Raw genomic sequence first — 184131 nt, forward strand, 5'->3', positions numbered from 1 at the left:
TGCCTTCGCGCATGGTGTAGATCAGCGGCAAGGTTGGCTTGCCCTCGGCCAGATCGTCACCGACGTTCTTGCCCAGGGTTTCGGCGTCGCCACGGTAGTCGAGCAGGTCGTCTACCAGTTGGAACGCCACGCCCAGGTGATCACCAAAAGTGCGCAGGGCTTCGCTTTGCTCAGGTGTCGCTTCGCACAGGGCCGCAGCGCTGTGGGTCGACGCTTCGAAGAGCATCGCGGTTTTGCCGCGAATCACTTCCATGTAGGTTTCTTCGGTGGTGCTGGCGTCGCGGACTTTCGACAACTGCAACACTTCGCCTTCGGCGATGATGCGCGTGGCCTGTGAAAGAATCTTCATCACCGGCATCGAGCCCAGCTCGACCATCATTTCGAACGAGCGCGAGTACAGGAAGTCGCCTACCAACACGCTGGGGGCGTTGCCCCACATGGCATTGGCGGTCTCACGGCCACGGCGCATGCCGGACATGTCGACCACGTCGTCATGCAGCAGGGTGGCGGTGTGCAGGAATTCGATGGTGGCGGCGAGCAGGCGCAGGTCATCGCCTTCGCGGCCCAGGGCCTTGCCGCACAGCAACACTAATAAAGGACGCAGGCGTTTGCCGCCGGCCGACGTAATGTAGTCGCCAATTTTGGAGACCAGCGGCACTTTAGAAGTCAGCTGCTTCTTGATGATGACGTCGACGGCGCTAAAATCGTCCGCGACCGCGCGGTAGAAGGCTTGGGGTTGCATCAGCGACAGTCGCTCCAGAAGGGTTGCGCGGCATGCTAGGACCCACGCCCGGCACTGTCAAGGCGCGATAGACGGCCCCTTGCAAGGCTTCTTTACCTTGCGTACAATCGCGCACCCTGAACTTCCTGGGCAGCACCTGCCTTACGCAATTGCATTCGGGACGTCCATCCCATGCAGCCATGCCAGCCAATACCTTTTCTTATAAAGCGCTGGGTGAGCAGGATTATCGGAGAAATACCATGTCGTACGCAGTAATTGTTACTGGTGGCAAGCAATACAAGGTCGCCCCAGGTGAATACCTGAAGATCGAAAAACTGGAAATCGCTACCGGCGAATCCGTTACCTTTGATCGCGTTCTGTTGGTCGCCAATGGCGATGACGTGAACATCGGCGCTCCAGTTGTTGCTGGCGCTACCGTTGTGGCTGAAGTGATCTCCCAAGGTCGTCACGATAAAGTCCGCATCATCAAGTTCCGTCGTCGTAAGCACCACATGAAGCGTATGGGCCACCGCCAGTGGTACACCGAGATCAAAATCACCGGTATTCAGGCTTAATTTCAGCCTAATTCCTCACTAGGAGAATTGACTCATGGCACACAAAAAAGCTGGTGGTAGTACCCGTAACGGTCGCGACTCAGAAGCCAAACGCCTTGGCGTTAAGATGTATGGCGGCCAGAAAATCATTCCGGGCAACATCATCGTGCGTCAGCGCGGCACCCAATTCCACGCCGGTTACGGTGTTGGCATGGGTAAAGATCACACCCTCTTCGCTAAAATCGAAGGCGTGATCAAGTTTGAAGTAAAGGGCGCGTTCAACCGCCGTTACGTGAGCGTTGTCGCCGCTTAATTGCGCGATCGCTGGAAAAGCCCTGTCTCGCGACGGGGCTTTTTCGTTTGTGGAGTGAGTCTCTTGCAAAGCTGTTTGTGATGGGCTCAGGCGCTGGATTTGCGGTCGTTTTCTGAGGTCGCTGCGCTCATTTTTGCAAGAGTCTTATGTCTTGGTTTCTTAAGCTCGTCCAAGAGGCGAGAGGCGTTTTGTTATGAAGTTCGTTGATGAAGTTTCCATCCGAGTAAAAGCAGGCGACGGCGGTAACGGTTGCATGAGTTTCCGTCGCGAAAAATTCATCGAAAACGGTGGCCCTAACGGCGGTGACGGTGGTGATGGCGGTTCCATCTACATGATGGCCGACGAAAACCTCAACACCTTGGTCGACTACCGTTACACCCGGCACTTCGATGCCGAGCGTGGCTCCAACGGCGGCAGCACCGACTGCACCGGTAAAAAAGGCGAAGACCTGGTACTGCGTGTGCCGGTCGGCACCACGATTATCGACTCCGCCACCCAGGAAGTGATTGGCGACCTGACCAAGGCCGGCCAGAAACTGATGGTTGTGCAGGGCGGCTGGCACGGTCTGGGTAACACCCGATTCAAGTCCAGTACCAACCGCGCACCGCGCCAGACCACACCGGGCAAGCCGGGTGAGCAGCGTGACCTGAAGCTGGAAATGAAAGTACTGGCAGACGTAGGCCTGCTGGGCCTGCCGAACGCCGGTAAAAGTACGTTCATTCGTTCGGTCTCGGCCGCCAAGCCGAAAGTTGCCGACTACCCGTTCACCACCCTGGTGCCAAACTTGGGCGTGGTCAGCGTCGACCGTTGGAAAAGCTTCGTAATCGCCGACATTCCTGGCCTGATCGAAGGGGCTTCCGATGGCGCAGGCTTGGGTATTCGTTTCCTCAAGCACTTGTCACGTACCCGTTTGCTGCTGCACCTCGTCGACATGGCGCCACTGGATGACACCAGTGCACCGGATGCCGCCGAAGTGATTGTCAGCGAGCTGACCAAGTTCAGCCCGGCTCTGGCTGAGCGTGATCGCTGGCTGGTGCTGAACAAGTGCGACCAGATCCTTGAAGAAGAACACGAGGAGCGCGTCAAGGAAATCGTTGATCGCCTGGAATGGACGGGTCCGGTCTACGTGATCTCGGCCATCGCCAAAGAAGGCACCGAGCGCCTGACCCGCGACATCATGCGCTACCTCGAAGACCGCGCCGACCGCTTGGCGGCTGACCCGGTATTCAAGGCTGAACTGGCCGAACTCGATCAGCAGATCGAGGACGAAGCCCGTGCCCAGTTGCAGGCCCTGGACGACCAGCGTGCTCTGCGCCGCAGCGGCGTTAAGTCGGTCCATGACATCGGCGACGATGATTGGGACGAAGAAGACGTGGATGATGAAGACGGTCCGGAAATCATTTACGTGCGCGACTGATTCGTTGCAGTAAACTTAAGCGCCGCTCACTTGAGCGGCGTTTTGGTATCTGGGAATCGGTAGCCACGAATAACGTTTTGGGCGGCGCTGGGTCGCGCAGCCCTCACTCTAAGGTTGAAGATGATGCGGAGCAAAGTGACAGGTGCGCAGCGCTGGGTCGTAAAGATCGGAAGTGCGCTGCTGACGGCGGATGGCAAAGGTCTGGATCGCGCAGCCATGAGCGTCTGGGTTGAACAGATGGTGGCCTTGCATGAGGCGGGTGTTGAGTTGGTGCTGGTGTCGTCCGGGGCGGTTGCCGCCGGGATGAGCCGCCTCGGCTGGACCGCGCGACCCAGCGCGATGCATGAGCTGCAAGCCGCCGCCGCCATCGGCCAGATGGGCCTGGTGCAAGCCTGGGAATCCAGTTTTGCCGAGCACGGCCGCCATACGGCGCAGATCTTGCTGACCCACGACGACCTGTCCGACCGCAAGCGTTACCTCAATGCCCGCAGCACCTTGCGCGCGCTGGTGGAGCTCAAGGTGATCCCGGTGATCAACGAGAACGACACGGTGGTCACCGACGAAATTCGTTTCGGCGACAACGACACCCTGGCCGCGCTGGTGGCCAACCTGGTGGAGGCCGACCTGCTGGTGATCCTCACCGACCGCGACGGCATGTTCGACGCCGACCCGCGCAACAACCCTGACGCCCAATTGATCTACGAAGCCCGCGCCGATGACCCGGCGTTGGACGCCGTGGCCGGCAGTGTCGGCGGTGCCCTGGGGCGTGGCGGCATGCAGACCAAACTGCGCGCGGCACGCCTGGCCGCGCGTTCCGGCGCTCATACCATCATCGTCGGTGGGCGCCTGGAGCGTGTGCTGGACCGCCTCAAGGCCGGTGAGCGCATCGGTACGCTGTTGTCGCCGGAGCGCGGCATGCTGGCGGCGCGTAAGCAGTGGCTGGCCGGGCACCTGCAAACCCGAGGCACTCTGGTGCTGGACGATGGTGCCGTGTCGGCGCTGTCCCAAGGCAACAAGAGCCTGCTGCCGGTGGGGGTCAAATTGGTGCAGGGCAGCTTCCGCCGTGGCGAGATGGTGGTGTGCGTTGCGCCAGACGGGCGTGAGATTGCGCGCGGCCTGGCCAACTACAGTGCCCTGGAAGCGCAGAAAATCATTGGGCAGTCGTCTGACGCGATTGTCGGTCTATTGGGTTATATGGCGGAGCCTGAATTGGTGCACCGCGATAACCTGATCCTGGTTTAAACGAAGGGAATACACGATGCGTGTCATGAAGGGATTACTCGGCCTGCTGTTGGCCATGCCACTGCTGGCGTCAGCCGAAGAGATTGGCCGGGTGTCGACAGTGTTTAAATTCGTCGGCCCCAACGACCGGATTGTGGTCGAGGCGTTTGATGACCCCAAGGTCGATGGCGTGACTTGCTACCTGTCGCGCGCCAAGACCGGCGGCGTGAAAGGTGGGCTGGGCCTGGCTGAAGACCGCGCCGAAGCCTCGATTGCTTGCCGTCAGGTTGGACCGATTCGCTTCACCGGCGAACTCAAGGATGGCGACGAAGTGTTCAAGGAGCGCACCTCGCTGGTGTTCAAGACCATGCAAGTGGTGCGCTTCCTCGATAAGAAGCGCAATACCTTGGTGTACCTGGTCTACAGCGACCGCCTGATTGAGGGCAGCCCGCAAAATGCGGTGACAGCTATTCCCATTTTGCCCTGGCCGACGGCGCAATAACCGTCAGGCGAGTTTTTCAATCGGCGTCTATGATTGCAGGCTTGCGGGCTGTAATCTCGAAATGCCGCAATGCGAAGAACATGGGATATCTGGAGTTCGTCATGAGTGCTTTCCACGACCTGAAACTCAAAGCTTTAGACGGTCATGAGCTGCCGCTGGCGCCCTTCAAGGGGCAAGTTGTGCTGGTGGTCAACGTGGCCTCCAAATGTGGCTTGACCCCGCAATACGCGGCGTTGGAAAACCTCTATCAGCAGTACAAAGACCAAGGGTTTACCGTGCTCGGCTTGCCGTGCAATCAGTTTGCAGGCCAGGAGCCGGGCACCGAGGAAGAGATCCAGGCGTTTTGCAGCCTCAACTACGGTGTGACCTTTCCGTTGGGCAGCAAACTCGACGTCAATGGCCATGATCGTCATCAGCTCTATCGCTTGCTGGCGGGCGAGGGCGCCGAGTTTCCAGGGGATATCACCTGGAATTTCGAAAAATTCCTGCTGGGCAAGGATGGGCGGGTGCTTGCGCGCTTCTCACCGCGTACCGCGCCGGATGATCCGACGGTCGTGCAGGCCATCGAAAAAGCCCTCAGTTGAACCCCTCCCTGTCGGAGCCGGCTTGCCGGAACCGACAGGGGCCCCTCGCTTTTATCCCTTAATCACCCAAATCAATAGTGCTATTCAGCACTTGGCACTCCCCATATTATCTACATCATAAATACCTTTCACGTGGAGTGCTCCCATGCCTGTCCAAGCCTTGTTCAAACCCTTCCAGCTCGGTGCACTGCAACTGTCGACCCGTGTGGTCATGGCGCCAATGACCCGTTCGTTTTCCCCGGGTGGCGTACCCAACTCCAAAGTCATCGAGTACTACCGTCGCCGCGCTGCTGCCGGCGTGGGCCTGATCATCACTGAAGGCACCGTGGTGGGTCATCAAGCGTCCAACGGCTACCCTAACGTCCCGCATTTCTACGGTGAGGCCGCACTGGCTGGCTGGAAGAAAGTGGTCGACGCCGTGCACGCCGAAGGCGGCAAGATCGTACCGCAGTTGTGGCACGTAGGCAGCGTGCGCCGTATCGGCACAGAGCCTGACGCCAGCGTGCCGGCCTACGGCCCGATGGAAAAACTCAAGGACGGCAAAGTGGTTGTCCACGGCATGACCACTCAAGATATCAAGGACGTGATCAACGCCTTTGCCCAAGCCGCCAAGGATGCCCAGAGCATCGGCATGGATGGCGTGGAAATCCACGGCGCCCACGGCTATCTGGTCGACCAGTTCTTCTGGGAGGGCAGCAACCAGCGCACTGACGAGTACGGTGGTAACCTGGCCAACCGTTCGCGCTTTGCCATTGAGCTGATCCAGGCCACTCGCGCCGCGGTGGGGCCGAACTTCCCGATCATCTTGCGTTTCTCCCAGTGGAAGCAGCAGGACTACACCGCCCGCCTGGTGCAAACACCTGAGGCCTTGGGTGAGTTCCTCAAGCCGTTGTCCGACGCAGGCGTGGATATTTTCCACTGCTCCACTCGTCGTTTCTGGGAGCCGGAATTCGAAGGTTCCGACCTCAATCTGGCCGGCTGGACCCGTCAGCTCACCGGTAAGCCGACTATCACTGTCGGCAGCGTCGGCCTGGATGGTGAGTTCTTGCAGTTCATGGTCAATACCGACAAGGTCGCGCAACCGGCCAGCCTGGAAAAACTGCTGGAGCGCCTGAACAACGACGAGTTCGACCTGGTCGCCGTGGGCCGTGCCCTGCTGGTAGATCCGGATTGGGCCGTGAAGGTGCGCGAAGGTCGCGAAGGTGACATCCTGCCGTTCAGTCGTGAGGCGTTGACGACCCTGGTGTAAGCGGCGACAGGACGGGCACCGGGTGCCCGTCCTTGCACACCCCACGTAGCTGTCGTTCGAACTGTTCGATAATTGCCGGCCAACCCTGGCGACTGGCATGTTGGCGGGCATTCAGGCGCATGCGGCGCAGACTTTCTGCGTCTTCCAGCAACCAGTTGGCCGCATCGCAAAACGCGTCCTCGTCCCCAGGCATCGCCAGCACGCCGTTGTAGCCATGGCGAATATGTTGGGTCGCCGCCGCCTGATCGTAAGCCACTACACCCAACCCTGAGGCCATGGCTTCCAACACCACGTTGCCGAAGGTTTCGGTCAGGCTGGGGAACAGGAACACATCGCCCGAAGCGTAGTGCCGCGCCAGTTCTTCACCGCGTAAAGTGCCGCAGAAAATTGCCTCCGGCAGTTCCTTTTCCAGCATTGCCCGTTGCGGGCCATCGCCGACGATAATCAGCTTCATCTGGCGCAGTGGATAGGTGTCTTGCAAGGCCTCAAAGCAGCGTTTGAGCAGCCCCAGGTTTTTCTCCTGCGCGAGCCGGCCTACATGCAGCACGGCGATTTGCTCACTGTTCAATGCCCAGCTTTCACGCAACGCATTATCACGCTTGGCAGGATGGAACAGTTGGCTATCGACCCCGCGCGACAACATCCCCAAGCGCTCGAAACTCCGGCGCTCCAGCTCCAGGCGTTGGCTGGCGCTCGGTACCAGGGTCAATGTCGAGCGGTTATGGAACCAGCGTAAATAGTGGGTAACCATGCGGCTCAGCAGGCTCAAACCATATTGGTTCGAATACTGCTGAAAATTGGTGTGGAAGCCACTGACCACGCTGATCCCCAGGCGACGCGCTGCGCGCAAGGCGGATAAACCCAGTGGTCCTTCGGTGGCGATATACAGCACGTCCGGGCGCTGACGCGTCCAGCGTCGCAGCAATTTATGCATCGACGATTGGCCCCATTGCAGGCCCGGATAACCCGGCAGCGGCCAGCCGCGACACAGCAGCAATGCGTCGTCGCTGGGGCGGGTCTGATCGCTGCCCTGGCGAGGGCGCACCAGCTCAACTTGATGGCCACGCGCGCGCAAACCGTCACACAGGCGGCCAAGGGTATTGGCCACCCCGTTGATCTCCGGCGGGAAGGTTTCGGTAATCAGAGTGATGTGAAGCGAGGCTGTCGTCATGGCCCACAGTGTCACTGTGGGCCATGTCGTCATTGTGTCATTGAGATGATGGATTTATGACGCAGCCACATTCTGTCGCGCCATTGCCTCGGCGCCTTGCTCACGGACCCAGAACAGCGTGGCCCCAGCTACCGCCGCCGGCATCATCAGCAGATTAACCACCGGCACCAGCAGCACCAGGTAGACGATGCCGCCAAAACTCATGCTCTGCCAGCGCTTCTGGCGCAGCCAGGCGAGCATTTCGTTCCAGCCCAGCTTGTGGTTGTCGGCCGGGTAGTCGATGTATTGGATCGCCATCATCCACACACCAAACAGCAGCCACAGCGGTGCGGCGATCAGGTTGACCACCGGAATGAACGACAAGATGAACAGGCCGATGGCTCGGGGCAGGAAGTAGCCCAACTTACGCATTTCCCGCGCCAGGGTGCGCGGCACCATGGCCACCAGTTCGCCCCAACTGAACGATGGAAAATCATCAGTGCCCCTCACCACCACCTCGACCTTTTCGGCAAGAAAGCCGTTGAATGGTGCGGCGATGACATTGGCGAGCATGGTGAAGGTGAAAAACACCATCAGCACCACCAGCACCACAAACAACGGCCATAGCAGGTAATTCAGAAAACTCAGCCAACTCGGCAGCGTCGGCATCAAGTGGTCGACCCACAAGCTGAACTGATGGCCGGCGAAATAGATCAAGCCGACGAACAGCACCAGGTTGATTGCCAGCGGCAGCAGCACAAACAGGCGCAAGCCAGGGCTCAACACCAGTTTGAGGCCTTCACGCAGGTATTGCGGGCCGGAAAGAGCAGGGGCGGGCATGGAGAACTCCGAGCAGGATGACGAACGCGCCGACCTTACCGGCTTTGCATTCAAGGCGAAAGCGCGGTCGGTGTGACGACATCAACGGTAACAAAGGCGTCGATTAACCGAGCCGACTGCATAGAGACCGCCTATGAGCTGGATTGTTATTCCGTATTTCCTTAATCTTGCCCCCCTCGATACGCTGCACCCATTATTTTTCAGGGCCTGCGAGTTGAAGCCTTCCCCAAGTGCTTCGCGGTCCTTTTTTATTCCAGCCGCTCTGTGGTCCGGGCGGTCGATAGGAGTGAGTCATGTCTGATACCCGTCATTCGCGAGTGATTATTCTCGGTTCCGGCCCTGCCGGTTACAGCGCTGCCGTCTACGCTGCCCGGGCCAACCTCAAGCCGCTGCTGATCACCGGCATGCAGGCGGGCGGTCAGTTGACCACCACCACTGAAGTCGACAACTGGCCGGGCGACGTCCACGGCCTGACCGGCCCGGTGCTGATGGAGCGTATGAAAGAACACGCCGAGCGCTTTGAAACCGAGATCGTCTTCGACCATATCAACAAAGTCGATTTCTCGAAAAAGCCTTACAGCCTGACCGGCGACAGCGGCGTTTACACCTGTGACGCGTTGATCATCGCCACCGGCGCCAGCGCGCGTTACCTGGGCTTGCCATCGGAAGAAGCGTTCATGGGCAAGGGCGTTTCCGCCTGCGCGACCTGCGACGGTTTCTTCTACCGCAACAAGCCGGTCGCTGTAGTCGGCGGCGGCAACACGGCCGTTGAAGAGGCGCTGTACCTGGCCAACATCGCCAGCACCGTGACCCTGGTTCACCGCCGCGAGACCTTCCGCGCCGAGAAAATCCTGATCGACAAGCTGCACGCCCGTGTGGCTGAAGGCAAGATCATCCTCAAGCTCAACGCCACCCTGGACGAAGTCCTGGGCGACAACATGGGCGTGACCGGTGCTCGCCTGAAAAACAACGACGGCAGCTTCGACGAACTGAAAGTCGACGGCGTGTTCATCGCCATTGGCCACACTCCGAACACTTCGCTGTTCGAAGGCGTGCTGGACGCTAAAGACGGTTACCTGATTGTTCAGGGCGGCCGTGAAGGCAATGCCACTGCGACCAATATTGAAGGCATCTTTGCCGCCGGTGACGTGGCTGACCACGTGTATCGTCAGGCCATCACCTCGGCCGGCGCTGGTTGCATGGCAGCTTTGGATGCCGAGCGTTACCTCGACGGTTTGAAGGACGCTGGGTTCTGAACCCGCTGAAATAAAAAAACCGGCCGCGAGGCCGGTTTTTTTATGCAGATCATTCCCACGCTCTGCGTGGTAACGCCGCCCCGGACGCTCCGCGTCCCGCTGACGGCGCAAGTTTCAAATCTGGCGCTAGGGTGACGCAGAGCGTCACAGGATGCATTCCCACGCAGAGCGTGGGAACGAGCATCAGCGGCGGGTCAGGGGTTGTGCAGTGAACTTAACGCCTGCCAAACCATGCGCGATCAACGCACGAATATTCCCATGGTCACTGCCTTGCGGCGTCGCCACTACCGAACGGTAATGCTCACCGAACGCCAGCAACGCTTCCAGGTCGCTCAAACCTTCCAGCAGTGCCAAACCCAGGGTCTTGCACGAACCTTCGTTCTGCCCGGCCGCATTTTCCACGCTGCCATTAGCGAAGGCTTGTGGCTGGTAGTCATAACCTGCGGCGACAAAGGCCAGGGTATCGGCAAAGACGTGTTCGCCGCTGTTGAGGCTGGCGCGCAGGGTGTTCAAGTCAGTCATGGGTTTTTCCTTTGGCGAACGCTGCTTGTTGGTCAGCGTTGGCTTCTTTCTGGTATTGGGCTTTCCACTCGGCGTACGGCATGCCGTATACCACTTCACGGGCGTCATCGAGGCTCAGCTCGATGTGGCGCTCGTCGGCCTCGGCCTTGTACCACTTGGACAAGCAGTTACGGCAGAAGCCGGAGAGGTTCATCAGGTCGATGTTCTGCACATCCTTGCGGCTGTCCAGGTGCGCCACCAGCCGGCGGAAGGCGGCGGCTTCGAGTTCGAGGCGTTGTTGATCGTTCATAGGGCTCACTGCAGATTCAGGGGTTAGCGACTGGCTGCCAGGGTAATCGAAACCGACTCGGCAAAACGCAGCGCGTGGGGCTTGTCCACTTCGACCTCGGCGTACAGCACTGACTCATTGCTCATTACCAAGTCTAATAGCTCCTGAGTCAGGCGCTCCAACAGGGCGAAGCGGTTGCCTTCCACATGGGCAATGATTGCCTTGGTGATGGTGCGGTAGTTCAGTGCGTGGTCGATATCGTTGTCGCGCACTGCTTCCTGGGCGGCATACAGGATGGTCAGGTTAATCAACACATCCTGCTTGTTGAGGATCTCGTCCTCGTTGATACCGATGTAGGTGCGCAGGCACAGGTCCTTGACCCGGATGCGCGCCATGCCTGGTTGAAGTTGTGGCATTACTACTTGCTCCGTCCAATCAGTTGCAGGAACTCCATGCGCGTGGTGTTCGACTCGCGGAAAGCGCCGAGCATCACCGAGGTGTTCATGGTTGAATTCTGTTTTTCCACGCCGCGCATCATCATGCACATGTGCTTGGCTTCGATCACCACCGCCACGCCGGCGGCCTGGGTGACCTGCTGGATCGCATCGGCGATTTGCCGTGTGAGGTTTTCCTGGATCTGCAGGCGCCGCGCGAACATGTCGACAATGCGCGCCAGCTTCGACAGGCCCAGCACCTTGCCGGTCGGAATATAGGCGACATGGGCCTTGCCGATAAAGGGCAGCAGGTGATGCTCGCACAGCGAGTACAACTCGATGTCCTTGAGGATCACCATCTCGTCATTATCGGAGGAGAACAGTGCGCCGTTGACGATTTCTTCCAGGTTTTGCTCGTAGCCATGACACAGATACTGCATGGCCTTGGCGGCACGCTTGGGGGTGTCGAGCAGTCCTTCGCGCTCCGGGTCTTCGCCCAGGCCTTTGAGAATCTCGCGGTAGTGTTGGGGCAGGGATAAGGTCATACAACATCCTCACAAACGGCTTACTTGATATGCCGCCCGCCGTTGACGGTCAGGGTGGTACCGGTGACATAAGGGTTATCCAGCAGGTAACGCACGCTCTGGTAGATCACCTCGGGCCCGGGTTCGATGCCCAGTGCGGACTTGGCCAGAACCTTGGCGCGGTAGGCCGCGTCGTCGCCCTCATTGAACATCACCATCGCCGGGGCGATGCCGTTGACCTTGATCAGCGGCGCGAACTGCGCGGCAAACGACAACGTGAGGCTGTCGAGCCCGGCCTTGGTGGCGCAATAGGCGATATGTTGGCGGCTGCCCTTGCGCACCACGTCATCGCTGATGTGCACGATATCGGCAGGTGAAGAACGTTGAAGCAAGGGTGAACAATGCAGGTTGATCAGGTACGGCGCAAGCATGTGCACGCTGAACATGTCGGTAAAGGCACGGCTTTCGTCGCCCGGCGTTTCTGCGATCCACGCCGAGGCGTTGTGGATGATCGCGCGCAGGCTTTGGGTCTGGCTGTTCAGTTCAGCGATAAACGCAAGAATCCCCGACTCGCTGGAGAAATCGGCAAACACGCCGACCGCGCCGCGCTCGCGCAATGCCTGCACGCCGGGGCGTTCACTGCGGTAGCTGAAAATCACCGAGTGGCCCTCGTCCAACAGGCGCTGGGCGCAATACAGGCCGACACGCTGGCCGGCACCGGTGATCAGGATCGGGGCGTTCGTTGCAGTCATGGGAGGCTCAAGTCGCTGGCAGATTGAAACTATACCAGCGACCGGTCGCCCCTGTACTCAAGCGGCGGCTTCGGTGACCTTGCGAGTCGGCGCGGGGTGTAGCCAGTTAGCCAGCAGGTGTGTCGACAGCGGAATAAAGAGGTAAACCATCAGCGGTGTGAGCGCCAGGGTGCTGACCAGCACGCGGCTGAACAGGTCCAGCTCACTGAGCAGCGGCCCCAGGACGAAGTTGAACAGCAGCGACACCGGGAAAAACGCCAGCCAGATCGCCACGGCCTGTTTCCAGCGCGGCGGTCGCGCGCCTATGGCGCCAAACCAGCCATCGATACCACTGACGCGATGCTCGGACGGATCGGCAAACAGTTCACTGCCACGGCTCAACCAGGCGCTGCGCGAGGCGGAGAACTCCCAGGCATGCAGGGTCTTTTCGTCGGCGAAGCGGAAGATGATCTGGAATTCATCATCATTGGGTGGCGGTGCAAGTACGCCTGAGCCCAGGTAGCCGGGGAAGTCAGTGGCCAATTGCTCGCCTTCGCGCAACCAGGCCATCAATTCTTCATAGCGACCTTTTGCCACACGGCGCGCAACCATCAAGGTGACGGGAGAGGTAGACATTGTGTATCTCCAAATATACGGGTGCGCTGAACCGGGTAGGTGGCGCACGAACATAGCGGCGGGGTAGGGCCGCTATGTAAAAACAGGCAAGGATTATTCCTGTTTTGATGAAATACGCCAGTGACATTGGTCTGAAGAGTGGAGACCTTGAAAAGGACAAGCGTAAAAGCGTTAAATGGGATCCACATTTACACGGATGTTTCCGACCTCTGATGCCCGAAATTACTGCTCCAGATCAAGAAATCGCCCACGGTAGCCTTGCTGATTCCGGCGAGCTGTTTCCGATTCGTGAAGTCTCGAGATTGACAGGTATCAACCCGGTTACCCTGCGCGCCTGGGAGCGGCGTTATGGCCTGATCCAGCCCACGCGCACCGAAAGTGGGCATCGCCTCTACTCCAAAGCCGATATCGAGACCGTCAATCGCATTCTTGATTGGATTGAACGGGGCGTTGCTGTGAGCAAAGTGGGCAAGATTCTCGCCCGTGATGAGCAGCAGGCCGAAGCCGTTCGCGCTGAGGGGCATTCGCTTGAGGGCAGTGAATGGCCGCAGTGGCGAGGTCGGCTTAAGAGTGCCATCAGTGCGTTCGATGAGCGCCAGCTGGAGAGCCTGTACGGTCAGATTTTTGCTACGTACCCCATCAGCGTCGCGTTTCAGGGCATCCTGATGCCACTCTGGCACGATTTGTTACGCCATCAAGGTCGCTTCGGCCAAGCCAGTGAGTGGCTGTTCTTCGACGCTTTTCTGCGTGTACGCGCCTTGCAGCGTCTGCAACTGGCGCGCGTCTCGCCGGTGCCATGGGTATTGTTGGCGGCGATGCCCGGCGAGTGCCGTAAACTGGAATTGCTGGTGGCTGCACTGTTGATGAGTCGGGATGACTTGGCCGTCAAGGTGCTGGGGATGGGGCAGCCCTTCGATGAATTGACGCTGGTCTGTGAAAAGATGCATCCCCAGGCACTCATTGTCTTCTCCAACCATTCACACAACCATGACCTGCATGGGCGTCTGAACCGTTTGGCGCTGACTTTGGATTGCCCGCTGTTCCTCGCCGGTGCAGCTTCGGACTTGGCGCAGGACGACTTGGCGGGATCCGCCATCGGTTGTTTGGGCAATGAAGGGCCTCTGATGCAGCGCCGCTTGCAGCAGTTTCTCAGCGGGCGGCTGGATACCTGATATCAGGCGTGCACATGTGGGTGGACCAGGCGGTGCTGATGCAGGATGAACTGGCGTAGGCGCTCGATTTCATCGGCATCACTCTGGCTCAAGCGATAGGCGAACAATCCCCGGGCAGTCTCCCGCTCCAGTGTGCCGCGCAGCGCAATGCGCTCGTAACCGGAAGGGCTGAACCACAGGGAAAAGGTTTTCGGCGGTTTGACCCGGCCACGAATCTCCACCAGCACACCCTTGAATGACACCTCATGCACCCACAGTGCGCCAGGGTTGCCCTTGACGTTTTCCAACGCCACCGGTGTTTCAAGGGCCAGGCGCCATGGACGGATCATCGGCCCGTCCTCAAAAATGCTCGGCACCCCCAAACGCAAATGCACCGCATGAAACTCATCTTCCACCAAGTGCAGAGGGAAGGTGAGTTGCTGGTTGTCGAACTGCGCCTGGATGGTGACGTGGTCGTGAGCGGCCAGTCGAGTGAGCAAATCGCGTATCTGCGCACCGCCATTGACGGTCAGGCTCGACCACGCATCCCGCAGGTTGAGCTGCGGGTTGTGCTGCATGTCCTGGATAAAATCCAGTTCGTCCTGCGTCAGTAGTGTGTTGCGGTGCATTGATGTAGCTCAACAGATGAGACATTAAAAAGCCATTATCACTCTAAAGACCGCATTTTTTACAGTTTGTTAACTCCGCTCGTCGCCTTGAGTGCCGCCAGCTCGTTTTTAAGCTCGGCCACTTGCGCTTCCAATTGTGCGACGCGCTGCTGCGCTTTCACTTGGGTGGTGACGTCTTTTTGCACACCGACGAAATACGTCTGCTTGTCGGCCTCGTTGTAAACCGTTGAAAGCGACAGCTCGTTCCAGAAGTGGGTACCGTCCTTGCGGTAGTTACGCAGGATTTCCCGGCAGGGTCCGCCGCTGCCTAGCGCTTCACGAATCGCTATCAGGGCCGGCTGGTCACGGTCACCCGACTGAAGGAAGCGACAGTCTTGATAAAGGATGTCGTCCAGGGTGTAGCCGGTCAGGCGCTCGAAGGCCGGGTTAACGTAGATCAACGGTTTGTTCTTGCCCTCGCGTTCGGCGACGACGATACCGTCGTTGGAGGCATTGACGACCATTTGCATCAGCTTGGCGTTAATCATTGAGCGATCCATGGCTTGTTTTGGCGCTTGGAGTTTATGGCATGTCTTGAATGTTGCACGGCGTGCGCCGAAATATTTGCGCCAACTGCTAATATCCCACGCTTTCGCTCAACTACAGGATCAGATTGATGAAAGTCGCCATTCTTTCCGGCTCGGTCTACGGCACGGCTGAAGAAGTCGCCCGCCACGCCGCCGGCATCCTCAACGCGGCCGGTCTTGAAGCCTGGCACAACCCTCGCGCCACCCTGGCCGACGTGCAGGCCTTTGCCCCCGAGGCGTTTCTGGCGGTGACTTCTACCACCGGCATGGGTGAGCTGCCCGACAACCTTCAACCTTTGTATTCGGCGATTCGTGACCAACTGCCTTCCGCCTGGCGCGGCCTGCCCGGCGCGGTGATCGGCCTCGGTGACGCCAGTTACGGCGATACCTTCTGCGGCGGCGGCGAGCAGATGCGCGAGCTGTTCGGCGAGTTGGGCGTGCGCGAAGTGCTGCCGATGCTGCGCCTGGACGCCAGCGAAAGCGTCACCCCTGAATCCGACGCCGAACCGTGGCTGGCTGAGTTGGTCGCTGCACTGCGCGGTTGACCGGGATATTGGCGGCGCTTCTCTGACGCGACTTGGACTATTCTCATGGCTGACTCGCTCGGTCATCAAGCTGGCTGCGAAGGCAACTACATGCGCCGCGGCGTCTGACTAGACTGGCCCCTCACCCATAAAACAATAAGAAAGCACGTCAGGGAGGTCGTTGCCGTGAGCCTAGCCCCGGTTCTATCGCCACAAAATGTCCAAGAGCAGGTCAGTGCCGCCGAATGGCAAACCCGCGTCGACCTGGCCGCCTGTTATCGCCTGGTGGCGTTGCATGGTTGGGATGACCTGATCTTCACCCATATTTCGGCCAAAGTGCCGGGCACCGATGACTTTCTGATCAACCCGTATGGGTTGATGTTCCACGAGATCACCGCGTCGAGTCTGGTCAAGGTCGACCAGGCCGGCAACAAACTGATGGACAGCCCTTACGAGATCAATCCTGCGGGCTACACCATCCACAGCGCCATCCACGAAGTACGCCACGACGTGGCCTGCGTGGTGCACACCCACACAGCGTCCGGCGTTGCCGTTTCTGCGCAGAAGCAGGGCGTGCTACCGATCAGCCAGCAATCGATATTCGTACTGTCGAGCCTGGCTTATCACGCCTACGAAGGCGTGGCGCTGAACCATGAAGAAAAGGCCCGCTTGCAGGCGGACCTGGGCGAAAACAACTTCCTGATGTTGCACAACCACGGTCTGCTGACCTGTGGCGGCACCATCGCCGACACGTTCCTGATGATGTTCACGTTCCAGCGCGCCTGCGATATCCAGGTGCTGGCACACAGCGGTGGGGTTGAGTTGATCGCCATTGGGCCGCAGATACTTGCCGGCGCCAAGGCGATGGTGGCGGCTGTCACAAAGAGCGCCCAAGGTATGGGGGGCGCGCTGGCCTGGCCGGCGCTGCTGCGTAAATTGGACAGCCAAGACCCCGGGTATAAAAACTGATGCCACTCGCCGAAATCCCGCTCAGCGCCTGGCGCAAACGCGGTCAGACATTCGTCTTTCGTGGCCACACGATCCGTTATTGGGTGGCCGGGCAGGGCGAGCCCCTGCTCTTGATCCATGGCTTCCCCACTGCCAGTTGGGACTGGCATTACCTGTGGCGGCCCCTGGCCCAGCACAATCTGGTGATCGCCTGCGACATGTTGGGGTTTGGCGATTCGACCAAGCCGCTGGATCACGACTATTGCCTGTTGGAACAGGCGGACCTGCAACAAGCGCTGCTCGAACACTTGCGGGTAGTGCAGCCGGTGCATGTGTTGGCCCACGACTATGGCGACAGCGTCGCCCAGGAATTACTGGCCCGCCATTACGAAGGGCGCTTCCACATCGCAAGCTGTGTGTTTCTCAATGGTGGGCTATTCCCGGAAACCCATCGCCCGGCGTTGGTGCAAAAACTGTTGCTCAGCCCGCTGGGTTGGATGATCGGCCGCGCTTTTGGGCGCAATGCCTTGTCGGACAGTTTCAACCAGATTTTCGGCCCGGACACACGACCCAGCGAAAGCGCCCTCGATGATTTCTGGAGCCTGATCAGTTGCAATGAAGGCACGCGCATCTTGCACAAGTTGATTGCCTACATTCCCCAGCGCCGCCGCCTGCGCGACCGTTGGGTGGCGGCGATGCAGCGTGACCAAGTGCCGCTGCGGGTGATCGACGGTGAGGTCGACCCGATCTCGGGTGCGCATATGGTGGAGCGTTATCACCAGTTGGTGCCTCATGCCGATACGGTGCTACTGGCCAATATTGGCCATTACCCGCAGATCGAAGCGCCGGTGCAGGTGCTCAAGCACTACCTGGCGTTTCGCGAGTGTATTGGCCAGCCGGCTCCGCGCGTCGCGTATTCCTGAGCCGCATGCTCCTGACGGGGTAATCATCCTGCTGCCTTATCGTGCACCATTCAGCCTTGGCCGTATTTATTGTGACCAAAGGCTGTGTGCCTGACACTCAACCCATTCCCATTGTCGCCAGCGGAGTTCGGTATGAGTGAGTCAGTGCAGTTCCAGGATAAGGTCGTGATCGTCACCGGTGCCGGCGGCGGGTTGGGCCGGGCCCATGCACTGCTGTTCGCCAAACACGGGGCCAAAGTGCTGGTCAACGACCTCGGCGGCTCAACCCAGGGCGAGGGCGCCAATGCTTCGGCGGCCGATCGGGTGGTCGCGCAGATTCGTGAGCTGGGCGGGACCGCCGAGGCCAACCATGACTCCGTCACCGATGGCGACAAGATCGTGCAGAACGCACTCGATGTTTTCGGGCGCGTCGATGTGGTGGTGAACAACGCCGGCATCCTGCGGGACAAGACCTTCCACAAAATGGACGACAGCGACTGGGACCTGGTTTACCGGGTGCATGTCGAAGGTGCCTACAAAGTGACCCGCGCCGCCTGGCCGCATCTGCGCGAGCAGGGTTATGGCCGGGTGATTTTCACCGCGTCCACCTCGGGCATCTACGGCAACTTCGGCCAGTCCAACTATGGCATGGCCAAGCTCGGCCTCTATGGCTTGACCCGCACCCTGGCGCTGGAGGGTCGCAAGAACAATATTCTGGTCAACGCCATTGCCCCCACCGGTGGCACGCGCATGACCGAGGGCTTGATTCCGCCTCAAGTGTTCGAGCGCCTCAAGCCGGAGCTGGTCAGTCCGCTGGTGGTGTACTTGGGCAGTGAAGCCTGCCAGGAAACCTCTGGGTTGTTTGAAGTCGGTGGCGGCTGGATCGGCAAGACCCGCTGGGAGCGAAGCCTGGGGGTGGGGTTTGATCCTGAGGCCGGCTTCTCGCCGGACGATGTGGCGGCGCATTGGGCGCAGATTTGCGACTTCGAAGGCGCTGCTCACCCCAAGGACAATATCGAGGCTTTGAAGGAGATGATGGCCAACTTGCAGAGGTTCAGCCTCTGATCGTTGCTTGAACGCTAGTGAATCCCACGGGGCGCTGATGGCGCCCCGTTTTATTGCAGGCATAAAAAAGGCCGCTGCAAAGGCAGCGGCCGAAGTAAGACGTTGGATCAAGGAGCGACAAATCAACGTCAGTGAACAGCGGTAATAGATTGATACAACAGGCCAATCTATTGGAATCGGACTTTTCCGGCATTTGCGCCGGCGGGCCATTTGCCCTGAAAGCCCGGTAAGAATAGTCGCTTGTAACAAGATGAGTAATAGCGGTTCAAGACAAGGACTGTTACTAAATCAGCAACAGTTTCAGGTTGATCGTTCCCACGCTCCGCGTGGGAATGCCTCTTCGGACGCACCGCGTCCAGGGCCGCACAACGTTCAAGGTCTGTGTAAGGGGGACGCAGAGCGTCACGGGCGGCATTCCCACGCAGAGCGTGGGCACGAGCGTTCAGGGTGGTGCGATCCATTCCCCTGATAACGGCCCATCTACCCGATCCATGGCCCCGCCCAAACCCCGGCCAAAGGGCCTGTTAATCCTTTCGAGCGACAACGCGAATACCTCCTTGGTGCGCTTATCCCTCCCGACAAGCGGCAGTAGGGTGGGGCCTTCTGTCACTCACCGGGGAAGACGCATGACAAAAACAACAATGCGCGCCATCTTCACGCCACAGGCGCTCGCCGTGGCGGTTGCGTTGGGGAGCTGTGCCCAGGCACAGGCTGTTTCGTTCAACATTGGCGAGATCGAAGGGCAATTCGATTCTTCGCTGTCGGTCGGCGCCAGTTGGGGCATGCGTGATGCCGATAAAAAGTTGGTGGGCATTCCCAACGGCGGCACAGGGCAGGCATCCACCGGGGATGACGGACGGTTGAATTTCAAGAAGGGCGAGACCTTCTCCAAGATCTTCAAGGGTATTCACGACCTGGAGCTCAAGTACGGCGACAGCGGTGTGTTTGTACGCGGCAAGTACTGGTATGACTTCGAACTGCAGGACGAAAACCGCGAGTTCAAGCCGATCAGCAATGACCATCGCGACGAAGGCGCACGCTCCTCCGGCTACCAATTGCTGGATGCATTCATCTACCACAACTATTCGATCGGCGACCTGCCAGGCAACGTGCGTGTCGGCAAGCAAGTGGTGAGTTGGGGCGAGAGTACGTTTATCGGTAACTCGATCAACAGCATCAACCCCATCGACGTCTCGGCCTTTCGCCGTCCTGGTGCAGAGATCAAGGAAGGGCTGATTCCGGTCAACATGCTGTTTGCCTCCCAGAGCCTGACCAACCAATTGTCGGTGGAAGGTTTCTACCAACTGAACTGGGAAAACACCGTAGTGGATAACTGCGGCACCTTCTTCGGTAACGACGTGGTGGCCCATGGCTGTAACAGCAACTACACCGTCGGCAGCCCGGCGATTGCGCCGTTGCAACCGGTGGCCGCAGCATTCGGCCAGGGCTTCCAGGTCACGCGTGAAGGTGTCGTGGTGCAACGCGCCAAAGACCGTGATGCCCGCGACGGCGGCCAGTTCGGCGCGGCGTTGCGCTGGCTCGGCGATGACACCGAGTACGGCCTGTACTTCATGAACTACCACAGCCGCACGCCCACCGTGGGCACGATTACCGCCAACACCAACCTCGCTACCATCGGGCGCATCGTCAGCACCGCCAACGCTATTGCACCCGGCACCGGGTCGGGCCTGGCCCAAAGCACCATGCTCGGTCGTGGCCAGTACTACCTCGATTACCCCGAAGACATTCGCCTGTACGGTGCCAGTTTCTCCACCACCTTGCCCACCGGAACGGCCTGGACCGGGGAAATCAGCTACCGGCCGAATGCGCCGGTGCAACTCAACACCACCGACTTGACGTTGGCCCTGGTCAACCCGATTGCAGGCAACACCGCCTCACCGATCAGCAGTTCGTTTGGTGCCGACAACGCGGGCTACCGCCGCAAGGAAATCACCCAGATCCAGAGCACCATGACCCAGTTCTTCGACCAGGTATTGGGCGCTGAGCGTCTGACCCTGGTAGGCGAAGCGGCCTTTGTGCACGTCGGCGGGCTCGAAGCCAAAACCAAACTGCGTTACGGCCGCGATTCGGTGTTCGGCGCCTACGGGTTCCAAGGCGATACCGACGGTTTCGTCACCGCCAACTCCTGGGGTTATCGCGCGCGGGCGATCCTTGATTACAACAACGTGTTTGCCGGGGTGAACCTCAAGCCCAACCTGTCCTGGTCCCATGACGTCAGCGGCTACGGGCCTAACGGTATCTTCAATGAAGGCGCCAAGGCGATCAGCGTCGGCGTGGATGCGGACTACCGCAACACCTACACCGCGAGCCTGAGCTACACCGACTTTTTTGGCGGTGACTACAACACCCTGACCGACCGCGACTTTATCGCCCTCAGCTTCGGCGTGAACTTCTGATCTGGCTTAAAGAAGGACAAGAACCTATGCGTAAGATAATTGCAGTGATGGCCCTGAGTTTACTGGCTGCTAACGTCATGGCCGCCGTGTCGCCTGAAGAAGCTGCCAAGCTGGGCACCACCCTGACCCCCGTCGGCGCCGAAAAAGCCGGCAACGCCGATGGCTCGATCCCGGCCTGGACCGGCGGCATCCCGAAAAACGCCGGTGCGGTGGACAGCAAGGGCTTCCTCGCCGACCCCTTCGCCAATGAAAAGCCGCTGTTCGTGATCACCGCCGCCACCGTGGACAAGTACAAGGACAAGCTCTCCGAAGGCCAGGTGGCGATGTTCAAACGCTACCCTGAGACCTACAAGATTCCGGTGTACCCCACCCATCGCACGGTCAACCTGCCACCGGAGATCTACGAGTCGATCAAGCGCAGTGCGCTGAACGTGCACGCGATCAACGACGGTAACGGTCTGGAAAACTTCACTGGCAATCGCTATTACGCGTTCCCGATTCCGAAGAATGGCGTGGAGGTGCTGTGGAACCACATCACCCGTTACCACGGTGGCAACCTGCGGCGCATCATCACCCAGGCCACCCCGCAGACCAACGGCAGCTACACGCCGATCCGCTTTGAAGAAGAAGTGGCGGTACCGCAAGCCATCCCTGATATCGACCAGGCCAAGGCGGCCAACGTGCTGAGCTTTTTCAAGCAATCGGTAACGGCCCCGGCGCGGTTGGCGGGCAACGTGCTGCTGGTACATGAGACCCTCGACCAGGTGAAGGAGCCGCGCCTGGCCTGGATCTACAACGCCGGCCAGCGCCGTGTGCGCCGTGCGCCGCAAGTGTCCTATGACGGCCCGGGCACCGCCTCCGACGGCCTGCGCACCACCGATAACTTCGACATGTTCTCCGGCGCCCCGGACCGCTACGACTGGAAACTGATCGGCAAGAAAGAGATGTACATCCCCTACAACAGCTACAAGCTGGATTCGCCGACCCTCAAGTACGACGACATCATCAAGGCTGGGCATATCAATCAGGACCTGACCCGCTACGAGCTGCATCGGGTGTGGGAAGTGGTCGGCACCGTCAAGCCGAGTGAGCGGCATATTTACGCCAAGCGTCACATGTACATCGACGAAGACAGCTGGCAAGTCGCGTTGGTAGACCACTATGACGGCCGTGGCCAACTGTGGCGTGTCGCCGAAGGGCACGCGCAGTTCTACTACGACCACCAGGTGCCGGCCTATACCGTGGAGACCCTGTACGACATCATCGCCGGGCGCTACATCGCCTTGGGCATGAAAAACGAGGAGAAGCGCAGTTTCGTGTTCGGCTTTGCGGCCAAGGCGGCGGATTACACCCCGGCAGCGCTGAGGTCCGAGGGCGTTCGCTGATCCTCACTTGAAATGCAATCCAACTGTAGGAGCTGGCTTGCCTGCGATGGCGGTGGGTCAGTTCTTGCATTTGTCTCTGACCCACCGCCATCGCAGGCAAGCCAGCTCCCACATTTATCCGTGTTCTGTCTTTGGAATTAATGCCCTTCAATCATTGTGCTGAATACTTCTTCAACAATCGCTGACCACAGGACTAGGGTAGGCGTCAGGTTGCATAACAATAAGAAGCAGGATGCAGCAATGACCGCCATGACACGCCTCCTGGACCGTCCTGGATTCATGCCACGGCTGTCCGCCCACCATTTGTTGCGCCCGCGCTTGACCGAACCTTTGCTTGCGGCGCCCACCAGGGTGAAGTTGCTCTGCGCGCCGGGCGGCAGTGGCAAGAGCGCGTTGCTTGCCGAGTGTGCATTGCTGGCGCCGATGGGGTGCCAAGTCTATTGGTTGCCACTCAATGGCATTGTTCTGAGCCCCTCCGACTTCTGCCGGCGGTTGGCGCAAAACCTTGGCCTGCCCTTTGTGGATGAAGCCACCTTGTTGCTGGACCTCAGCCGCTGGCAAAACACGGGATGGATTTTTCTCGATGATTTCTGCCGTCAGCCTGCCCCCGGACTGGACGCCTTGCTCGACCGTTTACTGACCACCAGCAGCCCGGCGCTGACCTGGTGGTTGGGGGCGCGGCGGCGGCCGGTGTGCAATTGGCCGCGCTTGTTGCTCGACGATGAGTTGTTGGAGTGCAGCGAGTTGTCTTTCAACCCCGCTGAAATCCAACAGCTGTTAAGCCCCGGGCAAACCGTCGACAACGTCATGCAGTTCAGCGCCGGTTGGTGCGCCGGTGTACGCATTGCCTTGCTCGGCGACGGTCATCCCGACAAGACTTTGCTCGATTACCTGCAGCATGAGTTGTTCAGTACGTTGCCGGCAGAATTGGCTGAAGCTTGGCGCGTGCTCGCCCATCTGCCGCGTTTCAATCCGAGCGTGTGTGAGCACCTGTTCGGCGCTGGCGACGGTAATCAGTACCTGCGCGAATTGCAGGCGCTCGGTGCGTTTATCCAACCATGGGAAGACACCGCCGATTGGCTGCAGGTCTTCCCGCCCCTGGCGCAATTGATGCGCGATGAACCTTGGCCAGCCAAGCGCTCCTGGCATCGACGCGCGTGCCAGTGGTTTACCGCCGAACGTGACTGGCAGGCTGCGTTTGAGCAGGCACTGCTGGCCGAAGAATACGAAGTGGCGGTGAGCCTGTTGCAGCACTTCAGTTTCGAGGACTTGTTTCGCCAGCAGAACGCCGTGTTGCTGTTGCGTCTGCATGAGCAGCATGGCGATGAGTTGATGCTCGGCTCGGCGCAACTGGTCGGTCTGGTCACAGCGGCGTTGTTGTTTGCCGGGCGTTTTGACCAGGCGGGTGTCTGTATCGACCAGTTGGCTCGGTTCGCCCCCCAACCCACGGCTGCGCAGCAGCGCCATCTGTTGGCGCGCTGGCAGGCGCAATGGGGTTGGTTGCTGCATTTGGGCGGTGATGCCGAGCGCTCCCGCGAGCATTTTTTGGAAGCACTGCAAGCCTTGCCCGAGAGTGCCTGGACGTCGCGTCTGATGTGCTTGTCGGGCCTGACCCAACAAGCCTTGCTGCGCGGTGAGCTGGACGTGGGCCAAGCCTTGAACCGCGAAGCCCTATGCCTGGCTCGCGCCCATGGCTCGGTGGTGTTGGAAGCTTTGCTGGAGTTGGACCACGCCCAACTCCTGGAACAACGCGGCGCACCGTATCGCGCGCAAAGCCTGCTGGAAAATGTGCAGGCGATGCTGGTTCAGCAGCGCCTCAAGGCCGGGCCGCTGGTGGGGCGTATCGCCTTGCGGCGTGGGCATTTGGCATTGCGCCAAGGGCAAGACTCCCTGGCCGCCGAGTGTTTCGAGGCCGGTTTGAAGATGTGCCTGCACAGCCAGGACAAGCGCGTGTTGTACGGGTTTCTTGGCCTGGCGCTGCTGGCCGCCAACCACGGCGATTATGCCCAGGCCTTTGTTCAATTGCGTGAGGCCGAGCGGCTGATGCAGCAACGCCATGTGCCGGACACGGTGTATCGCGCCGTGCTGCTGTTGGTCAGTGGGCATTTCTGGTTGCAGCAGGGCCGTGCCGAACTGACGGTGGAAGCGGTGCGCCGCGTTCTGCGCCACTTCCGGGGGCCGCAGGCTCGCCAGGCGCCGCCGGCCACACTGGAGCTGATCCCGCGCCTGGAGTACTTACTGGTGCTGGCCGAGGTGAAGCTCGGCTGCGCCGATCAGCCTCTCGCGCGGCTGAATGCCTTGCTGGAGACCAGCCAACAACGCGGCATGCTGTGCCTGGAAACCGAATTGCAACTGGTGCTGGGGGAGGTGGCTTGGCAGTTGGGCGACCCGGCCCAGGCCCGTCGTGCGTTGCAAACCGGGTTGGAACTGGCGGGGCGCTGCCAGGTTCAACAGGCGATTCGCGAGCTGCGTTTGCGCTCGCCTGGGCTATTGAGTGAGCTGGGCCTGGAGACACAGGCGTCGCCCACCGGCGTGACGGAAAACCCCCTGAGCCAACGCGAGCTGGAGGTGCTGCAGTTGATCGCCTTGGGTAACTCCAACCTGGAAATCGCCGATCGGCTATTTATCTCCCTGCATACCGTCAAGACTCACGCGCGGCGCATCCACAGCAAGCTCGGCGTGGAGCGGCGCACTCAAGCGGTGGCGAAGGCGAAGACCTTGGGTTTGATGGGGGGGTGAAGGTTTAGGGGGTGCAGAACGCTTGACGGTATTCCCCAGGCGTTGAACCCATGGCCTGGCGAAAGCGATGGGTGAAGTGGCTGGCGCTGGAGAAGCCACACATCCAGGCGATTTCACCAAGGGGCAGGGCGCCGCTGCGCAGCAAGGTTTGCGCGCGTGCCAGCCGTCGTGCCAACAGATATTGATGGGGCGGCAGGCCAAAGCTTTGGCGGAACATCCGCGCAAAATGGTATTCCGACAGCGCGCACAGCCCCGCCAGTTGCCCGAGGCTGATCGGGTCTTCCAAGTGGTGGTCGATGTACTCCACCAACAGCCGCCTCTGGTGCGCGGCCAGCCCGCCTTTCAAACGTAACCCTTCGCGTGCGCCTACCTGGCTGAGCAGGGTGTGGCTGAGCATTTCATGGGCCAGGCTGCTGGTCAGCAGACGTTCGGCAGGCTCGTGCCAGTTGAGGGCGATCAACTGGTGAAAGCGCCGGGCTTGGCTGGCGTCTTCGAGAAAAGTGCTTTCGCGCAGTTGCAGTTCGCGCGGCTCGCGGTCGAGCAAGGTGACGCAGCCGAGGGCAAATTGCTCCGGGCTGAAATACACGTGAGCCAGGCGAATTTCACCGTTGATCACCCAGGCCGACTGGTGCTCGGCGGGCAGGATGCACAGTTTGTCAGGCCCGCCCTTGGTGCCCGGCTGGTCGCGCCGAAAGGTGCCGGTGCCGCCGCCGATGTAGCAAGACAGCGTGTGGTGGCTGGGCGCCTGGTAATCCTGGGCATCGTGGTGGTTGCTCCACAACGCCGCAGACAAGCCGTCACCGAGCTCGGCGCAGGCTTCAAGGCGTGCATTGGGCGAGCGGTTAAGGGCTTGAAAGACTTGCAGGGATTCCAGATCTGGCATGGTGTGTACTCTCCGACGCCTTGCATCCTACTCCGCCCGGCGGGCGCTGTGATCCTGCCACCCGACAAAAGCGCAAGAATCTGCAAGAGCATTCCCGGGCGTGCGCGTGACACTGTGGCTCAATCGACGGAGCCCGCTATGAACCTTTTCCTGTATTTACTCACCGTGCTGATCTGGGGCACCACCTGGATCGCCCTGAAATGGCAATTGGGCGTCGTGGCGATTCCCGTGTCGATCGTCTATCGCTTCGGCCTGGCAGCGTTGGTGTTGTTTGTGTTGCTGCTGCTCAGCCGCAAATTGCAGGTGATGAACCGGCGCGGGCACCTGATCTGCCTGGCTCAAGGGCTGTGCCTGTTCTGCGTCAACTTCATGTGCTTTCTCACCGCGAGCCAGTGGATTCCCAGTGGTTTGGTGGCGGTGGTGTTTTCCACGGCCACCCTGTGGAACGCGTTGAATGCCCGGGTGTTCTTCGGCCAGCGGGTCGCGCGTAACGTGTTGATGGGGGGCGCACTTGGGTTGTTGGGGCTGGGCTTCTTGTTCTGGCCGGAACTGGTGGGGCACACCGCCAGCCCGCAGACCTTGTTGGGCTTGGGGTTGGCATTGTTGGGGACGATGTGTTTCTCGGCCGGCAATATGTTGTCGAGCCTGCAACAGAAGGCCGGGCTCAAGCCGTTGACCACCAATGCCTGGGGCATGGCGTATGGTTCGGCGATGCTGGCGACGTATTGCGCGGTGCGCGGGATTCCGTTTGAGATGGACTGGAGTGCGCGGTATATCGGCGCCCTGTGGTACCTGGTGATTCCGGGCTCGGTGATTGGCTTTACCGCTTACCTCACGCTGGTCGGCCGTATGGGGCCGGAGCGCGCGGCGTATTGCACGGTGTTGTTTCCGGTGGTGGCGTTGAATGTGTCGGCGTTTGCCGAGGGCTATCAGTGGACGGCGCCGGCGCTGGCGGGGTTGGTGCTGGTGATGTTGGGCAATGTGTTGGTGTTTCGTAAGCCCAAGCCTACCCAACCTTCGCCTGTCGTCGCCGTCGTAGCCGCTGTCGAGCGCTAGCGAGGCTGCATAGGACACGGTTTGATTTGCGGTGCGGCCGACGCAGCCTCGCTGGCGCTCGACAGCGGCTACGCGAGGGTTAGGCGTTAGGTGTCCGGGTTATTTGAGACCCAGGCGTTTGGCCATGCGGCCGAGGTTGGCGCGGTCCAGGCCCAGCTCACGGGCGGCGCTGGCCCAGTTATGCTGGTGGCGTTCCAGGCAGGCGCTGATGATCTGGCGTTGGTAATGCTCGGTGGCCTGGCGCAGGTCGCCAGTGACGACGGGGGCCGATTCGGCCAACGCTTCGATCACTGGCGGCGCGCTGACGTCGGGCAAGTCCAAGTCCTGCGCACTCAAGCTCAGAATCTTCGGACGCTCGCGACAGTTACCCAGTGCTTTCAGCGCGCTGCGTCCGATCAAATGTTCCAGCTCCCGCACATTGCCCGGCCAGTTATAGGCCAGCAGCGCCGCTTGAGCATCACTGGTCAGGCGCAAGCTACCCAGGCCCATACGCGAGCGATTCTGTTCCAGGAAAAACCCCGCCAGCAGCAATACATCGCGGCCCCGCTCACGCAGCGCCGGCACTTGCAGTGGGTACACGCTCAGGCGGTGGTAGAAGTCGGCACGGTAGCGGCCATTGCGTACCTCTTCGGCGAGGTCGCGGTTGGTGGCGGCAATCAGGCGCACATCCACCTGATGCTCCTTGTCCGAACCCAGGCGTTGCAGCTGACCGCTTTGCAGGACGCGTAGCAGCTTGGCCTGCACGGCCAGCGACAACTCGCCCACCTCATCCAAAAACAAGGTGCCGCCATTGGCCAGTTCGAACTTGCCCCGGCGTTCATTCAACGCGCCGGTGAAGGCGCCGCGCACATGGCCGAATAACTCGCTTTCCACCAGGGTTTCCGGCAGCGCGGCGCAGTTGAGGCTGATCAGCGGCTTATCGGCGCGGGACGACGCGGCGTGGATGGCTTGGGCGACCAACTCTTTGCCCACCCCGGTTTCGCCGGTGATCAGCACGGTCAGGTCACTGCCGCCCACCAGCTTGATTTCCTCTACCAGGCGTTTGTGAGCCTTGCTCTGGCCGATCATTTCCTTGTGCTGCTGGCCGCTGGCCTGACGGTAGATCTCCGCGCGCTGGTGTTCGTCTTCGGCACGTAAGGCCAGGCGTTCGATACGCTCGGCGACGTTGACCGTGGCCGCCGCCAAGCTGGCGAAGGCTTGCAGGGCATCCAATTCGACGCGCTCGAAACGCTCGGTGTCGAGGGCATCGAGGGTCAACAGGCCCCAGGGCCGGTCGTCGACAAACAGCGGGCAGCCCATGCAATCGTGCACTTCCAGGTGTCCGTGCAGGCCATCGACCAAGCCGTCGTAGGGGTCGGGCAATTCGCTGTCGCTGTCAAAGCGGGTCGGGCCGGGGCTGCTCAGCAGCACGTCAAAGCGCGGATGTTCGCTGACCTTGAAGCGTCGACCCAGGGTGTCGAGGCTCAAACCATCCACCGCCAGGGGAACCAGCCATTCTCCCTCCAGGCGCAAAAGCGCGGCGGCATCGCACGGCAGCAGGGCGCGCATGGCTTGCAGCAAGCGCCGATAACGCTCGCCTTCGGGCAGTTCGCGGGACAGGTCGGCGACCAGAGGCAGCAGGGTGGTGAGCAGCGATTGCGCAGTCATAATGACTCCTTGTAGTCCTTATGACTATAAAGTGTAGGAGGTTATATTGACTACATAATAGTTAAGCTATTGAAAAATAACGGTTTATAAGTTGGCACGAATACTGAGTAGGTAAGGGCAATCAGTAAAAAGACCCAGGAGTCTGCCATGCTTAGTGCCCAAGACCGTGCCATCGTCAAATCCACTGTGCCCCTGCTGGAAAGCGGCGGCGAAGCGTTGATCACCCATTTCTACCGCATGATGCTCTCCGAATACCCAGAAGTTCGCCCGCTGTTCAACCAGGCCCACCAAGCCAGCGGCGATCAACCGCGTGCCTTGGCCAATGGTGTGCTGATGTACGCGCGGCACATCGACCAGTTGGACCAACTGGGCGATCTGGTGGCCAAGATCATCAACAAGCACGTGGCGTTGCAGATCCTGCCCGAGCATTACCCGATCGTGGGCGCCTGCCTGCTACGCGCCATTTCCGAAGTGCTGGGCAGTGAGATTGCCACCCCTGAGGTGATGAGTGCCTGGGGCGCGGCCTACGGCCAATTGGCGGATATCCTGATCGGCGCCGAAGCCGCCATTTACGACGAGAAAGCCCAGGCTCCAGGTGGCTGGCGTGGTGCGCGGCCGTTCATCCTGGTCAAGCGAGTGGAGGAGAGTGACGAGATCATCTCCTTCTATTTCGCCCCGGTGGATAACGGCCCGATCCTGGCTGCCGCGCCTGGCCAATACATCGGCATGAAGCTGGTGCTTGATGGCGAAGAAGTACGCCGCAACTACTCTCTGTCGGCCCTGAGCGATGCGGGCCTGTACCGCATCAGCGTCAAGCGCGAAGCCGGTGGGCGAGTGTCCAGTTACCTGCATGACCAGATGCACGTCGGCGCGACCATCGACCTGTTCCCACCATCGGGTGAGTTCACGTTGGTCTCCAGCGATAAACCGCTGGTGCTGATCAGTGGCGGGGTGGGCATCACGCCGACTTTGCCGATGCTTGAAGCGGCCTTGGCCACTGAGCGCCCGGTGCACTTTATCCACTGCGCCCGTAACGGCGGGGTGCATGCGTTCCGTGATTGGGTGGATGCCCTGGCGGCCAAGCACCCGCAGCTCAAGCGCTTTTATTGCTATGCCGAGGATGACGGTGTGAGCCCGGCGGCGGACAAGGTTGGCTTGTTGAGCCAGGAGCAATTGGCGGCGTGGTTGCCGCAAGAGCGTGACCTGGATGCGTACTTCCTGGGCCCCAAAGGCTTCATGGCGGCGATCAAGCGCCACCTCAAAGCGTTGGGGGTGCCAGAGCAGCAAAGCCGCTACGAATTCTTCGGCCCGGCGGCGGCCCTGGAATAAACCTCAAGGGTCACACCCTCCAAAATGTGGGAGCGGGCTTGCTCCCACATTTAGTCCTCTATTGCTCCTGATTAATCCGCAGTTAACCCCTCTCTGTTTAAACCACACTCTGTGTGTAAACTTGCGGCCACTGGCCAACCATAATCAGGCAAAGGGAAACGGGGATGAGTGACGAATTGCGTTTAGGCAGGGAGCGGCGCTTTCTGGTGTTGCTGGGCATCATCTGCCTGGCGCTGATCGGCGGTGCGCTTTATATGCAAGTGGTGTTGGGCGAGGCACCGTGCCCGCTGTGCATCCTGCAACGCTATGCCTTGCTGTTGATCGCGGTCTTCGCGTTCATCGGTGCCGCCATGCGCACCAAAGGCGCGGTCACCTTCTTTGAAGGGCTGGTAGTGCTCAGCGCCCTGGGTGGCGTGGCTGCGGCCGGCCATCATGTGTATACCCAATTCTTCCCCGAGGTCAGCTGCGGCATCGACGTTTTGCAGCCTATTGTTGATGAATTGCCCCTGGCCAAGGTGTTCCCCCTGGGTTTCCAGGTCGACGGCTTTTGCAGCACCCCGTACCCGCCGATCCTTGGCCTGTCCCTGGCACAGTGGGCGCTGGTGGCGTTCGTGCTGACGGTGATCCTGGTGCCATTGGGCATTTACCGTAACCGCCAACGCAAAGCCTGAGCCCGTTGACTGAAACGCCCCGGTCCTCCTTGAGGGAAGGCCGGGGCGTTTTTGTTTGTAGGGATTTTGTGAAAGGGACGTGACGGGGGGCAATTTCAGGTGCGCGCAGCGTGCGACATGTTGTCACACGGAAGCTGTCGCAGGACGTTTCTGACCCCGCTATCGGGCCATTAAATTTGCGCCAAACGCGCAAATTGTGCTGTCAGTTCATCGTTCGAGCGACACCGCGGAGCTTGCGTTGTTCCAGCGCTTGGGTGATGTCCGAATGCCTTGTTTTATGGGGACTTGGATCCGTTTGCCATGCCCTTACAGGCTGTAAGGGATGTGGCGCTTTGCCTAATAACACGGCAATTTTTGTGGTTTTTGTTGAGAATCCAACGCGATAACATCGCGAACCGTTGCAGGAATGGTGAAGGATTATTGCTGGAATCGATAAAAATTATTTCTTTATAAGACATGGTTTATACATCGCTAGCTAACTACAATCGCCCGCACTGAATGTCCGGTGCTGTTCAATATTTGAGCATTGGAGCGGTCGAGGGGCAGATGGATGGCTCTGTGCGACCCCAGGTTCCGGCAGCCTTTCAACTTTCCGCACCAAATGGAATTGGTCTGTAACAAGGCCTTTAACCACGAAATCGAATAAGAACTCACCGCAGGTCCGTGATACGTCCAGACATGGCGTGGCGGGCAGGCTCTTATTCAATCGAAGAGAAATGCCAACCCTTGGCAGGGTGAAGTGTTGGCGATCAAAACCCAACTGCATTGCGCAAGCTGCTTTAGAGGTCGTGAGATGAGTAAAAACAGGTACCCCCGATTACTAGGCTTTTTGCCGCTGCTTGGCATGATGTTAATGCTGGGAGGCTGCAAGTGGACCTTGATGGACCCAAAAGGACAGATCGGTCTGGATCAACGAAACCTGATCATCACCGCCACCCTGCTGATGCTGTTGGTCGTGGTGCCTGTGATCATCATGACCTTCGCCTTCGCCTGGAAATACCGCGCGTCGAACACCAGCGCTACCTACGCGCCTAAGTGGTCGCACTCCACCAAGATCGAAATCGCGGTGTGGCTGGTTCCGATCCTCATCATCATCGCCTTGGGTTACATCACCTATAAGTCGACCCACGAGCTGGACCCGTACCGTCCGCTGGAGTCCGACGTCAAGCCGATCAACATCGAAGTGGTCGCGTTGGACTGGAAGTGGCTGTTCATCTACCCGGACCTGGGTATCGCCACGGTCAACGAGATCAAGTTCCCTGAGAACACCCCGCTTAACTTCCGGATCACCTCCGACGCCGTGATGAACTCGTTCTTCATCCCAGCCCTGGGCGGCCAGATCTACGCGATGGCAGGCATGCAGACTCGCCTGCACCTGATCGCCAACGAAAAAGCTGAAATGGAAGGCATCTCCGCTAACTACAGCGGCGCTGGCTTCACCGGCATGAAATTCAAAGCGATCTCGACGAGCCAGGACGATTTCAACGCCTGGGTAGCCGAAGTCAAGGCCGCACCTAAACAGCTTGATCAAGCTGAATACGATGCCCTGACCAAACCAAGCCAGAACAACCCAGTCGCTCTGTACTCCACGTACGAGCCGGACCTGTTTCAGAAAATCGTCGACAAGTACGAAGGTATGAAGCCAGGCAAGCCGGTCAAGCACGAGAAGAAAGAAGTGGCCGCGGTTGAAGGTTCTGACACGGGCTCGCATTCAACTGCTGGGGCAGAGGAGTAAACGATGTTTGGTAAATTAAGTTGGGATGCGGTCCCGTTCCACGAGCCGATCGTAATGGTGACCATCGCCATGATCGCGCTGGGTGGTCTGGCACTGTTTGCAGCAATTACGTATTACAAGAAATGGACCTACCTGTGGACCGAGTGGTTGACGTCTGTCGACCACAAGAAAATCGGTGTCATGTACGTCATCGTTGCCATGGTCATGCTGCTGCGTGGTTTTGCCGACGCCATCATGATGCGTACCCAGTTGGCCATGGCCACCGAGGGTTCGCCTGGCTACCTGCCGCCTGAACACTATGACCAGATCTTCACCGCTCACGGTGTGATCATGATCATCTTCATGGCGATGCCATTCTTCACCGGCCTGATGAACCTTGCCTTGCCGCTGCAGATCGGTGCGCGTGACGTTGCCTACCCGTTCCTGAACTCCCTGAGCTTCTGGCTGCTGGTGTCCGGCGTTGTGCTGATCAACCTGTCCCTGGGCGTCGGCGAATTCGCCAAGACCGGTTGGGTTGCGTATCCGCCACTGTCGGGCATTCAGTACAGTCCGGGCGTGGGTGTGGACTACTACATCTGGGCGCTACAGTTATCAGGACTCGGGACGACGCTAACGGGGGTCAACTTCCTGGCCACCGTTCTGAAAATGCGCGCCCCTGGCATGAAACTGATGGACATGCCGATCTTCACCTGGACCTGCACCTGGGCAAACGTCCTGATCGTGGCTTCGTTCCCGATCCTGGCCGCTACCATGGCGCTGCTGTCGCTTGACCGTTACCTGGATTTCCACATTTTCACCAACGAACTTGGTGGCAATCCAATGATGTACGTGAACCTGTTCTGGGCATGGGGTCACCCTGAGGTGTACATCCTGATCCTGCCAGCGTTCGGTATCTTCTCTGAAGTGATCTCGACCTTTACCGGCAAGCGCCTGTTCGGTCACCACTCGATGGTCTACGCCTCCGGCGCGATCTCGGTGCTGGGCTTCATGGTTTGGCTGCACCACTTCTTCACCATGGGCTCGGGGGCAAGCGTCAACGCCTTCTTCGGCCTGGCGACGATGCTGATTTCCATCCCGACGGGGGTGAAGCTATTCAACTGGCTATTCACCATCTACCACGGCCGTCTGCGTATCACCAGCCAGGTTCTGTGGACCCTGGGCTTCATGGTGACCTTCGCCATCGGCGGCATGACCGGCGTACTGCTGGCCATCCCGGGTGCTGACTTCGTACTGCACAACAGCCTGTTCGTGATCGCTCACTTCCACAACGTGATCATTGGTGGTGCTGTATTCGGTTACATCGCTGGTTTCAGCTTCTACTTCCCTAAAGCGTTCGGCTTCAAGCTGCACGAAGGTTGGGGCAAGGCTGCATTCTGGTTCTGGATCTCCGGCTTCTTCGTCGCGTTCATGCCGCTCTATGCACTGGGCTTCATGGGCATGACCCGTCGTCTGAACGCCACTACCAACCCTGAGTGGGTGCCGTACCTGTACGTCGCCATGTTCGGTGCGGTGATGATTGCTGTCGGTATCGCCTGCCAGCTGATCCAGCTGTACGTGAGTATCCGTGACCGTAAGCAGAACGCTTGCGACTCCGGCGACCCATGGAATGGCCACACCCTGGAATGGTCGACTTCCTCGCCTCCGCCGTTCTACAACTTCGCCGTGATCCCTACTGCGAACACGATCGATGCGTTCACCGAAGCCAAGGAAGACGGTACTGCGTACCAGAAGCCTAAGCACTACGAGCCGATCCACATGCCAAACAACACCGCCACTGGCGTGGTGATGGGTGCGCTGTTGACCGTGTTCGGTTTCGCGATGATCTGGCACATCTGGTGGCTGGCAATCGTGGGCCTGGTAGGCACCATCGGTTACTTCATCATTCACGCCGCGCGTGATGATCAAGGCTACATGGTGCCGGTCGAGACGATCGAACGCATCGAAGCCGAGCAACACGCTCGCCTGGTAGCCGAGAAGAAGATCCCGGCCAACCGTGTAGAAACCTCGTTGGAACAGGCTTAAACCATGTCGAACTTAGTGACCAATGCTGGACACGCCCATGTCGATGACCATGGGCACGATGACCATCACCACGACTCGGGGCCGATGACCGTTTTCGGTTTCTGGCTCTACCTGATGACCGACTGCATCTTGTTTGCGTCGATCTTCGCGGTGTACGCGGTACTGGTAAACAACGTAGCGGGTGGCCCATCGGGCCACGACATCTTCGAACTGCCTTACGTGCTCGGCGAAACCGCCTTGCTGTTGTTCAGCTCGATCACCTACGGCTTCGCCATGCTGGCCTTCTACAAGGGCAGCAAGAAAGGCGTACTGAGCTGGTTGGCACTGACCTTCCTGTTCGGCCTGGGCTTCATCGGCATGGAGATCAACGAGTTCCACCTGCTGATCTCCGAAGGCTACGGCCCGCACCGTTCCGGCTTCCTGTCCGCGTTCTTCACGCTGGTAGGCACCCACGGTCTGCACGTTTCTGCCGGCCTGCTGTGGATGGCGGTGATGATGTATCAGGTCAATAAACACGGCCTGACCAACACCAACAAGACTCGCCTGAGCTGCCTGAGCCTGTTCTGGCACTTCCTGGACGTGGTCTGGATCTGCGTATTCACCGTTGTTTACCTGATGGGGACCCTGTAATGGCTAATGCACACTCCCATGACCATGACAGCCATGATGCGAGCCACGGCAGCGTTAAGTCTTACGCTATCGGCTTCATCCTGTCGGTAATCCTGACGCTCATCCCGTTTGGTCTGGTGATGTACCCGACCCTGCCGAAGTCGATCACCTTGATGATCGTCCTGGCATTCGCGGTGATTCAGGTTCTGGTTCACCTGGTGTACTTCCTGCACCTGGATCGCTCCAAAGAGCAGCGCGATAACGTGATTGCGTTTGTGTTCGCAGGTCTTGTGATCCTGCTGCTGGTTGGCCTGTCGATATGGATCATGTTCAGCATCCATACGTTCATGATGGCGAAGTGAGGTAAGACCCGATGTCGCTTAAGCACTTTATCCAAATCACCAAACCGGGGATCATTTTCGGTAACGTGCTTTCTGTGGCAGGCGGTTTCTTCCTGGCCTCCAAGGGACATGTCGATCTGGCCATCTTCCTGGCTGCAATGATCGGTACGTCCCTGGTGGTAGCTTCCGGTTGTGTCTTCAACAACTGCATCGACCGCGACATCGACTTGAAGATGGAGCGCACCAAGAATCGCGTGCTGGTCCAGGGCCTTATCTCCCTGAAACTGGCACTGATCTACGCGACCGTCCTGGGTGTTGCCGGTGTGGCATTGTTGTACAAGGTGGCCAACCCGCTGGCGGCGCTGTTTGCCGTGATCGGCTTTGTCATCTACGTCGGTCTCTACAGCCTGTACCTCAAGCGCAAGTCGGTTCACGGCACGCTGGTGGGCAGTCTGTCGGGGGCGATGCCGCCGGTGATTGGTTATGTGGCTGTGACCAATAGCTTCGACATGGCTGCGCTGGTGCTACTTGTGATGTTCAGCCTGTGGCAGATGCCGCATTCCTACGCCATTGCGATCTTCCGCTTCAATGACTACCTGGCTGCCTCGATTCCGGTTCTGCCGGTCAAGCGTGGCATCCAGGTGGCCAAGAAACACATCCTGCTCTACATCCTGGCCTTCCTCGTGGCGACCTTGATGTTGACCTTCAGTGGCTACGCCGGCATGAGCTACCTCGCCGTCGCCGCGGCCATGGGCATGTACTGGTTGTACATGGCCTGGACCGGCTATAAGGCGGTGGATGACACCGTCTGGGCGCGCAAGCTGTTCGTGTTCTCGATCTTCACCATCACCGCGCTCAGCGTGATGATGTCCCTGGATTTCCAAGTACCGAAAGAGCTGTTGCTGACCTACGCACACTGAGTGCTTGAGCAGTAAAGGCCCCGCCTTCGAAAGAAGCGCGGGGTTTTTTATGGCTGGGCCTTTAAACTATTCCCACATTCTTCAACTGCAGGAAGCAACGCAATGAGTAAGAAAGCCGTGATGGTGTTCAGTGGCGGGCAGGACTCGACCACCTGCTTGATCCAGGCACTGCCGCTGTATGACGAAGTGCACTGCATTACCTTCGATTATGGCCAGCGCCATGTGGCGGAAATTGAAGTCGCCCAGCAGCTTGCCAAACAGTTGGGAGCCACCGTTCACAAAGTCATGGATGTGTCTTTGCTCAACGAGTTGGCCATCAGCAGCCTGACACGCGACAACATTCCCGTGCCGACCGTGGACAGTTCAGGCGACAGCCTGCCAAGTACCTTCGTACCGGGCCGTAATATCCTGTTCCTGACCTTGGCGTCGATCTACGCCTACCAGGTGAAGGCTGAAACCGTCATCACCGGCGTGTGCGAAACCGACTTCTCGGGCTACCCCGATTGCCGGGATGAGTTCGTCAAGGCGCTGAACAAGGCGCTTGAGCTGGGGATGGAATACACGCTGCGCCTGGAGACGCCGCTCATGTGGCTGAACAAGGCCGAGACCTGGGCCTTGGCCGACTACCACAACCAACTGGAGTTGGTGCGTCACCACACCCTGACCTGCTACAACGGGATCATCGGCAGTGGCTGCGGTAACTGTGACGCGTGCAACCTGCGCGCACGCGGTTTGAATGACTATCTGCAGAACAAGGCGGATGTCATGAAGAGTCTGAAGCATAAGTTGCAGTTGAGCTAAAGTGCCGGCGCCGATGGGGCAGACCCATCGGCGCTTTTTGAATCAGGCAGCGGAACCGGTGATCCAGCGCTTGAACAACGCGCGCGCCCCGTAGGCGGGCAAGATGTTGAAGAACGCAAAGCCTACTTTGATCGCGATCTGCACGTAGATCATGCTCAGGATGTCACTGGTCTGCATCGCGCCGTAGAACGCAATAAAGCAAAACAGGAAACTGTCGATAATCACCGCAAAGAACGTACTCAGGAAGATACGCAGGTACAAATATTTGGAGTTGGTCAGTTCTTTGATTTTGCACAGCAGGTACGAGTTTATATTCTCGGACACCAGGAACGAGACCGAGGAAGCGATCAGCACCGAGGACACTTGAATGATCACGTCATTGTAAGGCCCATCAAGTTTCCAGCCCGGCAGCCCCGGCAGGAAGGTCGAGCCATAGAGCAGGATGATGATCATCGCGTTACTGGCAAACGCAAACAGAATGGCCCTTCTGGCCAACCGCAGGCCGAATTGTTCGTTCAGCAGATCCACGATCAAAAAGGTCAGGGGGTAAAGAAACGTGCCCGGCGTGACGATGATGCCCATCGACTCCAGGTAAATTGGCTTGGTCGCGGCGATGCTGGTGAAGATATAAAAGGTGAACAGAAGCAAGTTCAGGATGATGTAAATCATCCAGGAGTTTTCATTGCGGTCGTTTATGTCATAGGCCGTGAGTGTTCCCCCCTGTGAATAAAACTTCTTGTACATGTTTTTAACTTCCATTTTATTAAGGTTGTCCATTATTTCGCTGTTGATGACTTCGCTCAGTTTTACCTTGATGACCTTGCCGGTGGCGATCACCATAATGACCGCCAGGCTCTTGTCGTTTTCAAACCCCAGCAGTTTGTATTTGCTGTTCTCAACGCTCCCTTCATACGTTGTCATTGAAGCGCTCCTCAATGATGTCGCCGATCACACACAGGCGGTCTGAGCTGGAACAGGCTTCAAGGGTGATGAACATTTTTTTGGTGGCTGTGTCGTACACCAACTTTTCTTTATCGTCGCTCGACGAGCCTTTTTGCACGATCAGCAAATCGCCCGGCTCATTGATACCGGGGATCGCCTGTTCCAGGCGTATACCGATCAGGTTGTGGGAAGTGCCGAAGTAGTAGGTCAGCGGATAAAGCGTGGCCAGTTCGCCAATGCGCTTATCCAGGTTCTGGATGACCAGGCTTTCCTTGAGAATCGGCACGGCCGCTGGGTTCATGTTGCCTTGCGGGGAAACACTGCTCTCGATGATCTCCTTGGCTTCAAAATTGATCGTCTCAATTTCATCGTACGAGACGCCGAAGAAGTCAGAGATCTTGCGGATGGTCGACTGCTGTACGTTGACGACCTTGCCTTCAAGGATGTTGTAGATGGTGGTTCTGGTCAGGCCGGCGGCACTGCATAACGAAAGCTGTGTTTCGCCACGACTTTTGATCAAGTACTTGATGTTGCTCTTCAAGTGCTCGGTTTTTTCCCGTCTGTGTATCAAGTGCTCACCACTTCCGTTTAGTCATGACAGTCCGTTTTTTCACGCAGTCACGCGAGGGAAACACCCGTTGTGTGGGGCGTTTGCGGCTTCGCGGCGGCGGGAGTGTTGCATGCGCAGGGCCTAACAATAAAGTCCCGAATGCTCTGCGTCGGCGTCTCAGCCATGCCCATGGCGAGCAAAAAAGAACAATTAATTTGGAAAATGTTTAATTTCCTGTTTAATTGAATACCTCGGTTCAGGATGAATTCGCACGCAACACCCAGGAAGGGAACCGCACTGATGGCAGTCAATACCGTACAACTGAAAGACCAGGCCGACCTGCTGCGTCGTGGCCTGGCGGATCTGCGAGCAGAGGACTTCGAGCTCGCGAGCATCCTGGATGCTGAAGTTACCCGACAGCACCGCACCCTCTCTCTGGTTTCCTCCTCCAGTGCAGTCAAGCCTCGTACCTTGGTGGCTTGCGCCTCCGCGTTGGTCAACGTGACCGCCGAAGGCATGCCAGGCAAACGCCATCGTACCGGCTGCGAGAACGTCGATCTGGTCGAAGCCCTGGCCATCCGCAGGGCGCGAGAACTGTTCGACGCCCACTACGCAGGCGTGCAGTCTCACTCGGCATCCAACGCGATTTCCCAAGTGCTTTCAGCGCTGCTTGAACCTGGGGATACCTTGCTGGGCATGGCCCACGACCATGGCGGTGATCTCACCCTCGGCAGCCCGGCTGTTCTCACGGGTGCCTATTACAAAGCCATCCGCTACGGCACCACCGCCGAAGGCCTCATCGATTACGAGCAGGTGCGCAGCCTGGCTCTTGCGCACCGCCCGCGCGTCATCATCTGTGGCACGTCGGCTTACTCGCGGGTTGTGGATTTCGAGCGGTTTCGGGCGATTGCCGATGAGGCGGGCGCCATCCTGCTCGCTGACATCTCCCACATCGCTGGTCTGGTGGTGACGGGGCGCCATCCGAACCCGATCAACGCGGCCCATGTCACCATCACCTGCACGCACAAGCAGTTGGGCGGTCCTCGTGGCGGGCTGATTCTGTCCGGTCGCGATGCCAACACCAAGGTGCCCGGTCTGAAGTCGACCTTCAGCCGTGTCCTCGATCAAGCCGTATTCCCACGCATGCAGGGGGCGCCGGCCGTCAACATGATCGCGGCCAAAGCTGCCGCCCTGGGTTACGCGAAGTCGCCGGAATTCGACGCCTGCATGGGGCGGGTTCGTACGCTTGCCGATGAAGCGGCCAGTGCTTTTCAGGCGCATGACTATGAAGTGGTGGGTGGGCGCAGTGAAAACCACACGGTGCTGATCAGGTTGCGTGGAGCCATGACCGGCGCCATCGCGGAGTCGGCGCTGGAGGGGTGCGGCATCGTGGTGAACAAACATCGCGTACCGGGCGAGACGCGATCGTCATTGGTCACCAGCGGCTTGTGTATCGGCACCGGTTCCATGGCGCAACGCACGATTGACCCCCAAGGCTGCCGCCAGGTCGTCGAACTGGTTTGCCGGGTTCTGGACAGCGTGACGCCGCTGGGCGAGGAGGATTACCGGCAGGAACCTGCGATGCGTGAGCAACTGCGTTCAGAGGTAGAAGCTTTGTGCGCGAGCTACCCTATCGCCGACTACCTGGAGAACTGATTCCCAGGTGCTCGGTTAAATCAGCCGACATTTTCCTCGTCATACTCCTCTGTACGAACTGTGCGAATCCATCACCCTTCTACGAGGAGTCGTTACCATGGTTAGCGTTAGTCGTCGTTCCCTTCTCGCCATGGGTGCGGCCCTGCCGGTACTCGGGCACTTGGACTGGGCGGCTGCCAGCCCGCTGCCGACAACGTCTGACAAAGTGTTACTCAACTACAACGAAAGCCCCTACGGCCCCTCTGGTGCTGCCCGTGAGGCGATGCAGCGTGGGATCGCGACGTCCGGGCGTTATCCCTACCCGGACATGTACGCGTTGGCCGCGTTGTTTGCTCAGCAGCAAGGCATCGAGCAAGAGCATGTGGCCGTGTTTGCCGGCTCCATGGCTGCTCTGCGCTACGCCGTGTTGGCGTTCACCAGCGAAGCCCGCAGCCTGGTCATGGCCACGCCGTCCTACGAACTGCCGCGCCAGGCTGCCGAGTCGCGTAAGGCATCGGTGCACGAAGTGAACCTCGATGCCCAACATGCCCATGATGTGCCAGCCATGCTCGCCGCGGATCCCCAGGCGGGCATGCTGTATCTGTGCAACCCCAACAACCCTACCGGCACCCTGACACCCACCGAGGCGATCCGCCAAGCGCTGGCGAACAAACCCAAAGGCAGTGTGCTGGTGGTGGATGAGGCTTACATCGATTTCTCCGATGCGCCCAGTTGCGTGAGCTGGGTCAAGGACCATGACGACGTGCTGGTGCTGCGCACTTTTTCGAAAATCTACGGCATGGCCGGCGCGCGCCTGGGCTTGGCGATCGGCCACTCAGCGTTGCTGGAGCGGTTGGCGGTGTTCGGCGGTGACAACGTGCCGGCAGCCTCCTCCTTGCTCGGCGCCCGGGCAAGCCTGGAAGACGTCAAGCTGCTGCCACAACGCAAGGCGCTCAATGCCCAGTTGCGCGAGGAAACCGTGGCTTGGCTCAAGTCCCGTGGCTTTACCTGCACGGCGTCGCGCAGCAACTGCTTCATGATCGACGTGAAGCAGTCCGCAGAGCAGGTCATCAAGCGGCTCGCTGCACAGAACGTGATGGTCGGGCGGGTCTGGAAAAACTGGCCACAGTGGGTGCGGGTGACGGTGGGCACCCAGCAGGAGATGCAACGCTTTCGTGAAGTGTTCGCGGCGCAGGTGATGAACGCTTAGGCGGTCTGGACAGGCCCGTAGGGCATGCTTCATTCTCGCGCTAGTTTAAGGATCAAGGACGATACCCATGCGACGCGATGGCCTGCCCGATATAAACACACCCTTGGCGCCCGACGATGTGCGTCAATTACTCGATGCTGAACTGAGCCGCCGTGGCCTGGGGCATTTCGAGGTTTACCAGTGCGGGCCGACGCTGGATGAAGCCGAGATTATTTCCAATTACCCCAATGCGCTGGAACCGTCCGACACCGCCGATGATTTCTATCGGCGTGGCGAGTTGGTGTCCCTGACTCGCAAGCGCATCAAACCGTTTTTCTGGAGTGATGAAAACCTGCTTGTCCTAGCTCACGAAGCAGTGCCGGTGCCGGGCCCGTGCAAGCCGGTGGGTGAGGGGGCGAGTTTCATCGTGCATGGCAACCAGGGGTTTTATTCGGTACTCAACTTGTGCAGTTTTGGCGAAGAAAAACAATTTCGCGAGACGGTGCTGGCTAACCAGAGTGAACTGCAGATGCTGCTGGTCTCAGTCTACGACGAGGCCCTGGAAAGCCGTGTACCGGCAGAGCAGAACACGGTACTGACGCCCCGCGAAACCGAAGTGTTGTCCTGGTCCAGCCTGGGTAAGACGTATAGTGAAGTGGCGTTGTTGACCTCGATGACCTCGCACACGGTCAAGTTTCATATGAAAAATATCTTCGCCAAGCTGGAGGTCAGTAACGGCAAGTCGGCAATCCGCAAAGCCCTGCAACTGGGCTACATCCGCCACCCCTAATTCTGAGCACCTATCCAAATGGGCAGCTTGTTGGCCGGTGAGTGGTGCTTTACGTTCCCCTGCTATTGAGTTTGGCACCGGATACACCGGCGTCGCCATTGCGAAGGGACACCCTCATGAACCGTCACTGTTACAGCGTGCCCAACTGATGGGCACCTATCACGCATTACGCAGCCTGAACGGTCGGCTGCAGTCGCTGTTCATTATCACGCTGGTGTTCCGCATGGGCACTCTGGCGTTTCCCTTCTACGCGGCGTACCTGATTCACCAGCACGCCGTGTCGCCGGGCACCGCTGGCGCGCTGGTGGGGGTGTATGGCGCGGGCGCTTTGTGCACGGACCTGCTCATCGGTGTGGTGATCAAGCGTTTCTCGGCCAACCGGGTCATTCTCGGCTCATTGCTGCTCAATGCCTTGCTGTTGCTGATCATCCCCTCGGTGAATAACACGCTTGCGCTCTTCGTGCTGTCGTTTCTCTGGGGTGCCTGTTACGAAGCGTTCACGCCGGCGACGTTTTCCGAGACGGTGGCGAATAGCACGCTGGAAAGGCGCAAAGTAGCGTTTTCCTGCAACCGGTTGGCGATCAATATCGGCATGGCCATCGGGCCGTTGTTGGGCAGCCTGGTGTTCCTGAAACACGCCGATGCGGTGTTCTACATCAATGCGGCGTTGTCGCTGGTGGCCTTCGCAACGTGCCTGCGCTTTGGGCGCGCACGGACCGTCGCGCAAGAGGCTCCAGCCGCCGGCAAAGGTGACGGCTTGCCTGAGGCTGCACTCCACGAGCGCTCGCGGCTGCTGGTGATCCTGTTGGCGGCATTGCCGGTGCACGTGGCTTACGCACTGCCGCCGACCTTTCTGTCGGCGTACATCATCAACTACACCCAGCTGCCGGCGTATTACGTGGGCATCATCTTTTTCATCAACGCTTTGCTGGTGATTGTGTTCGAAGTGCCGATCAACCTGCGTATGGCACATCTCTCGAGTAGCCGCTCACTGGTGGCGGGCTTTTTATTGGCCGGTGTCGGGTTCTTCCTGATGGGGTTCGGCCAGGTGGGTGCGATATTGATGCTGGCCACGGTGCTGTGGAGTCTGGGCGAGATGATCATATTCCCGGGCATTACCCACTACGTCAGCAGTATTTCCAGCCGCGATACGGTGGACCGTAACCTGGGTTATTACTCGGCGGGCGTCAATATCGGCGTGATGCTCGCGCCGTCGCTGGCGTTCATGCTGATGTCCCGGCCATCGTTGCCGTCGCCGTGGTGGCTGGCAGGGTTTGTCTTGCTGCTGTTCGCGATCGCCGTTGGCGTGATGAAAAGCTCGGCGGTTTTATGGAACAAAGAGGCATGAACGGTACAAGGCGCGACGCATTGCGCGCGCCTCATTGCATCAGGCGCTTATTGAGCGGTGATGGCGTAACCGTCAAAGGCACTCTGCTGTTGCAGGGCCGTCACAATGCTTTTGCGCGTGACCGGTTGCTCTACGCCGCTGTTGTCGAAGAAGGTTTCGCTTTCCAGTTCGGCTTCGCTGCCTTCACCCACAAACGCAAAACCCAGGAACTCAAATGCCTCACGGTCAACGTTCAGCTTGGAGCGCGGCGTGCGCAGTGGCAGGGTGACGCTGATGCCATCTTTGCTGATCACAAACACTTCGGCATCTTTCTTGGCGCGTGCGGCCTTGCTCTTGCCGGCGCTTGGGTTGCTGATGGCCTGGTGGCTCTGGTTCAGCACCTTGAGGGCCAGGCCGTAGACCAGCTCCTGAAACTCCGGGTCGTCCTTGAAGCTGGACAGGATGCGGCTGATCGAAAACTTGCTGCTGAGGTCTTCCAGGGCGATGTTGTCGGCAGCCTCGGCGTCTTTCAATTGCTTGAGCTGGCCCATCAGGTCGTAGGCCTTGTCGTCGTCAAAGGCGTCGTGGGCCTGACGGATGGCGAGGCGCAGTTCGCGGATCTGGTCGCTTTCCTTGGAGGTGTGGAACGCGTCCAGCACCATCTCGCTGATGATCTTGGCCGCTGGCACATGCTGTGAAAGATTGATGGCGTTTTCGTATTCAGCTTTGGATTGCAAGGCGACTACGGATTCTTCAGTGGTGTAGGAATCGGACATTGAAATTTCACTACTTCAGTAAACGGGAACAAAAAAGCGTCGCGCATTTTCAGCGGGGAGGGGAGTCAGGTCAAGGCAGCACAATGCCCTTATCGCGGCGCAAAGCGTTCAGCGCCCGCTGCAGCCGTACGGCCCGTCCGCAGAACAGACCAACGGTAAACCCCGAGACACCGCCGACCGCCATCAGCATCTCTGGCGTGCTCAACAGCAGCGGGTGCACGGCCTGCTGGTAGCCGAAGTAATACTTCACCGCGAAAAACAGCTGCGAGATCAGCAGGGTTTTCCACGTGCCCGGCACTACCAGGGTTTCGCCATTGGCATCGAGCAGGGCGCCGTCGGCGCTGAACAGCAACATCCCCAGCAGGCTGCCCGCCACAGCACCGCCCACCCAAGCGCTGCTCGACAGTATTGAAGGCGCCAGCGACATCAGCGACCACACCACCAAGACCACCGGCAGAATCATCAACGACCGTCGATTTTCGCGGCCGCCCCAACAGGCCTTGATGCCGTAGTAACAAATCCACAGGTAAATGGCGTAAACCCAGAGAGGCGTGCCCTGGAGGATATCGAGCATGGGATGCGTCCGTGCGGTGTGGGTAGGCGGTGGATAATCAGCGAGCTTTCACACGTTTGTCCATCGATTTGACGCTGACCCACATCAACATGGTCAGCCGAAATATCCGCTACAACACAGAGGCCTGATGGACCCATAAAAACGAAGACCCACCTGCGCCAAGGGGACCACCCCACGCCAGGTTATTAAAGGACTAACGCAATGGCGCTTTCCCTCTCCCGCCTGGCCTTGCTGGGGGCGACGCTCTGTCTGGCGCTACCCCTGCACGCCGCCCCAGCCGATATTGAACACGGCAAATACGTCGCACAACTGGGCGACTGCATCGCCTGCCACACCGACAAGCCAGGCAAGGTGATGGCCGGCGGGCTGGAGCTAAGCACGCCGATGGGAACGATCTATTCGAGCAATATCACACCTGACCGCGAGACCGGTATCGGCGCCTACACCTTTGAACAGTTTGACCGAGTGATGCGCGAAGGCGTGACGCCAGCGGGCATGAATCTGTACCCGGCGATGCCGTATCCGTCCTACGCCAAGATGAGCGAGGAGGACATGCGCGCCTTGTACGCCTACCTGATGCAAGGCGTAGAGCCGGTGCAACAGGCCAACCTTGAAGCCGACATGGGCTTCCCGTTCAACCAGCGCTGGGGCCTGGCGTTGTGGAACTTCGCCTTTCTCGACAAGCAACCCTTTACCCCTGACCCGGCCCGTGACGAAGTGCTTAACCGTGGCGCTTATCTGGTCCAGGGCCTGGGCCACTGTGGCTCCTGCCATACCCCACGCGGTATCGCCTTCCAGGAAAAAGCCATGAGCGATGAAGGCCGTAGCGGCCGGCATTATCTCGCGGGCGAAACCGTCGAACACTGGCGCGCCCTGAGCCTGCGCAACCTGTGGACCGTGGAGGACACTGTGCAATTGCTCAAGACCGGGCAGAACCGCTTCGCCACGGTCGCCGGCAACATGGCGGATGTGATTCACCACAGCACCCAGCATTTCAGCGACTACGATCTCACGGCCATCGCCAGCTACCTGAAGTCCCTGCCGCCGGGCAAAGACGACTTGCCGATGCCTTCTGTGGCTCGTACACCCGCTGGGCCGCCCGCCGACCTGTTCACCAGCCGTGGTGGCCTGGGCTACATGCAGTTTTGCAGCGATTGCCACCGCAGTGACGGCGCCGGTGTGACAGGTCTGTTTCCACCCCTGGCAGGTAACCCGAGCATCGTCTCCACCAACCCCACCTCACTGCTGCACATCACGCTCACCGGCTGGGAGACGGCGCAAACTGCGACCCATCCACGGGTCTACACCATGCCCGGTTTTGCCCGGTTGGCGGATCAAGAAATTGCCGAGATCTTAAGCTTCGTGCGCACCCGCTGGGGCAACGAGGGCACGCCGATCAGCGCCGCCCAGGTGAAGAAACTGCGTGACCAACTCAACCCGGCCAGCACCGATTCATCCGCGTTCGAAACCCCACGCCTGGCCGAACTGCTCGCTGCACCGAATGCCGACCAAGTGATCCGCGGCATGCGCCTGCACCTGCAAACCAAAGAACTGCTGCCGGATAACGTCGGCAACTCACTCAATTGCACCAGTTGCCACCTCAACGCGGGCACCGTGGCGGACGGTTCACCGTTTGTGGGGGTGTCGGCCTTTTTCCCCAGCTACGCGCCGCGTGCGGGCAAGGTGGTGACGTTGCAGGAGCGCATCAACGGTTGTTTCCGCCGCTCGATGAATGGCAAACCGTTGCCGCCGCAATCGGCGGATATGCAGGCGATGGTCGCGTACTTCGACTGGATGAAAAACAACACCCGCCCCGAAGACAAAGTGGCCGGGCGCGGTGTGGGTAAGATCGACCCGGCGATCAAGCCGGACCTGGACAATGGCAAAGCGGTTTATGCCAAGCAATGCGCGGTGTGCCATGGCGATAAGGGTCAAGGCTTGGCGCGTGCTGACGGTGAGCTGATCTATCCGCCGTTATGGGGCGAGCAGTCGTTCAATATCGGCGCCGGTATGGCCCGTACCTACACGGCGGCGGCGTTCGTCAAACGCAACATGCCGATCGGCTTCCACGAGAAATTCCCGCTGGGGCAGGGCGGTTTGTCGGACCAGGAAGCGGTCGACGTGGCGGCGTATTTCTCGGGGCAACCGCGTCCGGATTTCCCGGACAAGGTCAAAGACTGGCCGAACGGCGGCAAGCCTGCGGATGCTCGCTACTAAGCCAACTGCTTGAGGCAGGTTTCGAGGATATCCAGGCCTTCCTCCAGCACTGCGGGCTCAATGGTCAGCGGTGCCAGCAAGCGGATGATGTGCCGCGACTTGCCGCTGGGCATCAGCAGCAAGCCGGCATCGCGCGCCAGGCTCAGCAGTTGGGTCAGTTGTTTGGAGGCAGGCGTGCCGTCGGCGTTGGCCAACTCGATGCCGCGCATGGCGCCGACGCCGGTCAGGCGACCGAGGTAGGGCGACAGGCCTTGCGCGCGCCAGGCTTCATAACGGCTGACGATGGCTTCTTCCTGCTGCGAGCCCCAGGTTTTCAAGTGTTGATCGGTCATCGCATCCAACGTGGCCAACGCCGCCGCGCAGGCGATGGGGTTGCCGGAATAAGTGCCGCCCAGGCCGCCTTTGGGCAGGTTGTCGAGCAGCACCTTGCGCCCGACCACCGCACCCAGCGGCACGCCGCCAGCGATGCTTTTGCCGAGCAGGATCAGGTCCGGTTCGATGCCCAGGCGCGAGAACGCAAAGCGCTGGCCCGTGCGGCCGAAACCTGACTGGATTTCATCGGCGATCAGCAGGATGTTTTTCTCATCGCAGAAGCGTCGCAGGGCCTGGGCGAACTCGATATCCAGGGCCAGGAAACCGCCTTCGCCCTGCACCGGTTCGATGATGAAACAGGCCACGTCATCGACGTCGATCTCCACGCTGAACAGACGATCCATGGCCTTCAACGCTTCGGCGCAGGTTACGCGGTTGTCAGCGCTGGGGTAGGGCAGGTGATACACCGGGCCCGGCAGTACGCCGACCTTTTGCTTGTAGGGTGCAACCTTGCCATTGAGGTTGAGGGTGGCCAGGGTGCGGCCGTGGAAGGCGCCGTCAAAGGCAATCACCGCCGTGCGACCGGTGGCGCCACGCACGATCTTCAAGGCGTTTTCCGCCGCTTCCGCGCCGCTGTTGGTGAGCATGCCGCTCACCGGGTAATCCACCGGGATAAAGGCGGTCAGGCGATCCATCAATTCGATGTAAGGCGCGTGGGGGGCGGCGTTGAACGCGTAATGGGTCAGCTTTGTCGCCTGCTCGCGAATCGCTTCCACCACGCCTGGGTGGCAATGGCCGAGGTTGAGCACACCAATGCCGCCAACAAAGTCGATATAGCGTTTGCCCGTGGTATCCCAGACTTCGGCGTTCTTGCCATGGCTGAGGCTGATGGGGTGAACGATAGAAATCGACTGGCTGATGGTTTCGCGGCTCATGAATCTCGGACTCGGCAGTGGCGGGCTTCTTTTTATCTAAGCCGCGCGCCCCGCCTTGCCGCAAACGAAATAAAGTCGCCGGGTCATTATTAAAAGTCGGGATGTGCCTTCACATAACCCACCATCCAGTTCAGGAAGGCCTTCACCTTGGGGATATCACCGGCATGTTCGGCATGCGCGATAAAGTGCGCGCCGGCGCTGGGCATTGCGTAATGCCAGGGAATCATCAGGCTGCCGTTGGCCAGCTCTTCGGCCACCAGATACTGCGGCACCAACGCCACGCCATAGCCCGATTGCGCCGCGCGAATGCACATGTAGAACGTGTCAAAACGCGGCCCGTGGTAGCTGTTTTGCGAATGCAGGCCTTGCTCCAGGAACCACTCGTGCCAGGCTTCCGGGCGCGAGGTGCATTGCAGCAAGGTGTGGCGCGAGGAGGCATCGCTGCCCTCGGCGACAAAGCCCGGTGCGCAGACCGGCACCACGGCTTCACGAAACAGCTCGATGCACGTTGCCCCCGGCCACGAGCCCTGGCCGAAGAAAAACGCGATATCAGCCTTGGCCTGCAACACGTCGAACGGTTCCAACTCGTTGCGTACGTCGAGGTGGATATTCGGGTGCTTGGCCGCGAAATCCTTGAGTTTTGGCACCAGCCAGCGATCGCCGAAGGTCGGTTGGGTGGCGATGCGCAGCACTTCGGTCTCGCCGCCGTAGGTGAGGATGTAGCGGCTGGAGATATCCACCTGGGTCAGGATCTTGTGCACTTCGGCCAGATACAACGATCCGGCCGGTGACAGGTACAAACGCTGGCGCACCCGTTCGAACAGGTTGTGGCAAAGCATCTCTTCGAGCTGCGCCACCTGCTTGCTCACCGCGCTTTGGGTCAGGTGCAGCTCTTCGGCGGCGCGGGTGAAACTCAGGTGGCGGGCGGCAGCTTCGAAGCACTGCAAAGCGGTCATCGAAGGGGTCAAGCGTTTTGAGATCATGCAGTTCATTCCAAATCGGAAGGAGCCTTTGCCTAAAGGTCGTTTGTGGCAGGGGTGTAAAGCCGTCGATACTGCCCGGCAACACTATAAACCGGCGCAGGCTGTGCAGCGCCGAATAATAAAGTTCGACAGGGAGTGCCTCGCATGAAAAACCTCAAGATCACCTTGGCCGCCATCACCGCCGCCGCGGCCGTGGGCTTGGCCGGCAGCGCCCACGCGGGCGTGACCCTGGACGCGATCCAGAAGAAAGGCTTTATCCAATGTGGCGTCAGCGACGGTCTGCCGGGTTTCGGCGTACCGGACAGCACCGGCAAGATGACCGGCATCGATGTGGACGTGTGCCACGCGGTCGCCGCCGCCGTGTTCGGCGATGCGTCGAAGGTCAAGTTCAGCCAGTTGACCGCCAAGGAGCGTTTCACTGCGCTGCAATCGGGTGAAGTCGACGTGATCTCCCGCAACACCACCTGGACCAGTTCCCGCGACGCGGGCATGGGCCTGGTGTTCACCGGGGTGACCTACTACGACGGCATCGGCTTTCTGGTGAACAACAAGCTGGGAGTCACCGCCGCCAAGCAACTGGACGGCGCGACTGTTTGCCTTCAGGCCGGCACCACCACCGAGCTTAACGTCTCCGACTACTTTCGCACCCACGGCATGAAGTACACGCCGATCACCTTCGACACCGCCGACGAAAGCGCCAAGGGCCTGGAGTCCGGGCGCTGCGACGTGCTGACCACTGACCAGTCGGGGCTATACGCGCAACGCATCAAGATGGCTCACCCGGACGAGTTCGTGGTGTTGCCTGAGGTGATCTCCAAGGAACCGTTGGGACCGCTGGTGCGCAAGGGCGATGATGAGTGGTTCAGCATCGTCAAATGGACGCTGTTCGCCATGCTCAATGCCGAGGAAATGGGCATTACCTCCAAGAACGTCGAAGAGCAGGCCAAGACCACCAAGAACCCCGACATCGCGCGGCTGCTCGGCGCCGACGGCGAGTACGGCAAGGACCTGAAACTGCGCAAGGACTGGGTGGTGCAGATCGTCAAGCAGGTGGGTAATTACGGCGAAGTGTTCGAGCGCAATATCGGCCAGGAGAGCGTGCTGAAGATCAAGCGCGGGCTCAATGCGCTGTGGAGCAATGGCGGCATTCAGTACGCGCCGCCGGTGCGCTGACAAGAACCGTATTTACTCCGACACGATGTCCTTCCCCGCCGCCTTGGACCGATACAACGCTTGATCGGCGCGCGCCATCAAGGCGGCAGGGGATTCACCGCTACGACGTTCTACCACGCCTAGGCTCAGGGTCACTTTGAAGTTGCCCACAGCGGGCATCTCCGCGATTTTTTGACGAATCCTTTCGGCCATCACCTTCGCGGTATCCAAGCTGCTTTTGGGCAGGATCACCATGAACTCATCACCGCCCCAGCGAGCCAGCAAATCATCGGTTCGTACGCAGGCCTCCAGGCCTTCTACCACGCGGACCAGGGTCTGATCGCCCACACCGTGACCGTGTCGATCATTGATTGGCTTGAAGTCATCGATATCCATCGCGATCAGCGCCACCGGCAGGCGGAAACGCTCCGCACGGTCACACTCTTCCAGCAGTACTTTTTCCAGGCGGTAACGATTGGCCACACGGGTGAGCGTGTCGCGTTCGGCCAGAGAGCGGTTTTCGTCCAACTGCTGTTGCAGTTGTTGATTGACCCGCGACAGTTCGCGAGTGCGCTCAGCCACCAGGGTCTCCAGGGATTGATTGCGTTGCTCAAGCTGTTCGATGGAGGATTTTCGAATATGAATATCGCGGTGGGCGCCGACCATGCGTGCCACCGAGCCGTCGTCGTTACGCGCAATCACGTAGCCACGGTCCTCTATCCACAGGTAACTGCCATCTTCTTTGCGGCAGCGGTATTCGGCTTGGTAATGAGCCACGCGACGGTTGATGTAGTTATCAAACACCGTCATGACCTGGGGATAGTCATCGGGGTGGATCACGCTTTCCCAGGTGAACACACTGTTTTCCAGGGAGTGGCGGGGGTAGCCAAGCATTTCGTACCAGCCGGGGTTGCGGTATACGAAGCCGGTGTTGGCATTCCAGTCCCAGATCCCGTCGCTGACCAGCTCCATGACGGCATGCAGCATGTCGGCGTTGAGGTCGGAAAAATCATTCTTCAACGGTTTGTTGTCGGAGGTATCGTCCATCTTCGCGCTTCCCTGCGTGTGCTGGCTCTTAAGGCCAGTCTTCGTTGACGCCAATACTCCGTGGCTGGCGCTACTGTACAACGGGGTTTGTGCGGTTTGAATAGGGTGGATCTGCTGCTTTAGTTGGGTGGCAATGAGCCATTATTTCGGTGCCGCCATCCTTGTCCGAGGTTTCCCATCCGCGTTGTGCTGGTAAATCGCCTCTGGCTGGCCCTGTTCATTGAAAAACACCTGGCCAATTCCTGCTGAATTCCATAACCGCTCACCGGCCTGAGCATGCTCCGGAATATGCGGCACCACTTGCATGGTGCGGCGGCGGGTGAACCAGTTGAGCGGGGAGCGCGGCGAGTAGAGCCAGCGGTTGAGGCGGTCGAACCATTCCAGCAGGCGCGGTGGGAATTCGTTCTTGATACCGCTGCTGGTGATCTGCCAGATCTTCGGGCCGCCATTGCGATGGCGAATCAGCACTTCGTAGACGAACGAGTAATGCACATCACCCGACAGGATGACGTAGTTCCCCGGCGTGCGAGAGTGGCGGAAGATGTTGAGGATCACCTGGGCGGCGCCGCGATGGGCCATCCAGTTTTCGGCGTCCACCAGCAGCGGGTGGCCGCACCAACTGAATACCTTTTGCACGGTCTCGATCAGCTTGACGCCAAAGATCGGTGCAGGGGAGACGATGATGGCCGAGGGGTGGTCCAGCAGTTCTTGTTGCAGCTCACTCAAGGCTTCCCAGTCCAGCAGGCCTGAGGGTTGCTTGAGGGTGAACTCGCTGCGCCAGCGCCGGGTGCGGGTGTCGAGCACCACCAAGGCGGGAGTGGTGGGCAGTACGTAGTGCCAGTGCTGGAATTTCAGCAGCGTTTCGAGCAGTTGATCTTGCGCACGGGCGTCCAGAGGGATGTCGTGGGCCTGTGTAGTCAGTACTTGGGTCTGGTTCACCAGTTCATCAAACACATCCGGCTGGTTACCCCAGCCCTGGCACAGCAGGTAAGCGAGCAAGGCATTGCCGATGATGCGCTTGGAGAACGGGTGGCCGTAGGCGGTTTCTTCCCATTGCGCGCTGAGGTTCCAGTCATCGGTGATGTCGTGATCGTCAAAGATCATCAGGGTGGACAGATGGGCCAATACCCGTGCGACGTTCGGTAGCCCGTCGCGGAATGCGTCGATGTGCACCTGCTCGCCGGCATAACGCTTATGCTCGTCGCTGCTCAGTTCGGGTGGCTGAGGGTTGATCAGGGTCCAGGGCGTTGGCGACCATACCAGCAAGTACATCGCGATCACCTCGGCAAACGTCACCAAGTGATTGTCGGCGGTGCTGCTGGTGAAGATTGGCTTTTTCACACCACCAAAAAACCGCTCGCGCAGGGTCTCGTTGCTGTCCAGCGCCGGGAGCAGGTCGGCGCGATGGTAGTAGCTGGCGCGATGTCCGTAGAGGCTGGCGCTGTCATCCACCACGGCGCCTTCAAGGTACTCCTCGAATAGCCCCAGACGTGCGATCAGCGCATGAATCGCCCGCAGCATAGGCCCGGCGACATCGTCGGCGTAGATCTGGTCGCCACTCATCATCAGCAAGGCCGGGCGTTGTTCAGGGGTGTGAGCTTCTGCCAGCAGGTGATCGACGCACAGCAAGCCTTCGGCGGCCCGGTGGTGCGGTTTGCGGCAGGAGCCATGCACCAATTGATGGATGCGGCTGTGCAACACAAAATTCGGGCCGTTGGTGTGAGCGTATAGCAGGTGCGGCGCCCAATCGGCGATGCCCTCGGTAGTGTCGATCAGCAGGTCGTAGCCGATGGCGACGTCCTGGGGCAGGGCGTCGGTGAGTGCTACGTCGATCAGGTGGATAAAGGCGTGGCGCCCAACGGGGACGATTTGGCAATGCTGCGCGTCGAGGGCGATATCTAGCGTTTCGCCCTTGGGCAGTTGCAGCCTCAGCGTCAATTCCAGGACACGACTTCCCACCAGCCAGATAACCAGGCGCTTGGGTTCCAGGCGCCGTAGCAGTGGGCCGACGATAACCGCGGGCAGTGTGTCGGGTTGAGGCATGAAGGCAGCGGCTCACGCAAGGCAGAGCTGAAAAGGGTAGCGCAGAGGATGTCAGTGTTTTGTTAACAGAGCGCAACGCCAGGCGCTGCACTCCTTAGCCGCAATCAGGTGCGTCGCAGGCCAGCGGCCCGTTTATTGACGTCCCTTAGTCTTTCAAGTCAACCGGCCTTGCCCGAGGGAATCCAGGGACGATTTATTTGCTTGCGACTGGGTGTTTTGCGCCGGTTGGTTGCTGTCGGTAGTCGAGGGTTTTTCCGCAGGCTTGGCGGCGGCCTGAGTGGTTTGTATGGCGTGGTCGAGGCTGTAGGTGTGGAACGTGGTGCCGATCATCATAGGTAGACCTCTTGCTCAATTGAAGGATTGTTTCTCGCATCAAGACTCTCTATGAATGCGCAATGACTCAGTGGCATTGGGCGATAGAACGTTCCCGTTACGTATTCATCAATGCAGGGGCGAGTCCTGTTGGGCCAGTGCCGCTTGCACACACTCAAGCAAGTGTTCAACTCTCCAGGGTTTGGGCAGGAACCGCACGCTGCTGCCCAGTTGCGCTGCCAGCCGGGTATTACCGGATGTCAAAACCACGGGCATCGATGGCCAGCGATGGGCGACCACGCGGCTCAAGTCGTAGCCGTTGAGCAAACCCGGCATTTGGATATCGCTGACAATCAGGTCCACCGGGTCATCAGCCTGCTCCAGAAAAATCATCCCGTCATCCGCTGAAGGAAAGGCGATGACGTGGGCGCCGAAATCCTCCAGTACGTCCACCATTAACGAGCGAATGATCTCGTCGTCTTCCAGCACCAAAATCGATGGCCGCGCCATGATCCTTGCTCCACCATCAGGGTCCAGTAAGGTGGAGTCGGACAGGGTTGCAGAGTTTCGGCAGCGCGGTTTTTTGCCGATGGATGGTCACCCAGACACGTTCACGGCAGGTGAACTCGCTTGCACAGCCGCTTGGCGATACGTCACGATACCTGCCGCATTCCAAGGACCGGCCCGATACCCGAGGCCCTCGCACAAGGCCGTCAACCGTGAACGCTCCCGCCGCCCCATTGATCGACAAAGACCTCGGCAACCGCATGATCAAAGTCGACCACGCCGGTGAGCATGGTGCGATCTGCATCTACAGCGGTCAGCTGTTCATGGCACGGTTTTTTGCCCCTGGCATGGTCGATGAACTCAAGGAATTCCTCTCCCACGAACGCCGTCACCGTGCAGTGTTCCAGGCCGAGTTGCAGCGCCGCCGTTATCGCCGCTGCCGCAGTTATTGGTTGTGCGGTCTCGGCGGGCTGGTGCTGGGGTTGGTCACCGGCCTGTGCGGTCGCAAGGCGATTGTCGCCACAACAGTCGCGGTTGAAAGCGTGGTACTCAAGCACTTGGCTCATCAGCTCCATACGCTGCGCGATATCGACCCGCTGGCCGTGGCGGCGATTGCTTCCATCGTGGATGAAGAACAACATCACCATGACCATTCGGCCGCGCAGATTGATGTGCGTGACCCTTGGTTCAGGGCGCTCACGCCGCTGGTCACGGCGTGGACCGAAACCGTGATCTGGATGGGCATGCGCTCCTGACAAACAGGCATAATCGCCCGCAACCGCCGCTGTGGAGCCCCCCATGAAGTACGCCTTACTGACCCTCGCCCTGATCCTCAACACCGCTCCGGCTTTTGCGGCGGGTGATGCCGAGGCGGGCGGCAAGCTCTTCGCCAAGACCTGCGGCGGCTGCCATAGCATCGGCGAAGGTGCACGCGGCGGCTTCGGTCCCGAACTCAACGGAATCATCGGTCGCCCTGCCGGGACCACCACCGACTACCAGTACTCCGATGCGATGAAGAACTCCGGCGTGGTCTGGACCCGGGACAAACTCGCCGCCTACATCGAGGCGCCGAAGAAAGTGGTCAGCGGTACGCGCATGATTTTCTGGGGCATCAGCGACCAGGAAAAAATTGAAAACATCCTGGCGTACCTCGAAACCTTTCAACCCAAATGATCACTCGCGCACATTCCTGAACAACATCAACCGCGCACTCTCATGCAGCCCACGCGTCAGCCCCTGTAAGCGCTGAAACTCCTCCGGATGCTGCTCGGACACATCTTCCCGAGGCGTTTGCGAGGCCAGGTCGTGCAGGGTCGGCGAACTGCCGTCGTGTTGCATCTGCAGCAGGAAGTCCTTGGTGACGCCGCCGATTACCGGGAACGTACCCTCGTGCAACACCAGCGGCACCACCCGTTCGCCTTCCGGCGCCGGTTGCTGGATGTCCCGACCCATCGCGCCATTCGAAAACGGCATGCCCGCCATGCCGGCCACGGTTGGCAGCAAGTCGGCCAGGCCCACGGCTTCTTCAATCACCCGAGGTTGCAGGCCGGGCGCGTGGATCAGCAGCGGCACGTTGTTGCTTTCCAGGCCCAGTTGCTCGAAGGCGGGCGCCATGTGTGGGATCTGGCTGATGCGCGTGTTGTGGTCGCCGAAGAACACAAAAATGCTGTTGTCATACCAGCCGCCAGCCTTGGCGATTTCCATCAGGCGGCCGATGTTGTAGTCCAGTAGACGCACCGCATTGTATTGCTCGACACTGCGCGAGCCGGCGGCCTGGACCTGCTCCAGCGTCACGTCGTTTAACTTGAAACCATCGTTTTGCTTGGGAATGGTGAACGGCCGGTGGTTGCCGGAGGTTTGCAGGTAGGCGAAGAACGGCTGGCCTTTAGGCACGGCGCGCAGCAGTTGGTCGCCTTCCTTGAACAGGTCCAGGTCGGAGATGCCCCACACGTCTACCCGTGGCGAGCGCCAGTGACTCTCCTCAAATAGCTGCACGCCGTCGATGCTCTGGCGGATCAGTGCGTTGATATTCGCCCAACCGGCATTGCCGCCGATCATGTAGAACTTCTGGTAACCCTCGAAGGCGTTGATCAACGTGTGTTGCCGGGTGATCAGCGGGTTACGCGTGGCGGTCTCCTGACGGGTGACATCGGGCACGCCAGTGATGCTGGCCCACACGGTTTTGGCGGTGCCGGTGACGGGCACGTAGAAGTGTTTGAAGAACCAGCTTTGTGTCGCCAGCTTGTCCAGGTTTGGCGTGGGGTTCAGCGGGTTGCCGTAGGCGCCGACGGCGCTGGTGCCGAGGGATTCGAGCATCACGAAGATCACGTTGGGCGGGCGATCGCCCGGCAGTCGATAGGGCTGCACGCCTTGTTCGCGGATGAAGGTCAGTTGTTGGGCGTCAGGTTGGTCGACCCCCAGGTACTCGGCGACCTGCGGGTAAAGCTTGCGCACCTGGGCTTCATCGAATTGCGATTGGCCGACCTTGAGCGTGTCGTACAAAAACAACACCGGGTTCAGGCCCACGGCGGCGACTTGGCTATTGCCGGAAAAAAACGCATCGCTCCAACGCAGGGGCACCGGGTTTTCCAGGTTGAGATTGGCCACGCGACCGAGCAGGGTCAGCAGCACGGCGACGACACCGATGGCGGAAGCCGAGGCCACTGTCAGTTTGCCGATGGCCTTGGGCGTGCGGTCCAGGGTCAATCGCTCAAGGCACACCAACGCCCACACCCACAGCGCCACGGCCGCCAGCCAACAGGCCGTTATCCACAGCACCGGGTAGGTTTCCCACACCATCTGCTGAGAGATCTGCGCGTCTTGCAGGTAGCGCAACACCGTCGCATTGATCCGTACGCCGAGGTAGGCGTAGTGGCCGAAGTCGATGATGTACACCAGGCCGACCACGGCCAGTGCCACCACCAGATAACCGCGCGCCAGCCAGCGCAGGGCGGGCACTGTCGTGAGGTTCCAGCGTGGCAGCCACGCCAGCACGGCCAGCGGCAGCAGGATCAACACCGCCAGGCGCAGGTCGAAGCGCAAGCCGATGCCCAGGGTTTCCAGCAGCGCTGGCGTGTCTAGAGCAAGGCCGGAAAAAACCAGCACAAACACCAGTCGCAGCGCGACCAGCAACGTAAATACCAACCCGATCGCACCCACGCCGTAGCGCAGGCGGCGTGATTGCAACGCACCCATTATTAATTCTTCCCAAGCTGTAAAACGACGCCTATCAAATGTGGGAGCGGGCAAGCCCGCCCCACAGGTTTGACCTTCATTGCCTGTTCGATTGTGTTTGGCTTGGGTATTTCCAGGCAGCATTTACCACCAGCCATAATCCAGCTACCAGGCAGTAACCCGCCAGCAACGGGTCGACCAGATAGTCCCAATAGTTTTCCGAGGCCTTGAGCCGCAACGCAAAGGCCAATGTGCCCACTGCCAGCATCCACACGGCCAGCGTATTGCGCAGCGCCAACATCAGCAGCGCCAACGCACCCACCAGCACAATCATCGGCCGAGGGTTAAAGCCCCAGCGGTAGGGGTCGAAATACGTCAGGCCCAACGTGGCTGGGTACAGCACCAGACTCAGCCCACCAAACAGCACCAACAATTGAACGTGGTGTTGACGGTTCAACGGCTGCAACAGCCCCAACCGGCACAGCACAACCCACGCCAGCAACACCAACGTGCTGATCGCCAAGTCATCGGTAAAACTGCGCACATACGCTGCCAGCGGCAATTCATTGACCGGGATAAAGCTCAGCGCCACCAACACCGGCAGCAGCCACGGTCGCCAAGGAGCGGTAAACCGCAGTGCGCACAGCGCCACAAACCCCAGCAACACAAAACTCAAATGGGCCTGCCATAGAGCCAACATCACAGGCGCTCCTCCAGCCAGGCTTCGTTGAAGCTGACATGTTTGATAAAGGTGTTATTCCACGAGTACACCAGGTGGTACATGCCGTCCGGGCTGCGGCTGAAGTACGGGTACTCGTATTCGAATTCACAGCCTCGGGGTTTACACACGCGGTAATCCAGGTTGCTGAGAAAGCGTTGCTCCAGTGGCAGGCGCTTGGCACCGCTGGAGGCACGGAAGCCTTCGCCGATGATTTCCTTGTAGGCCTCGGGGGAAAACGGTTGGCCGAGCGGGTCCGGCGACTGGTCGAGTTCCACCACGGTGCGCCATTCGCTGAGCTGGGCGTCGGTGCCATAGAGGCTTAGCTTGAAGCGACCGTCTTGCAGGTCGTTGAGGGCCACCAATAAACCGTCGTCCTGGGTGCCCACCGCCGCCAATGATGAATTGGGGTTGGCCGGTTCCAGCGGGTACGGCTCGCTCCAGGTTTGCCCGGCGTCTTCGGTACGGCTGGCGAGGACGCGGTGATGGGTCTCGCCGGCATAGCGCAACATGGCGATGGCGCGGTTGCCATCCAGCGGCACGATGGTCGGTTGCAGGGAATGCTTGCCGCGGCTGATGCGGAATTTATCGACCACCGCACCGTCGGCGCTCAGGTACAGGTACTCGGCAAACTTGCCCATGAACTCGTGGTACACCGGCAGGCCGATCGAACCGTCGGCGTGGAACACCGGCGCGGCGCGCACCAGGGTGCTGATGTTGAAGAACGGCGAAGTCACCAGTTGCCTCGGCGCCGACCAGTTGGCGCCGAGGTCATCGGAGACCATCACGTTGATCGCACTGGTGGCCCAGCCGCCGACCGACACTGACACATAAAACATCCACAGGCGATTATCCGGTGCCAGCGCGATCACCGGGTTACCCAACTTGCGGATATAACGCTGGGTGCCGTCGCGAGTACTTTCACGCGTGGCCAGCACCTGCTCGGCGCCCCATTCGCCGCTGCGCGCATCAAAGCGCGCGGTACGCACTTGCACATCGGCGGCGCCTTCGCGGGAACCGGCAAACCACACGGCCATCAAGTCGCCGCCGGGCAGGGCGGTGACGGATGAGGAGTGCACAAAGTCGGTGAGCTGCGACGACACAAAGCGGCTGGTGTATTGCGGGGCCGCCGCCACCTTCGAGGTGTTCGGGCTCGCCTGGGCAAAAGGCGCCAGCACATGGGGCGGATGGCTCAGCCAGGCGGCGATAAATACCCCTAGCAAGCTGAAAATCAGTAAGACGGAGCGCATAGAAGACCTGTCGGAAAAAGGATTACTGCACACGCTCATCCGGCAGGCGCTTCCTGCGACCGGTGAGCATGGATAACGGCAGGTTGTCCCGCACCTGGATACTTTCAAACAGCGCCGCCAGCACATGCACACTCACCAGTCCCAGCAGCACATTGGCTGCGGTCTCGTGGATTTGCAGCGGCCAATCGGCGCCCCATAAGGCGTCGACTTCCTGCATCAGGAAGCCGCTGATGCCGAGGGTCAGCAGCGCCAGCAGCATCAACACCATCACCAGGGCGCCGAGAGGCGAATGACCCAAGCGATGCTGCGGCCGGCCCTTGAGCAGCGATTTCACGTGGGCATTGAGCCGCGCAGGGGTAGGCCAGAAATCTGCCCAGCGCGCACTGCGCGGTCCGACAAACCCCCACACCCCTCGTACCAGCAGCCAGGCCATGGCGTAGTAGCCCAGCCAGACATGCCAGTCATCGCCTGCTTCGTTAAAGAAGTAATTGGCGACAAAGACCCCGGCGATAGACAGATGAAACAGCCTCACCAGCGGGTCCCACAGGCGCAGGAATTCGCCTGGCATCAGCCCTTGATCTCAGTCTTCACGGCTTTGCCGGTGACCGGGTCGTGGTAGATCTCGACCTTGCGCTTGTCCTTGTCAAAGCCGTAGATCTCGTAGCAGTTGCCGTCGGTGACCTTGAACTTGCTGATCTCGTAACCTTCGGCCTTGAGCTTGTCCTGAAACGCCTTCTGGTCTTGCCATTGCGAACGCTCGGCGGTGGTGCATTGGGGGCCGGCGATGGCCAGCGGGCTGGCGATGATCAGGGACAGCAGGAGAATTTTGCGCATGGAAAAGCTCTCAGCAGAGGTGGGAGATTTCACAGTGCAAAACCAACCTTAGTGCAACCTTAGTTGGCAACGAGCCGTAACATCTTTAGCGGAATAGCCCGCGCCAGAACCCGGCATGATGCCGCCGTTTCCTACAGAGATTTTGCTATGCGCCTACTCCTTGTCGAAGATGATCGTGCCCTCGGCCAAGGCATTCGCGTGGCATTGGGCGCCGAAGGCTACACGCTGGATTGGCTGCAAGATGGCCTCAGCGCGATGCACGCCTTGCGCACTGAAAGTTTCGATTTGTTGCTGCTTGACCTCGGCCTGCCGCGCCTCGACGGCCTCGACCTGTTGCAGCAACTGCGTGCCGAACAACACGACTTGCCGGTGCTGATCCTCACCGCCCGTGACGGAACTGCCGAGCGCATCGCAGGGCTGGACGCGGGCGCTGATGATTACCTGATCAAACCGTTCGATGTGGAAGAGCTCAAGGCCCGCGTGCGCGCCCTATTGCGCCGCAGCCAAGGCCGTGCGCAACCGATGCTGGAACATGCCGGTGTCAGCCTCGACCCGGCCACCCAGCAAGTGCGCTACCAGGACGAAGACATCATCGTGACCCCGATGGAATACCAACTGCTGCACCAATTGATGGTGCGCCCCGGCAAAGTGGTGACCCGCGAACGCCTCTCCCGTGCGCTGTATGGCTGGCAAGACCGGGTCGAGAGCAACACGTTGGAAGTGTTGATCCACAACCTGCGCAAGAAGTTATCCACCGAGCTGATCCGCACCGTGCGCGGGGTCGGCTACGTGCTGGCGCTTAAACCATGAACTCGGTTCGCGCGCGCATCCTTATCCCGGTGCTGGTGCTGATCCTGCTGGGCGACGCCCTCATCAGTTGGCTGGTACTGCGCGACAGTCACCATGAAATCGAAGAAGTCTACGACGCCCAACTCGCCCAAAGCGCGCGTCTGCTGCAAGGCGTGCTGCGCCAACGCGACCCTGGCGAAGCGGACTGGGAGCGGTTGTATGAGGCGTTTGACCAGGCCATGAGTCGTGTAGGGGAGGAGGGCGTGGCCCACCCTTATGAAACTCGGTTGACCTTCCAGGTGTGGCGCAGTGATGGTGAGCTGCTGGTGCGTTCTGCTGAAGCGCCTGTGCTGGCGGCGCCGCCGGTCACCCTCGGCTCCCACGACATTATGGACAACGGCAACGACTGGTGCGCCTTCCTCCTCGCCGACCCGCAACAAGGCCTGCTCATCTGGGTAGGCGAGCGCGACGACATTCGTCAAGACCTGATCGACCGTATTGTGCGCCACACCCTCTGGCCCAGCCTGATCGGCGTGCCGCTGCTGACGGTGTTGATCTGGCTCGTCATCGGCTGGGGCCTCAAACCCCTGCGCGCCATGGCCCAGTCGATTCGCGGGCGCAACACCGATACCTTGCAACCGCTGCACCTCAAGCCACTGCCCACCGATCTGGAACCCATGCAAACCGCGCTCAACCGGTTATTGGTGCAGATGGACAATTTGCTGGAGCGCGAGCGCCGCTTCATCGCCGACGCCGCCCACGAGTTGCGCACACCCCTGGCGATCCTGCGCATCCACGCGCAAAACGCCCAAACCGCGAGCACTGAGGAACAGCGGCGCGAGGCGTTGGATTTTCTGGTGAGCGGCGTCGACCGCGCGACACGCATTGGCAGCCAGCTGCTGACCATGGCCCGCATCGAACCGCACCTGAGCAACCCCGTGCGCAGCCGTGTGCAACTGACGGAACTGGTTCGGGAGGAACTGGCCGAGCTGACACCGCTGGCCATGGAGAAAGGCGTGGAGTTGGTGCTGGAAGGCGATGAGGAGTGCTGGGTCGAAACCGAACCGGTGGCGCTGGCGATAGCGCTGCAAAACCTGGTGACCAATGCCCTTAATTTCTCGCCTGCGGGCAGTGAAGTGAAAGTGGTGATCAGCGCCAATTGCCTGAGCGTGGAAGACGAAGGCCCGGGGATTGATGAAAAGGAAATGGGGCGTTTGTTCGAACGGTTTTACAGCCGAGGCAACGCCAATGGCGCGGGCTTGGGCCTGGCGATTGTGGACATGATCGTAGGCAAAATCGGTGGCCGATTAGAGCTGTTCAACCTGCCACAGGGCGGGTTGTGCGCTCGGATCAATTTCACATAAGCGCCAGTAATGCAGTCTTCAAGACAAAGAAGATCCAATGTGGGAGTTGTCGAGCTTCAGCGAGGCTACGATGGCGCCCGCAAAGCCAACATCGACCTATGAGGGCACACACGAGGCACATAGCCGGCATTTTCACCAAAGGGCATATTCAGGCTCGAAACAATTTGTTTACACTCGCGCCCGGTCATCCCCTCTCACACCGATAAGGACATCCCCCGGTGAAGCGATTTGCGCTGCTCTCCCTGACACTGGTGCTGTGCGCCTGCCACTCCAATGTTCGCGACTCTTCCCCTAGCGTGTTGAAAGATGGCATTCAACTGCAGCCCAAAACCGTGACCGTGGACGCGCAGCACGCCAAAGTGGTGATGAAACCCAGCGGCGGTAATTACCCCGTGGAGTTTTCGATAAGCCGTGAAGGCGACCCAGACCCACGCTTGGAAAAAATCGGCACGGCCCTGTACGTCGGCAAAGGCCGCATGGGCAGCTTGCTTTCCACCCTGACCCAGACCGTCTCCAGCGTATCGCCACAAGTGGAGATCCAGGCCGATCCCGGGAAAAAGCTTACCGTGGGCAGCGAGTGGTCCGACGTGCGCCGCGAGTATTACTACAAGTGCGGGATGCTCAAGAGCACGTTCACGCCTGAGCGGGGGAGGGTGTATCTGGTGGAGGTTCAGTTCACGAAATTGAAGTGTGAGCAGCAAGTGTATGACATCACTGAGCCGACGCAGCGGGTGGCGTTGGCGGGGACGGCGAGTGAGGCCGAGTCGGATTATTAGTGGTTGAGTTTTAACGTTTACGCGATGGAGCCTGTGGGAATACCACACCGTTGAAGGTGTGGGTGCAGCAGTCACAAAATGGCTTCATCTGTTCGGGCGTCAACTGCGGGTTAACCTTTTGCAGCACGCCTTCCTCGTTGACCCACAAGCCGCTGTAGTAAGTGGACTCATCCGTTCCCACATACTCTTTCTTGTCGCTTTCATGCAAAGCAACCATCCAGAACACCGGCTCCGGACGGTCCAAACGGGCGTTGGCTTCGCTGAAAACGGGGTCCCACGGGTGACCAACTTTGGACAAGAGAAACCGGAATAACGGCGTGTAATCAAAGCCGTGGCGATGATGACTGTGCATTGAGCCGCGGTTGGACAATGAGCTCTTCTCGCTTTTGGTGTGCCGTTCATAGCGATAAGCGCAACAACTACCGTGGCGCACACCATGGGTTCGGGTGTTGACTGAGCGGTAGAGGAGGGGCTTTTTCATTGAGGGCCTCATTGCATCAGGACTCCTTCTTGGGTTGTTTTGGTGGTGGGGGCCAAGTGCCTTGGTAGCGGAAGGAAATTTGATAGTCGAAAAGGTTGGGCTCTATCACATGTTGGAAGTGCGGTTGGAGAAGCATTATCCAACTCGGGAGAACATTGAAAACGTCGGCATATATCGCCGTCTCATCGCTCAAACCCAGTGCTTCAAAAGAACTGTCTGCGTCATCGATATCCGCTGAGTACTCATCTGCTTTCAAGTCATTGCTGTGTTTTTCGTACCAGCGCAATCTGATTTTCATGACCATTTTTTCCGCATCTCTCTATCGGGAAATTCGACGTTTTGGTTTTCCGGTCCTTGAAACTGTGTGTGGTCATTAGGCGTCGCACGCCAAATACAGCGACGCATTTTTTGGAAAAACCAATGCGGTAAGTTTTTCGATGCCTTCTATTTGTTGAGGGGTAAGTAGGTAGTCATAGACACATTCGTGTTCATCCTCCCAACCCATAATGGGAAGTAAATCGGCAGCTTTCAGGTTGAGCGTAATTTCAGTTGAAATGCTCTCGCTTCCTGCCGGGACTACGTAGATTAGGTGTTTCATGGATCTACCCTTCTCTTATCGTCTGCGTCTTTGGTTCGCTCACCTGTTATAGGGTCGAATTCGCCTAGGTGTTTGCCTCGCTTGTTGTACTTTTCGACCTTGCCTCGCTCGAAGTCCCATTCGTAAATATAGCTATTGGGTTCTTTCCAGCGGGGCCTGAGCTTGCCTCCTCCCTTTACTCCGGATTTGGAGGGCGCACGCACGGCTTCTGGAAAGGCAGTTAAAAACGTGGGGCTAGGGTGATACTTGTGGTCTCCAGGCCGAACACTTACCACCACATACAGCGGCCGAACCCCCGACTCCACCGGGAACACCAGAATAAAATCCCGATACTCCGGCGGATAAATCGGGTTCACCAGCACCTGCGCAGCCTTATCCGTCGGCGGGTAAATCCATATCACCGGCGCTTGCGGTGCAGCCTCCAACGCCGGAATACCAAGGGTGTCCCCCGGATCAACCGCAGGCGTCCAAATCAGTTCTGCGCCTTCACCCAAATCCGCCACAAACTGATCGCCACGGCTTTGGAACTGCACCACATCAATCATCTGCCAATCGGCATGGTTGCCCGTGTAAAACCCATACCCCCTAAGCGTGCCGTCCTCACGTTGCTCGACATGCAAACGCATCTGCGAGCGCGCCCGTTGCAGCGAGCGCAACTGTTCCTCGCTGTAGAGCGCGCTATCGCCCAGTTCCGAAGGCCAAGCCAACGCCACCAAACCCGCCAACAGGCCACCCGCCACAGAGCCGACGGCGGTAGCTGCCGACTCAAGCACCACCGAACGCAACGCCAACTGGCCCAAACCAACGGGCAGGGCGCTGCCGCTGATCTTGCGCAGAGCAACCGCGCCCCTGCTGTCCACCTCGCGCCCACCCAGCAGGCTGAAATGGCCATAGTCCTTGATCAGCTCTAGCGGTACGTAACCGGTGGGGTTGTTGTAGTGAATGATGCCGTCGGGCAGTTGGCAGGGTTTGGTGAAGGTGCAGCCGGGAAGTTTGGCGGGCGCTGGTTTTGCGGCGGGTGTGGGGACGAATAAATCAATCGGCGGCGAATAAGGCACACGTGACGGCTGAGGAGTCAGGATTCTCCGTTTGAGTTGTTCTTCTTCGGTGAGGGGGTAAAAGCGCTCAGACATGACAGGCTCACTTCCTTGTGCGAGGGAGTGAGCCTACGAGGGGGAGTTGGAAGCTGATGTCGGCTTGGTTCGATGGTGGGCGTGGGAAAACTCAGCAAGTTTTCGACGATGTTTATAACGGGAAATTGAGGACCCTCTAATTAGGTCTATTTAGAGTTTCCCAATAGCCGCTTCAGGACATTTTTCGTCACAAGGTTCCGCTTTTACCATCCGGGCTTTAAAGCTAGTTTCGAGCCCGTTACTGACATCCAGTGACCGGGCCTGGAAACCCGTGGAATAAAGGGCGCACAGGCGCCACCATTTATCACGACTGCTGGCGCCATTTTTGTGCCAGCATGTCCGTGTTATGGCGGCTGTGCGTGGGAGACTTTCGAGTCTGCCGGGTTTGCCCTTTTGTCCCGGTTTCCAGCCTGCGCACAGCTGCCACCCATTCGCCTGGAAACGAATGGGGCAGCTCTCATCAAAAACGGGAGCTATACCAATGAGCATTTCTGATAGGTCATATCCTCGCAACACCACAACCCGCACCCCCGCCCAACCCGGAGGTGCCCAATGATCAACCCACCCCTCAACAAAACCCTCGGCATCATCACCTTCTCCACCTGCGGCAACCAACCAAACCTCCACCGTCTATTCCGCGTCAACTCCGGCGTGCCCATTCGCGAAGCCCTGGAGCATGCCTCTGAGTTGCTTCACTGTTCCAAAATGCTGGCGTTGGACGCCGCCATGGACCCGGGCGCGGATCGTTATGCGTGGGCGGCGCATTATTTGGGGGAGATGGCGAAGGCGGTGGTGGATGATTTGGCGAATGGGATGTTGTCGAATGGGGTGGTAGAGGAGGGGGAGACAGTGGGTGTGTAAGCGGGTGAGTTGATGGTGTGTGGGCTGGCGTCTTCGCAGGCAAGCCAGCTCCCACATTTTGATCGGTTCACATCCGTTGAAGCGGTGTAGTAATGAGAAGACCTTGGGACGCCAAGGTCTTTTTTTGCCTGCTGATCAGGTCAGCAGGTGCTTGGAAATGATCCGTGAGATTTCGACGATCGAGGTCTTGCCGGTGAATTCAAACTTCACTTTGCCCAGCGACGAAAAGTAAATCTCCAACTCCGAATCCAGGTCAAACGTCCCGGACGTTTCCACCGAGTACGCCACGATGTTTTTGTACGGCAGCGAGGTGAAGTCCTTCTTGCTGCCGGTAATCCCCTGCACGTTCACGGCGATGATGCGTTTGGTGGTGAAGACCACGCCGTCGCGCATGGCCTTGTAGGCGTCGATCACTTCTTCGCCGTCCAGCAGCAGGGCCGAGACGCGTTCGGCGTATTCGTTGTTTTGTTTGAGTTTGAAGAAGCCTTTGTTGTTGAAGTCGATCATGTGTCTGTCCTTGGATGATTGGTGCGGTCAACACCCGTGCTTGTGTATGACGTTTTGCTCGCGGATCTGTATCTAACGCCCGCCTTTTCAACGCCCTACCATGGCGGCCAACACTGCAACGTTGGCCAAGGGCTTTGCGCCGACAGAACAAGAAACCAGGAGCGCCACCATGCCCGAATTGTCCAGCTTGCTTGCCTATGCCTTGATCTCACTCGGCATGGTGCTGACGCCCGGCCCGAACATGATTTACCTGATTTCCCGGTCGATTTGTCAGGGGCGAAGTGCCGGGATGATTTCTCTGGGCGGTATTGCGTTGGGTTTTGTGGTTTACATGCTTTGCGCGGCATTGGGTATCACCGCCTTGGTCATGGCGGTGCCTTTTGCGTACGACGCTCTGCGATTCGGCGGTGCGTTGTATCTGGTTTACCTGGCCTGGCAGGCGCTCAAGCCGGGTGGGCGCTCAGCGTTCCAGGTCCGTGACCTGCCCAAGGACAGCTCGCGCAAGCTGTTCACGATGGGCTTTATGACCAGCCTGCTGAACCCCAAGATTGCGGTGATGTATTTGTCGTTGCTGCCCCAGTTCATCGACCCGAACGGCCACGGCAGTGTGCTGACGCAAACCCTGGTGCTGGGCTTTACGCAGATTTTCATCAGCGTGAGCGTCAATGCGGTGATTGCCACCATGGCGGGTTCCATCGCGTTGTTTTTCGTCAGCAAGCCCGGTTGGCAGGTGGTGCAGCGCTGGCTGATGGGGTCGGTGTTGTTGGGGTTGGCTGTGCGCATGGCAGTTGAGGGTCGGCGCTGAGTCACGCGTTACAGGATGGCTTTCAGGTAGTCCTTGAGTGCGTTGAGCGGGGCATTGAGTTCTTCAAGTGTCGACGCTTGGCGCACGTCCACCGCCAGCCGTTGCAGCTCGCGCCCCATCACGGTATTTGCGCCGCCCAGGGATTCGAGCGCCAGCGCCAGGCACTCGCCGATCTTTTGCTGGATGGCAGCCATATCGCCATTGCGTACCAGTAGCCCAAACACTTCGCGCTCATAGCCGTCCATGACCAGGTCATCCCGCAGAATCGGGCTCGCGCCTTCGGTCTCATGCACCAGCTTGAGAGCAAAAAGCGCAACAGCTTCCAGCGTCAACTCCATGGTCCCGGCTCCTCAACGTCTGCGTTCGCCTGCGCATACTCACTTTTTTACAGGCGAAAAAAAAGACCTTGAAATTCAAGGTCTTTCTTTAAGATGGTGCCCCGAGGGAGACTCGAACTCCCACTCCTTTCGAAAACGGATTTTGAATCCGCCGCGTCTACCAATTCCGCCATCAGGGCTCAATGGCGGCGAAGTATAGAGATGAGATTACCGTTGGTCAATCACGTTTCATGGTCTATTTTCACTATTTCCGCTAGACTTCCCGGCCCTGCTAGACGAACCCCATCATGCGCGTTGCTGACTTTACTTTTGAGCTCCCTGATTCGCTGATCGCTCGCCACCCTTTGGCCGAGCGTCGCGCCAGTCGACTGCTGACCCTGGACGGGGTGAGCGGTGCCCTCGCACACCGTCAATTCACTGATTTGCTTGAGCATTTGCGCCCAGGCGATTTGATGGTTTTCAACAATACCCGGGTGATTCCGGCGCGGCTGTTTGGCCAGAAAGCGTCCGGCGGCAAGCTGGAAATTCTGGTGGAGCGGGTGCTGGATAGCCATCGCGTGCTGGCCCATGTGCGCTCCAGCAAGTCGCCGAAACCGGGGTCGAGCATCCTGATCGATGGCGGTGGCGAAGCCGAGATGGTGGCGCGTCATGACGCGCTGTTCGAGCTCAAGTTCGCCGAAGAAGTGTTGCCGCTGCTGGAGCGCGTCGGCCATATGCCGTTGCCTCCTTATATAGACCGCCCCGACGAAGACTCGGACCGCGAGCGCTATCAGACCGTTTATTCGCAACGCCTCGGCGCGGTTGCTGCGCCGACGGCCGGGCTGCATTTCGACCAGCCGCTGCTGGATGCGATTGCCGCCAAGGGCGTCGAGAGCGCCTATGTGACCCTGCACGTGGGGGCCGGGACGTTTCAGCCGGTGCGTGTGGAGAACATCGAAGACCATCATATGCACAGCGAGTGGCTGGAAGTCAGCCAGGAAGTGGTGGATGCGGTGGCTGCGTGCAAGGCGCGCGGCGGGCGCGTTGTGGCGGTGGGAACCACCAGCGTGCGCTCCCTGGAGAGTGCGGCGCGTGATGGCGTGCTCAAGCCCTTCAGTGGCGACACCGATATCTTTATTTTCCCAGGCCGGCCGTTCCATGTGGTCGATTGCCTGGTGACCAACTTCCATTTGCCGGAATCCACACTGTTGATGCTGGTGTCGGCATTTGCCGGTTACCCGGAAACGATGGCCGCTTATCAAGCCGCCATCGATAACGAGTACCGTTTTTTCAGCTACGGTGATGCGATGTTTATCACCCGTAACCCGGCGCCGACTGCTCCTAAAGAAGCGGGCCCTGAGGAACAACTATGAGTCGTATGTCGTTTGAATTGTTGGCCACGGATGGCAAGGCTCGCCGCGGCCGCCTCACCTTTCCGCGCGGTACCGTCGAGACCCCAGCTTTCATGCCGGTCGGCACGTACGGCACCGTTAAGGGCATGATGCCGCGCGACATCGTCGCCACCGGCGCCGAGATCATTCTCGGCAACACCTTCCACCTGTGGCTGCGCCCGGGCACGGAAGTGATCAAGAAGCATGGCGACCTGCATGACTTCATGAAGTGGCAAGGCCCGATCCTCACTGACTCCGGTGGTTTCCAGGTGTTCAGCCTGGGCGCCATGCGCAAGATCAAGGAAGAGGGCGTGACCTTCGCCTCGCCGGTGGACGGTTCCAAAGTGTTCATGGGCCCGGAAGAGTCGATGCAGGTGCAGCGCGACCTGGGCTCCGACATCGTGATGATTTTCGACGAGTGCACGCCGTACCCGGCTGACGAAGACGTCGCGCGTATTTCCATGGAGTTGTCGCTGCGTTGGGCTCAGCGCTCGAAGAATGCCCACGGCGACAACACCGCTGCACTGTTCGGTATCGTCCAGGGCGGCATGCATGAAAGCCTGCGCAAACGCTCGCTGGAAGGCCTCGACAAGATCGGCTTTGACGGCCTGGCCATCGGCGGTTTGTCGGTAGGCGAGCCCAAGCACGAAATGATCAAGGTGCTGGATTACCTGCCGGGCCTGATGCCGGCTGACAAACCTCGTTACCTTATGGGCGTTGGCAAACCGGAAGATCTCGTAGAGGGTGTGCGCCGCGGTGTGGACATGTTCGATTGCGTGATGCCAACCCGTAATGCCCGCAATGGGCATCTGTTCATCGATACAGGCGTGCTGAAGATCCGTAACGCGTTCCATCGCCATGATGATTCGCCGCTGGATCCCACCTGTGATTGCTACACCTGCCAGAACTTCTCCCGTGCTTATCTGCACCATCTGGACAAGTGCGGGGAAATGCTGGGTAGCATGTTGAATACCATCCACAATTTGCGCCACTACCAAGTCCTGATGGCTGGTTTGCGCGAGGCTATTCAACAGGGTACATTGGCCGCCTTCGTCGATGCCTTCTATGCCAAGCGCGGGCTGCCTGTGCCGCCCTTGGACTGAGTTTTCCGACCCTAAGATTCACTATTTGCAACTGGAGTGCTAAATGAGCTTTTTTATCTCTAATGCCATGGCTGATGCCGCTGCACCGGCCGCTGCCGGTCCTATGGGCGGTGGTTTTGAGTGGATTTTCCTGGTCGGCTTCCTGGTCATCTTCTATCTGATGATCTGGCGTCCACAGGCCAAGCGCGCCAAAGAGCAGAAAAACCTGCTGGGCAGCCTGCAAAAAGGCGACGAAGTTGTGACCACTGGCGGCATCGCCGGCAAGATCACCAAGGTTTCCGACGCTTTCGTGGTTCTGGAAGTCTCCGATACCGTAGAAATGAAGTTCCAGAAGGGCGCCATCGCCGCCACGCTGCCAAAAGGCACGCTCAAAGCGATCTAAGTTCCAACCTTTACCAATCGACGGGGCGCGCAAGGCGCCCCGCGTTATAAGCGGGCGGCGTGATGCTGAACAAATACCCTCTGTGGAAATACGTACTGATCCTGGCGGTGCTGGCGATCGGTTTTATTTATTCCGCTCCCAATCTTTATCCTGATGACCCGGCTATCCAGATCACTGGCGCCAGCACTTCGCTGCAGGTCAATCAGGCTGACCTGGACCGTGCGAGCAAAGCGCTCACCGACGCGGGCATCCAGGTTAAAGCGGCAACATTGGCGGCTGATGCGAAGGGCGGCTTGTTGCGCCTGACCAAGCAAGAAGACCAATTGCCGGCCAAAGACGTCGTGCGCAAGGCCATGGGTGACGACTACGTTGTTGCGCTCAACCTGGCACAGACCACGCCAAAATGGCTGCGTAGCATTGGCGCGCATCCGATGAAGCTGGGTCTGGACTTGTCCGGTGGTGTGCACTTCCTGCTGGAAGTCGACATGGACAAAGCCCTCGACGCACGCCTGAAAGTCTATGAAGGCGATGTGAAGAGCCTGCTGCGTAAAGAGAAGTTGCGTTATCGCAGCCTGCCGCAGCTCAACGGTGCCATCCAGCTGGGCTTCTCTGATGAAGCGTCCCGCGAACAGGCCCGTGCGCTGATCCGCAAAAACTTCAACGATTTCGACATCGTACCGGCCGACCTGAACGGTCAGCCTGTACTGCGTCTGGCGATGACCCCAGCCAAGCTGGCGGAAATCCGCGAATACTCCATCAAGCAGAACTTGACCACGGTGCGTAACCGCGTCAACGAGCTGGGTGTGGCTGAGCCTATCGTTCAGCGCCAGGGTGCCAACCGCATTGTGGTTGAGTTGCCGGGCGTGCAGGACACCGCTGAAGCCAAGCGTATCCTGGGTAAGACTGCCAACCTGGAGTTCCGTCTGGCCGCTGAGCCAGGTGCTTCCAAAGCCACTTCCGAAGAGTTCGAGTTCCGCGAAGGCAACCGTCCTCCAGCGTTGATCGAGCGTGGCTTGATCATCACCGGTGACCAGGTGACCGACGCCAAGGCCGGTTTCGGCGAGCACGGCACCCCTGAAGTGAACATCCGCCTGGATGGTCACGGCGGCGAACTGATGAGCCGCGCCACGCGCAGCAACGTCGGTCGCAGCATGGCGGTGATCTTCATCGAGCAGCGTCCGGTCACTACCTACACCAAGCAAGTAGTCGACGGTGTCGAGAAAGACGTGCCGGTTCAGTCTTTCAAAGAAGAGAAGAAGATCATCAGCCTGGCGACCATCCAGTCGCCGCTGGGTGCTCAATTCCGCATCACCGGCCTGAATGGCCAGGGCGAGTCGTCCGAACTGGCGCTGCTGCTGCGTGCTGGTGGTCTGGCGGCGCCGATGTACTTCGCTGAAGAGCGCACCATTGGCCCTAGCCTGGGTGCCGACAACATCACCAAGGGTATCAACGCAGCCTTGTGGGGCATGCTGTTCGTGTCCTTGTTCATCATCGCCATCTACCGCTTCTTCGGCATCATCGCCACCGTGGCCCTCGCGGGCAACATGGTGATGCTGCTGGCTCTGATGTCGCTGCTGGGCGCTACGCTGACCTTGCCAGGTATCGCCGGTATCGTACTCACCATGGGTATGGCGGTAGACGCCAACGTGCTGATCTTCTCGCGGATTCGTGAAGAGATCGCGGCGGGCATGACCGTACAGCGTGCAATCAACGAAGGCTTCGGCCGGGCATTTACCGCGATTCTCGACTCCAACTTGACCACCTTGCTGGTCGGCGGGATTCTCTTTGCCATGGGCACCGGCCCAGTCAAAGGTTTTGCGGTAACCATGTCCCTCGGTATCTTTACCTCGATGTTCACGGCCATCATGGTGACCCGCGCAATGGTCAACCTGATCTTTGGCGGGCGTGACTTCAAGAAGTTGTGGATTTAAGGGGCTGCCATGTTACGTACAATCAACTTCATGGGCGTTCGCAACGTTGCGTTCGGCTTCACCATGCTCCTTACCGTTCTGGCGTTGTTCAGCTGGTTCCATAAGGGCCTGAACTACGGTCTGGACTTCACCGGTGGTACGCTCATCGAGCTGACCTACGAGAAGCCGGCCGACGTCACCCTGGTGCGTACCGAGCTGGTCAAGGCCGGCTATCACGAAGCCATCGTGCAGAGCTTTGGGGCGACCACCGACCTGTTGGTGCGTATGCCGGGCGAAGACCCGCAATTGGGTCACCAGGTAGCCGAGGCCTTGCAGAAGGTCGGCGGCGACAACCCTGCGTCGGTCAAGCGCGTTGAGTTCGTGGGCCCGCAGGTCGGTGAAGAGCTGCGCGACCAGGGCGGCCTCGGCATGCTGATGGCGCTGGTCGGCATCATGATCTACCTGGCATTCCGCTTTCAGTGGAAGTTCGGTGTCGGCGCGATTGTGTCGCTGATCCACGACGTGATCGTGACCGTGGGTATCCTGGCGTACTTCCAGATTACCTTCGACCTGACCGTGCTGGCGGCTGTGCTGGCGATCATTGGTTACTCCCTCAACGACACCATCGTGGTATTCGACCGGGTTCGTGAGAACTTCCGCGTACTACGCAAGGCGTCGTTGATTGAGAACATCAACATCTCCACCACCCAGACCCTGCTGCGGACCATGGCGACGTCGATCTCCACTTTGCTGGCGATTGCGGCACTGATGATCTTCGGTGGTGACAACCTGTGGGGCTTCTCCCTGGCGCTGTTTATCGGCGTTCTGGCGGGTACCTACTCGTCGATCTACATCGCCAACGTGGTGCTGATCTGGCTGAACCTCAACAGCGAAGACTTGATCCCTCCTGCTGCCACCGGCAAGGAGGTCGACGACCGTCCGTGATGGGCGTTTGTTGACACGCTGTTACAAAGAAGGCGCGAGTATTGAACTCGCGCCTTTTTTTTTGCTCCAAGGCTGGGTATAGCGCGGACGTTTCGGTCCGCTTGTGATGGTCAGGAGGTTCATGTGAACAAGTCGTTGCTGGTTGGTGCGGTATTGGGTGCTGTCGGTGTGACTGCCGGGGGTGCTGTTGCCACCTACAGCCTGGTAAAAAGCGGCCCTGAGTATGCGCAAGTGCTGGCGGTGCAGCCGGTGAAAACCCAGATCAAAACGCCACGCGAGGTCTGCAAAGACGTTGCCGTGACCCGGCAGAAACCCGTGGAAGATCAGCATCAGATCATCGGTACTGTGGTCGGTGCGCTGGCCGGTGGCTTGTTGGGTAACCAGGTCGGTGGCGGTAATGGCAAGAAGCTGGCCACCGTGGCCGGTGCGGTCGGTGGCGGTTACGCCGGTAACAAGGTTCAGGAAGGCATGCAGAACCGCGATACCTACACCACCACGCAAACCCGCTGTAACACCGTCAACGACATCAGTGACAAGGTTGTCGGTTATGACGTGCGCTACACCCTGGGTGGTAAAGAGGGCTCTGTACGCATGGAGCGTGACCCGGGTAACCAGATTCCAGTCGACAAAGAAGGTCGTCTGATCCTGGGTCAAAACCAGCAGTAATCCCTGGTTTGGCGTAGATCCAAGAGGTGGGAGCAGGCAGGCGAGCTCCCGCATTGGATTGTGTTCGGGTCGGTTGGAATTGGGTCTGCCCAAATCCCGGGCATAAAAAAAGCACCCCGTAGGGTGCTTTTTTGTGCTCGCTCGCTTAGCGCTTCAGCGAGGCCGGCAGGTGCGGCTGGATCGCCGTCAGTACTGCCTTGAAGCATTTGGTGTTACCGGCTACCACGTGGCCTTTTTCCAGGAAGTCGTGACCACCGGTGAAGTCGCTCACCAGGCCGCCAGCCTCTTGAATCAGCAGGGCGCCTGCAGCCATGTCCCACTCGGACAGGCCCGACTCCCAGAACGCATCGAAACGACCAGCGGCGACGTAAGCCAGGTCCAGGCTGGCTGCACCGGCGCGACGGATGCCGGCGGTCTGGCCAACCAGGGCGCGGAACATGCCCAGGTAGTTTTCCAGGTTATCCATCTGGTCGTCACGGAACGGGAAGCCTGTGCCCAGCAGGGCGCCGTCCAGGCTGGTGCGGCCGCTTACACGCAGGCGACGACCATTCAGCTGGGCGCCACGGCCGCGGCTGGCGGTGAATTCTTCCTGGCGAACCGGGTCCAGAACAACGGCGTGTTCCAGGCGGCCACGGTATTTGCAGGCGATGCTGACAGCAAAGTGTGGGATGCCGCGCAGGAAGTTGGTGGTGCCATCCAGTGGGTCGATGATCCACAGGTAGTCTTCGCCTTCGCCGCTGCCTTTGTGCAGGCCGGTTTCTTCGCCGAGGATGCCGTGGGTAGGGTAGGCCTTGCGCAGAGCGTCGATGATTTTCTGTTCGGCGGCGCGATCCACCTCGGATACATAATCCTTGGCGTCTTTTTCGTCGACCTTGATGGTATCCAGGCGCTCGATGGAGCGGAAGATCAATTCACTGGCGCTGCGGGCGGCGCGCAGCGCGATATTCAGCATGGGCTGCATGGATGTGTCACCTAAGGTTGTTAAAGAAAGCCGGGCATTCTAGCAGAAACTTTCTTCAGGTGAAGGACGACGTTAGCTTTCATGGCATAACCTTAGGCTGTTCTGTAAGATTTGCTCCCCTTTCCCGTGTCCGAGAGCGCCTCCCTTGCTGCAAAACATTCGTGTCGTCTTGGTCAATACCAGTCATCCCGGCAATATCGGCGGGGTGGCGCGAGCCATGAAAAACATGGGGCTGACGCGTCTGGTGCTGGTCGACCCGCGCGTGTTCCCGCATCACGAGGCCGATGCCCGCGCATCCGGCGCCAACGATCTGCTTGAAAAAGCCCAGGTTGTCGCCACCTTGGAAGATGCCTTGGTCGGCTGCAACCTGGTGCTTGGCACCAGTGCTCGTGACCGTCGCATCCCTTGGCCATTGCTGGATCCGCGTGAGTGCGGGACCAAAGTGGTGGAAGAAGCGGCCGGCGGTGCTGAAATTGCCTTGGTGTTTGGTCGTGAAGACTCCGGCCTGACCAATGAAGAGCTGCAGCGATGTCATTACCACGTGCACATTCCATCAGACCCGGAGTTCAGCTCGTTGAACCTCGGGGCGGCGGTGCAGGTGTTGAGTTATGAAGTGCGCATGGCCTGGCTGGCCGCAGAAGGGCAGCCGAGCAAGGTGGAAAAGGACGAGGTTGCATCGACCAAAAGTGGTGAGCTGGCCACCATGGACGAGTTGGAGCGATTCTATGAGCACCTGGAGCAAACCCTGGTGGCCATCGAATTCCTTGATCCTGAAAAACCACGGCACTTGATGGCGCGTCTGCGTCGCCTGTACGGGCGCAGCTCGGTCAGTCGAGCGGAAATGAATATATTGCGTGGCATCCTCACGGAAACCCAAAAAGCGGCCCGTGGTGAGCTTCTTAAGCGGAAGGATTAAAAATGTTCGAGCGTTTGCGAGAAGATATCCAGAGTGTTTTCCACCGTGATCCGGCGGCGCGCAATGCCTTTGAAGTGCTGACGTGCTACCCGGGCATGCACGCTATCTGGATTCACCGCCTGTCCGGCGCCTTGTGGGGTATGGGTTGGAAATGGCTGGCGCGGCTGGTGTCGAACTTTGGTCGCTGGCTGACCGGGATCGAGATTCACCCGGGGGCTAAGGTGGGGCGTCGTTTCTTTATCGACCATGGGATGGGTATCGTCATTGGCGAAACCGCCGAGATTGGTGATGACGTGACTCTCTACCAGGGTGTGACCTTGGGTGGCACCAGTTGGAATAAAGGCAAGCGCCACCCAACATTGGGCGACGGCGTGGTAGTGGGGGCGGGCGCCAAGGTGCTCGGTCCGTTTACTGTCGGTGCGGGCGCCAAGGTTGGTTCAAACGCTGTAGTAACCAAGGCTGTACCGCCTGGCGCAACCGTGGTGGGTATTCCTGGCCGAATCATCGTCAAGCCGGAAGTCGGCGACGAGCAGGAAGCCAAGCGCAAGGCGATGGCCGAGAAAATCGGCTTCGATGCCTACGGCGTCAGCGAAGACATGCCCGACCCGGTGGCTCGTGCCATCGGTCAGTTGCTCGACCATCTGCAGGCGGTGGACGGCAAGCTGGATGGTATGTGCGGCGCGTTGAAGGACCTGGGCAGTACCTACTGTGCGAAGGATCTGCCTGAGTTGCGCGAAGAAGACTTCGCTGAAATCAAGAGTGAAACCGCTACTAAGGCGAGCTAAATCTCGAGGCCGATACATGCCCCTCTGTGGGAGCAGGCAAGACAGCTCCCACATTTGACCTCCGTTGGTCCCGCCATTCCCATTCAGCCCTGTTCCTGCTGTTCGATCCATCCCCATCCTGCTATGATTCGCGCGCCCTTTTTGCGGGTAATCCTGACTAAAGTACTAGGTCTTATAGTTGACTTAAATACTCGGGAATCGCATACTTGCTCCCATTCTGAAACACCTTGGTACTTGTCCATGAGACTGACTACAAAAGGCCGATACGCGGTAACAGCCATGCTTGACTTGGCATTGCACGCGCAAACTGGGCCGGTGTCCCTGGCCGATATCTCCGAGCGCCAAGGCATTTCCCTGTCCTACCTCGAGCAACTGTTCGCCAAATTGCGTCGCAGCAACTTGGTTTCCAGCGTGCGCGGGCCGGGTGGCGGCTATCAACTGTCCCGCGATATGCAGGGCATCCAGGTAGCCCAAGTGATCGACGCGGTCAACGAGTCCGTCGATGCCACCAAATGCCAGGGCCTGGGTGATTGCCATGCTGGCGACACCTGCCTGACGCACCACTTGTGGTGTGACTTGAGCCTGCAGATCCATGAGTTTTTGAGTGGTATCAGCTTGGCTGATCTTGTGACTCGCCGTGAGGTGCAAGAAGTAGCCCAGCGTCAGGACCAGCGCCGTTGCAACACCAAGGCGCCGCGTCTGGACAAGATTGAAGCGTCCGCCGTCGAGTGACAGCCGAAGAGCTAACGGCACGCCAGCCAGCCTGATTTAGGAGAAAGTCCATGAAATTGCCGATTTACCTTGATTACTCAGCGACCACCCCGGTTGATCCGCGTGTCGCGCAAAAGATGAGCGAATGCCTGCTGGTTGACGGAAACTTCGGCAACCCGGCCTCCCGTTCCCACGTATTCGGCTGGAAAGCCGAGGAAGCGGTCGAGAACGCTCGTCGCCAAGTCGCCGACCTGGTCAACGCCGACCCGCGCGAAATCGTCTGGACCTCCGGTGCTACTGAGTCCGACAACCTGGCAATCAAGGGTGCGGCGCATTTCTACGCGACCAAAGGCAAACACCTGATCACCACCAAGATTGAGCACAAGGCTGTCCTTGACACCATGCGCCAACTGGAGCGTGAAGGTTTCGAGGTCACCTACCTTGAGCCAACCACCGACGGCATCGTAACGCCTGCGATGATCGAAGCTGCGATGCGTGAAGACACCATCCTGGTTTCCGTGATCCACGTGAACAACGAAATCGGCACTATCAACGACATCGCGGCCATCGGCGAGCTGACCCGCTCCAAAGGTGTGCTGCTTCACGTCGACGCCGCTCAGTCCACCGGCAAGGTCGATATCGACCTGTCGAAACTGAAAGTCGACCTGATGTCGTTCTCCGCCCACAAGACCTACGGCCCTAAAGGCATCGGCGCGCTGTACGTGAGCCGCAAGCCTCGCGTGCGTATCGAAGCCACCATGCATGGCGGCGGTCACGAGCGCGGCATGCGTTCCGGCACCCTGGCGACCCACCAGATCGTCGGCATGGGTGAAGCCTTCCGTGTAGCCAAAGAAGACATGGCTGCCGAAAACGTGCGCATCAAGGCCCTGAGCGATCGCTTCTACAAGCAGGTCGAGAACCTTGAAGAGCTGTACATCAATGGCAGCATGACTGCCCGTGTACCGCACAACCTGAATTTGAGCTTCAACTATGTCGAAGGCGAGTCGCTGATCATGGCGCTCAAGGACTTGGCGGTTTCGTCCGGCTCGGCCTGCACCTCGGCCTCGCTTGAGCCTTCGTATGTTCTGCGCGCCCTGGGCCGCAACGACGAACTGGCACACAGCTCGATCCGCTTTACGTTCGGCCGCTTCACCACTGAAGAACAAGTCGACTACGCCGCGCAGAAAGTCTGCGAGGCCGTCAACAAGCTGCGCGTTCTGTCGCCGCTGTGGGACATGTTCAAAGACGGTGTCGATATTTCCAAGATCGAGTGGGCGGCACACTAAATATAGAAGCCGCCACCCAAGCTCTGTAGGAACGTGGCGGAAAACGCAGGCGTTTCTACAGGGTTCCAGAGCGGCCCTGATGAGTGAGGATTCAGTACCATGGCTTACAGCGAAAAGGTCATCGACCACTACGAAAACCCGCGCAACGTCGGCAAGATGAACGCGGAAGACCCTGATGTCGGCACTGGCATGGTCGGCGCTCCGGCGTGCGGCGACGTTATGCGCCTGCAGATCAAAGTCAACGAAGCTGGCGTTATCGAAGATGCCAAGTTCAAGACCTACGGCTGCGGTTCGGCTATCGCCTCCAGCTCCCTGGCGACCGAATGGATGAAAGGCAAGACCCTGGATGAGGCTGTGACTATCAGCAACACCCAGCTGGCCGAAGAACTGGCCTTGCCGCCAGTGAAAATCCACTGCTCGGTACTCGCAGAAGACGCCATCAAGGCGGCCGTTCGCGACTACAAGCAGAAGAAAGGCTTGATCTAAGCATTTGGCGACGAGTAAGGAGTCAACGATGGCTATCAGCATGACAGAAGCGGCCGCGCGGCACGTGCGACGCTCCCTGGATGGGCGCGGTAAAGGTGAGGGGATTCGTCTGGGTGTACGCACCACAGGCTGTTCCGGCCTTGCCTACGTGCTGGAGTTTGTCGACGAGGTGGTTGCGGAAGACCAGGTGTTCGAAAGTCACGGCGAGAAAGTGATCATCGACCCTAAGAGCCTGACCTATCTGGATGGCACCGAGCTTGACTTCGTCAAGGAAGGGTTGAACGAAGGCTTCAAGTTCAACAACCCCAACGTACGCGGTGAATGTGGCTGCGGCGAAAGCTTCAACATCTGAGGCTATTTGTGGGTACTCCTTGTCATTTCGCTTTATTCGAGATGCAGCCGAGTTTTCGGCTGGACCTCGAGCAGCTTGCTACGCGCTACCGTGAATTGGCGCGTGGCGTGCACCCAGACCGCTTTGCTGACGCTTCCGAGCGTGAGCAGCGCATGGCGCTGGAGCAATCTGCCAACCTTAACGAAGCCTATCAGACGCTGAAAAACCCGCCGAAACGCGCGCGCTATCTGCTTGCGATGAACGGTGGCGAGCTGCCGCTCGAAGTCACGGTCCACGATCCGGACTTCCTGATGCAGCAGATGCAGTGGCGCGAAGAGCTCGAAGACTTGCAGGACGAGGCCGATATGGCCGGTGTCGCAGTTTTCAAGCGTCGTCTGAAAGTGGCCCAGGATGAGCTTAACGAAAGCTTTGCAGCCTGTTGGAATGATGCGGCGCAACGTGAACAGGCTGAACGCCTGATGCGGCGCATGCAGTTTCTCGACAAGCTCACCTACGAAGTGCGCCAGCTAGAAGAGCGCCTCGACGATTAACCCAGTGCTGCCCGTGTTGCACGCCTGATAGACAGATAAGACCTGATTACCATGGCCCTACTGCAAATCGCCGAACCCGGCCAAAGCCCTCAACCGCACCAGCGTCGCCTGGCGGTCGGGATTGACCTGGGCACCACCAACTCCCTGGTTGCTGCATTGCGCAGCGGCCTGTCCGAGCCGCTGCCCGACGCCGATGGCCAGGTGATCCTGCCGTCCGCCGTGCGCTATCACGCCGATCGCACCGAAGTGGGTGAGTCGGCCAAGCTGGCAGCGTCTACAGATCCTTTGAATACCGTGCTGTCGGTCAAGCGCTTGATGGGTCGTGGTCTGTCCGACGTCAAACAATTGGGCGATCAGCTGCCGTACCGCTTTGTCGGCGGCGAATCCCATATGCCGTTCATCGATACCGTCCAAGGCCCGAAAAGCCCGGTGGAAGTGTCGGCCGACATCCTCAAGGTGCTGCGCCAGCGCGCGGAAACCACGTTGGGTGGCGAGCTGGTCGGCGCGGTGATCACGGTTCCGGCGTATTTCGACGATGCTCAGCGCCAGGCCACCAAGGATGCGGCAAAGCTCGCCGGTCTGAACGTGCTGCGCCTGCTCAACGAGCCGACAGCTGCTGCCGTGGCTTATGGCCTTGATCAGCACGCTGAAGGCCTTGTCGCCATCTATGACCTGGGCGGCGGTACTTTTGATATTTCGATCCTGCGCCTGACCGGCGGTGTCTTTGAGGTGCTGGCCACTGGTGGCGACACTGCCTTGGGTGGCGATGACTTCGATCACGCCATTGCGGGCTGGATCATCACCTGTGCTGGCTTGTCCGCCGACCTGGACCCGGGCGCGCAGCGCAACTTGCTGCAAACCGCCTGTTCCGCCAAAGAAGCGTTGACTGATGCTGCATCCGTTGAAGTTTCTTACGGTTCTTGGTCTGCTCAGTTGACCCGCGAAGCCTTCGATTCGTTGATCGAGCCGATGGTCGCTCGTAGTCTTAAAGCTTGCCGTCGCGCGGTGCGTGATTCCGGTATTGAGTTGGAAGACGTTGGTGCTGTGGTCATGGTCGGCGGTTCGACCCGCGTGCCCCGTGTCCGCGACGCTGTGGCCGAAGCCTTCGGTCGCCAGCCGCTGACGGAAATCGACCCGGATCAAGTGGTAGCCATTGGTGCTGCGATCCAGGCCGATACCTTGGCGGGCAACAAGCGCGATGGTGGCGAACTGCTTCTGCTCGACGTGATCCCGCTGTCCCTGGGGCTGGAAACCATGGGTGGCCTGATGGAGAAGGTGATTCCGCGCAACACCACCATTCCCGTCGCTCGCGCCCAGGATTTCACTACTTACAAAGATGGCCAGACGGCCATGATGATTCATGTGCTGCAAGGTGAGCGCGAGCTGATCAGCGACTGTCGCTCCCTGGCGCGCTTTGAATTGCGTGGTATCCCGGCCATGGTCGCGGGGGCTGCGAAGATTCGTGTGACCTTCCAGGTCGACGCCGACGGCCTGCTGAATGTGGCTGCGCGTGAGCTGGGCTCGGGCGTTGAAGCCAGCATCCAGGTCAAGCCGTCCTACGGCCTGACGGACGGTGAAATCGCCAAGATGCTCAAGGATTCGTTCCAGTACGCCGGTGATGACAAGGTCGCACGCGTTCTGCGTGAGCAACAAGTGGATGCCCAGCGCCTGCTCGAAGCGGTGCAGGGCGCCCTGGATGCTGACGGCGAGCGCCTGCTGGATGACGAAGAACGCATGGTTATCGACCTGCAGATGCAGGAATTGGCTGAACTGATGAAGGGCACCGATGGTTACGCCATCGAGCAGCAGACCAAGCGTCTGTCGCAAGTGACCGATGCTTTTGCCGCCCGTCGTATGGACCAGTCGGTAAAAGCCGCCCTGGCGGGCCGCAACCTGAATGAAATCGAGGAATAATTAATGCCGCAGGTCATTTTTCTGCCACACGCCGAGCATTGCCCGGACGGTATGGTCGTGGAGGCTGAGACCGGCAAGTCCATCCTCGAAGTTGCCCATGACAACCACATTGAGATCGAAAGTGCCTGCGGCGGTGTCTGCGCCTGCACCACCTGTCACTGCATCATTCGCGAGGGTTTTAATACCCTGGAAGAGGCTGACGAGCTGGAAGAGGACTTTCTTGATCGCGCCTGGGGCCTGGAAGCGCATTCGCGCCTAAGCTGTCAGGCAAAGGTCGGGACTGAAGACATTACCGTCGAAATTCCTAAATATTCGCTCAACCATGCGGCCGAAGCGCCGCATTGATTCAAGGAAATGTCATGAGCCTGAAATGGGTTGATGTACAAGAAATCGCTATACAGCTTGCTGAAGCCCACCCGGACGTCAACCCTCTGTCGGTGAACTTCGTCACGCTGCGTGATCTGGTGATGGCGCTGCCGGAATTCGACGACATCCCGGACCGGGGTGGCGAAAAGGTTCTGGAGGCGATTCAAGGCCTGTGGATCGAAGAAGCAGACTGAGCCGCCTTTTTACGCAGTTAGGCAATACCCAATAACCCGCGTATAATTCGCGGGTTTAATTTTTCGTAAATTACCGTTTCTGGAGTTACACCATGGCTGTTCAACGTACTTTCTCCATCATCAAGCCTGACGCTGTTGCAAAAAACGTCATCGGCGAGATCACCACTCGTTTCGAAAAAGCCGGCCTGAAGGTTGTAGCTTCGAAACTCAAGCAACTGTCCAAAGCTGAAGCTGAAGGCTTCTACGCTGAGCACAGCGCTCGTGGTTTCTTCGGCGACCTGGTTGCTTTCATGATCTCCGGTCCTGTTGTTGTTCAGGTTCTGGAAGGCGAAAACGCTATCGCTTTGAACCGTGAGCTGATGGGCGCTACCAACCCTAAAGAAGCTGCTGCCGGCACCATCCGTGCTGACTTCGCTGAATCCATCGACGCCAACGCTGTTCACGGTTCGGACTCCGAAGCCGCTGCTGCTCGCGAAATCTCGTACTTTTTCGCTGCTACTGAAGTAACCGCTCGCTAAGCATCGGCTTAAAGAGTGAGGGTGAATCCATGACTACATCGACTGTTAAAACCAACCTGCTGGGTCTGACCCAACAGGAAATGGAAAAATTCTTCGACTCAATCGGGGAGAAGCGTTTCCGTGCCGGTCAGGTAATGAAGTGGATTCACCACTTTGGCGTTGACGATTTCGACGCCATGACGAACGTCAGCAAAGCCTTGCGCGACAAGCTCAAGGCCATTGCTGAAGTCCGCGGCCCCGAAGTGGTCAGCGAGGACATCTCCACCGACGGCACCCGTAAGTGGGTGGTGCGCGTGGCGTCCGGTAGCTGCGTCGAGACCGTGTACATTCCCCAGGGCAAACGTGGCACTTTGTGCGTTTCGTCCCAGGCAGGCTGTGCCCTGGATTGCAGTTTCTGCTCCACCGGCAAGCAAGGCTTCAATAGCAACCTCACCGCCGCCGAAGTTATCGGGCAGGTGTGGATTGCCAACAAATCCTTTGGCAGCGTCCCGGCAACCGTCGACCGTGCCATCACCAACGTGGTGATGATGGGCATGGGTGAGCCGCTGCTGAACTTCGACAACGTTATTGCAGCCATGCATTTGATGATGGACGACCTGGGCTACGGCATCTCCAAGCGCCGTGTGACCTTGTCGACCTCCGGCGTGGTGCCGATGATCGATGAGCTGGCCAAGCACATCGACGTCTCCCTGGCATTGTCGCTGCACGCACCGAATGACGCATTGCGTAACCAATTGGTGCCGATCAACAAGAAGTATCCGCTTAAGATGCTGCTCGAATCTTGCCAGCGTTACATGGCGACCTTGGGTGAAAAGCGCGTGTTGACCGTTGAGTACACCCTGCTCAAGGACATCAACGACAAGGTCGAACACGCGGTCGAGATGATCGAGTTGCTCAAGAACACCCCGTGCAAGATCAACCTGATTCCGTTTAACCCGTTTCCCCATTCTGGCTACGAGCGGCCGAGCAACAACGCCATTCGCCGTTTCCAGGATCAACTGCACCAGGCCGGCTACAACGTCACTGTACGCACCACCCGTGGTGAAGACATCGACGCCGCCTGTGGCCAATTGGTAGGGCAGGTGATGGACCGCACCCGCCGCAGCGAACGTTATATCGCCGTGCGCGAACTTAACGCCGCCGAAGATTTGCCGCAAATTGCTGTGAATCGAATCTGAGAGAGGATCTCTATGCCCTTGCGCCTTGCGCTGCTTTTACTTGTTACCGGCCTCGCGGCCGGTTGTGTTTCATCGGGCCATGACAGCCCTTTGCACACCGATAAAGGCCGTGATGAGGCGCGAGTTGCCTATGTGCAACTGGGGCTGGGTTACCTGCAGCAAGGTATGAGCGAGCAGGCCAAGGTTCCGTTGAGAAAGGCCCTTGAGCTGGACAGCGACGATGCTGACGCCAATGCCGCATTAGCCTTGGTGTTCCAGGCCCAGGCCGAACCTGAGCTGGCCGATCAATATTTCCACAAGGCCTTGGCCTCCCGTCCTGCCGACCCTCGACTGCTGAACAATTACGGCAGCTTTCTGTTCGAGCAGAAACGTTATGACCAGGCTTCTCGCTATTTCCAGCAAGCATCCGCCGATGCCCTCTATTCCGGGCGGTCGCGGGTGTTTGAGAACCTAGGGGTGACTTCGATACGCCTCGGTCAGCGCGACAGCGCCCGCCAGCAACTGGAAAAAGCCCTGCATCTGAACAGTCGCCAGCCACGCGCGTTGCTCGAAATGGCTGAGTTGTCTTACGAAGACAGGCATTATGTGCCGGCACGTGACTATTACGCGCGTTTTAGCCTGCTTAGCGGGCAAAATGCACGTAGTCTATTGCTCGGTGTGCGCCTGGCGACGGTTCATGAAGAACGCGACACGGCCGCACGTTTTGGCCAGCAACTCGAACGACTCTATCCCGGTACGCCGGAATATCAGCAATACCTGTCGGAGCAATGATGAAAGCGGCGCACCCGGAAGTTGTAGCAGCTAATCGCGTAAACCCAGGCGAGACCTTGCGTCAGGCCCGCGAAAGCAATGGTTGGTCGCTGGCAGAAGTGGCCCTCAAGCTCAATTTGACCACTACGTCCCTGGGCAATCTGGAAGCCGGCGCGTTCGACAAGCTGCCTGGGCATACCTTCGCCCGCGGCTATATCCGCGCCTATGCCAAGTTACTGGGTATCGACCAGGCCGTGCTGGTCCAGGAATTCGACCAGTTCACCGGCACCGACTCCCAGGGCAGCAATGTTCATGGCTTGGGTCGTATCGAAGAGCCGGTGCGTGTTTCCCACACGATTTTGCGCATTGTCAGTCTGTTGCTGCTGATTGCTGTGATCGGCGGTGGTTTCGTCTGGTGGCAAGACCAGACTTCCCAACGCAGCAAGGACCTGACCAGCAACGCCATGGAGCACGTCGAAGTCGAAAGCGCCGATGGCACCACCCAGATTCACCCGTTGGATGAGCCGGAAGACCAGGCCGCAGCCGAAGGCCTGGCCGCGCCTCAAGCGCCGGTTGCCGCCGAGCAAGCTACGCTGGAGGCGACGAACACTTCGCCTGCCGCGATTGCCGCTGTGTCGGCTCCAGCCGTACCCGCTACTCCGATTGCTCCAGTTGCCCAGGCCCATATCCCGGCTGTTCCGGCACAGGCCCCAGCGGCCGCCGCTCCAGCCGCCCCAGCGATTTCGCCTCCTACCACCCCAGCATTGATAGCCGGTGACGGGCACATCCAGATTACCTTCGTCGCTGACTGCTGGACGCAAGTTACCGATGGCAATGGCAAAGTGCTGTTTAGTGGTCTGAAGCGTAAGGGAGATACTCTTGACCAGGGCGGCAAGCCTCCTTTGACGCTGCGTCTGGGCTTTGCCCGTGGCGCGCAAGTGGCCTATAACGGCCAGCCTGTGGACGTGGCGCCGTTCACCAGTGGCGAGACTGCTCGCCTGAAGTTGGGACAATAGTCATGCACGGCGAATCTCCAATCAAACGTCGCGTATCGCGCAAAATCTGGGTCGGCTCGGTGCCGGTGGGTGGCGACGCCCCCATCGCAGTACAAAGCATGACCAACAGCGACACTAACGATGTTGCTGCCACCGTTGCCCAGATCAACCGTCTGGAAGCGGCTGGCGTAGACATCGTGCGCATTTCCGTACCGGATATGGATGCAGCAGAGGCGTTCGGCCGTATCAAGCAGTTGGTCAAGGTGCCGTTGGTTGCCGACATTCACTTCGACTACAAGATTGCATTGCGTGTAGCCGAACTGGGTGTGGATTGCCTGCGCATCAACCCGGGCAACATCGGTCGTGAAGACCGTGTGCGCGCTGTGGTGGATGCTGCCCGTGACCGCGGGATTCCAATCCGTATCGGCGTTAACGCCGGTTCCCTGGAAAAAGACCTGCAAAAGAAATACGGCGAGCCAACCCCGGCGGCGCTGGTTGAATCGGCGCTGCGCCACGTTGAACACCTTGAGCGCCTGAACTTTCAGGACTTCAAGGTCAGCGTAAAGGCCTCCGACGTGTTCATGGCGGTAGAAGCCTACCGCCTGCTGGCCAAGGAAATTGTCCAGCCACTGCACTTGGGTATCACCGAAGCGGGCGGTTTGCGCTCAGGCACAGTGAAATCTGCGGTGGGTCTCGGTATGCTGCTCGCCGAAGGGATTGGCGATACTATCCGCATCTCCCTGGCGGCAGACCCGGTAGAGGAAGTGAAGGTCGGTTACGACATTCTCAAATCCCTGCATTTGCGTTCCCGTGGCATCAACTTCATCGCCTGCCCGAGCTGCTCGCGGCAGAATTTCGATGTAGTGAAAACCATGAACGAACTGGAAGGACGCCTCGAAGACCTGCTGGTGCCGCTGGATGTTGCGGTAATCGGTTGCGTGGTCAACGGCCCGGGTGAAGCCAAAGAGGCGCACATAGGCCTGACCGGCGGTACACCGAACCTGATTTACATTGACGGCAAGCCGTCGCAGAAGTTGACGAATGACAATCTGGTGGATGAGCTCGAAAGACTGATCCGCGAGAAAGCGGCCGAAAAGGTCGCGGCTGACGCAGCGCTGATCGCGCGCGGCTGATTGAACGAATTTAAGGATTTGATGTGAGCAAGTCTCTGCAAGCCATTCGTGGCATGAACGACATCATGCCGGAGCAGACGCCACTGTGGCGCTACTTCGAGAGCACCGTCGCGCGCCTGTTGGATAACTACGGTTACAAACAGATCCGCATGCCGATCGTCGAGTTCACCGAGCTGTTCAAGCGCTCCATCGGTGAAGTGACTGACATCGTCGAAAAAGAGATGTACACCTTTGAAGACCGCAACGGCGACTCCCTGACCCTGCGTCCGGAAGGTACCGCTGCGTGCGTGCGCGCCGTGCTTGAACATGGTCTCACCGGTGCTGGCCAGCCGCAGAAACTGTGGTACATCGGCCCTATGTTTCGTCACGAGCGCCCACAGAAAGGCCGTTATCGCCAGTTTCACCAGATCGGCCTGGAAGTGTTCAACATCGACGGCCCGGATATTGACGCCGAGCTGATCGTGCTGACCTGGCGCCTGTGGGGCCTGTTGGGCATCCGCGATGCGGTCAAGCTTGAACTCAACAGCCTGGGCACCAGCGAATCCCGCGGCCGCTACAAGGTAGCCCTGGTCGAGTACCTGTCTGCTCACCTGGACAAACTGGACGAAGACAGCCAACGCCGTCTGAAGACCAACCCGTTGCGAGTCCTGGATACCAAGAACGCCGACACTCAGGCCGTGCTGGTCAACGCGCCGAAAATGGCCGATTACCTGGACGACGAGTCCCGCACCCACTTCGAGGGCCTCAAGGCTCGCCTGGATGCTGCCGGCATTCCGTTTGTGATCAACACCAAGCTGGTGCGTGGCCTCGATTACTACAGCAAGACAGTATTCGAGTGGGTCACCGACAAACTCGGTGCCCAGGGCACTGTGTGTGCTGGAGGTCGTTACGACGGCCTGGTCGAGCAGATGGGCGGTAAGCCGACCACGGGCGTGGGTTTTGCCATGGGCATCGAGCGGCTGATTCTGCTGCTCGAAACCCTGGAGCAAGTCCCTGAAGAGATTTCCCGTCAGGTGGACGTGTACCTGTGCGCCTTTGGCGAGGCCGCCGAACTGGCTGCCCTGGCCCTGAGCGAAAAGGTCCGTGACCAACTGCCGAACCTGCGCCTGCAGGTCAATGCCGGCGCCGGTAGCTTCAAGAGCCAGTTCAAGAAGGCCGACAAGAGCGGTGCGCTGTACGCACTGATCCTCGGCGATGACGAGTTGGCCCAGCAAGTGATAGGTTTCAAACCCCTGCGTGGCCAGGGCGAGCAACAGAACATTGCCTTTGATGCGCTCGCTGCGCACTTGGCCACCTGCGTCGTGCAGGGTTGAAGCTGTCGAACAGCCGAATTTAGCGATTAAGGAGTATTGGGGTGTCGAGTACTGAAGATGATCAACTGGCCGAGTTCAAGGACTGGTGGCAGCGTAACGGCAAGCCTCTGGTTACTGGCGGTCTGCTGGCTTTAGTGGTGGTGTTCGGCTGGCAAGCCTGGCACAAGTATCAGGCCAACCAGTCCCAAGGCGCCTCGATCCTCTATCAGCAATTGCTGGAAACCACGCTGACGCCTGATGGCAAGCCTGACCCTGCTCAAGTGGCAGATCTGGCCAGCAAGCTGAAAAACGAATTCGGCGGTAGCACCTACGCCCAATACGGCAGCCTGTTCGTCGCGAAAGTCGCGGTCGACACCGGCAAGCTGGATGACGCAGCCACTGAGCTGAAGGCCATCGCCGACAAACCGACCAACCCGACCCTGGGTGAAATCGCACGTCAGCGCCTGGCGCAGGTATTGGCGGCACAAAACAAGGCTGACGAAGCACTCAAACTGCTCGACGGCGATGCTGACAAGGCATTTGTGGCCACTCGTGAAGAGCTCAAGGGCGACCTGTTGGTCCAATTGGGTCGTACCGACGAAGCCCATGCTGCGTACCAAAAAGCCAAGGCGGCGCTGTCTGATGAAGCGGCGGTCGGTGGCTTACAACTCAAGCTGGACGACTTGGCCAAAGGGGATGCGTGACGTGATCCGTTGGAAACATGCAGCATTGCTGGCTCTGGCCGTTTTGGCCGCGGGTTGCAGCAGCAACAGCAAAAAAGAACTGCCTCCGGCCGAGCTGACCAGCTTCAAGGAAGAAGTGGTCCTGCAAAAGCAGTGGAGCCGCTCCGTCGGTGATGGTCAGGGCGACCTCTACAACCTGTTGCAGCCGGCAATCGACGGCGACAACATCGTGGCCACTGACTCCACTGGCGTGATCATTGCCATGGATCGCATGAATGGCGACGTCAAGTGGAAGAAAGACCTCGAACTGCCGGTTTCCGGTGGTGTGGGCGTCGGCTACGGCCTCGTTCTGGTCGGCACCCTCAAAGGTGACGTGGTTGCCCTTGATTCGGCGACCGGCGAAGAAAAATGGCGCGCTCGCGTGACCAGTGAAGTGCTTGCAGCGCCGGCTACCAATGGCGACGTCGTCGTGGTTCAAACCCAGGATGACCGAGTGATCGGTCTGGATGCCGCTACCGGCAACCAGCGCTGGTTGTATGACAGCACCCCGGCTGTACTGACGTTGCGCGGCACCAGTGGTCCGATTGTGACCAATAATCTGGCCGTTGCAGGTCTGTCGACCGGTAAAGTAGTCGCCCTGGACACCCAGAACGGCGTGCCGGCCTGGGAAACCCGTGTGGCAATCCCTCAAGGTCGCTCCGAGTTGGACCGCGTTGTGGACATCGACGGCGGCTTGCTGCTGTCGGGTGAAACTATTTACGTCGCCACCTACCAGGGCCGCGTTGCCGCGCTGGACCTGCAAAGCGGCCGTATCAACTGGCAGCGTGATGCTTCCAGCTACGCCGGTGTCGCCCAAGGGTTTGGCAGCGTCTACGTAAGCTTGGCGTCGGGCACTGTTGAAAGTGTTGATGAGCGCTCTACCACCGCACTGTGGAGCAACGACTCCTTGGCCCGCCGTCAACTGTCGGCCCCGGAAGTGTTCTCCAGCTATGTAGCAGTAGGTGACTTTGAAGGTTACCTGCATCTGCTGAGCCAGGTAGACGGTCGCTTTGTCGGCCGCGAGCGTATCGACAGCGACGGCCTGCGTGCTCGTCCGCTGGTCGTGGGTAACATGCTTTATGTGTTTGGCAACAGCGGCAAGCTGGAAGCCCTGACCATCAAGTAAAGAACTATGCTTGGGGTAAAACCCAGGCGGCCCCGCTTCGGCGGGGCATGCGGCATTTAATTATGCTGCCCCGAGCACCAGCCGCTGCCTTGCAGCGGCTTTTGTATTTTCTGAAATAACGAAGTGGAGAGCCGCATGGTTCCCGTAATCGCCCTGGTGGGCCGACCTAACGTCGGCAAGTCCACCTTGTTCAACCGCCTGACCAGGACTCGCGACGCCATCGTCGGCGACTTGTCCGGTCTGACCCGTGATCGCCAATACGGTGAGGCAAAGTGGCAAGGGCGCTCCTACATTATTGTCGACACCGGTGGTATTTCCGGTGACGAGCATGGCATGGACGAAAAAATGGCCGAGCAGTCGCTGCTGGCCATTGAAGAAGCCGATGTCGTGTTGTTCCTGGTGGACGCCCGCGCGGGCTACACCGCCGCCGACCAGATGATTGGCGAGCACCTGCGCAAGCGCAACAAGCGTTCCTATTTGGTCGCTAACAAGATCGATAACATCGATCCTGAGCAGGCCCGTGCCGAGTTCAGCCCGATGGGCCTGGGCGACGCGATCCCGGTTGCCGGTGCTCACGGTCGCGGTATCACCCAGATGCTGGAAATCGCCTTGCGCGACTTCCCTAAGGATGATGTCGAGGAAGAAGAGGGCGAAGAAGAGATCGTTGCCGAAGGTGAGGAAGCCAAGCGCATTCCTGGCCCAAGCGAAAAAGACGGTATCAAGATCGCCATCATCGGCCGCCCGAACGTCGGCAAGTCGACGCTGGTTAACCGCATGCTCGGTGAAGACCGGGTAATCGTGTATGACCAGCCCGGCACCACCCGTGACAGCATCTACATCCCGTTCGAACGTAACGAGGAAAAGTACACGCTGATCGACACCGCCGGTGTGCGCAAGCGCGGCAAGATCCACGAGGAAGTTGAAAAGTTCTCGGTGGTGAAAACCCTGCAAGCGATCAAAGACGCCAACGTGGTGATCTTTGTGATGGACGCCCGCGAAGGCGTGGTGGACCACGATCTCAACCTGCTGGGCTTTGCCCTGGAGGCCGGTCGGGCACTGGTGATCGCGATCAACAAGTGGGACGGCATGACGCCGAGCGAGCGCGACTTCGTCAAGATCGAGTTGCAACGTCGCCTGTTCTTCGTCGAGTTCGCCGATATTCACTTTATCTCGGCACTGCACGGCACCGGCGTGGGTAACCTCTACGCGTCCGTCCAGAACTCGTTCAAGTCCGCGGTTACCCGCTGGCCGACTAACCGTCTGACCCAGATCCTGGAAGATGCCGTTGGCGAGCACGCGCCGCCGATGGTCAACAACCGCCGGATCAAACTGCGTTACGCCCACTTGGGTGGTGCCAACCCGCCGATTATCGTGATCCACGGTAACCAGATCGAGAAGGTGCCAAAGTCCTATGTGCGTTACCTGGAAAACACCTATCGCCGTGTCTTGAAACTGGTGGGTACGCCAATCCGTATCGAGTTCAAAGGTGGTGATAACCCGTACGAAGGCAACAAGAACACACTGACTGACCGTCAGGTGAACAAGAAGCGTCGTTTGATGACTCACCACAAGAAGGCCGACAAGAAGCGCCGCGATAAGAAATAAGCGCCGCTTCAAGTTGTAAGCTGCACGCTGCAAGAGAGGGCTCCTTTGGAGCCCTTTTTTGTGCGCGGTGGTTTGTGCCTTGACCCCACGCGGCCGTCAGCTTAAAACTTGGGGCTCACCTGCAGGGGCCTCCGATGATCACCAGCAAGCTGCCGAATGTCGGCACGACCATTTTCACCACCATGTCGCAACTCGCCGCTGAAACCGGCGCGCTCAACCTGTCTCAGGGCTTTCCCGACTTCAATGGCCCTCAAGGCCTGCTCGATGCCGTCGGCAAACATGTGGCCAGTGGGCATAACCAATATTCCCCGATGACTGGCCTGCCGGCGCTGCGCCAGCAAGTGGCGGCGAAGATCGCCCGCAGTTATGGCGCCACGGTTAATCCCGACAGCGAAGTGACCATCACCCCTGGCGCCACGGCTGCGATCTTCTGCGCGATCCAGGCGGTGATTCGCAACGGTGATGAAGTCATTGTGTTCGACCCCAGCTATGACAGTTATGAGCCCTCGGTCGAGTTGGCCGGTGGCCGCTGCGTGCATGTGCAATTGAGCCTGCAAGGCTTTGCTTTGGACTTCGAACGGATCAAGGCTGCGCTCTCACCGCGTACACGCATGATCATCCTCAATACCCCGCACAACCCCACTGGCGCGCTGATCAGCCGCGCCGAGTTGGACCAGTTGGCCGAACTAATCCGCGACCGCGATATCTACCTGGTCAGCGACGAGGTCTACGAACACCTGGTGTTTGATGGTGTGCCCCATGTCAGCGTGCTGGCCCACGAAGAGCTGTATCAACGTGCGTTTGTGGTCAGTTCCTTCGGCAAGACCTACCACGTCACTGGCTGGAAGACCGGCTATGTGGTTGCGCCACCGGCCCTTACTGCTGAACTGCGTAAGGTGCATCAATACGTCAACTTCTGCGGCGTGACCCCTTTGCAGTACGCTTTGGCTGATTTCATGGCTGAACACCCGGAACACGTCGAGGAACTGCCGGCCTTTTATCAGGCCAAGCGCGACTTGTTCTGCGACCTACTGGCGCCGTCGCGCTTCAGTTTTACCCGGGTGACCGGCACTTACTTCCAATTGGTGGATTACTCTCGGATTCGCCCGGACCTGGATGACGTTGCGATGTCATTGTGGATGACTCGCGAGCATGGCGTAGCGACAATCCCGGTTTCGGTGTTCTATCAGAAACCACCCCAAGGCCAGCGGCTGGTGCGCCTTTGCTTTGCCAAGCGCGAGGAGACGCTGCAACAAGCAGCGGAAAAACTATGCGTGATCTGACGGCGTTACCTGACCTGAATGTCGCCCTGTTCCAGACCAGCCTGGTGTGGCACGACCGGCAGGCCAACCTCGAACACTTCGAGCTACTGTTGGAGCAGTCCAGGGGGGCCGATCTGATCGTACTGCCGGAAATGTTCACTACCGGGTTCTCTATGGAGTCGGCGACCCTCGCCGAGCCGGAACGCGGCCTGACCTATCATTGGCTCCAGGCCCAGGCGGCGAAGTACAACGCCGTGATCACCGGCAGCGTGATTATTCAGGCCGCAGACGGCAGCCACCGCAACCGCCTCTTGTGGGCGCGGCCTGATGGCGAGGTGCTGCATTACGATAAGCGCCACCTGTTCCGCATGGCCGGTGAGCACAATCACTACACCCCTGGCGAGCGGCAGGTTCAGTTCGAATTGAAGGGTTGGCGCATTCGCCCGCTGATTTGCTACGACCTTCGCTTTCCCGTGTGGAGTCGCGATGCTCAGGACACTGACTTGCTGCTGTACACCGCCAATTGGCCCGGTGCGCGTCGCCAACATTGGAATCGGTTACTGCCCGCGCGGGCTATCGAGAACCTGTGCTATGTGGCAGCGGTGAATCGGGTGGGGACGGATGGGAAGGGCTTTGCCTACACCGGGGATAGCCAGGTACTGGATTTCCAGGGTGAGACGTTGCTGAGTGCGGGGGAGGCGGATGGGGTGTTCCAGGTGAGCCTGAATGCGGCGGAGCTGGCGGCGTATCGCACAAGGTTCCCGGCGAATCTGGATGCGGATACTTTCGAGTTCACCTAAGCAGATCGTTCCCAAGCTCTGCGTGGGAATGCCTCCTGTGACGCTCTGCGTCCACGCCTCTAGAAGCGGGCGCGGAGCGCCCAGAGCTGCATTCCCACGTGGAGCGTGGGAACGATCTGTGGTGGTTTACGCTGCTTTAGCTTCCAGCTGGCTCAGCGAGCGGTTCAGTGCACTGAATACCGCCTTGAAACTGGCGGTGGTGATGTTTTCATCAATGCCCACGCCATGTACCGGACGCTCACCATTCACACGCAGCTCGATGTACGCCGCTGCCTTGGCGTTGGTGCCTGCGCCGATTGCATGTTCGTTGTAATCCATGATCTCAACACCAATCGGCAGGCCCGCTACCAGCGCTTCGAGGGCGCCGTTGCCTTTGCCTTTCCAGTGCAGGTTGGTTTCGCCCTGGCCCTTGCCCGAGACTTCCACCTCGACAAAGCTGTTGCCGTTCTCTTCCTGCAGACGATGGCTGACCAGCGCGTACGGGGTGTTGGCTTGCAGGTATTCACGCTGCAACAAGGCGTAGATCTGCGGTGCGGTCATCTCAAGGCCCACACGGTCGGTTTCGGCCTGTACCACTTGGCTGAATTCGATCTGCATGCGACGCGGCAAGCTGATGTCATATTCCTGCTCCAGAAGGTAGGCGATGCCGCCTTTGCCCGACTGGCTGTTCACACGGATCACCGCCTCGTAGCTGCGGCCGATATCGGCCGGGTCGATCGGCAAGTACGGCACTTCCCACAGGGCATCGTCTTTCTGCTGGGCGAAGCCCTTGCGGATCGCGTCCTGGTGGGAACCGGAGAATGCGGTGTGCACCAGGTCGCCGACGTACGGATGGCGTGGGTGCACCTGGATCTGGTTGCATTCTTCGACGACTTTACGCACGCCGTCGATGTCGGAGAAGTCCAGCTGTGGGTCGAGGCCCTGGGTGTACATGTTCAGTGCCACGGTGACCAGGTCGACGTTGCCGGTGCGCTCGCCGTTGCCGAACAGGCAGCCTTCGACACGGTCGGCGCCTGCCATCAGGCCCAGCTCGGTGGCGGCCACGCCGGTGCCACGGTCGTTGTGGGTGTGCAGGCTGATGATCACGCTGTCACGACGGTTGATATGGCGACCGAACCACTCGATCTGGTCGGCATAGATGTTCGGCGTGGCGCACTCAACGGTGGCCGGCAGGTTGAGGATCATTTTGTGCTCAGGCGTCGGGTTCCACACCTCGATCACGGCGTCACACACTTCCTTGGCGAACTCCAGTTCGGTAGCGCTGAAGGTCTCCGGGGAGTACTCGAAGGTCCACTGGGTTTCCGGCTGCTGGGCGGCGTATTTGACGAACAGCTTGGCCGCGTTGACCGCGATGGCCTTGATCCCGTCCTTGTCCTGGTTGAACACGATGCGGCGGAAGGACGGCGATGTGGCGTTGTACAAGTGCACGATGGCTTTTTTGGCACCGCGCAGGGATTCGAAGGTACGTGCGATCAAGTCTTCACGGCCCTGGGTCAGCACCTGGATGGTGGTGTCCTCGGGGATGTGGTTGTCTTCGATCAGGGTGCGCACGAAGTCGAAGTCGGTTTGCGAAGCGGCTGGGAACGAGGCTTCGATTTCCTTCACGCCTACAGACACCAGCGTCTTCCAGAAACGCAGCTTTTTCGCGGCGTCCATCGGTTCGATCAGCGACTGGTTGCCATCACGCAGGTCGGAGCTGCACCAGATCGGCGCTTCAGTGATGGTCTTCGACGGCCAGGTACGGTCCGCAATATCGATGGTCGGAAACGCGCGGTACTTCGAAGACGGGTCTTTGAGCATGCTCATCGGGAAATCCTTTGGTGTAGGGGCCGAGAAAAGGCGGCCTGCCGTGTAACTATTGTTGGGATGCTTTCTTGGGGCGAGGCAGATCGATTCAGCCTGGCAGTCGTGCGCTGACGAGGCACAGGCTGCGGTGCTGGCGAAGCTGAATGAGGGTGTGAGAGGTTTTCATAAGCTCAACCCTAACCGCCGGGGTGAAAGATGGCAAGCAGTCGAGAAAAATTGAGAGAAGTTCTGCTATTGGCGTCGGATGCGAGATTTTATGGCGTTGAATAATCTGATGACTGATTTTAATTGCGCGCCCGTTATCGAGCGCGCAATTGAGTCATTCAGGGTTGGAACGCGCCGATAAAGATCGCCGGGTCGACCCGTGCATCGTTAAGGCTGATGTTCCAATGCATATGTGGCCCGGTCGCACGGCCCGTCGAGCCGACCTTGCCCACCACCGCTCCACGTGCCAGTTGATCGCCGACTTTCACGTCGATCTTCGACATATGGCAGAACATACTGATGAAGCCCTGGCCGTGGTCGACAAACACGGTGTTGCCATTGAAAAAATAGTTGCCGGTCAGGATCACCTTGCCCGCCGCCGGGGTCTTGATCGGCGTACCGGCGCCTACCGCGAAGTCCAGGCCCGAGTGCGGATTGCGCTCCTCGCCATTAAAGAACCGGCGTACGCCAAACTTGCTCGACAGCGGCCCATTGACCGGCTTGTCCAGCAGCAAGTTGCTCGGCGTGTTCGGGCTGAAACTGCGGTAAGCCTTGAGCTGAACGGCCAGCTCGCCTTCGATGCGTTTGAGCTGCGCCGGGTCCGGGTTCACCTGGCTTTTGTTCTTCAGGGTGATGTGCTGCTCGGGGTATTTCTTGAAACCTACGACGAACGGCAGGTTTTGCGCGCCGCTGGTGATGCGCTGGGTGCCGGGTTTAACGGCCAGCGGGATGCCGACAATCGCCAGCCAGTTGTTCTGTTCCTTGACCACCAGCACCGGCCTGCTCAGGTAGGTGGCTTTAGGCGCCGTCGCCGACGTGCCGAGGTCGACCACTGCGACGCCACCAGGCACCGGCTTGTTCAGCAGCCGAGTGATGTAGCTGTCGGCGTGGGCATTGAGGGTCAGGCACAAAAGCATCAACAAACTGAGAAAACGTGGCATCAATCAATCCAATAGCGAAAGGGTGACGGGCGTCAGGTGGTTATCTTCCACCCGTACCTGCAATTGGCCTTCACCGAGGCGCGCGGTCAGCCGCTGCCCAGTGTGGGTTTGCGCGGCGTTGCGAATCGCCTGGCCGCGCTCGTCCAGCAAGATGCTGTAACCACGGCCCAAGGTTGCCAGGGGGCTGACCACCTGCAACGTCTGCACCTGGCTTTGCAGTTGCAGGCGGCGCGCCTTGAGGCCTTCGCGCATGGCGCGGGGCAGGCGTTCGGCAAGGCTGTCCAGGCGTTGGCGCAGCAAGGCCAACTGGCGGCCGGGGTGCTGGCCGGCGAGGCGGGTTTCCAGGCGGATCAACCGCTCGCGACGGGTATTGAGGCTGCGCTCGAAAGCACGGCGCAGGCGCATGTCCAGGTCATCCAGGCGCTGGGCTTGTTGGCGCAGACGTTCGCCGGGGTGGCGCAGGCGACGGGCCATGCCTTCCAGGCGCAGGCGGTCATGAGTCAGTCGATTACGCATCAGCATGACCAGTCGGCGGTGAAGGCTTTCGACTTGGCGTACCAGGTTGCTGGAATCCGGGGCGAGTAATTCAGCCGCGGCGGAGGGGGTTGGTGCGCGTACGTCGGCCACAAAGTCACTGATCGACACGTCGGTTTCATGGCCGACGGCGCTGACGATTGGCGTGACGCACGCGTCCACCGCGCGCGCGACGGCTTCTTCGTTGAAGCACCAGAGGTCTTCCAGCGAACCGCCGCCACGGGCCAGGATCAACGCATCAAAACCTCGCGAGTCGGCCAGCTTCAGCGCACGCACAATCTGCGGGATCGCTTCGCGGCCTTGAACGGCGGTGGGGATCAATGTCAGCTGCACTTGTGGCGCACGGCGACGGAACACGCTGATGATGTCGCGGATTACCGCGCCGGTCGGTGAACTGATAATGCCGATACGCTGCGGATGGGCCGGCAACGGCACCTTGCGCTCGGCACTGAACAGGCCTTCGGCGCTGAGCTTTTCCTTCAGTGCATCGAACGCCAAGCGCAGCGCACCGTCACCGGCAGGCTCCACGGTGTCGAGGATCAGCTGGTAGTCGCCGCGGCCTTCAAACAGCGAGACCTTGCCGCGTACCTTCACCGCCAGGCCATCCTTCAACGCCTGGCGCACCTTTGCGGCATTGTTGCGGAACAGCGCGCAACGCACTTGGGCGCCGCTGTCCTTGAGGGTGAAATACACATGGCCGGAGGCCGGGCGGGCGAGGTTGGAGATTTCGCCTTCGACCCAGATATTGGTGAACACGTCTTCCAGCAACACCCGCGCGCGGCCGTTGAGCTGGCTGACAGTCAGGACTTCGCGGTCCAGGCCCAAGCGGGCAAAAGGATCTTTAATCATGGGCGGCAGTTTATAGGCAATCGTGCAAGGTTTGGCAGAATTGCTCCACCAATGCACTTGGCGTTTGGTGGCAAGCCAGGGCCACGGTGCTGAGGCAATCCGGGTCGGCCAGGGGCAAAAAGTGCACGCTGGTGGGGGCGATGTCTTGCATGGATTTTGGTAACAAGGCAATACCGAAGCCAGCCTGAATCAACTGCAACTGGGTGGTCTTGCGCGACATCACACGCGCCGCCTTGGGGAAAAATCCCGCGCGCATGCACAACTCGGCTGACAGATAACTCAAGCCGCCGCGCTGGGGATGGGGGATCGAGATAAACGCTTCGTCCTTGAGCTGTTCCAGTTCGACCGGTGTGTGGCTGCGCGCCAGCGGGTGATTCGGCGGCACCGCCAGCAATAACTGCTCACTGTATAAAGGCACCACACGTACGCCTTCGCGCTGGCGCAACACTGGCAGGCGTAACAGTCCGACTTCCAGGCGGCCGTCGGCGATTTCCTCCAGTTGCGCTTCGGAGGACAGTTTGACGATATCCATCGACACCCCAGGGCAGCGCTCCAGCCAGGTGCTGATGCCTTGCAGCACGAGCCCGCTCATCGGCACGGTGCTCGAATGGCTCAGGCGCAGGGTGCCGAGTTGGCCATTACCGATTTGGGTGGTCATCTCGCTGGCTTTGAGCAGCTCACTGAGCAGGTTGCGCGCCCGCGGATAGAAGGCTTCACCGGCAGCCGTCAGCCGAGGCTGGCGCGCGGTGCGTTCGAACAGTGGGGTTTGCAGCTGGGTTTCCAGCTCCTTGATCTGTCGGCTCAGGGCTGATTGCGCCACGAACAGGCGCTCGGCGGCGGCACTGAAGCTGCCACTGTCGGCGATTTCAACGAAGTAGCGCAGTTGGCGAGTGGAGATCACGCGTCATGCCTTTTCGAGATGGGTGGAGGGCTTTGAAGATATTAGTCGCAACACTCGCCGATGGCTAAAGTGAAGGCTATCTCTTTGAAGGAATAACCCATGAGCCCGGTTGAGCTGATGAGTCAGTGGTCGTTTGGCGGTGTGGATTGGCTGGTGATCGGCCTGGCTGTGCTCGTGGCCTATATCGTTTTTGGCATCGCCGGGTTCGGCACGGCGCTGGTGGCGGGGCCAATCCTGATTGTGTTTATGCCGCTGTCGAAGATCATCCCGCTGTTGGTACTGCTGGATTTCGTTGCGGCTTTTGGCAACCTGCTGCAATCGCGGCGGGACGTGAACAAGCCGGAGTTGTTGCGGTTGCTGCCATGCATGGCAATTGGCTGCACGCTGGGCGTGATCTTTTTGCTCAACCTGCATTCGAATCTGTTGCTGCTATTAATGGGGTTGTTTATCAGCGCCTACGCGATTTACAGCCTGGCGGTAAAAGCCCGTCCGACGCAGTTGGCGGCAGGCTGGTCTATTCCCATGGGCACCGTCGGCGGTTTGTTTGGCGCGTTGTTTGGCAGTGGCGGCTTTTTATATGCCATTTATCTGAACAGTCGCCTGCCCAAGGACGCGGCGCGGGCTACTCAAAGTGCGTTGATCAGTTGCAGCACCGTGGTGCGCCTCAGCCTGTTCCTGATCGCCGGGGTGTATGCTGACTTGTCGCTGTTGATGTTGGCGCTGTGCCTGTTTCCGGCGATGGCCCTGGGGCTGTGGTGTGGGCGCAGGCTGACGATGCGCATGTCTCGTGAAGCCTTTGTACGGCTGGTGACGTGGCTGGTGCTGGCGAGCGGTATTGCGTTGATAGGGCGCTACTTGAGCACTTGACCTGCGGGTGCCAAGGATTAAGCTGCCCGCCGCAGAAATCTATTTGGCACCGTGATCCCATGAACTCCCAAAGCATCCTTGTCCCGAAAATCTCCACCTTACCCGTCCACGAACCCCGGGCCCGGGCGATCGTGCGTTGGCTGGTGCGCAAGAACATCATCAAGGACGAGTTGACCACCTGCGGGCGCACTGGCAATCGCATGGCCTACGCCCTGGCTGACGGTGCCCGCGCGGTGGTGTTACACCCGCAAGCGCTGCCGTTCAACGAACCGGTCAACGGGTTGGAGATCATCTACAAGCGCTGCATCTATACCCCGGCCAAGGGCTTTCTTGAAGAAGCCGGTTGCCCGGAGTGCCGCAAGGAAGTCGGCGAAGCGCTGTTCGAAAGCCTGGAAGACTGGATGCCCGGTCACACCGACAATTTCACTTGTCCGCTGTGTGGGCATGAAGATGACATCAACGGGTTTCTGTTCCTGCAGGAATGCGGATTCTCCAATCTCGGGTTCATCTTCAATAATTGGGCGGAGGCGGGGTTCAAACAGAGCTTTATCGACGAATTTGCCGATTGGCTGGACCAGAAGATGAGTTGGGTCAAAGTCGAACTTTAATCGTTCCCACGCTCCGCGTGGGAATGCCGCCCTGGACGCTCCGCGTACGCTCTTAAGGTCGTGACGCGGAGCGTCACAGGATGCATTCCCACGCGGAGCGTAGGAACGATCAGTGTTCAAAAAATATCCATCTATCAGTATTACCAAGTTTGTCAGAGTTTTACATTGAGCCAGGCAGGGTGCATGTATATAATGGCGCGCTTCCATTTTCCCGCTCGGGAGCCCCCGCGATGCTGCGTATCAGCCAAGAAGCTCTGACATTCGACGACATTCTCTTAGTGCCCGGTTATTCCGAGGTGCTTCCTAACGAAGTCAGTCTCAAGACCCGCCTAACCCGTGGCATCGAGCTGAATATTCCTCTGGTTTCTGCTGCCATGGACACCGTCACCGAAGCCCGTTTGGCAATCGCCATGGCTCAGGAAGGCGGCATCGGCATTATCCACAAGAACATGACCATCGAGCAGCAAGCTGCCGAAGTGCGCAAGGTCAAGCGTTACGAAGCCGGTGTGGTGAAAGATCCAATCACCATCGAGGCCGACGCCACCGTGCGTGACCTGTTCGACCTGACCCGCCTGCACAACATCTCCGGTGTACCGGTGCTGCACGACGGCGACCTGGTTGGCATCGTCACTTCCCGTGACGTGCGCTTCGAAAACCGCCTTGAAATCACCGTCCGTGAAGTGATGACGCCCAAAGAGCGCCTGGTCACTGTCCGCGAAGGTGCCGACAAGGACGACGCTCGTGAATTGCTGCACAAGCACCGTATCGAGCGCGTGCTGATCGTCGACGGCAAATTTGCCCTCAAAGGCATGATGACCGTCAACGACATCGAAAAAGCCAAGGCTTACCCACTGGCCAGCAAGGATGACCAAGGTCGTCTGCGTGTTGGCGCCGCCGTCGGTACCGGTAAAGACACCGGCGACCGTGTTGCGGCCCTGGTCGCTGCCGGCGTTGACGTGGTGGTGGTCGACACTGCCCACGGTCACTCCAAAGGTGTGATCGACCGCGTTCGTTGGGTCAAACAGAATTTCCCTGAAGTGCAAGTGATCGGCGGCAACATTGCCACCGGCGCAGCAGCCAAGGCCCTGGCCGAAGCGGGCGCTGACGCAGTCAAGGTCGGTATCGGCCCAGGCTCGATCTGCACCACCCGTATCGTCGCTGGTGTAGGCGTGCCGCAAATCAGCGCCATCGCCAACGTCGCCGCTGCCCTTGAAGGCACCGGCGTTCCGTTGATCGCCGACGGCGGCATCCGTTTCTCCGGTGACCTGTCCAAGGCCATCGTAGCCGGTGCATCCTGCGTGATGATGGGCTCGATGTTCGCAGGTACTGAAGAAGCGCCAGGCGAGATCGAACTGTTCCAGGGTCGCTCATACAAGGCTTATCGCGGCATGGGTTCGCTGGGCGCCATGTCCCAGGCTCAAGGCTCTTCCGATCGTTACTTCCAGGACTCCTCGGCAGGCGCCGAGAAGCTCGTACCGGAAGGCATCGAAGGCCGTGTTCCTTACAAAGGCACCCTGAGCGCGATCATCCATCAACTGATGGGCGGCCTGCGTTCCTCGATGGGCTACACCGGCAGCGCCGACATCGAAGAAATGCGCACCAAGCCAGAGTTCGTGCGGATCACCGGCGCCGGCATGGCTGAATCCCATGTCCACGACGTGCAGATCACCAAGGAAGCGCCAAACTACCGCGTAGGTTGATGCTTCCTGCAAACTGTTAAGTAACCGGGGCTGTTTTATTCAGCCCCGAGTTGTTTCTGATTCACTAGACGAGACTGACTTCATGGCCCTCGACATTCACGCCCACCGCATCCTGATCCTCGACTTCGGTTCCCAGTACACCCAGCTGATTGCTCGCCGCGTGCGTGAAATCGGCGTGTACTGCGAACTGCATCCGTTCGACATGGACGACGAAGCGATTCGCGAATTCGCCCCTAAAGGCGTCATCCTCGCCGGTGGCCCCGAGTCCGTGCACGAAGCCAACAGCCCGCGCTGCCCGCAAGCCGTATTCGACCTGGGCGTACCGGTCTTCGGTATCTGCTACGGCATGCAAACCATGGCTGAACAGCTGGGTGGCAAGGTCGAAGGTTCCGAGCTGCGTGAATTCGGTTATGCCCGTGTAGATGTGGTCGGCAAGAGCCGCCTGCTGGACGGCATCGAAGACCACGTCGACGCCGACGGCCTGTTCGGCCTCGACGTGTGGATGAGCCACGGTGACAAGGTCACCAAGATGCCGGAAGACTTCCACATCCTGGCCAGCACCCCGAGCTGCCCGATCGCCGGCATGTTCAGCGACGAGCGTCGTTACTACGGCGTGCAGTTCCACCCGGAAGTGACCCACACCAAGCAAGGCGGCCGCATCCTGTCGCGCTTCATCCTCGACATCTGCGAGTGTGAAGCCCTGTGGACCCCGTCGAAAATCGCTGAAGACGCCATTGCCAGCGTGCGCGCCCAAGTCGGCACCGACAACGTACTGCTCGGCCTGTCCGGCGGTGTTGACTCCTCCGTGGTTGCCGCGCTGCTGCACAAAGCCATCGGCGACCAACTGACCTGCGTCTTCGTCGACAACGGCCTGCTGCGTCTGCACGAAGGCGAGCAAGTGATGGCCATGTTCGCCGAGAACATGGGCGTCAAAGTGATCCGCGCCAACGCTGAGGACCAGTTCCTCAACAACCTGGCCGGCGAGTCCGACCCAGAGAAGAAGCGCAAGATCATCGGCCGCACCTTCATCGACGTCTTTGATGCCCAGGCCACCAGCCTGGACAACATCAAGTACCTCGCCCAGGGCACCATCTACCCTGACGTGATCGAGTCGGCCGGCGCCAAGAGCGGCAAGGCCCACGTGATCAAGTCCCACCACAACGTGGGTGGCCTGCCTGAGGAAATGAACCTCAAGCTGGTAGAACCGCTGCGCGAACTGTTCAAGGACGAAGTCCGCCGTCTGGGCCTGGAACTCGGCCTGCCGTACGACATGGTCTATCGCCACCCATTCCCAGGCCCAGGCCTGGGCGTGCGGATCCTCGGTGAAGTGAAAAAGGAATACGCCGACCTGCTGCGTCGCGCCGACCACATCTTCATCGAAGAACTGCGCAAGGCCGACTGGTACCACAAAGTCAGCCAGGCATTCGTGGTGTTCCAACCGGTGAAATCGGTTGGCGTTGTTGGCGATGGCCGTCGTTACGCCTGGGTAGTTGCCCTGCGTGCTGTAGAAACCATCGACTTCATGACCGCCCGTTGGGCACACCTGCCGTACGAACTGCTGGAGACTGTCAGCGGCCGTATCATCAATGAGATCGAAGGCATCTCGCGCGTGACGTATGACGTGTCGAGCAAGCCGCCGGCGACGATTGAGTGGGAGTGATCCTGCGATAGCAGGTGAGTACTGAAATACAAAACCCCGGCCTTGAGCCGGGGTTTTGTGTTTTGGGCGTTTGTTTACCGCCGCGCAATATCTGAAAAGTAAAACTTATCCAACGTATGCCGCGACTCGGTGTACTCAAACTGCCTTCCGTCCTGCAAAAACGTCTGGTTGCTCACCACAATCACATGGCTTTGCCCATCCAGATCCAGATGCGCCTGATCGTCCTTGCTACGGGGCAGGGCTTCGATGGTGCGTTGGGCGTAGCTGATCTGCAATTGCAGCGTTTGCTCGATAAACGCGTAGATCGACTGTTCGGCGATATCGCGGTCCAAGCCTGGGATCAGGTCGGCGACGAAGTGGTTGATGTCGAGAATCACCCGTTTGCCGCCAATCCGCCGTACCCGTTTGATGCGGGTGATCAGTGCGCCGGCTTCGGCTTCGATGTGTTGCAGCAGTGAACCTTCCAGCGGGAACTGGGTGAATTCGACGACTTCGGTGCGTACGTCATCGCCCAGGTCGGCGTGGGTTTCGTGGAAGCTGACGATACCGCCCAGTTGAAATTCAATGGGGTTAGGCGACAGCACGAAGGTGCCTTTGCCGTGGATTTTTTGCGCAAACCCACGTTCCTGCAACTGCTCGATGGCACGGCGCACGGTGCCACGGCTGGCTTGGTAGGCGTCCATCAGTTCTGTTTCGGAGGGAAGGCGCGTGCCGCGTTGCAGGCGTTCAGTGGTGATGCTGGCAAGCAGATCCGTATAGATCTGGTTGTATTTGCTCATGGGGATGGCTCTGTGCCCGACTTGGTGAAGGTGAACTGTGCGTTCAAGGCAGGAACCTTAGTGGCACGGGTGGGGTTTGTCCATTGGACCCAGGTGGAAGAAAGGAAAAGTCTGACTGCAAATTCAGAAAAATAAACTATTTGTAACTCGTACAGACGAGTTGTTGCTTTAACTCGTACAGACGAGTACTTTTGCCCTCGGCGTGCTGCCAATGACTGCCCTCAAATAAAAAAATCAAAGTGGAAACCAAGCATGAGCCACGACTATTCGAATATTGCCCGCGAGATTCTCGAGCACCTCGGGGGCAGCGATAACCTAGAGCAAGCTGCCCACTGCGTGACCCGCCTGCGCCTGGCGCTCAAGGATCCAAGCCGGGTCAACAGCAGTGCGCTGAACCAGGTCGATCTGGTCAAGGGTTCGTTCTTCACCGGTGGCCTGTTCCAGGTGGTCATCGGCCCTGGCGAAGTGGAGAAGGTCTATGCCGCCCTGCGCGAACAGACCGGCCTCGCCGCCGCCACCATTGCTGACGTCAAGCAGAAGGGCGCCGACAAAACCAATGCCATGCAGCGTCTGGTGCGGGTGTTCTCCGATGTGTTCATGCCGATCCTGCCCGCGCTGATCATTGCCGGTCTGTTGATGGGCGTGAACAACCTGATGGGCGCCAAGGGCATGTTCATTGAGGGCAAGACACTGCTGGAGGCCTATCCGAACCTGGATGGCCTGTGGAGCCTGATCAACCTGATGGCCAACACCTCGTTCGTGTTCCTGCCGGCGCTGGTGGGGTGGTCGGCGGCCAAGCGGTTTGGTGGCAGTGAAATCCTCGGCATCGTGCTCGGCTTGATGCTGGTACACCCTGACCTGCTTAACGCCTGGAACTACGGCAAGGCAGTCGCCGGTCTGGACGGCCAGAGCCTGCCGTACTTCGATATTTTCGGCTGGTTCAAGATCGAAAAAGTTGGGTATCAGGGGCAGATCCTGCCGATCCTGATGGCGGCCTATGTGATGAGCGTCATTGAGAAATGGCTGCGGGCGCGGGTGCCCAACGCGATTCAACTGCTGGTTGTACCGATCACCACCATCGTGGTCACCGGCGTGCTGGCCCTGGCGATTATCGGCCCGGTGACCCGTCACCTCGGCATTCTGATCACCGAAGGCGTGGTCACCCTGTTTGACTTGGCGCCGATGGTCGGCGGGGCAATTTTCGGCCTGCTGTATGCGCCGTTGGTGATCACCGGCATGCACCACATGTTCCTCGCCGTAGACCTGCAGCTTATTTCTACTCAGGGCGGCACGTTTATCTGGCCGATGATCGTGATGTCCAACCTGGCCCAGGGCAGTGCGGCACTCGGTGTGTTCTACATGAGCCGCAACGCGCGGGACAAAAGCATGGCTTCGACCTCGGCGATTTCCGCGTATTTCGGCATCACTGAACCGGCGATGTTTGGGGTGAACCTGCGCTTCAAGTTTCCGTTCTATGCCGCCTTGCTCGGCTCAGCACTGGGCAGCATTTTCCTGTCGCTTAACAAAGTGCAGGCGTCGGCCATCGGCGTCGGTGGCTTGCCCGGTTTTATCTCGATCATTCCGCAGTACATCCCGAGTTTTGTGATTGGGATGGTCATCGCGATTGTGGTGCCGTTTGTTTTGACCTGTGCCTTGAGCATGAAGATCGTGCGCCCGGGATATCGGGTCGCCTGATTGATCGCTATCGCAGGCGAGCCAGCTCCCACAGTTGATCGTATTCCAAGTTGAAGGAGTTCCCATGCAAAACTGGCAACACTCGGTGATCTACCAGATCTACCCCAAAAGCTTCCACAGCCACGCGGGTAACGCCACCGGTGACCTGCTGGGGATCGTGGATAAACTCGATTACCTGAAATGGCTGGGCGTTGATTGCCTGTGGATCACCCCGTTCCTGCGCTCGCCGCAACGCGACAACGGCTACGACATCAGTGACTACTACGCCATCGACCCCAGCTACGGGACCATGGCCGACTGCGATTTGCTGATCAGCGAAGCGGCCAAGCGCGGCATCAAGCTGATGCTCGATATTGTGGTCAACCACACCTCCATCGAGCATGAGTGGTTCCAACAAGCGCGCAGCAGCCTCGATAACCCATACCGCGATTTCTACATCTGGCGCGACCAGCCGAATAACTGGGAATCCAAGTTCGGTGGTTCGGCCTGGGAATACGAGGCACAAACCGGCCAGTACTTCCTGCACCTGTTCGACCACACCCAGGCCGACCTGAATTGGGACAACCCCAAGGTGCGCGCCGAGGTGTTCAAGTTGATGCGTTTCTGGCGCGACAAGGGTGTGGGCGGTTTCCGCCTGGACGTGATCAACCTGATCTCCAAGCCCGCCGATTTCCCGGAAGACAATAGCGACGGTCGCCGTTTCTACACCGACGGCCCGAACGTGCATGAATACCTGCAGGAAATGCACCGCGAAGTCTTCGAAGGGCATGAACTGATCAACGTCGGCGAGATGTCGTCCACCAGCCTCGAGCACTGCATCCGCTACTCGCGGCCGGAGTCGAAAGAGCTGTCGATGACCTTTAACTTTCATCACCTGAAAGTCGATTATCCGAACCTGCAAAAGTGGGTGAAGGCGGACTTTGATTTCCTGCAGCTCAAGCAAATTTTCTCCGACTGGCAACTGGGCATGCAGGCCGGTGGCGGCTGGAACGCGCTGTTCTGGTGTAACCACGACCAGCCGCGCGTGGTCTCGCGGTTTGGTGACGACGGAGAGCATCGCGTGGTCTCGGCCAAGATGCTCGCCACCGCGCTGCACTTCCTCCAAGGCACGCCGTATGTGTACCAGGGCGAAGAGTTGGGCATGACAGATCCGGGCTTCGACACAATCTCGCAGTACCGCGATGTGGAGACCCTGAACATCTTCCGCCTCAAGCGTGAGGCGGGGGAGTCCGAGGCGTCGAGTATGGCGGCGATCATGCAGAAGTCCCGCGACAACGGGCGTACGCCGATGCAGTGGAGCACCCAAGCTAATGCCGGTTTCAGCACGGGCGAACCGTGGATTGGCATCCCCGCCAATGCGGCGCAGATCAACGTCGAAAGCCAATTGGATGACCCGGATTCGGTGCTGTATCACTACCGCGCGTTGATCGCGTTGCGTCGTCACGAACCGCTGATTCAGGAAGGCGTTTACCGCCAACTGCTGCAAGACCACCTGCAAGTCTGGGCCTACCTGCGCGAAGGCCATGGCGAGCGCCTGTTGGTGCTCAACAACTTCTACGGCACGCCGTGCGAAATCCAACTGCCCGACCACGTGATCAGTGCGGCGAAAGAGCAACGCCTGCTGATCAGCAACTACCCCGACTGCCCGCAACGCACGGCGACGGTAACGCTACGCCCTTACGAATCCTTTGTGCTGCACCTCAAGGACTGAGGTCCGTAGCAGCTGTCGAGCGCCAGCGAGGCTGCGTCAGGCGCGACTCGGTGCCAGCGTCTGGCGTGATTACGGCGGTGTGGCCAACGCAGCCTCGCTGGCAGCTCGACAGCTGCTACGTAAAGTCGCGAGTTGGACCCTGTGTGGGAGCACAGGAAGCTTCAAAAAAACATAATAAAAATATCGGAGTGCTTCATGAAAACAACAATAAAGCTGGGCCTCATTGCGTCGTGTCTCACCGCTCCATTTGCCGCTCAGGCCCTGGAATTTGCCGGTTACTTGCGCAGTGGCGCGGGCACTTCAACGGGCAGTGGCAAGCAGCAGTGCTTCCAGTTGCCGGGGGCGCAATCGAAGTACCGTTTGGGTAACGAATGTGAGCAGTACGCCGAATTGGAATTGCGCCAGGACCTGCTGACTCTCGACGATGGCTCGGTGCTCAGCGTCGATGCCATGGCATCTCTCTACAACAAATACGACCGCGCCCTGAAATTCCAGGGCGACGACAACGGCTCGGCGCGCATGCCGCAGATGTATGCGCAATGGTCCAACCTGCCTAGCCTCAATGGCGGTTCGGTGTGGGCCGGTCGACGTTACTACAAACGTAATGACATCCATATTTCCGACTTCTACTACTGGAACCAGAGCGCCACGGGCGGTGGTGTTGAGGACGTACTGATTGGCGACCTCAAATACAGCTACGCCATTTCCCGCAAGGACAACCTGTACCAGAAAGAATACGCCACCCGTCACGACTTCAACGTGGCTGGCTTCAAGACCAACCCCGGCGGCGAGCTGGAATTTGGCTTGAGCTACATCGATAAAGCCGGCGGTCGCGACGCCAACAGCGGTTGGGCGATCACGGCGCAGCATGTGCAAAAACCTTTCCTGGGTGGCAAGAACAAATTCGCCTTGCAGTACGGCGAAGGCCCCGGCACCGGCCTTGGTTATACCGGCGATACCACCTTGGACAACAGCAGCAAAAGCTACCGCGCCGTGGAGTTTTTCGACTGGCAGGTGACCCCGCGTTTCGGCGGGCAGATCGAAGCGGTGTACCAGAAAGATATCCGCCCCGGCAGCCAGGACCAGACCTGGATGTCCATCGGTGTGCGACCGGCGTATGCCATCAGTGAGCAGTTCAAGCTGGTCACCGAACTTGGGCATGATCAAGTCGAGGCCACCGGCGGTACGCGCAAGCTGAGCAAATTTACCTTCGCCCCGACCTGGTCGCCCAAAGGCCCGGATTTCTGGGCGCGGCCCGAAGTGCGTTTGTACTACACCTATGCAACCTGGAACGAAGCGGCCAAGCGCGCGGCGAATGAACTGGCGGCGGGTTCGGCGTTGTCCGATACCGGCGCTTACGGCACGGCGTTGCATGGGTCGAATTTTGGTGTGCAGGTTGAGTATTGGTGGAAGTAATCCATCCTCCGCCCAATGATTTTTACAGAACAAAACAGCAGGTGAAATCATGACCACAACTCAACCCCTGGAACTGCTGGCGCCCCTGTCCGGGGTGCTGCTGGCGCTGGATCAGGTGCCGGACCCGGTGTTCGCCAGCCGCCTGATCGGCGACGGCCTGTGCATCGACCCGACCTCGCAGACCCTCTGTGCGCCGTTGGCCGGGGTGATCAGCAATATCCAGGACAGTGGTCATGCGGTCAGCGTTACCGACGACAACGGCGTCCAGGTGCTGATGCATATCGGCCTGGACACCGTGAACCTGGCGGGCCAGGGCTTCACTCGGCTGGTGCAGGAAGGCCAGCGGGTGGAGGCCGGGCAACCGCTGATTGAATTCGATGCGGACTATGTGGCCCTCAATGCACGTAGTTTGCTGACGTTGATGTTGGTGGTCAGCGGCGAGCCGTTTGTGCTTTTGACTCCGGATAACGGCCTGGTAGATGTGGGCCAACCGCTGCTGCAGGTTTCGCCGGGCGATGTGGCAGAGGACGCGGTGGAGGGGGAGGGTGACGCACTGTTCTCCAAGCCGCTGACCTTGCCCAATGCCAACGGTTTGCACGCGCGGCCTGCGGCGGTGTTTGCCCAGGCGGCGAAGGGCTTCAACGCAAGCATTTACCTGCACAAGCAAACCCAGAGCGCCAACGCAAAATCCTTGGTGGCGATCATGGCGTTGCAAACCGCACAGGGTGACACCTTGCAAGTGAGCGCGGCGGGTGACGATGCCGACGTGGCAATCAAAGCGCTGGTTGCCTTGTTGGCTGAAGGGTGCGGCGAAACGGTTGCGGCACCGGCTGTGGTGGTTGAACCCGTCGCACCTGTGTCGTCGGCGACGTTGCTGCGTGGCGTGTGTGCGTCGCCGGGGTCGGCGTTTGGTCAGGTGGTTCAGGTGGCCGAACCTGAGTTGATCATCACCGAAGCAGGCACCGGCCAAGTCGCTGAGCGCGCCGCGTTGACCCGCGCGTTGCTGGACGCGACCACGGGCCTGCAAGTACTGCAGGCCAAGGCATCAGGCCGCCCCCAGGGCGATATTTTTCGCGCGCATCAAGAGCTGTTGGAAGACCCATCGCTGTTGGAGCAAGCCAACGAATTGCTGATGCGAGGCAAGAGCGCGGCGTTTGCCTGGAAGCAAGCCACTGACGCCACCGCCATCTTGTTCCAGAACTCAGGCAGTGCGCTGCTCGCCGAGCGCGCGGCGGACCTGGCCGATGTCGGCAAGCGCGTGTTGAGGCTTGTACTCGGTATTCAGGACAGTGCCTGGGATCTCCCGGAGCGGACGATCCTGATCGCCGAGCAACTGACCCCCTCGCAAACCGCCAGCCTCGATACGCGCAAGGTGCTGGGGTTTGTCACCGTCGGCGGCGGTGCGACCAGCCATGTCGCGATCCTCGCCCGTGCCCTCGGCCTGCCGGCCATCTGCGGTGTACCGGCTCAAGTCTTGACGTTGGCCAACGGCAAACAGGTATTGCTCGACGCTGACAAAGGCGAGCTGCATCTGGACCCGAACCTGGCCGAAATCGAACAACTGGACGCTGCGCGAAAACATCAAGTTCTGCGACGCCAGCGTGAAGTGGCGCAGGCTTCCTTACCCGCCACCACCCGCGACGGCCATCACGTCGAAGTCACGGCCAACGTCGCTTCGTTGCAGGAGGTGGAACAATCCCTGACCCTCGGCGGTGAAGGCGTCGGCCTGCTGCGCTCGGAGTTTCTCTACTTGGATCGCAGCCGTGCACCCAGCCTAGAGGAGCAAGCCGGTACTTACACCGCCATCGCCCGCGCTTTGGGCGCTGAGCGCAACCTCGTCGTGCGCACCCTGGACGTCGGCGGCGACAAACCGTTGGCCTACGTGCCGATGGAGGTCGAGACCAACCCCTTCCTCGGCTTGCGCGGTATTCGCCTGTGCCTGGAGCGTCCTGAGCTGCTGCGCGAACAATTTCGCGCAATCCTCGCCAGTGCCGGTTTCGCGCGGCTGCATATCATGTTGCCGATGGTCAGCCTGCTGTCGGAACTGCACCTGGCGCGGCAGATTCTTGAAGAAGAAGCGCTGGCGCTGGGGCTCACGGAGCTGCCGAAACTGGGGATCATGATCGAAGTGCCGTCCGCTGCATTGATGGCGGATGTGTTTGCGCCGCATGTGGATTTTTTCTCCATCGGCACCAATGACCTGACCCAATATACCCTGGCCATGGACCGCGACCATCCACGGCTGGCTAGCCAGGCCGACAGCTTTCACCCCTCGGTGCTGCGTCTGATCGCCACCACGGTCAAAGCCGCCCATGCCCATGGCAAGTGGGTGGGCGTGTGCGGCGCATTGGCGTCCGAAGCGCTGGCGGTGCCGGTGTTGATCGGGCTCGGCGTGGATGAGTTGTCGGTCAGCGTGCCGCTGATCCCGACCATCAAGGCCACCGTACGTGAGCTGGACCTGGCCGACTGCCAGATCATCGCCCGCCAGGTACTGGGCCTGGAAGAAGCCGCCCAAGTGCGCGAGGCCTTGCGCCTGTATCACGCGGCCACCGTTGAAACCTCACCCGTCGTGGAGCACTGAGCATGTTCGAGAAATTACAGCGGGCATTCTGGAAAGCCCTGACCCCGGATTTGGTTGCCGAGACGGTTGCTGCACCGGCGCAGGGTGTGTTGTCGGCCGATGTACTGAAGGCATTGGGTGGCGCGGATAATCTCAAGTCGCAACAGCACATAGCGCTGACGCGAGTGAGGGTGCAGTTGTTGGATGTTGCACGCTTGGATGGTGCTGCGCTAAAAGCGGCCGGTGTGCCGGGAGTGATGGTGTTGACCAGTGGAGTCGTGCACCTGATCACCGGCCTCTAATGATCGTTCCCATGCTCTGCGTGGGAATGCATCTTTGGACGCTCCGCGTCCGTTTTTAGAGTCGTGACGCGGAGCGCATTCCCACGTAGAGCGTGGGAACGATCAGCGCTTTACAACTGCGGGTTATCTTCCGGCGGCTTGGTCTTGTTCACGCCCGGCACATGCAGATTGCCTTCCACCACTTGGTTGCCTTCCAACTGCGGCTGGGTTACCCAAGTAAGAATGTCGTAGTAACGCCGGATGTTCGCCACAAAATGCACCGGCTCACCACCGCGGGCATAGCCATAGCGGGTCTTGCTGTACCACTGCTTCTGCGACAGGCGCGGCAGCATCTTCTTCACGTCCAGCCACTTGTTCGGGTTCAGGCCTTCTCGCTTCGCCAGCGTGCGTGCATCTTCCAGATGACCGGTGCCGACGTTGTAGGCGGCGAGGGCAAACCAGGTGCGATCCGGTTCGGCGATACTGTCGTCCAGTTCATCCTTGATCTTGGCCAGGTACTTGGCGCCGCCCATGATGCTTTGTTTGGCATCCAGGCGGTTGGATACGCCCATTGCCTGGGCGGTGTTCTGGGTCAGCATCATCAGGCCGCGCACGCCGGTCTTGGAGGTGACGGCCGGTTGCCACAGCGATTCCTGATAGCCGATGGCCGCCAATAGCCGCCAATCGACTTTTTCTTCCTTGGCGTAGGTTTTGAAGTGTTTTTCGTACTTGGGCAGGCGCTGCTGCAAGTGCTGGGCAAAGGTGTAGGCGCCGACATAACCAAGTACATCGACGTGCCCGTAGTAGCGGTCTTTAAGGCGCTGCAGGGTGCCGTTCTTTTCCACCTTGTCCAGGTAGCTGTTGATCTCGTTGAGCAGGCTGTTGTCATCACCCGCCGCCACGGCCCAGCTTTGGTTGCTGGCATTGCCGAGGTCGAACGCCACGCGCACGTTGGGGAAGTACACCTGGTTCATTGCGACTTCGTTGGAGTCCACCAGGGTCAGGTCGATTTGCCCCTCGTCCACCATGCGCAGCAGGTCGACTACCTCAACGGCGTCGGACTCTTCGTATTCAATCGCAGGGTTCTGTTTTTTCAGCTCCGCCAATTGCTCGGCATGGGTGCTGCCCTTGAGCACCATGATCTTCTTGCCCACCAGGTCCGCCGCGTTCGTCGGGCGGGACTGGCCGTTGCGGTAGATGATCTGCGGGGTCACTTCCAGGTACGGGTGAGAGAAGCGCACTTGTTGCTCGCGTTGCTCGCTGCTCACCAGACCAGCGGCAGCCAAGACCGGGCCGTTAGGTTTGCCCAATTGGCCGAACAGGTCGTCGAGGTTGTCGGCGGTTTCGATCTGAAGCTTCACCCCCAGGTCGTCGGCAAAACGCTTGACCAGTTCGTATTCGAAACCGGTTTCACCGTTGCGATCCTGAAAATAAGTGGCCGGGCTGTTTCGGGTAATCACCCGCAATACGCCATCCTCCTTGATTCGCTCGAGCGTGCTGGGTTTATCAACACAGGCGCTGAGCATCAGGAAGAGTCCGGTTGCGATGAGCCATTTGGCGCATCGCGGGCGTAAAGCAGTTGGGGAGAACATCTGCGCAGTATACGCAAACGACCCACGGCGCCATATCTCGACAGCAGGGGACTTGTCTGCTAGCGCCCGCAAAACCGGGCTGAAGCCCGCAGAAACGTGGGCTGGCGAGGGTTTGTGACGGTTAAAATAACTGTACGCCAACCCGTGGAAAACGCCCCGATACCGTGCAATTCGTGCCAACTGACGTTCGGCAGCGGCCAGCGGTACCGTTTCGGGTGCCGTTGGCGGCGGTTTACGCTAGAATGCACGGCCTCAAAGCACACCCCCTTCCCGAGGCTGTCCCGAAGATGTTGATCCTGCGCGGCGCTCCTGCCCTTTCTGCCTTTCGCCACAGCAAACTCCTTGAGCAACTGAGCCAAAAGGTTCCAGCTGTTACAGGCTTGTATGCTGAATTTGCTCACTTCGCCGACGTAACCGGCGTGTTGACCGCCGACGAACAGCAAGTGCTGGCACGCCTTCTGAAGTACGGCCCAAGCGTTCCTGTTCAAGAGCCTACTGGCCGCTTGTTCCTGGTTCTGCCACGGTTCGGCACCATCTCGCCCTGGTCGAGCAAGGCCAGCGACATCGCCCGCAACTGTGGCCTGGAAAAAATCCAGCGCCTGGAGCGTGGCATTGCCTTCTACGTGGCTGGCCAGTTCAGCGACGCCGAGGCTGAGCTGATCGCCAGCAGCCTGCACGACCGCATGACCCAGATCATCGTTGCCCAATTGGAACAGGCTGCTGGTTTGTTCAGCCACGCCGAGCCCAAGCCGCTGACCGCGATTGATGTGCTCGGCGGTGGCCGCGCCGCCCTCGAGAAGGCCAACACCGAGCTGGGCCTGGCGCTCGCCGAAGACGAGATCGACTACCTGGTCGACGCCTTCAACGGCTTGAAGCGCAACCCGCACGACATCGAACTGATGATGTTTGCCCAGGCCAACTCCGAGCACTGCCGTCACAAGATCTTCAACGCCAGTTGGGACATCGACGGCGAAAGCCAGGAAAAAAGCCTGTTCGGCATGATCAAGAACACCTACGTGATGCACAGCGAAGGCGTTCTGTCGGCTTATAAGGACAACGCCTCGGTCATCGTCGGCAGCGTCGCCGGCCGTTTCTTCCCGGACCCTGAAACCCGCCAGTACGGCGCGGTGCAGGAGCCGGTGCACATCCTGATGAAAGTCGAGACCCACAACCACCCGACCGCGATTGCCCCGTTCCCGGGCGCAGCCACCGGTTCCGGCGGCGAAATCCGTGACGAAGGCGCCACCGGCCGTGGCGCCAAGCCAAAGGCGGGCCTGACCGGTTTCACCGTGTCCAACCTGCAGATCCCAGGTTTCGAACAGCCGTGGGAAGTGCCGTACGGCAAGCCTGAGCGCATCGTTACCGCGCTGGACATCATGATCGAAGGCCCGCTGGGCGGCGCTGCGTTCAACAACGAATTCGGTCGTCCGGCCCTGACCGGCTACTTCCGTACGTTCGAGCAGTCCATCACCACCCCGCGTGGCGATGAAGTGCGCGGCTACCACAAGCCAATCATGTTGGCTGGCGGCATGGGCAACATCCGTGAAGAACACGTCAAGAAAGGCGAGATCCTGGTCGGCTCCAAGCTGATCGTACTCGGCGGCCCGGCGATGTTGATCGGTCTGGGTGGCGGCGCCGCTTCCTCCATGGCCACCGGCACCAGCTCGGCCGACCTGGACTTCGCCTCCGTACAGCGCGAAAACCCAGAGATGGAACGTCGCTGCCAGGAAGTGATCGACCGTTGCTGGCAGTTGGGTGACAAGAACCCGATCAGCTTCATCCACGACGTCGGCGCCGGCGGTTTGTCCAACGCCTTCCCGGAACTGGTCAACGATGGCGACCGCGGTGGCCGTTTCGAACTGCGCAACATTCCAAACGACGAGCCGGGCATGGCCCCGCACGAAATCTGGAGCAACGAATCCCAGGAGCGTTACGTGCTGGCCGTTGGCCCTGAAGACTTCGCGCGCTTCCAGGCTATCTGCGAACGCGAGCGTTGCCCGTTTGCCGTGGTCGGCGAAGCCACTGCCGAGCCGCAACTGACTGTCACAGATAGCCACTTCGGTAACAGCCCGGTCGACATGCCGCTGGAAGTGCTGCTGGGCAAAGCCCCGCGCATGCACCGTTCGGCGGTACGTGAAACCGAGCTGGGCGATGATTTCGACCCAAGCGCGCTGGACCTGACTGACAGCATCGAACGCGTGCTGCACCACCCGGCCGTGGCGAGCAAAAGCTTCCTGATCACCATCGGCGACCGCACCATCACCGGCCTGGTTGCCCGTGATCAAATGGTCGGGCCGTGGCAGGTTCCGGTGGCTGACGTTGCCGTCACCGCCACCAGCTTCGACGTCTACACCGGTGAAGCCATGGCCATGGGCGAGCGCACACCGCTCGCTCTGCTGGACGCCCCAGCGTCGGGCCGCATGGCGATTGGTGAAACCCTCACCAACATCGCTGCTTCGCGCATCGGCAAGCTGTCCGACATCAAACTGTCGGCCAACTGGATGTCGGCCGCCGGTCACCCAGGTGAAGACGCGCGCCTGTACGACACGGTTAAAGCAGTCGGCATGGAGCTGTGCCCGGAGCTGGGTATCACCATTCCGGTGGGCAAGGACTCCATGTCCATGGCTACCCGTTGGAACGAAGACGGCACCGACAAGAGCGTGACCTCGCCGCTGTCGTTGATCGTTACCGGTTTCGCACCGGTCACCGACATCCGCCAGACCCTGACCCCGCAACTGCGCATGGACAAGGGCACCACCGATCTGATCCTGATCGACCTGGGCCGTGGCCAGAACCGCATGGGCGCCTCCATCCTGGCGCAGACCCATGGCAAGCTCGGCAAACACGCGCCGGACGTCGATGACGCCGAAGACCTGAAAGCCTTCTTCGCCGTGATCCAGGGTCTGAACGCCGACGGTCACTTGCTGGCTTACCACGACCGCTCCGATGGTGGCCTGCTGACCAGCGTTGTGGAAATGGCCTTCGCCGGTCACTGCGGCCTGAACATCGTGCTCGACAGCGTTGCCGAGGATGCCGCCGAAATCAACGGCATCCTGTTCAACGAAGAACTGGGCGCCGTGATCCAGGTTCGCCAGGATGCTACCCCTGACGTACTTGCCCAATTCAGCGCTGCTGGTCTGGACGATTGTGTGGCCGTGATTGGCCAGCCGATCAACAACGGTGAAATCAACATCTCCTTCAATGGCGATACCGTGTTTGCCGGCCAGCGCCGCTTGCTGCAACGCCAGTGGGCTGAAACCAGCTACCAGATCCAGCGTCTGCGCGACAACGTTGTGTGCGCCGAGCAGGAATTCGACGTGATCCTGGAAGAAGACAACCCGGGCCTGAGCACCAAGCTCAGCTTCGACGTCAACCAGGACATCGCCGCGCCTTACATCAAGAAAGGCATCCGCCCACAAGTTGCCGTACTGCGTGAGCAGGGTGTCAACGGCCAAGTGGAAATGGCGGCCGCGTTCGACCGCGCGGGCTTTAATGCGATCGACGTGCACATGAGCGATATCCTCGCCGGTCGCGTTGACCTCAATGAGTTCAAAGGCCTCGTAGCCTGCGGTGGTTTCTCCTACGGCGACGTGCTGGGTGCCGGTGAGGGCTGGGCCAAGTCGGCCTTGTTCAACAGCCGTGCCCGCGACGCGTTCCAGGGTTTCTTCGAGCGCAACGACAGCTTCACCTTGGGTGTGTGCAACGGTTGCCAGATGATGTCCAACCTCAGCGAACTGATCCCGGGCAGCGAGTTCTGGCCGCACTTTGTGCGCAACCGTTCCGAGCAGTTCGAAGCCCGTGTCGCCATGGTGCAGGTGCAGGAATCCAACTCGATCTTCCTGCAAGGCATGGCTGGTTCGCGTATGCCAATCGCCATCGCCCACGGTGAAGGCCATGCCGAGTTCTCCAGCGAAGAAGCCTTGCTGGAAGCCGACCTGTCCGGTTGCGTGGCCATGCGTTTCGTCGACAACCACGGCAAGGTCACCGAGACCTACCCGGCCAACCCGAACGGCTCGCCGCGCGGGATCACCGGCCTCACCAGCCGCGACGGTCGCGTCACCATCATGATGCCGCACCCGGAACGCGTATTCCGCGCCGTGCAAAACTCGTGGCGCCCGGAAGAGTGGAACGAAGATGGCGCCTGGATGCGCATGTTCCGCAACGCTCGCGTTTGGGTGAACTAAGACGGTGTACAAGCTCGCCTTCTTTGTGCCCGACAGCCATGTGGAGATGGTGAAAACCGCCGTCTTCGCCGCCGGCGGCGGGCGCATCGGCGACTACGACAGCTGCGCCTGGCAAGTGCTGGGCCAGGGCCAATTCCGCGCGTTGGACGGCAGTCAGCCGTTTATCGGGCAGGTGGGCCAGGTTGAAGTGGTTGAAGAGTGGAAGGTTGAGCTGGTGGTGGCGGATGAATTGATTGTGGCTGTTGTGGCTGCGTTGAAGCTGAGCCATCCGTATGAGACACCGGCGTATGAGGTGTGGCAGTTGGCGGATTTTTGATTTGCACGCTGCTTTAACAAGAAACCCGCTGGGCCAGTTTGGTCAGCGGGTTTTTTGTTGGCTGCGATGGCGGCGGAGCAGGCGCCTGCGACCAAATCTTCACCGTACTCCCCAACCTGAGCAGCGAAATTCTTGATCGTTCCCACGCTCCGCGTGGGAATGCATCCTGTGACGCTCTGCGTCACCCTTGCGCAGGGCTTGAGCCATGCGCCTTGGACGCGGAGCGTCCGGGGCGGCATTCCCACGTAGAGCGTGGGAGCGATCGGTCAGGCGTTGATTGGGCGGGTAACCAAGCGCTCCAGCGCCTCACCCAATCCAGTGGCTTTGTCACCAATCAACAGGTGCCAAACACCGCTTTCCAATTGGCTGACACCCTGGCAACCGAGTGCGCTGAGGTCAGCTTCTGACAACACCGAATCATCCCCCAACTCCACCCGCAACCGGGTCATCGCCACGGCTTCCAACTGCCGCACATTGCCTCGGCCACCCAAGGCGCTCAGCCATTTCTCGGCTTCCTGCACATTCACCGCAATCGGCTTATCCACAGGCGCAACGCTCACCGGCGCAGAGGCCACAAACGACGGCATGGCCAAGCGAATCTCATCAGCAATGCTGTCGGCCATTGGCCCGACCACCACCTGCAAACTCCCGCCATTGCCCGGCCGAACCACGGCCATGGCGCCCAGTGCTTTCAGCTCGGCATCCACTGCCTTACTACGATCGACCATGTCCAACCGCAGGCGGGTAGTGCAAGCACCAACACTCAGCAGATTGGCCGCACCGCCCAACGCCCGGATGTACGCGCTGGCCCGTTGGTCATTGCTCATCACCTCAGCCTGTACCACCTGGATATCTTCACGGCCCGGCGTCTTCAGGTTGAAGCGGCGAATGCAGTAGTTGAACACGCTGTAATAGATCAGCGCATAGGCCAAGCCAACCGGGAACACCAGCCAACCATTGGTGGACTTGCCCCAGCCCAACACCATGTCGATAAACCCACCGGAGAAGGTAAAGCCCAGGTGGATATTCAGCATGTTGGTGACGGCCATGGAAAGGCCTGTCAGCACCGCGTGGATCAGATACAAAAACGGCGCAAGGAACATGAACGCAAATTCAATCGGCTCCGTTACCCCAGTCAAGAACGAGGTCAGTGCCATGGACAGGAAAATCCCGCCCATTACTTTGCGGCGTTCCGGCAACGCATTGCGGTACATCGCCAGGCACGCAGCGGGCAGGCCGAACAGCATCACCGGGAACATGCCGGTCATGAACTGGCCGCCTTTCGGGTCGCCGGCGAAGTAGCGGGTCAGGTCGCCGGTCACCACGGCGCCGGTGGCCGGATCGGTGAAACTGCCAAACACAAACCACGCCATATTGTTGAGGATGTGGTGCAGTCCGGTGACGATCAGCAAGCGATTGAACACGCCGAACACGAAGGCGCCAAAGCTGCCACTTTCCATCAGCAGCACACCGAAGCTGTTGATGCCGTGCTGCACCGGCGGCCAGATCAGGCCAAAGATCACGCCCAATCCGACGGCACTAAACCCGGTGACAATCGGCACAAACCGTCGCCCACCAAAGAACGCCAGGTATTCCGGCAGCTTGATGTCCTTGAAGCGGTTATACAGCCCACCTGCCATCAAACCGCTGACGATACCGGCGAGCATGCCCATGTTGATGGTCGTGTCCATCACCTTGAGGGTGGAGACCATCACCAAGTAACCAATGGCGCCTGCCAGGCCTGCCGTGCCGTTATTGTCACGGGCAAAACCCACGGCGATACCGATGGCGAAGATCAACGCGAGGTTGGCGAAAATCGCCTGCCCGGCGTCGTGCATCACGGCGATGTTCAAAAGGTCGGTGTCGCCCAGGCGCAACAGCAGGCCTGCGATCGGCAAGATCGCGATCGGCAGCATCAGCGCGCGGCCCAGGCGTTGCAGGCCCTCGATAAAATGTTGGTACATGGCGTGTCTCCCTTTTCTTGTTGTTTTCAGCTCAGCGGCCAGTGGTGTTGACAGGCTTGGCGAACGGCTTTGGCACTGCTCAGGTCAAGCAGGCCTTGGCTCAATTGCCGGCATTGCGCCGCGTCCAGATGGCGGACGCGGTCCTTGATTTCTCCGATTTGCGGCGGGCTTACGGACAGCTCCCTGACTCCCAGGCCCACCAGCACGGGCGTGGCCAGCGGGTCGCAAGCCAAGGCACCGCACACACCGACCCAACGGCCGTGTTTGGCAGCTCCGGCGCAGGTTTGGGCGATCAGTCGCAGCAGTGCCGGGTGCAGGGCGTCGACCCGTGCGGCGAGGCCTGCATGGTCGCGGTCCATGGCCAGGGTGTACTGGGACAGATCATTGGTGCCGATGGACAAAAAGTCCGCGTGCTTGGCCAGTTGTTCGGCCATCAGCGCGGCGGCGGGCACTTCGATCATCACGCCCAGCTCCGGGCGCTGGGTCAGTTCCAGCTCCGCGCACAACTCATCCAGGCGCTGGCGGATTTGCAGCAGTTCATCAACCTCGCTGACCATCGGCAGCAGAATTCGGCAGCGTTCCAAGGGGCTGACTTGCAGCAGCGCGCGCAGTTGCTGGTCGAGTACTTCAGGGCGTACCTGGGCCAGGCGAATGCCGCGCAGGCCCAACACCGGATTGGCCTCGACCGGCAGCGGCAAGTAGTCGAGCTGTTTATCGCCGCCCACATCGATGGTGCGGATGATCACTGACTTGTCGCCCATGGCATCCAGCACGGCTTGATAAGCCTGGCGCTGTTCCTGTTCATCCGGCGCGGTGCGACGGTCGACGAAGAGAAATTCGGTGCGCAGCAGGCCGACACCATCAGCGCCGTTTGCAAACGCCACCTGGGCTTCGGCGCTGGAGGCGACATTGGCAGCGACTTCGATGCTCACGCCGTCGGTGGTGCGTGCAGGCTGTTGGGCTTGGGCCTGTTGCTGTTGGCGGCGTAGCTTTTGTGCGTCGCGGATCTGATGCACTTCGGCGTGGCGCGCCTCGCTGGGTGCCAGTTCCAGGCGACCGTTGGCGGCGTCCAGCACCACGCGTTGGCCTTGGGGCACGTCGAGCACATCGCTGCCCAACGCGACCACACAGGGCAAGCCTTTACCTCGGGCGAGGATTGCCACATGTGAGGTGGCACCGCCTTCTGCCATGCAGATACCGGCCGCATGTTGCTCGCTCAGTTGCAGCAGGTCAGACGGTGTCAGTTCATGGGCACTGACGATTGCACCGGCGGGTAATTCGAAGTGCCAGGCTTCACCCAGCAGTGAACGCAGCACGCGTTGTTGCAGGTCCCGCAGATCATTGGCGCGCTCGGCAAACAGTGGCTTGCCCAGGGCCAGCAACACCGCGCATTGCGCCTGGATCGCGTCGCGCCAGGCGTGGGTGGCGGCGCTGCCGTGTTCGATGGCGGCGGTCGCCGCCTCCAGCAAGGTCGGGTCTTCGAGCAGGGCAAGGTGGGCGGCGAAGATCTCTTCTTCGTCGACGTTCTTGCGCTGGCGGGCGTGGTCCAGGGTCGCTCGGATTTCGTTGCGCACTTGTTCCAGGGCGGTGTCCAGTTGTTGCAGTTGTTCGTCGGCGCGGTGGTGGCCGGTGTCTTCCGGTAACTCGATGCCGGTCAGGCGAAACAGCGGCCCGCAGACCAGGCCGGGTGCTGCGCACACGCCTTGCAGTACACCGGCTTCGGTGTTCGCCCGACGGGGTGCGATGGCGACGGGGGCGTGATGTTCTTCGCTGATAGCGATTGAGAGCGCAGCGACCAATGCCTGCAACGCCACCTCGCAATCCTTGCCGCGACAGGTCACGTGCACCTCGTCGCCCTCGCCAATCCCTAGTCCCAGCAAGCCGATCAGGCTGTCACACGACGCCGATTTACCGTTGAAGTGCAGGTGCGCCTGGCCACTGAAACCCTGGGCGGTCTTGCGGATCAACGCCGCCGGACGCGCATGCAGGCCACCGCGATGGGTGATGTGCACGCTGGCGCTGGCTTCGGCCTCCGAGTTATCCACAGACGCTTGAACCGGCGCCGCCGAGCGCGCCACGATTTGCAGCAGCGGTTCACCGACCTTGACCGTTTTCCCGGCAATCGAGCGCAGTTCAAAACGCTCGCCATTGGTCAGAATGATCAGGCTGACCAGGCTTTTGCATTGCCGTGCAATCCGGTCCAGATCGAACTGCACCAGCGCCTGGCCCTTGCTCACTTGCTCGCCATTTTTCACCAACAGCGCAAACCCTTCGCCATTCAGCTCCACCGTGTCGATGCCCACATGCATCAATACCTCGGCACCGTTCTCGGCACGAATCGTCAGTGCGTGACCGGTGCGCGCGACATGGATGATCACTCCATCACAGGGCGCGTGCAGGCAGTCATTCAACGGGTCGATGGCAATGCCGTCGCCCATCGCGCCACTGGCGAATACTTCGTCGGGAACGTTGCCCAGGGTCAGCACCGGCCCGCTGAGGGGCGCGCTAAGGGTCAATTCATTATTGTTGTTGGACATGGGCACGGTACTCATCAGGAAAACGCTGCAAACCACTCAGTGAGTGCGGGTAACTTTGCTCAGGTGACGCGGCTGGTCCGGGTCCATGCCCCGGGCTTCGGCCAGGCCTGCGGCCATCACGTAAAAGCTTTGGATGGCCAGGATCGGGTCCAGGCTGGGGTGTTCGGCGCGGCTCAGGGTCAGGTCGCGCTCGGCGATATCGTCCGGTGCGGCCAGCAACACGCGAGCGCCGCGTTGGCGCATGTCGGCGGCCAGGCTCAACAGACCGGCTTGTTCGGCGCCACGCGGGGCGAATACCAGCAGCGGGTAGTTGTCGCCGATCAAGGCCATCGGCCCGTGGCGCACTTCGGCACTGCTGAAGGCTTCGGCCTGGATCGCCGAGGTTTCCTTGAGCTTGAGCGCGGCTTCCTGGGCGATGGCAAAACCGGCGCCACGGCCGATTACCATCAATTGCTGACAGCCGCGCAGGGCGTCGATGGCGTGGGTCCAATCTTGCTTGGCGGCTGCACGCAGATCATCGGGCAGGGCGCGGCAGGCTTGCAGCAAGTCGGGCTCTTGGTTCCAGTGGCCGATCAACAACGCGCTGGCGCTGAGGGTGGCGATAAAGCTTTTGGTGGCCGCGACGCTTTGTTCCGGCCCGGCGCACAGTGGCACGTGGAATTCGCAGGCAGCTTCCAGCGGGGAGTCTTCGGCGTTGACCATCGAAATGCTCAGGGCACCGCGTTTGCGCAGCAGGCGCAGGCTGTTGACCAGGTCCGGACTTTGCCCCGACTGGGAGAACCCGAATGCCACCTGGCCGCTGACCTTCATCGGCGCCTGCAACAAGGTCACCACCGACATCGGCAACGACGCCACCGGGATGCCCACGTGTTGCATGGTCAAATAGGCGAAATAGCTCGCGGCATGATCCGAGCTGCCGCGGGCGATGGTCATCGCCACTTGCGGCGGCTGACGGCGCAGGCGCCCGGCGATTTCTTCCAGTGGCGGGTCGAGGCGTTGCAGTTGTGCCGCGACGGCGTCACAGGAGGCCAGGGCCTCTTCAAGCATTTTTGAAGTCAATGGTTTCTCCTTCGACCATTACGTCGGTGAGTGTCAGGGAGCGGTCCATGCGCACGCAGTCGGCAAAGCTGCCGGGTTGCAGGCGTCCGCGTTCTTCGAGGCCCAGGTAGTCCGCAGGAAATTGCGACAGGCGTTGTGAGGCTTCGCTGATAGGCAGGCCGATTTTCACCAGGTTGCGCAGCGCCTGATCCATGGTCAGGGTGCTACCGGCCAGGGTGCCGTCGGCCAGGCGCACACCGCCCAGGCATTTAGTTACGGTGTGGCTGCCCAGCTTGTATTCGCCGTCGGGCATACCGGCGGCGGCGGTGGAGTCGGTGACGCAGTACAGGCACGGGATCGAGCGCAGGGCCACACGCATGGCGCCGGGGTGTACGTGCAGCAAGTCCGGGATCAGCTCGGCGTATTTGGCGTGGGCCAGTGCCGCGCCGACGATGCCCGGTTCGCGGTGATGCAGCGGGCTCATGGCGTTGTACAAGTGCGTGAAGCTGGTGGCACCGGCGGCGAGGGCGGCGACGCCTTCCTCATAGCTGCCCAGGGTGTGGCCGATCTGCATGCGCACGCCGCGTTCGCTGAGGGCGCGGATCAACGCGTCATGCCCGGCGATTTCTGGGGCGATGGTGATCACTCGGATCGGTGCCAGGCGCAGGTAGGCTTCCACTTCCGCCATCAACGCGGTGTGAGCGAAGTTGGGTTGCGCGCCGAGTTTTCCCGGATTGATGTAGGGGCCTTCCAGGTGAACACCGAGTACGCGGGCGCTGCCTGTAGGACGTTGTTCGCAAAAGGTGCCGAGTTGGCCGAGCACGCTGGAGATTTCGTCGACCGGTGCAGTCATGGTGGTAGCCAGCAGCGAGGTCGTACCAAAACGCACGTGGGTACGGGTGATGGTCTCGAACGCGCTGGCGCCTTCCATGATGTCTTTGCCGCCGCCGCCATGCACATGCAGGTCGATAAAGCCGGGCAGCAAGTAAGGCAGGTCATTTTCAGTCGGGTCGCAAGGCACGCCGTCGATGGCGATCACCTTGCCGTGCTCGTGCACCAGGCGGCCGCGAATCCAGCCGCTGGGCGTGAGGATGTTGTCTTCGGACATGGGCAGTTCTCTAGAGTCGCAATTCAGCGGAATAGTCGTGGCGGCGCAGCTCTGCGACGAAGTCGTAGTAGTCGTTGCGGCAGTAGGTGTCGGTGATTTCAATCGGCGTGTTGTCGGCGGTGTAGCCGACACGGGTCATCAGCAGCATGGCGGTGCCGGGGGCGATGCCCACCAACTTGGCGAACTCATCCGAGGCGTTGATTGCCTGGATATGCTGCAGGGCGCGCACGATGGGCTTGCCGATGCCTTCCAGGTATTCGTACAGCGAATTGCCGATGGCTTGCGGATGCGGCAACACCGAGGCGGGCATGGTGGTCATTTCAATTGCCATCACTGTGTCGTCGGCCTTACGCAGACGTTTGAGGCGCGCCACTTTGTCGGTAGGCGACAGGCACAGGCGGATCAGTTCTTCGTGGGTCGGCGGGGTGATGTCGCGCTCCAACCATTGAGAGGTGGGCACAAAACCTTTGAGTCGCAGCATTTCGCTGAACCCCGACAGGCGCGACAGCGGTTGTTCCAGGCGTGGCGTGATAAAGGTGCCGGAGCCTTGGCTGCGTCGGATCAAGCCTTGGGCGAACAGCACTTCCAGCGCTTTGCGGGCGGTGACCCGCGAAATGCTCAGTTGCTCACTGAGGGCGCGCTCCGATGGCAAGGCCTGTTCGGATTTCCACTGGCCGGCATGGATCGCCGCCTCCAGGCTGCGCGCCAATTGCAAGTACAGCGGCGTGGATTGTTTGTCGTCGGGGCGCAAGGCCAGGATGGGATTCATCTGTCAGGTTTCCGATGCGTTATTGGAGTGTTGTCGCCCGGTAATGGCCGGAAATTAATACCACTTAAATACCATGTCAATGCAGCAAAAACGGTGCAAGCAATGGTTTTAGGGCCCTGCAATGGGGCCTGGTATCAAGTGGTATTAGAGAGGTCTGTATCGCGCGCAGAACTACGCAGCCCGGCGCGGTGAACTGGTATTCACCGGCAGGCGCTGCCAGGGGCAGGAATTATTTTCGAATTATTTTACGAACGGTACGAGATTAAGGGCGAATCTCGACCATGGTGCCGTCTTTGACCAGGTTCCAGACTTCACGCATGTCCATGTTGCGCATGCCGATGCAGCCGTCGGTCCAGTCCAGGGTGTGGAGCCACTCCTCCGGGTACTCTTCGCTGTCGGGGGTGCCGTGGATCATGATCATGCCGCCGGGGCTCACGCCTTCGCGGCGGGCGCGGGCGGAGTCGCTGATATTGGGGTAGGAGATGTGCATGGACAGGTTGAAGCGGTCGCTGGTCTTGCGCCAGTCGATCCAATAAAAACCTTCCGGCGTGCGGCGGTCGCCTTCGAGCAGCTTGGTGCCCTTGGGGTTTTTGCCCAGGGAGATACGATAGGTCTTGAGGGGCTTGCCGTCGTTGATCAGTTGCAGCTGATGGGCAGACTTGAGGACCAGGATTTTCTCGACAGGTTTACCGCCGATGATTTCCACAGTAGAGGCCGAAGACAGGGTAGCGAACGACAGACAGATAAGAGCAAGCAACAGACGCATTAAAACGGTTTCCCTTGTAAAAGGTGCTGCCTGGAATGTTATTTGGCCGACGGCATCATGGGCGGCACCGACTCGCTGCGTACCGGGAACACCTGTTGCCGACGGTCAGCGAAGAAGCATTCTAAGGTACGCCCGACCGTGCGGAAAGCCAGCTCGGACCAAGGGATGTCGGCTTCATCAAACAGCTTCACTTCCAGGCTTTCGGGGCCGGCGGCGAAGTCCAGGTCGACCAGATCGGCGCGGTAGAAAATGTGCACCTGGCTGATGTGCGGTACGTCGATCAAGGTGTAAATGCTCAGGTTGCACACGCGGGCGCAGGCTTCTTCCAGGGTTTCGCGCGCAGCGGCTTGCTCCACGGTTTCGCCGTTTTCCATAAAACCTGCGGGCAGGGTCCAGTAACCCAGGCGCGGCTCGATGGCACGTCGGCACAGCAGCACTTTATCGCCCCACACCGGCACGGTACCGGCGACGATATTGGGGTTCTGATAGTGAATGGTCGAGCAGTGATCACACACAAAGCGCAGGCGTGCGTCGCCTTCGGGAATGCGCTGGGTAACCGGTTTACCGCACTGGCTGCAGAAGTTCATGCTGGGGTTCCTGAGGAGTGGGCACATCTTGGCTTGGTGCCTGGCTTTCCTGCAAGTTGTCGTTTCGCGACACGCCTAAGGTTTGGGGTTGGGCACCCGCACGCTTTGGTGCATGATGCAAGGTAGCCAACAGACCGAGATGACTCATGCTGGACGAGCTACTTCGCCGGGTAAGCAATCACACCCCTCACACACTGGAAACTGACGGGCGTTTCCCCGAGGCCGCGGTGCTGGTGCCGATTACCCGCAGTGACGAACCTGAGCTGATCTTGACCCTGCGCGCCAGCGGCCTGTCGACCCACGGTGGCGAAGTGGCGTTTCCCGGCGGGCGACGTGACCCTGAGGACCCGGACCTGATCTTTACCGCGCTGCGCGAAGCCGAAGAAGAGATCGGCCTGCCGCCTGGCCTGGTGGAAGTGATCGGGCCGTTGAGCCCGCTGATTTCATTGCATGGCATTCGTGTCACGCCCTATGTCGGGATTATCCCTGACTATGTCGAATACCTGGCCAATGATGCCGAGATTGCCGCCGTCTTCAGCGTGCCCTTGGATTTCTTCCGCCAGGACCCGCGTGAACATACCCATAGAATCGATTACCAGGGCCGCAGTTGGTACGTGCCCAGTTACCGATTTGGCGAATACAAGATCTGGGGGCTGACGGCGATCATGATTGTCGAACTGATCAATCTGCTCTATGACGACGCCAAGATCAGTCTGCATCAGCCGCCCAAGAGCTTCATCAATATCTAAGCCATCGTTTGAATGGCGAGCCGTGAGGAAAAACCATGAAATACCGCCTTGGCGACGCCCGCGTCGAGACTCATCCACACAGCTGGGTGGCACCTAATGCCACGCTGGTGGGCAAGGTCAAGCTGGAGGAGGGTGCCAACGTCTGGTTCAACGCGGTGTTGCGTGGCGACAACGAACTGATCCTGATCGGCAAGAACAGCAATGTGCAGGATGGCAGCGTGATGCACACCGACATGGGCTACCCGCTGACCCTGGGCACCGGCGTGACCATCGGTCATAACGCGATGCTGCATGGCTGCACCGTCGACGACTACAGCCTGATCGGCATCAACGCGGTGATCCTCAATGGCGCCAAGATCGGCAAGCACTGCATCATCGGCGCCAATTCGCTGATCGGCGAAGGCAAGGAAATTCCCGATGGGTCGTTGGTGATGGGCTCGCCGGGCAAGGTGGTGCGCGAGCTGACTGAAGCACAGAAGCGGATGCTCGAAGCCAGCGCCGCGCACTATGTGCATAACGCCCAGCGCTATGCGCGTGACTTGGTAGAGCAGGAAGAATGAACCCGATTGAACGGCCCGTCGCCTCGCCGTGCGTGAATATTTGTGCGCTGGATGATGACGATATCTGCACCGGCTGCCAGCGTACGGTGGATGAGATTACGCGGTGGAGCCGCATGGACAATGCTGAACGCCGGGTGGTGCTGGGGTTGTGCCATGAACGGGCGAAGGCGAGTGGGTTGGTGTGGATGATTCCCGGGAAACCCGGCGCCTGACTATCGTGGTCGACAGGCTTCCTGTGGTGAGCGGGCTTGTTGTGGCAAGCCCGCTCGCCACACGGGTTGCGGTGCATTACCCTGTGCGCATTACCCACAGGTCCCTCGCCCCATGCTCTTTCTGATCGCCTACATCAGCAGTGTCGTGCTGATCAACTTTGCCTTCTCCACCGCCCCGCATCTGGATGTCATCTGGTCGGCCTGGGGCGGTCTGGTATTTATCCTGCGCGACATGGTGCAAACCCGCTTCGGCCACGGTGCGATCATCGCTATGCTGGCAGCGCTGGTGCTGTCGTATATCACCTCCGACCCGGCCATTGCCTTGGCCAGCGCCACAGCCTTCGCGGTGTCCGAGTGCATTGACTGGCTGGTGTTCAGCATCACCAAGCGCCCGCTTCACGATCGCCTGTGGATAAGTTCGGCGCTGAGCATTCCCCTCGATACGTTTATCTTCTTCGGCCTGATCGGCGCGCTGACCCCTGCGGTGGCCGGCACTGCGTTGGTGTCGAAATTTGCAGGGGTTACGGTGGTGTGGCTGATCATGGCCTGGCGTCTGCGCAAACGGGCCGTCGCCAACTGAGGCCAATTTTTACAGTTCATGTAAAATGCCGGCCTTTCTCCCCATGATCCGCTCCCCTGAGGACCTGAGATGACCCGAATCGGAACTCCATTGTCGCCAACCGCGACCCGCGTTTTGCTGTGTGGCTGCGGTGAGCTGGGCAAGGAAGTGGTAATCGAACTGCAACGCCTGGGCGTTGAAGTGATTGCCGTGGATCGCTACGCCAATGCGCCGGCCATGCAGGTTGCGCACCGTAGCCACGTGATCAACATGCTCGACGGCGCCGCCCTGCGTGCCGTGATCGAAGCCGAGAAACCGCACTTCATCGTGCCGGAAATCGAAGCCATCGCCACCGCCACCCTGGTGGAACTGGAAGCCGAAGGCTTCACCGTGATCCCGACCGCGCGTGCCACTTCGCTGACCATGAACCGTGAAGGCATCCGTCGTCTGGCCGCTGAAGAGCTGGACCTGCCGACCTCGCCGTATCATTTTGCTGACACCTTCGAAGACTACAGAAAGGCCGTGCAAGACCTGGGCTTCCCATGTGTGGTCAAGCCTGTGATGAGTTCGTCGGGCAAGGGCCAGAGCTTGCTGCGCAGCGCTGACGACGTGCAGAAAGCCTGGGATTACGCCCAGGAAGGCGGCCGTGCCGGTAAAGGTCGCGTGATCATCGAAGGCTTTATCGACTTCGACTACGAAATCACGCTGCTGACCGTGCGTCACATCGGCGGCACCACCTTCTGCGCGCCAGTTGGCCATCGTCAGGAGAAGGGCGACTACCAGGAATCCTGGCAGCCACAGGCCATGAGCCCGATTGCCCTGGCTGAGTCCGAGCGTGTTGCCAAAGCCGTGACCGAATCGCTGGGTGGCCGTGGTCTGTTTGGCGTGGAGTTGTTTATCAAGGGTGATCAGGTGTGGTTCAGCGAAGTGTCGCCGCGTCCGCATGACACCGGTTTGGTGACATTGATTTCTCAGGATCTGTCGCAGTTTGCCCTGCATGCGCGCGCCATTCTTGGCCTGCCGATCCCTTTGATCCGTCAGTTCGGGCCTTCGGCTTCGGCGGTGATTCTGGTGGAAGGGCAGTCGACCCAGACAGCCTTCGCCAACCTCGGTGCTGCGTTGAGCGAGCCGGACACGGCGTTGCGTCTGTTTGGTAAGCCGGAGGTGAATGGCCAGCGTCGGATGGGTGTGGCGTTGGCGCGGGATGAGTCGATTGAAGCGGCTCGGGCTAAGGCTACCCGTGCTTCTCAGGCGGTTGTTGTAGAACTCTAACTCACCCTGATCGTTCCCACGCTCTGCGTGGGAATGCCTCATGTGACGCTCCGCGTCACGCTTTGGGACGCAGAGCGTCCCGGGCTGCATTCCCACGCAGAGCGTGGGAATGATCATGGGTTAGGCGACTTTGTTCAAATCGTTATCCCGCGTCTCTTTCAGGCACAGCACCGCAATCAAACTCAGCAACGCTGCCGCCGACACATACCCGCCGACATAACTCAGGCCACCCATCGCCACCAGCTTGGTTGCGAAAAACGGCGCGGCCGAGGCCCCCACAATCCCACCCAGGTTGTACGCTGCCGAAGCGCCGGTATAGCGCACGCGGGTCGGAAACAGTTCCGGCAACATCGCGCCCATCGGGGCGAAGGTTACGCCCATCAGGAACAGCTCCAACGCCAGGAACAACGCCACGGCCCAGGTCGAGCCATGGGTCAGCAGTGGCTCCATGGTGAAACCCGAAAGGATCGCCAGGACTGCGCCAACGATCAGCACCGGCTTGCGTCCATATCGATCACTGGCCAAGGCCGCCAGCGGCGTGGCTAGCCCCATGAACAGCACCGCAAAACACAGCAGTCCCAGGAACGTCTCGCGGCTATAACCCAAGGTTGAAACGCCGTAGCTCAGGGAAAATGCGGTGGTGATATAGAACAGCGCGTAACACACCACCATCGATGCCGCGCCCAGCAGCACGGGCAGCCAATGCTGGCTGAACAGTTCCACCAACGGTACTTTTACCGGGGCTTCTTTTGCCACGGCGTTGGCGAACACCGGGGTTTCATGCAGTTTCAGCCGTGCATACAGCCCCACCATTACCAGCGCGGCGCTGAGGATGAACGGGATGCGCCAGCCCCAACTGCGGAATTGTTCGTCGTTCAGGCTTATGGCCAGGATCAGGAACAAGCCATTGGCCGCCAGGAACCCAATCGATGGGCCCAGTTGCGGGAACATGCCGAACCAGGCACGTTTGCCCTTCGGTGCGTTCTCGGTGGCCAGCAATGCCGCGCCACCCCATTCCCCACCAAGGCCCAGGCCCTGGCCGAAACGCAGCACGCACAACAGAATCGGCGCCCAGGCCCCGATGCTGTCATAGCCAGGCAGCAAACCAATCAGCGTGGTGCAGACCCCCATCAATAGCAGCGAAGCCACTAGAGTCGATTTTCGCCCGATGCGGTCACCAAAGTGGCCGAACAGCGCCGACCCCAGTGGGCGGGCAATAAAGGCGATACCAAAGGTCAGAAACGACGCCAGCATCTGCGCGGTGCCGGAGGTCTGTGGGAAGAATACCGGGCCGATCACCAGTGCAGCAGCGGTCGCGTAGATATAGAAATCGTAGAACTCGATGGCCGTACCGACGATGCTCGCGGTAGCGACCCGTGCGGTCGAGTTGGTCGGGGCGGCGGTTGCGGCCTCGTTATAGGTGGTGCTCATTGAGGTATCCCTGGCGGTCATTGCGCGTTTGGACGCGGATTATTATTGGTCGAACACCCATGGATCAGGGTTGTGCGCGGTGCAGCTCGGGATGGGAGCAAACACCGGTCAGACACGATAAGGCGGTGCCTGGACGCGCTCAGTGCGAGTAGCACGCGGTCGGGCGCAGCTCTGGTAAGCTGCGCCGATTATAGGAAGGGGGTTGGACATACAACAAGGGGGGCTGAAACGCCGCAAATCAAAATGTAGGCGCTAGTTCAGGCAGCCACCGGCACTCGGCTGGTGTGCCAGATCAGCACCTTGCTGACGCGGTTATCCTCGGTCTCGAGGATTTCCAGGCGATAGCGGCCGATTTTCAGGCACACCGCGCAGTCGGGAATGGTCTCCAGTGCCTCGGTTACCAGGCCGTTGAGGGTCTTGGGGCCGTCGCTGGGCAAGTGCCAGCCCAGGCTCTTGTTCAGTTCGCGGATCGAGGCGGCGCCGTCGATGATATAGCGGCCGTCGGGTTGCGCTTCGATATGCGGGTTGTCCGCACTCTGTTCGCTTTCGAATTCGCCGACGATCTCTTCGAGGATGTCTTCCAAGGTGACGATGCCCAGCACTTCGCCGTATTCGTCCACCACCATGCCCAGGCGGCGCTGCTGCTTGTGGAAATTCAGCAGTTGCAGTTGCAGAGGCGTGCTTTCCGGAACGAAGTAGGGCTCGTGGCAGGCAGCGAGCAAGGCTTCCTTGGTCAAGCTGGCGTCGGGCAGCAGGTGCTGGATCTGGCGTGTGTTGAGCACGGCTTCGACTTGGTTGATATCGCTGTAAAACACCGGGAGGCGAGTGCGCTGGGAGGTGCGCAGTTGCTCGATGATTTCTTCGACCGAGTCATCCAGGTTGATGCCATCCACTTCACTGCGCGGTACCAGAATGTCGTTGACCGTGATGTTGTCCAAGGCGTGGATGCCAGGCATGCCACGCCTGCGGTCATCGTCGGTCTCGGGCTCCGCTTCATCGTCATCGTTGGGCAGCGGCTCGTCGCTCTTTTTCACAGCGCCGGTTTTACGCGCAAACGGTCGCAGCAGCAGCAGGCTGAGGCCATTGAGTAGCCAGGCCAAGGGATAGAGGATTTTCAGTGGCACGCCCAGCAGCGTATTGCCAAAGCCCAGCACTGCTTGCGGATGTCGGGTGGCGAGGGCGCGAGGCAGATAGTCGGCGAGTATCAGTAAAGTGGCGCAGGAGATCAGCCAGCCGAGCCACGGGCCGTTCTGCGCCCAGGCATAGATCGCCAGCAGCGTGCAGAGAATTACCACTGCAGCACGGCACAAACTGTTGCACAAGATCAGGCTGTTACGCGGGAAGTTCAGGCGGGCGGCAGCCTTGTCACCCTGGCGCGTGCCGGGGCGCAGGGCCAGCAGGTGTTGTTGCGCGGCTTCGATGGCGGTAAACAGTGCCGCCCATAACACCAGTAAGGCAATTACCGCGAGCATCGGCCCAAGGGGCAAGTTGTCCATGATCGCTGCCCGTCAGATATGCAGGATGTATTCGCGAACCAGCTTGCTGCCGAAATAGGCCAGCATCAGCAGGCAGAAACCGGCCAGGGTCCAGCGGATCGCCTTGTGCCCACGCCAGCCGAGGCGGTTACGGCCCCACAGCAACACGCTGAACACCACCCAGGCCAGGCACGCCAGCAGGGTTTTATGCACCAGGTGCTGGGCGAACAGGTTTTCGACGAACAACCAGCCGGAAATCAGCGACAGCGACAGCAGTGTCCAGCCGGCCCACAGGAAACCGAACAGCAGGCTTTCCATGGTTTGCAGCGGCGGGAAGTTCTTGATCAATCCGGAAGGGTGTTTGTTTTTAAGCTGGTGGTCCTGCAGCAGCAGGAGCAGGGCTTGAAATACCGCGATGGTAAACATGCCGTAGGCGAGGATCGACAACAGGATGTGGGCGAGGATGCCCGGTTCCTCATCGATCACCTGCACGGTGCCGGTCGGTGTGAAATGCGCGAGCAGTACCGTCAGCATTCCCAGTGGGAATAGCAGCACCAGCAGATTCTCGACGGGGATCCGATAACAGGCCAGCAGGGTCAATGCGATAACGGCGGCGGCAATCAGGCTGGCGGCGCTGAAAAAGTCCAGGCCCAGTCCGACCGGGGTCATCAGGTGGGTAAACAGGCTCGCGGCATGAGCCAGCAAGGCCAGGACGCCAAGGCCAACCAGCAGGCGTTTGTCCACCTTGGTGCCTTGGGCCAGACGAGTGCCCTGATAGAGGGTCGCAGCGGCATACAAGATGGCGGCGGCGAGGCTGGGTAGCAAACTGGGTGACAAGGGGAGCATAAATCCTGTTAGGCAGGCCCGAAAGGCGCTGAGTTTGGCATACCCCTGCGTAACACGAAAGACTCTCAGGCCAGACAGCGGGTGTGCACGGCGGCAGTCTTCGCTATAATCCGCGACCTGCCCACGCCGCAGGCTCGCCGAGCGCTGTTTTTAATAGCGATTTACCACAGCCTGGGCCGCCATTACCTCGGTCTACCACTTCACTTCGATGAATAGGGCCTGAAAGGATCGCGCATGTTTGAAAATCTGACTGACCGTCTCTCGCAGACGCTGCGCCACGTAACCGGCAAGGCCAAGCTGACCGAGGACAATATTAAAGACACCCTGCGTGAAGTGCGCATGGCGTTGCTGGAAGCCGACGTGGCCTTGCCTGTGGTCAAGGACTTCGTCAACTCGGTCAAAGAGCGCGCAGTGGGCACCGAAGTGTCCCGCAGCCTGACCCCGGGCCAGGCCTTTGTGAAGATCGTCCAGGCCGAACTCGAAAGCCTGATGGGTGCGGCCAACGAAGATTTGAACCTCAGCGCTGTGCCACCGGCCGTCGTGCTGATGGCCGGTCTGCAAGGTGCGGGTAAAACCACCACCGCCGGCAAGCTGGCGCGCTTCCTTAAAGAGCGCAAGAAGAAAACCGTGATGGTGGTGTCGGCTGACGTGTACCGTCCGGCCGCTATTAAACAGCTGGAAATGCTCGCCGGCGAAGTGGGGGTGACCTTCTTCCCGTCCGACCTGAGCCAGAAGCCGGTCGACATTGCCAACGCGGCTATTAAAGAAGCGAAGCTGAAATTCATCGACGTGGTCATCGTCGATACCGCCGGTCGCCTGCACATCGATGAAGAGATGATGGGCGAGATCAAGGCGCTGCATGCCGCGATCAACCCGGTCGAGACGTTGTTTGTGGTCGATGCCATGACCGGCCAGGATGCGGCCAACACCGCCAAGGCCTTTGGCGATGCGCTGCCGCTGACCGGCGTGATCCTGACCAAAGTCGACGGCGACGCCCGTGGTGGTGCCGCGCTGTCGGTACGTGCCATCACCGGCAAGCCGATCAAGTTCATTGGTATGGGCGAGAAGAGCGAAGCGCTCGAGCCGTTCCACCCAGAGCGTATCGCCTCGCGGATCCTTGGCATGGGCGACGTGCTCAGCCTGATCGAACAGGCCGAAGCGACCCTCGACAAAGACAAGGCCGATAAGCTGGCCAAGAAGCTGAAGAAGGGTAAGGGCTTCGATCTCGAAGACTTCCGCGACCAGCTGCAACAGATGAAAAACATGGGCGGCCTTGGCGGCCTCATGGACAAACTGCCGAACATCGGCGGTGTGAACCTGGCGCAAATGGGCAATGCCCAGGGCGCGGCAGAGAAGCAATTCAAGCAAATGGAAGCCATCATCAACTCCATGACTCCGGCCGAGCGCCGCGACCCTGAGCTGATCAGCGGTTCGCGCAAGCGTCGGATCGCCATGGGTTCCGGCACTCAGGTGCAGGACATCGGTCGCTTGATCAAGCAGCACAAGCAGATGCAGAAGATGATGAAGAAGTTCTCCGCCAAAGGCGGGATGGCCAAGATGATGCGCGGCATGGGCGGTATGTTGCCCGGCGGCGGCATGCCGAAAATGTAAAGTATTCGAGCAAAGGTCCGCCTTTGCTCCGACCCACAAGGACGTGGGATCTCCAGCAAACCCGCAGTTAGCGGGAGCTGATCAGCCGTTTTAACCGACGGCTCTATAGCAGATCTGAATGGCACGCTGATAGGCGCCAGAAAAAGACATTTGCAAAAGTCCGGATATTCCTTAGAATATGCGGCCTTTCGGGCACCTATGCCCGCTGTGCATTTAGATTTGCAGCACCGACTACAGGAACGATGTTCACATGCTAACAATCCGTCTTGCCCTTGGCGGCTCCAAAAAGCGCCCGTTTTACCACTTGACCGTAACTGACAGCCGTAACCCACGTGACGGCTCTCACAAGGAACAAGTTGGCTTCTACAACCCGATCGCTCGTGGTCAAGAAGTCCGCCTGTCCGTGAACCAAGAGCGCGTAGCCTACTGGCTGAGCGTTGGTGCACAGCCTTCTGAGCGTGTTGCCAAGTTGTTGAAGGACTCGGCTAAGGCCGCAGCCTGAGCAATATGAACGCGACGCCAGCTGTTGCTGATGATTTGATCGTTATCGGCAAGATTTACTCTGTTCATGGCGTTCGCGGCGAAGTGAAGGTGTATTCCTTTACTGATCCGACTGAAAACCTGTTGCAGTACAAAACCTGGACGCTCAAGCGCGAAGGTAGTGTGAAACAGGTCGAGCTGGTCAGTGGACGCGGGAGCGATAAGTTCCTGGTCGCAAAGCTCAAGGGTCTTGATGATCGTGAAGAAGCTCGTCTTCTGGCCGGTTATGAGATCTGCGTGCCGCGAGACCTGTTCCCTGAATTGACCGACGGCGAGTACTACTGGTACCAGCTGGAAGGTCTGAAGGTTATTGATCAACTTGGGCAATTGCTCGGGAAAATCGATCATCTTCTGGAAACCGGCGCCAATGATGTAATGGTGGTCAAGCCTTGCGCTGGCAGCCTGGATGATCGCGAACGCCTGTTGCCGTATACCGAGCAATGCGTGTTGGCCGTCGACCTGGCAGCGGGCGAGATGAAGGTGGAATGGGATGCGGACTTCTAAGCGTGGCTAATTTGCGCATTGAAGTGATCAGTTTGTTTCCCGAGATGTTTTCCGCTATCAGCGAGTACGGCATCACCAGTCGGGCGGTGAAACAGGGGCTCTTGCAGCTCACCTGTTGGAACCCGCGAGACTACACGACGGATCGACATCACACTGTGGACGATCGCCCATTTGGCGGTGGTCCGGGCATGGTGATGAAGATCAAGCCCCTGGAAGATGCATTGGTTCAGGCCAAGGCAGCCGCCGGGGAGAAGGCGAAGGTAATTTACCTGTCCCCTCAAGGCCGCCAGCTGAAACAGGCTGGGGTCCGCGAACTGGCGAATGAGGAAGCATTAATCCTGATTGCCGGTCGCTATGAAGGCATTGACGAGCGTTTTATTGATGCTCATGTCGATGAAGAGTGGTCGATTGGGGACTATGTCCTGTCTGGCGGCGAGCTGCCGGCGATGGTCCTGATAGATGCGGTTACACGACTGCTGCCTGGAGCTTTAGGGCATGCGGACTCCGCGGAGGAAGATTCCTTCACGGATGGTTTGCTGGATTGCCCGCACTACACCCGACCGGAGGTGTATGCGGATCAGCGTGTTCCCGACGTATTGCTAAGTGGCAATCACGCACACATCCGGCGTTGGCGTTTACAGCAGTCCCTTGGTCGGACCTATGAACGACGCGCCGATCTTCTGGAAAGCCGCTCGCTTTCTGGAGAAGAGAAGAAGCTGCTCGAGGAATACATCCTCGCGCGGGACGATAGTTAACAACGTATCGATGGTAGGTCCATTGACTTACCTTAGGAGCACAGCATGACTAACAAAATCATCCTTGCACTCGAAGCAGAGCAGATGACCAAAGAGATCCCTACCTTTGCCCCGGGCGACACTATTGTCGTTCAGGTGAAAGTGAAGGAAGGCGACCGTTCGCGTCTGCAAGCGTTCGAAGGCGTGGTAATCGCCAAGCGTAACCGTGGTGTGAACAGTGCTTTCACTGTTCGTAAAATCTCCAACGGTGTTGGCGTAGAGCGTACTTTCCAGACCTACAGCCCGCAAATCGACAGCATGGCCGTTAAACGTCGCGGTGACGTACGTAAAGCCAAGCTGTACTACCTGCGTGACCTGTCCGGTAAAGCAGCTCGCATCAAGGAAAAACTGGCTTAAGTCCAGCTTCCCGATGCAGAAAAAAGCAGCCTACGGGCTGCTTTTTTGTGCCCGCGATTTGAGTAGTCACGATAGGATCTATCGACACCACCTCTTTCTCTGTCTGAGTTCTCATGCCCGCCATTGACCACCCTCTGATCGACCGCTTCCTCGACGCTCTGTGGCTGGAAAAAGGCCTGTCAGACAACACTCGCCAGGCCTATCGCAGTGATCTGGCCCTATTCAATGGCTGGTTGCAGGAGAAAAACCTCGAGCTAATTAATGCTGGCCGCGAACTGATCCTGGATCATCTGGCCTGGCGTCTGGAGCAGAACTACAAGCCGCGCTCGACTGCGCGATTTCTCTCCGGGGTGCGGGGCTTCTATCGCTATTTGCTGCGGGAAAAACTGATCACACTCGATCCAACCTTGCAGGTCGACATGCCGCAACTCGGCAGGCCATTGCCAAAATCCCTGTCGGAGGCTGATGTCGATGCCTTGCTTGCCGCGCCAGATCTGAGCGAAGCCATCGGCCAGCGCGACCGTGCCATGCTCGAAGTGCTGTATGCCTGTGGTCTGCGGGTGACCGAGCTGATCAGCCTGACTCTGGAGCAGGTCAACCTGCGCCAAGGCGTGTTGCGGGTGATGGGCAAGGGCAGCAAGGAGCGCTTGGTGCCGATGGGGGAGGAGGCGATTGTGTGGGTTGAGCGCTATATGCGTGATGCCCGCAGTGAGTTGCTCGGTGGGCGGCCCAGCGACGTGCTATTCCCCAGTCTGCGTGGTGAGCAAATGACCCGCCAGACGTTCTGGCACCGCATCAAGCACCAGGCCAAGGTGGCCGGGATCGGCAAAAGCCTCTCGCCCCACACCTTGCGGCATGCATTTGCCACCCATTTGCTCAATCACGGTGCGGATTTGCGGGTTGTTCAAATGCTGCTCGGGCACAGCGACTTATCCACAACCCAGATCTACACCCATGTGGCGAGGGCCCGTTTGCAGGATATGCACGCCAAGCATCACCCGCGAGGTTGAAAACCGCCAATTTCTCCCGCTGCGGGCTGACCCGTGGCCCAACTGTGGTAGGCTTTGCCGGTTAGCAAAGGGGACGGCGACTTGTGTTTATAGCTCCGTGTTTCCAGATCGGTGTTCTGCACCCGTCCCTGCATCTGCCTTCAGGAGTTCCCATGCGCTTGACCCAGATTATTGCCGCCGCAGCGATTGCGTTGGTTTCCACCTTTGTCGTCGCCGATGACGCTGCCGAGCAGATCATCCGCAAGAGCCTGGCGAGCCTGCAGCTCGACACGCCGATCGAAAGCATCAGTGCCAGCCCGATGGCTGGCCTGTATGAAGTCAAACTCAAGGGCAGCCGCGTGCTGTACGCCAGTGCCGACGGTCAATACATCGTCCAGGGCTACCTGTTCCAGTTGCAAAACGGTAAGCCGGTCAATCTGACCGAGAAAGCCGAGCGCCTGGGCGTGTCCAAGCTGATCAACGGTATTCCGGTGGCTGAAACCGTGGTCTACCCGGCTATCGGCGAGACCAAGACTCACATCACGGTGTTTACCGACACCACCTGCCCGTACTGCCATAAGTTGCACGCTGAAATACCTGCGCTGAACAAGCTGGGCGTGGAAGTACGCTACGTAGCGTTCCCGCGCCAGGGCTTGGGTTCGCCGGGTGACGAGCAGTTGCAAGCGGTGTGGTGCTCGGCCGACAAGAAAGCGGCCATGGACAAGATGGTCGACGGCAAGGAAATCAAGGCAGCCAAATGCGCCAACCCGGTTTCCAAGCAGTTCGCCCTGGGTCAGTCCATTGGTGTGAGCGGTACACCGGCCATCGTTTTAGCTGACGGTCAGGTAATTCCGGGCTACCAGCCGGCACCACAAGTTGCCAAACTGGCGCTGAGTGCCAAATAAACCAGCATCGTCGAACCGTTGACGATCATGGCCCGCTGACAAGTCGACGGGCCATTAATTGAAAGCCGCAGTTGTGCGGCTGTTTTCCACGGCCGACCTAGCGTCGGCCGTTTCATGGGGAGTTCTTCAGTGAAACCGGTCAAAGTAGGCATCTGTGGGTTAGGGACCGTCGGTGGCGGCACCTTCAACGTACTTCAGCGTAATGCTGAAGAAATTTCCCGCCGTGCAGGGCGTGGGATTGAAGTGGCGCAAATTGCCACGCGTTCGCCAAAGCCTCAGTTCCAAACGACCGGTATTGCGATTACCAACGATGTCTTCGCCGTGGCCACCAACCCTGAAATCGATATCGTCATCGAACTGGTCGGCGGCTACACCGTGGCCCGTGATCTGGTGCTCAAGGCCATCGAGAACGGCAAGCACGTGGTCACCGCCAACAAGGCGCTGATCGCCGTGCACGGCAACGAGATCTTCGCCAAAGCGCGTGAGAAGGGCGTGATCGTTGCGTTCGAGGCCGCTGTTGCTGGCGGTATCCCGGTGATCAAGGCTATCCGTGAAGGCTTGTCCGCCAACCGTATCAACTGGGTGGCCGGTATCATCAACGGCACCGGTAACTTCATCCTCACTGAAATGCGCGAGAAGGGCCGTACCTTCGAAGACGTGCTGGCCGAAGCCCAAGCCCTGGGTTACGCCGAAGCCGACCCGACCTTCGATGTGGAAGGTATCGACGCGGCGCACAAGCTGACCATCCTGGCTTCCATCGCCTTTGGTATCCCGCTGCAGTTCGACAAGGCCTACACCGAAGGCATCACCAAGCTGACCACCGCTGATGTGAACTACGCCGAAGCCTTGGGCTACCGGATCAAGCACCTCGGTGTGGCGCGTAGCACCCCGGCCGGTATCGAGTTGCGCGTGCACCCGACGCTGATCCCGGCTGACCGCCTGATCGCTAACGTCAATGGCGTGATGAACGCCGTGATGGTCAACGGTGACGCCGCAGGTTCGACCCTGTTCTACGGCGCCGGCGCCGGTATGGAGCCAACCGCTTCGTCGGTGATCGCCGACCTGGTGGACGTGGTTCGCGCCATGACCAGCGACCCGGAAAACCGCGTACCGCACCTGGCCTTCCAGCCGGATTCGCTGTCGGCCCACCCGATCCTGCCGATCGAGGCCTGCGAAAGTGCTTACTACTTGCGCATCCAGGCCCAAGATCATCCGGGCGTATTGGCCCAGGTTGCCAGCATCCTGTCGGAGCGCGGTATCAACATCGAGTCGATCATGCAAAAGGAAGTCGAGGAGCAAAACGGCCAGGTGCCGATGATCCTGTTGACCCACCGCGTGCTCGAGCAACACATGAACGACGCCATCGCCGCCCTGGAAGCCCTGCAAGGTGTGGTCGGCCCGGTGGTGCGGATTCGTGTCGAACACTTGAACTAACCGATTTGTTCCAGGGGCCCCGTACGCTCGGCGGCCTCTGTTCGAGAATGTTTTAGAGGAGCCAGTCATGCGTTACATCAGCACCCGCGGCCAGGCACCGGCCCTGAATTTCGAAGACGTCTTGCTGGCAGGCCTTGCCACTGACGGCGGCCTGTACGTGCCGGAAAACCTGCCACGTTTCACCCAGGAAGAAATCGCCTCCTGGGCCGGCCTGCCATACCACGAGCTGGCGTTCCGGGTCATGCGCCCGTTCGTTACCGGCAGCATTCCGGATGCGGACTTCAAGAAAATCCTGGAAGAGACGTACGGCGTGTTTTCCCACAACGCCATCGCCCCGTTGCGCCAACTGAACGGCAATGAGTGGGTCCTCGAACTGTTCCACGGCCCGACCCTGGCGTTCAAGGACTTCGCCCTGCAACTGCTGGGTCGTCTGCTGGATTATGTGTTGGAGAAGCGCGGCGAGCGCGTGGTGATCATCGGCGCGACTTCCGGTGATACTGGCTCGGCGGCCATCGAAGGTTGCAAGCACTGCGAAAACGTCGACATCTTCATCCTGCACCCGCACAAACGCGTGTCGGAAGTGCAGCGTCGCCAGATGACCACCATTTTTGGTGAGAACATCCATAACATTGCCATCGAAGGCAACTTCGATGACTGCCAGGAAATGGTCAAGGCCAGCTTCGCTGACCAGAGCTTCCTCAAAGGTACGCGCCTGGTGGCGGTGAACTCGATCAACTGGGCGCGGATCATGGCCCAGATCGTCTACTACTTCCATGCGTCCCTGCAGTTGGGCGGCCCGGCGCGCTCGGTGTCGTTCTCGGTGCCGACCGGCAACTTCGGCGATATCTTCGCCGGTTACCTGGCGCGCAACATGGGCCTGCCGATCAACCAGTTGATCGTCGCCACCAACCGCAACGACATCCTGCACCGCTTCATGAGCGGCAACGGGTACGTCAAGGAAACCCTGCACGCGACCCTGTCGCCGTCCATGGACATCATGGTTTCGTCCAACTTCGAACGCTTGCTGTTCGACATGCACGGTCGCAACGGTGCAGCCATCGCCGGTCTGATGGATAACTTCAAAAGCGGTGGCGGTTTCAGCGTCGAGCAAGAGCGCTGGACCGAAACCCGCAAGTTGTTCGACTCCTTGGCCGTGGACGATGCGCAGACGTGCGAAACCATCGCCGAAGTCTACGCCCAGACTGGCGAGTTGCTGGACCCGCACACCGCCATCGGCGTCAAAGCTGCCCGCGAATGCCGCCGTAGCCTGGATATCCCGATGGTGATTCTTGGCACTGCCCACCCGGTCAAATTTCCGGAAGCGGTGGAGAAGGCAGGTGTTGGCAAGGCGCTGGAATTGCCGGAGCACTTGGCCGACCTGTTTGAGCGCGAAGAGCGTTGCACGGTACTGGCCAATGACCTGAAGGCTGTGCAAGCGTTTGTCAGCCAGCATGGCAACCGTGGCAAGCCGCTCTGATCCAGAGGCTTTGCGTGGTGGATCAAGCCCGTCTTCGTGACGGGCTTTTTCATTCTGGCGAGCCATACTTGCGTTGGGCGCTCTCCGGGCGCGCGTTCACATAACAAGAAGAGTTCAAGGAAACTGACACGGTGTGTTTCTCGACCCGATGGTCTGTGTGGTTGGCATGCGTGCTGATACTCGCCCATGGCTCCCCAAGCCTGGCTGCCGTCAGCTTGCCGTTTAAACTGGTACCGGCGTTTATTCCTCTGGCACCTATGCCCTTGACGGCCACTGAGCAGCAATGGCTGGCGGCCCATCGAACATTGAAAGTCGGTATTTCGATTGCTGACTACCAGCCGATTGATATCACCCGCGACCGCAACCGCTATCAAGGCATCAGTGCCGACTACCTGAGCCTGGTGGGTGCAAGGCTGGATGTGCCGATGCAAGTGCTTGGGTTTTCCGAGCGGGCCCAGGCAGTGGAGGCCTTGCGCAGTGGTGCTATCGATATCCTGACCAGTGCCAACGGTTATGAGCGCGATGTACCTGGGTTGCAGTTCACCCGTGACTACATGCCGGATCGTTCGGTGGTGGTCATGCGCCGGGATGACATCACCCGCAACGAGGGCCTTGAGGACAAGAAGGTGGTGTTGCTCGACGGCTATGCCAACGTCAAGAACGTCCATGCAGCTTATCCCGCCAGCCATATCATGCTGGCCCCCAATCTCTACAGCGGCCTGGAAGCATTGAACCAGGGCGATGCCGATGCGTTTATCGGCAACGAGGTGATCGTGCGGGCCTACAAGTCGCTACGGCCTTACCTGGGGTTGCAGATAAAGTTGGAGAGCCGGTTGGCCCCGATTGGTTTTGCCTTTGCCACCCGTGAAGCCGACCCGCTGTTGGGCGCGATGATGGATCGGGCGCTGGCCAGTATCGATGAGTCGGTACAACGGGAAATCCTCGCCCGCTGGACCACTGGCCTGGGTGTCGGCATGGCCACTGAACGTGTTGTCCTGTCGGCCACGGAGCAGGCGTGGGTGCTCCAGCATCCCCATGTGGTTGTGGTCTCCCAGCAACTGTCACCGTATGTGTTCAAAGACAAGGACGGTCATTGGGTAGGCTTGAACGTCGACCTGCTCAATCGGATTTCGCGGATGACCGGTTTGCAGTTCGTCCTTGAGGAAGCGTCTTCCACCGTGCAGACCCTGGAGTCGTTGAGGACGGGAGCGGCGGACATGAATACCACCCTGGCCGAGAATCAGCGACGCTCGGCGTTTCTCAATTTCAGTCATGGTTTTGGCGGCTCCGGTTGGGTGTTTATCCAGCGCGCCGAGGCAACACCGTTGACCCGCTTGAGCGAACTGTCGGGCAAGGTATTGGCGCTGCCCGCACGCCACGTGTTGGAAGATTACATTCGCCGTGAGCATCCGGGGATTCAACTGCGGCCAGTGGAAAATTACGCCCAGGCCCGTGATCTGGTGAAGCGGGGCCTGGCTGCGGCGACGATCCAGAGTGAGGTAGAGGTGCAGAGCTATCCGGCCGATGAGTTGCGTATTGGCCGCAGCGTGGAGGGCAAGTGGTCGTCCAACTGCTTCTCGGTGCGCAAGGATTTGCCACAACTGCTGAGCATCTTGAACAAGGCCCTGGAAGCATTGCCGGTGGCCGAGTTGGGTGCGTTACGCTTGCGCTGGCTGGGTACTGTGCCGGTCCCCGTGCCTGCCTGGCAACGTGTTCCCGCCTGGGCTTATTGGACGGTCGCCGTGGCTTTGTTGTTTGTGCTGGTTTCGCTGATGTGGAACAACCGGCTCAAGCGTCAGATTCGTCATCGACTGGAGGCTGAGCATCGACTCAATGACCAGTTGGCGTTCAAGCGCGCCTTGCTCGATGGCATGCCCAATCCAGTATTTGTCCGTGATCTTGCCGGTCGGTTGGTGACCTGTAACACCAGTTATGAGCAGCAACTGGCCACTCGGCGTGAACTGATCCAGGGTCTGACGCTGATGGAGAGTGGCCTGATGCCCGAAACCACGGCTCTGCGCCTGCACGCCAGCCATATGGAGCAACTGGCGACACAGCAGTCGTTGTTCGTAGATCGAGAGCTGGAGTTCAACACTGGGGTTGTTCATGTCTATCAGTGGACAGTGCCGTTCTTTGATGCCCAGGGCCAACTGCAAGGCTTACTCGGTGGCTGGATCGATATCAACGAGCGCAAGCTGCTGGAACACCAGTTGATGGACGCACGTCAGTCCGCTGACGAAGCGAACTACGCCAAAAGCGCCTTTCTCTCTACCTTGAGCCACGAGATTCGCACACCGATGACCGCCATCATCGGTTTGCTTGAATTGGAGCAGGAGCGCGCGTTGGCCCAAGGCACGAGAGTTTCCGAGGCACTGCGGGTGGCCCATCGCTCGGCCAGGGAATTGATCGCGCTGATGGGCGACAGCCTAGACCTGGCAAAGATCGAAGCCGGCCATCTGCAACTGGCGCCGCAGACTACTGACCTGCGAGGCTTTTTCGAAGGCATCCAGCGCTTGTTTGAAGCCTCTGCACAGAAAAAGGGCCTGCACCTGACCCTGGCCTTTGACCCAGCGGCCCATGGCTTTTACTGGTTCGATCCGCTGCGCCTGCGGCAGGTCATGCATAACCTGTTGGGCAATGCGCTCAAGTTCACCGAGCAGGGCGAAGTCCGTGTCAGCGTGACGCGTATGCGTGATGAGGCGGGGGCTGAGTATTTGCATCTGTGTGTTGAAGATAACGGCCCGGGAATCGGGTTGGAACAGCAGGCACAGGTGTTCAAGCCGTTTATCCAGGTCAGTCCATTGACCGCCGCCGAGCACGGCGGAAGTGGCCTGGGTTTGAGTATCTGCCAACAACTGGTGGAGTTGATGGGCGGGAAAATCACACTACACAGCGTTGAGGGGGAAGGTACGGTGGTGTGTATCGACCTCTACCTGGACCGAATCGCCAGTGACGATGTACAGGCAGCCCCGCAGGAGTCATTACCTCCCGCCGGCCGCGTGCTGTCAGTGCTGATTGTGGATGACCTGCCGGCCAATCGCTTGGTGCTGGCTCAGCAACTGCAGTTTCTTGGCCATCAAGTGGTCGCCCTTGATTCGGCCGAAGCCGCGTTGGCGCGTTGGCGCCGCGAGGCGTTCGACGTATTGGTGACGGATTGCCAGATGCCGGGGATGTCCGGCTATGCCTTGAGCGAGGCCATCCGACAGATTGAAGCCCAGGAGCAAAGGCCCCGTTGTGCGCTGGTGGGTTGCACGGCCAACGCCTTGGATGACGAGCAGCAACGTTGCCAGGAGGCGGGGATGGACGAACTGCTGGTCAAGCCTGTGACACTGGAGTGTTGGGCCCGGGTACTTGCCCGCGTGGCCCCTGTGCGCTCGTTTGATATCCAGACCCTGCGGACCATGACCCAGGCTGACGGGCCGGTCCTGCAGCGGATGTTGCAGGAGTTGGCGAAGAGCCTTGAACACGAGCAAACCCTTATGGCAGAGGCCTTGGTGGATCAAGATCTGGTGCGGGTGACCACCTCGCTACATCGCCTCAAGGGCATTTGCAGTCTGGTCGACGCGTTGCCACTGGCCAAGGCCTGCGTGGCCCTCGAGCGTTGTGTACGCGAACAACGCACGGCCGAGATCGAAGCGCACTGGCTGACATTGAACGATGCGCTGAGTGAGTTTCGGCGCGACCTGGAGCCCTGTCTGGATCTGCAACAATAGGACGCGTCCTATGGGGTAACACCGGGGTTTTGGCTAGTCTGCACGGCCTCGCTCCTGCCGGTATCGTTCCTCATGCGCTCCCTCAATGTCCTGCTTCTTGAAGACAACCCGTTCCAACTGATGGCCTTGCACCAGATGCTCAACGCCAATGGCGTGTTCAATGTGCTGACGGCCGAAAGTGTCGATGCGGCTCGTCAGTCCCTGGAGAGCAAGGGGCCGGTGGACATCGCCATTTGCGATCTGTACCTGGAGCAGGGCGACGGGCTGGAACTGATCCGTGAGTTGGCCGAGCGCCGGCTGGCACAAGTCCTGATCTTGCTGAGTAATGCCGAGCCTGAGGTATTGGAGGGCGTCGCGAACATGGCGCGCCAATTGGGCCTCAACGTGCTGGGGTGCTTGCCCAAGCCGGCTTCGGCGGTGTTGATCGGGCAGTTACTGGCTACCTGTCAGCAACGCTTGCGTCCAGGACCGTCCGTGATGTCTTGGGATCGGGTGCATGAGGTGCTGGGCTTGAGCAAAATCGATGCATTGTCACCAGTCGCGCAGGTTAGCCAGGCGACCATCGCACGCTGCGCCCGTGCCTGGTTTCAACCTATCGTCAGTCAAGCGGGGGAGTTGCAAGGCGTTGAGGCGCTGGGGCGGTGGCAGCAACCTGAGGGTGGCCTGCTGCTGCCTGACGCATTTTTGTCAGTGCTGGAGTTTGCCGGCATGGAGGAATCGTTTACCTGGCATGTGCTCGAAGAGGCGCTGGGCCTTGCTGGGCTCGTACTGAGAGACATGGGCACGGTGTTGCCGATAGCGGTCAATATTCCCGGGCGCATGCTGGAACGCCAGGACTTTCCCCAAAGGCTGCAAGGGTTACTGCATCGCTACGCCGTGCCAGCCCACAGCCTGACCCTGGAATTGGTTGAAACCTGCCGGTTGAAGACTGACAGCACCCACGTCACGGGGTTGCTGCGCTTGCGGATGGTGGGTTGCAAGCTGTCGATCGGTGACTTCGGCGTGGGCGGCACCAGCTTGCAGCGGTTGCTGGAGTTGCCTTTCACCGAGCTGAAAATTCCTCCGGCCTTTGCCTGTGGGATGGCTAGCGACGAACGCAAGGCTGCCCTGGTTGCGGGGGCTATGAGCATGGCCGGGCGTCTGGGAGTGGACGTGGTGGTCACCGGCGTTGAAACCGTGGCTGACCGTGACGCCGTCTGCGAATTAGGCCCCGTCTGGTTGCAAGGCTGCCTGATCGCCCCACCGATGGACGCCAGGATGCTGAAAGAATGGATCGCGCTGCAGGCTAGGCCAGCCCGTGTTCCTGCACATAGATAAACAGGGCGGCATCGTTGCTCAGGCCAAGCTTACGCATGGCGCTGACTTTTTGTGCGCTGACGGTTTGCTTGCTGCGATGCAGGCTTGCGGCGATCTCGCCCACCGTCAACCCGCTGGTGAGCAGGCGGATAACTTCCAGCTCACGGGGGGACAGCGGGTCCGGGGAGTGCACTCGACTGTCGCCTACCGCGCTCAATGCCTGACGGATGGTGTGGGCCACGTAGCGTTGCTGTCGGCGTACGTGGCGAATGGCTTGCGGCAGTTCATCTGCGAGGCTGGCCTTGCTCAACAGGCCCATAACGCCTAGCTCAAGGATGGCATGAAACAACCCCGCGTTATTGAGCATGGTCACGACCAAAATCGGCAGCGCCGGGTAATGTCGGCGCAACTGTTCAATCAGGCGCAAGCCATCGGCCTGGGGTTCGGCGGGCATCATGAAGTCGGTGACCAGCACATCACAGGCACAATGGCGCAACAGTTCGGCAAGGGCCTGAGGGGATGTGGCTTCACCGACGATTGTCAGCCGTTCGTCGCGCTCCAGGACCGCCCGCAAACCGATGAGGAAAATCGGGTGGTCGTCGGCCAGGACGATGCGTAGTGGCTTTTCAGACGCTGCTCTCAAGACGGGCTCCCGGGATAATTCGGGGATTCTAGCCTGTTAAGGCGCTAGGTATGCTCGACCCCCGTGCAAAAACGCCGCCTTCCCTTCCTTGGGGCAGCGGCGTTTTTCGTTTCTGGCAGGCCCGGTCGAAGGCTGCTTTATAAGAAAAATTTAATGGCCATTCCCGTAATTGAAGCAATCGTAGCGACAACAGCCATCGCTACCCCCATGGGATACCAGAAAGTCTCACGGGTTATTTTCAGGGCCTCAGCGTTGAGCTTGCCTTGTTCGGCATACATACGTGATATCTCAGCGTAGATACGTGATATGTCGGCATGCATTCTCTCCATCGAAGCTAGCTGTTCATTGTATTTCAACATCATGTTCATCCTTCGCGATAAGGGCCTTTTGACATGCGCTTTTGCCTGCGTGGCAGCACTACCAGCGCTCACCGAGTATAGGATTCACCTTGAGCTTCAGCCCCCGACAAACCCCCAAAAAAACGCCCATTGAGTAAGCAGTTATGTGCGGCCGTTTTTTGGTTGTCATATTGCTGGCGCATGCTGGATCTCGTCACTCCCCGACGACCCCATAAAGACGATAAAGCGAACTTTCCTACGTCATAACCAGTCACTTAGGATAGATACAGCTCACGTTGAAACGATTGTTCCCGAACTATTGAGTGGTGATCGAGATGGAAAGTATCAGCCTATTGCTCGAAGAAGCACTGAGCCCTTATCAGGTTACGCTGACCACCTCCGGTGTGCAGGGCGAGTGCCTGGTGACCGTGAAGAGCCCCGCTGGCGCTATCGTGGTCGAGCGCGAAGTCGACCAGGCGCAATTGATGGATAAACGCGTGTTGGTGGATGTGGTGGACTGCTTGCTACGCGACCTCAAAATTGCCGAAGGCCGTCTGGAGCCCTCCGTCATCGCAGCCTTGCGCAATGCTGCTCAAACCCGTGGTGCCGCCATCGCATGAAGAAAATTTTATTGTTGAAACTTCCTGCAGCGTGACCGGTCAGATTTTTTAACAGCAAGAGCAAACATTGTGCTCCGGTGTTTGTGGCTTGTTGTACTGGTCTTTGTAGGCCACGTTTAACCCCGAAGTGTCTCCCCACTCTTCGGGGTTTCTTTTTGCCCGCGATTCGTCAAGGTTCGGGGGAGTCCTGGAAGAAACTCGGGTTATCCCGCAAATAATGTTCACGCATGACTGGGTCTAACCACGAAGCATAGGATTGCTGCACCTGCTCCTGTGGGATATTGCGTAGCACTTGATTGATTCGTGCCATGGCCTGGCGACCCTGGGCTGTGTCCGAGCAGCCAATGTGGATGCGTTGGTAAGGCGCTGAACCCTTGATTGGATAAAACGCTAAATCTTCAGGCGCAATGCCCTGCTGCATGGCGTGATAGCGGATTTCCGTCCAGTAACCCAAAACCGCCTCCAAGCGTCCAAGGCGCTGCATTTGTAGCAGGCTGCCAAGCGCGTCATTGCCGTAGTGCAACGCCAGTTTGCGTGTGTTGGCGTGCTTGAGCCGTTCATCAACGTCAGGCCCGTAGCTGCGTTCGGCAACTGCACCCAGTCGTGTGTTGCGATCTTCGAGAAAGGCTTGAAGGTCGAATTGGCCCTCGACAATAAACTGCGCCATCGCTTCCTGTTGACTTCGGCGGATCATGACGCCGTTGCTAACCACCACAAATGCCTGGGCAGAAAACACAACGTACTTCGCCCGTTCCGGGGTCCAGAGCAGTGACGGGTCGCAGGTGAAGGAGGGCTCGCGCAGCATTTGAATGCCACGGGCACGATTGACGTGCAGCACCTGGTGCCGATACTCCGGCAAGCGCTCGCTAAGTATCGGCAATAGTTGGTCCAACGCGCCCTGATTTTTCTGCGGCCCTTCAAAGATGGTCAGTGGCGGCAAATCGCGCAGCAGCCAGATCAAGGTGTCCTCGGCCTGTGCCGAGAGTGGCCATCCGCCGAATATCGCACCGACGAGGCTGAGGCAAATGAACCAGCGTCTGTAACGAAAAACCATCAGATCGCGCCATCCTCGCGCAGACGGGCGATAGCCGCAGTGTCATAGCCCAACGCATTGAGCAGCACGCCATTGTGCTCGCCCAGTTGCGGCCCGACCCATTCACAGCTGCCCGGCGTGTCTGAGAGCTTGGGCACAATACCCGGCATTTTGAAGTCCTTACCGTCCGGCAACTGCGCTTTGAGGAACATTTCCCGGGCCAGGAATTGCGGGTCGCCCAGCATGTCTTCGGCGCTATAGATTCGACTGGCGGGCACTTCTGCCTTATTGAGCTGCTCTACCACCTGATCCAACGGCAGCGAATTCACCCAGCGATCAATCACCCCATACAATTCGTCGCGGCGGCTGTCGCGTCCGTCATTGCTGGCCAGTACTGGGTCGTTCGCCAAATCCTCGCGACCGATGGCGCTCATAAAGCGCTTGAAGATCGCATCACCGTTGGCGCCGATTTGCACGTGTTTGCCGTCGGCACTGGTATGGATCGAGGAGGGTGTAATGCCCGGCATGATGTTGCCCGTGCGTTCGCGAATAAATCCGAATACGTCGAACTCCGGAATCATGCTTTCCATCATGGCGAAGATCGCCTCATACAGGGCCACATCCACCACCTGGCCCAAGCCACCGTTGACCTCGCGATGCCGCAGCGCCATCAGCGCGCCGATTACCGCCCACAACGCGGCAATGGAGTCGCCGATGGAAATCCCGGTACGCACCGGCGGACGGTCCTCGAAACCGGTGATATAGCGCAGCCCGCCCATGGATTCCCCGACCGCGCCAAACCCCGGCTGGTCTTTCATCGGGCCGGTCTGGCCAAAACCCGAAAGACGCACCATCACCAGCTTCGGGTTCAGCGCATGTAGGGTTTCCCAGCTCAGGCCGAGTTTTTCCAGTACGCCGGGGCGGAAGTTTTCGATCAGGATGTCGGCGTCCGCCAGTAACTGTTTGAGGATCGCCAGGCCGTCCGGGTGTTTGAGGTTCAATGTCAGTGATTTCTTGTTGCGCGCCTGCACAAACCACCACAGCGATGTGCCCTCGTACAGTTTGCGCCATTTGCGCAACGGGTCGCCGCCATCCGGGGATTCAACCTTGACCACCTCTGCACCGAATTCAGCGCAGATACGTGACGCAAACGGGCCGGCAATCAGGGTGCCGAGCTCGATGACTTTCAGGCCGGCAAGCGGTTTGGCATTAAACGACATGAGGATCCTTTCAAACACGGGACGGTGGTGTGATGCCTTTTAACATAGGCGAGCGGCCCAAGGATAAGGATGATGCAGCGCAGGATTCGTTGAATGACCTCGCCATCGGTTAGACTGGCCGCCTTTCCCTGTCTCTAGAAGCCCGTTCATGGCCCAGCCGTCCACGACCTACAAATTCGAACTCAACCTCACCGACCTCGATCGCTCGGTGTACGAGAGCGTCAAACAGACCATCGCCCGCCACCCTTCGGAAACCGAAGAGCGCATGACCGTGCGTCTGCTGGCCTACGCCCTCTGGTACAACGAACAACTGTCGTTCGGTCGTGGACTGTCAGATGTAGACGAACCAGCCTTGTGGGAAAAAAGCCTGGATGATCGGGTATTGCACTGGATCGAAGTGGGCCAGCCTGACGCCGATCGCCTGACGTGGTGCTCGCGCCGTACCGAACGTACCAGCCTGCTGGCCTATGGCAGCCTGCGTGTGTGGGAGGGCAAGGTGGTGCCGGTGGCTAACAACCTGAAAAACGTGCACATCGCCGCTGTGCCGCAAGAAGTCCTCGAGACTCTGGCCAAGGATATGCCGCGCGTTATCAAGTGGGACGTGATGATCAGTGAGGGCACGATTTTCGTCACTGACGACCGTGGCCAGCATGAAGTGCAACTGCAGTGGTTGGTCGGCGACCGCGGTTGAAGCGGTGGGAGCAGGCAAGCCAGCTTCCACATTTAATCTGTGCTGATTTCAGAATTGTTGTTTAACCGTCGTATCAGAAGAGAAGCTTCCGTCACCCCATGCGTATCGATCCTCGCCCGTTGCCCGCTGTCCTGCCGTTTCTCGGTGAATTGCCGCCGCTGTTGACCCGTCTTTATGCCGCGCGCGGGGTGCAATCGGAGGCCGAACTGGACAAGAGCCTGGCGCGGTTGATTCCCTATCAACAGCTCAAGGGAATCGACGCGGCAGTGGACCTGCTGGTGACTGCCTTGGAGCAGCGCCAACGCATCCTGATCGTCGGTGACTTCGACGCCGACGGTGCCACCGCCAGCACCGTAGGTACCCTGGGCCTGCGTTTGCTCGGTGCTGCGCATGTCGACTACTTGGTGCCGAACCGCTTCGAATACGGCTACGGCCTGACGCCGGAAATCGTCGCAGTAGCGCTGCAACGCAAGCCGCAGTTACTGATCACCGTGGACAACGGCATTTCCAGCGTCGAAGGCGTGGCAGCGGCGAAAGCGGCGGGGCTGCAAGTACTGGTAACAGACCACCACTTGCCGGGCGATGAGTTGCCGGCGGCAGACGCCATCGTCAACCCGAACCAGCCCGGTTGTGAGTTCCCCAGCAAGGCCCTGGCCGGCGTGGGTGTGATCTTTTACGTGCTGATGGCCTTGCGCGCGCGTTTGCGCAGTTTGGGTTGGTATGACAACAAGCCCCAGCCGAACATCGGCGAGTTACTCGACCTTGTGGCGCTGGGCAGCGTCGCTGACGTCGTGCCTCTGGACGCCAACAACCGCATCCTGGTCCATCAAGGTCTGGAGCGTATTCGCGCCGGTCGTGCCCGACCGGGGATCAAGGCGATCCTTGAGGTTGCCAAGCGCGATCATGCCCGGATTACCTCCACCGACCTCGGCTTTATCCTGGGGCCGCGGTTGAACGCAGCCGGGCGCCTGGATGATATGAGCCTGGGCATTGAATGCCTGCTCACCGCCGACTTTGCGGCCGCACGGGAAATGGCTGCGCAACTGGACGGCATGAACCAGGACCGTAAGTCTATCGAGCAGGGTATGCAGCGCGAGGCTCTGGCTCAGCTCAAGGATTTGCCGGTGGAGTCGATGCCGTACGGTTTGTGCCTGTTTGATCCGGAATGGCACCAAGGCGTCATCGGGATTCTGGCGTCGCGCATGAAAGAACGGTATTTCCGCCCGACCATCGCCTTCGCCGACGCCGGTGATGGCATGCTCAAGGGCTCAGGGCGTTCCGTGCAGGGTTTTCACATCCGTGACGCTCTTGCCGTTGTCGCCAGTCAGCATCCGAACCTGATCGCCAAGTACGGCGGTCACGCCATGGCTGCCGGACTGACATTGCCTGAAGCCAATTTCCCATTGTTTGCCGAAGCCTTTGATGCCGAAGTGCGTCGGCAACTGCGTGAAGAAGACCTCACTGGGCGCCTGTTGACTGACGGCACGTTGGCGGTGGAAGAATTTCACCTGGAACTGGCGCGCGCATTGCGGCATGCCGGACCGTGGGGGCAGCACTTTCCCGAGCCGTTGTTTCACGGAGTGTTTCAGCTCGTAGAGCAGCGTGTGGTGGGGGAGCGGCACCTGAAAGTGGTGCTCAAGAGTGAATGCGGGTCTGTAAAACTCGATGGCATTGCGTTTGGAGTGGACCGTGAGGTCTGGCCTAACCCGACGGTGCGTTGGGTGGAATTGGCCTACAAGCTGGATGTGAACGAGTTCCGAGGGCAGGAAACCGTGCAGTTGATGATTGCGCATATCGAACCGCGCTAACTATTCGCTACACCTTAAACCAAATGTGGGAGCGGGCTTTTGTGGTGAGCGGGCAAGCCCGCTCACCACATGCTTGGGATTACTCGGCTTTGTCCTTGGCCTGGTGCTTCACGATGATATCCACCAAACGCTGAGCCAGCGCCGGGTAGTTCTCATCAAAGTGATGTCCGCCTGGCAGCTTCACGGCTTCGCCTACAGCAGTCTTGTCGGTGCAGCCACTCTCGTCGACTTCTTCGGCGCCGTAGATGCACACCACCTTGTCAGCCGGCAGCTTGGCCATTTCCGGGCCAGTAGCGGCCTCTTTGCCTGCGTTGCCCAACCAGCCTTCCACTTCGATTTCAAAGCTGCCAGTGCGTGCGAACGCCAACAGGATGATTGCGTCGACCCGTTGCTGTTCGTTTTCCGGCATGCGGTTGTAGATCGCCGGTAAGACGTCAGCACCGAACGAGTATCCGGTCAGCACGAAGCGCTTGGTGCCCCATTTCTGCCGATAGTGTTGCATTAGTTCGGTGAGGTCCTTGGCGCTTTGTTCCGGGGTCTTGTGCTGCCAGTAGTAACGCAGCGTGTCGATGCCCACGACCGGGTAGCCGATCTTGGCCATTTCGCCGGCCACGTCGCGGTCCAGGTCACGCCAGCCGCCATCACCGGAAAGGAACAGAGTGACGGTGTCCTTGGCTTGGCCCGCCGGTACTTCCACGACAGGAATTGCCAGGCCGCCGTTGTCTGAACCGACCAATTGCTTGCGCAGTTCGTTGTTCAGCACTTGTGGGTAGTGAATGTCGTAGTCGCTGATGCTGGTGGTCGCGCGCGGTGTGTCGCGTACGAAACTGGCGCTTTCATCGTCAGGGTTGTCGTTCCACGCCACCAGCCAGTTGCCATGGGCGGAGGTCTTCGGCAGTGGGTCCTTGCAACCTTCCTGCACCAAGGCGAAGCCGACGGAGATGGCATTCGCCTTGTCGTCGTTCTGTGTGGCCAGCCAGCGCCATGCGAGCGCTGCGCCAGGGCCGATGCCGCTGACCAGGGTCGCCGGGCCTTTAAGTTGGCTCAGGGCGTTTTGCAGGGCTTGTTCCTGCAGCTTGCAGTCGTCCTTCGGCAGGATCACTTGAACGATTTGCGCCGCGCCGCCTTGGCTCAGGGCAATCAGCTGGCTGTCGGTCAGGGTTTCGTCGGCCATCACGGCCACTGCCACACGGGCTTTTGCCGAGCCATTAGGCGTAACGCGGGTCATGACAGAACCGTCGGCCTGGGGCAGTTGCTCCAGGGTCGGTTGCGGGGCAGAGCGGTTCCAGAACCAAAAGCCGCCACCCGCGATCAGGGCGAGCAGCACTACAAAGGCCAATACATACCGCCAGGAGCGTCGAATCATCAGCGTTTCACCAATCCAGTCAAGCCGCCCGCGATCAGGGCGGCGGTATCGGCCAGTGCCACCAGCGGATCAAGTCCTGCGGGCACGGCCATATAACGGGGTTCCCAGTCAGGCTGGAACTTGTCTTTGAAGCGGCGCAAACCTTGGAAGTTATACAGTTGCTCGCCACGGCGGAACACCATCGAGCCCAGGCGTTGGGTCAGTGGGGCGCCACGTCGTGGCTGCAGGCCCGACAACGGCACCATACCAAGGCTGAAACGGGCGTAGTCATGGTTCTTATAATGTTGAATCAGGCCAACCATCATGAATTCCATGGTCAGCTTGGGCGCGTCCGGGTGGGCGCGCATCAAGTCGAGACTGGCCAGGTCGTGGTTGTAGGTCTCGAGCAGGTTGGCGAAGGCCACCGGGCGACCTTCGAAACGAATGATAGCGATGCGAAAGTGCTTGAGGTAGTCGTCGCTGAAACGTCCCAGGGAGAAGCCCTTTTCCCGTACGTTCTTGCCGGTCAGCCAGGCGTCGGAGATGACTTTGAGCTCATCCATCGGCGCGTGGCCCGGCTCGAAGATCTCCAGGGACAAGCCGTCCCGGGTGCCACGGTTCCAGGTGTAGCGCAGGTCCTTCATCTCTTTGCCCTTGGCTTCCAGGTCAAAGCGTTTCAAGTCCACGCGGGCTTCTTCGCCCAGCTTGATCGCGGTCAGGCCGATGTCCATGTAATACGGCAGGTTCTCGGCACGCACTTGGTAGAACACGGGGCGAGCGTGATGGATATCACACAGGTCGCGGAACTGCCAGATCATCTCGGCGCGGGGTTGGGTCGGGCCGACCGGGTCATACAAGGCCACCAGGCTGCGCCCGCGACGGGCGTACATCAGGAAGGCTTCGTCGTTGGGGTGGAACAGCAGCGCCTTGTCGCCGGTCAGCGCCAGGCCGCCGTCGGGCTGAGACGAAGCCATCAGGATCTTGGTGGCGCGCTCCAGCTCATCCGGGGTTGGCAAATGGATGATCGGGCGCGCGGTGCGCAGCAGCCAGGTCAGCGACACAATCACCAGCAGCACCGCTGCACCCAGCAGTGAGCGCAAGCCGCGTGGGGCGTTGGCATCCAGGGTGAATTGCCACCACAGTTGATGGCTATACGGCACATCTTGATAGGCAAACAACAGCAGCCAGATCGAGGCCCCCAGCACGCATACGCTGGCTACCAGATACAGCGGTGAGAAGGGCAGTTCGGTCAGGCGGCTGGCGCGGTAGAACGAGCGTCGGAAGATCGCCAGCAGCACTGCGGTCATGATCATCAGACTGGCTTCTTCCCAGTCGAAGCCTTTAAGCAGCGAGAGCAGGGCGCCAGTCAGCAGCAGCACCATGGTCAGCATCCAGGCGGCCGACAAGCGTCGACGCAGGCCCTGGGCGAGCAGCAGGCAGAGTACGCCGATCAAGCTGGCACCAAAGTGCGAAGCATCAATCAGGCGGTGGGGAATCAGGAAGCCGATGTTTTCCAGGCGTGAGTCGATTTCCGGCGTGGCGCCGGAAAACAGCAGGACCACGCCGGACAAAAAAACCAGTACGGCCAGCACGGGCGCGGCCAGGCCTGATGCAACCCGCAGGCTCTGTTGTGTCTGGAACAAGCGCTGAGCTTCGTTGACCAGCAGGAACACACAGGCGATCAACAGCGGCAGTACCACGTAGATCATTCGATACAGCAGCAGGGCGGCGGCCAATGGCGCGGCCCCGAGTTTATCGGCGAACGCGGCGAGCAGAATCGCTTCGAATACACCCACGCCGCCCGGTACATGGCTGAGCACGCCAGCGGCCAAGGCCAGCAGGTACACCAACAGGAACGGGCCGAACGGTGGCGCTTCCGGCAGCAGCATATAAAGCACGGTGGCAGCTGCGGCGACATCCAGTGCGGTGATGACCAGTTGCAGGAACGTCAGGCGGCGGCCAGGCAGGCGCAGGGTGCGGCGCCCAGCCTTGACCAGCAGGTTGTCCGGGTAGGGCTGTTCCGGCAAACGGCGTCGATAAATACCAATGCACAGCACGGCTGACAACAACAGTACCGCACCGGCAATGCCGCCGAGCACGGCTTGCGGTAAGTGCAGGTAAGTTGATGCAGCCGGCAGGTTGCTCAATGTAGCCAGTGCAGCCAGCGGCGGCAGGGCAGTGCCCAGCGCCAAACTGGCAAACACGGTCATATGGGCAACTTCCGAGGCACCGATGCCATGGCGTGCATATAAACGATAACGCACCGAACCGCCCGAGAGCATCGACAGGCCAATGGCATTGCCGATGGCAAAGGCAGTGAACCCCCCCATAGCCAGGGTCTTGGCAGGCAGTTTCACCCCGGCATAGCGCGCGCCGGAGAATTCATAACCCAACAGAATGATGAAGCCGACGACCGCTGCCGCAAACGCACCCAGCAGGGCGGGCTTGGGGACTTCCAGAATAGAGTCGTGGAGCGCGTAGAGATCCAGTTCCAGCAGCAGGTGTCGGCAGGCGATCAGGGCGATTGCGAACAGCAACAGGGTGACGGCCAACCCGATGGGCTGACGGTATTTGCTCAACAGATCCAGCCAACGCAAACGGGTGGGAGTAATCGGTTGTGTCGCTGTGACGGTGTCTTGTGGTTCAGACGAGTTGGCGCGCATCAATCACCTCGTGGATTGTGCGCGACAGGATGGAGGTATCCAGCCAAGTTACCAATCCCTATGGACAAAATAATTACAAATATTAACGCTTATCGCCGGGTACGGCGACTGCGGCCATTGGTCGTAGAGGCTAGCGCTTGAGTACTGAGCATAGCTTGCAATGACATGGACTCTACAAACCGTGTACGGTTTCATGAAAGATGCCATACCATTGTTTCAGAAGAGCTTTTTCACCGGATACAAAAAAGGCCACTCTTTCGAGTAGCCTTTTTTGATGTTTGGTTGCGGGAGCCGGATTTGAACCGACGACCTTCGGGTTATGAGCCCGACGAGCTACCAGACTGCTCCATCCCGCGTCTGTGGGCGGCATTCTACAGCCCAACGGCAGGGTGTCAACCGTTAATGGGCCGATGGGTCAAATAAGTGTGAATTAGCACGTGATGTGCCGACCATGCGCGGTAAGTGCACGATGGAGAAAGGTTTTTTGGCCTTACAATTTTTATACAGAGGTAAAACAGAGGTGCACAAAAAAGGCCACTCTTTCGAGTAGCCTTTTTTGATGTTTGGTTGCGGGAGCCGGATTTGAACCGACGACCTTCGGGTTATGAGCCCGACGAGCTACCAGACTGCTCCATCCCGCGTCTGTGTGTCGGCATTCTACAGAGGAACGCAGGTGTGTCAACCTGTGAATCTAAAAAAAGCGCTTGTGGTTCAATCGGTTAGCTCTATAAATCAGGCTATGAAAGGGCGCGAGGCCAGCCGGGCCAAGGGTTTCAGCTCTATCGAGACACCAATTTCGATTGAAAAAATAAATTCATCTGGAAGTTTTCCTACCGCTTAAGCGGAAGATTCAAACTACTGGTGCTATATACAGGGGTGAGTGCGATACTGGCCACCCGTTGGATTACCCCTCGTTTATATGACACAGCGCAAAATCATCCACGTCGACTGTGATTGCTTCTACGCCGCCATCGAGATGCGCGACAACCCGAGCCTGGCGCAGAAGCCCCTGGCAGTTGGCGGCTCGGCGGATCGACGCGGGGTGATCGCTACCTGCAACTACGAGGCGCGGGCCTATGGGGTGCGTTCGGCTATGTCGTCACGCCACGCCTTGAAGCTGTGCCCTGACCTGACCATCGTCAAGCCACGCATGGATGCTTATAAAGAAGCATCGAAAGAAATCCAGACGATATTTCGCGACTACACCGACCTGATCGAGCCATTGTCGCTGGACGAAGCCTATCTGGACGTCTCCGACAGCCCGCATTTTGGTGGCAGTGCCACGCGTATTGCCCAGGATATTCGTCGCCGGGTCTCCAACCAGTTGCACATCACTGTTTCCGCCGGTGTAGCGCCGAACAAGTTCCTGGCCAAGATCGCCAGCGACTGGAAAAAGCCCAATGGCCTGTTTGTGATTACGCCGGATCAGGTCGAAGACTTTGTCTCTCAGTTACGGGTGAGCAAGTTGCACGGCGTAGGCAAGGTGACCGCAGACAAGCTTGCGCGCCTGGGTATCGAAGACTGTCTGCAATTGCGCGAGTGGAACAAGCTGGCGCTGGTGCGGGAATTTGGCAGTTTTGGTGAGCGGCTCTGGAGCCTGTCCCGTGGGATTGATGATCGCGTGGTGCAGAACGACAGTCGTCGGCAATCCATCAGTGTGGAAAATACCTATGATGTGGACCTGCCGGATCTCTCAAGTTGCCTGGCAAAGCTTCCCGAATTGATGGAAACACTGGCCGGGCGCATGGCCCGCATCGACAGCAGTTATCGGGCGGGCAAGCCGTTCGTCAAAGTGAAGTTTCATGACTTTACCCAGACCACGTTGGAGCAGGCCGGGGCCGGGCGGGATTTGGAGAGTTATCAACAGCTGTTGACCCAGGCGTTTAATCGCGGGGGGAAACCGGTGCGGTTGCTGGGGATTGGCGTGCGGTTGTTGGATTTAAGCGGCGGTAACGAGCAGCTCGAGCTCAACTGGTAGAAACCAGAGGCCAAAATGTGGGAGCTGGCTTGCCTGCTCCCACATGTGTATTTCGGTGTTGCCTGGAACTCAGTGTGCGCCAGGATCTGCCACTAGCCGTCCTGCATCCTTAGTCAGCGCCTGCAGAAATTCCTGCTGCAACTCGGGATCATTACGGGTCAGTTCGATCAGGCTTTGTTCCAGTTCGCTGGCTTCTTCTTCCAAGCCCAGCTCCGACAGGCGCTTGACTCGGTGCACCCACTGGTTGACTTCGTCGTCTTCCAGATCGTCGTAGATCAGACCGTGGGCTTCCAACAGCTTACCGCGCAGGGTGTTGCTGATCGCCAAGGTCGAATCCGAATGCACGTCGTCCTGGCCATCCTCCACGCTGATCTTCAAGGTCGTGATGCGGTTCAGGTCCTGCTCGGCAAATGGGCTATCCAGCAGGTTCAGGCGCAGTACGCCGTTGCGGTCTGTGGTCAGCTCATGGGTCTGCTTGCCGGCGGTGACCTGTACCGGGCGTTCGCTCCAGGGCAGGCTCGAATACTCCACGCGTTTGTCGCGCTGGACTTCATCGATACCCGCCAGGTTCTGTTGCGCACGGCCGTGGGACTGCACGTTCATGAACGGGTTGAGGCCGTCCACGCCGTAGGTCAGCCAATCGCGGGTCATGCTGGTGGGCAGGTTGCCGAGGGCAAAGATGTTCGCCACGTTGGCCCCCGCGCCCGCCACCAGGGCGATTGCACCCAAGGGCATCTCATAGAGTTTGCGCCAGGGCTGGTAGGGGGTATAGCGATCGTAACGGCGGGTGACTTCGAATTCGGTGACCTCAAAGGTCTTTTGCTCGTGAATACGAACCCGGCGTTGCGGCAGTTCCAGCACTTTGGGTTCGCCTACATCGATTTGCAGGCTGTGATCGAGCAATTTGCGCTCGATCCGTTCCTCGTGCTCGCTGCGTTGCGACATCTGGTTGGCGCAGCCGCTGACCAGCAGGGCGCCGCACAAGGCGGCGCCCCCCAGGGCTCTGGTGTTTCGCTTGAACATGACTTCTCTTGATCTGGTTTTCAGCGACGAATACGCGCCTGAAGGAAAGACAGCACGTTAGCCACCGGCAACGGTTGGGCTTGGGCTTCGGTCCGGCTCTTGTATTCCAGATTGCCATCAGCCAGGCCGCGGTCACTGACCACGATCCGGTGCGGGATGCCAATCAGTTCCATGTCGGCGAACTTGATGCCCGGGCTGGTTTTCTTGTCCCGGTCATCCAGCAACACTTCAAAACCTGCAGCCGTCAGCTCGGCATACAGTTTGTCGGTGGCTTCGCGTACTTGCTCGGTTTCATAACGCAATGGCACCAGTGCGATCTGGAACGGTGCCAGGGCGTCACTCCAGATGATGCCGTTCTCGTCATTGTTCTGCTCGATGGCAGCCGCAACCACGCGCGATACGCCAATACCGTAGCAACCCATTTCCAGGATGACCGGTTTGCCATTTTCGCCCAGCACTTTGCAATTCATCGCCTGGCTGTACTTGTTGCCCAACTGGAAGATATGCCCGACTTCGATGCCGCGCTTGATTTCCAGGGTGCCCTTGCCATCCGGGCTTGGGTCACCGGCCACCACGTTACGCAGGTCGGCCACGGTCGGAACCGGCAGGTCACGCTCCCAGTTCACGCCGAAGTAGTGCTTGTCGTCGATGTTGGCGCCGATACCGAAGTCGCTCATCAGTTCGACCGAACGGTCGATGATGATCGGCAGCGGCAGGTTCAGCGGGCCCAGGGAGCCGGCACCGGCGCCAATGGCGTCGCGCAGTTCTGCATCGGTGGCCATGACCAGCGGGCTGGCCACGCCAGGTTGCTGGGCAGCCTTGATTTCGTTGAGCTCGTGGTCGCCACGGATCACCAGGGCGATCAGCTTGCCTTCTTCCTCGGCACGCACGATCAGGGTCTTGATGGTCTTTTCAATCGGCAGATTGAATTTTTCCACCAGGGCCGCGATGGTCTTGGTTTCCGGGGTGTCTACCAGGCGCAGTTCTTCGGCCGGTGCAGGGCGGGAAGTTTCCCGTGGCACGGCCTCGGCTTTCTCGATGTTCGCCGCGTAGTCGGAACCGTTACTGAACACGATATCGTCTTCGCCGGACTCGGCCAGTACGTGGAACTCATGGGAGCCGGCGCCGCCGATGGAGCCGTTGTCCGCTTCAACCGGGCGGAATTTCAAGCCCAGGCGCGTGAACACGTTGCAGTAGGCCTGGTGCATGCGGTCGTAGGTGACCTGCAAGGACGCCTGGTCGGCGTGGAACGAATAGGCGTCCTTCATGATGAATTCACGGCCGCGCATCAAACCGAAGCGTGGGCGGATTTCGTCACGGAATTTGGTCTGGATCTGATACAGGTTGAGAGGCAGCTGTTTGTAGCTGCTCAACTCGTTGCGCATCAGGTCGGTGATCACTTCTTCGTGGGTCGGGCCGGCGCAGAAATCGCGGCCATGACGGTCCTTGAAGCGCAGCAACTCAGGACCGTACTCTTCCCAGCGCCCGGATTCCTGCCACAGTTCAGCCGGTTGGGTGCTCGGCATCAACACTTCCAGAGAGCCGGCGGCGTTCATTTCTTCGCGAACGATGGCTTCGACCTTGCGCATCACCTTCAAGCCCATGGGCAGCCAGGTGTACAGGCCGGAGGCCAGTTTGCGGATCATACCGGCGCGCAGCATCAACTGATGGCTGATCACAACCGCGTCGGAAGGCGTTTCTTTCTGTGTGGCGAGCAAATATTGACTGGTACGCATGGTAGGCCGTTGTCGGTTGCTTGGACTTGAAATGACTCTGGATTGTACGGGCGGTTGCTGCCGGAGTACAGGCGTGAGGTTGTGGGGTGTTTCTGTGGGAGCTGGCTTGCCTGCGATGCGGACGACGCGGTGTATCTGTTACACCGCGGCGATGCTATCGCAGGCAAGCCAGCCCTCACATTGACGGAGGTTTATCAATCCTCTTTCGGAGGACTCAACTTCGCCCGTCGGCTTTCCTGATACCAGTGCAGCGCAATCAGGAGCAACGTCGGCACACCCAGCAGGCAGGTGATGATAAAGAAATTGTGGTAACCGAATTTCTCCACCATCACCCCCGAATACCCGCCGATCAAGCGAGGCAGCAACAGCATGATCGAACTGAGCAGAGCATATTGGGTGGCGGAGAATTTGAGGTTGGTCAGGCTCGACAGATAGGCGACAAACGCCGAGGTGGCCATTCCGGAGCTGAAGTTGTCCAGGGAAATGGTGAAGATCAGCATCTGCAGGTCCGGGCCCATGTCGGCGAGCATTACGAACAACAGGTTGGTCGCGGCCGAGGCGATGCCGCCGATAAACAGGATAGGCAAGATGCCGAAGCGCACAATCAGCAGGCCACCCATACCGGCGCCGAGCAGGGTCATGACCAGGCCGAAGATCTTGCTGACACCTGCAATCTGGTCCTTGGTAAAGCCCTGGTCGATGTAGAAAACGTTCGCCATTACGCCCATCACTGTGTCGGACATGCGGTAGGTCGCGATCAGCCCGAGCAGCAGCAATGCCTGCCAGCGGTAGCGCAGGATAAAGTCGTTGACCGGCGTCAGTACCGGCGCCAGACCCCGGCGGCCCATGGTCGAGAGGCAAAGGGTGGTGAGGATGATGTAGAGGATGGCGCGCAGGAAGGCGCGGTCTTCCATCAGTAGCTCCCACAGGCTGACGCCGTGGAACAGCACGCTGGCGAAGTCGGTGTTGTACAGCTGGGTGAACATCGCCGGTACCGATACCAGCAACACGATCAACACAAATACAGAGACAAGCTGATGCGCGAAGCTGTAGCGGCCAGCCTGCAACTGGGTGCGCAGTGGCACATCGGGCTCACGCATGAAGAAGGTCGTCAGCAGTGCCGGGATCATCAGCACGCCGAACAGCACATAGGTGCCGGTCCACGCCGCATGTTGATAGTTGAAGCCGGTCGAGCCGAAACCTTCGGCAAAGAACAGTGCACCGGCCGTGGCCAGCAAGGCTGCGATGCGATAACCGGACATGTAGCTGGCGGCCAGGGCAGCCTGACGGCTGTCGTCGGCGATTTCCAGGCGATAGGCGTCTACGGCAATGTCTTGGGTGGCCGAAGCGAAGGCGACGATGACAGCAATGGCGATCAGCCAGGACAGGTGTTTCTGCGGGTCGCAGAACCCCATGCCGATCAACCCAAGGATCACCAGCGTCTGGGCAAGCACCAGCCAGGAGCGACGACGCCCCAGTTTACCGAGCAACGGCAGGCGCCATTGGTCGAGCAGCGGTGACCAGACCCATTTGAAGGCGTAGGCCAAGCCGATCAAGCTCGCATAACCGATGGTCTCGCGGGCCACACCGGCCTCGCGCAACCACACAGAAAGCGTCGAGAACACCAACATGTAAGGCAAGCCGGCGGCGAAGCCGAGCAACAGCAACACTAACGTCGAGGGGCTGGCATAGGCGGCGAGCGCGGCGCGCCAGGTTTTACGGGGCATGGGCTGGAGTCTGCCTCAGATTTGCGGAAACAAAGCGCGCACTCTAACCGCTGTGCTCTACCGGGCGCCAGCCATGACGCTGAATATCAACGCGATTGTTCAGGATACTGACACCTTCAGCGCGTAAACGCGCGCGTTGCTCGTCACCTGAGGCAGTGCCCACCGGCAGACTTATCCGACCACCGGCACCCAGCACGCGGTGCCAGGGCAGCCGAGTGTCCTCGGGAAGCTGGCTCAGCGTGCGCCCAACCCAGCGGGCGGCGCGTCCCAGTCCCGCCAGATGTGCCAATTCGCCGTAACTCACCACGCAACCTTCGGGCACTTGCGCCAACGTCAGGTACAGCGCTGTACGACGCATCTCGGCGGGGCTTTGCGGGGTATCGGCGAGTCGATTCATTGTGGGTATATCCGTTGAGAACGTCGGCATCTTTGTAAGAAACGTCTGTAATTATCGCGATGAGTACTGAACTCGACACAAATCCCTGAGTCAGTCCTTGCTAAGACATTATCTAGCACGATAATGCCGCCTTTTTTGTCAAACTTGAGCCCCGAATCCGCTTATGTTGTCCAGAACCCTGCTATGCCTTGCTGTTTTCAGCGCCTCCACGCCCTTGCTGGCCGACACCGTCTGGTTAAAGAACGGTGATCGCCTGACCGGTAAGATCAAGGTCTTCGACGGTGGCAAATTGCTGATCCAGACCGACTACGCAGGGGCGATCCCGGTGGACTGGAAACAGGTAAAAACCCTGGAAAGCGACCAGGAGTTGCTGGTCAAACAGGACGCCTACACCGGTGAGAAGGCCAAATCCCTGAAAGCTGCGGATGACGGCAAGGTCGTCCTGGTCAATGGCGAGGCGCCCAAGACCGTGGAGCTGGCGAGTATCCAGCAGATCATCAAGCCCAAGCCTGTGATCGAAGACCTGGTGTGGAAGGGTAATGTCGACTTGGCGCTGGACTACAAGCGTGCGGAAAAAGACACCAACGACTACGACATTGACTTCAAGACCACGGCCCGTCACGGCGAGTGGCGCCATACCGCTAAGGGCGAGTACAACCGCGAGTTCCAGGATGACGTCACCACCACCGACAACTGGGCCCTGGAATACGATCTGGATCGTTTCATCACCGAACACTGGTTCTGGCAGGGCCGTCTGACCTATAAGCAAGACAGGGTGGAAGACCTGTCCCGCCAACGTACTGTCGGCACTGGCCCGGGCTATCAGTTCTGGGACGATGAGCTGGGTGCGTTCTCCCTGGGATCGCTGGTTAACCGAACCGATTACGAATATGCCAGCGGCGGTAAAGACAACTTCTATTCCCTGGCCATGAAGTGGAACTACAACCGCTACCTGGTGGGCAAGACCGTCGAGTTCTTCACCACCGGGGAGTTGGGCAAACCTATCGGCGGGCCTGCCGAGTATTCCCTGGATGCGCAAATGGGCCTGCGCTACAAGGTCACCGAGTGGGCCTCGCTCAATCTCAAGGCCGAGCGCGACATTATCAGTGGCAACTCGGAAAGCAGTTTGAGCAAAACCCGCTATACCGCAGGGTTTGGTGTGGCCTGGTAATAAGGTCCAATAAAACCAGACGCAGAGGCTCTGGCAACCTGCGTGGATATTGATTACCTTGTGTTGAGATCCATTCCCATATGCTATGGGCGGTTGAATACCCGAGGAGTCATACGTTGAGCGCGCACGTTGCCAAGAACGCCCGAGAGCTGTTGCTCAAGGAATACCGTGGGGCTCTCTCCACATTGTCCAAAGCCATGCCAGGCTTTCCCTTTGGCTCGGTCGTGCCTTATTGCCTGGACGAACAGGGTCGCCCGCTGATCCTGATCAGCCGCATCGCCCAGCACACCCACAACTTGCAAAAAGACCCCAAGTGCTCGCTGTTGGTGGGGGAGCGCGAGGCCGATGATGTGCAGGCGGTAGGGCGCCTGACCTACCTGGCCGAAGCCGAGAAACTTGAGGGGGAGGCTGCCATTGAGGCGGCGGCCGAGCGTTATTACCGCTATTTCCCCGATTCGGCCAACTATCACAAGGCCCACGATTTTGACTTCTGGGTGCTCAAGCCGGTACGCCACCGTTATATCGGTGGGTTTGGTGCGATTCATTGGATCGATCAATTGACTCTGGCCAACCCGTTCGCGGGTAAAGCCGAGCGCAGCATGATCGAACACATGAACAGCGACCATACCAAGGCGATTGCCCATTACGTCGAGCTTACGGGGTTGCCAACCTCCGAACCTGCGCTCTTGGCCGGTATCGACAGCGAAGGCATGCACCTGCGCATTGGTCAGTCATTGCATTGGCTGCCGTTCGCAGAGTCTTGCAACACGCCGACACAAGTGCGCGAAGCCCTGGTTTCATTGGCTCACGCTGAGACCTGGCCGAAAAAAACAGCCGCTAACGCTTGAATTCACGAAATGGCGACGTCATCTAAGGTGGACTGGCAAGGCATTCTTGCGTTGAGGAACCATTTGATGCGCCCTTTTTTATTGCTCTTTCTGCTGTTCCCGGTGTTGGAGCTGTTCGTATTCGTTCAAGTCAGCAGCGCGATCGGGTTTTTCCCGGCTTTGTTGTTGATCATTATCGGCTCGATGCTCGGCGTTCTGGTGCTGCGCGTCGCCGGCCTGGCCACGGCGCTGCGTGCGCGTGAAAGTCTGAATCGCGGCGAATTGCCGGCCCAGACCATGCTCGAAGGCTTGATGATGGCCCTGGCAGGCGGTTTGCTGATCCTGCCGGGTTTCATCAGCGATGTGGTGGGTCTGGTCATGTTGTTACCATTCACTCGCAAGCTGCTGGCCGGCAAGATGCGTCAGCGCGCCGAAGAGGCTGCCATTCGCCAGCGTGCCTTCGCCGACGACCTGCAATCCCGTGGTGGCCCGGCTCCGCGCCAGCCGCTGGGGCGTGAAGGTGATGTGATCGAAGGCGAGTTTGAACACCGCGACAGCAAATAACCGCTTCACTGGCACGGCACCTTCGGGTGCCGTGTTGCTTTTGCCCGGCGGCAGACACAAAAAAATTCCGCTGTGGCCCCTTGTAATAAGCTTATGCGCCCTTATGTAACGGTCACCGCAAGGTTTCTGGTGGCGACACCAGACAGACTTCCGCGTCTTGCTTGGCGAGGCGCGACCGGCACAGCCGGAATACAACCCGCCGGTACTGATACCGGCCGATGAAAAACACAATTAGGAGAGATCGACAATGAGCAAGCTTCGTCCTCTGCACGACCGCGTCGTAATCCGTCGCAGCGAAGAAGAAAAGAAAACCGCTGGCGGTATCGTTCTGCCGGGTTCGGCTGCTGAAAAAGCCAACCACGGTGTGATCGTCGCTGCAGGCCCAGGCAAGACTCTGGAAAGCGGTGATGTACGTGCGCTGGCCGTTAAAGTCGGTGACAAGGTTGTATTCGGCCCTTACTCCGGCAGCAACACTGTGAAAGTCGACGGCGAAGACCTGCTGGTTATGGCTGAGAACGAGATTCTCGCTGTTCTGGAAGACTGATTTCCCCGCTCATTTTCCCGTTACTACAAAGTATTTAAGGAATATCGATCATGGCTGCTAAAGAAGTTAAATTCGGCGATTCCGCCCGCAAGAAAATGCTCACCGGTGTCAACATCCTGGCTGACGCAGTAAAAGCGACCCTGGGCCCTAAAGGCCGTAACGTGATCATCGAGAAGAGCTTCGGCGCTCCGACCATCACCAAGGACGGCGTTTCGGTAGCAAAAGAAATCGAACTGGAAGACCGTTTCGAAAACATGGGCGCGCAGCTGGTCAAAGACGTTGCCTCCCGTGCCAACGATGACGCAGGCGACGGCACCACCACCGCTACCGTTCTGGCTCAGGCTATCGTCAACGAAGGCTACAAAGCTGTCGCTGCCGGCATGAACCCGATGGACCTCAAGCGCGGCATCGACAAGGCGACCATCGCTATCGTCGCTGAGCTGAAAAACCTGTCCAAGCCATGCGCTGACACCAAGGCTATCGCTCAGGTAGGCACCATCTCCGCCAACTCCGACAACTCCATCGGCGACATCATTGCCGAAGCCATGGAAAAAGTCGGTAAAGAAGGCGTGATCACCGTTGAAGAAGGCACTGGCCTGGAAAACGAACTGTCGGTTGTTGAAGGCATGCAGTTCGACCGTGGCTACCTGTCCCCGTACTTCGTCAACAAGCCGGAAACCATGGTTGCCGAACTGGACAGCCCGCTGATCCTGCTGGTCGACAAAAAGATCTCCAACATTCGCGAAATGCTGCCAGTGCTGGAAGCCGTTGCCAAAGCCGGCCGCCCACTGCTGATCGTTTCCGAAGACGTTGAAGGCGAAGCCCTGGCGACGCTGGTTGTGAACAACATGCGTGGCATCGTTAAAGTCGCAGCCGTCAAGGCTCCAGGCTTCGGCGACCGTCGCAAGGCCATGCTGCAGGACATCGCTGTTCTGACCGGCGGTACCGTTATCTCCGAAGAGATCGGCCTGAGCCTGGAAAGCGCCACCCTGGAAAACCTGGGTAGCGCCAAGCGCGTGACCATCTCCAAAGAAAACACCATCATCGTTGACGGCGCTGGCGTTGAAGGCGACATCCAGGCTCGTATCACTCAGATCCGTGCCCAGGTTGCCGACACTTCGTCCGACTACGACCGTGAAAAACTGCAAGAGCGCCTGGCCAAGCTGTCCGGCGGCGTTGCAGTGATCAAGGTTGGCGCTGGTTCCGAAGTTGAAATGAAAGAGAAGAAAGCCCGCGTTGAAGACGCCCTGCACGCAACCCGTGCAGCCGTTGAAGAAGGCGTGGTACCTGGCGGTGGCGTTGCGCTGATCCGTGCTCTGGAAGCCCTGACTAACCTGACCGGCGACAACGCTGACCAGAACGTCGGTATCGCTGTACTGCGTCGCGCAGTAGAAGCACCGCTGCGCCAGATCGCTGCCAACTCCGGCGACGAGCCAAGCGTTGTGGTCAACGAAGTCAAGAACGGCAAAGGTAACTACGGTTACAACGCTGCGACTGGCGTCTACGGCGACATGATCGAAATGGGCATCCTGGATCCAACCAAGGTGACTCGTTCGGCTCTGCAAGCCGCAGCCTCCATCGGCGGTCTGATCCTGACCACCGAAGCAGCCATTGCTGACAAGCCGAAGGCTGAAGGCTCGGCTGGCGGCGGTATGCCAGACATGGGCGGCATGGGTGGCATGGGCGGCATGATGTAAGCCAGCCTTACCCGGCACTTAAAAAACCCCGCCTGCAGTGATGCAGGCGGGGTTTTTTTATGGGGCCGATAACGGGTCAGCCGACGGAGCGGCGGCCCAGCAGCTTCTTGAACGTCATTCCCCGCGCGAGGAGGTGCTGGGGAGGCGGCATAAGTGCCAGGGGTTGCGGTGCAGCAGCTTGGTTGAGTGGGCGATGGACAGGCAGGTGCGCGAGTTTTTCAGAGCAGGCGAGCCTGGGCCACTCCCGATGGCCGGACATGACCGCCATGCCCAGCCGTTTCAGGGCGTTGGCGTAGTAGTCATGGGCGTTGGTCTTGACGAAATAGCTGCCGCTGCCGCATTTAGTGGACAGCAAAGGCGTCGCCTGGCTAAAGGCTGACGCGTTGCTCGCCAGCAGTGAGCCGGCAGCGATGCACAGTGACAACGTCAGCCCTGGCAAAGGGTTTTTCGGGGGACGCATGAATGGGCTCTCCAACCTGCAATTCAGGTGGGGAGGTTACGAGCAATGCGGACACCTCACTGTCACAGGCTGTAACAGGCTAGTTACAACGGCCGTAGTGGCAGGACCAGGCTCATGCGTGCGCCGCCAAGCGGGCTGCGGGTGACCGACAGTTCGCCGCGATGCCACTGGGTGGCGCGTTTGGCCAGCGCCAACCCGAGGCCGAAGCCGCCGGGCTCGTCGCCCCCCATAGAAAGTCGTACAAAAGGTTCGAAAATTTTCTCGCGATTTTCCGCCAGTACGCCGGGGCCGTCGTCGTCCACATGCAGCACCAAGTGGTGTTCGCCGTGGTAAGCGGCGCTGACGCACACCTGGTCGCGCGCATAGGTGATGGCGTTGCTCAACAGGTTGCGCACAATCAGGTGCAGCAAGGCTCGGTCGCCGATCAGTTCCAGGTGTGCAGGCTCGGTTTCCAGGCTCAATCGACGATGATGCCCGTCCAGCAGTGCAAACTCTTGGTGCAGCCAGTCGCGCAGGTTGATCGGCTCATGCTGCAGGTCGGTGGGTGCGCCGGCCAGGCGGGCAAAGGCCAAACTGGCGCGAACCAGGGCTTCAAGCTCTTCGACATCGGTGTGCAAGCGTTCTTGAAGGCGGGTACGCGTGAGCGGGTCCTCGCTTTTTCCCAGCAGCGTCAAGGCGAAGCGCATTCGAGCCAGTGGTGTGCGCAGTTCGTGGGACACCGCCTGGGAAACTTCGCGGTGGCGTTCGTTCATGGCAGTGATGTCCTGCGCATGTTGTTGCAGCGTCAGGAGTAACGGCGTCCATTCCTTGCCCATGGCGGGCAGCATGGTATTGGGTGTTCGCGCCAGTGTGCCAAGGCACGTGTTGATTGCTGCAAGGTCGGCGATGCGCCGGCGGCGTTCACGTAAACTGATCCACAGCAGCAGCGCCAACGGCAGGCCCGCGACACACGCAGTCACCCAATAGACGGGAAATTGCAGCAGGTCTTTGACTACGGCCGTTCCCCATATCGGGCCGAGCTGGATCAGTGTGTTGGCGTCTAGCGGGAAGTAGGTGGTGTCCTCATCGCTGTTCTGCGCCGGTTGCTGATGTTTCAGCATTATCAGCGCCTCGGGCGGCAACTCGACCTCATCCAGCGTCACCAGTTTCACAGGGTACTGAAAGCGTGCGCGCAGCATTTCCATGTGCGGCTCGCGTTGTTCGACAGGCAGGGCCTTGAGTTGCTCCGCCACCAGGTAGCCGGGCCCGGCCATCAGGCGCAAAAAGCTGTAGTCACCTATATACACCGAGGCATTGGCGCACAGCCACAATAGATAAAACGTCAATGCGGCCCAGCTTGTGCCCGCCACAGCCGCCATCCATGGTCGCACCTTAGACCGCATGTTGAGTCCCCTGGGGAATTTCGACAAACAGATAGCCTTGGGCCGTGATGGTCTGAATGGTCACAGGGCACTCCAGGTTCATCAGCTTTTTACGCAAGCGCGACACGCGCATATCAATGGAGCGATTGAGCCCGTCGTATTCCAGGCCGCGCAAGCTCTGAAGCAGTTTTTCCCGCGTCAGTAACACGCCGCAGTGTCGGGCGAAAATCGCGAGTAGCTCGAACTCGGCAACCGAAAACTGCAATGGGGTTTCATCGAGCCAGGCGAAATGGCTGTTCAGCTCCAATCGAAAAGCCCCCCACTGGTAATAAGTGCGAGGGGCCTGAGGATGGCGGCGTAGCAGGGAGCGAATCCGGGCCAGCAACAGCAGCGGATCGACGGGCTTGACCACATAATCGTCCGCACCCACGTTGAACCCCGTCAACTGCTCGGCGTTTTCATCCAGCGCCGTCATCATCAGGATCAGACCGGGGTAGCTGTCGCGAATTTGCCGACACAGAGTAAAGCCGTCGATGCCTGGCAACATCACATCCAGGATCAACAATGCCGGCTGTTCGTCGTGAATGCGTTGGGCGGCGCGGTCGCCGCGGTGTTCCACAGCGACGGTAAAACCTTCGGCGCGCAGGAACTCGGCCGTCAACGCGGCCAGTGGGCGGTCGTCTTCAATTAGCAGCAGGGTGTCGGACATGAAAGGGCGCCGTCGCCGGAGGATGGGCGCAAGTGTTACGCCCTTGCCCTGGGAGAGGCAAGGGGGCTGGTGGGACTGTCAGCGTACGCTGATGGCGGGAGCGGCTTCCTTTGGCGGCTTCCAGCTCAGCAATTGCTGTTTGAACCCATAGCTGGCGGCCTGGTAATAAGTGATTGCGCGCTGGATCAACGGGTCATCACTGCCCACCGGTAACTCCTGGCTCTCACCCAAGGCTTGATTGTGACGACGCAGACCCTGGCGCGGGCTGAGGATCGCCAGGTCCTTGCCGTCAAACAATCCCAAGTACTGGTAGTTGCCGACGACCACGCGCGGAGGCAACGGGTTGTCTTGCAACAGGTTACGGCCGAAGAAGGTCGACTCGTAGCTCAGGTTGATCAGGCCCAGCAAGGTCGGCGCAAGGTCGATCTGGCTGGCCAGTTGCGCGTTTTCCCGAGCTTCGATCAGCTTGGGTGCATAGATGAACAGTGGGATCTGGTAGTTGGTGATGGGCAGGTCTTCCTTGCCTGCGCTACCGGCAGTGTGGTCGGCGACGAACACGAAAATCGTGTTATCGAACCAGGGTTTCTGGCGTGCGGCCTCGAGGAATTCACCGATGGCGTGGTCGGTGTATTTCACTGCGCCGTCACGACCTTTACCTGACTTGATATCGATGCGCCCGTCCGGGTAGGTGTAAGGGCGATGGTTGGAGGTGGTCATCAGTTGCAGCAAGAAAGGCTGCTGTTTGGCGTAGTCGGCGTCGGCCAGTTTCAGGGTTTGCCGGTAGAGGTCTTCATCGGCCATGCCCCAGGCGTTCTTAAACGAAATTTCTGCTTCAGGCACGCTGCTCTGGTCGACGACACGATAGCCGTTGCCACTGAAAAACGCGTTCATATTGTCGAAGTAACCACGCCCGCCATAGACGAACACGCTGTCGTAACCGATGGCGCTGAGTTGTTGGCCGAGGCTGGCGAAACCGCTCTCACGGCCAATGCGCTTGACGATAGAGCGGCCAGGCGTGGGTGGAATCGCCAATGTGATCGCTTCCAGGCCACGGTCCGTACGGGTGCCGGTGGCATAGAAGTTATTGAAGTACAGGCTTTGTTTACGCAGGGCATCGAGGTTGGGCGTCAGGTTGTTTTCATCGCCATTGCTGCCCATGTATTTGGCGCTGAAGCTTTCTATGGTCACCAGCACGATGTTGGGTTTACGTAATGTGCCTGGGTTGTCGATAGCGCGGCGAATATCCAGCGGGTCCGTGCCGATAAAGCGTGCATTGGGCTCGCTGAGTTCCGCGCGCAGTTGTTTGGCGACAACGTCGGTTGGCAGGCTTTTGTAGAACTGTGTGTAATCCAGTTCGTTATTGCGGAAGGCGGCGAAAAACTGATACGGGCCATTGCTCGCCAGTTCGTTCATATAGGGGTTGCCGCCCTGGGCGCGTGGGCTGCTCTGGCTGATCAGTTGCAGGCTGAGGCCGGCGACCACTAACAGGCTTAGAGCATTCAACAAGCGGCCACGCATTGGCGGTAGAGGCGCGTTCATCGCAGCATTAAACGGCTTGCGCAGGGCCAGGCTCAACACAATCGCCAGCATCGCTAACAAACTGAGCAGCTTGCCGATCGGGTAGGACTCCAGCAGGTTGTTCAACACTTCTTTGGAGTACACCAGGTAGTCGACGGCGATAAAGTTGAAGCGCACGCCGAACTCATCCCAGAACAGCCATTCTGCAACTGAAGTGAATAGCATCGTGAACAGGCTGACGGTGAGCACCACTTGCAGGAACCAGCGATGGCCTCGGCGGCGCCATAGTGCGGGCGGGCATAGCAGCAAATACAGCCCCAGCGGCAAGGCCGCATAGGTCAGGAAGCCCAGGTCGTACAGTAAACCGATGCCAAACACCGGCAGCAGGTTGCCACCGACTTCGTCCAGGTGAGTAATCAGCAACACGCTGCGGGTGAGCAGGAACACAGCCAGCCATGCGCCGGTTACGAGCAGCAGATAACGCATAGGCGCTGTTTTGAGAAACCCCATGTTCCTATTCCTTATATTGTTCAGCGGCGATTTTCGTCCCGGCGCTGTCGTCAGTGTGTGAAGCTATAGTGAAAAACTCGTTGTAGCTACAAATCAGTTGAAAACCTTAATCGATAAGGCTCTCAGGCCTAGCCGCGAGCCACGCTTGGCCTTAAGCTGCGCCTGCCAACACGGCCGTTACCGCGTACGGAGACACTGCCCATGCGAATTTTATTGGTTGAAGACAACCGCGATATTCTGGCCAACCTGGCCGATTACCTGGGGCTAAAAGGCTATACCGTGGACTGTGCGCAGGACGGTTTGTCGGGCCTGCACCTGGCCGCCACCGAACATTACGACTTGATCGTGCTCGACATTATGCTACCCGGCATCGATGGCTACACCTTGTGCAAACGCCTGCGTGAAGACGCACGCCGCGACACGCCGGTGATCATGCTCACCGCTCGCGATCAATTGGATGACCGGTTGCAGGGCTTCAAGTCCGGCGCCGATGATTATTTGCTCAAGCCGTTTGCCTTGTCCGAATTGGCTGCGCGCATTGAAGCCGTGCTGCGCCGTGCCCAGGGTGGCGGTCGCCGTGCCCTGCAAGTCGGCGATTTGCACTACGACCTCGATACCTTGGAGGTCACCCGCGAAGGGCGATTGCTCAAGCTCAACCCCGTGGGCCTGAAATTGCTGGCGGTCTTGATGCAGAAAAGCCCGCACGTGCTGCGCCGGGAAATTCTCGAGGAAGCTCTGTGGGGCGATGACTGCCCGGACAGCGACAGCCTGCGCAGCCATGTTCACCAATTGCGCCAAGTGATCGATAAACCCTTCGCCAAGCCACTGCTGCAAACGGTACACGGCGTGGGTTATCGCCTGGCCGAGGGCCGTGATGGAGTTTAAGCAAAGCCTTGCCCAGCGGATCATCATTGCCTTCGCCTTGATGAGCGCGTTGGTGGCGGGAGCCTTCGCCATGGGCATCGTTGCGACCGTGCACCTGGTGGAAGAGAAGCTGATCTCGGCAGGCCTGGGCGGCGACTTGCAACGCTTGCTGCTGATGGACAGCGTCGAAGATTGGCACCACCGGCCGGAGCCGGACCAACTGTTCTATTTCAGCGGCGGGCCTGGGGATTTCGAGCTACCCAAGGATTTGCGGCACTTGGAGCCAGGCTTTCATGAGGTGTTTCGCGAGTCACTGTCGTACCACGGCATGGTCGAAGTGGTTGATGGGCGGCGTTATGTATTGCTGCAAGACCAGAGCGATTTCGAAGAGCGCGAGCGCGTTCTATTCGCCGTAGTGCTGGTGGGCTTCGTGCTGAGCCTGGCGCTTGCGGTGTTCCTGGGTTGGGTCCTGGCGCGTAAGGTGATGGCGCCGGTCGTGCGTCTCGCCCGCCAGGTCCGTCATCGTGACCAGTTGCTAGGCCTGGCGCCGCCCCTGGCGCCGGACTATGCGGCCGATGAAGTCGGCGAACTGGCCGTGGCCTTCGACGCCACACTGGGCCGCTTGCGTCAGGCATTGTCCCGTGAACAGTTGTTTACCAGCGACGTCAGCCACGAATTGCGTACGCCGTTGATGGTGCTGGCCAGTTCATGTGAACTGCTGCTGGAAAACCCGGCCATTGATCAACGCGGCCGCAATCAAGTGGAGCGAATCGCCCGTGCCTGCGAAGAGATGCGCGAACTGGTGCAAACCTTCTTGATGCTGGCCCGCGCCAAACACGATGATGCTGCCATGTCGCCCCAGGTCAACCTGACGCAGGTGGCCGATGACTTGCTCGGGATCTGGCGCGAACCCATTGAGCAAAAAGGCCTCGAATTGATCTACCAGCCAGGTAATCCCCTGGGTACCCGCTACAACACCACGTTCTTGCATGCGGTGATGGGCAACCTGCTGCGCAATGCCTTGCATTACACCGAACAGGGCTTTATCCGCCTGACCCTCGAACCCAGTGGTTTTGTGGTGGAAGACTCCGGCGTCGGCATTCCCGAAGACAAGCGTGAAGCGATGTTCGAGCCCTTTGTACGCGGCAGCGAAAAGCGTGGTGAGGGCCTAGGGTTAGGTTTGTCACTGGTGCAGCGCATCTGTGAGAGCCAGGGCTGGAGTGTCAGCCTGAGCACCATGGAGCCCAATGGCTGCCGTTTTCATGTCGAGTTGAGCCAAGTCAAACCCTGACCCCCACCCTGCCGCTATCCTGCGGCAGATCCCCTTTTTTCGGCGAAGATGGCCGCATGCCATCGTTTGTTTCCGTAAAGTCTTGAAATGTATGGGGCTGGACAGGACAAGTTTTTCACAACGGGTTGACCTGTTGATCACAGTTTGCTGCTTAAGGTTGTAGGCATCAGCTACTGGAGATCCGTTGATGCCTACCCCGATCAAGCTCGATTTTTCTGAAAAGTACGACGATCAACACGCACAGGAGTATTTGCTCAAGCATCAGGACAACCTGGCTCGCCGGTTATCCCACAAACGCGACGAGCAACTGGCGCGCGGCGCACTGGCCCTGGCGGGTGAGCCTGGCCTGGTATTGGACCTGCCGTGCGGGGCCGGGCGTTTCTGGCCATTGCTGGCTGAGAAACCCAACCGTGTGATTATCGGTGCCGACAATTCGGCGTCGATGTTGAAAGTCGCTACCGTCGCCCAGCCGGCAGAGGTGGTGAAACGGGTACGTCCTTTGCAGACCTCTGCCTTTGATATCGATTTGCCCGATAACTCGGTCGACAGCATCTTCTGTATGCGCTTGCTGCACCACATTGGTGATGCGGAGCACAGGCTGGCAATACTGCGCGAGTTTCAGCGTGTGACCCGTGACAGCGTCATTGTTTCGCTGTGGGTGGATGGTAATTTCAAGGCTTGGAAGCGCAAGCGCCTCGAAGAGCAACGTCGCAAGAAAGGTGAGCAGGACGGTTACCAAAACCGGTTTGTGTTACCGGCGGCTACTGTTGAAGCCGAGTTCGAGCAGGCCGGTTTCCGCGTTCAGGAATCCCTGGACTTCATGCCGCTCTACGCCATGTGGCGAGTGTATGTATTGCGTAAGAGGTAACAGGATGGCCGTTGAGTGCATAGCAGGCAGTCATGTAGCTCCCGAAAAACGATTTGATTTTTTCTGGCGTCAGCAAGGCGAGTGGGTCGAGGAGCCCAATCGTCGACGGGGCGGTGAAAGCGGTGTGCAACGGGTGACAAGCCCTAACGGCCGCTTGCTCTACAGCAAACGCCAGACCGGCCATATCTACCGCAGTTGGCTCTACCCGTTTGGACGCCCAACCGTGTTGCGCGAGCTTGATGCGCTCAAGGGCATGCGTTCGTTGGATGTACGGGTGCCCGAATTGGTGTTCTGCGAGGCGCGCCGTGACCCTGTGCACCAATGGAAAGCGTTATTGGTGACCGCGTCCCTCGACGGTTTCGACGAGATCGAAAATTGGTACGCCGCAGGCGGTCGTGAACAGTACGGCGAATTAGTGCATGAGCGTTTGCTCAAGGAGTTGGCGGGCACCCTGGCACGTATGCACAAGGGGCGCTGGCAGCATGGTTGCCTGTACGCCAAACACATCTTTGTACGGGTCACGGGTGAAGGCGATTCGGTGAATGTGGACATCGCGCTGCTGGATTTTGAAAAGTCTCGCCGACGTTTGACCGCCCATCGGGCCGCGTCCCATGACATGCGGCAACTGCGTCGCCATTCGTCGTGGAGCAGTACTGACTGGGAAAAACTCAGCTACTTTTATGAAACGGTGTTTGGCAGTGCCATCAAGGGTTTAACCAGATGAAGCTAGAAATAGCACGAGGTATGTTTCTGGTCGGTGCGTTGGGTATAGCAGCCCTGGCCCTGGCTGTGTGGGAGCAACCTCGCACACAAGTTCTCAGTGCGGTGCAGGGTGATGCGCAGTGCCTGTTGCCGCGTGTTGCCAAGACGAGTTCGGCGGCGAAGCCTGATCATGATTTGCTGTTATTTCTGTTTGGAATGTCTCAAGGGATGAGGCCACAGAGTTGAAACGATTCAAACCCCCGGGAAAGGGCCTTGCGATGCGAGGCCCTTTTTTTTGGCTGTGACGGGGGAGTCCCTATCAGCCATTACCTAAATAACGGACATGCCCCCCAATCCAATAAGTAACGTCAGACCAGATGCAGATGGTTATCCCAAAACCCCGCCGGCAATTCCAACGGTTTAGCCATCAACTCTTTCTGACGGCAATCGTAGAAGCGGCAACGTCCCTGGCCCGAGGTGACGACAAAGCCATCCGCCACGGCGCCCACCCCGGCACAGTCCGGCAATGGCCCATCCAGCCGCAGCTCAAAGCTGTCCATGTCCCAGATAAAAAAGCGATTACCCCGAGGCGCAGTCAACGCAACCAGGCGCAACTCGCTATGTACCGCCACGCTGGCGGTGTAGTGCCCCATCGCCTGTAACTGCTCATCCGCCACCGGAAACGCCACAAAAGGCTGCCCCGGCCGCTTGATCGCCAGCAACTCGGAACGCTCCTGAGAAGGCCCCATAAACTGTTGCCCAGTGAGGATCGTGCCATCGCCGACGATCCCCATATGACGCACGCTGTTCATCTGCTGGCCCAGGGTTTCCTTGCTGATCAAGGTGCCGTCGCGATGCATCAGCACCAGGCTTGGTTCCATGGCGTTGAGGTTCATCTCCACACGGCTTTCAGCTTCGGTGCGAATACCACCGTTGGCCACCACCAGGGTTTCGCCGTCGGGCATCCACGACACCTGATGCGGGCCAATGCCGTGGGTGGAGATCTCACCGGTGTGCACCAGGCGCTCACCTTCAAACGTGTACACGCCGAGCAGGCCACGGCCAGGGTCGGACGTGTCGTTCTCAGTGGCGTACAGCCAGTCACCGCTCTTGTGAATCACGGCATGGCCATAAAAGTGGCGATTGGCGTGGGAGCTAATGGTTTGCAGCAGCGCGCCATCACGCAGGTCGATCAGGTAACTCTCGGTGCCCGGGCGACGGGCGACGAACAGTGCAATCGGCAGCGTCGGGTGATTGATGATGTCGTGGCAGCGTTGGCCGACCTGGGTGGCAAATACCTGCTTGCCGTCCAGGTGATAACCCACGGCGTAGTGCTTGCCGTCCGCATCATCCCGCGCCGACAGCAGCAGCGGGCCCTTGTCCTTTTGCTTGAACAGCGTCCAGCCACCCAAAGTGATCGCACTGAGCAGCACGCTGCCGACCGCCAAAGCCTGTCGCCTGAGCATCATCAGTCACCGTCGTTGGCGTTAAAGCCCAGTTGGATGCCCAGCGCCTTGGCCAACTCGCCTTCGTGCAGGCGGTGGACAACGTTGAGGCTGTCGTAGAGGTCGTTGAGCTGCTGGCGCCCGGCATCGTCGGCCAACAGTTCGTTGAGCGTGCGCTGGTTGCTGGCGAACAATTTCAGGGCCGCGGCATAAGCAGCATCAATCTTGTCGGCCAACGGTTTCTGATTGGATGGCAGCAGGCCACGCAGGCCTTTGTTGTCGACCCCGACCCATACGGTCTGGGCGGCGGCGAGGCTGGCTTGCAGGCTTTGCAGGGACGACTGGCTGCGCCAGGAGTCAGCCTGGAACGGCTGCGGAATGCCCTTGGTCTGGCGGCCCATCGGCGTGCCGAGTTTTTTCTTCAGGGTGTCCAGCGCGGTCACTTGGACGCGCAGCAGATCGGCGATGGCTTCGTGGGAATCAGCGTAGCGCTGGTTCGGGAACTTGGTCATCTGCGCGAGCATGCCGTCGGTGTTGTTCCAACTGGCCAGGATTTCTTCGGCCAGGGTTTTCTGACGCTCGCCGATAGCCACCAGCAGTGGGCAGTAGCGGGCTTTCTGGGCTTCGTCGGCGACGTCGGTCTTGGCGTCGTAGAGGATGTATTCGTAAGCCGACAGGCCTTGTACCACGACGCTGGATTTAGCCAGGGCGGCGCCGTCGATCTGCGGCTGGGCGGTGACCAGTTGTTCAACTTGGCGACCCACCAGGTTTTTCTTGTCCGGCCAGAACTGCACCTGCCACGAGCGGTTGCCCTCGGCCAGTGGACCGATCAGCAGCGGTTGCAACTCGGCCCAGGCCTTTTGTGCGTGGAGGAAGTCGGCGCGGGCAGTTTCCAGGCTTTCCTTGCCCTGGCAGTAGGCGAGGGCACTGACGGCCAGTTGACGGTCGGCTTCAACCCAGCGGCTGTAGGTCGGCAGGATCACTTGCTTGGCGATGGCTGCCGAGGTCACCGCTTGCGGGTCCTGGGGCGAGCAGGCGCCGAGGGCGAGGGCGGCCAGGCTGGTGAACAACAACTTGGGACGAAACATGTCGAGCTCCCTTCGGTAAGTGGGGCAAAGCTTATAAAGAGTTCAGGAACGCCAGCAACGCAGCCCGCTGCTCGGCATTAAACGACAACACATGCTGCTGCGCGGCGTGTGCTTCGCCGCCGTGCCACAGCACGGCTTCAAGCAGGTTACGGGCGCGGCCGTCATGCAAAAACTGAGTGTGGCCACTGACGGTTTGCGTCAGGCCAATGCCCCACAACGGCGGGGTGCGCCAGTCGCGGCCACTGGCCTTGAATTCGCTGCGGTGGTCGGCCAGGCCGTCGCCCATGTCGTGCAACAGCAGGTCGCTGTAGGGGCGAATCACTTGGTTGGCCAGTTCAGGCTCGGCGGCATTGGCGGCCGTGGTGAACGATGGCTTGTGGCAACCCTGGCAACCGGCCTGGTAGAACAGGTTTTTTCCTGCGAGTACTTGCGGCGTGTTGACGCCACGGCGCGCCGGCACGGCGAGGTTGCGGGTATAGAAGAGCACCAGGCGCAGGATGTTATCGCTGACTTCCGGCTCGCCATCAGGGCCATTGCCGTTGGGGGCCTGTTTGCAGGCGACTTGGGTGTCGGTGCAGTCATCAAAGGGTCTCAGGGAGGTGGTGAGGCCCATATCACCAGAGAATGCGTGAACATTTTGTTGATTGAGGTTGGGTTGTCCGGCTTTCCAGCCAAAACGCCCGAGTACGGTCTTGTGCTGGGCGTCATCCCAGACCCAATTTGCACGGCCGACAATGGCTTCTTTGTCGGCGGTTTTTGCGTCGGTGTTGCGCAGAATATCGGCGTCACTGATGGCTTCGAGCAGGCCCAGGCCGATCATCGGTGGGGCGATGCGCGCGGAGAAAAGTGTATCCGGATGCATCGGGCCGTAGCCGAGCTGGGTGATTTGCAGGCTCGGCTCTCGCAACTCGACCACCGTGCCGTCCTTGAACGTGACGTTGACCGGTGTGTAATCGACGCGCACCTTGCCTTCCGGGGCCACGCCAGGCACGGCCATGTCCTGTAGTTGCCCACCGTAGACCGGCTCGGGCACGACGCCGATTTGTTCGATTGCCTTGGCATAGGCCGGCGTGTTAGGGATCGACAGGCGCACCAGCATCGACACCGCATTCGGCGCATCAGGCAGCGGTGGATGGCCACGGCCGTCCTTGATATGGCAGTTCTGGCAGGCATTGGTGTTGAACAGCGGGCCCAGGCCGTCACGCGCGGTGGTGGTGGACGGTGCGATCACCCAAGGGCTGCGAAAGAAACTGTTACCGACACTGAAATCCAGGCGGCGGGTCGCCGCCAGGTTGGCCGAGGGCAGGGAAAACGCGTTCTTGTCACGCTTGTTCACCGTCGTCGTGCCGCCGGCTCGCGATTCCCCAGGCTCGGCCTTGGTGAAACGCGGGGCGTCATTGCAAGCAGTCAGGCTTAAAGCCATCAATGCTGCGGACAGGCGAAAAAGCGAACGGAGCATCGAGTTTCCTGAACGATGGCGGAAAATTAGGCCGCAAAGTCTAACAGGGCAGGGAGGAATGAATAAGAGCAATTATCGTTTGGTGGTATCCGATTCATTCCCGCTAGAATGGCCGCACATTTTTCTCTGGAGGTGGCCAATGCAGGCTCTCGACGCTTTGCTCAACCGTGTTTCCGTGCCGCGTTTGCTGGAGCCGGCACCGACCCAGGAGCAGCGCGACGTGCTGTTCGCCGCCGCCATGCGCGCGCCCGACCACGGCCAGTTGCGCCCTTGGCGTTTCCTCACCGTGGAAGGTGCGGCCCGTGAGCAGATGGGCACACTGCTGGCCGAAGCCGCGCGCCTGCAGGATGCCGATGCACCGCAAGCCGCCATCGACAAAGCCCAGAATGGCCCATTGCGCGCACCGTTGGTGGTGGTGGTGATTGCTCGTCTGCAGGATCACTTCAAAGTGCCGAAATCCGAGCAACTGCTGGCGGCCGCCTGCGCAGCTCACGGTATTTTGCTGGCAGCGTACGCCCAGGGGATTGGTGCGGTGTGGCGCACCGGCGAGTTGTCCTACTCGGCCCACGTAGCCAAAGGTCTGGGGTTGACGGAAGGTGAGGAAGTGATTGGTTTCCTTTACCTGGGCACGCCGCAAAACCCACCGCGTACTGCGGCGAAAGAAGACCTGACGGCGTTTGTCCAAGCCTGGCCCGGCATCTAAGTCACCGCAGAACGGCTTTATGTGGGCGCTGGCTTGCCTGCGATGGCCATAGGTATCTACACATCTGTTTTATGGCTTGGGCTTTGTGGTTGTCGCGGGGCCGCTGGGTACATATCCGTTGCTGCGGTCACGGCCGCGTATGGTTCCGCCCTTACGGCGGCTCACTTTTGAACAGCGCAAAAGTAAGCAAAACGCTCTTGCCCCACCACTCGGCACCTCGCTGTGGCTCGGTGTGCCCGCACTCCGGCACGGCTGCGCGGGTCGCCGCGATGGGCCATCCCTGGCCCAGCGCGGCTAAACCGGCATCCTTGCCGGTTTACCCGCTCCACCGTGCCTACTTGCGGCCAGCGTGGTTAATGGGGCGCCTAAGATCAAGATCAACAGCACGGCGGCCTGAAAGCCGACCTGAGTGGTGTAGATCAAAAGCGATAAAACATGTGGGAGCAAGAAAGCCCGCTTCCACATTTTTAATCTCCATACATCAGGAAAACACCCACTGCTGTTGATCTGGCTTTTGATCCACACCACTCAGGTCGGCTTTCAGGCCGCCGTGCTCTGCTTTTGATCTGCTTGTGATCTTGATCTCAGGCGC

176 protein-coding genes and 3 tRNA genes (1 of these 179 cut by a window edge) are annotated in these 184131 nt (G+C 59.4%); 107 read left to right on the forward strand and 72 right to left on the reverse strand.

Going from position 1 to position 184131, the window contains the following annotated elements:
* A protein-coding gene (locus tag BFL40_RS20460; protein ID WP_071485640.1) for a polyprenyl synthetase family protein crosses the window boundary here: on the reverse strand, positions 1 to 742 show its 5' portion. Its footprint begins 227 nt before the window's first position; only the first 742 of its 969 coding nucleotides appear in the window; the start codon lies at positions 740 to 742; its stop codon lies off the left edge, out of view.
* Between the two features lie 239 nt (positions 743 to 981).
* On the opposite strand from BFL40_RS20460, the gene rplU reads away from it, so the two are divergent.
* The 7 genes from rplU to BFL40_RS20495 all read left to right on the forward strand — a co-directional run bounded on the left by rplU (position 982) and on the right by BFL40_RS20495 (position 6561).
* Positions 982 to 1296 carry a 50S ribosomal protein L21 gene (gene rplU / locus BFL40_RS20465; protein WP_003176051.1) on the forward strand — a complete coding sequence of 105 codons (315 nt, stop codon included), beginning with the start codon at positions 982 to 984 and terminating at the stop codon, positions 1294 to 1296.
* A gap of 34 nt (positions 1297 to 1330) precedes the next feature.
* Positions 1331 to 1588, forward strand: coding sequence for a 50S ribosomal protein L27 (gene rpmA / locus BFL40_RS20470; RefSeq protein ID WP_003176049.1), 258 nt, complete (start codon positions 1331 to 1333; stop codon positions 1586 to 1588).
* A 193-nt stretch (positions 1589 to 1781) separates the two neighbouring features.
* Entirely contained in the window at positions 1782 to 3005 is a 1224-nt protein-coding gene (gene cgtA, locus BFL40_RS20475) for an Obg family GTPase CgtA (RefSeq protein ID WP_015885843.1), read from the forward strand.
* A 123-nt stretch (positions 3006 to 3128) separates the two neighbouring features.
* Positions 3129 to 4247: a glutamate 5-kinase gene (proB, locus tag BFL40_RS20480; protein WP_026013771.1), complete on the forward strand. Its 1119-nt coding sequence runs from the start codon at positions 3129 to 3131 to the stop codon at positions 4245 to 4247.
* Positions 4248 to 4263: 16 nt separating this feature from the next.
* Positions 4264 to 4728 carry a CreA family protein gene (locus BFL40_RS20485; protein ID WP_071485641.1) on the forward strand — a complete coding sequence of 155 codons (465 nt, stop codon included), beginning with the start codon at positions 4264 to 4266 and terminating at the stop codon, positions 4726 to 4728.
* 101 nt (positions 4729 to 4829) lie between these two features.
* The gene (locus tag BFL40_RS20490) at positions 4830 to 5312 is read left to right on the forward strand and encodes a glutathione peroxidase (RefSeq protein ID WP_071485642.1); all 483 of its coding nucleotides are present in this window, start codon (positions 4830 to 4832) and stop codon (positions 5310 to 5312) included.
* A 145-nt stretch (positions 5313 to 5457) separates the two neighbouring features.
* A complete protein-coding gene (locus BFL40_RS20495) occupies positions 5458 to 6561 on the forward strand; it encodes an NADH:flavin oxidoreductase (RefSeq protein ID WP_071485643.1) in 1104 nt (367 codons plus the stop codon).
* Here BFL40_RS20495 and BFL40_RS20500 read toward each other — a convergent pair.
* Both BFL40_RS20500 and cysZ read right to left on the reverse strand, forming a co-directional pair.
* Entirely contained in the window at positions 6530 to 7732 is a 1203-nt protein-coding gene (locus BFL40_RS20500; protein ID WP_071485644.1) for a glycosyltransferase family 4 protein, read from the reverse strand. The genes BFL40_RS20495 and BFL40_RS20500 overlap by 32 nt on opposite strands.
* 54 nt (positions 7733 to 7786) lie before the next feature.
* Positions 7787 to 8551, reverse strand: coding sequence for a sulfate transporter CysZ (gene cysZ / locus BFL40_RS20505; protein WP_071485645.1), 765 nt, complete (start codon positions 8549 to 8551; stop codon positions 7787 to 7789).
* Positions 8552 to 8844: 293 nt separating this feature from the next.
* On the opposite strand from cysZ, the gene trxB reads away from it, so the two are divergent.
* The gene (gene trxB, locus BFL40_RS20510) at positions 8845 to 9807 is read left to right on the forward strand and encodes a thioredoxin-disulfide reductase (RefSeq protein ID WP_071485646.1); all 963 of its coding nucleotides are present in this window, start codon (positions 8845 to 8847) and stop codon (positions 9805 to 9807) included.
* Between the two features lie 183 nt (positions 9808 to 9990).
* On the opposite strand, the gene BFL40_RS20515 is transcribed toward trxB, so the two are convergent.
* The 6 genes from BFL40_RS20515 to BFL40_RS20540 are packed head-to-tail and all read right to left on the reverse strand — an operon-like array spanning position 9991 to position 12922.
* A complete protein-coding gene (locus BFL40_RS20515) occupies positions 9991 to 10329 on the reverse strand; it encodes a HopJ type III effector protein (protein WP_071485647.1) in 339 nt (112 codons plus the stop codon).
* Positions 10322 to 10618, reverse strand: a complete 297-nt coding sequence (locus BFL40_RS20520; protein ID WP_071485648.1) for a DUF1244 domain-containing protein — start codon at positions 10616 to 10618, stop codon at positions 10322 to 10324. Before BFL40_RS20520 ends, BFL40_RS20515 begins: the two co-directional genes overlap by 8 nt.
* A 23-nt stretch (positions 10619 to 10641) precedes the next feature.
* The gene (gene folX / locus BFL40_RS20525; protein ID WP_003176029.1) at positions 10642 to 11013 is read right to left on the reverse strand and encodes a dihydroneopterin triphosphate 2'-epimerase; all 372 of its coding nucleotides are present in this window, start codon (positions 11011 to 11013) and stop codon (positions 10642 to 10644) included.
* Positions 11014 to 11015: 2 nt separating this feature from the next.
* Positions 11016 to 11576, reverse strand: a complete 561-nt coding sequence (gene folE / locus BFL40_RS20530; RefSeq protein ID WP_071485649.1) for a GTP cyclohydrolase I FolE — start codon at positions 11574 to 11576, stop codon at positions 11016 to 11018.
* Positions 11577 to 11596: 20 nt separating this feature from the next.
* Positions 11597 to 12307, reverse strand: coding sequence for a dihydromonapterin reductase (gene folM / locus BFL40_RS20535; protein ID WP_071485650.1), 711 nt, complete (start codon positions 12305 to 12307; stop codon positions 11597 to 11599).
* A gap of 57 nt (positions 12308 to 12364) precedes the next feature.
* Positions 12365 to 12922 carry an antibiotic biosynthesis monooxygenase gene (locus BFL40_RS20540; RefSeq protein ID WP_071485651.1) on the reverse strand — a complete coding sequence of 186 codons (558 nt, stop codon included), beginning with the start codon at positions 12920 to 12922 and terminating at the stop codon, positions 12365 to 12367.
* Between the two features lie 212 nt (positions 12923 to 13134).
* On the opposite strand from BFL40_RS20540, the gene BFL40_RS20545 reads away from it, so the two are divergent.
* Positions 13135 to 14094, forward strand: coding sequence for a MerR family transcriptional regulator (locus tag BFL40_RS20545; protein ID WP_071485652.1), 960 nt, complete (start codon positions 13135 to 13137; stop codon positions 14092 to 14094).
* A 2-nt stretch (positions 14095 to 14096) separates the two neighbouring features.
* Here the strand turns inward: BFL40_RS20545 and BFL40_RS20550 are convergent, their stop codons facing one another.
* Together BFL40_RS20550 and BFL40_RS20555 are read right to left on the reverse strand one after the other, a co-directional pair.
* Positions 14097 to 14702 (reverse strand): hypothetical protein, encoded by a 606-nt coding sequence (locus BFL40_RS20550; protein WP_071485653.1) that lies wholly within the window; start codon positions 14700 to 14702, stop codon positions 14097 to 14099.
* A 59-nt stretch (positions 14703 to 14761) separates the two neighbouring features.
* Complete coding sequence (locus BFL40_RS20555) at positions 14762 to 15229, reverse strand: PAS domain-containing protein (protein ID WP_071485654.1); 468 nt, start codon at positions 15227 to 15229, stop codon at positions 14762 to 14764.
* 128 nt (positions 15230 to 15357) lie between these two features.
* Here BFL40_RS20555 and BFL40_RS20560 point away from each other — a divergent pair, with 128 nt between their 5' ends.
* The 7 genes from BFL40_RS20560 to BFL40_RS20590 all read left to right on the forward strand — a co-directional run bounded on the left by BFL40_RS20560 (position 15358) and on the right by BFL40_RS20590 (position 25248).
* Positions 15358 to 15813, forward strand: a complete 456-nt coding sequence (locus BFL40_RS20560) for a flavodoxin (protein WP_071485655.1) — start codon at positions 15358 to 15360, stop codon at positions 15811 to 15813.
* A gap of 165 nt (positions 15814 to 15978) precedes the next feature.
* The gene (locus BFL40_RS20565; RefSeq protein ID WP_071485656.1) at positions 15979 to 16761 is read left to right on the forward strand and encodes a class II aldolase/adducin family protein; all 783 of its coding nucleotides are present in this window, start codon (positions 15979 to 15981) and stop codon (positions 16759 to 16761) included.
* Positions 16761 to 17663, forward strand: coding sequence for an alpha/beta fold hydrolase (locus tag BFL40_RS20570; RefSeq protein ID WP_071485657.1), 903 nt, complete (start codon positions 16761 to 16763; stop codon positions 17661 to 17663). The genes BFL40_RS20565 and BFL40_RS20570 overlap by 1 nt, the downstream gene beginning before the upstream one ends.
* Before the next feature lie 132 nt (positions 17664 to 17795).
* Complete coding sequence (locus BFL40_RS20575; protein WP_071485658.1) at positions 17796 to 18707, forward strand: SDR family oxidoreductase; 912 nt, start codon at positions 17796 to 17798, stop codon at positions 18705 to 18707.
* 626 nt (positions 18708 to 19333) lie between these two features.
* Positions 19334 to 21124, forward strand: coding sequence for a DUF1302 domain-containing protein (locus BFL40_RS20580; protein ID WP_071485659.1), 1791 nt, complete (start codon positions 19334 to 19336; stop codon positions 21122 to 21124).
* Between the two features lie 26 nt (positions 21125 to 21150).
* Positions 21151 to 22509: a DUF1329 domain-containing protein gene (locus BFL40_RS20585; RefSeq protein WP_071485660.1), complete on the forward strand. Its 1359-nt coding sequence runs from the start codon at positions 21151 to 21153 to the stop codon at positions 22507 to 22509.
* A 240-nt stretch (positions 22510 to 22749) separates the two neighbouring features.
* Positions 22750 to 25248 carry a LuxR C-terminal-related transcriptional regulator gene (locus tag BFL40_RS20590; RefSeq protein WP_071485661.1) on the forward strand — a complete coding sequence of 833 codons (2499 nt, stop codon included), beginning with the start codon at positions 22750 to 22752 and terminating at the stop codon, positions 25246 to 25248.
* A gap of 4 nt (positions 25249 to 25252) precedes the next feature.
* Here BFL40_RS20590 and BFL40_RS20595 read toward each other — a convergent pair whose 3' ends face one another.
* Complete coding sequence (locus tag BFL40_RS20595) at positions 25253 to 26131, reverse strand: helix-turn-helix domain-containing protein (RefSeq protein ID WP_071485662.1); 879 nt, start codon at positions 26129 to 26131, stop codon at positions 25253 to 25255.
* 138 nt (positions 26132 to 26269) lie between these two features.
* Here BFL40_RS20595 and BFL40_RS20600 point away from each other — a divergent pair, with 138 nt between their 5' ends.
* Positions 26270 to 27187: a DMT family transporter gene (locus BFL40_RS20600; protein WP_071485663.1), complete on the forward strand. Its 918-nt coding sequence runs from the start codon at positions 26270 to 26272 to the stop codon at positions 27185 to 27187.
* 99 nt (positions 27188 to 27286) lie between these two features.
* Here BFL40_RS20600 and norR read toward each other — a convergent pair whose 3' ends face one another.
* On the reverse strand, positions 27287 to 28834 hold the full coding sequence (gene norR / locus BFL40_RS20605; protein ID WP_071485664.1) for a nitric oxide reductase transcriptional regulator NorR: 1548 nt from the start codon (positions 28832 to 28834) through the stop codon (positions 27287 to 27289).
* Between the two features lie 147 nt (positions 28835 to 28981).
* On the opposite strand from norR, the gene hmpA reads away from it, so the two are divergent.
* Positions 28982 to 30163 carry an NO-inducible flavohemoprotein gene (hmpA, locus tag BFL40_RS20610; RefSeq protein WP_071485665.1) on the forward strand — a complete coding sequence of 394 codons (1182 nt, stop codon included), beginning with the start codon at positions 28982 to 28984 and terminating at the stop codon, positions 30161 to 30163.
* 164 nt (positions 30164 to 30327) lie between these two features.
* On the forward strand, positions 30328 to 30834 hold the full coding sequence (locus BFL40_RS20615; protein ID WP_071485666.1) for a disulfide bond formation protein B: 507 nt from the start codon (positions 30328 to 30330) through the stop codon (positions 30832 to 30834).
* 475 nt (positions 30835 to 31309) lie between these two features.
* Here BFL40_RS20615 and BFL40_RS34470 read toward each other — a convergent pair whose 3' ends face one another.
* Complete coding sequence (locus tag BFL40_RS34470; protein ID WP_074851613.1) at positions 31310 to 31600, reverse strand: hypothetical protein; 291 nt, start codon at positions 31598 to 31600, stop codon at positions 31310 to 31312.
* A 27-nt stretch (positions 31601 to 31627) separates the two neighbouring features.
* On the opposite strand from BFL40_RS34470, the gene cyoA reads away from it, so the two are divergent.
* The 6 genes from cyoA to queC all read left to right on the forward strand — a co-directional run bounded on the left by cyoA (position 31628) and on the right by queC (position 37262).
* The gene (gene cyoA, locus BFL40_RS20620) at positions 31628 to 32569 is read left to right on the forward strand and encodes a ubiquinol oxidase subunit II (protein WP_071485667.1); all 942 of its coding nucleotides are present in this window, start codon (positions 31628 to 31630) and stop codon (positions 32567 to 32569) included.
* A 3-nt stretch (positions 32570 to 32572) separates the two neighbouring features.
* Positions 32573 to 34591, forward strand: coding sequence for a cytochrome o ubiquinol oxidase subunit I (cyoB, locus tag BFL40_RS20625; RefSeq protein ID WP_071485668.1), 2019 nt, complete (start codon positions 32573 to 32575; stop codon positions 34589 to 34591).
* Between the two features lie 3 nt (positions 34592 to 34594).
* On the forward strand, positions 34595 to 35221 hold the full coding sequence (locus BFL40_RS20630) for a cytochrome o ubiquinol oxidase subunit III (RefSeq protein WP_056858318.1): 627 nt from the start codon (positions 34595 to 34597) through the stop codon (positions 35219 to 35221).
* Positions 35221 to 35562: a cytochrome o ubiquinol oxidase subunit IV gene (gene cyoD / locus BFL40_RS20635; protein WP_010206434.1), complete on the forward strand. Its 342-nt coding sequence runs from the start codon at positions 35221 to 35223 to the stop codon at positions 35560 to 35562. The genes BFL40_RS20630 and cyoD overlap by 1 nt, the downstream gene beginning before the upstream one ends.
* 11 nt (positions 35563 to 35573) lie before the next feature.
* Complete coding sequence (cyoE, locus tag BFL40_RS20640; protein WP_017135069.1) at positions 35574 to 36461, forward strand: heme o synthase; 888 nt, start codon at positions 35574 to 35576, stop codon at positions 36459 to 36461.
* Positions 36462 to 36563: 102 nt separating this feature from the next.
* Positions 36564 to 37262: a 7-cyano-7-deazaguanine synthase QueC gene (queC, locus tag BFL40_RS20645; RefSeq protein WP_071485669.1), complete on the forward strand. Its 699-nt coding sequence runs from the start codon at positions 36564 to 36566 to the stop codon at positions 37260 to 37262.
* Positions 37263 to 37304: 42 nt separating this feature from the next.
* Here queC and BFL40_RS20650 read toward each other — a convergent pair whose 3' ends face one another.
* Both BFL40_RS20650 and BFL40_RS20655 read right to left on the reverse strand, forming a co-directional pair.
* Positions 37305 to 38183, reverse strand: a complete 879-nt coding sequence (locus BFL40_RS20650) for a queuosine precursor transporter (protein WP_071485670.1) — start codon at positions 38181 to 38183, stop codon at positions 37305 to 37307.
* The gene (locus BFL40_RS20655) at positions 38170 to 38775 is read right to left on the reverse strand and encodes a helix-turn-helix transcriptional regulator (protein WP_083374563.1); all 606 of its coding nucleotides are present in this window, start codon (positions 38773 to 38775) and stop codon (positions 38170 to 38172) included. Before BFL40_RS20655 ends, BFL40_RS20650 begins: the two co-directional genes overlap by 14 nt.
* 279 nt (positions 38776 to 39054) lie before the next feature.
* Between BFL40_RS20655 and glyA the strand changes: the two genes are divergently transcribed.
* From glyA to BFL40_RS20675, 4 genes are all read left to right on the forward strand, one after another.
* On the forward strand, positions 39055 to 40410 hold the full coding sequence (gene glyA / locus BFL40_RS20660; protein ID WP_071485671.1) for a serine hydroxymethyltransferase: 1356 nt from the start codon (positions 39055 to 39057) through the stop codon (positions 40408 to 40410).
* Positions 40411 to 40507: 97 nt separating this feature from the next.
* Positions 40508 to 41599: a pyoverdine biosynthesis transaminase PtaA gene (gene ptaA / locus BFL40_RS20665; protein ID WP_071485672.1), complete on the forward strand. Its 1092-nt coding sequence runs from the start codon at positions 40508 to 40510 to the stop codon at positions 41597 to 41599.
* A gap of 67 nt (positions 41600 to 41666) precedes the next feature.
* Entirely contained in the window at positions 41667 to 42368 is a 702-nt protein-coding gene (locus BFL40_RS20670) for a helix-turn-helix transcriptional regulator (RefSeq protein WP_071485673.1), read from the forward strand.
* Between the two features lie 148 nt (positions 42369 to 42516).
* Complete coding sequence (locus BFL40_RS20675) at positions 42517 to 43716, forward strand: MFS transporter (RefSeq protein WP_174555576.1); 1200 nt, start codon at positions 42517 to 42519, stop codon at positions 43714 to 43716.
* A gap of 47 nt (positions 43717 to 43763) precedes the next feature.
* Here BFL40_RS20675 and BFL40_RS20680 read toward each other — a convergent pair whose 3' ends face one another.
* Complete coding sequence (locus BFL40_RS20680) at positions 43764 to 44471, reverse strand: hypothetical protein (RefSeq protein WP_071485674.1); 708 nt, start codon at positions 44469 to 44471, stop codon at positions 43764 to 43766.
* 70 nt (positions 44472 to 44541) lie between these two features.
* Positions 44542 to 45045, reverse strand: a complete 504-nt coding sequence (locus tag BFL40_RS20685) for a DUF6622 family protein (protein WP_071485675.1) — start codon at positions 45043 to 45045, stop codon at positions 44542 to 44544.
* A gap of 201 nt (positions 45046 to 45246) precedes the next feature.
* Between BFL40_RS20685 and BFL40_RS20690 the strand changes: the two genes are divergently transcribed.
* Positions 45247 to 47262 carry a c-type cytochrome gene (locus BFL40_RS20690; RefSeq protein ID WP_071485676.1) on the forward strand — a complete coding sequence of 672 codons (2016 nt, stop codon included), beginning with the start codon at positions 45247 to 45249 and terminating at the stop codon, positions 47260 to 47262.
* On the opposite strand, the gene BFL40_RS20695 is transcribed toward BFL40_RS20690, so the two are convergent.
* Together BFL40_RS20695 and BFL40_RS20700 are read right to left on the reverse strand one after the other, a co-directional pair.
* Positions 47259 to 48509 (reverse strand): 2-aminoadipate transaminase, encoded by a 1251-nt coding sequence (locus BFL40_RS20695; RefSeq protein ID WP_071485677.1) that lies wholly within the window; start codon positions 48507 to 48509, stop codon positions 47259 to 47261. The genes BFL40_RS20690 and BFL40_RS20695 overlap by 4 nt on opposite strands.
* Positions 48510 to 48598: 89 nt before the next feature.
* Entirely contained in the window at positions 48599 to 49492 is an 894-nt protein-coding gene (locus BFL40_RS20700) for a LysR substrate-binding domain-containing protein (protein ID WP_071485678.1), read from the reverse strand.
* Positions 49493 to 49636: 144 nt separating this feature from the next.
* Here BFL40_RS20700 and BFL40_RS20705 point away from each other — a divergent pair, with 144 nt between their 5' ends.
* Positions 49637 to 50665 carry an amino acid ABC transporter substrate-binding protein gene (locus BFL40_RS20705; RefSeq protein ID WP_071485679.1) on the forward strand — a complete coding sequence of 343 codons (1029 nt, stop codon included), beginning with the start codon at positions 49637 to 49639 and terminating at the stop codon, positions 50663 to 50665.
* Between the two features lie 12 nt (positions 50666 to 50677).
* On the opposite strand, the gene BFL40_RS20710 is transcribed toward BFL40_RS20705, so the two are convergent.
* From BFL40_RS20710 to BFL40_RS20725, 4 genes are all read right to left on the reverse strand, one after another.
* The gene (locus BFL40_RS20710) at positions 50678 to 51691 is read right to left on the reverse strand and encodes a sensor domain-containing diguanylate cyclase (RefSeq protein ID WP_071485680.1); all 1014 of its coding nucleotides are present in this window, start codon (positions 51689 to 51691) and stop codon (positions 50678 to 50680) included.
* 141 nt (positions 51692 to 51832) lie between these two features.
* A complete protein-coding gene (locus tag BFL40_RS20715; protein WP_071485681.1) occupies positions 51833 to 53734 on the reverse strand; it encodes an alkaline phosphatase D family protein in 1902 nt (633 codons plus the stop codon).
* A gap of 153 nt (positions 53735 to 53887) precedes the next feature.
* The gene (locus tag BFL40_RS20720; RefSeq protein ID WP_071485682.1) at positions 53888 to 54067 is read right to left on the reverse strand and encodes a hypothetical protein; all 180 of its coding nucleotides are present in this window, start codon (positions 54065 to 54067) and stop codon (positions 53888 to 53890) included.
* A 108-nt stretch (positions 54068 to 54175) separates the two neighbouring features.
* Positions 54176 to 54556 carry a response regulator gene (locus BFL40_RS20725; RefSeq protein WP_071485683.1) on the reverse strand — a complete coding sequence of 127 codons (381 nt, stop codon included), beginning with the start codon at positions 54554 to 54556 and terminating at the stop codon, positions 54176 to 54178.
* A gap of 209 nt (positions 54557 to 54765) precedes the next feature.
* Here BFL40_RS20725 and BFL40_RS20730 point away from each other — a divergent pair, with 209 nt between their 5' ends.
* Entirely contained in the window at positions 54766 to 55308 is a 543-nt protein-coding gene (locus BFL40_RS20730; RefSeq protein WP_235864692.1) for a demethoxyubiquinone hydroxylase family protein, read from the forward strand.
* 43 nt (positions 55309 to 55351) lie between these two features.
* Complete coding sequence (locus BFL40_RS20735) at positions 55352 to 55726, forward strand: c-type cytochrome (protein WP_071485684.1); 375 nt, start codon at positions 55352 to 55354, stop codon at positions 55724 to 55726.
* Here the strand turns inward: BFL40_RS20735 and BFL40_RS20740 are convergent, their stop codons facing one another.
* The 5 genes from BFL40_RS20740 to BFL40_RS20760 all read right to left on the reverse strand — a co-directional run bounded on the left by BFL40_RS20740 (position 55727) and on the right by BFL40_RS20760 (position 60529).
* Positions 55727 to 57748, reverse strand: a complete 2022-nt coding sequence (locus BFL40_RS20740) for an LTA synthase family protein (RefSeq protein WP_071485685.1) — start codon at positions 57746 to 57748, stop codon at positions 55727 to 55729.
* A 76-nt stretch (positions 57749 to 57824) separates the two neighbouring features.
* On the reverse strand, positions 57825 to 58427 hold the full coding sequence (locus BFL40_RS20745; protein WP_071485686.1) for a hypothetical protein: 603 nt from the start codon (positions 58425 to 58427) through the stop codon (positions 57825 to 57827).
* A complete protein-coding gene (locus tag BFL40_RS20750; protein ID WP_071485687.1) occupies positions 58427 to 59695 on the reverse strand; it encodes a sialidase family protein in 1269 nt (422 codons plus the stop codon). Before BFL40_RS20750 ends, BFL40_RS20745 begins: the two co-directional genes overlap by 1 nt.
* A 22-nt stretch (positions 59696 to 59717) precedes the next feature.
* Complete coding sequence (locus BFL40_RS20755) at positions 59718 to 60263, reverse strand: cytochrome b/b6 domain-containing protein (RefSeq protein ID WP_071485688.1); 546 nt, start codon at positions 60261 to 60263, stop codon at positions 59718 to 59720.
* Entirely contained in the window at positions 60263 to 60529 is a 267-nt protein-coding gene (locus tag BFL40_RS20760; RefSeq protein ID WP_071485689.1) for a PepSY domain-containing protein, read from the reverse strand. Before BFL40_RS20760 ends, BFL40_RS20755 begins: the two co-directional genes overlap by 1 nt.
* 147 nt (positions 60530 to 60676) lie before the next feature.
* On the opposite strand from BFL40_RS20760, the gene BFL40_RS20765 reads away from it, so the two are divergent.
* From BFL40_RS20765 to BFL40_RS20775, 3 genes are all read left to right on the forward strand, one after another.
* Positions 60677 to 61339, forward strand: a complete 663-nt coding sequence (locus tag BFL40_RS20765) for a response regulator (RefSeq protein WP_071485690.1) — start codon at positions 60677 to 60679, stop codon at positions 61337 to 61339.
* Entirely contained in the window at positions 61336 to 62682 is a 1347-nt protein-coding gene (locus tag BFL40_RS20770) for a sensor histidine kinase (RefSeq protein WP_071485691.1), read from the forward strand. The genes BFL40_RS20765 and BFL40_RS20770 overlap by 4 nt, the downstream gene beginning before the upstream one ends.
* A 218-nt stretch (positions 62683 to 62900) precedes the next feature.
* Positions 62901 to 63458, forward strand: a complete 558-nt coding sequence (locus BFL40_RS20775; RefSeq protein WP_071485692.1) for a hypothetical protein — start codon at positions 62901 to 62903, stop codon at positions 63456 to 63458.
* A 10-nt stretch (positions 63459 to 63468) separates the two neighbouring features.
* On the opposite strand, the gene BFL40_RS20780 is transcribed toward BFL40_RS20775, so the two are convergent.
* The 4 genes from BFL40_RS20780 to BFL40_RS20795 all read right to left on the reverse strand — a co-directional run bounded on the left by BFL40_RS20780 (position 63469) and on the right by BFL40_RS20795 (position 65670).
* Positions 63469 to 63939, reverse strand: coding sequence for a hypothetical protein (locus BFL40_RS20780; protein ID WP_071485693.1), 471 nt, complete (start codon positions 63937 to 63939; stop codon positions 63469 to 63471).
* Positions 63940 to 63955: 16 nt separating this feature from the next.
* Positions 63956 to 64243, reverse strand: coding sequence for a colicin E3-like toxin immunity protein (locus BFL40_RS20785; protein WP_071485694.1), 288 nt, complete (start codon positions 64241 to 64243; stop codon positions 63956 to 63958).
* A gap of 69 nt (positions 64244 to 64312) precedes the next feature.
* Positions 64313 to 64537, reverse strand: a complete 225-nt coding sequence (locus BFL40_RS20790) for a hypothetical protein (protein ID WP_071485695.1) — start codon at positions 64535 to 64537, stop codon at positions 64313 to 64315.
* Positions 64534 to 65670 carry an S-type pyocin domain-containing protein gene (locus BFL40_RS20795; protein WP_071485696.1) on the reverse strand — a complete coding sequence of 379 codons (1137 nt, stop codon included), beginning with the start codon at positions 65668 to 65670 and terminating at the stop codon, positions 64534 to 64536. Before BFL40_RS20795 ends, BFL40_RS20790 begins: the two co-directional genes overlap by 4 nt.
* 552 nt (positions 65671 to 66222) lie before the next feature.
* Between BFL40_RS20795 and BFL40_RS20800 the strand changes: the two genes are divergently transcribed.
* Positions 66223 to 66531: a DUF3077 domain-containing protein gene (locus BFL40_RS20800; RefSeq protein WP_071485697.1), complete on the forward strand. Its 309-nt coding sequence runs from the start codon at positions 66223 to 66225 to the stop codon at positions 66529 to 66531.
* 135 nt (positions 66532 to 66666) lie between these two features.
* Here BFL40_RS20800 and BFL40_RS20805 read toward each other — a convergent pair whose 3' ends face one another.
* Positions 66667 to 67038, reverse strand: a complete 372-nt coding sequence (locus BFL40_RS20805; protein ID WP_071485698.1) for a PH domain-containing protein — start codon at positions 67036 to 67038, stop codon at positions 66667 to 66669.
* A gap of 169 nt (positions 67039 to 67207) precedes the next feature.
* On the opposite strand from BFL40_RS20805, the gene BFL40_RS20810 reads away from it, so the two are divergent.
* Positions 67208 to 67843, forward strand: a complete 636-nt coding sequence (locus tag BFL40_RS20810) for a LysE family translocator (RefSeq protein WP_071485699.1) — start codon at positions 67208 to 67210, stop codon at positions 67841 to 67843.
* Positions 67844 to 67851: 8 nt separating this feature from the next.
* On the opposite strand, the gene BFL40_RS20815 is transcribed toward BFL40_RS20810, so the two are convergent.
* Positions 67852 to 68181, reverse strand: coding sequence for a hypothetical protein (locus tag BFL40_RS20815; protein ID WP_071485700.1), 330 nt, complete (start codon positions 68179 to 68181; stop codon positions 67852 to 67854).
* Positions 68182 to 68275: 94 nt separating this feature from the next.
* Positions 68276 to 68360 (reverse strand) — tRNA-Leu (locus BFL40_RS20820).
* 108 nt (positions 68361 to 68468) lie between these two features.
* Here BFL40_RS20820 and queA point away from each other — a divergent pair.
* From queA to BFL40_RS20850, 6 genes are all read left to right on the forward strand, one after another.
* On the forward strand, positions 68469 to 69533 hold the full coding sequence (queA, locus tag BFL40_RS20825; protein WP_071485701.1) for a tRNA preQ1(34) S-adenosylmethionine ribosyltransferase-isomerase QueA: 1065 nt from the start codon (positions 68469 to 68471) through the stop codon (positions 69531 to 69533).
* Between the two features lie 5 nt (positions 69534 to 69538).
* Entirely contained in the window at positions 69539 to 70654 is a 1116-nt protein-coding gene (tgt, locus tag BFL40_RS20830) for a tRNA guanosine(34) transglycosylase Tgt (RefSeq protein ID WP_162490598.1), read from the forward strand.
* Positions 70655 to 70697: 43 nt separating this feature from the next.
* Entirely contained in the window at positions 70698 to 71036 is a 339-nt protein-coding gene (gene yajC, locus BFL40_RS20835) for a preprotein translocase subunit YajC (protein WP_003175975.1), read from the forward strand.
* Positions 71037 to 71098: 62 nt separating this feature from the next.
* On the forward strand, positions 71099 to 72967 hold the full coding sequence (gene secD, locus BFL40_RS20840) for a protein translocase subunit SecD (protein WP_071485702.1): 1869 nt from the start codon (positions 71099 to 71101) through the stop codon (positions 72965 to 72967).
* A gap of 9 nt (positions 72968 to 72976) precedes the next feature.
* Positions 72977 to 73891, forward strand: a complete 915-nt coding sequence (gene secF / locus BFL40_RS20845; RefSeq protein ID WP_071485703.1) for a protein translocase subunit SecF — start codon at positions 72977 to 72979, stop codon at positions 73889 to 73891.
* A 123-nt stretch (positions 73892 to 74014) separates the two neighbouring features.
* Positions 74015 to 74557, forward strand: a complete 543-nt coding sequence (locus BFL40_RS20850; protein WP_071485704.1) for a glycine zipper 2TM domain-containing protein — start codon at positions 74015 to 74017, stop codon at positions 74555 to 74557.
* Between the two features lie 145 nt (positions 74558 to 74702).
* On the opposite strand, the gene suhB is transcribed toward BFL40_RS20850, so the two are convergent.
* Entirely contained in the window at positions 74703 to 75518 is an 816-nt protein-coding gene (gene suhB / locus BFL40_RS20855) for a type III secretion system regulator SuhB (protein ID WP_003175971.1), read from the reverse strand.
* 145 nt (positions 75519 to 75663) lie between these two features.
* Here suhB and trmJ point away from each other — a divergent pair, with 145 nt between their 5' ends.
* From trmJ to BFL40_RS20960, 21 genes are all read left to right on the forward strand, one after another.
* Complete coding sequence (trmJ, locus tag BFL40_RS20860; RefSeq protein WP_071485705.1) at positions 75664 to 76434, forward strand: tRNA (cytosine(32)/uridine(32)-2'-O)-methyltransferase TrmJ; 771 nt, start codon at positions 75664 to 75666, stop codon at positions 76432 to 76434.
* Positions 76435 to 76436: 2 nt separating this feature from the next.
* Complete coding sequence (gene cysE, locus BFL40_RS20865) at positions 76437 to 77219, forward strand: serine O-acetyltransferase (protein WP_071485706.1); 783 nt, start codon at positions 76437 to 76439, stop codon at positions 77217 to 77219.
* A 240-nt stretch (positions 77220 to 77459) separates the two neighbouring features.
* A complete protein-coding gene (gene iscR / locus BFL40_RS20870; RefSeq protein ID WP_003194020.1) occupies positions 77460 to 77951 on the forward strand; it encodes a Fe-S cluster assembly transcriptional regulator IscR in 492 nt (163 codons plus the stop codon).
* Between the two features lie 50 nt (positions 77952 to 78001).
* Positions 78002 to 79216 carry an IscS subfamily cysteine desulfurase gene (locus tag BFL40_RS20875; RefSeq protein WP_071485707.1) on the forward strand — a complete coding sequence of 405 codons (1215 nt, stop codon included), beginning with the start codon at positions 78002 to 78004 and terminating at the stop codon, positions 79214 to 79216.
* A 99-nt stretch (positions 79217 to 79315) separates the two neighbouring features.
* On the forward strand, positions 79316 to 79702 hold the full coding sequence (gene iscU / locus BFL40_RS20880) for a Fe-S cluster assembly scaffold IscU (RefSeq protein WP_003209682.1): 387 nt from the start codon (positions 79316 to 79318) through the stop codon (positions 79700 to 79702).
* Between the two features lie 28 nt (positions 79703 to 79730).
* Positions 79731 to 80054, forward strand: coding sequence for an iron-sulfur cluster assembly protein IscA (iscA, locus tag BFL40_RS20885; RefSeq protein ID WP_010565230.1), 324 nt, complete (start codon positions 79731 to 79733; stop codon positions 80052 to 80054).
* 8 nt (positions 80055 to 80062) lie between these two features.
* Positions 80063 to 80584, forward strand: coding sequence for a co-chaperone HscB (gene hscB, locus BFL40_RS20890; protein WP_071485708.1), 522 nt, complete (start codon positions 80063 to 80065; stop codon positions 80582 to 80584).
* A gap of 51 nt (positions 80585 to 80635) precedes the next feature.
* Positions 80636 to 82498, forward strand: coding sequence for a Fe-S protein assembly chaperone HscA (hscA, locus tag BFL40_RS20895; protein ID WP_071485709.1), 1863 nt, complete (start codon positions 80636 to 80638; stop codon positions 82496 to 82498).
* A gap of 3 nt (positions 82499 to 82501) precedes the next feature.
* Positions 82502 to 82843 carry an ISC system 2Fe-2S type ferredoxin gene (gene fdx / locus BFL40_RS20900; RefSeq protein WP_017736823.1) on the forward strand — a complete coding sequence of 114 codons (342 nt, stop codon included), beginning with the start codon at positions 82502 to 82504 and terminating at the stop codon, positions 82841 to 82843.
* Positions 82844 to 82857: 14 nt separating this feature from the next.
* Positions 82858 to 83058 (forward strand): Fe-S cluster assembly protein IscX, encoded by a 201-nt coding sequence (iscX, locus tag BFL40_RS20905; RefSeq protein WP_071485710.1) that lies wholly within the window; start codon positions 82858 to 82860, stop codon positions 83056 to 83058.
* A 92-nt stretch (positions 83059 to 83150) separates the two neighbouring features.
* Positions 83151 to 83576, forward strand: a complete 426-nt coding sequence (ndk, locus tag BFL40_RS20910; RefSeq protein WP_003175956.1) for a nucleoside-diphosphate kinase — start codon at positions 83151 to 83153, stop codon at positions 83574 to 83576.
* A 29-nt stretch (positions 83577 to 83605) separates the two neighbouring features.
* The gene (gene rlmN, locus BFL40_RS20915) at positions 83606 to 84754 is read left to right on the forward strand and encodes a dual-specificity RNA methyltransferase RlmN (RefSeq protein ID WP_071485711.1); all 1149 of its coding nucleotides are present in this window, start codon (positions 83606 to 83608) and stop codon (positions 84752 to 84754) included.
* A gap of 12 nt (positions 84755 to 84766) precedes the next feature.
* Positions 84767 to 85525, forward strand: a complete 759-nt coding sequence (gene pilW / locus BFL40_RS20920) for a type IV pilus biogenesis/stability protein PilW (RefSeq protein ID WP_071485712.1) — start codon at positions 84767 to 84769, stop codon at positions 85523 to 85525.
* Complete coding sequence (locus BFL40_RS20925; protein ID WP_071485713.1) at positions 85525 to 86520, forward strand: RodZ domain-containing protein; 996 nt, start codon at positions 85525 to 85527, stop codon at positions 86518 to 86520. The genes pilW and BFL40_RS20925 overlap by 1 nt, the downstream gene beginning before the upstream one ends.
* A gap of 2 nt (positions 86521 to 86522) precedes the next feature.
* Complete coding sequence (gene ispG / locus BFL40_RS20930; protein ID WP_071485714.1) at positions 86523 to 87632, forward strand: flavodoxin-dependent (E)-4-hydroxy-3-methylbut-2-enyl-diphosphate synthase; 1110 nt, start codon at positions 86523 to 86525, stop codon at positions 87630 to 87632.
* A 23-nt stretch (positions 87633 to 87655) separates the two neighbouring features.
* Positions 87656 to 88945, forward strand: coding sequence for a histidine--tRNA ligase (gene hisS / locus BFL40_RS20935; RefSeq protein ID WP_071485715.1), 1290 nt, complete (start codon positions 87656 to 87658; stop codon positions 88943 to 88945).
* A gap of 41 nt (positions 88946 to 88986) precedes the next feature.
* Positions 88987 to 89628 carry a YfgM family protein gene (locus BFL40_RS20940; protein ID WP_071485716.1) on the forward strand — a complete coding sequence of 214 codons (642 nt, stop codon included), beginning with the start codon at positions 88987 to 88989 and terminating at the stop codon, positions 89626 to 89628.
* Positions 89621 to 90772, forward strand: coding sequence for an outer membrane protein assembly factor BamB (gene bamB, locus BFL40_RS20945; RefSeq protein WP_071485717.1), 1152 nt, complete (start codon positions 89621 to 89623; stop codon positions 90770 to 90772). The genes BFL40_RS20940 and bamB overlap by 8 nt, the downstream gene beginning before the upstream one ends.
* A 135-nt stretch (positions 90773 to 90907) precedes the next feature.
* On the forward strand, positions 90908 to 92377 hold the full coding sequence (der, locus tag BFL40_RS20950; RefSeq protein ID WP_071485718.1) for a ribosome biogenesis GTPase Der: 1470 nt from the start codon (positions 90908 to 90910) through the stop codon (positions 92375 to 92377).
* Between the two features lie 134 nt (positions 92378 to 92511).
* Entirely contained in the window at positions 92512 to 93660 is a 1149-nt protein-coding gene (locus BFL40_RS20955) for a pyridoxal phosphate-dependent aminotransferase (RefSeq protein WP_071485719.1), read from the forward strand.
* Positions 93648 to 94439, forward strand: a complete 792-nt coding sequence (locus BFL40_RS20960) for an amidohydrolase (protein ID WP_071485720.1) — start codon at positions 93648 to 93650, stop codon at positions 94437 to 94439. The genes BFL40_RS20955 and BFL40_RS20960 overlap by 13 nt, the downstream gene beginning before the upstream one ends.
* A gap of 126 nt (positions 94440 to 94565) precedes the next feature.
* On the opposite strand, the gene leuA is transcribed toward BFL40_RS20960, so the two are convergent.
* From leuA to BFL40_RS20980, 4 genes are all read right to left on the reverse strand, one after another.
* On the reverse strand, positions 94566 to 96245 hold the full coding sequence (gene leuA / locus BFL40_RS20965) for a 2-isopropylmalate synthase (protein ID WP_071485721.1): 1680 nt from the start codon (positions 96243 to 96245) through the stop codon (positions 94566 to 94568).
* A gap of 323 nt (positions 96246 to 96568) precedes the next feature.
* Positions 96569 to 97390 carry a peptidoglycan DD-metalloendopeptidase family protein gene (locus BFL40_RS20970; protein ID WP_071485722.1) on the reverse strand — a complete coding sequence of 274 codons (822 nt, stop codon included), beginning with the start codon at positions 97388 to 97390 and terminating at the stop codon, positions 96569 to 96571.
* A 3-nt stretch (positions 97391 to 97393) separates the two neighbouring features.
* On the reverse strand, positions 97394 to 98773 hold the full coding sequence (xseA, locus tag BFL40_RS20975) for an exodeoxyribonuclease VII large subunit (RefSeq protein ID WP_071485723.1): 1380 nt from the start codon (positions 98771 to 98773) through the stop codon (positions 97394 to 97396).
* A gap of 10 nt (positions 98774 to 98783) precedes the next feature.
* Positions 98784 to 99674: a LysR family transcriptional regulator gene (locus tag BFL40_RS20980; protein ID WP_071485724.1), complete on the reverse strand. Its 891-nt coding sequence runs from the start codon at positions 99672 to 99674 to the stop codon at positions 98784 to 98786.
* 99 nt (positions 99675 to 99773) lie between these two features.
* Here BFL40_RS20980 and BFL40_RS20985 point away from each other — a divergent pair, with 99 nt between their 5' ends.
* From BFL40_RS20985 to guaA, 4 genes are all read left to right on the forward strand, one after another.
* Positions 99774 to 100541, forward strand: a complete 768-nt coding sequence (locus BFL40_RS20985; RefSeq protein ID WP_071485725.1) for a sulfite exporter TauE/SafE family protein — start codon at positions 99774 to 99776, stop codon at positions 100539 to 100541.
* Positions 100542 to 100600: 59 nt separating this feature from the next.
* On the forward strand, positions 100601 to 101149 hold the full coding sequence (locus BFL40_RS20990; protein ID WP_071485726.1) for a sugar ABC transporter ATPase: 549 nt from the start codon (positions 100601 to 100603) through the stop codon (positions 101147 to 101149).
* A 230-nt stretch (positions 101150 to 101379) separates the two neighbouring features.
* Positions 101380 to 102849, forward strand: a complete 1470-nt coding sequence (gene guaB / locus BFL40_RS20995; RefSeq protein ID WP_071485727.1) for an IMP dehydrogenase — start codon at positions 101380 to 101382, stop codon at positions 102847 to 102849.
* Positions 102850 to 102931: 82 nt separating this feature from the next.
* Positions 102932 to 104509 (forward strand): glutamine-hydrolyzing GMP synthase, encoded by a 1578-nt coding sequence (gene guaA, locus BFL40_RS21000; RefSeq protein WP_071485728.1) that lies wholly within the window; start codon positions 102932 to 102934, stop codon positions 104507 to 104509.
* 74 nt (positions 104510 to 104583) lie between these two features.
* On the opposite strand, the gene treR is transcribed toward guaA, so the two are convergent.
* On the reverse strand, positions 104584 to 105288 hold the full coding sequence (gene treR / locus BFL40_RS21005) for a trehalose operon repressor (protein ID WP_071485729.1): 705 nt from the start codon (positions 105286 to 105288) through the stop codon (positions 104584 to 104586).
* A 252-nt stretch (positions 105289 to 105540) separates the two neighbouring features.
* On the opposite strand from treR, the gene treP reads away from it, so the two are divergent.
* The 5 genes from treP (at position 105541) to BFL40_RS21030 (ending at position 112972) form a co-directional block, all read left to right on the forward strand.
* Entirely contained in the window at positions 105541 to 106983 is a 1443-nt protein-coding gene (treP, locus tag BFL40_RS21010) for a PTS system trehalose-specific EIIBC component (RefSeq protein WP_071485730.1), read from the forward strand.
* A gap of 64 nt (positions 106984 to 107047) precedes the next feature.
* Positions 107048 to 108694 (forward strand): alpha,alpha-phosphotrehalase, encoded by a 1647-nt coding sequence (gene treC / locus BFL40_RS21015; RefSeq protein ID WP_071485731.1) that lies wholly within the window; start codon positions 107048 to 107050, stop codon positions 108692 to 108694.
* 195 nt (positions 108695 to 108889) lie between these two features.
* Positions 108890 to 110110 carry a maltoporin gene (locus BFL40_RS21020; RefSeq protein WP_071485732.1) on the forward strand — a complete coding sequence of 407 codons (1221 nt, stop codon included), beginning with the start codon at positions 108890 to 108892 and terminating at the stop codon, positions 110108 to 110110.
* Positions 110111 to 110159: 49 nt separating this feature from the next.
* Positions 110160 to 112691 (forward strand): phosphoenolpyruvate--protein phosphotransferase, encoded by a 2532-nt coding sequence (ptsP, locus tag BFL40_RS21025; protein WP_071485733.1) that lies wholly within the window; start codon positions 110160 to 110162, stop codon positions 112689 to 112691.
* 2 nt (positions 112692 to 112693) lie between these two features.
* Entirely contained in the window at positions 112694 to 112972 is a 279-nt protein-coding gene (locus tag BFL40_RS21030) for a PTS sugar transporter subunit IIB (RefSeq protein ID WP_071485734.1), read from the forward strand.
* A gap of 110 nt (positions 112973 to 113082) precedes the next feature.
* Here BFL40_RS21030 and mltF read toward each other — a convergent pair whose 3' ends face one another.
* On the reverse strand, positions 113083 to 114543 hold the full coding sequence (gene mltF, locus BFL40_RS21035; RefSeq protein WP_071485735.1) for a membrane-bound lytic murein transglycosylase MltF: 1461 nt from the start codon (positions 114541 to 114543) through the stop codon (positions 113083 to 113085).
* Between the two features lie 287 nt (positions 114544 to 114830).
* On the opposite strand from mltF, the gene purL reads away from it, so the two are divergent.
* Positions 114831 to 118727, forward strand: coding sequence for a phosphoribosylformylglycinamidine synthase (gene purL / locus BFL40_RS21040; protein WP_071485736.1), 3897 nt, complete (start codon positions 114831 to 114833; stop codon positions 118725 to 118727).
* Positions 118728 to 118731: 4 nt separating this feature from the next.
* Positions 118732 to 119043: a YqfO family protein gene (locus BFL40_RS21045; RefSeq protein WP_071485737.1), complete on the forward strand. Its 312-nt coding sequence runs from the start codon at positions 118732 to 118734 to the stop codon at positions 119041 to 119043.
* A 266-nt stretch (positions 119044 to 119309) separates the two neighbouring features.
* Here the strand turns inward: BFL40_RS21045 and nagE are convergent, their stop codons facing one another.
* The 7 genes from nagE to BFL40_RS21080 form a co-directional block, all read right to left on the reverse strand.
* On the reverse strand, positions 119310 to 121007 hold the full coding sequence (gene nagE, locus BFL40_RS21050) for an N-acetylglucosamine-specific PTS transporter subunit IIBC (RefSeq protein ID WP_071485738.1): 1698 nt from the start codon (positions 121005 to 121007) through the stop codon (positions 119310 to 119312).
* Positions 121008 to 121033: 26 nt separating this feature from the next.
* Positions 121034 to 123544 carry a phosphoenolpyruvate--protein phosphotransferase gene (gene ptsP, locus BFL40_RS21055; RefSeq protein WP_071485739.1) on the reverse strand — a complete coding sequence of 837 codons (2511 nt, stop codon included), beginning with the start codon at positions 123542 to 123544 and terminating at the stop codon, positions 121034 to 121036.
* A gap of 36 nt (positions 123545 to 123580) precedes the next feature.
* A complete protein-coding gene (locus tag BFL40_RS21060; protein ID WP_071485740.1) occupies positions 123581 to 124591 on the reverse strand; it encodes an SIS domain-containing protein in 1011 nt (336 codons plus the stop codon).
* The gene (nagA, locus tag BFL40_RS21065) at positions 124584 to 125690 is read right to left on the reverse strand and encodes an N-acetylglucosamine-6-phosphate deacetylase (protein ID WP_071485741.1); all 1107 of its coding nucleotides are present in this window, start codon (positions 125688 to 125690) and stop codon (positions 124584 to 124586) included. The genes BFL40_RS21060 and nagA overlap by 8 nt, the downstream gene beginning before the upstream one ends.
* Before the next feature lie 10 nt (positions 125691 to 125700).
* Complete coding sequence (locus tag BFL40_RS21070; RefSeq protein WP_071485742.1) at positions 125701 to 126459, reverse strand: GntR family transcriptional regulator; 759 nt, start codon at positions 126457 to 126459, stop codon at positions 125701 to 125703.
* A 262-nt stretch (positions 126460 to 126721) separates the two neighbouring features.
* Positions 126722 to 127225 carry a L,D-transpeptidase family protein gene (locus BFL40_RS21075; protein WP_071485743.1) on the reverse strand — a complete coding sequence of 168 codons (504 nt, stop codon included), beginning with the start codon at positions 127223 to 127225 and terminating at the stop codon, positions 126722 to 126724.
* Positions 127226 to 127263: 38 nt separating this feature from the next.
* On the reverse strand, positions 127264 to 127812 hold the full coding sequence (locus BFL40_RS21080; protein ID WP_071485744.1) for an NUDIX hydrolase: 549 nt from the start codon (positions 127810 to 127812) through the stop codon (positions 127264 to 127266).
* Between the two features lie 146 nt (positions 127813 to 127958).
* Here BFL40_RS21080 and BFL40_RS21085 point away from each other — a divergent pair, with 146 nt between their 5' ends.
* The 5 genes from BFL40_RS21085 (at position 127959) to purT (ending at position 131164) form a co-directional block, all read left to right on the forward strand.
* Positions 127959 to 128561, forward strand: coding sequence for a CoA pyrophosphatase (locus tag BFL40_RS21085; protein ID WP_071485745.1), 603 nt, complete (start codon positions 127959 to 127961; stop codon positions 128559 to 128561).
* A gap of 35 nt (positions 128562 to 128596) precedes the next feature.
* Entirely contained in the window at positions 128597 to 129121 is a 525-nt protein-coding gene (locus tag BFL40_RS21090; RefSeq protein WP_071485746.1) for a gamma carbonic anhydrase family protein, read from the forward strand.
* Positions 129118 to 129333 (forward strand): DUF1289 domain-containing protein, encoded by a 216-nt coding sequence (locus tag BFL40_RS21095; protein ID WP_071485747.1) that lies wholly within the window; start codon positions 129118 to 129120, stop codon positions 129331 to 129333. Before BFL40_RS21090 ends, BFL40_RS21095 begins: the two co-directional genes overlap by 4 nt.
* 112 nt (positions 129334 to 129445) lie before the next feature.
* Positions 129446 to 129913: a VUT family protein gene (locus BFL40_RS21100; protein WP_071485748.1), complete on the forward strand. Its 468-nt coding sequence runs from the start codon at positions 129446 to 129448 to the stop codon at positions 129911 to 129913.
* Positions 129914 to 129982: 69 nt separating this feature from the next.
* Entirely contained in the window at positions 129983 to 131164 is a 1182-nt protein-coding gene (gene purT, locus BFL40_RS21105) for a formate-dependent phosphoribosylglycinamide formyltransferase (RefSeq protein WP_071485749.1), read from the forward strand.
* Between the two features lie 120 nt (positions 131165 to 131284).
* Here the strand turns inward: purT and BFL40_RS21110 are convergent, their stop codons facing one another.
* From BFL40_RS21110 to BFL40_RS21120, 3 genes are all read right to left on the reverse strand, one after another.
* Positions 131285 to 132595, reverse strand: coding sequence for an MFS transporter (locus BFL40_RS21110; RefSeq protein WP_071485750.1), 1311 nt, complete (start codon positions 132593 to 132595; stop codon positions 131285 to 131287).
* 257 nt (positions 132596 to 132852) lie between these two features.
* Positions 132853 to 134091, reverse strand: a complete 1239-nt coding sequence (locus BFL40_RS21115; RefSeq protein ID WP_071485751.1) for a transporter associated domain-containing protein — start codon at positions 134089 to 134091, stop codon at positions 132853 to 132855.
* Between the two features lie 12 nt (positions 134092 to 134103).
* On the reverse strand, positions 134104 to 134916 hold the full coding sequence (locus BFL40_RS21120; RefSeq protein ID WP_071485752.1) for a cytochrome C assembly family protein: 813 nt from the start codon (positions 134914 to 134916) through the stop codon (positions 134104 to 134106).
* A gap of 234 nt (positions 134917 to 135150) precedes the next feature.
* Here BFL40_RS21120 and ffh point away from each other — a divergent pair, with 234 nt between their 5' ends.
* From ffh to BFL40_RS21175, 11 genes are all read left to right on the forward strand, one after another.
* A complete protein-coding gene (gene ffh / locus BFL40_RS21125; RefSeq protein ID WP_071485753.1) occupies positions 135151 to 136527 on the forward strand; it encodes a signal recognition particle protein in 1377 nt (458 codons plus the stop codon).
* Between the two features lie 250 nt (positions 136528 to 136777).
* A complete protein-coding gene (rpsP, locus tag BFL40_RS21130) occupies positions 136778 to 137029 on the forward strand; it encodes a 30S ribosomal protein S16 (protein WP_016971935.1) in 252 nt (83 codons plus the stop codon).
* A 5-nt stretch (positions 137030 to 137034) separates the two neighbouring features.
* Positions 137035 to 137571 (forward strand): ribosome maturation factor RimM, encoded by a 537-nt coding sequence (gene rimM / locus BFL40_RS21135; RefSeq protein ID WP_071485754.1) that lies wholly within the window; start codon positions 137035 to 137037, stop codon positions 137569 to 137571.
* Positions 137553 to 138326: a tRNA (guanosine(37)-N1)-methyltransferase TrmD gene (gene trmD, locus BFL40_RS21140; protein WP_174555574.1), complete on the forward strand. Its 774-nt coding sequence runs from the start codon at positions 137553 to 137555 to the stop codon at positions 138324 to 138326. The genes rimM and trmD overlap by 19 nt, the downstream gene beginning before the upstream one ends.
* A gap of 45 nt (positions 138327 to 138371) precedes the next feature.
* Positions 138372 to 138722: a 50S ribosomal protein L19 gene (rplS, locus tag BFL40_RS21145; protein WP_003175895.1), complete on the forward strand. Its 351-nt coding sequence runs from the start codon at positions 138372 to 138374 to the stop codon at positions 138720 to 138722.
* A 113-nt stretch (positions 138723 to 138835) separates the two neighbouring features.
* Positions 138836 to 139732 (forward strand): site-specific tyrosine recombinase XerD, encoded by an 897-nt coding sequence (gene xerD / locus BFL40_RS21150; protein WP_071485755.1) that lies wholly within the window; start codon positions 138836 to 138838, stop codon positions 139730 to 139732.
* Between the two features lie 152 nt (positions 139733 to 139884).
* Positions 139885 to 140616, forward strand: coding sequence for a thioredoxin fold domain-containing protein (locus BFL40_RS21155; protein ID WP_071485756.1), 732 nt, complete (start codon positions 139885 to 139887; stop codon positions 140614 to 140616).
* A gap of 129 nt (positions 140617 to 140745) precedes the next feature.
* Positions 140746 to 142050, forward strand: coding sequence for a homoserine dehydrogenase (locus BFL40_RS21160; RefSeq protein ID WP_071485757.1), 1305 nt, complete (start codon positions 140746 to 140748; stop codon positions 142048 to 142050).
* 67 nt (positions 142051 to 142117) lie between these two features.
* Positions 142118 to 143527 carry a threonine synthase gene (gene thrC, locus BFL40_RS21165; RefSeq protein WP_071485758.1) on the forward strand — a complete coding sequence of 470 codons (1410 nt, stop codon included), beginning with the start codon at positions 142118 to 142120 and terminating at the stop codon, positions 143525 to 143527.
* Positions 143528 to 143688: 161 nt separating this feature from the next.
* Complete coding sequence (locus tag BFL40_RS21170) at positions 143689 to 147240, forward strand: ATP-binding protein (RefSeq protein WP_218176751.1); 3552 nt, start codon at positions 143689 to 143691, stop codon at positions 147238 to 147240.
* 72 nt (positions 147241 to 147312) lie between these two features.
* Positions 147313 to 148557: an EAL domain-containing response regulator gene (locus BFL40_RS21175; RefSeq protein WP_071485760.1), complete on the forward strand. Its 1245-nt coding sequence runs from the start codon at positions 147313 to 147315 to the stop codon at positions 148555 to 148557.
* Here the strand turns inward: BFL40_RS21175 and BFL40_RS21180 are convergent.
* Positions 148526 to 149179, reverse strand: coding sequence for a response regulator (locus tag BFL40_RS21180; protein WP_071485761.1), 654 nt, complete (start codon positions 149177 to 149179; stop codon positions 148526 to 148528). The two genes, BFL40_RS21175 and BFL40_RS21180, sit on opposite strands and share 32 nt — an antisense overlap.
* Positions 149180 to 149316: 137 nt before the next feature.
* Entirely contained in the window at positions 149317 to 149538 is a 222-nt protein-coding gene (locus tag BFL40_RS21185; RefSeq protein WP_071485762.1) for a hypothetical protein, read from the reverse strand.
* Between the two features lie 314 nt (positions 149539 to 149852).
* Here BFL40_RS21185 and BFL40_RS21190 point away from each other — a divergent pair, with 314 nt between their 5' ends.
* The gene (locus BFL40_RS21190) at positions 149853 to 150137 is read left to right on the forward strand and encodes a DUF3509 domain-containing protein (RefSeq protein ID WP_071485763.1); all 285 of its coding nucleotides are present in this window, start codon (positions 149853 to 149855) and stop codon (positions 150135 to 150137) included.
* A 169-nt stretch (positions 150138 to 150306) separates the two neighbouring features.
* On the opposite strand, the gene BFL40_RS21195 is transcribed toward BFL40_RS21190, so the two are convergent.
* Together BFL40_RS21195 and BFL40_RS21200 are read right to left on the reverse strand one after the other, a co-directional pair.
* On the reverse strand, positions 150307 to 151191 hold the full coding sequence (locus BFL40_RS21195) for a TIGR02285 family protein (protein WP_071485764.1): 885 nt from the start codon (positions 151189 to 151191) through the stop codon (positions 150307 to 150309).
* A complete protein-coding gene (locus tag BFL40_RS21200; RefSeq protein ID WP_071485765.1) occupies positions 151191 to 152390 on the reverse strand; it encodes a CaiB/BaiF CoA transferase family protein in 1200 nt (399 codons plus the stop codon). The genes BFL40_RS21195 and BFL40_RS21200 overlap by 1 nt, the downstream gene beginning before the upstream one ends.
* 148 nt (positions 152391 to 152538) lie before the next feature.
* Here BFL40_RS21200 and BFL40_RS21205 point away from each other — a divergent pair, with 148 nt between their 5' ends.
* The gene (locus BFL40_RS21205; RefSeq protein WP_071485766.1) at positions 152539 to 153081 is read left to right on the forward strand and encodes a YaeQ family protein; all 543 of its coding nucleotides are present in this window, start codon (positions 152539 to 152541) and stop codon (positions 153079 to 153081) included.
* 98 nt (positions 153082 to 153179) lie between these two features.
* A complete protein-coding gene (recJ, locus tag BFL40_RS21210) occupies positions 153180 to 154889 on the forward strand; it encodes a single-stranded-DNA-specific exonuclease RecJ (RefSeq protein WP_071485767.1) in 1710 nt (569 codons plus the stop codon).
* 79 nt (positions 154890 to 154968) lie between these two features.
* Here recJ and BFL40_RS21215 read toward each other — a convergent pair whose 3' ends face one another.
* The 4 genes from BFL40_RS21215 to BFL40_RS21230 form a co-directional block, all read right to left on the reverse strand.
* Positions 154969 to 156255, reverse strand: coding sequence for a virulence factor family protein (locus BFL40_RS21215; protein WP_071485768.1), 1287 nt, complete (start codon positions 156253 to 156255; stop codon positions 154969 to 154971).
* Positions 156255 to 158897, reverse strand: a complete 2643-nt coding sequence (gene mprF, locus BFL40_RS21220; protein ID WP_071485769.1) for a bifunctional lysylphosphatidylglycerol flippase/synthetase MprF — start codon at positions 158895 to 158897, stop codon at positions 156255 to 156257. The genes BFL40_RS21215 and mprF overlap by 1 nt, the downstream gene beginning before the upstream one ends.
* Before the next feature lie 279 nt (positions 158898 to 159176).
* Positions 159177 to 159253 (reverse strand) — tRNA-Met (locus BFL40_RS21225).
* A 208-nt stretch (positions 159254 to 159461) separates the two neighbouring features.
* Positions 159462 to 159538 (reverse strand) — tRNA-Met (locus BFL40_RS21230).
* 278 nt (positions 159539 to 159816) lie between these two features.
* On the opposite strand from BFL40_RS21230, the gene dinB reads away from it, so the two are divergent.
* A complete protein-coding gene (gene dinB / locus BFL40_RS21235; protein ID WP_071485770.1) occupies positions 159817 to 160875 on the forward strand; it encodes a DNA polymerase IV in 1059 nt (352 codons plus the stop codon).
* 69 nt (positions 160876 to 160944) lie between these two features.
* Here dinB and BFL40_RS21240 read toward each other — a convergent pair whose 3' ends face one another.
* The 4 genes from BFL40_RS21240 to BFL40_RS21255 form a co-directional block, all read right to left on the reverse strand.
* Positions 160945 to 161898 (reverse strand): hypothetical protein, encoded by a 954-nt coding sequence (locus BFL40_RS21240; RefSeq protein WP_071485771.1) that lies wholly within the window; start codon positions 161896 to 161898, stop codon positions 160945 to 160947.
* Positions 161899 to 161918: 20 nt separating this feature from the next.
* Positions 161919 to 163634: a proline--tRNA ligase gene (locus BFL40_RS21245; protein ID WP_071485772.1), complete on the reverse strand. Its 1716-nt coding sequence runs from the start codon at positions 163632 to 163634 to the stop codon at positions 161919 to 161921.
* A 194-nt stretch (positions 163635 to 163828) separates the two neighbouring features.
* Positions 163829 to 165361, reverse strand: coding sequence for an AmpG family muropeptide MFS transporter (locus BFL40_RS21250; RefSeq protein WP_071485773.1), 1533 nt, complete (start codon positions 165359 to 165361; stop codon positions 163829 to 163831).
* 43 nt (positions 165362 to 165404) lie between these two features.
* Entirely contained in the window at positions 165405 to 165758 is a 354-nt protein-coding gene (locus BFL40_RS21255) for an MGMT family protein (RefSeq protein WP_071485774.1), read from the reverse strand.
* Between the two features lie 163 nt (positions 165759 to 165921).
* Between BFL40_RS21255 and BFL40_RS21260 the strand changes: the two genes are divergently transcribed.
* The 5 genes from BFL40_RS21260 to groL all read left to right on the forward strand — a co-directional run bounded on the left by BFL40_RS21260 (position 165922) and on the right by groL (position 170561).
* Positions 165922 to 166929, forward strand: a complete 1008-nt coding sequence (locus BFL40_RS21260) for a DUF481 domain-containing protein (RefSeq protein WP_071485775.1) — start codon at positions 165922 to 165924, stop codon at positions 166927 to 166929.
* Between the two features lie 116 nt (positions 166930 to 167045).
* Positions 167046 to 167777 carry a HugZ family pyridoxamine 5'-phosphate oxidase gene (locus tag BFL40_RS21265; RefSeq protein WP_071485776.1) on the forward strand — a complete coding sequence of 244 codons (732 nt, stop codon included), beginning with the start codon at positions 167046 to 167048 and terminating at the stop codon, positions 167775 to 167777.
* Between the two features lie 66 nt (positions 167778 to 167843).
* Positions 167844 to 168320 (forward strand): FxsA family protein, encoded by a 477-nt coding sequence (locus tag BFL40_RS21270; protein WP_071485777.1) that lies wholly within the window; start codon positions 167844 to 167846, stop codon positions 168318 to 168320.
* Between the two features lie 247 nt (positions 168321 to 168567).
* Positions 168568 to 168864 carry a co-chaperone GroES gene (locus BFL40_RS21275; RefSeq protein WP_071485778.1) on the forward strand — a complete coding sequence of 99 codons (297 nt, stop codon included), beginning with the start codon at positions 168568 to 168570 and terminating at the stop codon, positions 168862 to 168864.
* Between the two features lie 50 nt (positions 168865 to 168914).
* The gene (gene groL / locus BFL40_RS21280; RefSeq protein ID WP_071485779.1) at positions 168915 to 170561 is read left to right on the forward strand and encodes a chaperonin GroEL; all 1647 of its coding nucleotides are present in this window, start codon (positions 168915 to 168917) and stop codon (positions 170559 to 170561) included.
* A 76-nt stretch (positions 170562 to 170637) separates the two neighbouring features.
* On the opposite strand, the gene BFL40_RS21285 is transcribed toward groL, so the two are convergent.
* From BFL40_RS21285 to BFL40_RS21300, 4 genes are all read right to left on the reverse strand, one after another.
* A complete protein-coding gene (locus tag BFL40_RS21285; RefSeq protein WP_071485780.1) occupies positions 170638 to 171021 on the reverse strand; it encodes a hypothetical protein in 384 nt (127 codons plus the stop codon).
* 83 nt (positions 171022 to 171104) lie between these two features.
* Positions 171105 to 172403 carry a sensor histidine kinase gene (locus BFL40_RS21290; RefSeq protein ID WP_071485781.1) on the reverse strand — a complete coding sequence of 433 codons (1299 nt, stop codon included), beginning with the start codon at positions 172401 to 172403 and terminating at the stop codon, positions 171105 to 171107.
* Positions 172393 to 173091 carry a response regulator gene (locus BFL40_RS21295; protein ID WP_071485782.1) on the reverse strand — a complete coding sequence of 233 codons (699 nt, stop codon included), beginning with the start codon at positions 173089 to 173091 and terminating at the stop codon, positions 172393 to 172395. Before BFL40_RS21295 ends, BFL40_RS21290 begins: the two co-directional genes overlap by 11 nt.
* A gap of 78 nt (positions 173092 to 173169) precedes the next feature.
* A complete protein-coding gene (locus BFL40_RS21300; RefSeq protein WP_071485783.1) occupies positions 173170 to 175119 on the reverse strand; it encodes an LTA synthase family protein in 1950 nt (649 codons plus the stop codon).
* A 201-nt stretch (positions 175120 to 175320) separates the two neighbouring features.
* Between BFL40_RS21300 and colR the strand changes: the two genes are divergently transcribed.
* The 5 genes from colR to BFL40_RS21325 all read left to right on the forward strand — a co-directional run bounded on the left by colR (position 175321) and on the right by BFL40_RS21325 (position 179090).
* A complete protein-coding gene (gene colR, locus BFL40_RS21305) occupies positions 175321 to 176004 on the forward strand; it encodes a two-component system response regulator ColR (RefSeq protein WP_010565305.1) in 684 nt (227 codons plus the stop codon).
* Positions 175994 to 177274 (forward strand): sensor histidine kinase, encoded by a 1281-nt coding sequence (locus tag BFL40_RS21310; protein WP_071485784.1) that lies wholly within the window; start codon positions 175994 to 175996, stop codon positions 177272 to 177274. The genes colR and BFL40_RS21310 overlap by 11 nt, the downstream gene beginning before the upstream one ends.
* 187 nt (positions 177275 to 177461) lie before the next feature.
* The gene (locus BFL40_RS21315) at positions 177462 to 178142 is read left to right on the forward strand and encodes a class I SAM-dependent methyltransferase (RefSeq protein ID WP_071485785.1); all 681 of its coding nucleotides are present in this window, start codon (positions 177462 to 177464) and stop codon (positions 178140 to 178142) included.
* A gap of 4 nt (positions 178143 to 178146) precedes the next feature.
* The gene (locus tag BFL40_RS21320; protein ID WP_071485786.1) at positions 178147 to 178866 is read left to right on the forward strand and encodes a lipopolysaccharide kinase InaA family protein; all 720 of its coding nucleotides are present in this window, start codon (positions 178147 to 178149) and stop codon (positions 178864 to 178866) included.
* On the forward strand, positions 178863 to 179090 hold the full coding sequence (locus BFL40_RS21325) for a hypothetical protein (protein WP_071485787.1): 228 nt from the start codon (positions 178863 to 178865) through the stop codon (positions 179088 to 179090). Before BFL40_RS21320 ends, BFL40_RS21325 begins: the two co-directional genes overlap by 4 nt.
* A 122-nt stretch (positions 179091 to 179212) precedes the next feature.
* On the opposite strand, the gene BFL40_RS21330 is transcribed toward BFL40_RS21325, so the two are convergent.
* The 3 genes from BFL40_RS21330 to BFL40_RS21340 are packed head-to-tail and all read right to left on the reverse strand — an operon-like array spanning position 179213 to position 182836.
* Positions 179213 to 180310, reverse strand: coding sequence for a DUF1513 domain-containing protein (locus tag BFL40_RS21330; protein WP_071485788.1), 1098 nt, complete (start codon positions 180308 to 180310; stop codon positions 179213 to 179215).
* Between the two features lie 2 nt (positions 180311 to 180312).
* Positions 180313 to 181377, reverse strand: a complete 1065-nt coding sequence (locus tag BFL40_RS21335; RefSeq protein ID WP_071485789.1) for an imelysin family protein — start codon at positions 181375 to 181377, stop codon at positions 180313 to 180315.
* Positions 181378 to 181408: 31 nt separating this feature from the next.
* On the reverse strand, positions 181409 to 182836 hold the full coding sequence (locus tag BFL40_RS21340) for a di-heme oxidoreductase family protein (protein WP_071485790.1): 1428 nt from the start codon (positions 182834 to 182836) through the stop codon (positions 181409 to 181411).
* Positions 182837 to 182975: 139 nt separating this feature from the next.
* Between BFL40_RS21340 and BFL40_RS21345 the strand changes: the two genes are divergently transcribed.
* Complete coding sequence (locus tag BFL40_RS21345; protein WP_071485791.1) at positions 182976 to 183539, forward strand: NAD(P)H nitroreductase; 564 nt, start codon at positions 182976 to 182978, stop codon at positions 183537 to 183539.
* Positions 183540 to 184131 lie beyond the last annotated feature (592 nt).

The organism is Pseudomonas costantinii (assembly GCF_001870435.1).
Classification (GTDB): domain Bacteria; phylum Pseudomonadota; class Gammaproteobacteria; order Pseudomonadales; family Pseudomonadaceae; genus Aquipseudomonas; species Aquipseudomonas costantinii.

Coding starts and splice junctions, on each gene's coding strand:
- rplU (WP_003176051.1), top strand. CDS start 982: ATGTCGTACGCAGTAATTGTTACTGGTGGCAAGCAATACAAGGTCGCC.
- rpmA (WP_003176049.1), top strand. CDS start 1,331: ATGGCACACAAAAAAGCTGGTGGTAGTACCCGTAACGGTCGCGACTCA.
- cgtA (WP_015885843.1), top strand. CDS start 1,782: ATGAAGTTCGTTGATGAAGTTTCCATCCGAGTAAAAGCAGGCGACGGC.
- proB (WP_026013771.1), top strand. CDS start 3,129: ATGCGGAGCAAAGTGACAGGTGCGCAGCGCTGGGTCGTAAAGATCGGA.
- BFL40_RS20485 (WP_071485641.1), top strand. CDS start 4,264: ATGCGTGTCATGAAGGGATTACTCGGCCTGCTGTTGGCCATGCCACTG.
- BFL40_RS20490 (WP_071485642.1), top strand. CDS start 4,830: ATGAGTGCTTTCCACGACCTGAAACTCAAAGCTTTAGACGGTCATGAG.
- BFL40_RS20495 (WP_071485643.1), top strand. CDS start 5,458: ATGCCTGTCCAAGCCTTGTTCAAACCCTTCCAGCTCGGTGCACTGCAA.
- BFL40_RS20500 (WP_071485644.1), bottom strand. CDS start 7,732: ATGACGACAGCCTCGCTTCACATCACTCTGATTACCGAAACCTTCCCG.
- cysZ (WP_071485645.1), bottom strand. CDS start 8,551: ATGCCCGCCCCTGCTCTTTCCGGCCCGCAATACCTGCGTGAAGGCCTC.
- trxB (WP_071485646.1), top strand. CDS start 8,845: ATGTCTGATACCCGTCATTCGCGAGTGATTATTCTCGGTTCCGGCCCT.
- BFL40_RS20515 (WP_071485647.1), bottom strand. CDS start 10,329: ATGACTGACTTGAACACCCTGCGCGCCAGCCTCAACAGCGGCGAACAC.
- BFL40_RS20520 (WP_071485648.1), bottom strand. CDS start 10,618: ATGAACGATCAACAACGCCTCGAACTCGAAGCCGCCGCCTTCCGCCGG.
- folX (WP_003176029.1), bottom strand. CDS start 11,013: ATGCCACAACTTCAACCAGGCATGGCGCGCATCCGGGTCAAGGACCTG.
- folE (WP_071485649.1), bottom strand. CDS start 11,576: ATGACCTTATCCCTGCCCCAACACTACCGCGAGATTCTCAAAGGCCTG.
- folM (WP_071485650.1), bottom strand. CDS start 12,307: ATGACTGCAACGAACGCCCCGATCCTGATCACCGGTGCCGGCCAGCGT.
- BFL40_RS20540 (WP_071485651.1), bottom strand. CDS start 12,922: ATGTCTACCTCTCCCGTCACCTTGATGGTTGCGCGCCGTGTGGCAAAA.
- BFL40_RS20545 (WP_071485652.1), top strand. CDS start 13,135: ATGCCCGAAATTACTGCTCCAGATCAAGAAATCGCCCACGGTAGCCTT.
- BFL40_RS20550 (WP_071485653.1), bottom strand. CDS start 14,702: ATGCACCGCAACACACTACTGACGCAGGACGAACTGGATTTTATCCAG.
- BFL40_RS20555 (WP_071485654.1), bottom strand. CDS start 15,229: ATGATTAACGCCAAGCTGATGCAAATGGTCGTCAATGCCTCCAACGAC.
- BFL40_RS20560 (WP_071485655.1), top strand. CDS start 15,358: ATGAAAGTCGCCATTCTTTCCGGCTCGGTCTACGGCACGGCTGAAGAA.
- BFL40_RS20570 (WP_071485657.1), top strand. CDS start 16,761: ATGCCACTCGCCGAAATCCCGCTCAGCGCCTGGCGCAAACGCGGTCAG.
- BFL40_RS20575 (WP_071485658.1), top strand. CDS start 17,796: ATGAGTGAGTCAGTGCAGTTCCAGGATAAGGTCGTGATCGTCACCGGT.
- BFL40_RS20580 (WP_071485659.1), top strand. CDS start 19,334: ATGACAAAAACAACAATGCGCGCCATCTTCACGCCACAGGCGCTCGCC.
- BFL40_RS20585 (WP_071485660.1), top strand. CDS start 21,151: ATGCGTAAGATAATTGCAGTGATGGCCCTGAGTTTACTGGCTGCTAAC.
- BFL40_RS20590 (WP_071485661.1), top strand. CDS start 22,750: ATGACCGCCATGACACGCCTCCTGGACCGTCCTGGATTCATGCCACGG.
- BFL40_RS20595 (WP_071485662.1), bottom strand. CDS start 26,131: ATGCCAGATCTGGAATCCCTGCAAGTCTTTCAAGCCCTTAACCGCTCG.
- BFL40_RS20600 (WP_071485663.1), top strand. CDS start 26,270: ATGAACCTTTTCCTGTATTTACTCACCGTGCTGATCTGGGGCACCACC.
- norR (WP_071485664.1), bottom strand. CDS start 28,834: ATGACTGCGCAATCGCTGCTCACCACCCTGCTGCCTCTGGTCGCCGAC.
- hmpA (WP_071485665.1), top strand. CDS start 28,982: ATGCTTAGTGCCCAAGACCGTGCCATCGTCAAATCCACTGTGCCCCTG.
- BFL40_RS20615 (WP_071485666.1), top strand. CDS start 30,328: ATGAGTGACGAATTGCGTTTAGGCAGGGAGCGGCGCTTTCTGGTGTTG.
- BFL40_RS34470 (WP_074851613.1), bottom strand. CDS start 31,600: ATGCAGTTGGGTTTTGATCGCCAACACTTCACCCTGCCAAGGGTTGGC.
- cyoA (WP_071485667.1), top strand. CDS start 31,628: ATGAGTAAAAACAGGTACCCCCGATTACTAGGCTTTTTGCCGCTGCTT.
- cyoB (WP_071485668.1), top strand. CDS start 32,573: ATGTTTGGTAAATTAAGTTGGGATGCGGTCCCGTTCCACGAGCCGATC.
- BFL40_RS20630 (WP_056858318.1), top strand. CDS start 34,595: ATGTCGAACTTAGTGACCAATGCTGGACACGCCCATGTCGATGACCAT.
- cyoD (WP_010206434.1), top strand. CDS start 35,221: ATGGCTAATGCACACTCCCATGACCATGACAGCCATGATGCGAGCCAC.
- cyoE (WP_017135069.1), top strand. CDS start 35,574: ATGTCGCTTAAGCACTTTATCCAAATCACCAAACCGGGGATCATTTTC.
- queC (WP_071485669.1), top strand. CDS start 36,564: ATGAGTAAGAAAGCCGTGATGGTGTTCAGTGGCGGGCAGGACTCGACC.
- BFL40_RS20650 (WP_071485670.1), bottom strand. CDS start 38,183: ATGACAACGTATGAAGGGAGCGTTGAGAACAGCAAATACAAACTGCTG.
- glyA (WP_071485671.1), top strand. CDS start 39,055: ATGGCAGTCAATACCGTACAACTGAAAGACCAGGCCGACCTGCTGCGT.
- ptaA (WP_071485672.1), top strand. CDS start 40,508: ATGGTTAGCGTTAGTCGTCGTTCCCTTCTCGCCATGGGTGCGGCCCTG.
- BFL40_RS20670 (WP_071485673.1), top strand. CDS start 41,667: ATGCGACGCGATGGCCTGCCCGATATAAACACACCCTTGGCGCCCGAC.
- BFL40_RS20675 (WP_174555576.1), top strand. CDS start 42,517: ATGGGCACCTATCACGCATTACGCAGCCTGAACGGTCGGCTGCAGTCG.
- BFL40_RS20680 (WP_071485674.1), bottom strand. CDS start 44,471: ATGTCCGATTCCTACACCACTGAAGAATCCGTAGTCGCCTTGCAATCC.
- BFL40_RS20685 (WP_071485675.1), bottom strand. CDS start 45,045: ATGCTCGATATCCTCCAGGGCACGCCTCTCTGGGTTTACGCCATTTAC.
- BFL40_RS20690 (WP_071485676.1), top strand. CDS start 45,247: ATGGCGCTTTCCCTCTCCCGCCTGGCCTTGCTGGGGGCGACGCTCTGT.
- BFL40_RS20695 (WP_071485677.1), bottom strand. CDS start 48,509: ATGAGCCGCGAAACCATCAGCCAGTCGATTTCTATCGTTCACCCCATC.
- BFL40_RS20700 (WP_071485678.1), bottom strand. CDS start 49,492: ATGATCTCAAAACGCTTGACCCCTTCGATGACCGCTTTGCAGTGCTTC.
- BFL40_RS20705 (WP_071485679.1), top strand. CDS start 49,637: ATGAAAAACCTCAAGATCACCTTGGCCGCCATCACCGCCGCCGCGGCC.
- BFL40_RS20710 (WP_071485680.1), bottom strand. CDS start 51,691: ATGGACGATACCTCCGACAACAAACCGTTGAAGAATGATTTTTCCGAC.
- BFL40_RS20715 (WP_071485681.1), bottom strand. CDS start 53,734: ATGCCTCAACCCGACACACTGCCCGCGGTTATCGTCGGCCCACTGCTA.
- BFL40_RS20720 (WP_071485682.1), bottom strand. CDS start 54,067: ATGATGATCGGCACCACGTTCCACACCTACAGCCTCGACCACGCCATA.
- BFL40_RS20725 (WP_071485683.1), bottom strand. CDS start 54,556: ATGGCGCGGCCATCGATTTTGGTGCTGGAAGACGACGAGATCATTCGC.
- BFL40_RS20735 (WP_071485684.1), top strand. CDS start 55,352: ATGAAGTACGCCTTACTGACCCTCGCCCTGATCCTCAACACCGCTCCG.
- BFL40_RS20740 (WP_071485685.1), bottom strand. CDS start 57,748: ATGGGTGCGTTGCAATCACGCCGCCTGCGCTACGGCGTGGGTGCGATC.
- BFL40_RS20745 (WP_071485686.1), bottom strand. CDS start 58,427: ATGTTGGCTCTATGGCAGGCCCATTTGAGTTTTGTGTTGCTGGGGTTT.
- BFL40_RS20750 (WP_071485687.1), bottom strand. CDS start 59,695: ATGCGCTCCGTCTTACTGATTTTCAGCTTGCTAGGGGTATTTATCGCC.
- BFL40_RS20755 (WP_071485688.1), bottom strand. CDS start 60,263: ATGCCAGGCGAATTCCTGCGCCTGTGGGACCCGCTGGTGAGGCTGTTT.
- BFL40_RS20760 (WP_071485689.1), bottom strand. CDS start 60,529: ATGCGCAAAATTCTCCTGCTGTCCCTGATCATCGCCAGCCCGCTGGCC.
- BFL40_RS20765 (WP_071485690.1), top strand. CDS start 60,677: ATGCGCCTACTCCTTGTCGAAGATGATCGTGCCCTCGGCCAAGGCATT.
- BFL40_RS20770 (WP_071485691.1), top strand. CDS start 61,336: ATGAACTCGGTTCGCGCGCGCATCCTTATCCCGGTGCTGGTGCTGATC.
- BFL40_RS20780 (WP_071485693.1), bottom strand. CDS start 63,939: ATGAAAAAGCCCCTCCTCTACCGCTCAGTCAACACCCGAACCCATGGT.
- BFL40_RS20785 (WP_071485694.1), bottom strand. CDS start 64,243: ATGGTCATGAAAATCAGATTGCGCTGGTACGAAAAACACAGCAATGAC.
- BFL40_RS20790 (WP_071485695.1), bottom strand. CDS start 64,537: ATGAAACACCTAATCTACGTAGTCCCGGCAGGAAGCGAGAGCATTTCA.
- BFL40_RS20795 (WP_071485696.1), bottom strand. CDS start 65,670: ATGTCTGAGCGCTTTTACCCCCTCACCGAAGAAGAACAACTCAAACGG.
- BFL40_RS20800 (WP_071485697.1), top strand. CDS start 66,223: ATGATCAACCCACCCCTCAACAAAACCCTCGGCATCATCACCTTCTCC.
- BFL40_RS20805 (WP_071485698.1), bottom strand. CDS start 67,038: ATGATCGACTTCAACAACAAAGGCTTCTTCAAACTCAAACAAAACAAC.
- BFL40_RS20810 (WP_071485699.1), top strand. CDS start 67,208: ATGCCCGAATTGTCCAGCTTGCTTGCCTATGCCTTGATCTCACTCGGC.
- BFL40_RS20815 (WP_071485700.1), bottom strand. CDS start 68,181: ATGGAGTTGACGCTGGAAGCTGTTGCGCTTTTTGCTCTCAAGCTGGTG.
- queA (WP_071485701.1), top strand. CDS start 68,469: ATGCGCGTTGCTGACTTTACTTTTGAGCTCCCTGATTCGCTGATCGCT.
- tgt (WP_162490598.1), top strand. CDS start 69,539: ATGTCGTTTGAATTGTTGGCCACGGATGGCAAGGCTCGCCGCGGCCGC.
- yajC (WP_003175975.1), top strand. CDS start 70,698: ATGAGCTTTTTTATCTCTAATGCCATGGCTGATGCCGCTGCACCGGCC.
- secD (WP_071485702.1), top strand. CDS start 71,099: ATGCTGAACAAATACCCTCTGTGGAAATACGTACTGATCCTGGCGGTG.
- secF (WP_071485703.1), top strand. CDS start 72,977: ATGTTACGTACAATCAACTTCATGGGCGTTCGCAACGTTGCGTTCGGC.
- suhB (WP_003175971.1), bottom strand. CDS start 75,518: ATGCAGCCCATGCTGAATATCGCGCTGCGCGCCGCCCGCAGCGCCAGT.
- cysE (WP_071485706.1), top strand. CDS start 76,437: ATGTTCGAGCGTTTGCGAGAAGATATCCAGAGTGTTTTCCACCGTGAT.
- iscR (WP_003194020.1), top strand. CDS start 77,460: ATGAGACTGACTACAAAAGGCCGATACGCGGTAACAGCCATGCTTGAC.
- BFL40_RS20875 (WP_071485707.1), top strand. CDS start 78,002: ATGAAATTGCCGATTTACCTTGATTACTCAGCGACCACCCCGGTTGAT.
- iscU (WP_003209682.1), top strand. CDS start 79,316: ATGGCTTACAGCGAAAAGGTCATCGACCACTACGAAAACCCGCGCAAC.
- iscA (WP_010565230.1), top strand. CDS start 79,731: ATGGCTATCAGCATGACAGAAGCGGCCGCGCGGCACGTGCGACGCTCC.
- hscA (WP_071485709.1), top strand. CDS start 80,636: ATGGCCCTACTGCAAATCGCCGAACCCGGCCAAAGCCCTCAACCGCAC.
- fdx (WP_017736823.1), top strand. CDS start 82,502: ATGCCGCAGGTCATTTTTCTGCCACACGCCGAGCATTGCCCGGACGGT.
- iscX (WP_071485710.1), top strand. CDS start 82,858: ATGAGCCTGAAATGGGTTGATGTACAAGAAATCGCTATACAGCTTGCT.
- ndk (WP_003175956.1), top strand. CDS start 83,151: ATGGCTGTTCAACGTACTTTCTCCATCATCAAGCCTGACGCTGTTGCA.
- rlmN (WP_071485711.1), top strand. CDS start 83,606: ATGACTACATCGACTGTTAAAACCAACCTGCTGGGTCTGACCCAACAG.
- pilW (WP_071485712.1), top strand. CDS start 84,767: ATGCCCTTGCGCCTTGCGCTGCTTTTACTTGTTACCGGCCTCGCGGCC.
- BFL40_RS20925 (WP_071485713.1), top strand. CDS start 85,525: ATGAAAGCGGCGCACCCGGAAGTTGTAGCAGCTAATCGCGTAAACCCA.
- ispG (WP_071485714.1), top strand. CDS start 86,523: ATGCACGGCGAATCTCCAATCAAACGTCGCGTATCGCGCAAAATCTGG.
- bamB (WP_071485717.1), top strand. CDS start 89,621: ATGCGTGACGTGATCCGTTGGAAACATGCAGCATTGCTGGCTCTGGCC.
- der (WP_071485718.1), top strand. CDS start 90,908: ATGGTTCCCGTAATCGCCCTGGTGGGCCGACCTAACGTCGGCAAGTCC.
- BFL40_RS20955 (WP_071485719.1), top strand. CDS start 92,512: ATGATCACCAGCAAGCTGCCGAATGTCGGCACGACCATTTTCACCACC.
- BFL40_RS20960 (WP_071485720.1), top strand. CDS start 93,648: ATGCGTGATCTGACGGCGTTACCTGACCTGAATGTCGCCCTGTTCCAG.
- leuA (WP_071485721.1), bottom strand. CDS start 96,245: ATGAGCATGCTCAAAGACCCGTCTTCGAAGTACCGCGCGTTTCCGACC.
- BFL40_RS20970 (WP_071485722.1), bottom strand. CDS start 97,390: ATGCCACGTTTTCTCAGTTTGTTGATGCTTTTGTGCCTGACCCTCAAT.
- xseA (WP_071485723.1), bottom strand. CDS start 98,773: ATGATTAAAGATCCTTTTGCCCGCTTGGGCCTGGACCGCGAAGTCCTG.
- BFL40_RS20985 (WP_071485725.1), top strand. CDS start 99,774: ATGAGCCCGGTTGAGCTGATGAGTCAGTGGTCGTTTGGCGGTGTGGAT.
- BFL40_RS20990 (WP_071485726.1), top strand. CDS start 100,601: ATGAACTCCCAAAGCATCCTTGTCCCGAAAATCTCCACCTTACCCGTC.
- guaB (WP_071485727.1), top strand. CDS start 101,380: ATGCTGCGTATCAGCCAAGAAGCTCTGACATTCGACGACATTCTCTTA.
- guaA (WP_071485728.1), top strand. CDS start 102,932: ATGGCCCTCGACATTCACGCCCACCGCATCCTGATCCTCGACTTCGGT.
- treR (WP_071485729.1), bottom strand. CDS start 105,288: ATGAGCAAATACAACCAGATCTATACGGATCTGCTTGCCAGCATCACC.
- treP (WP_071485730.1), top strand. CDS start 105,541: ATGAGCCACGACTATTCGAATATTGCCCGCGAGATTCTCGAGCACCTC.
- treC (WP_071485731.1), top strand. CDS start 107,048: ATGCAAAACTGGCAACACTCGGTGATCTACCAGATCTACCCCAAAAGC.
- BFL40_RS21020 (WP_071485732.1), top strand. CDS start 108,890: ATGAAAACAACAATAAAGCTGGGCCTCATTGCGTCGTGTCTCACCGCT.
- ptsP (WP_071485733.1), top strand. CDS start 110,160: ATGACCACAACTCAACCCCTGGAACTGCTGGCGCCCCTGTCCGGGGTG.
- BFL40_RS21030 (WP_071485734.1), top strand. CDS start 112,694: ATGTTCGAGAAATTACAGCGGGCATTCTGGAAAGCCCTGACCCCGGAT.
- mltF (WP_071485735.1), bottom strand. CDS start 114,543: ATGTTCTCCCCAACTGCTTTACGCCCGCGATGCGCCAAATGGCTCATC.
- purL (WP_071485736.1), top strand. CDS start 114,831: ATGTTGATCCTGCGCGGCGCTCCTGCCCTTTCTGCCTTTCGCCACAGC.
- nagE (WP_071485738.1), bottom strand. CDS start 121,007: ATGTACCAACATTTTATCGAGGGCCTGCAACGCCTGGGCCGCGCGCTG.
- ptsP (WP_071485739.1), bottom strand. CDS start 123,544: ATGTCCAACAACAATAATGAATTGACCCTTAGCGCGCCCCTCAGCGGG.
- BFL40_RS21060 (WP_071485740.1), bottom strand. CDS start 124,591: ATGCTTGAAGAGGCCCTGGCCTCCTGTGACGCCGTCGCGGCACAACTG.
- nagA (WP_071485741.1), bottom strand. CDS start 125,690: ATGTCCGAAGACAACATCCTCACGCCCAGCGGCTGGATTCGCGGCCGC.
- BFL40_RS21070 (WP_071485742.1), bottom strand. CDS start 126,459: ATGAATCCCATCCTGGCCTTGCGCCCCGACGACAAACAATCCACGCCG.
- BFL40_RS21075 (WP_071485743.1), bottom strand. CDS start 127,225: ATGCGTCTGTTGCTTGCTCTTATCTGTCTGTCGTTCGCTACCCTGTCT.
- BFL40_RS21080 (WP_071485744.1), bottom strand. CDS start 127,812: ATGAACTTCTGCAGCCAGTGCGGTAAACCGGTTACCCAGCGCATTCCC.
- BFL40_RS21085 (WP_071485745.1), top strand. CDS start 127,959: ATGCTGGACGAGCTACTTCGCCGGGTAAGCAATCACACCCCTCACACA.
- BFL40_RS21090 (WP_071485746.1), top strand. CDS start 128,597: ATGAAATACCGCCTTGGCGACGCCCGCGTCGAGACTCATCCACACAGC.
- BFL40_RS21095 (WP_071485747.1), top strand. CDS start 129,118: ATGAACCCGATTGAACGGCCCGTCGCCTCGCCGTGCGTGAATATTTGT.
- BFL40_RS21100 (WP_071485748.1), top strand. CDS start 129,446: ATGCTCTTTCTGATCGCCTACATCAGCAGTGTCGTGCTGATCAACTTT.
- purT (WP_071485749.1), top strand. CDS start 129,983: ATGACCCGAATCGGAACTCCATTGTCGCCAACCGCGACCCGCGTTTTG.
- BFL40_RS21110 (WP_071485750.1), bottom strand. CDS start 132,595: ATGAGCACCACCTATAACGAGGCCGCAACCGCCGCCCCGACCAACTCG.
- BFL40_RS21115 (WP_071485751.1), bottom strand. CDS start 134,091: ATGGACAACTTGCCCCTTGGGCCGATGCTCGCGGTAATTGCCTTACTG.
- BFL40_RS21120 (WP_071485752.1), bottom strand. CDS start 134,916: ATGCTCCCCTTGTCACCCAGTTTGCTACCCAGCCTCGCCGCCGCCATC.
- ffh (WP_071485753.1), top strand. CDS start 135,151: ATGTTTGAAAATCTGACTGACCGTCTCTCGCAGACGCTGCGCCACGTA.
- rpsP (WP_016971935.1), top strand. CDS start 136,778: ATGCTAACAATCCGTCTTGCCCTTGGCGGCTCCAAAAAGCGCCCGTTT.
- rimM (WP_071485754.1), top strand. CDS start 137,035: ATGAACGCGACGCCAGCTGTTGCTGATGATTTGATCGTTATCGGCAAG.
- trmD (WP_174555574.1), top strand. CDS start 137,553: ATGGGATGCGGACTTCTAAGCGTGGCTAATTTGCGCATTGAAGTGATC.
- rplS (WP_003175895.1), top strand. CDS start 138,372: ATGACTAACAAAATCATCCTTGCACTCGAAGCAGAGCAGATGACCAAA.
- xerD (WP_071485755.1), top strand. CDS start 138,836: ATGCCCGCCATTGACCACCCTCTGATCGACCGCTTCCTCGACGCTCTG.
- BFL40_RS21155 (WP_071485756.1), top strand. CDS start 139,885: ATGCGCTTGACCCAGATTATTGCCGCCGCAGCGATTGCGTTGGTTTCC.
- thrC (WP_071485758.1), top strand. CDS start 142,118: ATGCGTTACATCAGCACCCGCGGCCAGGCACCGGCCCTGAATTTCGAA.
- BFL40_RS21175 (WP_071485760.1), top strand. CDS start 147,313: ATGCGCTCCCTCAATGTCCTGCTTCTTGAAGACAACCCGTTCCAACTG.
- BFL40_RS21185 (WP_071485762.1), bottom strand. CDS start 149,538: ATGTTGAAATACAATGAACAGCTAGCTTCGATGGAGAGAATGCATGCC.
- BFL40_RS21190 (WP_071485763.1), top strand. CDS start 149,853: ATGGAAAGTATCAGCCTATTGCTCGAAGAAGCACTGAGCCCTTATCAG.
- BFL40_RS21195 (WP_071485764.1), bottom strand. CDS start 151,191: ATGGTTTTTCGTTACAGACGCTGGTTCATTTGCCTCAGCCTCGTCGGT.
- BFL40_RS21200 (WP_071485765.1), bottom strand. CDS start 152,390: ATGTCGTTTAATGCCAAACCGCTTGCCGGCCTGAAAGTCATCGAGCTC.
- BFL40_RS21205 (WP_071485766.1), top strand. CDS start 152,539: ATGGCCCAGCCGTCCACGACCTACAAATTCGAACTCAACCTCACCGAC.
- recJ (WP_071485767.1), top strand. CDS start 153,180: ATGCGTATCGATCCTCGCCCGTTGCCCGCTGTCCTGCCGTTTCTCGGT.
- BFL40_RS21215 (WP_071485768.1), bottom strand. CDS start 156,255: ATGATTCGACGCTCCTGGCGGTATGTATTGGCCTTTGTAGTGCTGCTC.
- mprF (WP_071485769.1), bottom strand. CDS start 158,897: ATGCGCGCCAACTCGTCTGAACCACAAGACACCGTCACAGCGACACAA.
- dinB (WP_071485770.1), top strand. CDS start 159,817: ATGACACAGCGCAAAATCATCCACGTCGACTGTGATTGCTTCTACGCC.
- BFL40_RS21240 (WP_071485771.1), bottom strand. CDS start 161,898: ATGTTCAAGCGAAACACCAGAGCCCTGGGGGGCGCCGCCTTGTGCGGC.
- BFL40_RS21245 (WP_071485772.1), bottom strand. CDS start 163,634: ATGCGTACCAGTCAATATTTGCTCGCCACACAGAAAGAAACGCCTTCC.
- BFL40_RS21250 (WP_071485773.1), bottom strand. CDS start 165,361: ATGCCCCGTAAAACCTGGCGCGCCGCGCTCGCCGCCTATGCCAGCCCC.
- BFL40_RS21255 (WP_071485774.1), bottom strand. CDS start 165,758: ATGAATCGACTCGCCGATACCCCGCAAAGCCCCGCCGAGATGCGTCGT.
- BFL40_RS21260 (WP_071485775.1), top strand. CDS start 165,922: ATGTTGTCCAGAACCCTGCTATGCCTTGCTGTTTTCAGCGCCTCCACG.
- BFL40_RS21270 (WP_071485777.1), top strand. CDS start 167,844: ATGCGCCCTTTTTTATTGCTCTTTCTGCTGTTCCCGGTGTTGGAGCTG.
- BFL40_RS21275 (WP_071485778.1), top strand. CDS start 168,568: ATGAGCAAGCTTCGTCCTCTGCACGACCGCGTCGTAATCCGTCGCAGC.
- groL (WP_071485779.1), top strand. CDS start 168,915: ATGGCTGCTAAAGAAGTTAAATTCGGCGATTCCGCCCGCAAGAAAATG.
- BFL40_RS21285 (WP_071485780.1), bottom strand. CDS start 171,021: ATGCGTCCCCCGAAAAACCCTTTGCCAGGGCTGACGTTGTCACTGTGC.
- BFL40_RS21290 (WP_071485781.1), bottom strand. CDS start 172,403: ATGCGGTCTAAGGTGCGACCATGGATGGCGGCTGTGGCGGGCACAAGC.
- BFL40_RS21295 (WP_071485782.1), bottom strand. CDS start 173,091: ATGTCCGACACCCTGCTGCTAATTGAAGACGACCGCCCACTGGCCGCG.
- BFL40_RS21300 (WP_071485783.1), bottom strand. CDS start 175,119: ATGGGGTTTCTCAAAACAGCGCCTATGCGTTATCTGCTGCTCGTAACC.
- colR (WP_010565305.1), top strand. CDS start 175,321: ATGCGAATTTTATTGGTTGAAGACAACCGCGATATTCTGGCCAACCTG.
- BFL40_RS21310 (WP_071485784.1), top strand. CDS start 175,994: ATGGAGTTTAAGCAAAGCCTTGCCCAGCGGATCATCATTGCCTTCGCC.
- BFL40_RS21315 (WP_071485785.1), top strand. CDS start 177,462: ATGCCTACCCCGATCAAGCTCGATTTTTCTGAAAAGTACGACGATCAA.
- BFL40_RS21320 (WP_071485786.1), top strand. CDS start 178,147: ATGGCCGTTGAGTGCATAGCAGGCAGTCATGTAGCTCCCGAAAAACGA.
- BFL40_RS21325 (WP_071485787.1), top strand. CDS start 178,863: ATGAAGCTAGAAATAGCACGAGGTATGTTTCTGGTCGGTGCGTTGGGT.
- BFL40_RS21330 (WP_071485788.1), bottom strand. CDS start 180,310: ATGCTCAGGCGACAGGCTTTGGCGGTCGGCAGCGTGCTGCTCAGTGCG.
- BFL40_RS21335 (WP_071485789.1), bottom strand. CDS start 181,377: ATGTTTCGTCCCAAGTTGTTGTTCACCAGCCTGGCCGCCCTCGCCCTC.
- BFL40_RS21340 (WP_071485790.1), bottom strand. CDS start 182,836: ATGCTCCGTTCGCTTTTTCGCCTGTCCGCAGCATTGATGGCTTTAAGC.
- BFL40_RS21345 (WP_071485791.1), top strand. CDS start 182,976: ATGCAGGCTCTCGACGCTTTGCTCAACCGTGTTTCCGTGCCGCGTTTG.